General features: G+C 53.9%; 202 protein-coding genes, 3 tRNA genes, 5 pseudogenes, 3 riboswitches and 1 other annotated feature (2 of these 214 only partly in view). Of the genes and pseudogenes, 50 read left to right on the top strand and 160 right to left on the bottom strand.

Annotated features, from left to right (window positions below; genetic code table 11):
• From V4U84_RS06765 to V4U84_RS06780, 4 genes and pseudogenes are all read right to left on the bottom strand, one after another.
• Positions 1-274 carry the 5' end (the start) of a hybrid sensor histidine kinase/response regulator transcription factor gene (locus V4U84_RS06765; RefSeq protein WP_334073865.1) on the bottom strand. Its footprint begins 1,511 nt before the window's first position, so only the first 274 of its 1,785 coding nucleotides appear in the window; its start codon is at positions 272-274; the stop codon falls past the left edge of the window.
• A 45-nt stretch (positions 275-319) separates the two neighbouring features.
• On the bottom strand, positions 320-895 hold the full coding sequence (locus V4U84_RS06770) for a sensor domain-containing protein (RefSeq protein WP_334073980.1): 576 nt from the start codon (positions 893-895) through the stop codon (positions 320-322).
• A gap of 362 nt (positions 896-1,257) precedes the next feature.
• Positions 1,258-1,784: pseudogene (locus tag V4U84_RS06775) on the bottom strand (erythromycin esterase family protein).
• 163 nt (positions 1,785-1,947) lie between these two features.
• Positions 1,948-2,211 (bottom strand): MlrC C-terminal domain-containing protein, encoded by a 264-nt coding sequence (locus V4U84_RS06780; RefSeq protein WP_416367217.1) that lies wholly within the window; start codon positions 2,209-2,211, stop codon positions 1,948-1,950.
• Positions 2,212-2,495: 284 nt separating this feature from the next.
• Here V4U84_RS06780 and V4U84_RS06785 point away from each other — a divergent pair, with 284 nt between their 5' ends.
• A complete protein-coding gene (locus tag V4U84_RS06785) occupies positions 2,496-3,851 on the top strand; it encodes an erythromycin esterase family protein (protein ID WP_334073863.1) in 1,356 nt (451 codons plus the stop codon).
• 32 nt (positions 3,852-3,883) lie between these two features.
• On the top strand, positions 3,884-5,035 hold the full coding sequence (locus V4U84_RS06790; protein WP_334073862.1) for a serine hydrolase domain-containing protein: 1,152 nt from the start codon (positions 3,884-3,886) through the stop codon (positions 5,033-5,035).
• Here V4U84_RS06790 and V4U84_RS06795 read toward each other — a convergent pair.
• The 4 genes from V4U84_RS06795 to serC form a co-directional block, all read right to left on the bottom strand.
• On the bottom strand, positions 5,027-5,248 hold the full coding sequence (locus V4U84_RS06795; RefSeq protein WP_334073861.1) for a hypothetical protein: 222 nt from the start codon (positions 5,246-5,248) through the stop codon (positions 5,027-5,029). The two genes, V4U84_RS06790 and V4U84_RS06795, sit on opposite strands and share 9 nt — an antisense overlap.
• Positions 5,249-5,317: 69 nt before the next feature.
• Entirely contained in the window at positions 5,318-5,515 is a 198-nt protein-coding gene (locus V4U84_RS06800) for a hypothetical protein (protein WP_334073860.1), read from the bottom strand.
• A gap of 240 nt (positions 5,516-5,755) precedes the next feature.
• Positions 5,756-6,220, bottom strand: coding sequence for a tRNA (uridine(34)/cytosine(34)/5-carboxymethylaminomethyluridine(34)-2'-O)-methyltransferase TrmL (gene trmL, locus V4U84_RS06805; protein WP_334073859.1), 465 nt, complete (start codon positions 6,218-6,220; stop codon positions 5,756-5,758).
• 190 nt (positions 6,221-6,410) lie between these two features.
• Positions 6,411-7,499 (bottom strand): 3-phosphoserine/phosphohydroxythreonine transaminase, encoded by a 1,089-nt coding sequence (gene serC / locus V4U84_RS06810; RefSeq protein WP_334073858.1) that lies wholly within the window; start codon positions 7,497-7,499, stop codon positions 6,411-6,413.
• Positions 7,500-7,820: 321 nt separating this feature from the next.
• Between serC and V4U84_RS06815 the strand changes: the two genes are divergently transcribed.
• Complete coding sequence (locus V4U84_RS06815) at positions 7,821-8,201, top strand: hypothetical protein (protein ID WP_334076966.1); 381 nt, start codon at positions 7,821-7,823, stop codon at positions 8,199-8,201.
• A gap of 78 nt (positions 8,202-8,279) precedes the next feature.
• On the opposite strand, the gene V4U84_RS06820 is transcribed toward V4U84_RS06815, so the two are convergent.
• The 5 genes from V4U84_RS06820 to V4U84_RS06840 all read right to left on the bottom strand — a co-directional run bounded on the left by V4U84_RS06820 (position 8,280) and on the right by V4U84_RS06840 (position 15,293).
• On the bottom strand, positions 8,280-9,158 hold the full coding sequence (locus V4U84_RS06820; RefSeq protein WP_334073856.1) for a hypothetical protein: 879 nt from the start codon (positions 9,156-9,158) through the stop codon (positions 8,280-8,282).
• A gap of 107 nt (positions 9,159-9,265) precedes the next feature.
• A complete protein-coding gene (locus tag V4U84_RS06825; protein ID WP_334073855.1) occupies positions 9,266-11,992 on the bottom strand; it encodes a GH36-type glycosyl hydrolase domain-containing protein in 2,727 nt (908 codons plus the stop codon).
• Between the two features lie 101 nt (positions 11,993-12,093).
• Positions 12,094-12,930 (bottom strand): carbohydrate ABC transporter permease, encoded by an 837-nt coding sequence (locus V4U84_RS06830; RefSeq protein WP_334073854.1) that lies wholly within the window; start codon positions 12,928-12,930, stop codon positions 12,094-12,096.
• A gap of 2 nt (positions 12,931-12,932) precedes the next feature.
• Entirely contained in the window at positions 12,933-13,826 is an 894-nt protein-coding gene (locus V4U84_RS06835; RefSeq protein WP_334073853.1) for a carbohydrate ABC transporter permease, read from the bottom strand.
• A 99-nt stretch (positions 13,827-13,925) separates the two neighbouring features.
• Complete coding sequence (locus V4U84_RS06840; RefSeq protein ID WP_334073852.1) at positions 13,926-15,293, bottom strand: ABC transporter substrate-binding protein; 1,368 nt, start codon at positions 15,291-15,293, stop codon at positions 13,926-13,928.
• 433 nt (positions 15,294-15,726) lie between these two features.
• Here V4U84_RS06840 and V4U84_RS06845 point away from each other — a divergent pair, with 433 nt between their 5' ends.
• Positions 15,727-16,725 carry a LacI family DNA-binding transcriptional regulator gene (locus V4U84_RS06845; protein WP_416367223.1) on the top strand — a complete coding sequence of 333 codons (999 nt, stop codon included), beginning with the start codon at positions 15,727-15,729 and terminating at the stop codon, positions 16,723-16,725.
• A 63-nt stretch (positions 16,726-16,788) separates the two neighbouring features.
• Here V4U84_RS06845 and glnA read toward each other — a convergent pair whose 3' ends face one another.
• On the bottom strand, positions 16,789-18,213 hold the full coding sequence (gene glnA, locus V4U84_RS06850; protein ID WP_334073850.1) for a type I glutamate--ammonia ligase: 1,425 nt from the start codon (positions 18,211-18,213) through the stop codon (positions 16,789-16,791).
• A gap of 245 nt (positions 18,214-18,458) precedes the next feature.
• A complete protein-coding gene (gene aroF, locus V4U84_RS06855; RefSeq protein WP_334073849.1) occupies positions 18,459-19,502 on the bottom strand; it encodes a 3-deoxy-7-phosphoheptulonate synthase in 1,044 nt (347 codons plus the stop codon).
• Between the two features lie 208 nt (positions 19,503-19,710).
• Between aroF and V4U84_RS06860 the strand changes: the two genes are divergently transcribed.
• Entirely contained in the window at positions 19,711-19,842 is a 132-nt protein-coding gene (locus V4U84_RS06860) for a hypothetical protein (protein WP_334076967.1), read from the top strand.
• Positions 19,843-20,188: 346 nt separating this feature from the next.
• Here V4U84_RS06860 and V4U84_RS06865 read toward each other — a convergent pair whose 3' ends face one another.
• From V4U84_RS06865 to metA, 16 genes are all read right to left on the bottom strand, one after another.
• Positions 20,189-20,872 (bottom strand): CAP domain-containing protein, encoded by a 684-nt coding sequence (locus tag V4U84_RS06865; protein WP_334073979.1) that lies wholly within the window; start codon positions 20,870-20,872, stop codon positions 20,189-20,191.
• A 129-nt stretch (positions 20,873-21,001) separates the two neighbouring features.
• Positions 21,002-21,958 carry a 4-hydroxy-3-methylbut-2-enyl diphosphate reductase gene (locus tag V4U84_RS06870; protein ID WP_334073847.1) on the bottom strand — a complete coding sequence of 319 codons (957 nt, stop codon included), beginning with the start codon at positions 21,956-21,958 and terminating at the stop codon, positions 21,002-21,004.
• 65 nt (positions 21,959-22,023) lie between these two features.
• The gene (locus tag V4U84_RS06875) at positions 22,024-23,484 is read right to left on the bottom strand and encodes a sensor histidine kinase (RefSeq protein WP_334073846.1); all 1,461 of its coding nucleotides are present in this window, start codon (positions 23,482-23,484) and stop codon (positions 22,024-22,026) included.
• A 2-nt stretch (positions 23,485-23,486) separates the two neighbouring features.
• Positions 23,487-24,176 (bottom strand): response regulator transcription factor, encoded by a 690-nt coding sequence (locus V4U84_RS06880; protein WP_334073845.1) that lies wholly within the window; start codon positions 24,174-24,176, stop codon positions 23,487-23,489.
• A 159-nt stretch (positions 24,177-24,335) separates the two neighbouring features.
• The gene (locus tag V4U84_RS06885; RefSeq protein ID WP_334073844.1) at positions 24,336-26,015 is read right to left on the bottom strand and encodes a S1C family serine protease; all 1,680 of its coding nucleotides are present in this window, start codon (positions 26,013-26,015) and stop codon (positions 24,336-24,338) included.
• Positions 26,016-26,162: 147 nt separating this feature from the next.
• Complete coding sequence (locus V4U84_RS06890; protein WP_334073843.1) at positions 26,163-26,813, bottom strand: response regulator transcription factor; 651 nt, start codon at positions 26,811-26,813, stop codon at positions 26,163-26,165.
• Positions 26,779-27,852: a sensor histidine kinase gene (locus tag V4U84_RS06895; protein WP_334073842.1), complete on the bottom strand. Its 1,074-nt coding sequence runs from the start codon at positions 27,850-27,852 to the stop codon at positions 26,779-26,781. The genes V4U84_RS06890 and V4U84_RS06895 overlap by 35 nt, the downstream gene beginning before the upstream one ends.
• 4 nt (positions 27,853-27,856) lie before the next feature.
• On the bottom strand, positions 27,857-28,831 hold the full coding sequence (gene liaF / locus V4U84_RS06900; protein ID WP_334073841.1) for a cell wall-active antibiotics response protein LiaF: 975 nt from the start codon (positions 28,829-28,831) through the stop codon (positions 27,857-27,859).
• 201 nt (positions 28,832-29,032) lie between these two features.
• Positions 29,033-29,197 carry a hypothetical protein gene (locus V4U84_RS06905; protein WP_170287030.1) on the bottom strand — a complete coding sequence of 55 codons (165 nt, stop codon included), beginning with the start codon at positions 29,195-29,197 and terminating at the stop codon, positions 29,033-29,035.
• Positions 29,198-29,309: 112 nt separating this feature from the next.
• Positions 29,310-29,990, bottom strand: coding sequence for a 3D domain-containing protein (locus V4U84_RS06910; protein ID WP_334076968.1), 681 nt, complete (start codon positions 29,988-29,990; stop codon positions 29,310-29,312).
• 97 nt (positions 29,991-30,087) lie between these two features.
• Complete coding sequence (thrS, locus tag V4U84_RS06915; protein WP_334073840.1) at positions 30,088-32,025, bottom strand: threonine--tRNA ligase; 1,938 nt, start codon at positions 32,023-32,025, stop codon at positions 30,088-30,090.
• Between the two features lie 379 nt (positions 32,026-32,404).
• Positions 32,405-33,331 (bottom strand): putative sporulation protein YtxC, encoded by a 927-nt coding sequence (locus tag V4U84_RS06920; RefSeq protein WP_334073839.1) that lies wholly within the window; start codon positions 33,329-33,331, stop codon positions 32,405-32,407.
• A gap of 107 nt (positions 33,332-33,438) precedes the next feature.
• Positions 33,439-34,575 carry a cyclic dehypoxanthinyl futalosine synthase gene (mqnC, locus tag V4U84_RS06925; RefSeq protein ID WP_334073838.1) on the bottom strand — a complete coding sequence of 379 codons (1,137 nt, stop codon included), beginning with the start codon at positions 34,573-34,575 and terminating at the stop codon, positions 33,439-33,441.
• Between the two features lie 276 nt (positions 34,576-34,851).
• A complete protein-coding gene (locus V4U84_RS06930) occupies positions 34,852-36,024 on the bottom strand; it encodes a trans-sulfuration enzyme family protein (protein WP_334073837.1) in 1,173 nt (390 codons plus the stop codon).
• A complete protein-coding gene (locus tag V4U84_RS06935; RefSeq protein ID WP_334073836.1) occupies positions 36,021-37,208 on the bottom strand; it encodes a PLP-dependent transferase in 1,188 nt (395 codons plus the stop codon). Before V4U84_RS06935 ends, V4U84_RS06930 begins: the two co-directional genes overlap by 4 nt.
• An 18-nt stretch (positions 37,209-37,226) precedes the next feature.
• Entirely contained in the window at positions 37,227-38,162 is a 936-nt protein-coding gene (gene metA / locus V4U84_RS06940) for a homoserine O-acetyltransferase MetA (protein ID WP_334073835.1), read from the bottom strand.
• A 117-nt stretch (positions 38,163-38,279) separates the two neighbouring features.
• Positions 38,280-38,408: riboswitch (SAM riboswitch) on the bottom strand.
• Between the two features lie 414 nt (positions 38,409-38,822).
• Between metA and corA the strand changes: the two genes are divergently transcribed.
• Entirely contained in the window at positions 38,823-39,758 is a 936-nt protein-coding gene (gene corA, locus V4U84_RS06945) for a magnesium/cobalt transporter CorA (RefSeq protein ID WP_334073834.1), read from the top strand.
• A gap of 91 nt (positions 39,759-39,849) precedes the next feature.
• Here corA and V4U84_RS06950 read toward each other — a convergent pair whose 3' ends face one another.
• A complete protein-coding gene (locus tag V4U84_RS06950; protein WP_334073833.1) occupies positions 39,850-40,860 on the bottom strand; it encodes an HRDC domain-containing protein in 1,011 nt (336 codons plus the stop codon).
• A gap of 243 nt (positions 40,861-41,103) precedes the next feature.
• Here V4U84_RS06950 and V4U84_RS06955 point away from each other — a divergent pair, with 243 nt between their 5' ends.
• A complete protein-coding gene (locus tag V4U84_RS06955) occupies positions 41,104-41,406 on the top strand; it encodes a DUF3055 domain-containing protein (protein WP_334073832.1) in 303 nt (100 codons plus the stop codon).
• Positions 41,407-41,416: 10 nt separating this feature from the next.
• Here V4U84_RS06955 and modB read toward each other — a convergent pair whose 3' ends face one another.
• Positions 41,417-42,085 carry a molybdate ABC transporter permease subunit gene (gene modB / locus V4U84_RS06960; protein ID WP_334073831.1) on the bottom strand — a complete coding sequence of 223 codons (669 nt, stop codon included), beginning with the start codon at positions 42,083-42,085 and terminating at the stop codon, positions 41,417-41,419.
• Between the two features lie 6 nt (positions 42,086-42,091).
• The gene (gene modA, locus V4U84_RS06965; RefSeq protein ID WP_334073830.1) at positions 42,092-42,931 is read right to left on the bottom strand and encodes a molybdate ABC transporter substrate-binding protein; all 840 of its coding nucleotides are present in this window, start codon (positions 42,929-42,931) and stop codon (positions 42,092-42,094) included.
• Between the two features lie 108 nt (positions 42,932-43,039).
• On the opposite strand from modA, the gene V4U84_RS06970 reads away from it, so the two are divergent.
• Positions 43,040-44,032 (top strand): helix-turn-helix transcriptional regulator, encoded by a 993-nt coding sequence (locus V4U84_RS06970; protein WP_334073829.1) that lies wholly within the window; start codon positions 43,040-43,042, stop codon positions 44,030-44,032.
• Between the two features lie 417 nt (positions 44,033-44,449).
• Here the strand turns inward: V4U84_RS06970 and V4U84_RS06975 are convergent, their stop codons facing one another.
• From V4U84_RS06975 to V4U84_RS07005, 7 genes are all read right to left on the bottom strand, one after another.
• Positions 44,450-45,346: a 5'-3' exonuclease gene (locus V4U84_RS06975; protein WP_334073828.1), complete on the bottom strand. Its 897-nt coding sequence runs from the start codon at positions 45,344-45,346 to the stop codon at positions 44,450-44,452.
• A gap of 43 nt (positions 45,347-45,389) precedes the next feature.
• Positions 45,390-45,755 (bottom strand): arsenate reductase family protein, encoded by a 366-nt coding sequence (locus tag V4U84_RS06980; RefSeq protein ID WP_334073827.1) that lies wholly within the window; start codon positions 45,753-45,755, stop codon positions 45,390-45,392.
• 28 nt (positions 45,756-45,783) lie between these two features.
• On the bottom strand, positions 45,784-46,752 hold the full coding sequence (locus tag V4U84_RS06985) for an RluA family pseudouridine synthase (protein ID WP_334073826.1): 969 nt from the start codon (positions 46,750-46,752) through the stop codon (positions 45,784-45,786).
• Positions 46,749-47,318 carry a cob(I)yrinic acid a,c-diamide adenosyltransferase gene (locus V4U84_RS06990; RefSeq protein ID WP_334073825.1) on the bottom strand — a complete coding sequence of 190 codons (570 nt, stop codon included), beginning with the start codon at positions 47,316-47,318 and terminating at the stop codon, positions 46,749-46,751. The genes V4U84_RS06985 and V4U84_RS06990 overlap by 4 nt, the downstream gene beginning before the upstream one ends.
• Positions 47,319-47,445: 127 nt before the next feature.
• Positions 47,446-47,694 (bottom strand): aspartyl-phosphate phosphatase Spo0E family protein, encoded by a 249-nt coding sequence (locus V4U84_RS06995; protein WP_416367224.1) that lies wholly within the window; start codon positions 47,692-47,694, stop codon positions 47,446-47,448.
• Between the two features lie 148 nt (positions 47,695-47,842).
• Complete coding sequence (locus V4U84_RS07000) at positions 47,843-49,054, bottom strand: aminotransferase class I/II-fold pyridoxal phosphate-dependent enzyme (RefSeq protein WP_334073823.1); 1,212 nt, start codon at positions 49,052-49,054, stop codon at positions 47,843-47,845.
• Positions 49,055-49,067: 13 nt separating this feature from the next.
• Complete coding sequence (locus V4U84_RS07005) at positions 49,068-49,568, bottom strand: Lrp/AsnC family transcriptional regulator (protein ID WP_334073822.1); 501 nt, start codon at positions 49,566-49,568, stop codon at positions 49,068-49,070.
• 197 nt (positions 49,569-49,765) lie between these two features.
• Here V4U84_RS07005 and V4U84_RS07010 point away from each other — a divergent pair, with 197 nt between their 5' ends.
• On the top strand, positions 49,766-50,989 hold the full coding sequence (locus V4U84_RS07010; RefSeq protein WP_334073821.1) for an NAD(P)/FAD-dependent oxidoreductase: 1,224 nt from the start codon (positions 49,766-49,768) through the stop codon (positions 50,987-50,989).
• 52 nt (positions 50,990-51,041) lie between these two features.
• On the opposite strand, the gene V4U84_RS07015 is transcribed toward V4U84_RS07010, so the two are convergent.
• From V4U84_RS07015 to V4U84_RS07030, 4 genes are all read right to left on the bottom strand, one after another.
• Entirely contained in the window at positions 51,042-52,244 is a 1,203-nt protein-coding gene (locus tag V4U84_RS07015) for an MFS transporter (protein ID WP_334073820.1), read from the bottom strand.
• A 111-nt stretch (positions 52,245-52,355) separates the two neighbouring features.
• Complete coding sequence (locus tag V4U84_RS07020; protein ID WP_334073819.1) at positions 52,356-52,883, bottom strand: hypothetical protein; 528 nt, start codon at positions 52,881-52,883, stop codon at positions 52,356-52,358.
• Between the two features lie 147 nt (positions 52,884-53,030).
• Complete coding sequence (locus tag V4U84_RS07025) at positions 53,031-53,447, bottom strand: DUF350 domain-containing protein (protein ID WP_334073818.1); 417 nt, start codon at positions 53,445-53,447, stop codon at positions 53,031-53,033.
• Positions 53,448-53,462: 15 nt separating this feature from the next.
• Positions 53,463-55,826: an endonuclease MutS2 gene (locus V4U84_RS07030; RefSeq protein ID WP_334073817.1), complete on the bottom strand. Its 2,364-nt coding sequence runs from the start codon at positions 55,824-55,826 to the stop codon at positions 53,463-53,465.
• A 152-nt stretch (positions 55,827-55,978) separates the two neighbouring features.
• Between V4U84_RS07030 and V4U84_RS07035 the strand changes: the two genes are divergently transcribed.
• Positions 55,979-56,326 carry a phage holin family protein gene (locus tag V4U84_RS07035; RefSeq protein ID WP_334073816.1) on the top strand — a complete coding sequence of 116 codons (348 nt, stop codon included), beginning with the start codon at positions 55,979-55,981 and terminating at the stop codon, positions 56,324-56,326.
• Positions 56,327-56,533: 207 nt separating this feature from the next.
• Entirely contained in the window at positions 56,534-56,908 is a 375-nt protein-coding gene (locus V4U84_RS07040; RefSeq protein WP_334073815.1) for a cupredoxin domain-containing protein, read from the top strand.
• Between the two features lie 50 nt (positions 56,909-56,958).
• On the opposite strand, the gene V4U84_RS07045 is transcribed toward V4U84_RS07040, so the two are convergent.
• The 3 genes from V4U84_RS07045 to pheS form a co-directional block, all read right to left on the bottom strand.
• Positions 56,959-58,506 (bottom strand): cell division protein ZapA, encoded by a 1,548-nt coding sequence (locus V4U84_RS07045; protein ID WP_334073814.1) that lies wholly within the window; start codon positions 58,504-58,506, stop codon positions 56,959-56,961.
• Positions 58,507-58,617: 111 nt separating this feature from the next.
• Complete coding sequence (gene pheT / locus V4U84_RS07050; RefSeq protein ID WP_334076969.1) at positions 58,618-61,068, bottom strand: phenylalanine--tRNA ligase subunit beta; 2,451 nt, start codon at positions 61,066-61,068, stop codon at positions 58,618-58,620.
• A 27-nt stretch (positions 61,069-61,095) separates the two neighbouring features.
• A complete protein-coding gene (gene pheS, locus V4U84_RS07055) occupies positions 61,096-62,130 on the bottom strand; it encodes a phenylalanine--tRNA ligase subunit alpha (RefSeq protein ID WP_334073812.1) in 1,035 nt (344 codons plus the stop codon).
• A 69-nt stretch (positions 62,131-62,199) separates the two neighbouring features.
• Positions 62,200-62,499, bottom strand: a binding site (T-box leader).
• Positions 62,500-62,648: 149 nt separating this feature from the next.
• On the opposite strand from pheS, the gene V4U84_RS07060 reads away from it, so the two are divergent.
• Positions 62,649-62,858 carry a YwbE family protein gene (locus V4U84_RS07060; protein ID WP_334073811.1) on the top strand — a complete coding sequence of 70 codons (210 nt, stop codon included), beginning with the start codon at positions 62,649-62,651 and terminating at the stop codon, positions 62,856-62,858.
• A 45-nt stretch (positions 62,859-62,903) separates the two neighbouring features.
• Here V4U84_RS07060 and V4U84_RS07065 read toward each other — a convergent pair whose 3' ends face one another.
• From V4U84_RS07065 to V4U84_RS07085, 5 genes are all read right to left on the bottom strand, one after another.
• The gene (locus V4U84_RS07065) at positions 62,904-63,902 is read right to left on the bottom strand and encodes a YsnF/AvaK domain-containing protein (RefSeq protein ID WP_334073810.1); all 999 of its coding nucleotides are present in this window, start codon (positions 63,900-63,902) and stop codon (positions 62,904-62,906) included.
• A gap of 278 nt (positions 63,903-64,180) precedes the next feature.
• Positions 64,181-64,251: transfer RNA gene (locus V4U84_RS07070), tRNA-Gly, on the bottom strand.
• Positions 64,252-64,269: 18 nt separating this feature from the next.
• Positions 64,270-64,346: transfer RNA gene (locus tag V4U84_RS07075), tRNA-Pro, on the bottom strand.
• A 104-nt stretch (positions 64,347-64,450) separates the two neighbouring features.
• Complete coding sequence (locus V4U84_RS07080) at positions 64,451-66,577, bottom strand: putative bifunctional diguanylate cyclase/phosphodiesterase (protein ID WP_334073809.1); 2,127 nt, start codon at positions 66,575-66,577, stop codon at positions 64,451-64,453.
• 163 nt (positions 66,578-66,740) lie between these two features.
• A complete protein-coding gene (locus tag V4U84_RS07085) occupies positions 66,741-67,700 on the bottom strand; it encodes an aldolase catalytic domain-containing protein (protein ID WP_334073808.1) in 960 nt (319 codons plus the stop codon).
• A 193-nt stretch (positions 67,701-67,893) separates the two neighbouring features.
• On the opposite strand from V4U84_RS07085, the gene V4U84_RS07090 reads away from it, so the two are divergent.
• Genes V4U84_RS07090 through V4U84_RS07100 form a run of 3 tightly spaced genes read left to right on the top strand, consistent with a single transcriptional unit; the run spans position 67,894 to position 70,374 of the window.
• Positions 67,894-68,136: a FeoA family protein gene (locus tag V4U84_RS07090; protein WP_334076970.1), complete on the top strand. Its 243-nt coding sequence runs from the start codon at positions 67,894-67,896 to the stop codon at positions 68,134-68,136.
• A complete protein-coding gene (gene feoB, locus V4U84_RS07095) occupies positions 68,133-70,151 on the top strand; it encodes a ferrous iron transport protein B (protein ID WP_334073806.1) in 2,019 nt (672 codons plus the stop codon). The genes V4U84_RS07090 and feoB overlap by 4 nt, the downstream gene beginning before the upstream one ends.
• Positions 70,152-70,209: 58 nt before the next feature.
• Complete coding sequence (locus V4U84_RS07100; RefSeq protein WP_334076971.1) at positions 70,210-70,374, top strand: FeoB-associated Cys-rich membrane protein; 165 nt, start codon at positions 70,210-70,212, stop codon at positions 70,372-70,374.
• Positions 70,375-70,450: 76 nt separating this feature from the next.
• Here the strand turns inward: V4U84_RS07100 and V4U84_RS07105 are convergent, their stop codons facing one another.
• The 7 genes from V4U84_RS07105 to ilvB form a co-directional block, all read right to left on the bottom strand.
• A complete protein-coding gene (locus tag V4U84_RS07105) occupies positions 70,451-71,557 on the bottom strand; it encodes an ATP-binding protein (protein ID WP_334073804.1) in 1,107 nt (368 codons plus the stop codon).
• 301 nt (positions 71,558-71,858) lie between these two features.
• Positions 71,859-72,269: a hypothetical protein gene (locus V4U84_RS07110; RefSeq protein WP_334073803.1), complete on the bottom strand. Its 411-nt coding sequence runs from the start codon at positions 72,267-72,269 to the stop codon at positions 71,859-71,861.
• A 222-nt stretch (positions 72,270-72,491) separates the two neighbouring features.
• Complete coding sequence (locus V4U84_RS07115) at positions 72,492-73,037, bottom strand: peroxiredoxin (protein WP_334073802.1); 546 nt, start codon at positions 73,035-73,037, stop codon at positions 72,492-72,494.
• A gap of 203 nt (positions 73,038-73,240) precedes the next feature.
• Complete coding sequence (leuB, locus tag V4U84_RS07120) at positions 73,241-74,320, bottom strand: 3-isopropylmalate dehydrogenase (protein WP_334073801.1); 1,080 nt, start codon at positions 74,318-74,320, stop codon at positions 73,241-73,243.
• Positions 74,321-74,616: 296 nt separating this feature from the next.
• Complete coding sequence (ilvC, locus tag V4U84_RS07125; RefSeq protein WP_334073799.1) at positions 74,617-75,609, bottom strand: ketol-acid reductoisomerase; 993 nt, start codon at positions 75,607-75,609, stop codon at positions 74,617-74,619.
• A gap of 199 nt (positions 75,610-75,808) precedes the next feature.
• The gene (gene ilvN / locus V4U84_RS07130) at positions 75,809-76,294 is read right to left on the bottom strand and encodes an acetolactate synthase small subunit (protein ID WP_334073798.1); all 486 of its coding nucleotides are present in this window, start codon (positions 76,292-76,294) and stop codon (positions 75,809-75,811) included.
• On the bottom strand, positions 76,291-78,039 hold the full coding sequence (ilvB, locus tag V4U84_RS07135; protein ID WP_334076972.1) for a biosynthetic-type acetolactate synthase large subunit: 1,749 nt from the start codon (positions 78,037-78,039) through the stop codon (positions 76,291-76,293). Before ilvB ends, ilvN begins: the two co-directional genes overlap by 4 nt.
• Positions 78,040-78,695: 656 nt before the next feature.
• On the opposite strand from ilvB, the gene V4U84_RS07140 reads away from it, so the two are divergent.
• Positions 78,696-79,151 carry a GNAT family N-acetyltransferase gene (locus V4U84_RS07140; RefSeq protein ID WP_334076973.1) on the top strand — a complete coding sequence of 152 codons (456 nt, stop codon included), beginning with the start codon at positions 78,696-78,698 and terminating at the stop codon, positions 79,149-79,151.
• Positions 79,152-79,154: 3 nt separating this feature from the next.
• On the opposite strand, the gene V4U84_RS07145 is transcribed toward V4U84_RS07140, so the two are convergent.
• The 9 genes from V4U84_RS07145 to V4U84_RS07185 all read right to left on the bottom strand — a co-directional run bounded on the left by V4U84_RS07145 (position 79,155) and on the right by V4U84_RS07185 (position 87,617).
• The gene (locus V4U84_RS07145) at positions 79,155-79,463 is read right to left on the bottom strand and encodes a hypothetical protein (RefSeq protein ID WP_334073795.1); all 309 of its coding nucleotides are present in this window, start codon (positions 79,461-79,463) and stop codon (positions 79,155-79,157) included.
• A gap of 198 nt (positions 79,464-79,661) precedes the next feature.
• Positions 79,662-80,621: an ABC transporter permease gene (locus V4U84_RS07150; RefSeq protein ID WP_334076974.1), complete on the bottom strand. Its 960-nt coding sequence runs from the start codon at positions 80,619-80,621 to the stop codon at positions 79,662-79,664.
• A gap of 1 nt (position 80,622) precedes the next feature.
• The gene (locus tag V4U84_RS07155) at positions 80,623-81,696 is read right to left on the bottom strand and encodes an ABC transporter permease (protein WP_334073793.1); all 1,074 of its coding nucleotides are present in this window, start codon (positions 81,694-81,696) and stop codon (positions 80,623-80,625) included.
• The gene (locus tag V4U84_RS07160) at positions 81,689-83,227 is read right to left on the bottom strand and encodes an ABC transporter ATP-binding protein (protein WP_334076975.1); all 1,539 of its coding nucleotides are present in this window, start codon (positions 83,225-83,227) and stop codon (positions 81,689-81,691) included. The genes V4U84_RS07155 and V4U84_RS07160 overlap by 8 nt, the downstream gene beginning before the upstream one ends.
• Positions 83,228-83,350: 123 nt before the next feature.
• On the bottom strand, positions 83,351-84,421 hold the full coding sequence (locus V4U84_RS07165; protein ID WP_334076976.1) for a BMP family lipoprotein: 1,071 nt from the start codon (positions 84,419-84,421) through the stop codon (positions 83,351-83,353).
• 320 nt (positions 84,422-84,741) lie between these two features.
• Positions 84,742-85,101 (bottom strand): 50S ribosomal protein L20, encoded by a 360-nt coding sequence (gene rplT / locus V4U84_RS07170; protein ID WP_108464861.1) that lies wholly within the window; start codon positions 85,099-85,101, stop codon positions 84,742-84,744.
• Positions 85,102-85,135: 34 nt separating this feature from the next.
• The gene (gene rpmI / locus V4U84_RS07175) at positions 85,136-85,336 is read right to left on the bottom strand and encodes a 50S ribosomal protein L35 (protein ID WP_091232353.1); all 201 of its coding nucleotides are present in this window, start codon (positions 85,334-85,336) and stop codon (positions 85,136-85,138) included.
• A gap of 60 nt (positions 85,337-85,396) precedes the next feature.
• Positions 85,397-85,891: a translation initiation factor IF-3 gene (infC, locus tag V4U84_RS07180; RefSeq protein ID WP_334073790.1), complete on the bottom strand. Its 495-nt coding sequence runs from the start codon at positions 85,889-85,891 to the stop codon at positions 85,397-85,399.
• Between the two features lie 487 nt (positions 85,892-86,378).
• On the bottom strand, positions 86,379-87,617 hold the full coding sequence (locus V4U84_RS07185; RefSeq protein ID WP_334073789.1) for a glycosyltransferase family 2 protein: 1,239 nt from the start codon (positions 87,615-87,617) through the stop codon (positions 86,379-86,381).
• 569 nt (positions 87,618-88,186) lie between these two features.
• Between V4U84_RS07185 and V4U84_RS07190 the strand changes: the two genes are divergently transcribed.
• Both V4U84_RS07190 and V4U84_RS07195 read left to right on the top strand, forming a co-directional pair.
• On the top strand, positions 88,187-88,714 hold the full coding sequence (locus V4U84_RS07190; RefSeq protein WP_334073788.1) for a phosphatase PAP2 family protein: 528 nt from the start codon (positions 88,187-88,189) through the stop codon (positions 88,712-88,714).
• A gap of 51 nt (positions 88,715-88,765) precedes the next feature.
• Positions 88,766-89,905, top strand: coding sequence for an MGDG synthase family glycosyltransferase (locus tag V4U84_RS07195; protein WP_334073787.1), 1,140 nt, complete (start codon positions 88,766-88,768; stop codon positions 89,903-89,905).
• 69 nt (positions 89,906-89,974) lie between these two features.
• Here the strand turns inward: V4U84_RS07195 and trmB are convergent, their stop codons facing one another.
• Complete coding sequence (trmB, locus tag V4U84_RS07200) at positions 89,975-90,682, bottom strand: tRNA (guanosine(46)-N7)-methyltransferase TrmB (RefSeq protein ID WP_334073786.1); 708 nt, start codon at positions 90,680-90,682, stop codon at positions 89,975-89,977.
• A 383-nt stretch (positions 90,683-91,065) separates the two neighbouring features.
• On the opposite strand from trmB, the gene mnmL reads away from it, so the two are divergent.
• From mnmL to V4U84_RS07220, 4 genes are read left to right on the top strand one after another with little or no spacing between them, the layout of a single operon-like run.
• Positions 91,066-92,016 carry a tRNA modification radical SAM protein MnmL/YtqA gene (gene mnmL, locus V4U84_RS07205; RefSeq protein ID WP_334073785.1) on the top strand — a complete coding sequence of 317 codons (951 nt, stop codon included), beginning with the start codon at positions 91,066-91,068 and terminating at the stop codon, positions 92,014-92,016.
• A gap of 2 nt (positions 92,017-92,018) precedes the next feature.
• Entirely contained in the window at positions 92,019-92,630 is a 612-nt protein-coding gene (mnmM, locus tag V4U84_RS07210; protein WP_334073784.1) for a tRNA 5-(aminomethyl)-2-thiouridylate-methyltransferase MnmM, read from the top strand.
• Positions 92,620-93,015 (top strand): VOC family protein, encoded by a 396-nt coding sequence (locus V4U84_RS07215; RefSeq protein WP_334073783.1) that lies wholly within the window; start codon positions 92,620-92,622, stop codon positions 93,013-93,015. Before mnmM ends, V4U84_RS07215 begins: the two co-directional genes overlap by 11 nt.
• 15 nt (positions 93,016-93,030) lie before the next feature.
• Positions 93,031-93,963: an alpha/beta hydrolase gene (locus V4U84_RS07220; protein WP_334073782.1), complete on the top strand. Its 933-nt coding sequence runs from the start codon at positions 93,031-93,033 to the stop codon at positions 93,961-93,963.
• 951 nt (positions 93,964-94,914) lie between these two features.
• Here V4U84_RS07220 and V4U84_RS07225 read toward each other — a convergent pair.
• The 8 genes from V4U84_RS07225 to recQ all read right to left on the bottom strand — a co-directional run bounded on the left by V4U84_RS07225 (position 94,915) and on the right by recQ (position 109,077).
• Positions 94,915-100,428: a HAMP domain-containing protein gene (locus tag V4U84_RS07225; RefSeq protein ID WP_334073781.1), complete on the bottom strand. Its 5,514-nt coding sequence runs from the start codon at positions 100,426-100,428 to the stop codon at positions 94,915-94,917.
• A 190-nt stretch (positions 100,429-100,618) separates the two neighbouring features.
• Positions 100,619-100,744, bottom strand: coding sequence for a YjcZ family sporulation protein (locus V4U84_RS07230; protein WP_334073780.1), 126 nt, complete (start codon positions 100,742-100,744; stop codon positions 100,619-100,621).
• A 105-nt stretch (positions 100,745-100,849) separates the two neighbouring features.
• A complete protein-coding gene (locus tag V4U84_RS07235) occupies positions 100,850-102,799 on the bottom strand; it encodes an ABC transporter permease (protein ID WP_334073779.1) in 1,950 nt (649 codons plus the stop codon).
• On the bottom strand, positions 102,774-103,544 hold the full coding sequence (locus tag V4U84_RS07240) for an ABC transporter ATP-binding protein (RefSeq protein ID WP_334073778.1): 771 nt from the start codon (positions 103,542-103,544) through the stop codon (positions 102,774-102,776). The genes V4U84_RS07235 and V4U84_RS07240 overlap by 26 nt, the downstream gene beginning before the upstream one ends.
• Before the next feature lie 188 nt (positions 103,545-103,732).
• Complete coding sequence (locus V4U84_RS07245) at positions 103,733-104,734, bottom strand: sensor histidine kinase (protein WP_334073777.1); 1,002 nt, start codon at positions 104,732-104,734, stop codon at positions 103,733-103,735.
• Positions 104,731-105,432 (bottom strand): response regulator transcription factor, encoded by a 702-nt coding sequence (locus V4U84_RS07250; protein WP_334073776.1) that lies wholly within the window; start codon positions 105,430-105,432, stop codon positions 104,731-104,733. Before V4U84_RS07250 ends, V4U84_RS07245 begins: the two co-directional genes overlap by 4 nt.
• 22 nt (positions 105,433-105,454) lie before the next feature.
• Positions 105,455-107,224, bottom strand: a complete 1,770-nt coding sequence (locus V4U84_RS07255) for a B12-binding domain-containing radical SAM protein (RefSeq protein WP_334073775.1) — start codon at positions 107,222-107,224, stop codon at positions 105,455-105,457.
• An 11-nt stretch (positions 107,225-107,235) separates the two neighbouring features.
• The gene (gene recQ / locus V4U84_RS07260) at positions 107,236-109,077 is read right to left on the bottom strand and encodes a DNA helicase RecQ (RefSeq protein ID WP_334073774.1); all 1,842 of its coding nucleotides are present in this window, start codon (positions 109,075-109,077) and stop codon (positions 107,236-107,238) included.
• A gap of 1,384 nt (positions 109,078-110,461) precedes the next feature.
• Between recQ and rlmD the strand changes: the two genes are divergently transcribed.
• The 3 genes and pseudogenes from rlmD to V4U84_RS07275 form a co-directional block, all read left to right on the top strand.
• The gene (rlmD, locus tag V4U84_RS07265; RefSeq protein WP_334073773.1) at positions 110,462-111,991 is read left to right on the top strand and encodes a 23S rRNA (uracil(1939)-C(5))-methyltransferase RlmD; all 1,530 of its coding nucleotides are present in this window, start codon (positions 110,462-110,464) and stop codon (positions 111,989-111,991) included.
• Between the two features lie 214 nt (positions 111,992-112,205).
• Positions 112,206-112,695, top strand: a pseudogene (locus tag V4U84_RS07270) (hypothetical protein).
• A 408-nt stretch (positions 112,696-113,103) separates the two neighbouring features.
• Positions 113,104-114,519: pseudogene (locus V4U84_RS07275) on the top strand (aldehyde dehydrogenase); the annotation flags it as partial.
• Here the strand turns inward: V4U84_RS07275 and V4U84_RS07280 are convergent.
• Positions 114,500-115,444, bottom strand: a complete 945-nt coding sequence (locus V4U84_RS07280) for a patatin-like phospholipase family protein (protein WP_416367218.1) — start codon at positions 115,442-115,444, stop codon at positions 114,500-114,502. The pseudogene V4U84_RS07275 and the gene V4U84_RS07280 sit on opposite strands and share 20 nt — an antisense overlap.
• A 197-nt stretch (positions 115,445-115,641) precedes the next feature.
• Positions 115,642-121,803, bottom strand: a complete 6,162-nt coding sequence (locus V4U84_RS07285) for an S-layer homology domain-containing protein (RefSeq protein ID WP_334076977.1) — start codon at positions 121,801-121,803, stop codon at positions 115,642-115,644.
• Positions 121,804-122,237: 434 nt separating this feature from the next.
• On the opposite strand from V4U84_RS07285, the gene V4U84_RS07290 reads away from it, so the two are divergent.
• Positions 122,238-123,053 (top strand): MerR family transcriptional regulator, encoded by an 816-nt coding sequence (locus V4U84_RS07290; protein ID WP_334073769.1) that lies wholly within the window; start codon positions 122,238-122,240, stop codon positions 123,051-123,053.
• Between the two features lie 154 nt (positions 123,054-123,207).
• Positions 123,208-124,098: a GNAT family N-acetyltransferase gene (locus tag V4U84_RS07295; RefSeq protein ID WP_334073768.1), complete on the top strand. Its 891-nt coding sequence runs from the start codon at positions 123,208-123,210 to the stop codon at positions 124,096-124,098.
• 568 nt (positions 124,099-124,666) lie between these two features.
• Here V4U84_RS07295 and V4U84_RS07300 read toward each other — a convergent pair.
• Complete coding sequence (locus tag V4U84_RS07300) at positions 124,667-125,719, bottom strand: 2,3-butanediol dehydrogenase (RefSeq protein ID WP_334073767.1); 1,053 nt, start codon at positions 125,717-125,719, stop codon at positions 124,667-124,669.
• Positions 125,720-125,999: 280 nt separating this feature from the next.
• Here V4U84_RS07300 and V4U84_RS07305 point away from each other — a divergent pair, with 280 nt between their 5' ends.
• Entirely contained in the window at positions 126,000-127,031 is a 1,032-nt protein-coding gene (locus tag V4U84_RS07305; RefSeq protein ID WP_334073766.1) for a LacI family DNA-binding transcriptional regulator, read from the top strand.
• A 62-nt stretch (positions 127,032-127,093) separates the two neighbouring features.
• Here the strand turns inward: V4U84_RS07305 and V4U84_RS07310 are convergent, their stop codons facing one another.
• Positions 127,094-127,927: a helix-turn-helix domain-containing protein gene (locus V4U84_RS07310; RefSeq protein WP_334073765.1), complete on the bottom strand. Its 834-nt coding sequence runs from the start codon at positions 127,925-127,927 to the stop codon at positions 127,094-127,096.
• Positions 127,928-128,112: 185 nt separating this feature from the next.
• Here V4U84_RS07310 and V4U84_RS07315 point away from each other — a divergent pair, with 185 nt between their 5' ends.
• Entirely contained in the window at positions 128,113-128,697 is a 585-nt protein-coding gene (locus V4U84_RS07315; protein ID WP_334073764.1) for an LOG family protein, read from the top strand.
• 30 nt (positions 128,698-128,727) lie between these two features.
• Here V4U84_RS07315 and sdaAA read toward each other — a convergent pair whose 3' ends face one another.
• The 6 genes from sdaAA to V4U84_RS07345 form a co-directional block, all read right to left on the bottom strand.
• Positions 128,728-129,609, bottom strand: a complete 882-nt coding sequence (gene sdaAA / locus V4U84_RS07320; RefSeq protein ID WP_334073763.1) for an L-serine ammonia-lyase, iron-sulfur-dependent, subunit alpha — start codon at positions 129,607-129,609, stop codon at positions 128,728-128,730.
• 38 nt (positions 129,610-129,647) lie between these two features.
• Entirely contained in the window at positions 129,648-130,313 is a 666-nt protein-coding gene (gene sdaAB / locus V4U84_RS07325) for an L-serine ammonia-lyase, iron-sulfur-dependent subunit beta (RefSeq protein ID WP_334073762.1), read from the bottom strand.
• 121 nt (positions 130,314-130,434) lie between these two features.
• Positions 130,435-131,424: an ABC transporter ATP-binding protein gene (locus V4U84_RS07330; protein ID WP_334073761.1), complete on the bottom strand. Its 990-nt coding sequence runs from the start codon at positions 131,422-131,424 to the stop codon at positions 130,435-130,437.
• 15 nt (positions 131,425-131,439) lie between these two features.
• Entirely contained in the window at positions 131,440-132,240 is an 801-nt protein-coding gene (locus tag V4U84_RS07335; protein ID WP_334073760.1) for an ABC transporter permease, read from the bottom strand.
• The gene (locus V4U84_RS07340; protein ID WP_334073759.1) at positions 132,237-133,013 is read right to left on the bottom strand and encodes an ABC transporter permease; all 777 of its coding nucleotides are present in this window, start codon (positions 133,011-133,013) and stop codon (positions 132,237-132,239) included. Before V4U84_RS07340 ends, V4U84_RS07335 begins: the two co-directional genes overlap by 4 nt.
• 202 nt (positions 133,014-133,215) lie before the next feature.
• Positions 133,216-134,946, bottom strand: a complete 1,731-nt coding sequence (locus tag V4U84_RS07345; RefSeq protein WP_334073758.1) for a cellulase family glycosylhydrolase — start codon at positions 134,944-134,946, stop codon at positions 133,216-133,218.
• A 230-nt stretch (positions 134,947-135,176) separates the two neighbouring features.
• Here V4U84_RS07345 and V4U84_RS07350 point away from each other — a divergent pair, with 230 nt between their 5' ends.
• Positions 135,177-136,295, top strand: coding sequence for a saccharopine dehydrogenase family protein (locus V4U84_RS07350; protein ID WP_334073757.1), 1,119 nt, complete (start codon positions 135,177-135,179; stop codon positions 136,293-136,295).
• Positions 136,296-136,921: 626 nt separating this feature from the next.
• The gene (gene speD / locus V4U84_RS07355) at positions 136,922-137,728 is read left to right on the top strand and encodes an adenosylmethionine decarboxylase (protein WP_334073756.1); all 807 of its coding nucleotides are present in this window, start codon (positions 136,922-136,924) and stop codon (positions 137,726-137,728) included.
• 45 nt (positions 137,729-137,773) lie between these two features.
• On the opposite strand, the gene V4U84_RS07360 is transcribed toward speD, so the two are convergent.
• The 5 genes from V4U84_RS07360 to V4U84_RS07380 are packed head-to-tail and all read right to left on the bottom strand — an operon-like array spanning position 137,774 to position 141,847.
• Positions 137,774-138,892, bottom strand: coding sequence for a metal ABC transporter substrate-binding protein (locus V4U84_RS07360; RefSeq protein WP_416367225.1), 1,119 nt, complete (start codon positions 138,890-138,892; stop codon positions 137,774-137,776).
• A 2-nt stretch (positions 138,893-138,894) separates the two neighbouring features.
• Positions 138,895-139,770: a metal ABC transporter permease gene (locus tag V4U84_RS07365; RefSeq protein WP_334076979.1), complete on the bottom strand. Its 876-nt coding sequence runs from the start codon at positions 139,768-139,770 to the stop codon at positions 138,895-138,897.
• Complete coding sequence (locus V4U84_RS07370; protein WP_334076980.1) at positions 139,707-140,423, bottom strand: metal ABC transporter ATP-binding protein; 717 nt, start codon at positions 140,421-140,423, stop codon at positions 139,707-139,709. Before V4U84_RS07370 ends, V4U84_RS07365 begins: the two co-directional genes overlap by 64 nt.
• Positions 140,424-140,440: 17 nt before the next feature.
• The gene (gene rpmG, locus V4U84_RS07375; protein ID WP_148450702.1) at positions 140,441-140,590 is read right to left on the bottom strand and encodes a 50S ribosomal protein L33; all 150 of its coding nucleotides are present in this window, start codon (positions 140,588-140,590) and stop codon (positions 140,441-140,443) included.
• Positions 140,591-140,632: 42 nt separating this feature from the next.
• Entirely contained in the window at positions 140,633-141,847 is a 1,215-nt protein-coding gene (locus V4U84_RS07380; RefSeq protein ID WP_334076981.1) for a GTP-binding protein, read from the bottom strand.
• A 209-nt stretch (positions 141,848-142,056) separates the two neighbouring features.
• Here V4U84_RS07380 and V4U84_RS07385 point away from each other — a divergent pair, with 209 nt between their 5' ends.
• Together V4U84_RS07385 and V4U84_RS07390 are read left to right on the top strand one after the other, a co-directional pair.
• Positions 142,057-143,070, top strand: coding sequence for a permease (locus V4U84_RS07385; RefSeq protein WP_334076982.1), 1,014 nt, complete (start codon positions 142,057-142,059; stop codon positions 143,068-143,070).
• 15 nt (positions 143,071-143,085) lie between these two features.
• Complete coding sequence (locus V4U84_RS07390; RefSeq protein ID WP_334076983.1) at positions 143,086-143,970, top strand: TIGR03943 family putative permease subunit; 885 nt, start codon at positions 143,086-143,088, stop codon at positions 143,968-143,970.
• A 178-nt stretch (positions 143,971-144,148) separates the two neighbouring features.
• On the opposite strand, the gene V4U84_RS07395 is transcribed toward V4U84_RS07390, so the two are convergent.
• Together V4U84_RS07395 and V4U84_RS07400 are read right to left on the bottom strand one after the other, a co-directional pair.
• Positions 144,149-145,165, bottom strand: coding sequence for an ABC transporter substrate-binding protein (locus V4U84_RS07395; RefSeq protein ID WP_334076984.1), 1,017 nt, complete (start codon positions 145,163-145,165; stop codon positions 144,149-144,151).
• Positions 145,166-145,297: 132 nt separating this feature from the next.
• Positions 145,298-146,800 (bottom strand): copper amine oxidase N-terminal domain-containing protein, encoded by a 1,503-nt coding sequence (locus V4U84_RS07400; RefSeq protein WP_334076985.1) that lies wholly within the window; start codon positions 146,798-146,800, stop codon positions 145,298-145,300.
• Between the two features lie 191 nt (positions 146,801-146,991).
• A riboswitch (PreQ1 riboswitch) is annotated at positions 146,992-147,035 on the top strand.
• A 125-nt stretch (positions 147,036-147,160) separates the two neighbouring features.
• Here V4U84_RS07400 and queC point away from each other — a divergent pair.
• Genes queC through queE form a run of 3 tightly spaced genes read left to right on the top strand, consistent with a single transcriptional unit; the run spans position 147,161 to position 149,110 of the window.
• Positions 147,161-147,874 (top strand): 7-cyano-7-deazaguanine synthase QueC, encoded by a 714-nt coding sequence (gene queC / locus V4U84_RS07405; protein ID WP_334076986.1) that lies wholly within the window; start codon positions 147,161-147,163, stop codon positions 147,872-147,874.
• The gene (gene queD, locus V4U84_RS07410) at positions 147,871-148,365 is read left to right on the top strand and encodes a 6-carboxytetrahydropterin synthase QueD (protein ID WP_334073747.1); all 495 of its coding nucleotides are present in this window, start codon (positions 147,871-147,873) and stop codon (positions 148,363-148,365) included. Before queC ends, queD begins: the two co-directional genes overlap by 4 nt.
• Entirely contained in the window at positions 148,358-149,110 is a 753-nt protein-coding gene (gene queE, locus V4U84_RS07415; protein ID WP_334076987.1) for a 7-carboxy-7-deazaguanine synthase QueE, read from the top strand. Before queD ends, queE begins: the two co-directional genes overlap by 8 nt.
• A gap of 116 nt (positions 149,111-149,226) precedes the next feature.
• On the opposite strand, the gene V4U84_RS07420 is transcribed toward queE, so the two are convergent.
• Complete coding sequence (locus V4U84_RS07420; protein ID WP_334076988.1) at positions 149,227-149,400, bottom strand: hypothetical protein; 174 nt, start codon at positions 149,398-149,400, stop codon at positions 149,227-149,229.
• A gap of 28 nt (positions 149,401-149,428) precedes the next feature.
• On the opposite strand from V4U84_RS07420, the gene queF reads away from it, so the two are divergent.
• Both queF and V4U84_RS07430 read left to right on the top strand, forming a co-directional pair.
• Positions 149,429-149,926: a preQ(1) synthase gene (queF, locus tag V4U84_RS07425; RefSeq protein ID WP_334076989.1), complete on the top strand. Its 498-nt coding sequence runs from the start codon at positions 149,429-149,431 to the stop codon at positions 149,924-149,926.
• 32 nt (positions 149,927-149,958) lie between these two features.
• A pseudogene (locus V4U84_RS07430) lies at positions 149,959-150,683 on the top strand (NAD(P)-dependent oxidoreductase).
• Positions 150,684-150,771: 88 nt separating this feature from the next.
• Here the strand turns inward: V4U84_RS07430 and V4U84_RS07435 are convergent.
• Positions 150,772-151,014, bottom strand: a complete 243-nt coding sequence (locus V4U84_RS07435) for a hypothetical protein (protein WP_334076990.1) — start codon at positions 151,012-151,014, stop codon at positions 150,772-150,774.
• A gap of 71 nt (positions 151,015-151,085) precedes the next feature.
• Positions 151,086-152,609 carry an MDR family MFS transporter gene (locus tag V4U84_RS07440; protein ID WP_334076991.1) on the bottom strand — a complete coding sequence of 508 codons (1,524 nt, stop codon included), beginning with the start codon at positions 152,607-152,609 and terminating at the stop codon, positions 151,086-151,088.
• A 174-nt stretch (positions 152,610-152,783) separates the two neighbouring features.
• Here V4U84_RS07440 and V4U84_RS07445 point away from each other — a divergent pair, with 174 nt between their 5' ends.
• Positions 152,784-153,869, top strand: a complete 1,086-nt coding sequence (locus V4U84_RS07445) for a M24 family metallopeptidase (RefSeq protein WP_334076992.1) — start codon at positions 152,784-152,786, stop codon at positions 153,867-153,869.
• A gap of 175 nt (positions 153,870-154,044) precedes the next feature.
• Here the strand turns inward: V4U84_RS07445 and V4U84_RS07450 are convergent, their stop codons facing one another.
• Positions 154,045-154,749, bottom strand: a complete 705-nt coding sequence (locus V4U84_RS07450) for a queuosine precursor transporter (protein ID WP_334076993.1) — start codon at positions 154,747-154,749, stop codon at positions 154,045-154,047.
• Positions 154,750-155,045: 296 nt separating this feature from the next.
• Between V4U84_RS07450 and V4U84_RS07455 the strand changes: the two genes are divergently transcribed.
• Positions 155,046-156,737, top strand: a complete 1,692-nt coding sequence (locus V4U84_RS07455; protein ID WP_334076994.1) for a methyl-accepting chemotaxis protein — start codon at positions 155,046-155,048, stop codon at positions 156,735-156,737.
• A 99-nt stretch (positions 156,738-156,836) separates the two neighbouring features.
• Here V4U84_RS07455 and V4U84_RS07460 read toward each other — a convergent pair whose 3' ends face one another.
• The 10 genes from V4U84_RS07460 to V4U84_RS07505 all read right to left on the bottom strand — a co-directional run bounded on the left by V4U84_RS07460 (position 156,837) and on the right by V4U84_RS07505 (position 167,601).
• Positions 156,837-158,438, bottom strand: a complete 1,602-nt coding sequence (locus V4U84_RS07460) for a cobyric acid synthase (protein ID WP_334076995.1) — start codon at positions 158,436-158,438, stop codon at positions 156,837-156,839.
• Between the two features lie 54 nt (positions 158,439-158,492).
• Entirely contained in the window at positions 158,493-159,305 is an 813-nt protein-coding gene (gene cobS / locus V4U84_RS07465) for an adenosylcobinamide-GDP ribazoletransferase (protein ID WP_334076996.1), read from the bottom strand.
• Positions 159,302-159,871 (bottom strand): bifunctional adenosylcobinamide kinase/adenosylcobinamide-phosphate guanylyltransferase, encoded by a 570-nt coding sequence (gene cobU, locus V4U84_RS07470; RefSeq protein WP_334076997.1) that lies wholly within the window; start codon positions 159,869-159,871, stop codon positions 159,302-159,304. The genes cobS and cobU overlap by 4 nt, the downstream gene beginning before the upstream one ends.
• A complete protein-coding gene (cobT, locus tag V4U84_RS07475; protein ID WP_334076998.1) occupies positions 159,868-160,968 on the bottom strand; it encodes a nicotinate-nucleotide--dimethylbenzimidazole phosphoribosyltransferase in 1,101 nt (366 codons plus the stop codon). The genes cobU and cobT overlap by 4 nt, the downstream gene beginning before the upstream one ends.
• 93 nt (positions 160,969-161,061) lie before the next feature.
• Positions 161,062-161,856 (bottom strand): ABC transporter ATP-binding protein, encoded by a 795-nt coding sequence (locus V4U84_RS07480; RefSeq protein ID WP_334076999.1) that lies wholly within the window; start codon positions 161,854-161,856, stop codon positions 161,062-161,064.
• Complete coding sequence (locus V4U84_RS07485; protein ID WP_334077000.1) at positions 161,853-162,899, bottom strand: FecCD family ABC transporter permease; 1,047 nt, start codon at positions 162,897-162,899, stop codon at positions 161,853-161,855. The genes V4U84_RS07480 and V4U84_RS07485 overlap by 4 nt, the downstream gene beginning before the upstream one ends.
• On the bottom strand, positions 162,896-163,909 hold the full coding sequence (locus V4U84_RS07490; RefSeq protein ID WP_334077051.1) for an ABC transporter substrate-binding protein: 1,014 nt from the start codon (positions 163,907-163,909) through the stop codon (positions 162,896-162,898). The genes V4U84_RS07485 and V4U84_RS07490 overlap by 4 nt, the downstream gene beginning before the upstream one ends.
• 196 nt (positions 163,910-164,105) lie before the next feature.
• Positions 164,106-164,311, bottom strand: a riboswitch (cobalamin riboswitch).
• Positions 164,312-164,435: 124 nt separating this feature from the next.
• Positions 164,436-165,386, bottom strand: coding sequence for a TRM11 family SAM-dependent methyltransferase (locus V4U84_RS07495; protein ID WP_334077001.1), 951 nt, complete (start codon positions 165,384-165,386; stop codon positions 164,436-164,438).
• 110 nt (positions 165,387-165,496) lie between these two features.
• On the bottom strand, positions 165,497-166,300 hold the full coding sequence (locus tag V4U84_RS07500; RefSeq protein ID WP_334077002.1) for a TIGR03915 family putative DNA repair protein: 804 nt from the start codon (positions 166,298-166,300) through the stop codon (positions 165,497-165,499).
• On the bottom strand, positions 166,297-167,601 hold the full coding sequence (locus V4U84_RS07505; protein WP_334073729.1) for a putative DNA modification/repair radical SAM protein: 1,305 nt from the start codon (positions 167,599-167,601) through the stop codon (positions 166,297-166,299). The genes V4U84_RS07500 and V4U84_RS07505 overlap by 4 nt, the downstream gene beginning before the upstream one ends.
• A 197-nt stretch (positions 167,602-167,798) precedes the next feature.
• Between V4U84_RS07505 and V4U84_RS07510 the strand changes: the two genes are divergently transcribed.
• Positions 167,799-169,358 (top strand): serine hydrolase domain-containing protein, encoded by a 1,560-nt coding sequence (locus tag V4U84_RS07510; RefSeq protein ID WP_334073728.1) that lies wholly within the window; start codon positions 167,799-167,801, stop codon positions 169,356-169,358.
• Between the two features lie 276 nt (positions 169,359-169,634).
• On the opposite strand, the gene V4U84_RS07515 is transcribed toward V4U84_RS07510, so the two are convergent.
• Genes V4U84_RS07515 through V4U84_RS07535 form a run of 5 tightly spaced genes read right to left on the bottom strand, consistent with a single transcriptional unit; the run spans position 169,635 to position 174,005 of the window.
• Positions 169,635-170,582, bottom strand: coding sequence for an MsnO8 family LLM class oxidoreductase (locus V4U84_RS07515; RefSeq protein ID WP_334073727.1), 948 nt, complete (start codon positions 170,580-170,582; stop codon positions 169,635-169,637).
• A gap of 16 nt (positions 170,583-170,598) precedes the next feature.
• Complete coding sequence (locus V4U84_RS07520; RefSeq protein ID WP_334073726.1) at positions 170,599-171,171, bottom strand: histidine phosphatase family protein; 573 nt, start codon at positions 171,169-171,171, stop codon at positions 170,599-170,601.
• A gap of 16 nt (positions 171,172-171,187) precedes the next feature.
• Positions 171,188-172,165 carry an adenosylcobinamide-phosphate synthase CbiB gene (gene cbiB, locus V4U84_RS07525; RefSeq protein WP_334073725.1) on the bottom strand — a complete coding sequence of 326 codons (978 nt, stop codon included), beginning with the start codon at positions 172,163-172,165 and terminating at the stop codon, positions 171,188-171,190.
• Positions 172,162-172,908, bottom strand: coding sequence for an adenosylcobinamide amidohydrolase (locus V4U84_RS07530; protein ID WP_334073724.1), 747 nt, complete (start codon positions 172,906-172,908; stop codon positions 172,162-172,164). The genes cbiB and V4U84_RS07530 overlap by 4 nt, the downstream gene beginning before the upstream one ends.
• Positions 172,905-174,005: a pyridoxal phosphate-dependent aminotransferase gene (locus V4U84_RS07535; protein ID WP_334073723.1), complete on the bottom strand. Its 1,101-nt coding sequence runs from the start codon at positions 174,003-174,005 to the stop codon at positions 172,905-172,907. Before V4U84_RS07535 ends, V4U84_RS07530 begins: the two co-directional genes overlap by 4 nt.
• Positions 174,006-174,189: 184 nt before the next feature.
• On the opposite strand from V4U84_RS07535, the gene V4U84_RS07540 reads away from it, so the two are divergent.
• A complete protein-coding gene (locus V4U84_RS07540) occupies positions 174,190-175,194 on the top strand; it encodes a lipoate--protein ligase (RefSeq protein WP_334073722.1) in 1,005 nt (334 codons plus the stop codon).
• Positions 175,195-175,501: 307 nt separating this feature from the next.
• Positions 175,502-176,305: a Cof-type HAD-IIB family hydrolase gene (locus V4U84_RS07545; RefSeq protein WP_334073721.1), complete on the top strand. Its 804-nt coding sequence runs from the start codon at positions 175,502-175,504 to the stop codon at positions 176,303-176,305.
• Here the strand turns inward: V4U84_RS07545 and V4U84_RS07550 are convergent.
• The 4 genes from V4U84_RS07550 to V4U84_RS07565 all read right to left on the bottom strand — a co-directional run bounded on the left by V4U84_RS07550 (position 176,283) and on the right by V4U84_RS07565 (position 178,432).
• Positions 176,283-176,537, bottom strand: coding sequence for a hypothetical protein (locus V4U84_RS07550; protein WP_334077003.1), 255 nt, complete (start codon positions 176,535-176,537; stop codon positions 176,283-176,285). The genes V4U84_RS07545 and V4U84_RS07550 overlap by 23 nt on opposite strands.
• 90 nt (positions 176,538-176,627) lie before the next feature.
• On the bottom strand, positions 176,628-177,407 hold the full coding sequence (locus V4U84_RS07555; protein ID WP_334073719.1) for an MBL fold metallo-hydrolase: 780 nt from the start codon (positions 177,405-177,407) through the stop codon (positions 176,628-176,630).
• A 34-nt stretch (positions 177,408-177,441) separates the two neighbouring features.
• Entirely contained in the window at positions 177,442-177,975 is a 534-nt protein-coding gene (locus V4U84_RS07560; protein WP_334073718.1) for an anti-sigma factor domain-containing protein, read from the bottom strand.
• Positions 177,956-178,432: an RNA polymerase sigma factor gene (locus V4U84_RS07565; protein ID WP_334073717.1), complete on the bottom strand. Its 477-nt coding sequence runs from the start codon at positions 178,430-178,432 to the stop codon at positions 177,956-177,958. The genes V4U84_RS07560 and V4U84_RS07565 overlap by 20 nt, the downstream gene beginning before the upstream one ends.
• 596 nt (positions 178,433-179,028) lie before the next feature.
• Here V4U84_RS07565 and V4U84_RS26915 point away from each other — a divergent pair.
• Positions 179,029-179,426: pseudogene (locus V4U84_RS26915) on the top strand (ABC transporter permease); the annotation flags it as partial.
• Between the two features lie 88 nt (positions 179,427-179,514).
• On the opposite strand, the gene V4U84_RS07575 reads toward V4U84_RS26915, so the two are convergent.
• Complete coding sequence (locus V4U84_RS07575) at positions 179,515-180,579, bottom strand: sulfate/molybdate ABC transporter ATP-binding protein (protein ID WP_334073715.1); 1,065 nt, start codon at positions 180,577-180,579, stop codon at positions 179,515-179,517.
• Positions 180,580-180,802: 223 nt separating this feature from the next.
• Between V4U84_RS07575 and V4U84_RS07580 the strand changes: the two genes are divergently transcribed.
• Both V4U84_RS07580 and V4U84_RS07585 read left to right on the top strand, forming a co-directional pair.
• Positions 180,803-181,204, top strand: a complete 402-nt coding sequence (locus V4U84_RS07580; protein ID WP_334073714.1) for a secondary thiamine-phosphate synthase enzyme YjbQ — start codon at positions 180,803-180,805, stop codon at positions 181,202-181,204.
• Positions 181,205-181,817: 613 nt separating this feature from the next.
• Complete coding sequence (locus V4U84_RS07585) at positions 181,818-181,976, top strand: hypothetical protein (protein WP_334073713.1); 159 nt, start codon at positions 181,818-181,820, stop codon at positions 181,974-181,976.
• Positions 181,977-182,171: 195 nt separating this feature from the next.
• Here V4U84_RS07585 and V4U84_RS07590 read toward each other — a convergent pair whose 3' ends face one another.
• The 16 genes from V4U84_RS07590 to V4U84_RS07665 all read right to left on the bottom strand — a co-directional run bounded on the left by V4U84_RS07590 (position 182,172) and on the right by V4U84_RS07665 (position 203,676).
• Positions 182,172-182,768, bottom strand: a complete 597-nt coding sequence (locus V4U84_RS07590; protein ID WP_334073712.1) for a TetR/AcrR family transcriptional regulator — start codon at positions 182,766-182,768, stop codon at positions 182,172-182,174.
• A gap of 5 nt (positions 182,769-182,773) precedes the next feature.
• Positions 182,774-183,406, bottom strand: coding sequence for a YigZ family protein (locus tag V4U84_RS07595; protein ID WP_334073711.1), 633 nt, complete (start codon positions 183,404-183,406; stop codon positions 182,774-182,776).
• Positions 183,407-183,510: 104 nt separating this feature from the next.
• Positions 183,511-184,866, bottom strand: a complete 1,356-nt coding sequence (locus tag V4U84_RS07600; RefSeq protein WP_334073710.1) for a glucose-6-phosphate isomerase — start codon at positions 184,864-184,866, stop codon at positions 183,511-183,513.
• Between the two features lie 154 nt (positions 184,867-185,020).
• Entirely contained in the window at positions 185,021-185,905 is an 885-nt protein-coding gene (locus tag V4U84_RS07605; protein WP_334073709.1) for an NAD(P)-dependent oxidoreductase, read from the bottom strand.
• Positions 185,906-186,079: 174 nt separating this feature from the next.
• Positions 186,080-186,400 carry a pyrimidine/purine nucleoside phosphorylase gene (gene ppnP, locus V4U84_RS07610; RefSeq protein WP_334073708.1) on the bottom strand — a complete coding sequence of 107 codons (321 nt, stop codon included), beginning with the start codon at positions 186,398-186,400 and terminating at the stop codon, positions 186,080-186,082.
• A 35-nt stretch (positions 186,401-186,435) separates the two neighbouring features.
• Positions 186,436-188,460: a transketolase gene (tkt, locus tag V4U84_RS07615; RefSeq protein WP_334073707.1), complete on the bottom strand. Its 2,025-nt coding sequence runs from the start codon at positions 188,458-188,460 to the stop codon at positions 186,436-186,438.
• 260 nt (positions 188,461-188,720) lie between these two features.
• Complete coding sequence (locus tag V4U84_RS07620) at positions 188,721-191,570, bottom strand: VWA domain-containing protein (protein WP_334073706.1); 2,850 nt, start codon at positions 191,568-191,570, stop codon at positions 188,721-188,723.
• Positions 191,551-193,542 carry a vWA domain-containing protein gene (locus V4U84_RS07625; RefSeq protein ID WP_334073705.1) on the bottom strand — a complete coding sequence of 664 codons (1,992 nt, stop codon included), beginning with the start codon at positions 193,540-193,542 and terminating at the stop codon, positions 191,551-191,553. The genes V4U84_RS07620 and V4U84_RS07625 overlap by 20 nt, the downstream gene beginning before the upstream one ends.
• Positions 193,543-193,581: 39 nt before the next feature.
• The gene (locus V4U84_RS07630; RefSeq protein WP_334073704.1) at positions 193,582-194,472 is read right to left on the bottom strand and encodes a DUF58 domain-containing protein; all 891 of its coding nucleotides are present in this window, start codon (positions 194,470-194,472) and stop codon (positions 193,582-193,584) included.
• Positions 194,469-195,458 carry an AAA family ATPase gene (locus V4U84_RS07635; protein ID WP_334073703.1) on the bottom strand — a complete coding sequence of 330 codons (990 nt, stop codon included), beginning with the start codon at positions 195,456-195,458 and terminating at the stop codon, positions 194,469-194,471. Before V4U84_RS07635 ends, V4U84_RS07630 begins: the two co-directional genes overlap by 4 nt.
• Positions 195,459-195,496: 38 nt before the next feature.
• Positions 195,497-197,197: a phage tail tape measure protein gene (locus V4U84_RS07640; protein WP_334073702.1), complete on the bottom strand. Its 1,701-nt coding sequence runs from the start codon at positions 197,195-197,197 to the stop codon at positions 195,497-195,499.
• Between the two features lie 38 nt (positions 197,198-197,235).
• Positions 197,236-198,183, bottom strand: coding sequence for an ABC transporter permease (locus tag V4U84_RS07645; RefSeq protein WP_334073701.1), 948 nt, complete (start codon positions 198,181-198,183; stop codon positions 197,236-197,238).
• Positions 198,158-199,108 carry an ABC transporter ATP-binding protein gene (locus V4U84_RS07650; protein ID WP_334073700.1) on the bottom strand — a complete coding sequence of 317 codons (951 nt, stop codon included), beginning with the start codon at positions 199,106-199,108 and terminating at the stop codon, positions 198,158-198,160. The genes V4U84_RS07645 and V4U84_RS07650 overlap by 26 nt, the downstream gene beginning before the upstream one ends.
• Positions 199,105-201,483 (bottom strand): DUF7408 domain-containing protein, encoded by a 2,379-nt coding sequence (locus V4U84_RS07655; protein WP_334073699.1) that lies wholly within the window; start codon positions 201,481-201,483, stop codon positions 199,105-199,107. Before V4U84_RS07655 ends, V4U84_RS07650 begins: the two co-directional genes overlap by 4 nt.
• A gap of 148 nt (positions 201,484-201,631) precedes the next feature.
• Entirely contained in the window at positions 201,632-202,531 is a 900-nt protein-coding gene (gene purU, locus V4U84_RS07660) for a formyltetrahydrofolate deformylase (protein WP_334073698.1), read from the bottom strand.
• A gap of 29 nt (positions 202,532-202,560) precedes the next feature.
• Positions 202,561-203,676, bottom strand: coding sequence for a deoxyribonuclease IV (locus V4U84_RS07665; protein ID WP_334073697.1), 1,116 nt, complete (start codon positions 203,674-203,676; stop codon positions 202,561-202,563).
• 193 nt (positions 203,677-203,869) lie between these two features.
• On the opposite strand from V4U84_RS07665, the gene V4U84_RS07670 reads away from it, so the two are divergent.
• Both V4U84_RS07670 and V4U84_RS07675 read left to right on the top strand, forming a co-directional pair.
• Positions 203,870-204,340, top strand: a complete 471-nt coding sequence (locus V4U84_RS07670; protein ID WP_334073696.1) for a DUF2621 domain-containing protein — start codon at positions 203,870-203,872, stop codon at positions 204,338-204,340.
• Between the two features lie 63 nt (positions 204,341-204,403).
• On the top strand, positions 204,404-205,315 hold the full coding sequence (locus tag V4U84_RS07675) for a TIGR01777 family oxidoreductase (RefSeq protein WP_334073695.1): 912 nt from the start codon (positions 204,404-204,406) through the stop codon (positions 205,313-205,315).
• Positions 205,316-205,374: 59 nt separating this feature from the next.
• Here V4U84_RS07675 and V4U84_RS07680 read toward each other — a convergent pair whose 3' ends face one another.
• The 21 genes from V4U84_RS07680 to V4U84_RS07780 form a co-directional block, all read right to left on the bottom strand.
• Positions 205,375-206,409: a FecCD family ABC transporter permease gene (locus V4U84_RS07680; RefSeq protein WP_334073694.1), complete on the bottom strand. Its 1,035-nt coding sequence runs from the start codon at positions 206,407-206,409 to the stop codon at positions 205,375-205,377.
• 2 nt (positions 206,410-206,411) lie between these two features.
• Positions 206,412-207,449 carry a FecCD family ABC transporter permease gene (locus V4U84_RS07685; protein ID WP_334073693.1) on the bottom strand — a complete coding sequence of 346 codons (1,038 nt, stop codon included), beginning with the start codon at positions 207,447-207,449 and terminating at the stop codon, positions 206,412-206,414.
• 122 nt (positions 207,450-207,571) lie between these two features.
• Positions 207,572-209,191, bottom strand: coding sequence for a DUF6382 domain-containing protein (locus tag V4U84_RS07690; RefSeq protein WP_334073692.1), 1,620 nt, complete (start codon positions 209,189-209,191; stop codon positions 207,572-207,574).
• 18 nt (positions 209,192-209,209) lie between these two features.
• Entirely contained in the window at positions 209,210-209,719 is a 510-nt protein-coding gene (locus V4U84_RS07695) for an A24 family peptidase (protein ID WP_334073691.1), read from the bottom strand.
• A gap of 39 nt (positions 209,720-209,758) precedes the next feature.
• On the bottom strand, positions 209,759-210,760 hold the full coding sequence (locus V4U84_RS07700) for a TadE/TadG family type IV pilus assembly protein (protein WP_334073690.1): 1,002 nt from the start codon (positions 210,758-210,760) through the stop codon (positions 209,759-209,761).
• Entirely contained in the window at positions 210,726-212,945 is a 2,220-nt protein-coding gene (locus V4U84_RS07705) for a TadE/TadG family type IV pilus assembly protein (RefSeq protein ID WP_334073689.1), read from the bottom strand. The genes V4U84_RS07700 and V4U84_RS07705 overlap by 35 nt, the downstream gene beginning before the upstream one ends.
• A gap of 71 nt (positions 212,946-213,016) precedes the next feature.
• Complete coding sequence (locus V4U84_RS07710) at positions 213,017-213,676, bottom strand: TadE/TadG family type IV pilus assembly protein (protein WP_334077004.1); 660 nt, start codon at positions 213,674-213,676, stop codon at positions 213,017-213,019.
• Between the two features lies 1 nt (position 213,677).
• Positions 213,678-213,893, bottom strand: a complete 216-nt coding sequence (locus V4U84_RS07715; RefSeq protein ID WP_334073687.1) for a Flp1 family type IVb pilin — start codon at positions 213,891-213,893, stop codon at positions 213,678-213,680.
• A gap of 16 nt (positions 213,894-213,909) precedes the next feature.
• Positions 213,910-214,782 carry a type II secretion system F family protein gene (locus V4U84_RS07720; RefSeq protein ID WP_334073975.1) on the bottom strand — a complete coding sequence of 291 codons (873 nt, stop codon included), beginning with the start codon at positions 214,780-214,782 and terminating at the stop codon, positions 213,910-213,912.
• Between the two features lie 17 nt (positions 214,783-214,799).
• The gene (locus V4U84_RS07725) at positions 214,800-215,612 is read right to left on the bottom strand and encodes a type II secretion system F family protein (RefSeq protein WP_334073686.1); all 813 of its coding nucleotides are present in this window, start codon (positions 215,610-215,612) and stop codon (positions 214,800-214,802) included.
• The gene (locus V4U84_RS07730; RefSeq protein ID WP_334073974.1) at positions 215,609-216,856 is read right to left on the bottom strand and encodes a CpaF family protein; all 1,248 of its coding nucleotides are present in this window, start codon (positions 216,854-216,856) and stop codon (positions 215,609-215,611) included. Before V4U84_RS07730 ends, V4U84_RS07725 begins: the two co-directional genes overlap by 4 nt.
• The gene (locus tag V4U84_RS07735) at positions 216,828-218,003 is read right to left on the bottom strand and encodes a P-loop NTPase family protein (RefSeq protein ID WP_334077005.1); all 1,176 of its coding nucleotides are present in this window, start codon (positions 218,001-218,003) and stop codon (positions 216,828-216,830) included. The genes V4U84_RS07730 and V4U84_RS07735 overlap by 29 nt, the downstream gene beginning before the upstream one ends.
• A 138-nt stretch (positions 218,004-218,141) precedes the next feature.
• Positions 218,142-218,558: a thiol-disulfide oxidoreductase DCC family protein gene (locus V4U84_RS07740; protein WP_334077006.1), complete on the bottom strand. Its 417-nt coding sequence runs from the start codon at positions 218,556-218,558 to the stop codon at positions 218,142-218,144.
• 81 nt (positions 218,559-218,639) lie between these two features.
• A complete protein-coding gene (locus V4U84_RS07745) occupies positions 218,640-218,918 on the bottom strand; it encodes a hypothetical protein (protein WP_334073683.1) in 279 nt (92 codons plus the stop codon).
• A gap of 182 nt (positions 218,919-219,100) precedes the next feature.
• On the bottom strand, positions 219,101-219,523 hold the full coding sequence (locus tag V4U84_RS07750) for an organic hydroperoxide resistance protein (protein ID WP_334073682.1): 423 nt from the start codon (positions 219,521-219,523) through the stop codon (positions 219,101-219,103).
• A gap of 77 nt (positions 219,524-219,600) precedes the next feature.
• Positions 219,601-220,548, bottom strand: coding sequence for a hypothetical protein (locus V4U84_RS07755; protein WP_334077007.1), 948 nt, complete (start codon positions 220,546-220,548; stop codon positions 219,601-219,603).
• Between the two features lie 13 nt (positions 220,549-220,561).
• Positions 220,562-221,785: an ABC transporter permease gene (locus V4U84_RS07760; RefSeq protein WP_334077008.1), complete on the bottom strand. Its 1,224-nt coding sequence runs from the start codon at positions 221,783-221,785 to the stop codon at positions 220,562-220,564.
• Positions 221,782-222,477: an ABC transporter ATP-binding protein gene (locus tag V4U84_RS07765; protein WP_334077009.1), complete on the bottom strand. Its 696-nt coding sequence runs from the start codon at positions 222,475-222,477 to the stop codon at positions 221,782-221,784. Before V4U84_RS07765 ends, V4U84_RS07760 begins: the two co-directional genes overlap by 4 nt.
• Before the next feature lie 72 nt (positions 222,478-222,549).
• Positions 222,550-224,262 (bottom strand): alkaline phosphatase, encoded by a 1,713-nt coding sequence (locus V4U84_RS07770; RefSeq protein WP_334073678.1) that lies wholly within the window; start codon positions 224,260-224,262, stop codon positions 222,550-222,552.
• Positions 224,263-224,407: 145 nt separating this feature from the next.
• A tRNA-Leu gene (locus V4U84_RS07775) sits at positions 224,408-224,490 on the bottom strand.
• 61 nt (positions 224,491-224,551) lie between these two features.
• A complete protein-coding gene (locus tag V4U84_RS07780) occupies positions 224,552-224,917 on the bottom strand; it encodes a helix-turn-helix domain-containing protein (protein WP_334077010.1) in 366 nt (121 codons plus the stop codon).
• Positions 224,918-225,130: 213 nt separating this feature from the next.
• Between V4U84_RS07780 and V4U84_RS07785 the strand changes: the two genes are divergently transcribed.
• Positions 225,131-225,757, top strand: a complete 627-nt coding sequence (locus V4U84_RS07785; protein ID WP_334077011.1) for a PAS domain-containing protein — start codon at positions 225,131-225,133, stop codon at positions 225,755-225,757.
• 183 nt (positions 225,758-225,940) lie between these two features.
• Positions 225,941-226,789, top strand: a complete 849-nt coding sequence (locus tag V4U84_RS07790) for a Cof-type HAD-IIB family hydrolase (RefSeq protein WP_334073675.1) — start codon at positions 225,941-225,943, stop codon at positions 226,787-226,789.
• An 89-nt stretch (positions 226,790-226,878) separates the two neighbouring features.
• On the opposite strand, the gene V4U84_RS07795 is transcribed toward V4U84_RS07790, so the two are convergent.
• The 4 genes in view from V4U84_RS07795 to V4U84_RS07810 are tightly spaced (at most 23 nt apart) and all read right to left on the bottom strand, a layout consistent with a single transcriptional unit that may run on beyond the window.
• Positions 226,879-228,435: an alpha/beta hydrolase gene (locus V4U84_RS07795; protein WP_334073674.1), complete on the bottom strand. Its 1,557-nt coding sequence runs from the start codon at positions 228,433-228,435 to the stop codon at positions 226,879-226,881.
• Positions 228,436-228,455: 20 nt separating this feature from the next.
• On the bottom strand, positions 228,456-229,478 hold the full coding sequence (locus tag V4U84_RS07800) for a FecCD family ABC transporter permease (protein WP_334073673.1): 1,023 nt from the start codon (positions 229,476-229,478) through the stop codon (positions 228,456-228,458).
• A complete protein-coding gene (locus V4U84_RS07805) occupies positions 229,471-230,478 on the bottom strand; it encodes a FecCD family ABC transporter permease (protein ID WP_334073672.1) in 1,008 nt (335 codons plus the stop codon). The genes V4U84_RS07800 and V4U84_RS07805 overlap by 8 nt, the downstream gene beginning before the upstream one ends.
• A 23-nt stretch (positions 230,479-230,501) precedes the next feature.
• Positions 230,502-230,686, bottom strand: partial view of an ABC transporter substrate-binding protein gene (locus tag V4U84_RS07810; protein ID WP_334073671.1) — the end only. Its footprint extends 790 nt past the window's final position; only the last 185 of its 975 coding nucleotides appear in the window; its start codon lies off the right edge, out of view — the gene reads right to left on this strand; the stop codon is at positions 230,502-230,504.

The raw sequence follows: 230,686 nt of genomic DNA on the forward strand, positions 1-230,686 counted from the left end.
ATGAGACGAATGCAACAGGGAACAATGAAGTTAAATAGATGCACAGTCCGCCATAGATCAGCATTTCCGTGAACAGGTAGTATTTATAACTGAGCTGCAAGCAAAGCCACGGAATGGAGAAGGCAGCGATTCCCCAGAAAACAACGATCCAAAGCGGTAGTGTCAAACCTTCCTGAACACTGATCATCGTGATGATGAGCGTAGTGCTGTTTATAAAGCGGGTCGCCAACATAATCCAGTCATACCATATCCACTGTTTAACGATGTCCAACAATTCGTTCCACCCCCTGTATCCAACGTCTGATATTTTTCATAGCTATCATTTTAACTGTCGAATCATGATGCGAGTATAACCTCCGATCGATTTCACCAAGCGATCGGCTAGCTTGAAGCTGATCAAAGCAAATGCGGCTCCGACCGCCATCACAATGAGCGATTTTGCCAAAGTATCTACACGCATGAAAATAACATTCATATTAATGTAACGATACAGCAGTGGAGTCAGGAGTAACATAAAAGGAGTTACATAGAGCGCTGCGGCACTGACGAGGCTGATAAGCCCAATTACTAATTTCTGCATCAACCAATAGACGGCGACCCAATTGCGACGATCCGTCAGCTCGGATTTGGCTTGAGTCCACACCGATCCTTCCGTTGTCGCTTTCTTGTCGTATGGGGCAATCGTAACATCGGTATAAATTTTTGTTTGCGTTCGCTCAAATTGAATAAACGTTGCAGTTGTTCGTAAAACATGAGTGACTAAAGGAATGCCAATGACTGTAAAAGAAAGGCTTAAACTAAAAGATAGAGCAACCAGATAGAAGCAAAAGTAAAACAGACCTGTAGCAAAAGTCAATAATAAAAAATAACCATTTTGGATGAAACCTGTCACAATGTTCTTCATAGGTTCATCGCTCCTCTCCAGGTAATACCCGCATCATACAGCTTCCTGTGTCATTTGCGCCAGTGTAAAAATGTCATGTGATATTTTCCAAAGAGAGGATTATCCCGAAAACAAAAAACGGCCCACTCCGCTTCGGTAATTTGAGGTATGTGCTTCAATGGATCGTTGACTCCTCTCTGGATAAATTGACTACTTGCGTAATCCAAAATAACATATTACAAACGTAGTCCTGGATTGTCAAATGATAAGTTATTTGGATTCAGTCAACGAAATGGATTCAAGCCCAACTTGAGAATACGAAGCACGAATGGTCCGATTAGCTGATAGGCGTTCTCATGACAGGTTGATCCTCATTAGTTCATCTGCGATGCCGTCACATTCTGAATATGGACGACAATATCGAACACTTGTTCCAAGGCTATGTTGACGTAATCCGGCTTATCCGGATTTTCGCCGGCGAAACCAAAGACGAAACGACGCTGCTCGTTTAGCCAAGATTTAGCCGCTCTGCTTGATTTGTGAAGATCGATGGCATATTGCGGGAACTCGACTTGGCCGAATGCGTAGTTAAAGCTTTCCGGGTGGTTCGCATTAACTGGAAACGGAACGATGGTTTTGTCATTTCGTCTTCCGCTTGATATTGGCCTGTAGTGACTGAAGTTCCGATCGATACGTATTTAGGGCCGTAATGCTTTGCCAGATGTTGTCCGGCGATCTCGTCATATACTTGCGGGAGCAGATTTGTTTTCGCGGTGTGGCCGTTGTGCGCCCAGACGATCGACTTCCCAAATTTCTCCTCCGTCCATCTGGCATTTTCGTACATCGCAATATCATACTGATTGTAAAAGTCTTTAGGTTTCTCCGGTAAGTATCCCATCATTTTGGTAAACTGTTCGATGACGGCAGCATGTTATACTCTATGATCGTTCATAGACATTTTCGCTAATCGTTTTCACATGCCTATGATACGCACTTTTTGATCATTGTCTGGATTGTTATTATAGACCCGAATCCATTCAATCAGATCGGTCATTTCTTTCGTATTAAATATAAGGTAACCCACTGCTCCGGACGACAGCGTATGCCTTGCCGCAAACGGTTCCCAGCGTGACGACCTCTGCGTCGACGGCCAGTTGCGAATCGCCGCTAGAAGATGTCGGATCGAGCCGTCCGAGACCGAGTCCGACACGCCCACCTTCACCTGCTTTCGAACACATCTCCCACGCTGCCGCATCAACGATGACGGCAACAAGCGTCTCCCGCCAACCCAACTCTAGCAGCCGCTTCAGAACGAGGGTCAAATCCATGCTAGCGCCTGCCGCGGGTTATCGCCGGTATCCGACAAAATGACCGATCTCGCCGCCTCCTCTGCCGCCGCTTGTAACGCTTCATCCAAGGAATAAGCTTCTGTCGTGAAGCCGAATTGCTCACTTCGGTCCCAGAAAGCATTGGGCGATAAGCCGTCATATGACAGTAATACGCAGCATGGTGACATAATGGCATCTTGGCAGTATGACAATTACTTTGCAATACTCGGGGAGACAAATCGCTTCGCAGTGAATGTCAAACAATAACCCTGGGGAGGAAAAAAATGAACAAGAAATTATTAACGAGGCTGGCGCTTACTACAATATGTAGTATAAGTTTGGCCGGTTGTTCCACAGAAGAAATCCCATCAACACCATCCAGTTCGGGCAATACGCCTGCATCTAAACTTGAAACTGCCATGAAGGACAAACAGACTCCATTACAGTGGCTGGAGAAGAATGCAAGCAAATTAACAACAACAGAGCCTCGTGCTTCTTTGGAAGATTTACAACCACTTAAAGAGATGATAGGATCTGCTTCTATTGTTGGTTTAGGCGAAGCTTCTCATGGCATGCATGAAATATTCACGATGAAACACCGTATCGTACAGTATATGGTTACGGAATTGGGGTTTACAAACCTTGTCTTAGAGGAGAACTGGGGGAACGGATTGATGCTTGATCAATATGTTCTTACAGGTAAAGGGCATCCAGGCAAAAATCTTAGCCCCGTGTTTAACAATAAAGAAATGACGCAAATGTTGGAATGGATTCGTGACTACAATGCCAATCCCAAACATGCCAACAAAGTACGTGTAATCGGGATGGATCAACAAAAATTAGATGAACATGTGTTTAACAAAATTTCGGACTATATCCAACAATATCATCCGAATTTGATTTCTCAATTAAATGACAAAATGAAAGAGCTTATTCCCGCAACAAAAGATGATCAAAGTTTTGCGAAACTGCCCAAAGATGAGAAAGAAAAGCATCTTTCCAATGCCCGGTCTATTATTGAGCTGCTAGAAAAAAATAAAGCTAATGCCGGCAAGCAAAAAGAAGCTTACGCATGGGCATTGCATAGCGCCCGTATTATCGAGCAATTTATTCATATGCTTTCAGCTGAACAACAGCCGGAGTTCTTCTTAAGACATGATATTGCAATGTATGAAAATGCGAAGTGGACACAAGAACAATGGGGGAAAACCATTGTATGGGGTCATAACGGACATATAGCCAAAACCAATATTCTTCCATTCGTATATCCGGAGATGTCAGGACAACATTTGGCTAAACATTACGGCGACAAATACGTATCCATCGGGACTTCAATCCATTCAGGTTCATATAACGTTGTTAATGAAAGCGGCAAATTCGGTCCTTACGGAACGGTTAGAATCGATGACCCCAATAGCATTAACTATACCGTCGGACAAGTCAAACATGATCAATTTTTTGTAGACTTGCGCAAAGCAAGCGGTTCGGTGAAAACTTGGTTAGATGAATCCCGTCCTCTAGTTGCCGGAATAACAACATTGGGACCCGAAATACCTTTGTTTGTAGACGTTGCATTCGGCAAGACATTTGACATCTTTTTCTATATCAAAAAGGTCACTCCATCACAAATGAATGAATAATACGATTCCTTAATCAAAAGGAGAAAAACGAAATGAACAAAATTTCTATGCTCACTGTATCGACAATGATTACCGCGACTTTATTACTGCCATTATCAGGAACCGGTTTTGCAAATCAGACGGATCCCCTCGTTACTACTTACAGTCAAGATTCGCAGACCAAAGCCAAGCAACTTATCGATGAAGCTGCTAACCATCAAAATATACCGGGCATAATAGTAGCTTCCTCAAACAAAGGATCAAAATGGGCATATGCTTCCGGTGAAGCAAGCATTTACGGTACTGACCCGGTTAAGACGAACTTTACTTTTCGGATCGGTAGTCTAACAAAGACGTTTACTGCAATGGTCGTTCTTCAGCTTGTTGATGAACAAAAACTGAACCTGGATGACACGATAGAAAAATGGCTGCCTGATGTTGTTAAGGGTACTGAATATGAAGGGGAACATATCACGATTCGGCAACTATTAAACCAAACAAGCGGTATTCCTGACTATTCAGAACACAAGGATATTCTCGATAAATTACTCCCAAACCCGTTACATTCCTTTACTGCTGAGGAATTAGTTCGTACTGGACTGAACATGAAGGCAACCTCTAAGCCTGGAGAGAAATGGGTTTATTCCAATACGAATTCGGTACTGGCAGGGATGATTATTAAGAAGGCTACTGGAGAAACATACGGGGAACATATTAGGAAACGTTTCATAGCTCCCCTTAAGCTAACGAACACTTATGTACCCGACGACTACTCGTTTATTCCAGGTGAACATGCACGAGGATACTTCGTACTCGACGGTCAATTCATAGACAGAACTGAAATGAATCCCTCTTGGGCCGATGCTGCGGGATCTATGATCTCCACAGCGGATGATATGAATACATTCTTCAGTGCTATACTTAGTGGCAAGCTGTTAAAACCAGCTACTTTAGATCAGATGTTAACTGGGGTTGAAACTCCAGTAGGTGAATACGGCTTGGGGATCATGGGAACAAAGCTGGCGAATGGTATTACGATTTGGGGGCATGGCGGCAACTTTCCAGGATTCGCTACGTTCGCAGGTGGAACTCGCGGCGGGGATTATGTACAAACCCTTAATATCAATGCGATGCCTTCTGAAATTAATACCTTGCCTCTTTCCAAAAGCATTGCCGAGCAACTCATTGGCTCTTCATCACATTAAGAACACCAGCAAGCTGGCACCGAAAATTTCCTGTTCCGGTGCCAGCTTGCTGCCATCTCGGCCCCGACCGTTTCCTCTGCCCATGACGGAATGTCCGAGCGATCCGTAAACGGCAGTTCGTTCGCTTCCGCCCCGGAGGACAAGCACCCGTAGCAGCATGGCCGCAAATTCCTCCCGCGTCACCACCCCGCCCGAACGGAGTGTGACAAACATGACCGATTATTCAAATTTCCATGGGAATTATCATTAAGGCGCATTAAATGATGCCCTCCTTCAAGTACCCTACCTGACCTTGTAGTCTTTGAGGATTCCATCCGAATCTAAGACACGTATGAATTTATCACCGTTTGGCTCTTCTCGAATGTATTTCCCATTTTCCACATAAAATAGCGGGGCGCTTGCTTCTTTCGCTTTGGAGCGCACCGCTTGTTTTACCCTTTTAAATGCCTTCTGTAAATCATCGCCAGTAATAGCTGGCATAACAAGTCACCACCATTCCTATGACGGGCTCAATTTCGTTACCCGCTTTCTTTTTCTTGTACTATTTACTCCCTTGTTCCTTTTTCTTACCTGATATTCATTCTTAAGAGTTTGCATCTTCTTATGGTAAGCATCAATTCTCGCATCATACCACTCACCGGCAAGCATTTTCTCTTTTTCCGTTTTCGATTGAGGCATCTTGATCCCTTCATCCTATTGTTTATGCTTTGGTCGCCCCATCTATTCCATTCCGGGAAAATCGAGCTGCCGCAGCGCTTCATATACGATGATCGCCGCCGAATTGGACAGATTCAGCGATCTGACCTTGTCCGTCATCGGCATCCGCATCAATGTTTCCGGATGAGCCTCCAGAATTTCCGCAGGCAGGCCCTTCGTCTCCTTGCCGAACACGAAGAAATCGCCGTCCTGAAACTTGAAATCCGTGTACCGCTTCCGGGCTTTCGTCGTCGCAAAGAAAAACCGGCTGCCGCTATACTTCTCCTCCACCTCGCGGAAGGAATCATGATACTCGATCTTCACCGCATACCAATAATCCAACCCCGCCCGCTTCAACGTAGCGTCATCAGTCCGAAATCCGAGCGGACGCACCAGATGAAGATGGATCCCGGTCGCCGCGCAAGTTCTGGCAATGTTTCCGGTGTTGGCCGGAATTTCCGGCTCCACCAGCACGATATGCAAAGCCATGTTGTCAAACACCTCGAGTCAATTTTTTTTCGCCGTCCGGATGAACCGTACGGAATTGCTGTCTGTTTATTATACCAGTTTTTTGATTCCCCTGTCCCGCAGCGCCGATTCATAAAAAAACAGCGGACAGAGGGTTTCCCTCTGCCGCCGTTTATCGAAAATGGTATATCAGCGCAGTATACCGGCCGCGTTAGCCGTTCGCCTTCTGAAACTCGCTCATGAAGTCAACCAGCGCTTTGACGCTATCATAAGGCACCGCGTTATAGATGGAAGCACGAAGTCCTCCAACGCTGCGATGGCCCTTCAGCCCGACAAAGCCTGCCTGCTCCGACTGCTTGATAAACTGTTTCTCAAGCTCTTCGGAAGCGAGGCGGAAGGTGACGTTCATCAGGGAGCGGTCCGACGTGTTCGCCGCGCCGCGGTAGAAGCCGCCGCTGTTGTCGATCGCCTGGTACAGGAGATTCGCTTTTTCCCGGTTCTTCGCTTCGATCCCTTTCAGAGCCCCTTGCTCTTCAATCCATTTCAGCACTTCGTTCACCATATAAATGCCAAAGGATGGCGGAGTGTTGTACAGAGAGTTGTTATCCGCATGCGTATCGTAACGGAAATAAGTCGGCAAATGAGCCGGCGAATTTTGCAGCAGTTCTTCCCGGGCAATGACCACCGTGACGCCGGAAGGTCCCAGATTCTTCTGAGCGCCCGCATAGATGAGCCCGAATTGGGTCAAGTCGAACGGACGGCACAGGATGTCGCTTGACATATCTGCGACAAGCGGAACGCTACCGGTATCCGGGAAGCTTTGGAACTGGGTGCCTTCGATCGTTTCGTTCGAGGTCACATGCAGGTAAGCCGTGTTCTCGGGAAGGACCAGGTTGCCGAGGTCCGGAATGGACATATACTTGTCCGCCTCGGAGGAGGCGGCCACGAAAGTTTCCCCGATCAGCTTGGCCTCTTTGATCGCCTTATTGGCCCAACTGCCCGTTTTGACATAACCGGCTTTCTTGCCCTCGGTCAGCAGGTTCATCGGCAGCATCGCGAATTGTGTCGTCGCGCCGCCTTGCAGGAACAGCACTTTATAGCCTCCCGGATTGCCCAGCAGGTTCAACAGGCGGCTGGCCGCTTCGTTATGAACCTCTTCGTATACCTTACCGCGATGGGACATCTCCATGATGGACATCCCCGTCCCCTTAAAATCGACGAATTCCGCCTGGGCGCGTTCCAGCACGGCCAGCGGCAGCGCTGCCGGTCCGGCATTAAAGTTGTATGCTCTGTTGCTCATTACTCCCCATCCTTTCTGGTGCTATTCTAGTCATGTTCGAAGTTTGATAAGGACTATCATAGCAACTAAACCGCCGCCCAGCAAGCTGATATTTCGTAAAAATACGACAATTTATAGAATTGACACATTAACGCTTCATCTAATCAAAGAATTGGGTTTTTTTGACCTTTTTTTATATCAAACATCTCAACAAAGAAATCCGGTTAGTATAGATAATCCATAGTGTTACACGAAAAATTAGTAACTATATTTTTTCCATTAATATTAATCACCCCCAAAATTTAGGATTAAACTAATTTTGAATTGAGATATTACGGAGGTTTGGGCGATTTTCTTAATCTGTTGAACGATATTAGTTCGCGGATCGGTCGCTATTTCCTCCTTTGGGGTAGTATTGCCATCGTTTCGCCGATAGCGGCTTACATCATATGGTACAGCCGTGGAGCTGGCTGGATTGCCGCAGTTTGCGCAGCTCTTCCTATTGGCGCCCTGGTGGCGACAGGATACGGTTTTTTTCATGCCTTTTCTGTGACACAAAGATTTGAACTGGTATTGGCTCTTTTGTTGTATGTGTTTATTCCAACCGGACAGAAATTCCAACGTTTGCGGCTGATTCCGCTTATTGTGGTAGTATGTTTCATTTTCAGAAAATTCAAGGTAATATCGCTGTTGCTTGGCGCTCTATATAAATGGATAATCTAGATTGTAGGCTTGTTGCATCGCAGATAAGGCTGACACCGATGCTTAAACCGGTGCCAGCCTTTTTGTTCGTCTTAATATTTAAAAAAATTCGTATATCCGCGTCCACCGTTGTTCTTCTCCCGGCGCCAACTCCACCTTAATAAAGATTTCCGGGGAAACGACATGCCCCTCCCCCCAAACTGCCGCTTTCGAAACGGGGAATTGGCTGAGCTCCCGGACGCCGGTTCCGCTCGGCTCATGAAGGAGTTCCCAAATCCACGGGTAACGGCCGCCTTCAAAGCCGGGGAGGCGGAAATAAAAAGGCGACTGCGGCTGGTCGGGAAAGCGGACTTCTCCCCGTTCGAAGCTTAGCCCGGCCATCGTCTGCTCCTCATCCGCCGTTGGGGTTAATTCAAACGGAAATCGCAGGACATAATCTCTCCCGATCTTATGACCGTCGATGCCAAGGAAGTTATGGCAGTATTCTTCGGTCGACAATACTTTTGTTCCCGTATTCCGCAGCGAGTACGCCACTTCAAGCCGGTTTCCGGCAACGGAAATCCTTTTGGACAGGCTTGCGGCAAAGCCGTTGCACTCCTTGGGGAGGCTGTGGAAGGTCAGACAGGCCTTATTTTCCCGGACGACCTTCACATCAAAGGGGCGAATCGGATAATCCCGGAAGAACTCATACTTCCGTTCATCAACCCGGGTCAGCAATCCGATCCCCAGCTTGGGGAATTGCCCGCCCGCAGCGATTTCGTCATAGCCCAGGGCAGTTTCTATTCCGAACTCATTGCATAATCCGGCGCCTCCGGTTCCCCGTCCGGGAACCAGGCTTTCCGGAACGCAAAAGGTATGATTTCCGTTGAGGAGGGTAATTCCCGTAATAAAGCCGGTCCAATCAAAACGCGCCCCCCGGTAAACCCCGGGTTCCGCAATCTCGATGCTTAAATGTTCGTTTTTCAATCGGTAAGTCATAGTTGGTCATGCATCCCTTCATATAACTAGAAAACCCTGGCTTAAGAAGTAAGCGGCAGGGTTTTCCTGTTCCAAGTACGTTGACGCAGTAACTTCAGGCCGAAAAATTAGCCTAAAAGGACTTCGAGCTGGTGAACCCCGTCTTTCGGCAGGTCTTCCAACACCGAGCGGCTGATCAGGCAGCCGTCCCCGCTCAAATCGCAAACGGCCGGTTTTCCGTTCAGCGCAACCGCCTTGATGCGGTAGCCGCCGAAATCGGCACCTTCTGGATTGCTGTAAACGATGCGGAACATCCGGTCCGCAAACAGCGTCTCCACGGAGGCCTTGCCGTCCTGGCCAAACTGCGGCTTTACCAGCTTTGGCTCAAGCTTCAGATCGCCGTAGAGCCCTTTGACGCCGTAAACTTCCGTCAATTGGGTCAGCAGCAGCCAGCTCGCCGAACCTGTCAAGTAAGGATACATGCCGCGGCCCTTCTCGTTAATGTATTCCGGAATTCCCGGGTACATCCGGCTCTTCCCAAAATCGACGGACAGGCGGTAAATGGAATCCAAAACCTCGAAGCCTTCTTTCACAAAGCCGCGTTTATATAGCGCGTTGGCGTACATCACGGTCATATGGCTGAACATCGCGCCGTTTTCCTTGTGTCCGAACGCAAATCCGAACGCGCGGCCCAAATCCTGTTGGATTCCGCCAAAGCGGGAATTCAGCCGGTAGCCGATCCGTTCGTCTTTCAAGTACCGGTCGACGGCCGCGGAAATTTTTTCGACCTGTTCCTCGGTCGCGACGCCGCCCATAATGCTGAATACCTGACCGGTGAGCGTCATGCGCACCCCTTGCGGATGATCGCCTTCCACCCGTTCGGCATGGTCGTTGTAGTATCCGTTGAACCATTCGTAGCCTTCCTGGCTCTTGATCCATTCGTTTCTGCGCAGGTGCTCGATGGTCCACTCGGCTTTACGCTTCAAGTCCTCGGCCGCTTGACGCAGATCCAGCTTCACCTTCGCGCCGGAAACGGCCGGTACGATCGCATCATAATAGCGGTCCAGCAGTGCGCGTTTCTCCGCAATGCGGTCGTAGGAGACGGGCGCTGCCAGCGTATCGAACAGGACCGCCATTTCCTCGGCGATCTCCAGCGATTCCAGACCGTTCTTCTCCCGCAAGGCATGCAGCAGGTTCGAAAGCTCCAGGAGGTTGCTCGCGTAAAAAGCGGTAAACGCCACGCTTTCGCCGCGGTTCGGCGCGAGATCCAGCCCGTCGTTCCAATCCGCCCCTTCCAGCAGGATGTTTCCGTTCTCGCCGACATGGAAGAAAGGCGTGATGTTTTGCAGCAAAATATGTTCCAGAATCGTACCTTCGTAAACGTCCCCGTCCTTGGTCAACAGTTTGTTTCCCTGCTCCGGAGTCCACGTCAGGTCGCGGTCCTTACAGCGTTTCACAAATACGTCCCGGAAATAGGTCTGCGGCTGCAAGAGCAGATCCAGATCACCGCTCTGGTGAATATACAGCAGCGTGGTCAGCAGCGGCCATGCGCCATGGTCCATCCAGACGCGCGGGATGTTGTTGCGGTCGGCGACGAACTCGCCGGGCTTCGTTCCGATGATGGTCGCGTTGCTTCCGTCGATCCGAACGCCCGCATAGTTGTTAAGCAGCAGGTGTCTGACTTCCGCCGGTTCCATCACCATAAGCGCCAGGCAGTCCTGCCATAAATCCCGCCAGCCCCGTCCGCCCCGGCCATAATCATGATAAGGCAGGAAGGAGTTCCCGTACAATCGGCGCAAAATCGGCTGCAGCGTGACCCATCTCATCCACAAATCCTGCTCGGAATCGCCGGAATGGAAGGACACGGTGTCGAGCTTCTCTTGCCAGTAACGCCGGTTATCCGCAAGCAGCCGGTCGAACTGCGCTTCCGACAAGTAACCCTCCGCGATCTGTTTTGGAGAGGTCCGGTCGTCCGTAATCAGCATGGCGATGATATAAGCCGCCGATTGTCCCGCTTCCAGCTGAATCGGGGCAAAGCGGAGGGCGCCGATCGCTTCGTAGCCTTCCAGGGACGCGCCGGCTTGCACGGTCGGCTCCAGATTTGCCACCACCGCTTCCGGCCAATCCAGGGCCCCGCCTTCTCCGGCGAACACCTCGGTTTCGGGGAAGAACCCGACGGGAGCTTCACCCGACGCACCGGATCCGAACACGCTGTAAGTCACCTTATTTACCCGGTGTCCGCGTTCATCGAAGGACAGCGCAGGCTGAACTTCGATCCCGTGATCCGAGGTGAACACCCGGTGCAGCAAGGACGTCACATGGCGATGATCGCGGAGATCGTCGGCCGAACGCCCATAGATCGGAATCGCCGCCGTCGGCGTCAGTCGAAGCGCGGTCTTGCCCGTATTGGTGAGCGTCACTTTCATCAGCTCGATTTTATCTTCCTTGACCGGAACAAAATTGACCGTTTCCGCACGCAGACCCGTTTCCGCGTTCTCGCGGATCATTTTATGCCAGAGGAACCCGGCTTCCACCGCGCTGTTTTCTTTGCCGTCCGAGAACAGCTCGGCATTTTGTTTGGCCGAATTGCCGCCGACCGACCAAGCTCCGGCGCCTTCGATATGAACCCAAAAATTCCGGGACGCCTTCGAGTTGTGCAAATCCAACACCGAAACCGGCTCCATTAGAAACGTATTATGGCTCGAGGTCATTTCCCCATGCAGGTTGGGCGTAACCGCGGACATCATGCCCGCTTCATTCACCAGGGGAAAATATAAAAAACTGCTCTTCTCCGGCTGCTCTAATCGGAACTCCCCGTTTTTTCCAAGGAACTTCCAACTGCTATTGTATGTCATTTTTCGATTCTCCCTCTCCCTTTATTTTCTCTAATCGATGCCAGATACAGGCATAAATGAATCCCGCTCCCCCGAAGGTGCACGGGATTCCTTATGAGGCGTTAGGACTTCACAGCACCCGCAAGAGCGCCGTCAACGAGGTATTTTTGGATGAACGTATAAAGAAGGATCAGCGGAGCGGCTACAATCGTAATTCCGCAGGCCAGCAGCGGCCAGTTGTTTCCGTATTGCCCCTTGAACTCCCTCAATCCGAAGGTGATCGGGAAATTTTCCTTGCTCGGCAGGTACATTTGCGGTCCGACATAGTCGTTCCAAATCCCGATTGCCGTCAAAATAACGCCCGTCGCGATGACCGGCTTCATGAGCGGCATGATCATCTGGAACAGATAACGGAAATAACCCGATCCATCGATCCCCGCAGCTTCGTCCAGCTCCCGGCTGATCGCCTTGATATATCCGACGAACATCATAAATACGACGCCGGTTCCCGAGGTTTTCAGGATGATATAGCCGAGCTTCGTATTATAGCCGAAGAAACCAACGTATTCATTCAGCGACAACATCAGCTTGTACTGGGCGACCATCGGATTCGGCAGGAACTGTGAGAGAAGAAAGAACAGGTAGATAAACCCGCTCCATTTCACATAACCGCGCGCAACCGGGAAGGCCCCCATGACGGAAACGATGATCGTTAGAACAGTCGCAATCCCTGTGTAGAGCACACTGTTCAGAAAGTAATTAGCAAAGTTGCCTTCCGTCCAAGCAGTAATGTAATTTCCCCATTGAAAATCTTTTACGATTCCGATCGGATTCATCAAGTATTCGGGGTATGATTTCAATGAAACATTCAGCACCAAAATCAAAGGAACCACATAGAGCACCAAAAGGACGGCGATGACGGCATACGAGAGAATCGAAAACGATTTGGAATTTTTCATGATTAATATTCCACCTCTCTCTTACGCGTCTGTTTGACAGCCACGATGACGAACACTAGGATGATCAGGAACTGCACGACGGACAAGGCCGAAGGCAAGCCCATCTCCAGACTTCCGCGGAACGTTTCTTTATACACGTCATAAGCCATCGTTCTGGTATTGAATTTACCGTCGGTCGTAGCCAAGATAATATCAAAGGTCGACATCGCGCCGATAATCGAAAGCAGCATATTCACGGTGAAGGACGGAGCGATCAACGGGAACGTAATATGGCGGAAAGCCTGCCATTTGTTGGTTCCGTCGATGTGTCCCGCTTCATACAAGTCTTTCGGTACGGACTGCAGCCCCGCCAGGAAGATTAGCATGGAATAGCCCATATACATCCAGATTTGTACAAAGATAATGTAACCGAACGCATGCGTAAAGCTGGCAAAAAACATATCTTTAAAGCCAAACAGCTTGTCGTATAGCATGTTGACCGGCCCGCTCATCGGATCGAACATCATGCCCCAGATCAGAGCAACAACGGCCACCCCCAGGACAACCGGGAGGAAAAAGACAGCGCGATAGAAGTAATCTCCGCGGAGACGTTGGTTAATCAGCACGGCGACGAACAAGGCGACCCCGTTCTGAACGATCGTCACGACAAACATGAAGATCAATGTATTTATAATGGAGCGCCAGCGTTCTCCAGAGTTTCCGGAGTAGAATAAATCATGGTAGTTATCCAGACCAACAAAATGCACAGGGCTTCCTGGGATTTGTTTAACATCCGTAAAAGAGTAAATCACAGTCAATACCGAAGGTCCGAAATAGAAAATAAGATACAAAGCCATAGGGATCAGAAGCAGTAAATAAGGTAAATATCGCGAAAAGCCTTTGCCAAATGGATACATCTCTCTCACCTCGCAGGTCCAAATCAAATAATGATCGGGGTCTGCCTACGCAGACCCCGAGGGCAGTATGGCCTTATTATTTTTCTCTATTTCTCTACATTATTTTGGAGCTGCGGCTTCCCATTCTTTTTGTTGTACGTCAGCCAATTCCTTAGCGGTCTTGAATTGTCCGCCCGGTGCCAGGTATTCCGTATGGACGCCTTCAGCAGCCAAATGTTCGCCCACGTTTTCGCGGTTGATCATCATAATTTCGTAAGCCAATTCAAAGTCGCCGAGGTAAGGAGTCAATTCTTTGTCGATGAACTCGCTATCCGTCGAGATATTGTCCTGGGTAGGAATGAAGCCTGCGGCTTTGACGAATGTCGTGTAGTTCTCAGGCTGGGAGAAGAACTCCAGCCATTTGAGCGCGCCCTCTTTGTTCGGGCCTTTCTCCGCAGCATACCAGGTCACATCATACTTACCTACGAAAGAAGCGTTTTTCGCAGCGTCTTCAGTCGCCGGAAGCGGGAAGTATCCGAATTTCAAATCCGGGTTCGCCGTAGCGATCGTCGGAGCGTCCCACGATCCGTCAGCCAGCATCGCCGTTTTGCCTGCAGCGAAGATGGATGGAACGGAAGCGTAATCAATACCCATAAATCCGTCGATCATGTAATTGTCTTGGATCGTTTTTGCCTTTTCCAGCACTTCGATGGCTTCAGCGTCGTTAAATGCGGTTTCGCCTTTCCAAACACCTTCGATCCATTTTTGCTGGTTGCCGCCGCCCAGAATTTTCGACTGGAGGGCGAATACAGGCAGCTTCAATGGCCATACGTCTTTACCTGCAACCGCGATTGGCGTGATGCCTTTCGCTTTCAAAGCATCGTTGAGCTTGATGAATTCAGACCAGGTTTTAGGCACGCTCAATCCGTTTTCTTCAAAAATCTGCTTGTTGTAGAACAAGCCCGACATTGCCACTTTACCGGTAGGAATCGCGTACACTTTGCCGTTGTATGTACCGGCTTTTTCGATGTCGTTAGCGTTCCAGTTTTTCACGAACGGTTGATCGGACAGATCCGCGATCAGGCCGGCGTCGATCCATTGCTGCCAGTCCGGTGTTTTCGCACCCGGCGTCCATTCTTGAGGCGAAAGTCTCATCCCCGAAAGGTCGGCCAAAATGTCTACGTCGTTAGCTGTAATCCGCGCTCTTTGCGCTTGTTTATATTCGTCGTCCGGACCTGTTGTGGTGTATTCCACTTTATATTCCGGATATTTTTTTTCGAAGGCATCGTTGATTTCTTCCATCGCTTTATTGATGTTTTCTTGCTTCCAGTGGAGAATTTTGATGACCTTCTTCTCTCCGCTTGCTTTGTTGCCACCGCTTTCACCGGCTGGTGCCGCGTTGCCTCCGCTACCGCTGCCGCCGCCGCAGGCCGCAAGACTAAGCGTAAGAGCGCCTGCAAGAACCAAGGCTGAAATTCTCTTGACCATGTGGTTACCCCCTAATATTGGTAAAAAATTCGACAGATCGCACTTTCGAAAGTTCCATCTAAATTTTTCGTAAAATTCGCTTATAATCAGCGTATTTCGCTAGAATATTCCGAAAGCGGTTTCGTCAAGACACATTATTACACCAAACATCCTGTTTGTAAAGAGAATTTTTTTAGGGATCCGGAAGGCCGGGAAGCCGCTTACTCCCTTGATGCTGCAAAAGCTCTCCTTCTTATCGGGATCCTGTTGGGGCGCAGGGTTTCTCCCCTCCTGTCCGACATTTTTCATTGACTTGATGAAGGTGAAGAATGTAAACTTATTTTACGAAAGTCATTTTCGTGGTTTCGAAACCCACAGAAAACGACAGTGTTGAGAAATCGTTTTAAACGAAGGAGGCATTATTTTGCCGGTCAATATTAAAACGATTGCGGAAATGGCGGGCGTATCCGTATCCACCGTATCCAAAATCATTAATAACTATAGCGACATTTCCGAAGAAACCAAGGCGAAAGTCCTCGAAATTATGAAGCAAACCGGTTATGTACCTTCCAATTCGGCGAAAACACTGGCCACCAAGAAATCCAATCTGATCGGGGTCATTTTCGCTGGGAAATTGAACATCGACTTTACACACCCTTTCTTTGTTGAGGTGCTAAACGCTTTTAAAAAGCAGATGGGCTTTTTGGGCTACGATCTTCTGTTTTTCTCGAATGAGAAGTCCCATGCGATCGATGGCGATTATTTGGCCAGATGCCGCCACTTTAACGTAGACGGTTGTATCATCGTGACCGGCCAACAGGTCGAGCCGTCCATCAGCGAACTGGATCACAGCGAAATCCCTTGCATCGGCGTTGATATCGAACTGAAGGGCAAAAGTTCCGGCTATATTATGTCCGACAATTACAAGATGTCATATAAAGTTGTCGAACACTTCTATCTGCAAGGCTATCGGGACCTTGGCTACATCGGAAGCACCCTGGAATCGGATATCTCGAATATGCGGGAAAAAGGCTACAAGGACGCGATCGAAAGCTTCGGGCTTCCGATCACCGAGAACTGGTTTGTTAACGGGGAGAACTTTTTCGAGGAGAGCGGCTATGAGGCCGTAAGTCGAATGATTGACGCGGGCGGCAACCTGCCGCGAGCGATTTTTGCGGCCTCGGATCTGCTGGCTATCGGCGCGATGCGGGCTCTGAAGGAACATGGGTACCGGATTCCCGAGGACATCGCCATCATCGGCTGCGATGATATCGAAGCCTGCAAATACACGAGCCCGGCCCTTTCCACGATCCGTCAGAACAAGGACAAAATCGGTCGTCTGGCCGCTTCCCTGCTGTACGACCTCATCAATTCCCAGTCCGAGACAAGCAACGTCGTGGTGGAACCGGAATTGGTCATTCGCGAGTCCTGCGGCAGTAAGGTGACCGTTTAAGCGCAAAAAAATAACGGCTGGAGAGGAACCTCGGTTCCCCGTCCAGCCGTTTGTTTGTTATTCTTACAGATCGTAGTAAAGACCGAATTCGTAAGGATGAACCCGGATCGCCACAGATCTTGCCTCAGCGCGCTTCAGTTCGATGAAGTTATCGATGAATGCTTTCGTAAATACGCCGCCTTCGGTCAGGAACTCGTAGTCGTTCTCAAGAGCGCTGAGCGCCTCGTCCAAAGACCCCGGAACGCTGCGGATCTCGGCTTTTTCCGCATTCGAAAGCTCATAAATGTTCTTGTCGAAAGGACCGTAGCCTTCTTTTCTCGGATCGATCTTGCGCTTGATCCCGTCGAGTCCGGCCATCAGCATGGCCGAGAAGGCCAGGTATGGATTCGCCGTCGAGTCCGGCGTGCGGAATTCGATCCGGCAGCCTTTCGGCGTTACCGCCGCAACCGGAATCCGGACAGCCGCCGAGCGGTTTCCTTTGGAATAAACCAGGTTCACCGGAGCTTCATAGCCCGGAACCAGGCGTTTGAAGGAGTTCGTGCTCGGGTTCGTGAACGCGATCAAAGCGGGGGCGTGATAGAGAATCCCGCCGATATAGTGCAGCGCCGTTTCGCTCAGGTTGGCGTATGCGCCTTTTTCGTAGAACAAAGGAGTGTCTCCGTTAAAGATCGATTGGTGCACGTGCATCCCGCTGCCGTTGTCGCCAAATAGCGGCTTCGGCATGAAAGTAGCGGTTTTGCCGAACTGGATCGCCGTGTTGTGCACGATGTATTTGTAAACCATCAGGTTGTCGGCAGTTTTTAACAAAGTATCGAAACGGAAGTTAATTTCCGCCTGGCCGGCCGTAGCCACTTCGTGGTGGTGGCGTTCCACGCGGAGGCCCGCCTCTTCCAGAAGCCGGCACATTTCGCTGCGGATGTCCTGCTGCTTGTCAGCCGGAGCTACCGGCACGTAACCGCCTTTAACCGGAATCTTGTAACCCAGGTTGCCGCCTTCCTCACCGCGCCCCGTATTCCAGGCCGCTTCTTCCGAGTCTACGGAATAATACGTTTTGTTCATTCCGCTCTCATAGCGCACGTCGTCGAAAATAAAGAACTCGGACTCGGGAGCGAAGAAAGCCGCCGTTCCCACACCGCTCTCTTTCAAATACTCTTCGGCACGAACCGCGATGCTGCGCGGATCTCTTTCGTATCTTTCACCGTCAGGGGTGTAAATGTCGCAAAATACGTTCAATGTCGGATGCGCCGTGAACGGATCCACAAAAACTGCGCCATGGTCCGGCATCATGACCATATCGGACTCTTCGATTCCGCGGAACCCTGGAATGGAAGATCCGTCGAAAGCGACGCCATTGATAAACGTGTTCTCGTCAACTTCCTTTGCCGGCAGGGTAATATGATGCGCGCGGCCGGACAAGTCAACAAAACGAAAATCGACCCACTCAATTTGCTTTTCCTGAATTGTTTTCATAACCAATTCTGCTGACATAATGACTTCCTCCCCAAATCACGAACATTAAAACACTTAATGTTGTTTAACGTTCATCCTTTATATTTAGTCTGTCGTCATTATAGAACTGACACGTCTTGTCGTCAATAGCTATGTAAGGTATTTTTATATCCCATGTAAGCTATTATTACACTAAGTACAAATTAATCGACAAAAAGTATAAAAGCCCTCCCGTAATAAGCACGGGAGAGCTTTGAACTGGGGGGGGATAAGCAAGTTTTTCCTTACCGTTGCAGGGCTGCTTTCGGCGTGTCGAACCGTTTGCCGACCAGCGGGGCGAGCTTCTCCAGATCCTGCAGCAAGGCCGCAAACTGATCCGGGAACAACGACTGCACCCCGTCTCCCGTCATCGAATTATCGGGATCCGTATGCATTTCGATGATGAGCCCATCCGCTCCGGCAGCCACCGATGCTTTGGTCATCGGCTCCACCAGCTCACGTCGTCCGGTTCCGTGACTTGGATCGGAGATGACCGGCAGATGGCTAAGGCCCTGCAATACCGGAATCGCCGACAAATCGAGCGTGTTCCGCGTGTAGGTTTCAAACGTGCGGATCCCGCGCTCGCACAGCATAACGTTCGGGTTGCCGCCGGCCAAAATGTACTCGGCGGCGTTCAAGAACTCGTCGTACGTGGCGCTGAAGCCGCGTTTCAGCAGCACCGGTTTGCCGCAAGTGCCGAGCTTGCGCAGCAAATCGAAGTTTTGCATATTCCGGGTCCCGACCTGCAAAATATCGGCATACTCGGCACACACGTCGACGTATTCCGGCGTCATGACCTCCGTGATCGTCAGAAGGCCATGCTTCTTGCCGGCCTCGGCCATCATGACAAGACCTTCCACGCCGATGCCCTGGAAGCTGTAAGGACCCGTGCGCGGTTTAAACGCCCCCCCGCGGAGCACCTGGCCGCCAGCCGCTTTAACGAGGCCGGCGATTTCATCGATTTGCTCGGGAGATTCCACCGCGCAAGGCCCGCCCATGATCACGAGATCGCCGCCGCCGATCTGCACGTCACCGATCTGGATGACCGTATTTTCCGGGTGAAAGTCACGGCTGGCCAATTTGTAGGATTTCGATATTTTAATGACATTTTCCACGTCTTTCATTTGACGAAGGTGTTCGGCCAATTTCGGTTCAATCGCCCCGATGAGTCCGATAACGGTACGGTCCTTGCCGCGCGAGACATGCGTCTGCAGTCCTTCCTTCTCGATAACGGCGATAATTTCCTGCACCCGCTCCTCGGGCGTTTGATTGGACGTAATTACGATCATGAATGATTCATCCTTTCTTTATTAAACGGCGTTCGGCACTATCGCACTTAAACGCTTGTTCGCTTTTAAGCTTTTATCCATTAAAGCAACTATACCCGATAGCTCCCTGCACGTCAACCTTTTCTTTTAGCCAAGAGCTCGTGTGGCGTCTTTCGAAGATTATTTTTTTAACGGATTGGTCTTTTTGATTGCGGGTGGGGCTTTGTACATGGAGCGCGTCAATGAACGGATTGTAAGGAAGCCGTGGTGGTTGCGGATCGGAACCCGCTGCGCCATTCTAATGCTGGGCATATTGGCGGCGTTTGTAATGCCCCTCATTTACGCTTTGTTCCAGGGGTGATCGAAAGCGGGCCGTAGCCACCCTGTTTCTTTATGTATGGTTCTAACTAAAGGGAATTCTTCCCGGTATTTTGGTGCTTGTTCGACCGCAAAAGGTACTTAGCTGGAAAACCTCCTGTTATTTAGCCTGAAATAGAGTATATCGGCCATAGGGCCGCGAATTAGATGGAGCTTTTCCAGCTAAATCAGACTCCAGGGCCAAGAGTGCTGCATTAACAGGAGGTTTTCCCGTTAATTAATGTGTAGACTCCGCCGGTGGCGCTTTATTCTTTACCTAACCCTTATATAAATGTAAAATAGGAGGCCGAAGTGACTTCGGACCTCCTATTCAACGGCTATCTAAGACCTTATCTCCCTACAAATTCCTGCGCCCAATACCCGTTATAGTATCCGACGCCAATCAGCGTAAAGTTGGGGCTCAAAATGTTGGCGCGGTGCCCTTCACTGTTCATCCAGGCCTTTACGACTTCAGTCGGCGTTTTTTGGCCCATGGCGATGTTTTCCCCCGCGTAACGGTAACTGATGCCAAACTGCTTCATCATGTCAAACGGCGATCCGTACGTTGGCGACGTATGGCTGAAATAGTTGCCCTGGCTCATGTCCTGGGCTTTGGCCAAAGCCATCTTGTTCAAAGCGGCATCTCCGGACAGCGGCTTCAGGCCTTGTTTCGCCCGTTCCTGGTTGACCAGGGTGATCACCTGAGTGGCGAATTGGGACTTGTCCGCAGCCGTTCCGGTTTGATTCTGCGCCGGCTCTGTCGGCTTGACCGATGGAGTCTGCTCAATCGGCTTAGAAGGCTGGGCTGGCTGAACCGGATTGGCCGGTTGTGCCGGTGCAGGTGTAGTCGAAGGTTGCTTATAAAATTCAATCCAAGGAATGGTATTAAAGTACGTTTTCCATGTCGTTGTATTCTTTACGGTATATGTGCTGTAGGATTGAGCCGAAGCTCCGTTAGGCAGGATTAGAGCCGCGGCGAGGACAGCCGTCAATCCTCCGGCCATCCATAACTTGTTCTTCCGGTTTGATTTCATCATGTCATCTCCTCTGAAGTCATTTGGTTACATTTTTGTAACCACTCTAAAAGGAGTATAACAGATTTTTTGCCCGGAAGGACCCCGCAAAACTTGGAAATGAAGCTCGATGACGCTAAGCCGGCTTGCTTAAGGTTTCGTCTTTACGCCTTCCTTTACTGGAGGCAACAGCTTCTGCATATTGACGGTACGAACGATCTCCCAGGTCGCAGGATCCGCGGGGTCATATTGCTCAAGGTAAGCGATGACTTCCTTCGTAATCGGCGTCGGCGTCGAAGCGCCGGATGTCACGGCTACTTTGCCCACCCCTTGCAGCCATTCGGTATCCAGTTCGGTAATATCCGCAATCCGGTAAGCTTTCACCCCGGCGATTTCCTCGGAAACCTGGGCCAGCCGATTGGAATTGTTGCTTCGCGGGTCGCCGACCACAATGACCAGATCCGCCTGTCCCGCTTGCTCTGCCACCGCTTCCTGACGGACCTGGGTGGCGAGGCAAATTTCATTATGGACCTCGGCCCCCGGAAATTTCTCGAGCAGCTTTTTCATAATATGCTTGATATCCCATTGGCTCATCGTGGTCTGATTCGTAATGACGATGCGTTCCGCGGAAACTTGCAGACCGGCGATTTCCTCTTCCTTCTCGATTAGATGCACCTTCCCCGGCGCCACGCCGACGGCGCCTTCCGGCTCGGGATGCCCTTTCTTGCCGATATAGATGACCTCGTATCCGTCCGCAACCTTCTCTTCGATCAGCACATGCGTCTTGGTGACGTCCGGGCAGGTCGCATCCACTGTCGTCAGGCCTTTGTCCCGGGCCAGTTTCCGCACTTCCGGCGACACGCCGTGAGCGGTAAAAATAACCGTTCCCTTCTCCACTTGCTGCAAAATGTCCATCCGGTTCGGGCCGTCCAGGGTGATGATCCCTTCGTCCTCAAACGAGTGGGTGACATGACTGTTGTGCACAATCATGCCGAGTATATAAATCGGTCGCGGCAAATCGAGGTTTTTGGCCGCCTGCCGGGCCAGCACCATCGCATCGACCACTCCGTAACAGTAACCGCGCGGCGATATCTTAATGACTTCCATCCTTTGCTCTCCCTGCTTTCTGTTCCCGGTTTTTCTTGCTCATAGGGAATCCCTTTTATTATAGCCTATTCGGGAAGCGCATTAAAGACGGCGGGAAGCCAGATCACAAACGTGGTGCCTTCGCCCCGCTTCGTCATTACCTCGACCGAGCCATGATGTTCGTCAATAATCCATTTGGCGATCGACAGCCCCAATCCGGTACCCGGTGTCACGCCGCGGGAGGGATCCGCCCGGTAGAATCGTTCGAAAATCAGCGGAACCTCGCCGCGGTCCATACCGATGCCCGTATCGGCAATCCGGATACCCACCTGGTCGCCCGCCCGAACCGCATCCAGCTTGACGCTTCCCTCAGGGGTGTATTTAAAGGCATTCTCAATAAAAATAAACAGCATCTGCTGCAGATAGTCCTTACTTCCCCGGACACTTGCCCCTTCGATCGCTTCCAGGTCGCCCTGGAGCCAAACGGCTTTGCGCGGTAAAAACTGAGCGCGGCGAATCACCTCTTCCACCAGCGGGCGCAACGGGAGCGGTTCCATCTCGATCGTCTGTCCCGCATCGGCCCGGGCCAGGGACAGCATGTCATTCACCAGCCGGCTCATCCGCTGGGATTCATCCGCGATATCGCTGACCGCCTCCAGGGATAATTTCTGCAGCAACTCCTCATCCATCCCCGGCTGCCCCGTCTCTTCGGAGGAGGACCAAACCTTCTTCAGCAGATCGACATTGCCGCGGATCGTCGTAAGCGGGGTCCGCAGCTCGTGAGACGCATCGGAGACAAATCTGCGCTGTGCCGAATAAGCTTCGCTCAGTTCATTGTAAAAACCTTCGGTACGGGCAAGCATACGGTTCACCGTGCCGATCAAACGGCCGATTTCATCGTTTGGCCCGTCGTAATCGATCCTGACGCTGAGATCGTTGCCGGTTTGGATCCCGTTGGCCGCCTCAATCACTTTACTGATCGGAGCCATAGATTTTCGGGCAAGGAACAAGCCCAAAGTGCTGGCGACCACAAGCGTGATAAAGGAACCAAATAAAAGAACCGTCTTCATTTGAGCCAGCATCCGATTTTCCGCCGTCGTGTCGGCCCCAAGCTGCAGCAAGCCGATGATCGTATTTTCATAATAGACCGGACGCTCGTAGAGAATATAAGATTTGCCGTTTAAAGTGATGCTTTGAAAAGCGTCCTTCTCGCCGACGTCCTGCAGGCCGGGGACGGGAAAGGAAATCCCCCGCTCCTGCAGGCCTGGCGAGAGGCGCTTCACACCCATGACATAGTTGTTCAATTGCCAGAATATCCGCGCATCCTCCAGTCGGATCGCCTGGCTCCGGTTCAACTGGAGGTCCCATCCTTGGGAGAGGGTCACATTTTGGGAACTGAGGATTTGATCCGCCTGGTCATCGACTTTTTTCCGAACCTCACTAAAAGTGTTGTACCCTACAATATAGTAAATCAAGGTGCCGAACAAGATTAGCGTGATGGCCAAAATACCGGTATACCAAGCTGTCAGCCGCCACCGTATCGACATTTCTAGGACTCTCCCCTCAAGATGTATCCGGCGCCGCGGATCGTCTGAATGATCCTTTTCCCGCCGTGCTCCTCCGTTTTTTGCCTGAGCATGGCGATATAAACCTCCAGTACATTGGACTCGCCGCTGTAATCGTATCCCCAGATTTTATCCATGATCATATCCCGGGTCAGCAGCCGTTTCGGATTCTGCATAAACAGATGCAGCAAATCGAACTCCTTCGCCGTCAATTCCAAACGCTGTCCGGACCGAAGGACCTCGCGGGAATCCATGTCCATCACGATGTCTTCGAATACAAGGCGATGCTCCGCCGTATCGCCCGTCGGTTCTCTCCGTCTGAGCAACGCGCGTACCCGCGCTAGCAGTTCCTCCAGCGCAAAAGGCTTGACCAAGTAATCGTCCGCCCCCGTATCGAGGCCCTTGACGCGGTTCTCGACCTCATCTTTGGCGGTAAGCATCAGGACGGGAACACTGCTCCCCCCTTCCCTCAGCCGCCGGCAAACCTCAAACCCGTCGATTTGCGGCATCATAACGTCCAATATGATCAAATCGGGATCCGCCGACATCACCATTGACAGTCCTTCCGCTCCGTTTCGCGCCGTATGCACGTCATAGCCTTCAAAAGCGAGGCCCCGCCGCAGCATGGACGTGATTTTTTCATCGTCATCTATGACCAGAATCGAGGATCTCAACAATCATCTCTCCTTTAATAATAAGGCTCTACCATCTCCATTTTAGCAAAAAAACGTCCCGCCTTGCCGACCGCCTGCGATTCCTTTTCACGTATTTTAAAAAGACGGCCGGGACAAGCCCTGCCGCCTTGAAGTTGTTCGTAAAATCTTTCGTTTCGGTTACTCGATATTGGCAAATTCATTTTTATCGCCGATCTTGATTTTCAAGTCGATCTTCTTGCCGTTGCGGATCACATGGAACGTGACCTCATTGCCGACTTTTTGTTTCTGGATATACTCGATTAGCCCCTCTTTAGTGGCAAAGTTATTCCCGTCCGCACCGGTGATAATGTCATAGGGACGAAGGTCTGCGTTATAGGCCGGAGATTTAAACACGATGTCGGAAACGACCGAGCCTTCCTTCACATCGGTTCCCATCTGTTTGGCCACCTCATCAGTCACGGTCATCAAGGTCGCGCCGATAAACGGCACCGGTTTTTGCGGGATCTTCTCATTGTTCTTCAGCTTGTCGAGCACTTCCGTGATCGTGCTGGTCGGAATCGCGAAACCGATCCCTTGGGCGTCCGAGCTAACGGCCACGTTAATGCCGATAACTTCACCGTTCAGGTTCAACAACGGCCCGCCGGAGTTCCCCGGGTTAATCGAAGCGTCGGTTTGCAGCAAATGCTCGTATTCCCGATCCTTCTCTCCGTTTTCGCCCGCAATCGTGATGCCGCGTTCCTTCGAGCTAAGCACGCCGGCCGTAACCGTATGATCGAAGCCCTGCGGGTTCCCGATAGCGACCAGCCATTCGCCAACCTGCGTGTTGTCGGAATTGCCCAGCGGGATCGAAGGGAAGTTGCCGTTCCCTTCAATTTTCAGCACGGCAAGGTCCAACTCATAGCTCGTTCCCAGTACCTTTGCTTCGTAAGGCTTCTCCGTGTCCTGAACCGTGACCTGTACCACATCGGCGTTATGCACGACATGCTCATTGGTCAGAATATATCCCGTTTTATCGAAGATAAAGCCGGAACCGATCCCCGTCGGAACGAGTTGATCCGAGCCGGAGGAGGAGCCTCCGTTACCGGAACCCTCCGATCCGCCGTAAACATCGTCCCCGAAGAAATAACGGTAGAACGGATCGCTGCTGTACGGATTGCTGCGCGTACCCTGCTTGCTGGATTTAACCAGGGTTTCGATTTTAACAACCGCGGGCCCCGCCTGCTTGACCACATTCGTAACCTCGCCCTGATCAGTGATCGGATAGAGCGCCTGCGTCGCCTTCGGAGAGGAAGAGTCGCTATTGGCCGCTCCCTGCACCGAATTGCCTCCGGAGGAATTGACCTGTGCGGAGGCGGTCGTCGTAGGCGCGCCCGGCGTAAACAGGTTCTGGCGATCCGCAAACACCATGGCTCCCGTAATAATCAGCATTCCCGCCAAAGCGCCGGCGATCACCAATTTAAATGACGAGCGCTTTGAGGGCTTGTTAAACTGCCAGTTTCCCGTGTTTTTTGCGGCTGAGGCGGATGCCGTTTTTCCGTCCCCGTTCGATCCGCCGCTGAGGGAACCTCCGGTGACTTGGCTCATTTCGTAAACATTCGGCATCGGCTTGACCGGTTCCGGACCGGTAATCTCCACTTCTTCCGGCTGGCGGCGCAGCTCGCCTGTGTATCCGCCGTTCTCTCCATTTTTCCCATAAGATTGAAATGGGCCGTACGCATAGTAGTAGGTTGATCCCGAATTCTCTGTCGGTCCGCCGTACGAATCCGCGCTTTGGTCTTTATGATGTTCTTTGTGGTTTGAACCGCTCCCGCCGTCCCCTCCGAAAGATTGATTTTGTTTGTATTTTTCCTCATCCATGATGTTAACCCTCCTTCCCCTGATATTCAGGGGTTCTCTTGTTTTCTTGTCTTTATTTTGTACTATTAACCTTAAGCGTACATTAAAAACAATTAAAAAGGAGATAAAAGCGATAGAGTAAGGGAACACGAAGAAAATGAGGAAGGACTAATGGGTTACCCAGCCTTGCCTGTGGGCGTAAATCGCGAGCTGCGTCCGGTCTTCAAGCTCGCACTTCATTAACAGGTTGCTGACATGCGTTTTCACCGTTTTGATGCTGATATGAAGCTCTTCGGCGATATCTTTATTCGTCTTGCCTTCCGCGATCAGGAGGAGCACCTCTTTCTCCCGTTCAGTCAGTCCGGAATCATCCCCTTGTACGGAACGCTGGCGCAGGCCCCGCGTCAAAGCCTGGGCAACATCCCCGGTCATCACCGGCATCCCCCGATACGCTCCTTGAAGCGCGTAAATCAGTTCCTCCGCGGAAACGGTCTTGAGCACGTAGCTGACCGCACCCGCTTCCACGGCCTGAACCACGAGCTCATCTTCGAGAAAACTGGTCAAAATGACGATCTTCATTTGGGGAAACCGGCTTAGCACCGCTTTTGTGGCTTCCGCTCCATTCATCACCGGCATCATCAAATCCATCAAAATGATGTCGGGGTGATGCTCCCCCCGCTGAAGCAATTCCAACGCCTCCTGCCCGTTTCCGGATTCGGCGATTACCTCGAATCCCGGATCCAGCATCAGATACGTTTTTAATCCCATCCGGACCATGTCATGGTCATCCACGATCATCACTTTGATCTTTTCGCTCATTTCCGTTCTCCCCTTTAGCGTTCTCAAACTTTGGTATATGTACCCGTATCGTCGTCCCCGCACCCGGCTTGCTGATAATTTCGACTTGGCCTCCCAGCTTCTCGGCCCGTTCCCTCATCGTTGTCAGTCCATAGGAGCCCTGTTTTTGCGAGGTGCCGCTGAAGCCCTGACCATCGTCGCTTATGCTGAGAACAACCTGCCTTGGCCCTTCCCGGAGCGAGAGGCTAACGAGGTTGGCCCCCGCATGCTTGACGATGTTCGCCATAGCCTCCTGGATGATCAGAAACAGCTGATGCTCCTTCGCTTCCGATAGGTCGCCCTGCAAGTCCATGTCTTTCATGCCCTTCAGCCCGTTCTGCCGGCAGTAATCCGGGAACCAGGCGTCCAACGCCTCCGAGAGCGTCTTGCCGACAAGCTCCATCGGGCGCAGTTGGGCGATCAGCGCGCGCATTTGCTTCTGGGCGGTGTTCGACATCTGGATTAACTGATCCATGACGGCCTGAGCCTGCTGCTCGTTATTTTCCAGCACCTTCGGGAGCGAAGAAGCGGCCATGTGAATGGCAAAAAGCTGCTGGCTGACCGTATCGTGCAAGTCCCGGGCCAACCGCCGCCGTTCTTCCAACACCGCTCTCTCCGCCGCCTGCTCCTTCTCAATCACTTCCTGCTCGCCAAACTGCTGCAGCAATTGCAGCTTCTTTTCCATCGCGTTCGTCATGTTGTTAAATTCATGGTAGACGCCGGCGAATGTCTGGTCGACTGTCTCCGGCATGCGTACGGACAGATTGCCTTTTGCCACTTGCAGCATATTTAAGTGCAGCAGGTCGATCCGGCCCTGGATGCGCCGTCCGGCGATATAACCGATAATGAGCGTCAAAACGACGACACCCGCCATGTCATAAAGCCAAAACCGGGGATCAAGGACCACGATGACCCCGGTTACGGTACCGACATAGTGGACCATCGCCGCCAAGCTGCCCGTTATCAGGAAAAAGAGCAGCAGTTCCCATTTTGTATTTTTTAAAATTCGCTGTACGATCATTGCGCTATCCCACCATATTCACTTTCACGTCGCCGATGAATACGCTGACCACGAGCTTGACGCGCTTGCTGGCCTCGCCGTAATGCGGCGAATGCACCTGCACATTGGTCATAAACCCTCCCCGCTTCTCGTTCAGCACCTTCAAATCACCGATAAAAGCGCTGGAATTCGCGGTAATTCCGATATCCATATCCTCGGGAATGAACACCTTGACGTCCCCGATAAAGGCCGATACGTTGATTTTCGTTTCCCCGTAAGGAATTTGCGCTTTGGTCAAATCGATAACCGTATCGCCGATAAAATGGGAAATATTCGTCGGATGCAGTTCAAAATAATCCTGTCCCAGATGAACGTCGCCGATAAAGCCAGACTTGTTGATCTTTTCCCGTTTGCCGGAAGCAGCTCCCGTTCCCATGCCATAGGAGTTGTAATTGTAGTCGTAATCGTGCTTGTTGCTATGCTTTGAATTCGGTTTTGTTTTCGATTTCGTTTCTTTCGGCTGGTCCTTCTCTTCCATATCGCCAAAGATCGAATCCAGCGGGGACTCCATTTCCGGAATATAGTCGTCATGAAGCGGCGGTACGGGCGGTCTGGGCGGCGCAGGCGGCGGAAAATCCGGGTTTCGATCCTTCGCTTCGCTCCTCGGCTTAAACAAAACCGCAATCCCGCCGATAATCAGGGCGATCGGGAAGAAAAACTTGAAGAAATCGCCCGGCGACAAATAGATCAGTCCTATATTTCGCGCCAGGAAATAACCGCCGATCGCGATCAGAATTCCGCTTCCGATCAGGCTGGAACCCCTCCAACCGCCATTGGACAGTTGGGCAAGCCCGCCCAGAATCAAAAATACCGGCCAATAGGTCGCAAACAAATAGCCCAAACTCAGATCTGTAATTCCCAACTGATTCAATAAAAACAAGGCTCCGATCCCGATCAAGACCAATCCACCGATCAGCCTTCCGCCTAATCCGCTACGCATTTGCAGTTCCCTCCAATTGTTCTTTCGCTGAATGATTTAAATTCAGTTTACCTTAAACAAGGAATGGACAACAGCGCCGCGGGTTGGAAATGAGCCTCGGTCCCGGGACCGAGGGGCTCCCATTTCTATCCAGTCACAGCGGACATAAAAGAGGCTGTCCCTTTTAGTAGATTCCTACCTCGGGGACAGCCTCGCGCTTCTTTATTGTTGATTTTGTTGTCCGGCAGTCGGGTTAGTTACGGCATTACGGGAAGCTTTTGCTTTTTGGGCAACCGTAGCCATTGATTCTTCAGCGAACTCTTCATTGTACTTCTCGTTTGGTGTTTTATAACCAGGAGAAGCCGCTTTATTTTTTTGATTTGGCATGAGATTCACCTCCCTTTGCATAACACGCACTCACGTACGTTTTCCGGCAGCGAGCTGTACGCTTTACCGCCTTACCTATTATGCTTCCGGGCAGGTTCAAATATGCGAATAATCAAATCGCCTGATCCCATACATTTTCAGGAATTTCTTTGCTGACTTCCATCGCTTTACCCAGCTTGCTTAGCATCGCTTCCGTCAGCTTGCCGTCCCCTTTCCGGATCACCTGGACCTCCACTTCCTTCTTGCCCCATTCCTTAAAGACCTGCTTGGTCGTCGCAAAATAAAGGTCGATCTTGTTGCCTTTAATCGCGGAACCCTTGTCCGCCACAACCCCGTAACCGTAGCCCGGGATATAAAGAATGGTGCCGAGCGGAAAAACTTTCAGGTCCGCGGCGATCGTCGAGACGGTATCTTTGTCCCGGCGCACCTTTACACCGGAATAAGTAATTCCGTATTGCGGATGGCTCGGATGCTTCCCGGTGGATTCATAGCCGGCCGTATAACCTGTTGCCATAACTTTTACCGTTTTTGCGGTTTTTCTGGCTGCCTTGGGTTCATCCTGCTTTGTTGATTGTTTCTGAACGAACAGACTCCCCCGGGAATGGGGCAAGCCAGAACGTTCAAGTATCCGGAGATGAAGCTGATATTCCCGGAGCAAATAATGTTCATATTGAATCGTGGCTGTTTGCACAGCTTTGGCATAAGTTTTGCTATCAGCGGCTAATCCTTGGCTGAAGAGAACCAAAACTAAAATTATGACTGTGGTCCTCCGCCACAATATAAATCGGCGCATATGAAAACCTCCCCCTTATTTCGAAGGGTTTCCACATGCGCCGCAGTTTATACATATTTCTGAGTTATCAAACCGAAAAGGATTAATCTTAAACTCGTTATATCTTGTGGTTGCGAATTTCGTCTTGGAGAAGAGCGAGTACCTCTTCCACCGATTTTGCGCCCAAATCGCCTTCCCCGCGCTTGCGGATCGACACGCTGCCGCTGTTCTGCTCATTCTCGCCGACGACGAACATATAAGGGATTTTTTCAAGCTGGGCTTCGCGGATTTTATAGCCGAGCTTTTCGTTGCGCAAGTCGCTCTCCGTCCGGATTCCTCCGGCCCGCAGCTTGTCTTCCACCTTGCGTGCATACTCTTCGAAAGCGCCCGATACCGGGATGACCTTCGCTTGAATCGGGGACAGCCACAGCGGCAGATTCCCGGCGAAGTTCTCCAGCAGGAACGCGGAGAACCGCTCCATCGTTCCCAGAATCCCGCGATGCAGCACGACCGGACGGTGCTTCTGACCATCGTCGCCGACGTACTCGAGCTCGAAGCGCTCCGGCAGCAGGAAGTCGATTTGTACGGTGGAAAGGGTCTCTTCTTTGCCGAGCGCCGTCTTGACCTGCACGTCCAGCTTAGGACCATAGAACGCGGCCTCGCCTTCCGCCTCGAAGAACGGCAGCCCCGCTTCCTCCACGACTTCGCGGAGCATGCCCTGCGCCGTGTTCCACATCTCGTCGTTCGGGAAGTATTTCTCCGTATCCTGCGGATCCCGGTAAGACAAGCGGAAACGGTATTCCTCGATGCCGAAATCGCGGTACACCTGGCTGATCAAATCCAGCACCCGCTTGAACTCATCCTTGATTTGGTCCAGACGGCAGAAAATATGGGCATCGTTCAGCGTCATGGAACGAACGCGGTGCAGGCCGGTCAATGCGCCCGACATTTCGTAACGGTGCTGCATGCCGAGTTCGGCGATCCGGATCGGCAGATCGCGGTAGCTGCGCAGGTCGCTTTTGTACACCATCATGTGGTGAGGACAGTTCATCGGACGAAGGACAAATTCCTCAACATCAATTGCCATCACCGGGAACATGTCTTCCTGGTAGTGCTCCCAGTGGCCCGACGTTTTGTAAAGGTCCACGTTGCCGAGCACAGGAGTGTACACATGCTGATACCCCAGACGTTCCTCGATATCGACGATGTAACGCTCCAGCGTACGGCGCAGCGTAGCGCCTTTGGGCAGCCAGATCGGCAGCCCTTGTCCGACCAGATTGTTGAAGGTGAAGATGTTCAACTCTTTTCCCAGCTTACGGTGGTCGCGTTTCTTCGCTTCCTCCAGCATAAGCAGATGGTGATCCAGCTCGGCCTTTTTGACGAATGCCGTACCGTAAATCCGCTGCAGCATTTTGTTGTTGCTGTTTCCGCGCCAGTAAGCGCCAGCTACGCTCAACAGCTTAAACACCTTGATTTTGCCGGTGGAAGGAACATGCGGTCCGCGGCAAAGATCAAAAAACTCGCCTTGGTCATAGATCGAAATAACGCTGTCCTCCGGCAAATCGCGGATCAATTCCAACTTGTACGGATCGCCCAGCTCGGTAAAAATCGCCACCGCTTCTTCACGGCCGACCTCGCGGCGGGTAATCGGCAGATTCTCCCCGATAATCCGCTCCATTTCCTTCTCGATCTTCTGCAGATCTTCGGGATTCAGCGGATGCTCCAGATCCATATCGTAATAGAAGCCGTCTTCGATCACCGGTCCGATACCGAGTTTAACTTCCTTACCGCCAAACAGCCGTTTGACCGCCTGCGCCATCAAGTGCGCCGTACTGTGGCGCATAATCTCCAGCCCATCCTTGGAATCGAGCGTGATGATTTCCACCTTAGCCCCGTTGTTCAGTTTGGTGTTCAGGTCTACCGCCTTGCCGTCGATTTTGCCGGCCACAGCGTTTTTGCGCAGGCCGCTGCTGATCGAAGCCGCCACATCCTCCAGCGTGCTTCCTTCCGCATATTCCCGGACGGAACCGTCCGGGAGCGATATTTGGATTGCCATACCATTTCCTCCTTGATCAAAATATGTGCTTGGGCAACAAAAAAAGCCCGTCCCGGAAAGGGACGAGCGTTCATTTACCCGTGGTTCCACCCTTATTCAGCCATCTGCATCTGATCAAAAATGGCCCTTAATAAGCATTTTGTAACGGAAATGACCCGGTGATTCCTAATGCTGCCGCAAAAAACGGCAGGTTCAAAACCACAGCTGCAAAGGGGTAAACCAAAACCGGAGCACAAGGGAATTTCAGCCGGGTTCCCTCTCTCTGGATATGTCCTTTTGTTTCGGCTCATGTCTTTGTCAACGCTATTGTGGTAATTCTTGATATGCAAAAACAGTCACATTAATCATGTGTAATTATAAGCCTTCCCCCTTGGAATCGTCAAGAACCCGATGTTCCCTGGTCCCGCGGCCTGGATTCCTTGCGAAGTGAACGGCAGTGGACGCATTGAAGACAGAGCTGCACCCGATCTCCGAAAATCCGGGAAATCGTGGCTATAATCTGGGCGTCCGGATGAGAGGTGTGAATGTGAATCCGCTGCGGGGACAAAGAGATTAAAGCGCTGACCACCATATCTTCCATCTCCATCTCCTGGTCCGCCATTTGCGCGATAACGTAGCCGACGGAGGGGGGCGTAATTTTGGCAAACTGCTCATTATAAATGCCGAACTCTTGCCCTTCCTTATGAATGAGATGAATGAGCGGAGTTAACGGCTCCTGAAAGTGAACAAAATATTGCAAAAGGTGGATAAACTCCTCATACTGCTGATCCAACAGATATTCTTCCATCGCCAGGTCCACCATTTCGCGCAGCTTGTCTTTGTAGCCTCTTAAGCGGAACTCGATAAAACCATCGATATCCAGATAATGCGCTTCTTCCAGGTAAAAAGTAAGGGCCCTCCGAATTTCATTCGTTCGGTGCCGTTTCGCCGCCCGATCCCCCTCCTCTTCGCCCGATAGCATTCTGGCGCAAAGTTCCATCACCGCCGCTTCCTCCTCGCGGGAGGAGAATCGATACAGCTTGGAGGCGATATCGCCGGCCAGTTCCGCTTCCTTGACTTCCACAATAAAACGGGAGATACCCCGGGCGAGATCGTCTTTAATTTGACACCGCAGTTCGTCCGTAGCCCGTTCTCCCTTCCCGGTGGCCGACAACACCATACGCATACCGGGTTCATCAGGGGGATAATAAGTCTTGATCCGGGCAGTCCCTTTATGTACCGCGCTCTCCTCATCGCAAATATAGTTCAGAAACCGTCGTTTCTGTTCTAAACTTCGGGTGGCCATGTGCAGCGAAAAAAAATCCATAAGTCCTCCCCCTTTCGTATCCTTCACAAAGTATATGGTGGGAAGGATACGGATATACAGGGGCGGACTTATGGAAAGATAGCCAAAGCTGCCAAAAGAAACAGCCTTTAATTCTGCATGATAAAATCGCGCTCGATGCTGGAATTTTGATCGAATACGCGCAAAATGTCGTACTTCGTATTCCGTTGGGCCGGCGTCTTCCCTGCGGAACGGATAATCGACAGAATCGACTCGATGTTCACCTTATGGGTCGCTCCCGCCGAGGAAACGACATTCTCCTCGATCATCGTACTGCCGAAATCATTGCAGCCGTACTGCAGCGACAGCTTCCCGACCTCAGGCCCCATCGTGACCCAGGAAGACTGCAGGTTCTTGATGTTATCCAGCACGATCCGGCTGATCGCCACCGTTTTCAGATAGGATTCCGGCGTTTGCCGCTCGGCCTTCAAATTCGTATTGTCCGGTTGGAACGTCCACGGGATAAAGGCCAGGAAGCCTTCGGATGGATATCCGTTTTGAATGCACTCGTCCTGAGCTTCACGGACACGCAGCAGGTGAAGGGCACGTTCTTCCATCGATTCGCCGAAACCGATCACCATCGTCGCCGTCGTATTCATCCCGATCTTATGAGCTGTCTGCATTACGTCCATCCAGTCCCGCCAGGAGCCTTTCAGGCGGCTGATTTTGCGCCGGGTGCGGTCGTCCAGGATTTCCGCTCCCCCGCCGGGCAGGGAATCCAGGCCGGCGGTATGGATTTCACGCAGTACTTCTTCCAGCGACAAGCCTTCCGACACTTCTTTCATTTTCATGATTTCCGCAGGAGAGAAGGAATGCATCGTGATATCCGGGAACCGTTCCTTGATCGCGCGAAGCAGATTGGTATAATAGCTGAACGGAAGATTCGGGTTCGTTCCGCCCTGCATCAGAATTTCGGTGCCGCCGACATCGATCGTTTCCTGAATTTTCTGGAAAATCGCTTCATCCGGCAAAACATAACCTTCCTCCGAACCCGGACGGCGATAAAACGCGCAAAACCGGCAGTACACATCGCAAACATTGGTGTAGTTTACGTTCCGCCCGATGACGAAGGTGGTAATGGGATCGGGATGCTTCCGCTCCATCAGGATGTTTGCGGCATGGCCTATTTTCTCTACTTCCTCCGACTCAAATAGTGCGATCGTATCTTCAAGATCCAGACGCTCGCCTTGTAGCGCCTTGTCTAAAATAGGGTTGATTGCAGTCATGATCACTGCCTCCTTAAAACTATAAATGCAAACCAAATTGCTGAAAATTTAAGATGATAGTTCAATCGTAACACAATCCGGGCAGAAAAACAGCACTCGATCTTGTACCCTTCCGCCATTTCGGGCGTTTCCCGGGTTGACAACACATGCAGAAATGGATATATTCACCACTATATTTACCACTTTAAATCCATGTGTTATGTGAAAATAAACGAAAACCGTCGGAGACACTTGCGTTCTCCGACGGTTTTCGTCATGTAAGGCCGCGGTCTAAAATCAGCTGTTCCGCAGGGCCTCATCCAAATCGGCGATCAGATCATCTATGTCTTCGAGGCCGACGGAGAAGCGGAGCAACCCGTCGGTAATTCCCCGTTCGAGCCGGACTTCCGGCGGCATGGACGCATGGGACATCATGGCAGGGTAAGAGAGAATGCTTTCGACGGCCCCGAGACTGACGGCGACGAGCGGGAGCTTTACCTGGCTAAGCACCCGTTTGGCCCGCTCGCCGGAACCCACATCGAAGGAAACGACAGCGCCGTATCCGGCGGACTGCTTTTCCTGGACCTCCCGGCCGGGATGATTCGGCAGGCCGGGGTAATATACGGCCGAGATATCTTGACGGCCGTCAAGCCAGTCCGCCAGCTTGCGGGCGCTGATTTCGCTATGCGCCATCCTTGCGCCCAGCGTTTTCATCCCCCGCATCAGCAGCCAGGACTCCTGGGCGCCAAGCACAGTGCCGAGGCCGTTCTGCACAAATTTCAGGCGGCTGGCCAACGCTTCGTCCCGGGCTACGGCCAGACCGGCCAGCACGTCGCTGTGTCCGCCGAGGAATTTGGTCGCACTGTGCAGCACGATGTCGACGGAAAGCTCGATCGGACGCTGATAGTACGGCGTCATAAATGTATTGTCCACGATGCTGATCAAATCGTGCTTCCGGGCCCATTCGGCCACCGCTCCGATATCGGTGATTTTCAGCGTAGGATTTGACGGCGTTTCCATGTATACTGCCTTCGTATTGGGCTGCAGCGCGGCCTTGACCGCATCCAGGTCCGTCATATCGACGAAGGTCGTCTCGATGTTCATCCGGCTTAAAATCTGGGTAAGCAGCCGGTATGTCCCCCCGTAAACATCCTCCGTCACGATGAGGTGGTCGCCGGCCGAAAACAGCATGAACGTCGAGGAAATGGCCGCCATTCCACTGGCGTAGGCAAAGCCGCCAACCCCGCCTTCCAGAACTGCGATATACTCCTCCAACGCCTGGCGGGTCGGATTACCCGACCGGCTGTAATCATGCGTCGGCGGATTAAAAATATCATGGTGGTGGAAGGTCGAAGCCTGGTAAATCGGCACGCTGGAGGCTCCGGTCGCCGAATCCACTTCGCTGCCGAAATGGATCAGCCGCGTATCGAATTTGTGAGGCCGCTTTTCTTCCCGGTTCCGCTCATTCATTTTGCGCCCCCCTCTTCCACTTCGCGGCGGGCCGCTTCCAAAGCCCGGCCCAGATCCTCGATCAAATCCGCAGGGTGCTCGATTCCGACCGAGAAGCGGAGCAGCCGGTCGTCCACCCCGACGGCATCGCGGATTTCCGCCGGAATATCGGCATGCGTCTGAACGGCCGGATAGGTCATCAGCGATTCCACACCGCCCAGGCTCTCGGCAAAAGCGATGAGCTCGAGGTTCCGCAATACCGGCTCCACGTAACGGGCATCGCTTACCTTAAAGGAGAAGATGCCCGTATTTCCGCTGGACTGCCGCTTCTGGATGTCATAGCCCGGATGATCGGGCAGACCGGGATGATACACCTCGGCGATTTGCGGATGCTGCAGCAAATACTCGGCGATAGCCAGCGCATTGCTCTCGTGGCGTTCCATCCGCAGTGCCAAGGTCTTCATGCCGCGCATAAGCTGATAGGAGTCGGAGGGGCTGAGCACCGCCCCGATCGAATTATGCAGAAAGGCGACTTCCTGGGAGAGTTCTTCGCCTTTGGTTACAATCAGTCCGGCCAGCACATCGTTATGGCCGCCCAGGTACTTCGTCGCGCTGTGTACAACGATGTCCGCGCCCAGTTCCAGCGGGCGTTGAAAATAAGGGGTCAACAGCGTATTGTCCACCACCGTAAGCAGCCCATGGCGCTTGGCCCACAGGCCCACGGCTTCAAGATCGGTCACCATCATCAGCGGGTTGGTCGGCGTCTCGATGAAAACGGCTTTGGTGTTCGGTTTTCGCACGCTTTCCAAGGCGTCCAGATCATTCGTATCGACATAGGAGGATGTAATTCCGAACCGGGAAAGGATCCGCTCAAGCAGCCGGTAAGTTCCGCCGTACAAGTCCAGTGATACGATCAGATGATCCCCTTGCGAGAACAGGCTGAACACCGTCTGCAGCGCCGCCATGCCCGAACTGCAGGCGAAGCCGGCATCTCCGCTTTCCAGCGCGGCCGCGGCCTCTTCCAACACGGTCCGCGTCGGGCTTTTGGTCCGCGAATAGTCAAACCCGGTACTCTGCCCCAGGCGGGGATGACGGAAGGCGGTCGCCTGATAGATCGGATAAGTGACCGCTCCCGTAACCGGCTCCTCGGTCGACCCGATCTGAGCCAGTCTGCTGTCCAAATGCCATTCTTTATTTTTTGCCACTGCGTACCCCTCCACTAATCAAATATGGTATATAAGTTCAGCCATTTCATCGATATCATACGGTGTTTCCTGATACACATAGTAGTTCAGCCAGTTGGAGAATAATAAGTTGGCATGCGCTTTCCAAGTCGATCTGGGGGTTTTGGCGGGATCATTGTTCGGATAATAGTTCACCGGGAGATCGATATCCAGCCCTTTGGCGGCGTCGCGATCGTACTCCCATTTCAGGGAACCCGCGTCATACTCCGAGTGACCGGTCACAAAAATTTGTTTTCCGTCCCGTGAAGCCACGAGATAAATCCCGGCTTCCTCCGATTCGGCGAGAATCTCCAACTCCGGCGAGCGCTCGATATCCTCTCTGGATACGTCCGTATGGCGGGAATGCGGAACCTGGAACACTTCATCAAATCCGCGCATTAACTTAACACGAGGATAGTTGACAGAATGGGAGAAGACACCGAAGCATTTTTGCTCGAGCGGAATTTTACGGACTCCGTAATGATAATATAAGCCGGCTTGGGAAGCCCAACAAATATGCATGGTCGAAGTCACGTGCGTCTTGCTCCATTCGAAAATTTCCTTCAATTCCTCCCAATAGTTGACTTCTTCAAAATCCAGTTGTTCGACAGGAGCGCCCGTCACGATCATTCCGTCAAACCGGCGGCTCTTGATCTCGTCAAAGGTTTTGTAGAACATCTCCAAATGCTCCGCTGAAGTGTTCTTCGAGATATGGGAGCGGGGGTGAAGCAGTACGATTTCTACCTGAAGGGGTGTGTTGCTGAGCAGACGCAAAATTTGCGATTCCGTCGTTTCCTTGGTCGGCATCAGGTTCAAAATGGCAATTCTGAGGGGCCGAATGTCCTGCTGGTAGGCCCGGCTCTCATCCATCACAAAAATATTCTCGTTCGCAAGCACTTCCTTGGCCGGCAGATGATCCGGTACTTTAATCGGCATTACATTCCAACTCCTTTTTACTTTAGATTTTGCGGGTTATTCGGGTGAAAGCGGGCAATAACAAGAAAAAGACCTCTCTCCAAAGAGAAAGGTCATCATTTATTCCTGAATGCGCCTCTCTCATCTCTCAGAAACCTAAGTGCATCACATCATGCTCTTTAAGCTCTGCAAGAATTAGCACCGTGCGACGTATCGCCGGTTGCCGGGTATCATCGGGCCAGTCCCTCCACCTACTCTTGATAAGAAAATCGTCTCAATATTCTGTTTTTAAAATTCAAATTGAAACAGGTTGATTTCATTATACATGAATTCTCTTTTTTAACAAGCTGTGCGTCAATTTTTATCCACAACTTTTTGGCTTGAAACAATTCAATCCCCGGCGTTATACTAGACAAGTGCTTAAGAGGCACCCCATAAACCCATAGTAAAGAGGTGAATCCGAGAAATGGAAGGCGACCCGAGTCCGCAGCGCATGGACCTGAAGAAACAACCGCATAGGAAACCGATCAGCAGGCGCCGCGTGGAGAGTAACGGGCACTTTCTTTTCCCGGTGTTTTCATAAAACGCCTTTTTTCGGCGTTCGCCGTGCTGATCCCTTTCCTGTGCTCACAAAAAATGAGCATATCCCGGCTGCCTAAGCCGGAAAAGGGAGTGATTGGTATGAAAATCCGTCATGTGGTGGCCGGTGTATTTAAACCGGTCGAAGACGTGGAACTCACGACAACCCCGCCTGAGGAAGGCTTCTACTGGATCGACGCGGACGTTGAGGACCTGGAGCTGCTTCAGCCGCTGTTCTCGCTGCATGATCTTGCCGTTGAGGACTGCCTGTCCGAGGAGGAGCAGCGTCCGAAAATCGAAACTTACGACAACCATTACTTTATTGTAGTTAACAGCATCCGTTATGATGACGAGGAAATCTTTCTGCGGGCGCTGAACATCTTTCTGGGAAGACACTACATCATCACCGTGACCAAGCAGAAAATCAACGAACTCCGGGCCGTCAAGCCGATTCTCTGGGAACAGGAAGTCAGCGAGCCCGACCGTTTTCTTTATTTTCTTATCGACCTCGTGGTCGACAACTACTTCTCTGTCGGCGACCGGATCGAAGTCAAGATCGAAAAGCTGGAAGAGGATATTTTGATGCACACCAAACGTTCGCACCTGAACGAGATCATCGGTTTGCGAAGCGAGATTTTGTGGTTGAAGAAAATGCTTGGCCCTCAAAAAGAAGTCATCAATATTTTAAATAAAAAAGATTTGCGCCTGATCGACGATCAATTGCAAAAATATTTTAGCGATATATACGAAAATGCAGTTAAAATTTCCGAAAACTTCGATACTTTTCGGGAATTGATCGGGAACTTGCGAGAAGCTTATCAGGCGGCGATCGCCAACCGGGCCAATGAAATCATGCGCGTATTTACCGCCATCACGACGATTTTCATCCCGCTGACCCTGATTACCGGTATATACGGGATGAATTTCAAACACATGCCAGAAATCGATTGGAAATACGGTTACTATGTTGTCCTGGGCGTCATGGTCGTCCTGGGTGCCGGAATGTTCTACTTGTTCCGCAAACGGGACTGGATATAATACGAACCTGTTTATAATATACAGCGCCTTTTCTCCGCCTCACCCTCCTTTCGGGTTGGATGGAGAAAAGGCGTTGTTTTGTTTTTGAAAGTTAACCGGCTTTCTGCGCGTTATCCTTATGCCGACGGTAGGAGAGACGCAGCAGACGGATGCGCTCATAGAGCTGATCCAGGTTCGCCGCATCGATCGTCTCCTGATCGTAGGCCCGCTGCAATACGGGCTTGAGAAAACCGTCCCCCAGTTCCTCAAACGCCTGCCAGACCGCGTTTTTCTCTTCCGCCGGCATGTCTTTCAGCTCCAACTGAACCAAGGCCTCGGTCGTGTATCCATCTTTCTCGAATTGCTCTAGCAATTCGACGGCATCCCTCCGTTCAAGCCCCGTCCGCTCGCAGACCCCTCCCAAATTTTGGCCTTGGGCCATGGCCTCCAGAGCCTGGCGCCGCAGGCTGAACTTCTCCATCTCCATGCGGAATTTGACTTCCTTCTGCTTATACATCCAGGAACGGAAGGTGTCTTCGTCGATGACCCGTTCAACCCAATCGAGCGGAAACTCTCCCGGCCGCTCTCCGTCCTGCGCCCCGGTTAAGGCAAGCAGTTCGGGTCCGTATTCGGCCGCCTTGTTCTCCCCGACGCCGGGCAACTGAAGCAGTTCGTCCGTTGTCCGCGGCCGGAATACGCTGATCAGGCGGAGCAGCCGGTTGCTGGCGATGAGATAGGGAGCCTTCCGCTCTGCGGAGGCTTTCTTCCGCCGCCAGCCGCACAGTTCATTGTACAGCGGTTCGTTCTCATGAAGCTCGCTGTAACAAATCAGCCTCTGTGCGGCCATGCCCCTTCCGTGAAACTCCTCCCTCTCATCCCATATCCCTTCGATCACCGGACGGAAGCCTTCGCCCAGCTTTATAACCAGCCTGTGCCGATAAATATGGAGCATTTCCGACCAGGAGCCGCCTTCGTACCAAATCGTCTCACTCTCCCCCTCTCCCGTCGATTCGTTCCAGCCTATCCTCCAAATCCCATCCTCTTCGCCGATCCACACCTGGGCATCGCCGGCGGTTACTCCGCTCTCCTTCTTCTCCAGGCTGTTCAGAAAAACAATCCGCATCCCTTCTAACCTCCTTCGACTGTCAGCAACGACAGGCGTTTCCATCCATTCCCAAAACGCAAAAAGCACCTCTCCTGAATGATTCAAGAGAGGTGCTTCCTCAAGTCGTATACTGTTATTCCTAATGATACCATTTTTTCGGAGATTGTCAATCCGGATTATTTTGACCCCCCTTCATTTCCACGAGCGACCGATTATCCGCTATAATGACAGAAGACAACTCGTTTCTTAGGAGGCCATGCTATGACCGTATCGAATCAGGATTTGGACTTTTTATCCGACAGCACGGAAAGCACATCGACCCGTTTTGTCACTTTTATCGGTAATTCCTTAAAACGCTTTGACCTGGCGATTACCACGACTAACCGTTTTTACGGCAAGAAACTTGTCACCGATCTCCAGAACGGAAAGACCGCAATCTTAGGCACCGACGACCTGGAGGAAGAAGGGTACCTGGAGCATGTTTTCGCGCTAAATGAAGAAGAGGGCGGCGAACTGCGCAGCTTTTTGTACCAGGTTGTCGGAGACGCTTATTTCACCGATTAGACCCGGGTGGTTATTCCTTTCGTTCTGCCCGCGGGCCAAAGCACGCCAGCAGCAGGAATGAAATCAGTACCATCCATCCCGCCCAAGCCCAGGCTGACGCGGTATCGCCGGATTCCACGGCCATGTAAATGGCCGTCGGCAGCGTCTGCGTTCTTCCCGGGATGTTGCCGGCCAGCATTAGGGTCGCTCCAAATTCGCCAAGGGCTCGGGTAAAGGACAGCACAAATGCTGTCGTCAGGGAACGTCCGGCAAGCGGGATTGCGACCCGCAGCAATAGCTGGAGCTCGGAGGCTCCCAGCGACCGGCCGGCGGCCAACAGGTCCCGATCGATGGAGGCAAAGCCGGCCTTGGCCGACTGATACGCCAACGGGAACGCGACGACGGCGGCGGCCAAGACGGCCGCTCCCCAGGTAAACACGATCGGCAAGCCGGATAGCGCTTCGAACCACCGGCCGATAAAGCTTCTGCGTCCGAAGGCCATAAGCAGCAGGAACCCGACTACGGTAGGCGGGAGCACCATGGGAAGCATAAAGACCGTTTCAAGCACGATTTTCCCGCGAAATTTCTTTCCTGTCATGATCCAGGCCAGATATCCGGCAAGCAAGAAGGCGAGCGTCCCCGCCAGCAAGGACACTTTGAGGGACAGGACGACAGGAGACCAGAAAGAAGCGGGGTTCATGGCCGCTTACTCCGGAACCGTGAACCCATGGTCCATAAACACTTGACGCGCCTCCCGGGTTTGTAAAAATTGCAGGAATTGGCCGGCTTCCTCTTGGAATTCGGAGGCGGTCACGACACCTGCCGGATAAAGAATAGGTGCATGGCTTTTTTCGTCGACGACAAGCCCGGTTTTGATGTTCGGGGATCCTTTCGCATCGCTCTCATAAACGAACCCGGCGTCCACATTCCCGGATTCCACATAGGTCAGCACCTGGGTGACATCTTTGGCGAATACCATTTTGGGAGAAAGAGATTCCCATAGTCCGTTGTGCTCCAAAGCTTCACGGGTATATGCCCCCGCGGGGACCACCTCGGGCTCTCCAAGCGCGATCGTCCCGAAATTCGCGTTCTTCAAATCCGCCAAGGAGGCAAGCTTGCCCGAAGCGTCGGCGGGCAGAACCAAAACGAGTCGGTTGCAGAGCAGGTCCATTTTGCTCTCGGGCTTGATAAGCCCTTTGTCGATCAGGGCGTTCATCTGTTTTTGGCCTGCCGATAGAAACAGATCCACGGGTGCCCCCTGCTCGATCTGTTTTTGCAGGGAACCCGAAGCTCCGAAATTCATAGTTAGGCGAATATTCCGGTGTTCTTTTTCGAAGAGCGGCGCAATCTCTTCCAGACTCCCTTTCAAACTGGCCGCCGCCGAAACGGTGAGCGTCACGTTCTCTTTTGTTTCGGAGCTTGCCGCCGCCTGTTGTATGGCCGCTTGTTGGGTCGGTGTTCCGCAGGAGGTAATAACACCGGTGATAAGCAGCAAAATAAAAACGAGGGTTCCCGCGCGGAAACGGGAATCAAGGAATCGCAGCATATATGTATGCCTCCCATAGTATTAGTTAAATATATTCTATTCTATTTTGTTATATTTGAATATAACCAGTTATAATTAGACATAAAATCGTCAATTGGAGGTCTCCGGATGAGCGAGATTTCATATACAGCCGAGGAAGTTGCCAAGCTGTTAAAAGTATCGAAGTTAACGGTGTACGACCTGATCAAAAAGGGCAGCCTGCCCGCGTACCGTGTCGGGAAACAAATGCGTATCGATGCGGATGATTTGGAGCAGTACAAAAGAATAGCCAAAGGCGGGGCTCTCCATCCCGCGCCTCAAAGCGAGACGTTACTGTCTGGCGGCAGCCTTCCGCCGCAGCCGGCGGCGGCTGAGAAAAGACGCCAGTCCACGGACGTTTCGCGGGTTCCGGGCACCCTGGTCATCACCGGGCAGGATCTGAGCCTCGATTTACTGGCCAAGCATCTTGAACGCGCCAATCCGGAACTGCGTCCGCTCCGCTCCCATGACGGAAGTCTCGACGGGCTGATCTCCATGTATCAAGGGAACAGCGACATCGTCAGCACGCATCTGCTGGATGGGGACACGGGGGAATACAATCTGCCATACATCAACAAAATTCTTACCGGCCATTCTTATCTTGTGATCAACCTGCTGCTTCGCCAGGCGGGACTCTATGTACGCCGCGGGAACCCTAAGCAGTTGAAAACCTGGAGCGATCTCGGACGCAAAGGCATCAGACTGATCAACCGCGAAATCGGTTCCGGGGCCCGGGTGCTCCTGGACGAGCAACTGCGTCTGCACGGCATCTCCCGCACCGGAATCGACGGGTATGGGGAGGTAGAAACGAGCCATTTGGCGGTCGCCGGCAAGGTTGCGGCAGGGCAGGCCGATGTCGGCGTCGGCATCGAAAACGCCGTGTCCCTGATCGCCGAGGTCGATTTTATCCCCTTGATTCAGGAAAGATACGACCTCGTTGTTCTCAAAAAGAAGGAAACGGCTCCTTGGATCGACCGGTTCCTTGAAACCGTCAAATCACCCGAGTTCCGTCAAGAGCTGGCCTCCATTCAAGGATACGATTTGTCTTTAAGCGGACAGGTTTTGTACGATAGTGAAGTTTGATAACTCACACACTAGAAGTGCACCGCCGTCAAATTAAAGAGGGTTCCTCACGCCGATCGCCCTTGACCGCTTCCCTTTGAAGCCGGGCAGGTGAATAAGAGCCTTAAGCGCCTTAAGCGGCGCTATTTTGTCGAATTTGGCTCCTTCGTACGGAATAGCGGAGTTTTTGGTCCTTATTTTGGGAAAATGAGGGTCGAAACCAGATTTTGGGCTCCACTTTAGGGAAATAAGGCCTTTTTGAACCGCTATTATCACCCAAGAGCCGAATCGGACCGAAATAGCGCCGCAAAAGGCCGCTAACGCAGTGAACGGCCGGAGAATTTGCGGGCACCGGACACCACAAAAAAACAGCGATTCCCCCGTAAGGAAGAATCGCTGCTTTTCATTTACACGAAGTTGCCGCAACTTGTTCACTCATTACGGCGTGGCCGCCAGTCCCATCCACGAAACGATGCTGGCCATTTCGAGCTCCTCGAATTTGGAAGCGACCGAGGCCGCGTTCATTTCAAACCGGCACTCGTCGATACAGCACTCCAATTCCACATCGCAGCGGATCTCCGCCAGCCGTCTCGACAGATGCAGCATGTCCAAGTCGTTCTCGATTTTGGTACGGACCGATTTGGACAAGGCGGAAAGATTGTCCAGAATCCCCTCCACCGAGCCGTGCTCCTGTACAAGTTTCAACGCGGTTTTCTCGCCGATTCCGCGCACACCGGGATAGTTGTCGCTGGTGTCGCCCATAAGACCTTTCAAGTCTATGATCTGGCGGGGAGCCAGCTGCTTTTCCTCCATCAGGGATTCAGGCGTATAGACCATATAATTCCCGTGGCCTTTTTTCATAATGATAACGCTTGTCCACTCGTTCACCAGCTGCAGCATGTCATGGTCCCCCGTAAGGATGAAGACCTGCATGTCGGGGCTGAACCGGGCGGCCAGTGTACCGATGCAATCGTCCGCCTCATAGCCCGGGCTGCTGACATTGGGGATGCCCAAGCTCTCCATGACGTCCCGTATGATCGAAAACTGCGGAATCAGTTCATCCGGCGCCTCCGAGCGGTTGCCTTTATAAGCCGAAAACTGCTCCGTCCGGAACGTTTTGCTGCCCAAATCCCAGCAGCAGGCGATATGCGTCGGGGAAAATTTTTGCACCGCATCCCAAAAATAACGCATAAACCCATAAACCGCATTCGTAGGCAGCCCCGCCTTCGTGCGCCGGATATATCCCGTAGCCGCCGAAGCATAATAGGCGCGGAACATCAATGCCATCCCGTCAACCAGCAGAATGCTCTCCCGTCCGCTTTGTCCGGTGTTCATAATTTCGCTCGCTTCCTTTCGTTCTATGGGATACCTCCCATGATTATTGCTCTCGCCAAGTCTTCTCGAACATGTCTTCCTTGAAGCCTACGGTCACCTGCTTGCCGTCCGTCACCAACGGGCGCTTGATCAGCATTCCGTTCGAAGCGAGCAAGGCCAATTGCTCATCCCGGGACATGGCGGGCAATTGATCTTTCAGCCCCATTTCACGGTAGGCATCGCCGCTGGTATTGAAAAATTTCTTCAATTCCAGGCCGCTCAGCGAGACCATCTCCACCAGCTCTTCTACGCTTGGGGGCGTCTCTTTGATGTTCCGCGAGTCCAGTGTGTAGCCCTGGCCCTCCAGCCATTTCACCGCTTTGCGGCAGGTGCCGCAGGGCGGATATTGGTAGACTTTCAATTCTTTCATCGTATGATTCCTCCTACTTGCTAACTCACTACCTAACTAACTCTTGCAGCTTTCGCCGCAGGTTCTCCATATCCTCGGGCAAGGGCGCGCGAAAAAGCAGCGTCTCCCCCGTAAGGGGATGGCGGAACCCCAGTTCGGAAGCGTGCAGGGCTTGACGCTGAATAACGCCGTCGAACGGCAATACATCCCCGGGCGTTTGCCCCTCAGGCTCCAGCCCTTTGCCGCCGCTCCCCGTATACATCTTATCCCCGATCAAAGGATGCCCGATCGAAGTCATATGAACGCGGATTTGATGCGTTCTGCCCGTCCCGAGCCGCAAATCTACCATCGCTCCCGCCCGGTAACATGCGGAGACTTTGTAAAAAGTCAGCGCCGGATATCCGGTTGGAGTAACGATACGGCGGTGCGGCTCCGCGGGATCCCGGTCGATCGGGCCGTCGATTACCCCTTCGTCCGGCCGGGGACAGCCGTAAACGAAAGCCGTGTACTTTTTTGTCACTTTTCCCGCGATGAGCTGTTCGGAAATATGCTGGTGGATATAAGCGTTTTTCGCAATCGCCACCAGCCCGCTGGTCTCTTGATCCAGCCGGTGAACGGGACGAAAGCGGACCTGCTCCCCTTTTTCCCGCCAATAGTGCACGACCCCGTTCGCCAGCGTATCCGTATAATGGCCATGGGTCGGATGAACGATCACGCCCGGCGCCTTGTTGACGATCAGAAGCGCATCATCTTCAAATACAATCTCAAACGGTATCGGCTGCGGCAAAATATCGTCCGAGACCTCCTGCTCCAAGGAGATGGCGACCAGATCGCCCGTTTTAACGGGTACGCTGATATACACCCTTTCTCCGTTCAGCATGACGCCCCGTTCCGTCAGCTTGATGCGCGACAGCAGCTTGCGGGAGACTCCGAGCTTTCGCTGCAGGACGGTTTTGAGCAGCCAGCCGTCTTCATTTTCAGTAACGGTATACGTAATCGGTCTATAATAAGCGGTCATGATTTTCTGCCGAACACCTTCGCACTTCGCACATATTCCACATCCGGGGTCTGCTGACGGACATTAGCGGTCCGGGCGGCCGCAAAGAAAAAGTCCGAAAGGCGGTTCAGATATTTGATCGCTTCCCAGTTCACATCCATCTTCTTGCTCAGCGATACCGCTTGCCGTTCGGCCCGGCGGCAGACCGTTCTGCACACATGCAGCGCGGAGGATAGAGCCGTTCCCCCCGGCAGAATAAACCTCTCGAGCGGAGGATTTTCCGCTTGGTAGCGATCGATCCAGGATTCCAGACGCTCCGCCAAATCGGCTCCGACCTTATACGGCCGCTCTTCGAGCTTGGCATAGGCAAGATCGGATCCGCAATCAAACAATTCCTGCTGAATCTGCTCCAGATCTTCCTTCAAATCGGCAAAAAGTGCGTCATCGGCATAGCTCCCCGCCAAACCGACAAAGCTGTTCAACTCGTCGATCGTGCCATAGGCTTCAACCTGGATGTCATCCTTGTCAACCCGCCCGCCAATCACCGAAGTATGCCCCTGGTCACCGGTTCGTGTGTATATCGCCATTTCAATAGCCCCCTTTTTCTTAAGTTCCAATATACCACATATTTAAAAAAGAAGATCCTTGAAGGATCTTCTTTGGTATGCTCTGGATATCACGTTATTCCGGTTCGCGGTCAGCCTGCAGAAAGGGCTATTTGCCGTCCCGGCGGATCCTCATAAACTCATTGATTTTCAAATCCAGCAAACTGCTGATTTCAATCACGATGTCCGAAGTAAACGAATTTTCCTGCTGAAATAGCATCTCCATTTTACTCCGCAATAAATGGATTTCATCCTCCAAGGAAATTGCTTGTGGTGAAGCCTTGCAATCGACTTCGTTTATCCATTGGTTCGATTGATTGCCTTCAGCGATCACAATCCCGGCCATGTCATAAGGCATATCGTATTCACCACAACCCAAACGTATCCCTCCCTGAGAAATTAAATCTCTTCCAAAATGAAATTATACCATGCCAATTGGACAGTAATCAATTAAAAAATGAAAGAAATGTTAATTAACCCCATTTCCCGGGTAGGTTCCCTTCGCTTTAGCCCATTTTTAATTTGTGAATGAACTCTCCCATACGATGCAGCGCTTCGCTAATCTGCGATACGGAAGTCGCATACGAGCAGCGAAGGAAGCCTTCGCCCCCCGCACCGAACACATTCCCCGGCACGGCAGCTACCTTCGCCTCAAGCAGAAGCTTCGTCGCAAATTCATCCGAGCTCAAGCCGGTCGATGAGATGCTCGGGAAGGCATAGAATGCGCCCTGCGGTTCATGGCAGGTCAGACCGATATCCCGCAGCCCCTGCACGATCAATCTTCTGCGCTGATTGTAGGATTCGACCATATGGTCCTTCTCCTGCAAGCCGTTCTTCAGTGCCTCCAACGCTGCCACCTGCCCCATCACGGGCGCGCACATCACGGTGTATTGGTGGATCTTCAGCATGGCGTAAATCAGATCGGGATGCCCGCAAGCATAGCCCATCCGCCAGCCGGTCATCGCGAAGGCTTTGGAGAAGCCGTTCACCAAGATCGTCCGGTCCTTCATGCCCGGAATCGAGGCGAAGCTGACATGCTTCTCTCCATAGGTCAATTCGGAGTAAATTTCATCGGAAATCACGATCAGGTCGTTCTCCTCGACGATCTTGGCAATCGGCAGCCAATCTTCATAGCTCATAATTCCGCCGGTCGGATTGCTCGGATAGTTCAAAATCAGCACTTTCGATTTCGGCGTAATTTTGGCTTTAAGCTGTTCCGGCTTTAATTTGAAATTATCCTCGGCAAAGGTTTCGATTTCCACGGGAACCCCGCCTCCGACCTGCGTGATCGGGGAATAGGAGATATAACAAGGAACCGGGACCAAAATCTCGTCTCCGGGCACGATCAAGGCGCGAAGAGCCAGGTCAATCGCTTCGCTGCCGCCCACGGTGACCAAAATTTCATCTTTCGGACTATATTTCACGGAATAGCTGTTGTACAAATATTCGGCGATCGCTTCGCGCAGTTCCGGTGTTCCCGCGTTGCTCGTATAGCTTGTGAATCCCCTCTCTAGCGAGTAAACGCAAGCTTCTCTGACATGCCAAGGGGTGATGAAATCCGGTTCGCCTACCCCCAGCGTGATAATGTCCTTGTTGCCGCTGGCGAGATCGAAAAACCGCCGAATGCCCGAAGGCTGAATTTCTCTGACCCGGGGCGCCAGGTAAGATGTCATGGATTTGCCGGCCGTTTCTGCCTGTCCTTGTGATTGTACACTCATAGCATTACTTCCTTTACGGAGATATCATCAGGCGGCGGTCTTCTTCCGGGTCTTCGAAAATGATACCGTCCTGCTTATATTTTTTAAGAATAAAATGCGTTTTTGTGGAAAGTACGGATTCCAGTGGAGACAGCTTGTCGGAGACGAAGCTGGCCACCTCTTTCAAATTGCGCCCTTCGACTTCGACCAGCAGGTCATAGGCCCCGGACATGAGATACACGGACTTGACCTGCGGAAAAAGATAGACCCGTTCCGCAATCGCTTCAAAGCCCCGGCCCCGTTCGGGAGTAATCTGTACCTCGATCAGCGCCGTCACTTTCTCATCATCCAATTTGCTGGAATTGATGACGGTAGCGTATTTTACAATGACATGATCCTCTTCCAGTTCCGCGATGGCTGCCGCAACCTCTTCGGAGGTTACACCGAGCAGGGTTGCCAGCAATTTTGGATCCCGGCGGGCGTCCTCTTTCAGAAGATCCAGCACTTTCAGCTTCAATTCGCTCAATTGTTTCATGCCTCATCCTCCAGCGCTGTTCCGATGACCGTCTATTCTAAATTCGTGCCCTCGGAATCTAAATTTAATACTTATATTACATGATATTGGGCATCCTGCAAAGAAAAACGTCCGCGGCATGGAAGATTTCAAGCCCGGTTAAATTTTCCTTAAAGCGGTGAATATGGAGTAAGGCAGAAGTCGAGGAGGAACCACGAATGCAATTACATACGGGCAGTTTCTATTGGCACCGGAATATGGAGCGGATTCCCCGTTACCCGGCCTTAACCGAAAACCTGGCCTGCGATTGCCTGATTATCGGCGGGGGTATCAGCGGCGCGCTGTGCGCTTATCTTCTTGGGAAGCTGGGGATTTCCGCCCTGCTTGCGGAAAGAAATCGCATCGCCTCGGGCAGCACCCTGGCCAACACCGGTATACTGCAATATGCCAACGACAAAACGCTTACTTCTCTCATTCATACATTCGGCGAACAAGCTGCCGTTCATTATTACCGGCTGTGCCAGGAAGCCTTGATCGAGCTGAAAGAAATCGGCCGGGAACTGGCTCCCGAGTATCCTTTGCAGGAGCGCAGCAGTCTGTATCTGGCCAGCCGGGAAGCGGAGGTTGCCTTGCTCCGTCGGGAATACGAAACGTTGACGCGGCACGGCTTCTCCGTGGAATGGTGGGATGAGGCCGAGTTGGCCACACGTTTTCCGTTCCGCAGGCCCGCCGCCATCTACACCCAGGGCGACGCGGAGATTCATCCTGTCGCTTTGACTCACAGCTTGCTGGGAGAAGCCGAAGCGAACGGGGTCCGGATTTTTGAGGACTCCCCCATAACGGGGTGGAGCTTTCAGGAGGACGGGGTCGTCTGCCGCTCCGGACAAGTGTTGATTCATGCGCAGCAGGTTATTTTCGCCACGGGGTATGAAACCCAGTTGTTAAAAAAAGAGCCGGGAGCCTCACTGGCCGCCACCTATGTCGTCGTTACCGAGCCTACGGACCATTTCCGCGATTGGCACGAAGGCGCCCTGATCTGGGAGACGGCCAGACCCTATCTCTATTTAAGGACCACGCCCGACGGAAGGATTATGGCCGGCGGCTTGGATGAGCCGCTTAAGGGCGGGGGGCTGCAAGAAGGCAGGGAATTGCGGCAAAGCGACAAGCTTCTGGAGCATATTCATGCTCTTTTTCCCCGAAAAAAACAGCTTAAAACCGCCTATGCTTGGGGCGCGGTCTTTGGGGAAACCCGGGACGGATTACCTTATATCGGAACGCACCCGGATTATCCGAATTGCTACTTTTTAGAGAATTACGGCGGTAACGGAACGGTTTGCGCCATGTTGGCCGCACGCATGATCACCGATAAGCTGGCCGGGAAACCCCGGCCCGATATGGACTGGTTTTCTTTGTCCAGAAGCACCAGGCCTTCTCCGCTATAGAAGCTCCTTAGAACTGAATCCCCCGGCCGGCATGAACTGGCGGGGGATTCGCTTACGCCGTATCGGCCGGTTGCCTGAGCAATTTGCGAATCGCGATCCAACTGAGGATGGGCGTTGCTCCGAGTCCGATCATTAACCACGTGACGGTACTCATCCGAGGAGCCAGCCCAAAAATAACGATAAACAACAAGGTGCCCGCAAGCCGGCCTGCCATTATGCTCACCTCGCGCAACACGACCAGCTCCACGCGATGCTCCACACTGTCCTGGTTTTTGCCGATCAGATCGAATACCGAGGAGATCACCGGCAGCAAATACAGCGGCATAAAAAGGGAAGTGCCGATCCCGAACAACATCAGCGTCAAATAGTTGACCTTCCAAAGAAGCGGGCCGATCACCGCCGTGATCAGCAATCCGCCGATCAGCATTCCGTAATACCTGTAGCGGATTTTCAGCCATTTTCCGACCGCCCAAAAGCTGACCAGCGAGACCAGTGAAGTCACGAACGAAAATTGCCCGACCTTCCATTCCGCGGAGGTGCTGATATAAACCAGCAGAGTAACCAGGAAGGAAAATACCCCCTCCCGCAGACCATGTGCCGCCGAGGCCGGAACCGCTTGCCGCCAGGGACTGTTCTTTTGAAAATGGCGAAAGGGATCCATCCAGTGGTAGGTGCCGCCCCGTTTTCTCTTTTTTAAGCGAAAGCTGAGCAGGATACCAATTCCGTAAACCACGAGCGACAGGGTGAAAATAACCCGATACCCCGTATCCCCCTTCATGATGGAAATGAGGCCGCCGGATGCCCATGGACCCAAAATTCCGATCACCGAGCCTAAAATGCCTACCCAGCCGTTGAACAGGTCTCTGGTCTCCATGTCGGTGACTTCAAAGTAAACGACATTAAAGGCGAGCCAAAACAGACCCGAACCGATGCCGAACAGAAATCCCAGCGGCCAAATGTAATCAACCGTATGCGGACCGGCCCAAAGAACGAGTAAATAAAACAGCCCGGAAACGACGATGCCGAGCCGGAGCGAAATCATTTTGTCCCGCTCTTTCACCCATTTGCCGGCAATCCAAAACGTCAGTCCGAGCGCTAGCTGCTGGCTGAAAGTGAACCAGCCGATCATTGCGAAATCCTGTCTGGTTTTCCATAAATATACGTTCAGGAAGGTTCCCGATAACGCACCCGCCAGGACGAAAAGCCCGTTGACGGCTAACAGGAGCCGGGATTGCCCGTTAAGCGAACGTTTCATGCATGTGCCCCTCCAGCGATAAGGTGTATCTTGTAAGATGCCCAAAATGGAGGGAACCAACACAAAAAAGGGCTTTTTCGCGCATCCCTGGCGAAAAAGCCCTCAAACGTACTATTGGCCACTAACCGTCCGAATTAAAGCATTCCGGTCGTCTTCCGACAAGAACCGGCTCACATGAAAGCAGGCGGAGCATACGAACACGTTGAGTTTGGCCGTACTGGCCACCAGCGGTTGCTCATGGTCTTCCTGCTTTGCCGGAGCAAAATCTCCCCCCAGCAGCTGAGTCCCCGCGAACATCATATACTCCCGGCAGTGCGGACATTCCGGAATTTCATCCTGCCGATCCAAAATTTTCTCCACGCCGGATTCATAGGCCAAGAGGTCCCCGCCGGCCGCGCTGAACGCCTCCAACCGCCGAATGGCGTTCAGATGGCTCGCATCTTCTTCTTCCCAGAACTCCGCCGCTTCGTCGTCATCCGCTTCTTCCTCTTCCTCATACCCCTCAGTGGAGCCGATGGATATATTAAGCGTGCGGTAGCCCTTCAGCTCATTATGGCAATAAGGACACTCTTCCTCCGGTCCGAGCTCCTCATCCCACACGATTTCGGTCTGACACCAGGGGCAAATCGTCGTTTCCATGGACGGCCCCTCCTTCCTTTTAACAAATTATCAAATGCACCGGAACGCAGGTTACGCATTCCATAAATAGATGACACCGGCAGCCAGAAACAGCATCGCCGCCACGAATAAAACCCTGACCAGGTTCTTCAACATGCCGCTCTCCTCCTATGCTATACAAACTCCGATCACAAAGGATACCGATACCGAGACGGCCATCGCTATAAATCCCACGGCAGTGTTGCCGGCGGCGATTTCCTTGTCGATATGAAAAACCGGGGTCAAGAACTCAAACATAATATAAGCCAGAAACAAGAGAAAAGCTCCGATAAAGGACCATGACATGAAATCGTAAATCGTGGGACGGGCGGTCGCATACTGCAAAATATTGCACAGCCCGAAAATTTTGCCGCCCGTGGCGAGTGATGCCGCCATATTTCCCCGTTTGATTTCATGCCAGCAACGGTACCTGGTGACGAGTTCAAAGCAGGAAAGAAATACGATCAATTCAACTATCGCCACCGAAAAATAGCCGGCCATAAGGCCGATCGGCTGTTCCAGCAACGGATCAATGGTTTCCTTCAAATCGCTTCCCTCCCGTTATTTCAGCTCGGCCACCGTCACACCGGTACCGCCTTCCCCGTAATTTCCAAGTCGGTAGCTCTTGATGTGCTTATGTTTCCGCAGGTAATCCGAAATCCCGGTACGCAGTATGCCCGTGCCTTTGCCGTGAATGATGTAGATCTGGCCGAGATTGGCCAAATAGGCTTCATCGATGAACCGGTCGACTTCAATGAGCGCCTCCTCCAGGTTGGCCCCGCGCAGATCCAGCTCGCTGCGGACCTGGTCATCCCGCGTGCGCTTGACGTTGGCAACCGTACGCTGCGCCTGTTTGGCCGGGGCGGGCGAGCCGATCAGTTCCAGATCATCGATCGACACCTTCATCTTCATAATGCCGAGTTGAACGAGCGCTTCTTTGGCGCCGGCCAGTTCCACGATATGTCCTTTCTGGTTCAGGCTGTGGACCATCACTTCATCGCCGGGTTCGATCTGCCGCTGAGCTTTGCTCGCTTTGCGCCCCGCCGCCTTCTTGCGCTGCTGAGGCTCGGCCTCGTCCAACTGCTTGCGGGCGGCGATCAGCTTATGCTCCTTCACGGAGGCGCCTTCCTCCAGCGCAAGCTTGCGCAGCTCGTCGATGATTTTCTCGGCCTCGCCGCGAGCCTTGGCTATGATCGTCCGGGCTTCTTCCTCGGCCTTCTCCAGCCTGCGGTCCTTCTGCTGCTCCAGCTTCTCCAGCTCCGCGGCATGACGGCTGCGCAGAGACTCAAGTTCCTTCCGCAGCTTTTCCGCCGATTCCCTTTCCTGCTCGGCCACGTTGCGGTTCTCTTCGAGCGAGGCGATCATATGCTCCACCCGCTGGTCTTCTTCCTTGACTTCGCCGCGGGCATATTCCAGAATGCTGCCGGGAAGACCCAGCCGCTCGGCGATCGCAAACGCGTTGCTTCGGCCCGGAACACCGACCAGCAGGCGATAGGTCGGGCTCAGCGTGTTGACATCGAACTCCATGCTGGCGTTGATGACCCCTTTGCGTTCGTAGGCGTAGGCTTTCAACTCGCTGTAGTGCGTTGTCGCCACCATCCGGCAGCCCAAAGCATGGATATGCTCCAGGATGGCGATCGCCAAGGCGGATCCCTCCGCCGGGTCGGTGCCCGCGCCAACTTCATCCAGCAACACCAGGCTCTTCGGCGTCATTTTGTTCAAGATGGAAATGATGTTGGTCATGTGGCTGGAGAACGTACTCAAGTTTTGCTCGATGCTCTGCTCATCCCCGATATCGGCGTAAATGGCGTCAAAGACACAGAGCTGGCTTCCTTCCTCTGCGGGTACGAACAAGCCGGACATCGCCATCAGGCTCAGCAGGCCGATCGTTTTCAGGGTAACCGTCTTCCCTCCCGTATTCGGGCCAGTGACGATGATGGTCGAGTACTGGTTGCCAAGCTCCACGTCGATCGGCACAACCTGCTCCGCCGGAATCAGCGGATGGCGGCCCCGCCGCAGCTTCATAAAGCCGCGGTCGTTCATGCGCGGAAGGACCGCTTTCATTTCGCGGGCCAGGCGGGCTTTCGCGAAGATAAAATCCAGTTGCGAAAGCACATCGGTGTCATAAAACAGCAGTTCGGCCTGCTCGCCGACCAGGGCGGTCAGCTTCTGCAGGATTACCTCGATCTCGCGCTCTTCGCGCAGCCGGGTTTCGCGCAGCTTGTTGTTCATCGCCACGATCGACTCGGGCTCGATGAACAAGGTGGCCCCGGAGCCGGACTGATCGTGCACGATACCGCCGAAATGCGACCGGTATTCCGCCTTGACCGGAATAACGAAGCGGTCGCCGCGGATCGTGATCAGTTGATCCTGCAGCATTTTGGCCACGCTTGAGGAACGGATCATCGCGTCCAGCTTCTCCCGGATCCGTACCTCCCCGCCGCGCAGTTCGCGGCGGATTTGGGCAAGCTCGGCACTGGCCGAGTCCATCACTTCCGCGCTTTCGTCGATACAGCGCTTGATCGCTTCCTCCAGCGGCTTCTGCTCGCTAAGCGAATCGCTGAGCGTAAAGAGCAGCGGAATCGGATGGTCCTCATGCATATTGGCCAAAAAGCGCTTGATTCGGCGTGACCCCTCCAACGTGGTGGCGATGCCGAGCAATTCATGCGGATTCAGCGTCCCGCCGATCCGCGCCCGTTTAACTGCGGGAACGATATCCACGACGCCGCCGAATGAGGGGTAACCCTTCAGCCGGTCGACGGTGAAAGCTTCCTCCGTGGCCTGCAGCAACCGCTTCACATCCTCCAGGCCTGTCACGGGAGACAGTTCCTCTGCCGATTCCCTGCCCATCGGTGTTTGCGTATACTTCACCAACTGTTCTATGATTTTTGGATATTCCATTGTTTTCAAAATTTTCTCGTCCAAGAACGTTCACTACTCCCCTCGGGCTATGATCCCATTATAGCGAATGAGGCTATTTTTCGCCATTTCCGCAGCGGCGTACATAAAAAAGCCCCGTTCGGAACATGATAATTGAGGATTATCACACGTTATTTTGAAGAAGGAGGCCAAGTGCCATGAATTTTTTGGGACATGTCGTCCGCTTTATCGTCTCGGCTCTCGTTCTGCTGGTCGTCGGCTGGATCGTTCCGCAGTTCAGCATCGGCGGTTTCGGCAGTGCCCTGCTTCTTGCGCTCGTTATAGCTTTGATTGGATGGGCGATTGAGGGCATCTTCGGTAAAAAGGTAACTCCGTTCGGACGGGGCATCGTCGGTTTTATCACAAGCGCCCTGGTGATCTGGCTTGCCCAGTTTATCGTCTCAGGCGTATCCGTGTCCATGATCGGTGCTTTGCTGGCCGCGTTGGCCATCGGGATCATCGACCTGTTCATTCCGGTATCCACACCGTTTGACGCCGGAAAATAATCGGTGAACCGGAACCTGAAAACCTGAACCGTCCGCGATCAACCCCAAACAGGAGCGAAACAAATCCGTCCGCGTCCCGGACGGATTTGTCCTGTTTCCACCCATTGAATTCACGATTCCTTCAAAATCTTGTTCGATTTCCTTCCCTCGTCTGCGCTATAATGTTCTTGATATTGTCAAAAAAAACGCATACAGAGAGGGATTAACGTGAAAAAATCAGTTGCCGTTTTAATTTCTTCTGTTCTAATTCTCCTGTTGGCCGCTTGCGGCGGAGGCAATGGCTCCGGAAACAGCAGCGCGGAAAGCAATGTGAAGCCGGAGGCCGAGCTGGTGATCGAGGCCACCAACTACAAATTCGATCAAGCGGAGTATCGCCTGAAGAAAGACGTCCCCGTCAAAATCACGTTCAAAAATGTGGAGGGCAATCACGGCATTCTCGTCCCGGGCCTCAAGCTTCACCTGGATGGAAAGAAAAATTCCGCCGTCATCATCCCGAAGGAGACGGGAGAGTATGAAGTCGCCTGCTCCATTATGTGCGGAAGCGGACACGGTTCGATGATCTCCAAAATTATCGTGGAATAGTAGAATAGAGCCCCCGGCTTTCCAGCCGGGGGCTCTGCCATTTCATTTTCCTAATTGTGGTCCTGTTCAATCAGTTCGATCCATTCGTTGTACTCGTTCTGCAGCTTGGCGTAGTCGTCTTTCAAACGGCGATACTCCTCTTCCTGCTGCTGAACCTTCTCGCGTTCCACCTCACGCTCGGCCTGAAGCAGCCGAAACTCGTGAGAGATAATTTCGTAGCTGTCCGTAATCTGCTGCAATTGCGCGGCGATCTCTTCCTTCTGCTTCTCGAGCTCACTATATTCCGCGGATAGGGTCAACGACCGCTCGCTGCCGGCCGCGCATTCCTGCTGCCATTCCGCCAGCTGCCGCTGCAATTCGGCCTCGGTTTCCCGCCAGGACACCAGTTCCTGCTGCGCCGCCGCAAGGTGTTCTCTCCATTCGCTTTCGCGCCGCTCGGCCGCCTTTCGGGATTCCTCCAATTCCTCGGCCAATGTCATATATTCCTGCGTTTCCCGCTCGCTTTCCTCAAGCCGCAAACGCAGTCGCCCGCTCTCTTCCTCCAGATGCCGCTTGTCCTCGTCAGCCAGCTCTGCCGCCTTCTTCGCGGACTGGCGCTCGTTTTCGGCTTGCGAAAGCTTGGCCTTCAAGGTATGGAGCTCCTCTTTCAGCAGAGCGGATTTCTCTTGTTCCGACAATCTCTGCTGTTTCGCAGCCTCCAGTTCTCCAGTGACGGTCTGGAATTGTTCCTCCAGCGATTTCGCACGCTCTTCCGCTTCCAGCAGAGTAATCTCCAGCCGGTTCAGCTCCTCGTTTCGCTTCTCGGCCAGCTTGTGCCAGGAACTCTCGTTCTGCACCGCTGCCGTCAGCTCCGAGCGCAGTTTGTTCTCGCGTTCCTGGGCCTCCTGGAGCAAACGGGTATGCTTCTTGGCTTCGGCATCGGCCGCCTGAATCGACTGGTGCGCCAGCTTGAGCTGCTGCTCCAGCTTCATGCCGTGCTCTTTCGCCCGCTGCTCCGCCGTCTTGGCCGCTTCCTCCCGCTGCACGGACGCCTTAAGCTGCTGCTGCAACTGCTCGCGCTCTTCCTTCGCTTTGCGGACATCCTGCTCCACCGAGCGAAGCTTCGCCTGCAGCTGTCCATTGCTGCCGCGCTGCTCGGCGATCTGCCGTTCCAGCTCTTGAATCCGGGCCGTAGCTTTGAGGAGCTCTTCCTCGCGCTCCTTCAGTCCGGCCTCGGCCTGGCCCGCCTTTTCAGCAAGCTGCTTCTTGTCGCTTTTCAATTGATGCTGCTGCTCCTGCAGCTCCTTGTAATCATGCTCCTGCTTCATCTGGATCGCCTGCATCACCGAAATCTCCTGGGCGAGGCTTGCGTTGTCCCGCAATGTCCGGTCCAATTCATCCTGAAGCTGCTCCGCTCTCACCGCTTCCTCCGCCATGCGGACAGCAGCGAGCACCGCCAGCCGCGGCGTATCGAGATGGGTATACATCTTGGCGATGGAGCGCATTTGCTCGTCGACGCGTCGGGCTACCTGCTTGGTATAGTCCGCATTATTACCCACGATTTTATAAGAAGTGCCGTATATTTCCACATTTACACTAATACGGTCAGGGTTATTCACAGCCAAGTGCCTCCTTCGGTCGGGGTTTCATCTCAGATGTCTGTATTTGAACAAAAGTCACATCGAATATTTGCTTAAGGACTGATTCGATGTGACTTTGTTTAATTCCTGCTATTTTCGCAATTCGGCCCCAAAAGTTTGCTCCAACGCAGCCACAACCTTACCGTGGGCCTCGGCGATCTCTTCATCGGTCAGCGTCCGCTCCATATTCCGGTAAGTCAGGGACAGCGCCACGCTCTTCTTGCCTTCGCCAAGCTTGCTGCCGGTAAAGATATCGAAAACCTCGATCGCCTCCAGCAGATCGCCTCCGGTTGCACGAATGGCGGAGATCAGCGAGGCCGCCTCCACTCCGGCATCCACCACGACAGCGATATCCCGCTGCATCGCCGGGAAGCGCGGCAGGTCGCGGTAGGAAACCGTTTCGCCCGCCTGCTCGTACAGCGGCTCCAGGAGAAGCTCAGCCGCATAAGTGTCATCCAGATCCATCTCCAGCTGTACTTCCGGATGAAGCTGTCCGAGGGTGCCGATCTTCCGGTTGCCCGCCGGGCCGTCCAGGTAAATGGAAGCCGACCGTCCGGGATGGAAGCCCTGCGGCTGATCCGCCGCATAAGAAACTTGCCCGTGGAGACCCAGGTATTCAAACAGGCTTTCCAGCGCGCCTTTTAAATCATAGAAGTCGACCTTCTCGGCCGGCGTATTCCAGCGTTTTACGCCGCGGCTTCCGGTCAGCAGCAGACCGAGCACGGATACTTCGCGGGGCTGGGCGGTCATAGAGGGATCGGTGCCTTGGAATACGGTTCCGATCTCGAACAGGGCGAGATCCTCCTGCTTGCGGTTCCGGTTATACTGCGCCATATCGATCAATCCCGGCAGCAGGCTGCTCCGCAGCACACTGCGGTCCTCGCTCATAGGCATGGCCAGCTTGACTTCGAATCCGCCTTCGCCAAGCTCGGGGAATTTGCGGGAGGCGCCTTCCCGGATGAAAGAGTACCCCATGGTTTCCTGCCATCCGCCATGCACCAGCATACTGCGGACCGCACGGCGCAGCGCTTGCGGTTTCGTGTATCCGCCTGCCGTCGTCGGCCCTTCAATGACCGTTGTCGGAATATTATCGTAGCCGTACAAACGGGCCACTTCTTCGATCAAATCGACGTCGCGGGTAATATCGCCGCGGCGGGTCGGTACGCTGACTTCCAGCACTTGCTCCGACGTTTCGGCGAAAGCAAAATTCAAGCGGCTCAATAGGGCCTTCGTTTCCAACGTAGAAATTTCCGTTCCCAAATATTCGTTCAATTTATCCAGGGAAAGGGAGATGACCCGGTCCCGCTCCTCGGAAACGACGGATTGCACCACGCCTTGCAGCACTTGGCCGCCGGCCAAGCGGGCCATAAAGGCGGCAGCACGGTCAAGAGCCGGAAGCACCCGGGCCGGATCCACTTCCTTCTCAAAGCGCTGCGAGGCTTCGGAGCGCAGCCCCAATTGACGCGAGGTTTTCCGTACAATGGACCCGTCGAATTTCGCGGATTCCAGGATAATATTCCGCGTATTCTCCGTCACTTCGGAATCGAGTCCGCCCATGACGCCAGCCAGCCCGACCGGCCGGTCCTCCCCGTCCACGATCAGCAGGGCTCCCGGCTCCAGCCGGCGTTCCTGCCCGTCCAGAGTCACCAAGGTTTCTCCCGCCTTCGCGGTGCGCACCCCGATCGCGCCTCCGGCAATCTTGTCGGCATCGAAGGCATGCAGCGGCTGGCCGTATTCCAACATCACATAATTGGTGATGTCGACGATATTGTTGATCGGGCGAATGCCCGCGGCCATCAGCCGGTTTTGCAGCCACAGCGGAGAAGTCCCGATCGTCACGTTGGAGATATAACGCACCGCATATCGGCTGCACAGCTCCGGGGATGCGTTCCTCACGGAAACTTTGCCGCTGGCCGGCTCGGCGGTTTCCGCCAGCTCTTGTTCCGGTTCCGGGAGACGGATGTCCCGGCCCAGGATCGCGGCGACTTCATAAGCGGCGCCAAGCATGCTGAGACAATCCGAACGGTTCGGCGTCAAATCGAAGTCGAGGACCTGGTCGTCCAACTGCAGCAGTTTCGTAATCGGCGTACCGACTTCACTGTCTTCCGGCAGCACCAGAATCCCTTCCTGCTGCTCCTTCGGCAACAACTTTTCGTTGAGGCCGAGCTCCTTGGCCGAACAGATCATTCCCTGCGAAGGGACGCCCCACAGCTTCGCCTTTTTGATTTCCAGGCCGCCGGGAAGCTTCGCTCCCACCAGGGCGACGGGCACCTTTTGACCGGCCGCCACATTTTTCGCGCCGCAAACAATTTGCAGCTCCTCGCCGGTCCCGGCATCCACAAGACAAACATTCAGTTTGTCAGCATCGGGATGCTTCTCCTTGCTCTTGACGAAGCCGACCACCACCTGGGAGACTCCGTTATTGCGGTTTTCGACCGAGTCGATCTCGATGCCGGAACGGGTGATTTTCTCAGCCAGTTCCAGCACATCGACCTGATCCAAAGATACATATTGTGACAACCATTCGGCGGATACTTTCATATTCTTTCTCCTTCCTTCTCCGTGAGGCTAGATTCTGGCGAACTGCTGCAGGAAGCGCAGATCATTATTGTAGAAATGACGGATGTCGTCAACGCCGTATTTCAGCATCGCAATCCGCTCGACGCCCATGCCGAACGCAAAGCCGCTGTAGATTTCCGGATCGTAACCGCCCATCTCCAGCACGCGCGGATGCACCATCCCACTGCCCAGAATCTCCAGCCAGCCGGAATTTTTGCAAACCCTGCAGCCGCTTCCCGCGCATTTCACGCAAGTGACGTCCACCTCTACGCTAGGCTCGGTAAAAGGAAAGAAGCTCGGGCGAAGGCGGATTTCCGTATTTGCGCCGAACATTTTACGGGTGAATTCCAGAAGTGTCCCCTTCAAATCGCTCATCCGGATTCTTTTGCCTATGACCAGGCCTTCGATTTGATGAAACTGGAAGGAGTGCGTGGCATCGTCGTCGTCGCGGCGGAAAACGCGCCCCGGACAGATGACCTTGATCGGCACTTCTCCTTCCATCGCTTCCATGGTGCGGGCCTGCACCGGGGAGGTCTGCGTACGCATCAGCAGTTCCTCCGTCAGGTAAAAGGAATCCTGCATGTCCCGGGCCGGATGATTTTTCGGCAGATTCAACGCCTCAAAGTTGTAATAATCGGTTTCGACCTCAGGCCCCTCCGCGATCCGGTACCCCATCCCGATAAAAATATCTTCGATCTCCTGAATCACCTGGTTCAGCGGATGCACCGCCCCCTGTTTCATCGGCCGGCCGGGTAAAGTCACATCGACCTTTTCGGCGGCGAGCCGGCGCTCGGTTTCCTGGCGCTGGAATTCCTGCTGCTTCGTGTCGATCAGCGACTCGATCGCTCCGCGCACCTCATTGGCAACCTGTCCGATCACCGGGCGTTCCTCCGCACTAAGCGCGCCCATGCCGCGCAAAATTTCCGTCAAGGCCCCTTTTTTACCCAAATATTTGACGCGCAGGTCATTCAACTGCCCCGCATCGGCCGTCCGGCCGAGCTCCTCCAGCGCCTCAAGCTTGAGTGCTTCCAAACGTTCTTTCATCGGCAAATCCTCCTTAAGCTGTATAAATGATGGATTCATCACGGAAAAACAAAAAAGCCTTTTCTCCCGAAAAGGGACGAAAAGACCGTGGTACCACCCTTGTTAGAGCCTCGTCCGCACCGACATTTCCCGCTGTTTAAACGAGCGGAACTTAGCCTGGGAATATAGACTCTCACTTTCATCGACGTAACGGGTCGCGGCCGGTTTCCCCTAATGCACGCATACGAAGCCGAATTCACGCTTCCGCGGGTTCAAGGAACTGCTCCGGAGCGAACTTCGGCAGCCTGTTTCCGTAGAGACGTTCTCAATCCACGACGTCTCCTCCCTGTAAGGAGGCTTCTGCCTACTCTTCTCCATCATCGCATTTGTTTTTTGACTTAACTGCTATTATATGCAAAGTTAGCGCTTATGGCAAGCCGATGGCCCCGCTTTGGATTCCGGCCCGGCCTATGGTATCGTAGACAGGAAGCGCGTACTTCGAGAAGGTTATAACATTATGGATCTAAGGAGCAAACTTTATGAACGGTAATTTACGCAAAAACATTACACCGGGGATCACCGTGGACATTGTCCTAAAAAAAGACCAGTCAACAGGCCGGCTCACACGGGGCGTCGTGAAGGATATTTTGACCAATTCCCCCAATCACCCCCACGGGATCAAGGTCCGGCTTCAAGATGGCCAGGTCGGACGGGTTAAGCAGATCATATCCGGCGGCGACGGCGCATAAATGATGAATGGACGGCCCCCTGGGCCGTCCTTCCGTCTTTTTAGATTAGTCCAGTTCCGTATCCCCGGTCACTCTCGGATTCCCGTTCCGGTCCAACCGGGCTTCTTCCCGTTTCAAGGTATCCCGGACCTGCTCCGTGTCTTGCACCTCGCGCTTATGAACCTCTACCTCGCCCGTGACCACCGGCCGTTTTGTGACCTCTACGCGCTCCTCCGAAACCGGGATGCGGATCGTCTCGCCGGTCCCTATCGGTCCTTCACCCATCGCTTCGCCCGCCGTTTCGGGGACCACCTTTTTCTCGATCACGACCTCTTCCCGGCTTACAGGCACGTCGATCGTTTGCTGCTCCTCCACTACTTCCTTGCGCAAATTCACTTCTCCCGCACGCTCACGGTGCTTGGAAATGTCGAACTGCTCCTCGCGCAGCGGCATGCGCCGCTCGACCCTGCCGTCCTCCGCCAGCGGCTCCGGAGTCCGTTCCAACGTGGCCATCTCCTGGTAGAAGGTGCCCGCAGGTTCTCGTGTTTCCGTCGGTTTGACGTCCCGGTAATTATGGGCATTCAAGGAATGATGGTTACGGAAAATGCCGTAAACCCATGTCTCCTGGACCTCATCCGCATCGACCAACACCAGAATTCTGCCGTGCTTAACAAAGGCATCATATTCCTCGGCTTCTTCCTCCGGAATGCCGAGCCCGACCAGACCGCCGACCAATCCGCCGGTACCGGCGCCGACAGCGGCCCCGGTCAACGTCGCGGCGATCGGGCCCGCCGCCACGATCGGGCCGATGCCCGGAATGGCCAACGCTCCGAGGCCCGCCAGAAGTCCGGCAACACCGCCAAGTAAGCCGCCCGTCGCCGCGCCGGCCGCGATTCCTTCCGGCGCTTTGGTTCCCGTTTCTTCGTGAATGTCATGAATGTCCCCTTTATTTTTTCCGATGACTGAAATATCCTCCGGTTTGTACCCCAATCCCTGCAAGTCCAGAATCGCCTTGGACGCATCCCGCTCGGATGCAAAAACACCAACAATTTTGTTTTTTGCCATGTCGATTACCTCCTGATGTAGATTGAGTTCAGAACATAATTAACCATTGGCCCGGCGTTCAAACTTCCAGTCTTTTCAACAAACATTTTACACGCGTGTAAGGCCCCACCAGTTTTATGCCGGCGGGGCCTTATCTTTTCTTTCCTCATATAAAGTTTTCGCCAAAGACGGACCTGCTCCAAAACAGATCAAATTGCCCCGCAATCTGCCCCATACGCTTAAAGACGTCGAAAAAAAGGCAAACAAAAAACCCTTGTAAATCAAGGGTTTAATTGCAAAGCGGGTGATGGGAATCGAACCCACGCTACCAGCTTGGAAGGCTGGAGTTCTACCATTGAACTACACCCGCATATAAATATGACTTTAATGGTCGGGACGACACGATTCGAACATGCGACCCCCTGGTCCCAAACCAGGTGCTCTACCAAGCTGAGCTACGTCCCGAAAGCTTCGTCACAGGTCAACCCGTTCGTGAAGACAAAATATATATTAACACTTTGTAAAATCGGATGCAAGTGTTTTTTTTGCAATAAGCCAAAAACAGTTCCTTAGCCGACCAACCGGCTAAGGAACTGGCTTTCCAGCACGGGAGCGGGCACCGGCCGACTGAACAAATACCCCTGTCCTTCATGGCAGTTTTGTTCCCGCAAAAATTTCAGCTGCGCTTCATTCTCGACCCCTTCCGCCGTCACCCTTAGCTTGAGGTGGTGGGCCATCGTAGTAATGGTGGAAACGATCGCGGCATCATTGCCGTCGAGCATCACTTCCTTTACAAAGGAGCGGTCGATCTTAAGCCGGTCGATCGGCAAACTTTTTAAATAATTGAGCGAGCTGTACCCCGTACCGAAATCGTCGATACTGATATGTACCCCCAGACGTTTCAAGCTCTGCAATTGGCTTAATGCCGTCTCGATATCGAAGGTCATGCTCTCCGTCACTTCCAGTTCCAAATAGTCGGGGTCCAGGCCGACTTCCCGCAAAATCGCATCCACCTTGTCGGCCAGATTATACTGCCGGAATTGACGCATCGACAGGTTGACCGATACGCATACCGGCTCGTAGCCTTGGGTTTGCCAATTTTTCGTATCCCGGCAAGCGGTTCTGAGCACCCACTCCCCCAGCGGGACGATCAGGCCCGATTCTTCGGCCAGCGGAATAAACTCGCCAGGCGAAATCAGACCGCGTTTCGGATGATTCCAGCGGACCAGCGCCTCCATTCCGACCATTCTCCCTGTCTGCAAGCTGAATTGAGGCTGATATTCCAGAAAAAACTCACTCCGAAGCAGGGCTTTTCGCATATCATTCTCCAGTTCAACCTTCGCTTGGGTCCGTTTCTTCATCGTCTCCGTATACCGAATAAAGACGAGATCATGCTCCTTGGCATGGTGCACGGCCATATCGGCATATTGAATCAGCTGATCGACGGACTGGCAGTCTTCCGGAAACAGCGATATTCCCATGCTGAGCGAGATATGAAATTCCGTGTCATCGATCCGGACCGAGGGATTTACCGATTCCAGCATCTGCTCCGCTCTCTTTTCAAACCCGGACGATCCGGTCGGCACTGAAAAAAGAACCGCAAACTCATCCTCTCCCATGCGGAATACTTCTTCGCCGGGAAGGCACAACCCCTTTAACCGAACTCCCAGTTCCGTGAGGAGTTGATCTCCGGCACTATAGCCCAAGGAATCGTTAATGGCCTTGAAACGGTTGATGTTGATGACGGCCACTCCGGCCCGGACGGGTTCCTGTTTTTTATCCGAATCGAGCAACACAGCAAGCATCTCTTTCAACTGTCTAAGATTCGGCAGTCCCGTCAGATCATCATGGTAGGCCATATGCTGCATCCGCGCTTCCACGGCCTGCTGTCCGCGAAAAGGCTCGTCAATCGTCAGATGGTAGACCCCTTTTAGCACGAAATAATAAGAGATTACCAGATACCCGCTTCCGATGGCAGGCATGAAACCAATCCCGGCCGGGTTGCCGAACACCAGCGGAGGGAAGCTCATCATCATAAACATCAACGCCCGAATGACCATCATCGCCGCCGGCGGCCGTTCCTTGCGGTAACGGTACAAGATCGCGGTGATCGCGGCCGCGTAAAGGCCCAGTATGGCAATACACAAAGCGATTTTTCCGGGGATTCGGTGATGCGATTCCATCCATGATGCGGGCAGGTACTTTTGATATGTATAGAGCAAAACAACTCCGGCCGCGCTAACCAACGCGGTTCCCATAAATACGAACAGTTTATGTTTGCCCGAAATTTGCCGGTCGGGTAGCGAGAAAATAACCAGCATTCCGATCGAGCACACCGCATTGGCGATTATCAAAAAAGCTGCGGTCAAGCCCTGGCCCGTTTCCAGGCCGAACAACCGGATTTGGCCGATCCCAGCGGTATACAGCATATCGAGAGCACCCAATAGAAAGAAAAGCACCGCCGAATACAGCCGCTGCCTCGATAATTTGTCGGTAAATAGGATCCAGCCTTGAGTGAAGATCGCAAAGGAAATCGCACCGCAAATCAGACCCGACAGCAATTGCACCGTTTTCAACGCCTCCATGGAGGACGGATTCGCCCGTATTCCGGCGAACGTTGTCAATGCCGCCAGCATGACCCCCAGACCGATCACTCCTTGGATAACGGTTACCTTCTCCTCTGTTCTGATTCCCATGATATGTTCAACCCCCGGAGGTAAGTATCTTTGAAGCTATAATCACTAGTACAATTCAACAAAAAACGACCTTTTCCTGCCTGCGCCAAACACGAAATAACATAAAAGGTTTCCAAAGAAAAACCCGGCATATACGCCGGGTTCGGGTGGGAAAACATCTGTATTATTTCTTCTCGAAACTGACTTCCGGGGTCGTCAATTTATCATAAAATTCAACGGCCTTGTCTTTATCCGACGAAGCCCGAAGCGCCATCGCCGAGCGCGGATGCTCATCCAGCGTCCCGGTAATCATGTAGGGAACCAGATATCCCCACTCCTCCTTCTCGCGGAGCGGAATCAACAGTTCCTCCAGCACCTCAAGAACCGGACGAAGCTTGTAGTCGGTGTTCTTCAAGTGCGTTACGAGCAGTTCCGTCGGGCAGTTTCCCGCGGCGCGGCCCATCCCGTACACCGAAGCATCGAGAAGCTCGACGCCGAGGTCCGCGGCGACAAGCGTGTTGCTGAAGGCCAACTGCAAGTTGTTATGGGTGTGGACGCCCAGCCGTTTGTTCGGCAAATGCGTCTTGAACTTGTTGACAAGGTGTTCCATATCCTTGTAGTCAAGGCTGCCGTAAGAATCGACGATGTAGACGACGTCGACGACGCTCTCTTTGATCAATTCAAAAGCTTCAAGCAATTCATGCTCCATTACATTGGACAGCGCCATAATGTTCAAGGTGGTCTCATATCCCCGATCATGGAACAATTGCACCAGCTTAAGCGCCTTATCCACGTCCTTCACGTAACAGGCGACCCGGATGAGATCGAGCAGGCTTTCGCTGCGCGGCAAAATGTCATTTTCATCCACGCGTCCGATATCCACCAGGGCCGATAGCTTCGTTTTCCCTTTTTGCGGAATTACTTTCTTCAGGAATTCATCGTCCAAAAACCGCCACGGGCCCGCTTGATCGGCCCCTTTTAAAAGTTTCGGCGAATTTTTATACCCGATTTCCATATAATCCACGCCCGCCTCGTTGAGACCGGCATACAATTTTTGAACAAATTCCACACTAAAATCCCAGTTGTTGACTAATCCTCCATCGCGTATCGTGCAATCGACAATTTTACAATGATTTGTCTTCATCTTTACCGATCCCTTTCCCTTGTGTGTATTAATATCCATCTTACTTGAAGGCAAAACCAAAAGTAAAGAACAGTCTTGTTTTCCGAGTGATATTTATCACAGTTGGCGTTTTTTGTGACATGGTATATTAATTCCAGTATAATTGAGATTGATTATCAGTATCGATATTATAATAAGAAAGGTGTGAGGCCCGATGGCTTTTTGCCGCAACTGTTTAATGAATTTAAAGCCGGGCGATTCCGGCACCATCTGCCAATTCGGCAATATCGATCCCGTCCTCAAACGCCGGCTGGCCGATTTGGGCATTTCGGAGGGATCCGCTATTCAGGTGAAACAATACTGTCTCTGGGGAGGGCCAGTTGTGTTGGAATGCGGCGGTCAACTCTTAGGGATCCGCAAGAAAGAAGCGGTCCATATCGAGGTGGCTGTCTCATGAGCGATGCCGTTCTGGTCGGAAATCCGAATACCGGTAAAACCTCTTTGTTCAACACGCTTACCAGTTCTTATGAATATGTCGGCAATTGGTCCGGCGTAACGGTCGAAAAAAAAGTCGGCCGGCTAAAAGACAAGAGCGGTGTACTAACCGATTTGCCCGGCATTTATTCGCTCCACCCTTTATCCCGGGATGAAGGCGTAGCTGCCGAATTTTTGCTGACCGGCTCACCCTCCCTGCTGATCAACATCGTTGACGCCTCGCAACTGGAACGGAATTTGTATTTGACGATGCAACTGCTTGAATACGGCAAGCCTGTTATCATCGGGTTAAACATGGTCGATGTGGCCAAATCTCGCGGATTGGTCATTGATACGGAAATTTTGGCCTCGCGGCTTCATTCGAAGCTCGTCCCGCTGATCGCCCGCACCGGAGCCGGGAGCAAAGAACTGCTGCTGGCGATGTCCCGGGCCGAAGCAACGGAGGAGGCCGAATTCCGGATCGATTACGGAGAGGTTGTCGAAAGGGCGATTGCACTTATTTCCCAGGAAGTAAACGACCTTTTCCCAGCTTTGTCGCCGCGTTGGCTAGCGCTCCAAATGCTGGAGAACAATCCGGTGGTGATGGAATCTTCCTCCCTCGACGCCGCGCTGCGTTCCCGGGTTTCAGGGATCAAGGAACAGGCGGAACAACAGCTGTTCTCCGGGAAAGGGCGGGATTTCGCCTCCCTGCAGGAGTATATCCGAAAAGTACGGACAGAGCTAATTCAGCAAATTTGTCGGGAAGCGGTCGACCTCAGCCAATCCACACCCCACACGCTGACGGAAAAGTTGGATAAAATCGCGGCTCACCCGGTTTGGGGGATTCCGCTTTTCCTGGTGTTTATGTTTCTGACCTTCCAGCTTACGTTTGATTGGCTCGGAAATCCGCTATCGGATATGCTGGAGGGCTTTATCACCGGCCCGTTCAGCAGTCTGGCGGTTCAAGCCCTTGAGGCCGTAGGTGCCTCGGAGTTCACCCGCGCGCTCATCATCGATGGGATTATCGGCGGTGTCGGCGGCGTGCTGGTCTTCGTGCCCCAAATTTTTATTATGTTCCTGATTATTTCTTTTATTGAGGATTCCGGATACATGGCCCGCATCACTGTCATGATGGATAAATTGATGGAGATCGTCGGGTTGAACGGCAAAGCGCTAATTCCGTTTATCATCGGCTTCGGCTGCAATGTCCCGGCCGTCATGGCATCGCGAAGCCTGGAACAGCCCAAAGAACGGCTGCTGACCATGCTGCTGACGCCGCTGATGTCCTGTTCCGCCCGCTTGCCTGTTTACGCGCTGTTCGCCGGCGTCTTTTTTGCAGAATCCCAGGCATTGGTGGTCCTGTCGCTTTATGTGCTGGGCATCGTCTTGGCGCTGGTCCTGGCCAAGTTGTTTTCCCGGTTTATTTTTAAAGGGGAGAAGTCCTTCTTTATGGTTGAGCTTCCCCCCTACCGGTTGCCCCAGGCCGTCACTCTCTTCCGCAGCACCTGGGAAAAAGGCAAAGGCTTTCTGCGCAAAGCGGGTACCTTTATTCTTGGCGGTTCCGTGCTGATTTGGCTGATGACCTATCTGGGACCCGGAGGCATTGCGGAAAATATGGATGACAGTTACCTGGCTGCCGTTGGCGGCCTGTTCGCCGGAGTTCTGGAGCCGGTAGGTTTCGGCACTTGGCAGTCGGGGGCCGCGTTGATCACCGGCTTTATGGCCAAAGAGGTCGTCGTATCCACGATGAATATCATTTATCACGTACCCGATCTGACCGGGCTGCAAGGACAAATCGCGGCGGCGTTCAGCCCGCTGCAGGCCTACAGCTTTATGGCGTTCGTTCTGTTGTACACGCCTTGCCTCGCCACGGTGGGAGTCCTTCGCAAAGAAACGGCTTCTTGGAAGTGGACGCTGTTTTCGATCGTCTACTCCCTCACCCTGGCTTATCTCGTGGCCTTGATCATTTATCAAGGCGGATTATGGATCGGTCTATGACTAAAAGTACGCTTGACCATGCTTACTCAACCTATAGCCTTGAAGGGAGCTTCTTCATATGGCAGATATTCTGATCGCCGGCACCGTGTTTGTTTTCGCCGCTGTCGCTCTGTTCCGCGGGTTCCGCAAAAGCCGGAAAGGCGCTTGCGCCTCCTGTTCGCAAAACAAATCCTGCGCCATGGCTTGCACTAAATCTTCTTCCTCCCCGAATTCCAAAAATTAAAAGTGCTGGCTGCAAAGGTTCTTCCTTTACAGCCAGCACTTTTTGCATTTACCGATCGCTGGTAAAGCCGGTTCGGTTATATGACTAAAGGCAAGGCGATGACGAAGACCGTCCCGACTCCCTTCGCGCTCTCAACATGGATGTTGCCCCGGTGATTCTTCACGATCCGGTAGCTGACCGACAACCCCAGGCCCGTCCCCTTCTCTTTCGTTGTAAAAAAAGGATCGAACAAACGCGCAAGCAAGGCTTTGTCCATGCCGTTTCCGTTGTCCTGTATCGTAATGTTGACGTAACGCCCCTCCGGTTTTACCTGAATCTCGATGACTCCCGAATGATCGCCCTCAACTTCCTCGATGGCCTCCATCGCATTTTTGATCATATTGAGCAGCACCTGCTTGATCTGCTTTACATCGATGGAAACGTTCATGACGGTATCGGCTTCTTTCAGATGAATTTCGCATCCTTTCATAAGTGCTTCGCTTTCCGTCAACAAAACGACCTCTTTCAGCAGCGAGGTGATGCTCATTACCGTTTTCTGCGGGGCGGTGGGCTTGGACGAATTTAAAAATTCATAAATAATGTCGTTGGCCCGATCGATTTCGGTCAAGATGATACGGGCGTATTCATCTCTGCCCAGTTGAATCAAATGAGGCCGGAGCAGCTGAATAAAGCCGCGGATTGCCGTGAGCGGATTCCGGATTTCGTGAGCGATGGCCGCCGATATTTTCCCCAGCATCGCAAGCTTGTCATTCTGATAAGCCGTCTGCTCGATCAGTTTAAAGTCGGATACATCCTTAACGCTGAGCAAAAAATCGCCGTCCATCTGGTCTCCGTAGGTCACCGTGGTCAGCCAGTACCTTCCGTATTCGTCAACCAATTCATGATTCTTCTTGCGGTAAAAAATCGTTTCACGGTAAACTCTGAGAATTTTCTTCTTCTTAAACCGGCTAAGGTGAGGGTGGCGAAGCAGTTGAAGTAAATTGCAGCCGATAAGCGAGTGGCGAGGAATCTCCAGCAGCCTGGCCATCTGAACATTGACAAACGTTAAAACCCCATCGCTGTCAAATAGCATAATGCCGCTGTCAAGATGTTGGAGTACATTCTCGTACTTGTTCTTCACAAGTTGGGTGGATTGATACGCTTTCACAGATTGAAGCAGTGTCTCCTGGAATTCGCTCAACAAGTCGGTTCCCCCTTTTTCTCCGAATGATCTTTCTGCCTCCACTACAACGACTGATCACTATGCGGATGTTCATACCTGCAATACAGTATGAATCTACATCTTTCCACCTTGTTTCCTATTCCATGAGCTCGTCCTGTATGTAACTTCGAACTGCTGCCGCGTAAATAAAACGGCTTAAATCAATCATAGTAAAGACTTCCAAATATCGTCAATCAGAGATCCTGTCGAAAAAAGGGGTTTTCGGTTAAGTCATGATTCTGTAAAATGAAATAGCCCCCGAGATCGGGAGCTATTTCATTTCCTAGCTATTTTGTTGCAGTAATCTCGCCCTGCGTCTGCTCATCACCGCGAGACGCTTTTTCAGCTCAGCTTCCCATTTGTCATCACCGATTTGCTTGGCCACCGAGAGCAGGTCGAGCGACATGTCGATCTGGTTCTGCACCAGATCCATCGGGTCTTCATCCTCCCGATTGACGCAGTTCCCAAAAATGGAGTCCTCGTCCTCCATGATGAAATCCTGAAAATCAATCTCCGAAAGTCCGTCCCCATGCGCATACTCTGCAAGCACTTCATACTCGTTTTCCACTTTGTAGTGGACTTCAACTCTATGGCAAACCGGGCAAAAAAGAAGCGGAACATTATGAACCTGGGTGCGGTAGTGCTTTAATGTCCCTTTGGTTCCGACCATACTTGCGCCACAGCAAAAACTCATTCCCCGACACCCTTTCCTGTTCAAGCTTCCGAACTGTCCTATTGGCATTTTTTGTGATTGCCTATATTTATTCTCGACAACGGCCGCAAATTCCTTTACAGCTAACAGGATGAACCCGTTGATCTTAAAAAATACGAAGGACGGCCTACACACAAAAAGACAGGGCAAAAGGCCCCCTGTTGCGGACTTTTGCCAACAGGGGGCCTAACGGCTATTTACTTATTAGACTTGGAGCGTTTTGTCGCCGGGTTTCCAGTTCATCGGGCACAAACCGCCGGATTGCAGAGCCTGAAGCACGCGGAGCGTTTCTTCTACGCTGCGGCCCACATCATTGTGGTTAACCACTTGATATTTCAATTCGCCATCCGGATCGATGATGAACAAACCGCGCAGGGCTACGCCCTCTTCTTCAATCAGAACGCCGTAGTCACGGGCAACGCTCTTCGTAATATCCGAAGCGAGCGGGAAGTTCAGCTGACCCAAACCGTTGTTTTCTTTCGGCGTGTTGATCCAAGCCTTATGGCTGTGCTCGGAATCGATGCTGACACCCAAAATCTCCGTATCCAGCTCCTTGAACTGGGCGTATGCCTCGCTAAGGGCTGTAATTTCCGTCGGGCAAACGAAGGTAAAGTCGAGAGGATAGAAGAAGAATACCAACCAATTGCCGCGATAATCGGACAATTTTCTGCGTCCAAACTCCTTGCCGTCACCCGTTACGATCGCCATGTCAAAATCCGGAGCAGGTCTTCCTACCAAACGTTCCGCCATTTGAAAAAAGCCCCCTTTAATAAATATGTAAGAAACCCGGAGGTTTCTGTATCACAGGTTTAGCTTACGGCTTTTGGCCACAATTCAAATGGTACCATCCGGAATTTTCAAAGTCAATATTGTAACATTTTCTTTTTAATAATTATTATAAATTAACTTTTTCTTTGAATTTCTCATTTGATTGGCGGATCATGCCGCCCGCTTTATTTCCGCATTGCGGCGACAATGAGATCTCCCATCGCGGTCGTGCCTAGCGATTTGCTCTTGTCCACCGCAATGTCTCCGGTACGATGTCCGGCGTTCAACACATCGGCTACGGCGCGTTCGATCGCATCCGCCGCATCCGCATAGCCGAATGTCATGCGGAACATAAGCGCGACCGAAAGAATCGTGGCGATCGGGTTAGCCAAGTTCTGCCCGGCGATATCCGGGGCCGAACCGTGAACCGGTTCGTACAATCCGAAGCTGCCTTCCCCAAGGGAAGCCGAGGACAGCATCCCGATCGATCCGGTCAGCATCGCCGCCTCATCGCTTAAAATGTCGCCGAACATGTTCTCCGTTACAATGACGTCAAAGCTTGAAGGGCGGCGCAGCAACTGCATCGCGCAATTGTCGACCAGCACGTGCTCCAGCTCCACATCCGGATACTCCGGTGCGATCCGGTTGACTACCTCGCGCCACAGGCGGGAGGTTTCCAGCACGTTTGCTTTATCCACGGACGCCAGCTTCTTGCGGCGTTTTTGGGCAATTTCGAAAGCCTGGCGGACGATGCGCTCCACCTCGCTCACATTGTAGGCGCAGGTGTCGACAGCCTCCTGGCCGTTCTCCGTATCACGGCGGTATTTTTCGCCGAAATAGATGCCTCCGGTCAGTTCACGGACGACGATCAGGTCCGTACCCTCAAGCACTTCCGGCTTTAACGTGGAAGCGTCCTTCAGGCAATCGAAGACCACGGCGGGACGCAGGTTAGAGAACAGGCCCAACGCTTTACGGATGCCAAGCAATCCGGTCTCGGGCCGAAGCTCCTTCGGATTGTTGTCCCATTTTGGCCCGCCAACCGCCCCTAAGAGCACAGCGTCGGCTCGTTTGCAAATCTCCAGTGTATCCTGCGGGAGAGGCGTCCCTTTTTGATCGATGGCGATGCCCCCGAACAACGCATGCTCCGTTTCAAAGCGATATCCAAACAGCTCTTCCGTCCGCTTCAGCACTTTTTCCGCTTCGGCTACCACTTCAGGGCCAATTCCGTCCCCGGGAATCACTGCGATTTTTTTAACTTCTGGCATGATTGACTACTCCCTTTCTCTCGGTAACTCACTCGAATAAACTCCTGTTTTAGTTGTAACATAATCGTTTATGTTTAACCAAGATATAGAATCTATTAGACTTATAGGTTCTAGCTATAGAAGAAAAAAAAGAAACGCAAAGCCGTTTGGCTCTGCGTTTCTTCTCTTTGTATATTGGCATATCCGAGCACGCTTTATTGTTCCATTTTCTTTAGCTCCGCAATGCTCTAAAGCAAAGGTTTGCGAAGGAATGGCCAACTTGGGCTATGACGCTTATGCCGCCGCTTTAAAACTTCTTATTTCTTGATCCAGTGCATCAAGCCGCGCAGCTCTTTGCCGACAACTTCGATCGGGTGGTTGGCTTCGTTGCGGCGCGTCGCCGTAAGGAAAGCGCGATTCGATTGATTTTCCAGGATGAAGTCGCGGGCAAATTTGCCTTGTTGAATATCGGCAAGCACTTCTTTCATCGCTTTCTTCGTTTCTTCCGTTACTACGCGAGGACCTGTTACATAGTCGCCATATTCCGCCGTGTTGGAAATGGAGTCGCGCATTGTTGCCAATCCGCCTTCATAGATCAGGTCGACGATCAGCTTCAGTTCGTGCAAGCACTCGAAGTAAGCCATTTCCGGAGCATAACCCGCTTCGGTCAAGGTTTCGAAGCCCGCTTTGATCAGCGCGCTTACGCCGCCGCACAGTACGGCTTGCTCCCCGAACAAATCGGTTTCGGTTTCCTCACGGAAGGAAGTTTCGATAACCCCGGCACGTGTACAACCGATCCCTTTGGCATAAGCCAGTCCGATTTCTTTGGCTTTACCGGTAGCATCCTGATGGATGGCGATCAGACCGGGAACCCCGAATCCTTCAACATAAGTACGGCGAACCATATGACCTGGGGATTTAGGAGCAACAAGGAGCACATCATTGTCCGGAGACGGTACGATTTGTCCGAAGTGTACGTTGAAACCGTGCGCGAACATGAGAGCTGCACCCTTTTTCAGGTTTGGCGCAATTTCGCTGTTGTACACGGCCGCTTGAGTTTCATCCGGCATCAGGATTTGCACGACATCCGCACGTTTGGTCGCTTCCGCTACGGAAAGCACTTCAAATCCGTCTTCTTTCGCCTTGTTGAAAGACTTGCCCTCACGAAGACCGATGACGACTTGAAGACCGCTTTCGCGCAGGTTTTGCGCATGGGCATGACCTTGGCTGCCGTATCCGATGATTGCAATGGTCTTTCCTTTCAATACGCTGAGTTCTGCATCTTGTTCATAGTACAAAGTAACTGCCATTTTCTAATGCCCTCCCATAAATTGCGGGTATGCGTTTCGCATATCCCTGTTATATTTGGTTCTCCGCCTGTTTGACGGGTGATTCATGAGACCTGGCGGCATTTCGGCTTCTTCTGCTGTACCCTTCGGCCCCATCAATCCCCCGCCAACGGGGCGGAGAGTGTTGATGATTTGGATAAAATTTAATATGGCCTAAGATTTAGGCGTTTCCCCGTACCATAGCCGTAACCCCGGTTCGGGAAAGTTCGCGGATTCCGTAAGGGTGCAGCAGTTCGATCATGGCATCGATTTTTTCCGTATCGCCCACAACCTGGACCATCATGCTGTTCGTTCCGATATCCACGACCGCGGCGCGGAACGTTTCCACAACGCCCATAATTTCCGGACGCTCCGCCGGTTCCGACTTAACTTTGATCAGCGCCAGTTCCCTGGCGACCATCGGCTTGGAACTAAGATTGACCACCTTGATCACATCGATCAGTTTGTACAGCTGCTTCTCGATTTGTTCCAGGGTTTTATCGTCCCCCTGAGTCACGATGATCATCCGGGACAATCCTTCTTCCTCGGACTGCCCGACGGTAATGCTCTCGATATTGAAGCCGCGCCGGCCGAACAGGCCGGACACGCGCTGCAGAACACCTGGCTGGTCATTTACCAAAACGGATATAGCGTGGCTCTTTATCATGATTCATCGTCCCCCATCAGCATTTGATCAATGGTGGAACCTTGAGGTACCATCGGATAGACATTTTCTCCCTTTTCAACCACAAACTCCACCAATACCGGCCCCGGCGTTTCCATCGCTTCCTTCCATGCCTGCTTGGCTTCCTCTTTGTTGGTCGCCCGCAGGCCTTTCACGCCGTAAGCGTCCGCCAGCTTCACGAAATCCGGGCTGCCGGCCAAATCGATATGACTGTACCGGTTGTCGTAAATCAATTCCTGCCACTGCCGCACCATTCCCAGAACCTGGTTATTGATGACGACGATTTTGACTGGAATGTTGTTGATGGCGCAAATCGCCAGTTCTTGAGCACACATCTGCATTCCGCCGTCCCCGTTGATCGAGATCACCAAACGGTCGGGATGTGCCATTTGCGCGCCGATGGCCGACGGGAATCCGAAGCCCATCGTCCCCAATCCCCCGGAAGTGATCCAGGAGCGCGGCTGATTGAATTTGTAATATTGGGCCGTCCACATTTGATGCTGGCCGACATCGGTCGTTACGATCGCTTCCCCACGGGTCGTTTCATTCAAATGCTCAATGACCCATTGCGGCTTCAGCACCGTATCGGAATCCTTGTAACGGAACGGGTACTTCTCCTTGGATTCCCGGATTTTCGTTCTCCAGTCATCCGCCTTTGCCGCGCGTCCGACCAAAGGATTCAGCATTTCCAGTACGGTCTTCACGTCGCCGACAATCGGAATTTCGGTTTTGACGTTCTTACCGATCTCCGCCGGATCGATATCGATGTGGGCGATTTTCGCATGTGGGGCGAAGCCGTCCAGCCGTCCGGTTACCCGGTCGTCGAATCTCGCTCCGATGTTGATCAACAGATCGGCTTGCTGAATCGACTGGTTTGCCGTATAAGTCCCGTGCATCCCCGGCATGCCCATCCACAGGTCATGTCCGCTCGGGAATCCGCCGAGGCCGAGCAATGTTGTTGTAATCGGAATTTCCGTCTTGTTGACTAGTTCCAGCAGCGCCTCGTGGCCGCCCGAGTAAACGACGCCCCCGCCGGCCAGGATGACCGGGCGCTCCGCCTCCTGAATCGCCGTGGCGAGCTTGTCGAGCTGCAAGCGATTCGGAACGACGGTCGGATGATACCCCCGCAGGTCGATCGATTGTACCGGTTCAAACAGGGCTTTATTTGCCGAAACATCCTTCGGAATGTCGATCAGCACCGGGCCCTTCCTTCCGGTATTCGCGATGTGGAACGCCTCGTGGATAACGCGGGGCAAGTCCTCGACATTTCTTACCAGATAGCTGTGCTTCGTGATCGGCATCGTAATGCCGGTGATGTCCGCTTCCTGGAATGCGTCGGTTCCGATCAGGTTGGAAACGACATTGCCCGTAATGACGACGAGCGGAACCGAGTCCATGTAGGCCGTCGCGATCCCTGTTACCGTATTGGTCGCTCCCGGACCGGAGGTGGCGATGCAGACACCGACCTTGCCGCTGGCGCGAGCATAACCGTCTGCCGCATGGATGGCCCCCTGCTCATGTCTTGTCAGCAGGTGATGGAAATCGGTAAAACCGTACAAGGCGTCGTAAATGTACAACACCGCGCCTCCCGGGTAACCGAAGACGCACTCGACACCTTCCAAAAGCAAACTGCGAAGCAAGATTTCCGAACCGGAAATGACTTCCGGTTTCATCCATTTCTCACGTAATTGTTCTGTAGACCGCACTGCTGGAATTTGCGCGCTCATCAGTCATCCTCCTTCCAAGAATGGGTAATTCGTTAAATTTTTAATATCTATGCAACAAAAAAACCTTCCGCCCGCCGGAATAGTCTCCTATTCCGAGGGACGAAAGGTTTAGCTTCCGTGGTACCACCCATGTTCACCCGGTTCTTCGCAGTACCGGGCCTTGACGAGTACAGGCCAAATGAAACCTATACCCGTGGTCTTTAACGCAGACCTGACGATTTCCCCTAATAGGCCGTACGCAAGCTTTACCTAGGATCGCTTGCGGCTTTTCAGGGAAACAGCTCCGAGGTGAGCTCGCATTTAAGGGATAATGCAGGATGGTCTCAGCAAATCCATCCATTCTCTGAGCAAAGAGCCCTTAAACCTTCGTCCTCTTCATCGCCGATTGCCGATTGCAGTAATCGTTAAAATGTTTAGAAACATTATATGATTAGTTTACATCTCGAGTCAATACCCATTTGGAGCCAGTTTTTTAAACGAATTTCAGCGCAGGCAACGCGATGAGAAAAATCCGAGTTTGCCGTTGACTTTAAATCCGGCTGGTTTTGGCTGGAACGCTTTGCCCTCCTTACGTCATATGATAGAGTAAAGCGCCTAATTTTATTCGGGTGGCGCATCTTTCATTCAAAGTCATCCCGGAGGAGGTAAAAGAGCGGATGATACGTTACAGAAGGCCAAAACAGGATGATCCGGTCATTTTCGAATTAATCCATAAGGAGCTTGTCCCCTTTTCCAATCTGCCTCCGCAAGAGTTAAAGGCCGTTTTGAAAGATCTGCCCAAACGACTGACGAGGGGCGTAACGCTTGTCGTATCTCCTTATTACGAATCCGATCCCATAGCCTTTATCCATTTCATGGTGCACGGTGATCTTTTATATATCGATATGATGGCGGTAGCTCCCGCGCACCGGCGCAATCGGCATGGGAAAGCGCTGCTGGCCCATGCCGAAAATTTCGCCGGTTCCCGCGGATGCTCCCGGGCCAAAGTCTTGGTGGACAGCGATAATACCCGGGCCCATCAATTTTACCGTAACCTTGGATACCGCACGGTTCGCTTTATCCAACCCTCAGAGTGCTATGAATTGGAAAAAAGACTGCTTGCCCGTCGATAAAAATCACCAGAAGTAGGGCTTTACGCCGTAAGGATAACCGTAAGGCCCCGGTCCGTACGGACCGTAACCGCCGTAGCCACCATAGCCGCCGTAGCCACCGTAAGGGGATGCGCCGATCGCGAGCAAATCGAATAAAACCAGCGGAATAATCGCTTTAGTTTTGACTTTTTTTCCGGAGTTCTGCGTAACGATCAAACGGTTGCCGCTAATTTTGACCAGCTTGCCCGTTACAACCCCACCGTCCTTTTTATAGGCGATAATCGACTTGCCGAGCCACTTTTCGGCGTCTTTCCTTGTCACCTTTTTGCTCATGGTAACCCTCCTCCAATGTGGGATCCCTAGCCATAAATCCGGCTATTCGTCTTCATACCACTATATTCGGGCCGCCTTGTTTCCGCTTGCGCCATCGCCTTCTTCATTAGGAGAAATAGGCCCCTTAAGCAAAAAAAAAGCGCGGGCTGCAGGAGAGAAACCCCTTGCGGCTCGCACTTTTTCTTGTCTTTTTCAATTCTAACGTTTTGAAGGATCGTAAGGCGTCCCCAATGCAGCCGGTGCCGAAGAACGCCCCACCGCACTGACCAGGACGATGATCGTCAGCACGTAAGGAATCATGAAAATAAATTCCTGCGGAATGCTTCTCGACCATTCGAACAACTGCACATAGTTCCGAATCGCCTGGGAGAATCCGAAAAACATCGCGGCTCCCAAAGCGCCCACCGGATTCCATTTCCCGAAGATCATCGCGGCGATGGCGATGAAACCCTGTCCCGAGATGGTATTGTGAGCAAACGTACTTGTCGTCGTGAGCGTAATGGTCGCGCCCCCGATCCCTGCCAGCGCGCCGCTGATCATCACGCCGATGTAGCGCATCCGCGAGACATTCACCCCGAGCGTATCGGCCGCTCCGGGATATTCGCCGACGGAACGCAGGCGAAGTCCGAAAGGGGTCTTGAACAGCATATAATAGGCAACGATGACAAGGATAAGCGCCAGATAAGTTGTTGGGTACGAGTTGAAGAAGCCTTCCCCGATGATCGGGATATCCCGAAGCACCGGGATCGCTTCTTTCTCGAATACGTTAACGAGCGGAGTTTCGGCCGAGCCGTTAAAAATCAGCTTCACGATGTACACCGTTAATCCGGCCGCCAAAAAGTTGATGACGACCCCGCTGATGGTTTGATCGGCCTTAAACGTAATGGTTGCTACCGCGTGAATAAGAGACCCAAGAATCCCCACCACAACTGCGGCGATCACGCCAACCCAAGGGGCCATGCCGCCGAGCCCGGCTTCCTGGGCATAATAAGTGCCTACGCCGGCCGCGAACGCCCCGAAAATCATCAGCCCTTCCAGGCCGATGTTTACGACGCCCGACCGCTCCGAGAAAATACCGCCGAGCGCGGCGAATATCAGCGCTGTTGAAAATACAAGGGTTGAATTTAACAATTGGCCTAGCAGCGTAAGAATGTCCATATTACAACACCTTCTCTTTCTTGCGCTTGAGGTAGAATGGTTTAAGCACAAACCGTACGATGCCCTGGGCCGCGATGAAGAAAATGATCGAGCCGATGATGATCTTGATCAGCTCCGGCGGAACCCCCGCCGCAAAGCTCATGCCTGCGGAGCCGTAAGTAAGCACACCATAAAGTGAACCCGCCAGGACAACTCCGAACGGATGATTCATCCCCAAAAGCGCAACGGCTATGCCGTCAAAACCGTATCCCGGCGACGCCGCAAACACGGATTGATAATGGAATACGCCAAGCACTTCAAAAGTTCCGGCCAACCCGGCAAACACGCCGCTGATGAACATGGCCTTCACCACATTGCGCCCCACGTTCATGCCGGCATATTCCGCCGCATTCGCATTGAAGCCAACCGCACGCATTTCATACCCTTGCTTGGTTTTCCACAGATAGACATAGAAGAACAACGCCGCGAGCAGGGCGATAACCGTTCCCCAATGGACGCGCGCATTGTTAAAGATCCCCGCCAAAAATGTCAGCGCCGCCGAAGCTCCGATATCCTCCGAGCGATTCTGACCCTTTAAGAGGAAGAAATGGCGGATCACGTAATTGGATAGATATAAAGCCGTCCAGTTCAACATGATCGTCGTAATGACTTCGTTAATCCCGCGCTTGGCCTTCAGGTACCCGGCGATCGCCGCCCAAAGCCCGCCTGCGACACCGCCCGCAATGACTGCCAAAGGCACGACGATATTCGAGGATACGCCTGTCATTAACAGCGATACGGAGGTCGCGGTCGTCATCCCGATCAGCACTTGCCCATCCGCACCGATATTGAACATCCCGGAACGAAACGCAAAGGCAACCGCAAGACCGGTAAAGATCAGCGGAGTAATTTGACGAATCGTCTCCCCGAAATCGTACGGATTGCCTATCACACGCTGGATCAATGCGCTATATGCAACCAGCGGATTGTAACCGCCGAGAAGCATCACTACAGCGCCGACCAAAAGGCCGAGCAAAATTGCTACGAGCGGAACGATCAGGCTGTCCAGCGTAAATATTTTGCGCAATTTATCCATGCGATTGTCCTCCCTGCTCCATAAAACCGGCCATCATCAGCCCGAGTTCCTGATCGTTCGTATCCTGCGGGCGCACTTCACCGACAATTCTGCCTTCGTAAATGACCGCGATTCGATCCGATACATTCATAATCTCATCCAGCTCAAATGAAATCAGCAACACGGCCTTGCCCTTGTCCCGCTGTTCAATCAGTTGCCGGTGGACGAACTCGATCGCACCAACGTCCAATCCGCGGGTCGGTTGAGCTGCGATCAGCAGATCCGGATTCTTGTCTATTTCCCGCGCAATAATTGCTTTCTGCTGGTTCCCCCCTGACAAAGAGCGAGCCTTGGTCTCAATGCTGGGGGTGCGCACGTCGAACTGCTCAACAAGCTCTGTGGCATGGCGGTCTACGGTCCGCTGGTCGAGAAACCCGCTCTTGCTGTAAGGATGCTTATAGTACGTTTCGAGCACCATATTCTCACTGATGGAAAAATCGAGCACCAGACCGTGCTTGTGGCGGTCCTCCGGAATATGGGACAACCCGCTTTCAATAATTTTGCGCACCGGCAGATTGGCGATTTCCTTACCCGATAACTTGATGGAACCGGAATTGATTTTGCGGAGTCCCGTAATGGCTTCGATCAACTCCGTTTGTCCGTTGCCGTCCACCCCGGCGATCCCGATGATTTCGCCGGCCCTCACCTGCAGGTCCAAACCGTTCAGCACGGGAATGCCATTCTTGTTTTGCATCTTGACCTGACTGAGCTGCAGTACCGGTTCTCCGGCAACCGGCTCTTTTTTGTCAATTTGGAATGTGACATCCCGTCCCACCATCTTGGCGGCCAATTCGTTCGGGTTCGTGTTGTTCGTGTCGACCGTATCGATGACTTTCCCCCGACGGATAATCGTGACTCTGTCGGAAATCTCCATGATTTCCTTCAGTTTATGCGTGATGAGAATGATCGATTTGCCTTCCGCAACCAGCCTTTTCATAATAGTCATCAGCTCTATGATTTCCTGGGGCGTAAGCACCGCTGTCGGTTCGTCAAATATGAGAATATCCGCGCCGCGGAACAAGGTCTTCATAATTTCGACGCGCTGCTGCATTCCGACCGAAATATCCTGAATTTTGGCATTGGGATCGATCTGAAGACCGTACTGTTCCGACAGTTTAGCCACTTGGGCGGACGCCGATTTATAGTCGATATTTATTCCCTTCTTCGGTTCCATCCCTAAGATAATGTTCTCGGTGACCGTAAAAGGCTGTACCAATTTAAAATGCTGATGCACCATGCCGATGCCCAGCTTGATCGCTTTGTTCGGGTTGTCGATCGTCACCTGCTGTCCATTGATCTCGATCGTGCCGTGATCGGGTTGATAGAGTCCGAACAGGATGTTCATTAAAGTGGATTTGCCTGCCCCATTTTCGCCCAGAAGCGCATGGATTTCACCTTTACGTAAGGTCAGGCTGATTGAATCATTGGCTACAACACCGGGAAAAGATTTTGTGATTTGCTTCAACTCGACTACGGTAGCCGCAGTACTCATGAAATCACCCTCACCATCATGGGATTTACGCAAACAACAAGGCCAGCTGAGATAACACACTGGCCTTGCCTGCTTATACATATTAAACTATCGGCTTAATACAGCGGCCGTATTAAAACTTGCTTACTCGGCAGGAACCGTGATTTCGCCGCTGATGATTTTTTGCTTGTATTCTTCAACTTTGTCGAGAATTTCCTTGCTTACATTCTTCTTGGAAGTCTCCGGAAGACCTACGCCGTCATCTTTCAGAGTCAGGTTCGTTACCGAACCGCCTTTGAACGTACCGTCGATCACTTGTTGCGTAATATTCTTAACCGCGACGTCTACCCGTTTGATCATCGAAGTCAACGTAACGTCATCGCCAAACTCCAGCGATTGGTCCTTGTCCACGCCGATAACCCAAACCTTTGAGCCGCCCGCATTGTTGCGAGCCTTCGCTTCGTTAAATACGCCGTTACCGGTTTGTCCCGCAGCAGGGAAGATGATATCCGCGCCATCGTTATACAGCTGGCTCGCCAACGATTTACCGATATCCGGTTTGTCGTAAGCGGCAGCGTAAGTAATTTTCACTTCCGCTTTAGGGTTAACAGCCTTTACACCAGCTTGGAAGCCGACTTCGAAGCGTTTGATTACCGGACTTTCGGCTCCGCCGACAAACCCGATTTTGTTCGTTTTAGTCGTCATTCCGGCAACCACGCCGACCAGGAACGCACCTTCATTTTCGGCAAATGTAACGGAGGCCACGTTTGGTGCTTCCACCACACTGTCGATGATTGCCAGGTTCGCGTTCGGGTTAGCGTCCGCCACTTGTTTCAGAGCGTCGCCAAGATCGAAGCCGATCGCCCAAGTAAGATTATAACCGCCTTGCACGAACTGGTTCAAGTTAGGAATATAGTCTGCGCTGCTGTTACTTTGCAGGTATTTGTGTTGAATGCCTTGCTCTTTGTTCAGTGCCTCAAGAGCTTCCCAAGACGATTGGTTGAAAGACTTGTCGTTTACGCCGCCAATGTCTGTAACAAGACCGACCTTGATATCGGCCCCCTTCTTCGCCTCATCGCTCGTCTGGGTATTGCCGGCACCCGTATTGGGCGCAGCGCCGCTTTCGCCCGCTTTCCCCTTATTGTTGCCGCATCCCGCCAGTATCATTGTCAGCGCGAGGACCATGACTAAAGAAAATTTGAAGGCTCTGTTCATTGACGTTAAATCCCCCTTATGATTTTTAACCTTGTCTAGGCTTCATGTACAGACCGATTATACCTTTTAATTTGCGTAAAATCCATACTTTTAATGACCGCAGGTTAAATAAGTTTCGCCTTTTTGTGAAATGAAGCGCTTACCTTCGACATAATTGCCACATAACGTTCGCTATGTGTAATATTCTGGTTGTTCAAACTGTGGTAACACCACTCCGTTTCTATGTATAGACTACCCCAAGTGCCGTTATTTAACACAAAAACGGCCGTCGTTTCCGGTAATTTCTCAACCAGTTACGACGGCCGTCTAAAACATGCCGATTAGGCGTTAATTTTCTCCTTGGCCACGGTAGCCAACGAGTTGAATGCGTTAATGTCGTTTACAGCCAGGTCCGCAAGCATTTTGCGGTTGATGTTTACTTCAGCCAGTTTCAAACCGTGCATCAATTTGCTGTAAGACAATCCGTTCATACGGGCAGCAGCGTTGATACGCACGATCCAAAGTCTGCGGAAGTCGCGTTTTTTCGTGCGACGGTCACGATATGCATAAAGCAAGGATTTCATAACTTGCTCGTTTGCGGTTTTGAAGATGCGGTGTTTGGAACCAAAATAACCTTTAGCCAGTTTCAATACTTTTTTATGACGACGACGAACGACGAATCCGCCTTTTACTCTTGCCATATTAATAAACCTCCCAATAAGTTGTGTTAAAAAATTACTTCAAGTTTGCAAGTTGTTGTTTCAAACGGTTAACGTCACCGGAATAAGCCACAGGGCTGTTTGCCAATACACGTTTAGCGCGTTTGGACTTATGGGACAGCAAGTGATTGCGGTTCGCTTTGTAACGTCTTACTTTACCGGATCCGGTAATTTTGAAGCGGTCCTTCAGACTGCTGTGGGTTTTCATTTTAGGCATTGTACTTCCCCCTCAAAGTTTGTGAACTGCGCGGTTCAATCGGTCAAGCCGGGATACCGCTTAATTTTTAGGTGCCAAAATCATGATCATGCTACGGCCTTCCAATTTCGGATGGCGCTCCACCGTGGAAATCTCCGCAACCTCTTCTTTAACGCGGTCGAGAATTTTCTTACCGATGTCAGCATGGGTAATTTCACGTCCGCGGAAGCGGACCGAACATTTTACCTTGTCTCCATCTTTCAAAAATTTGATCACATTGCGAAGCTTCGTCTGGAAGTCATGTTCTTCAATGTTGGCACGGAACCATACTTCCTTGATATCCACTATCTTCTGATTCTTACGGGCTTCCTTCTCTTTCTTCTGTTGCTCGTAACGGAATTTGCCATAGTCCATGATCCGGCATACCGGTGGCTTGGCCGTCGGCGCTACGTTAACCAGATCCAGATTCAGGTCGATGGCCATTTGAAGTGCCTCACGGATCGGTTTGATGCCGATCTGCTCCCCGTTGGCCCCCACCAAACGTACCTCTTTGGCCCGTATCTCATCGTTGATCAAATGTTCCTTACTGATAATTCTCCACCTCCAAATAATTCTCTTGTCCCTTAAAAACGGTTATGGCTCAAATAAAAAGGGATACAGGTCCACGCCCGCATCCCAAATTGATCGTCAATTCTTCATGAATAAACCTATTCATAAATCATTGGATCAAAACCAGCCAACACGAACGTCGGTCAGGTGAGAAGCCATGGCCTCTGCTTGCAATCCAAACAGTTATTGCAACACACTTGAATAGTCTAACATATCCCTCAAATCCATGTCAAGCAACGCGATCAAAAAATGGGTTTTGAGCTCCCCCATTCAATAAAAGATCAAAATCCGGCTTTTCAGCACCGAGTAGCATGGATGAAACCGGGCCTGAGGAGCGGAGCGTAGAGGAGCCTACGTGAGCACCGGAAGGGCCGGTTGAATTCAAGATTCGACGCCGACTTGACTTCGGAAGAATCACTTCGTGATCAAAAGCCGGATTTTGAGCTACCTTAAATTAGCCTTGTTTGCTTTGAACTTCTTCTAGGCGTACCACCCGCGTATGCTGCGTGTGGCTCCACTGCTTGTTGTTCTGAGTGAAGAAGGCGTAGAACGTGATCGGCCACCACGATACCAGGTAAATCGGGAACAGCACCAGGTAGGCATACACTTTCTTCGATTTGACCTTCTCCAGAATCATCGCCGCCAGGAAGATAAACACGTTGGCCCCGATCGCTACAGAAGAGAGCCATAACGGAAGATGGGCATACAGCGTTTCAAAGTTCGGACCGCCGAACAGCGACTGGTCTGCCCAGATTAACGCCGTAAGCAGGAATGTCAGGAGTACGATGTAGACGTTAACCCCGTACAAGGCCATATCCAATTTGACCAAATTGCGTTCCTTGATGCTCTTCCAAAGAAGCGGGAAGAAATAACGACGGGCCACCGTAAAGTGACCCTGCATCCAGCGCAAACGCTGGCGCGCGGAAGCTTTGAATGTGAGCGGCTTCTCATCAAAGAGCTTGGCGTCATAGTTAAACACCGGATAAACCCCGCGTTCCACACAGCGCATCGTAAACTCCAAATCCTCAACCAGACTGGTGGCTCCCCAACCGATTTCTTTCAAAAGCTCGGTCTCAAAGCACATCCCCGTGCCTCCGAGGAAGTTAGCCATCTTCAAATTGTGGCGGGACAGCTGCCACAACCGGTTGCAATACCAATAGGAAATCCCGTAGGAAGCCGTGATCCAGGAGTCCTCCGGATTTTTGGTGTCGATATATCCCTGAATGACCCGGGCTCCTGAACAAAGGTCGTTATTCATCTCGTTCAGGAAATCAGGATGTGCCAAGTTATCGGCGTCAAACATAACGACCGCGTCATACTGCTTCGGCATCTTCCACAGTTGCTTCAGCATCCATTCAATGGCGTATCCCTTCCCGCGAAGGTTGGGATTCGTCCGCACGCAAGCGTTCATGCCATGGCTTCTGACAATGTCGGCGGTCCCGTCCGTACAGTTGTCGCAAATGACAAAAACATCGTACAGTTCCTTCGGGTAATTCAGTTCTTTCAGGTTCTCCATTAAAGCGCCGACGACCTTTTCTTCGTTATGAGCCGCTACAAGAACGGCAAAGGATTTCGCCGGAGCAAAGTTTCTCTTGTTCTTCTTCTTGTACAAGCCAAACAGCGCCAGACCGAACTGGTACACCCCTACCACCGCAAGCACAACCTGCAGCGATATCAAAATGGCGTCCATCATTAATCTCTGTACCCCCTTTTAACTCCATCAATTTTTCATGTCTTTTTTCTCTAAATCTTGTGCGGAGTTTTTCATGACCCTTATTGCTTTTCTTTTGCGAAAATCTAAATTTCTTTTCAACGCTTTTTCGATTTTCCATGACTTTGCATCATTTGTCAAACCGGTGTAAGACCTGAAGGACGCAAAATCCGGCGGAAGTTACTCTATATTCCCTTAAGACACCGTCGCTTCCTGCAATCGGTACGTTTTATTCTTATTTTCATCCGTTTTTGGCGTTTTTATTTCTTTAGCCCCCCCTTTTTTTCATATGTAAACGTTATATAAAAAAAGCAGCTATTATACAAACGAAAAAAAACGAAGAAAGTTTACTCAATAACTCATTTTTCTTTAAACTTTTTTGCTATTATTTGAATCAACGACGCGGCTTCGTTCACATTAATTTTAAAAAAGGGTATATTAACACCAAACGCGGCCTGTCCTTAAAGGCCGCGGATTGCGGATTTATTGTAAAAAATGTAGCAACCAACCTGAACGGTTTCTTGCAGCAAACCAAGCGCGGAGGGATCTTTATGACTCGATTGCTTCAAAAACTGATACGACTGGACCAGAAACTGTTTGTGGGGATTAACGGACGACTGCACAGAAGTTTTCTGAATTTCTGGCTGTACTACCTGACCCATCTGGGCGGAGCCGTCTTTACAATCCTCGCCACCTTGCTCATCTGGCTGGCAGCTCCGGAACCCTGGAACAAAACGGGGCTTCAGGCGGGTGTCGCCTTGGCCATCAGTCATATCCCGGTCGCCCTTGCCAAAAAAACATACCCGCGTGTCCGGCCCTACTTGACCCTCCCGGGGACGAATACCTTTCGAAATCCGCTGACGGATCATTCTTTTCCTTCCGGACATACGACTGCCATTTTTTCGGTGACTGTGCCATTTATGGCAGCGATGCCGGTTCTTACCTTTATTCTCGGACCCGTGGCTTTGATTGTGGCGGTATCGCGCATTTACCTGGGGCTGCACTACCCTTCCGACGTGCTTGCGGGGGCCGTGATCGGTTCTTCCGTAGCCTTCGGTACGGTTGCATTATGGGCGTAAAGGGGATATTGTAGTGGATAGAATAACCTTGCAGGAAAAGGTGAAACTAAAGTGCAAAAACAAAGGGTATTGCTTTTGTCCGAGGGGTTTGGAGCCGGTCACACCAAGGCGGCATATGCGCTCTCGAGCAGTTTACGCAAAGTAGCGCCGCATGTGCAGACCAAAGTACTCGAACTGGGAAGCTTTTTAAATCCCAGAGTGGCGCCTATCATTATTACCGCCTATAAGAAAACGGTGTCCACCCAGCCGCGGCTCGTCCGCATGATGTACCGCAGCAACTATAAAAAATCCTTAAACCGATTAACGACACTTGCCCTACATCGGATATTTTATACGCGCACGATTCAGATTATCCGTCAATTGCATCCGGATGTTATCGTCTGCACCCATCCTATTCCCAGCGCCATCATATCGCGGATCAAGCGCCTTGAACTGCTGGATGTGCCGCTCTGTACCGTCATAACCGATTATGACGCTCATGGAACCTGGGTCAGCCGGGAGGTCAACAGCTACCTCGTCTCCACCGACCAAGTCAAGCAAAAGCTGCTGGAGCGAGGCGTGGAAGAGGAGAAGATAAGGATCACCGGCATACCGGTTCATCCGAATTTTTGGGAGCGTCACCGGAAAGAAGATATCCGGAGCCAATTTAACCTAAAAAACATGCCCACCGTGCTCGTCATGGGCGGAGGCTGGGGCTTTATGAAGGATGAAGCGGTCAGCTCCCTTTTGGCCACGTACAGGGACCGGATTCAGATTATCTTCTGCCTTGGGAGCAATACGAAATCATTGGAGAAGATGAAGAAGGACCCGCGCTTTATTCATCCGCACATTCATTTGCTTGGCTTTACGCGGGAAATCGACAAGCTGATGGAGGTCTCCGACCTGCTGATCACGAAACCGGGAGGCATGACCTGCACGGAAGGATTGGCCAAGGGGATTCCGATGCTGTTTCACAAGCCCCTTCCCGGACAGGAGGAAGAGAACTCGCAGTACTTCGCTTCCCAAGGATGGGGAACTCCCATCGGCTCGCTCGACGATATCACCGCCTGGATCAACCGGCTCACCCACAACTATGAAGAAGTGGTGCGCAACCGGGAGGAAGTGCTCAATCATATCGCCAGCTATTATCCGCTGCAGAGCGCGCAAGCCATCATGGATCTTATCGAAGATAAAAGAGTTTTGGCGGAATAATCAACCCATCATTCATACAAATAACCAAAAGGCCTCCGGATCATCCGGAGGCCTTTTGGTGGCCGGCGACTAAAACTCGTCCATTTTATGCTCGTGGTACCGGCGCAAAGCCGCTTCCCCAACCTTCACTTCGCAGCGGTAAATCGGCATGCCTTGTCCCACAAACTTGCTTTCGTATTCGGTCATCACATGCTCCTCGTTAATCCCTTCCCCGTGCAGGTTGAGCGATATGTTGCTCAACTGCAGCCCGCAAGCCGCAAAAGCATTGAGCGAAAATTGAAACAGCTCCCGGGAATCGGTCTTGAAGTGGATTTCCCCCTCTTCATTCAGCAAAGAGCGGTATTTCTCCAGAAAGCGCGGATGGGTCAACCTGCGCCGGGCATGCTTTTTCTTCGGCCACGGATCGCTGAAATTCAAATAAATCCGCGAGACCTCGCCCGGTGCAAAAAACTCCTCTATCGATTCTATGTTGCCGAGGGCCAGTCTGGCATTGTCCGGATTTACCACGTTCTCCCCGCTCCAGATGTTCCGCACTTTCTCGCTGGCCCTGCGGATCAATTCATCATACATATCCATGCCCACAAAGTTGCAATCCGGATGCTTGAAGCTCATCCCGCTGACGAATTGTCCTTTGCCCATGCCCAACTCAATATGAAGTGGCCGGTCACCGCCAAACAACTGCGACCATTTTCCTTTATGTTCCCGGGGATTTAGAATCACCAGATCCTGCTGCTGCTCCAGATTCTCCCGGATGCCCTTTCTGCCGCGTAAACGCATCTCATTCCTCCGCCTTTATGTTTTGCCTAAGCTTCATAACCATTACTGAAATATTGTGCCGAAGATCAACCTAAAAGTAAAGCGATTATAACGGCACCCGATAAAAAAGTGAAAAAGGAATCCGGCGCCGCCGGGGAGACGGTTCGCGGATTCCTTCTTCGATATATTTTGGAATTGGGGTCCAAACGTAGTTTAGGTACAATTAAAATAACATAATCTGTAATTCATCGCAAGAAAACAAGGCGGTCCAGATGCCTTTTTTTCGTAATTTTTGATACAATGATCCAAGGGAAGCCGCTAAATTCAAGGATTTTGAGCTTTGAACAGCAGAAAAACATATTTTTTTGACAACTTCATGACTTTATAGGATTAAAGGAGCAAAGATGATTAATACCCCATTAACGACCCCGAAGCTTTGGGGCGACAAACGATTTCATACCTGGAACACCGAGATGCGCGAACAGTTCGGAGACAAGGTTTTTAAAGTCATGCTGGATGCCGGGTTCACCTGCCCGAACCGTGACGGGTCGATCGCCAAAGGCGGCTGCACATTTTGCAGCGCGCGCGGGTCGGGCGATTTTGCCGGAAGCCGGCGGGATGACCTGGTGACCCAATTCAACACCATTCGGGACCGCCAGCATCTGAAATGGCCGAACGCCCGTTATATCGGTTATTTTCAGGCCTATACGAACACGTATGCCCCGGTTGAGGAACTGAGGGAATACTACGAAGCGGTTCTGGAGCAGCCGGGAGTCGTGGGCCTGTCGATCGCAACGCGTCCCGACTGTTTGCCTGACGATGTAATCGATTATTTGGCCGAATTGAACGAACGCACCTATTTGTGGGTGGAGATGGGCCTGCAGAGTATTCACGAATCCACGTCCGAATTGATTAATCGAGCGCACGATACGAAATGCTATCTGGACGCCGTGGAAAAGCTCCGCAAGCGGAACATTCGGGTCTGTACGCATATTATTTACGGGCTGCCGCAGGAAACCCACGAAATGATGCTTGAGACCGGACGCGCCGTGGCGAATATGGACGTCCAGGGCATCAAAATTCACCTGCTTCATCTGATGCGCAAAACGCCGATGGTCAAACAATACGAAGCCGGGCTGCTGCGCTTTTTGGAAAAGGACGAGTATATCAAGCTTATCGTCGATACGCTCGAATTTTTGCCTCCCGGAATGGTCGTGCACCGTCTGACCGGCGACGCTCCGCGCGATTTGCTGATCGGACCGATGTGGAGCCTGAAAAAATGGGAGGTCCTTAATGGGATCGACGATGAACTGAAACGCCGGGACACCTGGCAGGGGAAATACTGGAGGGGATAAAAATGGGTTTTCTCTCGGTGCTTAGCTTTGCGCACAAGCTTGTGGGAGAGCGGCTGCAGCCCGGCGATGCCGCCGTGGACGCCACGGCCGGGACGGGGGCGGATACGCTGTTCCTCGCCAGGGCTTGCGGCCCGCGCGGCCAGGTATTCGCCTTCGATATCCAGGCCGAAGCCCTGTCCCTGACGCAAGCCAGGCTGCACAAGGAAGAGCCGGCCTTGCTTCCCGCAGTGACCTTGCTGCGGCAAAGCCATGCGGAGATGGAGGAGGCGCTCCCTCGAGGCATCCAGGGCAAGCTGGGAGCGGTCATGTTCAATTTAGGCTACCTACCCGCCGCGGGGGCGAATCCGTCCCTCATCACGCAGACGAGCAGTACTTTACAAGCGCTGGATGCCGCGCTCCGGCTGCTGCGGCCGCGGGGCATTCTGACCGCTGTGCTCTATCCGGGACATGCGGGCGGCGATGAGGAAGCGATGGCGGTGGAATCCTGGGCATCCGCCCTGCCCCAAGCGGCGGGGCAGGCGGTCATTTACCGGCAGTTGCAGAAGCCGGCCGCTCCCTACCTGATCGCCGTCGAAAAAAAACAAGAAAAAGAGGGGTTTTCCGATGTCAGTTAAAAAAATCGAGCATGTCGGAATCCGGGTTACGGCCCTGGAAGATTCCGTCGAATTTTATGTCCGTGTGATCGGCCTCAGACATCTGCACACCATCGGCGAGGTAGGAGAACCGTTGCGGCTCGCCTTTCTGACCTTCCCCGGGCAGGAATCCGTCGAGTTGGAGCTGATTTACATCCGTGGCGGCGAAGAACTTCCGCGGGAAGGCAGAGTACACCATGTCGCCTTTACGGTGACGAACATTGAAGAGGAATACGCCCGGATTTCGAACCTTGGCTTATCCGGACTTGATGAGGAAATCCGCTCTCTGCCTAATGGCAGCCGGTTTTTCTTTTTCAATGGACCGGACGGGGAACGAATCGAGTTTTTTGAGCCATCACTCCATTGAAGGAAGTGCTTCCCGATGCAACAGCAAACCTTTACATTCGGCAATGACGCGGGCCACCAGGTATTCGTCTACCGCTGGTCCCCCGCTCCCTCCGTTCCGCTGCGGGGCGTCCTGCAAATCGCTCACGGCATGAGCGAGACGGCGGAGCGGTATCGCCGGTTTGCCGAGGCGCTAACCCTGGCGGGCTTTGACGTATATGCCAATGACCACAGGGGACACGGGCGTACGGCCGCAACCCCGGAGCAGCTTGGTTGGCCGGGACCGGATGGGCTGAACGGCATGGTCCGGGACATGATCGAGCTCGGCAAACGCGCAAAGAGCGATCATCCCGGCCTCCCGCTGTTTCTGATGGGGCACAGCATGGGCTCTTTTTTGACGCAAAAGACGATGTACACCGCCCCGGAACGATACAAGGGCTTCATCCTCTCGGGAACCAACGGCCCGCGGGGGCTGCTCTCCTTCGGTCAGCAACTGGCCCGTTGGCAGGCGGCCATTCAGGGACCGGAGCACCCGAGCTTGCTTCTCAACGCGCTCTCGTTCGGCAGCTTCAATCGCGGCTTCCTGCCCATGCGCACGCCGTTCGATTGGCTTTCCCGCGACGAGCACGAGGTGGACCGGTTCATCGAGAATCCGCTGTGCGGGTTCATCTGCAGCACCGGATTCTTTCAAGGGTTATTCGGATTGCTTCGCGAAATACACCGGCCGGAGCTGATTTTTAAGATTCCCAAGGACAAACCCATTTACGTGTTCGGAGGAGACTGCGACCCGGTCGGCTTGAACGGGAAGGGCGTAAACCGCTTGATCACTTTGTACAAGAAACTGGGGATCGAGGACCTCGAGGTCAAACTGTATCCGGAAGGCCGGCACGAAATGCTCAACGAAACCAACCGGGACGAGGTGACCAAGGAGGCCATCGCTTGGCTGGAGCGTCACTTGACATCGGCCTAGCCGACTCACTCGCAAATCGACCGAGTTCTCCGTAGCCGTGCGACAAATAAAGGGATTTCTCTCTCTTATTTGTCGCATTGTTTGTGTGCGATGGCGTACCAACTGGATTTTCTCCGGCTAATCTTGGCCAAAAAGAGGGTTCACCCCCATAACGGCTTAAATTAACCGGAGGATCTCCAGATAAACTTGCGACATGTGCTTTTACGGCCGGATTAGCGGGAGAGTTTTCCGATACTGTCACTAGCGTTGCATTAAACCTACATGGTGCTACCCATGATGAGACTTTTTCGCTGACTTAAGAGATGGTGGCAAGCTGGATCTGGCCCCCGCAAATTCCCTAGCCAAGCCCGCCAGCATTAGCGGCCTTTTGGACCGCTATTTCAGCCCAATTTGGCTCCGCGGGAACAATAGCGGTCAAAAAAGCCTTATTGCCTTGGTGCAGACCCCGAAATAGGGTTTGGCCCGGTTTTTTCTAAAAATAAGGTCCTAAACGTCCGCTATCTCATACCGCCCCGCCAAATTCGACAAAATTGCGCCGTTTAAGGCTCTTATTATTTGCCCTCCTTCGAAGAGGAGATGGCCGCTGGAAAATTTGCCCGTGATTCAACTGCTTTATGCAACGCTAGTGGGATAATGTGTTCCCCAAACCCGCTAGTCAGCCCCCTCCCGGTCCAACTCCCCCCTCATCATCATGCGAAAATTCCTGCAAATCTGCAGGCTTTTTTCCCGATTTGGACCGCAATTCATAAATACCTGCAAATCTGCAGGTATTTCGGGCAACAAACGCCCGTTTCTCAAAAACCACAAGAAATTCCTGCACATTTGCATCCTTTTCGCCTTTGTCTATGAGAATGGCGGAAATTCCTGCACTTTTGCGTCTTTTTGCCTGGAGCCAAAGCCACTAAAAAAGCTGTCCCGTTCGTCTTCACAAGACAAACGGGACAGCTCCCCTTATTCCTCTTCCGCTTCGTGCTCCGCGGCGCCATTCTCCGCCTGCGGCCGGTCCAGCCAACTGCGGATCATCGATAGCAGTTGGGCGCTGTTCACCGGCTTCGTGATATAGTCGGATGCCCCCGCCTCCAGGCAGGCCTCCCGGTCCCCGCTCATCGCCTTGGCCGTCAGCGCGATAATCGGCAGGTCCCGGAACTCCGGCTTCTGACGAATGGCCCGCGTCGTTTCGTAGCCGTCCATAATCGGCATCATAATGTCCATCAGGACGATCTCGATCGAAGGGGTATTCTCCAGGATCTGAATGGCCTCCTGTCCATTCTCCGCCGGAATCACCTTCATATTGTGCCGTTCCAGAATCGTGGTCAGCGCAAAAATATTCCGGATATCGTCATCGACGACAAGGACCTGCTTCGACTTGATCATCTCGTCCGATTCATGCAGCTTCACCAGCGTTTGCCGCGATTCGTCCGGCAGGTTCTCCGCCTTCCGGTGCAGGAACAAACTGGTTTCGTCCATCATTTGCACCGGAGTCTTGACCTCCTTGATCACGGAGGATTTCATCAGATCCTCGAGCTGGTTTTCCTGCTCCGGCGTCCACTTCCGCTGCCGGTTCAGGATGATCGGCACGGCTTTGTTTTGCATATTTTTGTGAATATCGTAAATCAGACCGAAGACATCCGTGCCGCCCAAATCGTTGTCGATCAAGATGACGTCAAACTTCTTCGCTCTCAACTGATTGAGCGCCTTGCGGCCCGTATCGCAAGCCACGATTTCAAGGTCACCGTTATCCAGCAGTTCCACCGACTCCGTTCGGCGCGCCTCGTCGCTCATGACGATCAACAGCCGGTGTGTCTCCCGGTTTGAAAAATCCCGCAGTTGGTCCAGCTTCGACTCCAGCACTTCGTTGGAAACCGGCTTGCGGATATATTCGAAGACGCCTTTTTGCCGCAGCTCGATTTCATCATCCTCTACCGTAATGACGCAAATCGGGATATGACGTACGCTGAGGTCGTTTTTCAACTGATCGATAATAAGCCAGCCATCCATATCCTTTAACCGCAAATCCAGCGTAATCGCGTCCGGGCGATATTTCTGGGCAAGCTCCAAGGCACCGGTGCCCCGGGTCGTGACGATCCCCTTGATCCCTTTTTTACGCAGAACGTCCAGGAGAATTTCATTGAACTTCACGTCGTCTTCCACGATTAAAAAGACGGAATCTCCCGGCTGAATCGAATCGCGGTCATCCTCGATCACCCGCTCTTCCTTCGGCGCGCCGGCCCGCTTCGGTTCCCGCGGCGTGACGTCGATCACCTCAGGGACATAACGTGCGGCCGGAAGCGGCTCCGAAACGGTCTCGGCGTCTTCTTCGGGATCATGGCCCGGAATGTCCGTATACAGCGGCAGGTACAGATTAAAGACACTGCCCTTGTCAACGACGCTGTAGAGCGTAATTTCACCGCCGAGCAAAGCCGCGATCTCGCGGGAGATCGCCAGGCCCAAGCCGGTTCCTCCGTATTCCCGGCTCGTGCTGCCGTCGGCCTGCTGAAACGCCTCAAAAATAATCGCCTGCTTGTCGACCGGAATGCCGATTCCCGTATCGCTGACCGAGAAGCAGATGACTTCCTTCGCCCGGTTCAGTTTCTCGTTTCCGGCACTCCAGCCTTCCTCGGCCTTACGGACATCCAGCAGAACCTGGCCTTTTTCCGTAAATTTGAAGGCGTTGGAGAGCAGATTCTTCAGGACTTGCAGCAGCCGTTTCGAATCCGTCACCAGGCTGTCCGGGATATTCCGCTCCAGCTTGATCGCGAAGTCCAGCTGTTTCTGTTCCGCGATATGGCGGAAGGTGCGCTCCATGCTAACCTTAATTTCCTTCAGCTTGATTTCGTTATAATCGGCGGTTACCGTGCCCGACTCGATCTTTGACAGGTCGAGAATATCATTGATAAGCTCCAGCAGCTCCGTCCCGGCATCCTGGATCGTCTGGGCGAATTTCACCTGATACTCCGTCAGGTTCCGGTCCGGATTTTCCGCCAGCTGTTCGGCCAGCAGCAGCAGCGAGTTCAGCGGCGTACGCAGTTCGTGGGACATATTGGCCAAAAACTCGGATTTGTAGCGGGAGGTTAAAGCCAACTGCTCCGCCTTCTCCTCCAGCACGCGTCTCGCAATTTCGACCTCGTTGTTTTTGCTTTCGACCTCCGCCTTTTGCAGCACGAGCAGCCGGGCTTTTTCCTCCAGCTCCTCATTCGTTTCCTGCAGTTCCAACTGCTGATTCTGCAGCTCTTCGGTCAAGGATTGGGATTGCATCAGCAGTTCTTCGGTCCGGCGGTTCGCCTGCATCGTGTTGATCACGATCCCGATCGACTCCGTAAGCTGGTCAAGGAAGTCGAGATCGATCGCGGTAAACCGGCGGAAGCTGGCGAGTTCCAGGACCGCAAGCACCTGATCCTCAAAAATAATCGGGAGCAGCACGATATTCAGCGGAGCCGCCTCGCCGAGACCCGACGAGATCACGACGTAATCCTCAGGCACATTCGTCAGCAGGATACGCTGCTTCTCGATCAGGCACTGGCCGACAAGTCCTTCGCCCGCCTTGAATTGATTGGACAAATGCTTCCGCTGCTGATAGGCGTAACTGGCGAACAATACCAGAGTCGATTCGCCGCCGATCTGCTCATTGATGTACATGACCCCGTGCTGCATAGAAACCAGCGGCCCCAGCTCCGACAAAATCATGCGGGAGACCGCGTACAAATCCCGCTGACCCTGGAGCAGCCGGGAGAATTTGGCCAGATTGGTTTTCAGCCAATCCTGTTCCGTGTTGATCCGGGTCGTTTCTTTCAGATTGCGGATCATTTCATTCACATTGTCCTTCAGCACGGCGACCTCGCCGGCTGCGGCGACATCGATGCTGCGGGACAGATCGCCCTCGGTCACCGCGGTGGCGACGGTGGTGATGGCGCGGACCTGCGACGTCAGCGTGCTCGCCATGTAGTTAACGTTATCCGTCAAATCCCGCCACGTACCGGCCGCTCCGGGAACGTTCGCCTGTCCGCCGAGCTTGCCTTCCGCGCCAACCTCGCGGGCCACGGTGGTGACCTGATCGGCGAAGGTCGCCAGCGTATCGATCATGTTGTTGATCGTGTCCGTCAATTCCGCGATTTCGCCCTTGGCTTCCACCGTCAGCTTCTTCTCCAGGTTCCCGTTCGCGACCGCCGTGACGACCTTCGCGATGCCGCGAACCTGGTCCGTCAAGTTGGCGGCCATGATATTTACGTTGTCGGTCAGATCCTTCCAGATCCCGCCGACGCCGTTCACCTGGGCCTGTCCACCGAGCTTGCCGTCGGTGCCGACCTCGCGGGCCACCCGCGTGACTTCGGAGGCGAAGGAGTTCAGTTGATCCACCATCGTGTTGATCGTGTTCTTAAGTTCCAGCAGCTCGCCCTTGACGTCGACGGTGATCTTTTTCGACAAATCGCCATTGGCGACCGCCGTCGTGACTCCGGCAATGTTGCGCATCTGGATCGTCAGATTGCTGGTCATCGTATTGACCGTATCGGTCAGGTCCTTCCAGGTGCCGGACACGTCCTTCACGTCCGCCTGCGCCCCGAGCTTCCCTTCCGTACCGACCTCGCGGGCGACGCGCGTCACCTCGGAAGCGAACAGGCTGAGCTGATCCACCATCGTGTTCATGGTGTTCTTCAGCTCCAAAATCTCGCCCTTCGCATCGACCGTGATCTTCTTCGACAAATCGCCTTTCGCGACGGCGGTGGTTACCTCCGCGATGCCGCGCACCTGGTCGGTCAGATTGCGCGCCATATTGTTGACGCCCTCGGTCAAATCCTTCCACGTGCCGCCGACGCCCTTCACCTCGGCTTGCCCGCCGAGCCGACCTTCGGTGCCGACCTCCAGCGCCACGCGCGTGACTTCGGAAGCAAAGGTTGAGAGTTGGTCCACCATCGTGTTGATCGTGTTCTTCAGCTCGAGAATTTCCCCTTGTACGTCGGCGGTGATCTTCTTGGAGAGGTCCCCGTTGGCGACCGCCGTCGTGACGACGGCGATGTTCCGCACCTGGTTCGTCAAGTTGGAGGCCATATAGTTGACGCTTTCCGTCAAATCGCGCCAGGTTCCGGCCACGCCGCGAACCTGGGCCTGTCCGCCCAGAATCCCGAGCGTCCCCACCTCGCGGGCCACCCGTGTGACCTCGGAGGCGAACGTCGACAGTTGATCCACCATTGTATTGATCGTATTTTTCAGCTCCAAAATTTCGCCCTTCGCATTGACCGTAATATGCTTGGACAAGTCGCCTTTGGCAACCGCGGTCGTGACATCCGCGATATTCCGCACCTGATTCGTCAGATTGGAAGCCATGTAATTGACGCTTTCCGTCAAATCCCGCCAAGTTCCGGCCACCCCGGTTACTTCGGCCTGCCCGCCGAGGATCCCCTCTGTGCCGACCTCGAGCGCCACGCGCGTGACCTCGGACGCAAAGGTCGAAAGTTGGTCCACCATCGTGTTGATCGTATTTTTCAACTCCAGAATCTCGCCCTGAACGTTGGCCGTAATCTTCTTCGAGAGATCTCCGTTGGCGACCGCCGTCGTGACGACGGCGATGTTGCGGACCTGATCGGTCAGGTTCGAGGCCATGTCGTTGACGCTTTCGGTCAAATCCTTCCACGTGCCCGAGACGCCCTTCACCTCGGCCTGACCGCCGAGTTTGCCTTCAGTTCCGACCTCCCGGGCCACCCGCGTGACCTCGGAAGCAAACATCGAAAGCTGATCCACCATCGTATTGATCGTGTTCTTCAGCTCCAGAATTTCGCCCTTCGCGTTGACCGTAATCTGTTTCGTCAAATCGCCATTGGCGACCGCGGTCGTAACCGCGGCAATATTGCGGACCTGGTCGGTCAGATTCGCGGCCATATTGTTAACGCTGTCAGTAAGGTCCTTCCATGTGCCCGAAACGCCCTTCACATCGGCCTGACCCCCCAGCTTCCCATCGGTTCCGACCTCGCGGGCGACCCGGGTCACCTCCGAAGCGAAAGTACTGAGCTGGTTAACCATTGTGTTGATATTGCTGGCCATCCGCAAATACTCGCCGGTTAACGGTCTGCCCTCAAACTCGACTTCGACCTTCTGCGTCAAATCCCCTTGGGCCACCGCATTGATCACCCGGGCGACTTCCGTCGTGGGCTGGACGAGATCGCTGACCAGACCGTTCAACGACTCGACAATTACTTCCCAGCCGCCGCCGGTGTTCTTATGATTAAATCTTCTGGATAATTTGCCTTCCTTGCCGACGACCTGGGCAACCGTCCGAATTTCCCCGGCAAGACTCTCCTGCATGTCCATAATCTCGTTAAAGGTGTCCGCTACTTTTCCGGCGATGCCGGTTTTGTCGTAAGGCATCCGGAAGGAAAAGTCACCCTTTTTCATGGCTACCAATGCATTCAGCAGTTCACCCGCATCGATCCCGTCCTGGGACGGCGGGGACTGCTGCTGATCCTGATTCGACATTTTCGATCCTCTCCCGATTTGTTATATATAGACATATATGTACAACCTATGACAAAATCTTAACCTTTAATTATATTACTATGCAAATCAATCCGATGTCATTAACCGTAAAGTCATGCGGCACAAAGACCCAGAAACAGGCAAATCCCGCCCTGCCTGCAGGCAAAGCGGGATTTTTAATCTTATCTTATCAAATGAAAGCTCTGGATACGATCACAAGCAGGATGAACAACACCAAAATCGTACCGGTAGATGTAAAAATGCTGCCCGGATATCCTCCGCCGTATCCTCCGTCTTTACAGTCAACACCGCTCACAGGGATTCCTCCTTTGGTTTAGAGTACACCCCTATATTATTCGGGATCCCGACGCTTGACTGGGCCTCTACGCCAAGTTGGGCACAAGCCCCGGCCTTTCAAAAACTAAACCATCACACGTTTCAATTGAACCATGTACCGGGACCTGACCACGGCATAATAAAGGGCTTGAACCGCCAGGAAAGCGCCGGTGGCCGTCAGAACCGGCAGGGTGACTTGTCCTAAATTAAAGGCGCTGCCGAGCAGCGAAAGGACAACCATCGTCTGTATGCCCGAAATCAGAATCGGCACAAAAAACAGCAGGGCGATCTGCAAGCCGGACGCGAATTTCATTTCGCCGTCGGCCAACCCGATTTTTGAAAGGGAATGATACATGCGGCGGTCCTGATTCAGCTCGCTGTACAGCTTAAAGTACAGGAAGCTGGCCGACGAGATGGAAAAGATGGCCGCGATAAACACGCCGACGAAACTGAACATGGACAACCCCTGTTTGGTGTTCGCGTACATGTCGCCCCGGGCGGACAGATAGTTTTCCGTCTCTCCGTCATCCAGCCTTCCCCTGTTCTCCGCCACAAAGCGGACCGTCGTAACGACTTCCTGGTCCTGCAAGGAAGGTTCGCCCTGGCGATCCCAGGCTTTAATTAAAAAGCGAACTTCAGAGGAGATCCACCTGATCTGATCCTCTGGAATTCGGTGCTTTATTTTATCATAATCCGCATCATTCACCACAATCAGCGATTTGCCGCCGCCTGCGCCAAACAGCCGCTCCGGCCGTTCCTCCATGATCGTAAAGGTATGGGAGAGCGGCGATTCCAGTGAAAATGCCTTCCCTTGATGCCCCAGAAGATCTTCCGGAGGATCCTCCACCGAATACAACAGCACCCCTTGGTCTTGCGGCACCTCCTGAAGCGGCGTGGCGCCGGCTCTTTCAGCCAACTTATTGTAATTCGTCAGGGAAGCAAGTTCCACGTACAGCCTGTCACTAGAAATATAAGATTGAATGGTCTCCGTGCGGAAAGTTTCATAGGCGATTCCCTCTTTTTCCAGTTCACCTTCTACCCATTTCAGGTCTTTTTCCAGGTCGGATTCGTTATACACGCTAATAGTCATGGCAAAGGGGTCCCCGGCATACAACTTCGCTATTTGGGCATTGACCGACAAAATCATCCCCACGCTCATACAGGCCAAGGAAGTGGCAATCGTGACCATGAACAGCATCCTCGCGTTATCCTTCAGCTTATAGGCCATTTCCGAAACCCAGATGAGATTCGTGCCCCGCCACAGCATTCGCTTGCTTCTCTTGGCCGCCTTTAACAGAAACACAACGACTTGCGTATAGAAAAAATAAGTCCCCCCGATTCCCGCCGCCGCAGCGAGCAGTACCTCCTTCTCGCCGATTTTGGCCCCGCGCCGCAACAGCATTACGGCAACCGCGAGCAGGACGATGCCCAGAAGCACGAGCACCCAGGAAGTCTTCGGCTCTTTTTTCGGTTTACTGCTGCCGGTCAGAAGCTCAAGCACGCGATTTTTACGGATAAACAATAGTGTAAACACCGATAAAAACAGAAACAGCAGCATAAACGCCACCGTCGTAAAGATCATAGCCCTCCAAGGCAAATAAAAGGGAAGTCCTTTCCCCCCCGTCACGGCAGCCCCCAGCAGCAGAAACAGCTTGGATAGCAGCATGCCGCTGGCCAGCCCGGCAAGGATGGACAACAGGCCGATCATCATATTCTCCAGAAATATCAGCCGGTTGATCGTCCCCGTGGTAGCGCCGAGGATCGTCAAAATGCCGAATTCCTTGCTTCGGGCCTTCAAAAAGCTGCTGATCGAGTACAGAACAAACAAAAACGAGAAAATGAAAATGATATATTCGGCGGCCTGCATACCGACGCGCGTCATCCTTCCCATTTCCGAACCGGTAATACCGGGGTGGAAGATGAACATCGCATAAGTGAAAAAAATCATCACCATAAAGGCGCTGCTCAAAAAATAAGCGATATAGGCCCGCGCATTCCGCCTTACGTTGTTAAACGCGAATTGAAGAAAGCTCATGGGCGTTCCCTCCCAAAAAGGACAGCATTTCAATAATTTTCTGGAAGAAAGCCTGCCTGCTGTCCCCCCGATGGATTTCGCTCGACAGCATCCCGTCCTTGATGAACACCACCCGGTCACAGTAGCTCGCGGCCAGCGGGTCATGGCTGACCAGCATCATGGTTGTTCCCTCGCTCCGGTTGATGCTCTCCAGCATTTCCATCACGACCCGCGAGGCATTGGAATCGAGCGAGCCCGTCGGTTCGTCCGCCAGCAGCAGGGAAGGTCCCGGAATCATCGCCCGGGCGATAGCGGCCCGCTGCCGCTGGCCTCCGGAAATCTCGTAAATTCTTTTGCCGAGAATATCCCGAATCCCCAGCTTGTCCGCGATCGACTCCAGCTGTTTTTCCATTTTCCGCAGCGGTCTCCGATCCAGCGTCAACGGCAAAACGATATTTTCCGCAACCGTCAACGTATCCAGCAGATTAAAATCCTGAAACACGAATCCCAGCTCCCTGCGCCGGAAAGCGGCAAGCTCCTTTCTTTTTAAGGAAAACGGATTTTTGCCGTTAATCAGCACCTCACCCGTGCTTGGCGCGTCGATCGTCGAAACCAGATTTAACAACGTGGTTTTCCCGCTGCCGGAAGGACCCATAATCCCGACAAATTCCCCTTGCTCAATCGTCAAATGGATGTCGTGCAGGGCACGCGTCACGATTTTTCCCGGATATACCTTGCCGAGACCCCGTACCTTCAACAAATCCATATTAATTCTCCTCCTTCGCTCCCACCAGCCGGCACAGGCCGGCGGAATTCCATGGTGCCATGATTATACTTTAGCCAATCCCAAGAAATCGGGCCAGCGATTTATCTTAAGCCTGTCTTAACGATTTGTAAGGTTATGTTCGCCCAAAAAAAAAGATGCCCCGTTTTCTCAACGGCAGCATCCGACAACTACAACTTCCGGTCCGCAGTAAAAATCATTCTGACTGTAGTCCCATCACCCCGAGATGATTCCAATTCCACTTTGTGGTCCAAACGCCGGCAAACCTCCCGGACGAGATAAAGCCCCATTCCGGTGGATTCCCGGTACTGCCTCCCTTGTTCTCCCGTAAAATAAGGGTCAAAAACGCGGCGGATATCCTCCTTCCGGATACCCACGCCGTAATCGGTAATTTCAAGCATGATTTTCTTGGCCAACCGCGTTGCGGTAAACTCCACCTTGTTCCCTTTGCCGGCCGAATAATTCACGGCATTAATCGCTATCTGGCCCAGAATAAATTCCAGCCATTTTTCATCGGAAAACACATGGACGTCTTCGTCGATCTCGATAACCGGGTAGACTCCCTTCCGAATAAACAGCCTCCGATGGGCCGCTACGGTGCGGTTTACGACCTCCCTCAGAGAGACGCGGTCCACGCGAAAATCGCTTTCGAACCGTTCCAGCCGGGACGTGTACAGCGCCATTTCCAAACCTCGGCGCAGCCGGTCCAGCTCTTCCTGGATACTTTCGATGACATGTTCGGGCAGCGCTTCTTTTTCGTTTTCCAACGTCAGTTGAATGACGGATAAGGGTGTCTTCATCTGATGAACCCAACGGTTGGTAAACGCCGTGTTGGTCTCCATTTGGCTGCGGTATCGGTATAATTCCTCCTGAAACAACCTGTACCCGGACTCCATCCGGAAATCAAACGCAAGGGCCAGCGGCGTTTCGCCGGAAGGCTCCATGAGTTCTTCCAGTCGCTCGGGCGGCTTCGTCAGCTTGCGGTAAACCTCACGCCGGCTGAAATAATGGTAACCCAAGTACAACAGAAGAAAAGTGACGCTGAGCAGCAGCGCATACAGCGCGATATCCGGCTCCCGGCTTCCGGCCAGCCAGTACAGTAAGGGAACCAGAAAAATTTGCGGCACCAAAAAGAGCAGGAGCGGGAGCTGTTCCTTCCAGAAAAGTCTCATGCTTCTCCCGCCGCAGAAGGCAGCAGCCTATATCCCGCTCCCCTGACCGTCTCGACGGCATCCTCCATCCCCAGCTCTTTCAACTTCTTCCGGATACGGGTCACATACACGTTCAGCGTATTGTCATCGATAAAATGATGGTCCTGCCACATCAGATCGAGCAGTTTCTCCCGGGTGACGACGCGGCCGACCCGCTGCATCAGCGCTTCAAGCAGCACCGCTTCCTTTTGGGTAAGCACCGTCGACCGTTCTCCCCGCATCACCGTAAACCGCTCAGGGTACAGCAGGAGTCCGGCGCCGCCCACGGTTCGCTCCTCCTGCTTCGCGGCATAAGTGCCGTAAGCCCTCCGCAGGTGGCTGCGGATTTTGGCCATGACCACCTCGTAAGAGAAAGGTTTGGTGATGTAGTCATCCGCCCCGTTCTCAAGCGCCATGATCTGGTCCATCCCGCTGTCCCGGGCGGAAATAAACAGAATCGGGCAGGTCGAGACGGCGCGGATCTGTCGGCACCAATAAAATCCGTCGAAGTTCGGCAGATTCACGTCGAGCATAACCAGATCCGCCCCGCTTTCCGTAAAGCGTTCCAGCACCCGGCTGAAATCGGAAACCTGCTCCGCGCGATACCCGTACTTCTCAATTTGAGAGGAGAGCATCGCGGTGATCTTCGGATCGTCCTCCACGATCAAAATGGTAAACATAGGTTTAAGACTCCTTTCCTCGTCAGACCGGAGACGACTGGAACGGTGCGATGTAATACCGCGGCTTATCCGGCGCGGGCTCTTGCTGGTAGACCACGATCAGCAAGGAACCGCCCCGCTCCGCCGCGGAAGACTCCGGCCCGTCCAGTACGGCCCGCAGCGAGAAAGGCAGCTCGTCCACGACCGCGTTCTTCTGAAGCTCCCTTTCGCTGAATCCGTGCGCGGCAAACGAGGCGGAAACGTCCTGCGGACGCTCTGCCAGCTGTTTAAATATCGCGTTCCTGCGCTCCTTATTCAGCCGGTCCTCCCACCAAATTTTTCGCGGCTTGTATTTGTGACCCAAATAATAATCCAGCTTCATCAGGCCCAGGACGATGTCCGGTTCCTTCATGCCGCGGCAGCTTAAAAATTCGTGCAGACGCGTGAACAAATCCTCCAGTTGATGGCCAATGCGCTGCCACCCCCGGCTTTCCCAGAAGTCGCCGAATTCCTGGAAGAAATCGAACGGGGAGTCGAACTCCGAAGTGATCAGGTATTCTACCGTATGGTCCATCCGGTGATCGTTCCAATATTTCTCCAGCACATCCTCCAACCGCTTTAACCGGACGACGTCGGTAAACGGCAAAATGTCGTTGCCCAATATTTCATATGGCGCATGGTCCATATAGATATAGTTATACTTGGCGGCATCGTTACGCAGGCCGGTTCCGCGCAGCATTTTCAGGAAGCCGAGCTGGAGTTCTTCCGGCCGCATGGCAAAAACGTCGTTAAACGTTTTGCGGAAGGTCGCATAATCCTCTTCCGGAAGGCCGGCGATCAGATCAAGATGCTGGTCGATTTTGCCGCTTTCTTTGATCTTCGTCACCGTCCGCTTCAACTTGGTGAAGTTCTGGCGGCGCTTAACCAACTCGTTTGTAGGGTCGTTCGTTGATTGGACGCCGATCTCAAAACGGAAAATTCCCGGCGGGGCGTGCTCCGCCAAATAATCCAGCACTTCCGGCCGCATAATGTCCGCCGTGATCTCAAATTGAAACACACAGCCGCCATGGTTATGAATAAGAAACTCGAACATTTCCATGGCGTAGCTGCGGTTGATATTAAAGGTACGATCCAGAAACTTGATCGTCTTCGCTCCGTGGGAAATCAAATACAAAATATCCGACTTCACCCGCTCGATATCATAATATCGGACACCCACCTCGATGCTGGACAGGCAAAACTGACAGCTGAACGGGCAGCCCCGGCTGGTCTCGAAATAAACGATCCGTTTGCCCAAATGCGGGATATCCTCTGGGAACCGGTGAGGCGACGGCAGCGTATTCAGGTCGGATTTCGGCCGCGGCGGATTGAGACGGATCTCCCCGTCCTTCCGGTAAGCCGCCCCGAACACGAAATGAAACTTTCGGTCCCCCGCAAGCTCCTCCAGGAGATGATGGAACGTCTCCTCACCGTCGCCCATAACGATAAAATCAACGCTCGGGATTCGCTGCATCCAATATTCCGTATCATAGGACACCTCCGGCCCGCCGAGCACGATCGCGGCATCCGGCAGCACTTTGCGGAGCAGTTCCACCACCTTGATCGTCTCTTCGATGTTCCAAATATAGCAGGAGAACCCTACCACATCCGGCCGTTTCTGATATAAATCCGAGACGATGTTCAGCACCGGATCCTTGATGGTGTACTCGGCCAGGTCGATGTCGAACCGGTTCCCGCTGTATGCCTTCAGGAGCCGGATCGCCATCGAGGTGTGAATATACTTGGCGTTTAACGTAGCTAGGATGACTTTCATCGCTCACAACCCTATTCCATATTTTGAAAAAATTCCAGAAACGGCGCGCCGTATTTACGAAACTTCACTTCACCGACGCCCTTGATTTTCAGCATCTCCGCTTCCCGTGTCGGGCAAACGAGGCTCATTTCGCGCAGGGTCGCGTCATTAAAAATAATGTAGGAAGGCACCCGTTCCTTCTCCGCCAAATCCCGGCGGATCAGACGCAGCTGCTCGAAAACCGTCTCGTTGACGGCCGACGGGCCATCGTCGTAACCGGTACCGCGGCGGCGGGATCCGCCTGTCTTTTGGCCGTTCACCGCAGCCGGTTCCGGCGCGCGCATCATCACTTGGTGCTGCCCGCGGAGCACGTCGGCCGCCAGGGGCTGAAGCCGGACCACGGGGTACTGCCCTTCCGACAGCGCCAAATACCCCTCGGCGATGAACAGGTTGATCAGCTCGGAGATCTCCCGCTCCGTTTTGCGGCGCATCATGCCGTAGGTGGGCAATTTGTCAAACCCGTACTGCAGTACCTTTTTGTTCTGCGAACCTTTCAGCACCGACGACACGAGCGAGACGCCGAACCGCTCCCGCATCCGGTGGATGCAGGAGAAGACGATCTGCGCATCCACCGTCAGATCGACCAGCTCGCGCTCGTCCCGGCAGGAGCTGCAGATCCCGCAGGGCTTACGGTCATGGACTTCGCCAAAGTAATCGAGCATGGCAAAGCGCAGACAGCTGGTGGAATAGCAGTACTCCACCATCTGCTGAAGCTTGCGGTACTCGTTGCGTTTTCGGTCCTCGTCCTGCGGATTCTGCTCGATCAAAAACTTCTGCGTCATAATGTCCTGCGGACTAAACAGCAGAATGCACTCGCTCGGCTCGCCGTCCCGGCCGGCGCGGCCCGCTTCCTGGACATAAGCCTCCATGTTCTTCGGCATATTGTAATGAATGACCCACCGGACATTCGACTTGTCGATTCCCATGCCGAAGGCGTTGGTGGCGACCATGACCCGGATGTCGTCGTAGAGGAACGCCTCCTGGCTCTCCTCCCGTTCCCGGTCGGACAGGCCGGCGTGGTAGCGCCCGGCGGGAACGCCGTTCTCCCGCAGACGATTGTACAATTCGTCGACCTCCTTGCGGGTCGCCGCGTAAATGATGCCGGGCTGGTGCCCGTGGGTCTCCGCGTAATTCATAATGAATTCGCGCTTGTTCTCGCCGCGCAGCACCGACATGGCCAGATTGTCGCGGCCGAGCCCCGTCACGAACACGGACGGCTGGTCCAGCTTCAGCAGCCGGATCATATCGTCCATGACCTCTGGGGTCGCGGTCGCCGTGAAAGCGGCGAGAATCGGCCGCCGCGGCAGGCCGTTCACAAAAGGCGACACTGCGAGGTAGCTCGTCCGGAAGTCGTGGCCCCACTGCGAAACGCAGTGCGCCTCGTCAACGGCGACGCAGGAAATGGTCAGGGCGCTCATTTCCTCGCGGAACCAATCGAGCTCGAGCCGTTCCGGCGCCACGTACAACAGCTTCAACTCGCCGCGTTTGGCCGCGCGGATGCGGTCGTTCACCTCTTTGCCGGAAAGGGAACTGTTAATATAAGCGGCCGGGATCCCCATCGTTACCAGCGCGTCCACCTGATCCTTCATCAACGAAATGAGCGGAGACACCACCAGAGTCAGCCCCGGAAGCATCAACGCGGGGATCTGATAACAGATCGATTTCCCGCCCCCGGTCGGCATGATTCCCAGCGTATCGGACCCTTCCAGCACGCTGGCGACGATCTTTCGCTGTCCTTCGCGGAAATCGGGGTACCCGTAATATTTTTGCAGCAGTTGCTGCGCTTGTTCCAAACGTGAGGTTTGCGTATTCATAAAAATATACTCCTTGTATCCCTATAAAAAGGACAAATGTCTTCTATAGTTCAGTTTACCGGGCCGAGCTGCAATGGGCAACACACAAGCGAGCATCTGGCCTGGTAGTCCTTTACATCATACGCTCCGTTCCAGTCCATACTTACCATTATAACCCCATGCGCAAAAAAAGGGGGCGAGGTGGGCCCGCGGCAACCCGGGCGGGCAGGAGGAGCGCTGAAATCTAACGGTCGTAGTAGCCGCTATTTAACGAAAAAGCGGCTATGCCGCACTAGCGTTGCATTAACCCGCGAGGTCTAACGGCTGTAGCAGCCTCCCTTTGAAGCAGGGCATGTGAATAAGAGCCTTTTGCGCCTTATGCGGCGCTATTTTGGCGAATTAGGGTGGTCGGGGGGGGGAAATAGCCGACTTTTAGGCAATGACGTTGCATCAAACCTTCCTTGATGCTGCCCATTTGGGGCCATTCCGCCGCTTCGGCAAGCAACATGTCGAGCTTAGATCGTCGTCTCCCCCTCTAAACCATGCTAACGGTCGCCACAGCCGTTATTTGCCCTGTTTGCGCTGAATCCAAATTCTAACGGCTGCCACGGCCCCTATTTCATATAAGTATGGCTGTTTTGGTCGAAATGAAGGTAAATAACGGTCTACACGACCGTTAGAATCCCAATACTTGATTCAATCGCAACATAACGGCTCTCACGGCCGTTAGACTTCCTAACTGCATCAAGCTCCGTTGTAATGATGTGTCAGGGTTAATGCAATGCTAGTGCCTTTTGCGCCGCTATTTTGTCGAATTCGGCTCATCGGTTGGGAATAGCGGCCTTTTAAGGCACTATTGTTGGGAAAAAGCGTGCCAAGCCCTGATTTCGGAGGCCGCACCGCCCAATAAGGCCCTTTTTGACTGCTATGATTCCCGCGGAAATGAACCGGGCCGAAATAACGCCCCAAAAGACCGGACCGCTAATGCGAGCGACCAAGGGACATGAGAGGGCGCAGCTCCCGTCCGGGGCAGAAGGATTCAGCTCGCTGCCACACTGTTACTTAAGGAGGCGCATGCACCATGTCAGGTTTAATGCAACGCTAGTGGCTATGCCGAATTCTAACGGTCGCGAGTGCCGTTATTGGCGTGGATCGAGGCTAAAACGGCCATATATTTAGAAAATAAGGGCCATGGCAACCGTCACAATTTGAAATTGGCGTTTGGGGAGGATTTAGCGGCTGTAACGACCGTTAGCTAAGTTTTGGGGGTGCGGGGCGACGATCGTCTTGGATTCAACGCACGGATCAATAGCGTGGGCCTCACGCCTGATTGCTTGTACTCAACCCGGATCTCCGTGGTATAGTATAGTCGGATCAAAATAACGGATGGAGAAGCGTCTATTATATGAAAAATCAAAATCAAAAAAAAGGTCCTTCCAGGGACGAAAAGACATTTAAACATACAAAGAAACCCGGCTCCAAGGGGCCTGGTTCGGGAAAAGCGGGCTCCCGCGGCGCACAAGGCGATCACGGCCAAAAGCCGGGCCCCCGGGTGGCGAACCGGGAGTCCGCGGAGGAGCTCCGCGCCGGCGACCGGATCGTCGTCACCGTCAAACGGCTGGGCATCAACGGTGAAGGCGTCGGGTATTACCGGCGGAAAGCGGTATTCATCGAGGGCGCCCTGCCGGATGAGGTGATCAAGGCCGAAGTAACCCGGGTGGAGCCGAAGTTCATCACCGCCCAAGTCCGGGAGATCGAAAAGCGTTCCCCCTACCGTACAGATGCCCCTTGCCCGGTGTTCGGCATTTGCGGCGGCTGCCAGATTCAGCATCTCTCTTATGAAGGGCAGCTCAAGGGCAAAGAAGATCTCGTCCGCGAGGCTTTTTCGCGGTATGCGGGGATGGAGCAGGTGAAGATGAAGCCGATCCTCGGCATGGACCATCCGTGGGGATACCGCAACAAAGCCCAACTGCAGCTGGGGATGCAGGAGGAAGGCATGATCGCGGGGCTGTATGCCATGGATTCGCACCGCCTGATCGACATTACCGGCTGTCCGATTCAGCATCCGAAGGTCAACGAAGCGGTCGACCGGACGCGGAACGTACTGCAGCGGCTGAACATCCCGGTCTACCGGGAAAAAGGCGGCCAAGGCCTGGTGCGGACCCTCGTCGTCCGCTGGGGCTTCCAGTCCGGCCAGCTGCAGGTCACGCTGGTGACCGTAAGCGACAAGCTGCCGCAGCGCGAGCAGCTAATCAAGGAGCTCCGGCTGGCCATGCCGGAGCTGACCAGCATTGCGATGAACGTCAACCCGAAGAACACGTCGCTCGTGTTCGGCAACAAAACGTTCATCCTCTGGGGCGAGGACCATATCCAGGAATCGCTCGGCGACCTGGATTTCACTTTGTCGCCCCGCGCGTTCTTCCAGCTGAACCCGTTGCAGACGGTGAAGCTGTACGAGTCGGTGCGCGCGGCGGCCGGACTGACCGGCCGCGAGACCGTCGTCGACGCCTACTGCGGCACCGGTACGATCGGCCTCTGGCTCGCCCCGTACGCGCGCGAGGTGCGCGGGATCGAAGCCATCCCCGAGGCCGTCGCGGACGCCAAGGCGAACGCCGAACGGAACGGGCGCGATAACGTGGCCTTCTACGAAGGCCAGGCGGAAGAGCTTCTTCCGCGCTGGGTGAAGGCCGGCTTCTCGCCCGACATCATCGTCGCCGACCCGCCGCGCACCGGTCTCGATCCGCGCTTTCTCGAGGCCGTGCTCCGCACGAAGCCGAAGCGTTTCGTGTATGTCTCCTGCAATCCGTCCACGCTGGCCAAGGATTGCAAGGTGCTGACGGATGGCGGCTACAGGATCGAATGGGTGCAGCCGGTGGATATGTTTCCGCAGACGAGCCATGTGGAATCTGTGGCTTTACTGGTGAGAGAAGTGTAAGCCCCAAATAAACCCATGTTATTCATAATAAACTCGTGCTAAAAATTGTATAAATACGTGATAAAATCCGGGAATGGATAAATGGGAAAACCCGAGCCATCAAGCCGTTCCCCTGTTTTTGTATCAAGACATTATCAAGACATTATTAAGACTATAGCAAAGTTTTGATAGACAACTACCTATGGAAGATGACACCTCAATAATTGGAGGATATATGTTAAAAGAAAATATTTTAATAGATGATATTCCTGCTATTTTGTGGGGAAACGACAGCACGGAAATATTTATTGCTGTACATGGCAATATGTCTTCAAAATCAGATATTCCGATTCGTATTCTAGCCGAAAAAGTTGTTCCATTGGGCTATCAAGTGCTCAGTTTTGATTTGCCTGAACACGGCGAGAAAAAATAGTTCTAAGCTTTGTAAAGTGCAAAACTGCGTTTCTGAAATATCTACACCTATTGGTCAAATCCTATATTGGGATTATTACCAGTATGTTATCAAAAATCCAATTATAAAATGGGATTTTCCAACTTCAATTTTATATGGAAAAAAAGACGAACTGTGTGAGTATGATGTCTTATCCACATTTATCACAAAATTTAATTGCAATCTTGCTGTTTCAAATGCTTCCGAGCATTATTTTCACACAGAAGAAGATTTGACTATTTATGAAAAATGGCTCGAAAAGAATATCTTTTGATAAGAGCACGCTTAGATAGTAGATAATCTGAAATCAAGTTTTTTATCAGCCGCCCCGAAAGTGAGCAAATGCCATTCCTTTGGACAGTTAAATCGGAGATTGAGAAGTTCGACACCAAACCTAGCGTCACCACAACCCGAATCTAAGACTTTCTTTCCTGAAACATCACCAAGGAGTTCCCATATTACAGGCTTCTCCAAAGTATCATTTGCGTTCTCTTGTCCTTCCCACCGCTCCATATAATTTTCAAAGTTGTTGTCGTTATCTTAAAATTCAGAACCGTAGTAACTCATGTTACCTAACTATGCACGCTTTGCGTTACTATAATAGATGGGATTGCTTTGCAGGAACCGGTAATCTTGTTATAAAGACTGCTGAACGCCTTGGAACGGAACTGTCTCTAGACCAACTAACAAAAGGAGAAGTAAGGGAATGAATCACTGGACATCGGAGCGGGTTGATGAAATCCTGCGGGAACACCGTGAAAAATTTAACTCCGGGTACACCCGGAGCGTGAACTTCCGGCTGGAGCAGCTTGGGAAGTTGGCGGATGCGATCCGACGGAATGAGCAACAGTTACTGTCTGCGTTGTATCAAGATTTGCACAAAAGTGAATTTGAAGCCTATTCAACCGAAATCGGCTATACGCTGGACAGCATCCGATATATGATAAAACACTTGAAAACGTGGATGAAGCCGCGAAAAGTCAAAACACCGTTCTATCATGTCTTTTCGAAAAGCTATATTTATAAGGAACCCTATGGGACTGTTCTGATCATCGGCCCTTTTAATTATCCGTTCCAATTGCTGATCGAGCCTCTTATCGGTGCCATTGCCGCGGGGAATAGCGTAATCCTGAAGCCTTCCGAGAATACTCCCGCCGTTGCCGCCGCCGTCAAGAAGCTGATCCGCGAAACTTTCGATGAGACCTACATTCGTGTGATTGAGGGAGAAAAGGAAACCACCTCGGCGCTGATTCACGCTCCCTTCGACTACATCTTTTTCACCGGAAGCGTACCCGTCGGAAAAATCGTTATGCAGGCCGCGGCCCAAAACCTCGTTCCCGTCACGCTAGAGCTAGGGGGAAAAAGCCCTGTCATTGTGGACCAGACCGCGAACATCGAAATCGCGGCCAACCGGATTATTTGGGGGAAGATGATGAACGCGGGTCAAACGTGTATCGCCCCGGATTATGTTCTTGCGCATGAGGATATTCAAGAGCAATTAATTGAAAAGATGACAGCTGCCCTTACCCATTTTTTTGGACCGGATGCCAGACAAAGCAGGGACTACGGCCGAATCGTGAATGAACGCCAATTTGACAGATTAGCCTCCATCCTGGAAACAGATCAAGCGAACATTCGATTTGGCGGCGGGAAGTCCCGGGAGGAGCTTTACATCGAGCCAACGTTGCTTGCCGCGACTTCCTGGTCGGACGCGGCCATGTTGGATGAAATTTTCGGCCCGATCTTACCGATTATGGGCTTCCGGCAGTTGGAACAAGCGATCGAGACGGTAAACAGCCGTCCCAAACCGTTAGCGCTGTACTTGTTTACCGAACGGCAGCACGTCGAAGAAGAAGTGCTTCACCGCGTATCTTTCGGCGGAGGTTGTGTGAATGATACGATCAGCCACGTTGCCAATCACCACCTGCCCTTTGGAGGAGTAGGCCACGCCGGGATTGGCGCATACCATGGGAAATACAGTTTCGACCTGTTCTCCCATACCAAAAGTGTTATGAGCAAGAGCACAAAACTGAATATAAACTTCTTATTTCCTCCATATGGAGACAAGGTAAAGTGGGTCAGGAAAATTTTGCGGTAGGCCCGGATTCCTTTTCTCTAAACTTTCGCTTGTATGCTGCAAAATCCCATTTTTTCAGAAATTGCTCTGCCGCTACCCTGCCTGATACAAGCAAAGTTTCTTTGTCTTCTTCCGATAGATCAAATTCCGTGGTTGTGACCGACCCGGTTGGAATAAACACGCTCCGTTCCTCCGAATGTTCATCGACATGCCGTTGATCATGGGCTTGCAGCATCGTTTTGAATACGCCTTTAAACAAGCTGAGCGGCCCTTTGATATCCCTCTCATGCGCATAGGTTCGTTTCGCCGATAACCGGAACCCGAACGTAGGCCATCTGGGGATTCCGGCCACATCAAACAACCAGATGGGATAGTTGCTAAGCAGACCGCCATCCAGCATGTAATACGGCTTTTTATAGAGCGGCGTCTTCCAGAGATAGGGTTGGAAAAAGAACGGTAACGTTGTGCTCATCCGAACTGCCGACGCAATGGAAAACCGGGATGGCGATAGCCCGTAGTCAGGCAAATCGTCCGGGAATACCACCATTTTGCCGTTGCTGATATTGGAAGCGATGATGGATAATTTTCCGGGCGGCAAATCCCCGAAGTACTTGATTCCCTTATCTTCCAGCCATTTTTCCATAACCCCTTCCAGCACATGATTGCTGTAGACCCCCGACTTCGTGATCAAAGGGACGGTTTTATTAAAAAACGGCAGCCTATTCATCCAGGAGCGTCCAAGAAGTTGGTTGTAATCCAGCGAACTCATAAGCTTCTTGATTTCCGAACTGTGGTAACCGCACGCCAGCAGCGCCGCGACAATGGATCCCGCGGATGTTCCGGCGAGCCTTTTCCAATTGTATCCTTGGGATTCCATGACCTCTATAGCGCCTACAAAAGCGATTCCCTTAACTCCCCCGCCTTCAAACACTGCGTCCGCTTCCAAATACAGCACCCTCCTTGGGATTGTAATGTTCCGATTATTGTTATTATTGTGCTGGTTTATGTAAAATATATCGGGGCGCGGACAAGTATCACCAGCGTGGTGACTTACCATATGTTTATTCGCAGAAAAAAAGCCTGCAGATTGGCAGGAATAGCAGAAGGCAGGACCACCACTCCCCGGCGGTCCTGCCTTTTTTCTTATTTTGGCCGCTGCTCCAGTCTTTCAATCAGATTGAGCAGCATTTGCGCACTCTCGGCACGGGTACCGTTCGCGGACGGATGGAATTGCCCTTGTTCCCGCCCTTTCATCAGACCCAGCCCGCTGGCTTGGTCCGCGGCGGTGCGAGCCCAGGCCGGTGAGCCGCCCAAGTCGGAGAATGGGCTTACCGACGCTGCGGATATCGCGCCGTCTCCCGCCGCCTTGGCGTAAGCACGTACCAGCATCACCGCCATTTCCTGACGGGTGATGGCCCGATCCGGATGGAACTCCGCCTCGCCCGTTCCTTGAATCAGCCCAGCCTGGCTAGCCAGCGCCAAAGCCTCGGCGTACCAGCTTCCCGCTTCAACATCGGCGAAGGCAGGTGCAGCAGTCTGGCCGTCCTCAAGCCCCAAGGCCCGGACGAGCATGGCCGTAAATTCGGCCCGGGTGACCTGTCTGTCCGGTTCAAACCGGTCGGCAGACACGCCTTCCACGAGCAGTCTGGCCGCGAGTTTTTTCACGGTCCGCTCCGCCCAATGGCTTGAAGACAGATCGGAAAAAGATTTGTCGTATTTCACTACGGCCAGCGTTCCGAATTGATGAATTTCGGCCGTAATTCGGTCACCCTCCCATTTCCCGCCTGCGTACTGCAAGGCCCCGTCTTCGCCGGTCAGATATATGCCGATTAAATCGCGATCCTCCTCCGCAGCTACAGGGAAGGAAACCTTTATGGGTTGGGTCAGTGCGCCATTTGAAGCAATCGTCCGATTCGCTGAATCTTTCAGCTCCATCGACAATGTCAACACCGCGCCGACCGCCGAGAGAGTTGCCCCCGAACGGGTACTTGCGCTGTCCAGCCAATTCCGTGCATCCCCCGCCGGTTCCGCCGACAGGATGATCGAAGAACCTGCCGCCGTACCCGCCGGCCGTTGAGCCGCAAGCTGGCCGAGTACGGCTGCCGGAATCTCCAGTTGCATCTCCTCCGACCGGATCCGCAGCGGCGCCTCTTTGAGCAGTTCGGCGGCGTTGCCCGGCAGAACAACCTTCCGGAGTTCTCCCTTCGTATCTACCGATACGGCTCCGTCAGCCCCGCGGTTAAGCAGTTGTTTCTCGCCAATGACAAGCTCGCCCGGCGTTTGAACCGTTGCTGGCGGTGTAACCGGTTGTGGCGTTGTATCTACCGAGTCCGAATCATCGGAATCCCGGTCCGGATCCGGGGTCGGATTCGGGTTCGGTGTCGGAGTCACACCCGTGGTGACGGTCAGTTCATACGCGTCCGACCAGTTCTGATACACCGCGCTGATCACGGAGATTCCCTCGCCCACGGCCCGCAGCGTGCCTGCGGAGTCGATCGTTGCCACGGAACTGTTCGAGGTGTTGTAAATAACTCCTTCCGGCAAAGAAAAGCGTGAGCCGTCGCTGTAAACCGCCTCGGTCACAGCCCTGCCGGTTTCTCCCAGCTTGAGATCCTTCGGCCCGCGAAGGGCCACTCCGCTCATCGTTGGCGCATCCAAAGTAACCTTCAGATTATAGGAATCGGTCAAACCTTCATAAGTGGCGGAAATCACCGTCATCCCTTCCGCCAGCGCCGTAATCGTTCCGTCTGCGTCGATAGAAGCAATCGACTCTTCGCTGCTGGTATACGCGATACCTTCATTGAGAATCATCCGCGCTCCCGAAGAGGATACGCCTTCTACCACGGGTTGATCGCTTTCTCCCGGAGCAAGCTGCAGCTTTCCTTGGATTTCAATCGATTGAAGCGATGGCGCTGTCTTATCCAAGGTCAACACATCAATTGCCGTACCGTCCAACGTCTTGGCCGTAACGGTAATCGTGTCGCCGTGAATCTCGACGCCCGTAAAGATATGTTTGTCCTCGTCGTAAATTTTTTCCTGCCAGAACCGCTCCGTCAACGAGTAAAACTTCGGCCCGGAGGAACCGCCGATAACATATCTGGTTCCCTGGCCTACCGGAACGATTTCGCCGTTTTTCATCGGGAAGCTGCGCATGTAAATATGATCATGCCCATTCAACACCAGATCCACTTGATGTTTGTCGAAAACCGGCACCCACATCTTTTGCACCCGTTCATTGGCATAGATGCTTCCGTAAGGACCCTGGTGAAAGAACAACACCTTCCATTTGCGGTCCGTACCCGCCAGATCCTTGTCCAGCCAGCGGGCCTGCTCTTCGAAGCTTTCGGCCGATCCTTCCGTATTCAGGACAACGAAGTGTGTGTTGTTGATATCGAACGAGAAGCTCGATCCCCGCGTCCCGGCCGGTCCATTCTGCGGATTATGGAACTGGGCGAGATAGTCGCCGTTGCCATTGTTCCCCATCACCTCGTGATTGCCGATAACCGGAACGAGGGTCGTCTGCATCAACTCCTGACGGGCCGCCTCAAACCACCAGTCCCACTGCTCCTGTTCGAAGCCTTTGTCGACCATATCACCGGCATGCACCAGCAAGTCGGCATCCGGCATATCCTCCACCGCTTTGCCCAGCGTGTTCCCCCATTGGTCAAAACCGGCTTTATCCCCGGCCTGTGAATCGCCGATGAAGAGGAACTTCACAGTTTCTCCCGTCAGGCCACTGGTGCGGAACATCCCCGCCGAACTCATATTTGCTTCGCCGTCCCCGACGCGATACACATACTCGGTATCCGGCTCCAGTCCCTGGACTTCCGCCTTGTGCACGCGGAGTGTGCCGTCGTTGTTCGTATTATACAGGGTGCTGCCGCCATGAATACGGGTTACGTTCCCTGCCGAGAAATCGGTAAATTCCGAGCGTTTCACCCACTCTACCACCGTATCCGCCGTAGCCGGGTTCGTATGCCAGGTGAACTGCCGCGACGTCGCGGCGTCCGAACCCATCGTAACGTTGATGTTACGCGGTACCGCCGAACCCGCATGATCGGCCACCTTGAAAATCATCAGCGGACTGTAGTTGTCCCCTTTTACCGCCTGAATGTGGAAAGTCCCCGGGTTTTGCGTAACCTTGTCCGTCTTGACGACACCGGCCGCATCCGCGACCGCATCAGGTACTTCCACCCCGTTCAGAAGCAGCCTTGCACCTCCCGCGGCGGCTCCATTCGCCTCCCTCACCGTAAAAGAAGCCTCGTACCCCTTGGCAACTTCATAAGTGTTCCATGTCAGACCAAGCTCCGCCTGCACGGCAGCCTCCACGTCCGCGCTTAAATAAGTAACCGGCTGCCCCGATCCCTTGGTGGAAGTGACCGAGCCTTCATGGAAGCCGATCTTCAGCAGCTTGGCCAGTTGTCCGGCTGCTTCCTCGAGCGTATGGGGGCCGACGTAATCGCCCCTTACGGTGTAGCGGATTTGACCGATAAGGTCCTGGTCTCCCAGCTTCGCTTCATGGAGATTATGCAGCTCCAGTTTGACGATGCCCTGGTCGTCCACGGTCGAGTTCAATTGTCCATCGCTTACTTTTCCGCCGCGCACGACTGCCAGATTCGATACAGCCGCCGGGTCAAACTTGAAAGCGACATGCCCCTCCTTCAACTCCGCGGCCCTTTCCGCATAAATATCCAGCGTATAGGTTTTGCCCGCGTACAACGTATCGGGAGTATCGTATACATAGAACGGAGAACCCAGGTTTACGGTAAAATACCACTCCTTGATGCTCTGGTTTCCGCTCAAATCGCGGACGGCTACCTTAACCTTATGCCTTCCTTCCGCTAGCGGTGTTTTCGGTTGATAGGAAATCTGCCCTTTCGGCGGATAGAACCCGTACTCCACTTGCTGATCGTCCACATAGACGCGGATCGTCGCCGGGTCGATCAACGTAGTGCCCGGGTGCTTTAGGGGATCATAGCCCGCATCTTCCGCGGTAACGGAAATGTTCGGGGTCCCCGTCTTCACCACTTCATTGTCCCCGGGGTAGCTTTGTTTGAAAACCGGAGGCGTCCGGTCTTCTTCCAAAGGTCCGTAGATCGCCCGAATGTCGTCGATATACAGCGCACCCGCGGTTTTGTTGGTATTTTTGGTTTCCATATATCTGACCGGCAGATCCATCGTCAACGATGCGGCCTTACCTTTTGGCACTACCGCCTCGACATATTTCCATCCGGTCCAATCGACGCCCGTAGTTTGATCGGTAAAATCCAGCGGGATCGCGGCCTTGTTTCCGTCCCGAAGCTGGCCGCGCAGCCAATGCTTCTGCCCGTCGCCATAGACCCACATGCCGATTTTTTCCGGGTACCCGGGAATCTGAATGTGCTGCTCCGTGGAGGCTGCGGTCAAATAGGCCCCCGAGGTGCCTGTCGTACCTGTAAAATCATACTCCAGCTTAGTCGCTCTGCTCCCTCCGCGCACATAATCCAGATCGGTCACTTCGGAAATGGAGGCGGAGTTAGCCTTCACGGAAGTCGCCGTGTAGTTTCCGAGGCCATTCTCAAAATCCTCCAGCATAACCGGAGGCAGCCCGACATTGACTTCGAAGGAGGCCTCTACATCCTTATAGGCGGCATATATCTTACCGTGCGCACCGTTCTCATTTGTCGCCGTAAAGACGCCGTGCTCATCGACAGTGCCAATATTCCCCTCGACCCGCCATACGAAGTTCTCGTTGCTGGCCTGAATCGTTTGACCGTTACGCAGTGCTTTTACGGATAAAACGACCTTTTCGCCGTTCGTATACGTTTTGATCGTATCCGGAAATTCCAGGCGGGTCAGTTGGTCCACCACTTCGATTTCCGCGCTGCCTGCAGCCAATCCGGCTGCTGCCTGAACGCGTCCGGTTCCGGCGGCCGGCCCCGCTGTAAACAGGCCGTTTGTATCAATGCTGCCAAGTCCCGGATCGGCCTGCCAGAACACCTGCTCTCCAACAGGAGCGGGATGGCCGTTGGCATCTACACCGGCCGCCCGGAAGCTGACCGAAGCTCCCGCTAGAATTCGTTCCGCATTGGGCTGAACCGCCAGGCTTGCGGCGGTGGACAGCTCGGGAGCCGTATTAACCAGCAGCAGGCCGTTCCCGATTTTACGCTCATAACCGTCGGAACCCCGGTTCATCATCTTGACGTCCGACGTGCCCGGCATCCGGGCCACCAACGTGGAAGAACCGCCGCCGTCCAGATTCATGGCGTTAACGATGCCCATGGACTGCATGGCCGCGGCCAGTTCCTCGGTTTCCATGCCTTCGCTGAACCCGGGCGCGCGCCCGTCAACTTCAAAAAGTACAACGCTGCCGTCGGCCTTTGTGCCGATCGCTGTTCTCGGGTGTACGCCGGCAGGACCCACTCCGCTTCGAACGACGCCTTCCTCCACCAGCGGCCCTTGTCCGCTGATAATGAGCTCCGCCTCATTCCATGCTCCGTCGAGCGCGAAGCCCGCGGTCAACTCCTCCCCTACTTTCAGTTCCTGGGTCACCGTGCGGAAATCCCCGGACGACGACAGCACCACTTGTCCTTCCTTCAGCGGTGTATCTCCCTGGTTTAGCCGGACTTCGGCTACCTTCAGCTTCAGGGTTTGTCCGCTCTTAACGTCGCCTTCCAAGATATCCAATACAAACTCATCACCTGTAGCCGGTGTTTTCGTGGAACCCGCATAATCCGGCGTAAACAGAACGAGTTGATTCTCGCTCCGATAACGGTTAATGCTGGTCAAATTCGTTTTTTGCCCGCCGATCGCCACGGTTTTCTCCAGAACCGGCTTTCCGTATAACGAGCGTCCTTCATCCGTAAGCCCAAACGCGTAGGAAGAGCCGCCGCTGTTTAGAATGATGCCGTCATCCACAAACAGACCATTCGGCACACCGGTAGCCATCCCGGAAATTTCATAAAAATCGCCGTTGATCCCCGCAACGACCCGGTTTCCCGGTTTGTCCGCATAAGCGGCCATCTCCGTGAGGGGCTTCATCCCGTACACTTTGCCGTCTTTTGTACCGGCTTGCAGTTCCAGACCGGGATGGGCCGGATTAAACTCGACGGCGTGGATTTTCTGCCGGCCGCGGTCATCCTGGATGTCCATCCAGGTGTAAACGGCTTCCGGCGCAAGCTCCGCCCGCCTTGTATCGATAAGCTGACCGTAACCGGCCGCCTGCGGCTCACCGAAAGCCGCATTGGCGCCGCTTAACGGCTGCAGTTGTGATAGCAGTAGAAAAAATACAAAAACTGCGTTGATCTGTCGCCTAAACCTTCTCATTTTGTCCGATATCCTCCCTGTCGGTTTTTCCGCCCCTAATCAACTCAGGGACGATGACATAAAGAACATCTTACTTGTAAAACGTAAATAAGAGATTAAATAGAGTGGCAGACTTTGTTAAGAGATTTCCGGCTCGATTCCCCCTCTCTGTTGAAAGTCTAACGGCTGTGATAGCCGCTATTCCGAGATCCATCGCCTTTACTGAAATCTAACGGTCATGAGCGCCGTTATTTAGCTTAATGACGACCGAATCGCCTGGTTTTTAACGAAATAGAGGCTGCTGCGTCCGTTAGATTTGGAAATCAAAGTTTTCTCGCTAAATAGCGGCTATGGCTTCCGTTAGAAGTTTTCAGCCGAATTGTGTATTGACTCTCACATTATGAGAGGGTCTATGATAAATTACGATCCGGATCAACGAAATATGAGGAGGCCCTATGTTTAAAATCGGTGATTTTTCCAAACTGGTCAGAGTCTCGGTGAGAATGCTGCGGCATTACGACGAAATCGGTCTTCTAAAGCCGGGATCGACGGATGCGGTTACGGGATACCGTTATTACTCGGTCGAGCAGATTCCCCGGGCCAACCGGATACAGGTGTTGAAGGAAATGGGATTCTCCCTCGCGGAAATTTCCGGCTTAATGCACCAGGATCTGAATGCCGGGCAATTGCTCAGCCTGTTGGAAAACCGAAAACGCCAAATTACGGAAGTCATCGAGAGCGAACACACGAAGCTGCGGCGCGTCGAGTTTCTGATCAACCAAATCAACAAGGAGGATATGTATATGAATTATGAAGTTACTGTCAAACAGATTCCCGCATATAAAGTCCTTGCGCTAAGAGACACCCTCCCCGCTTATAACGCAGAGGGAACGTTATGGAACGAGCTGGGCGAGTTTGTTCAGGAGCATCATATTAAGGTGGCCGCCCCATGCTACGCGGTATATTACGATGAGGGGTATAAAGAACGGGATGTCGATGTGGAAGTCACGATGTGCTTTCAAGGCCAAGCGGCCGAATCGGACCGCATTAAGATAAGAGAGCTCGAGCCCGTATCCGAAATGGCTTGCATCCTTCATCACGGCCCTTTCGAGCAAATGTCGGCGGCATATCATGCCTTGGGCGTATGGCTGGACTCCAACGGTTACCGCTGGAGCGGTCCGCATCGGGCTATTTACCACAAAGGGCCGTGGACCGGAGAGGATCCTGCCGGCTATCTGACCGAGATCCAAGCACCGGTGACAAAAAAATAATACTCCCTTTCTGCGGGAACCTAAGGTCTGGATCGTTTTCCAGGCCTTTTTCCTTCGGTAAAGAACGATTCTAACCAAAGTAGGGATATGGATAACCGCCGAAGCGCCCTATAATGGATAAAAACGCATCCAAAGAGATGGGGGAACTATTGGAATGGCGATCCGATTTCAAGGTTACAACAAAACAGCGGGGATTTCCGAAGATTATTATAAAGTAAGGGCTCTTTTGGTTGCCCTGGGGCTGGGTGAGTTCACCTATGCCAGATGGGACTGGATGGCCACGCATACATCTCTGGATAAAAACGCGGTGGGCAAGATTGGCCTATGGGAGGACCAAGGCAGGCTCGTAGGCGTAGCGACTTTCGACGGCCAATTGGGAACCGCTTATTGCATGGCCATGCCGGCCTATGCCCATTTGAAGAAAGACATGCTGCAATATGCGGAGCAACACCTTTCCAGGCAAGGGGAATTTTCCATTGCCATCGCGGATACCGACACGGATTTTCAGGACATCGCCGCGGCTCTCGGCTATACCGCCTCGGAACATCGAGAAGCCGACTCCGTTTTTTACCCGGAAAAAACACCCTACCCCTATGAACTACCCGAAGGATTCTCAATTACGAGTATGGAGGAATGTCCGGACCTTTATCAATACGGACGCGTCTTGTGGAAAGGCTTCAATCACGAGGCAAACGGGGAGGGCGAATTCCGGTTTGCGCCGGAAACCGAGCAGGCTTTACGCACGGAAATGCTGAGACCGCATGTGAATCTGAGCCTGAAAGTGGCGGCTGTCGCTCCGGACGGGAACTTCGCCGCTTACTGCGGCATGTGGTACGACCCGCTGGCGGGATATGCCGTCGTCGAGCCCGTCGCAACCGATCCCGAATATCGAAACAGGGGGCTGGGGAAGGCCGTCGTGTTGGAAGGCATCCGCCGGGTTCACCGGCTCGGGGCCAAAAAAGCGGTCGTGGGTTCCTCGCAGCCGTTTTACTACAGAATCGGCTTTCGGCCTTATGCTTCGGCCACCTTATGGAAAAAGAAATAGAAGGTGTCCCAAAAGGTTATTTATGCCCTAGGGAAACCCTTACGCTTTATTACCGGGAAAACCTCCCGTTAATTTCCCGCTTTTTGCCTATGGATCAAATTTAGCAGGAAATTCTCCATCTATTTCGCGGCCAGGCCGCCGATATCCGCCATTTCTGACGAATTAGCGGGAGATTTTCCTGGTAATTCATCTCTGCCGCCGCATAGGCACCAAATTAACGGGCAGAATTCCCGGTAATTTTTCACCAAAAGAATGAGCTGGAGGCAGCTATCATTTGCTTAAGAAAGCTGCAACAGTACCGTCTCTCCTCCTTCGCCGCCCTGAAGCCAACGGACTCGTACAGGGAAAGCGCGGAAGCAAGCGCAATATACGTTTTCCCAATTGTCCTCATCGCCGACCCACTAAAAGACGGCATCCTTGTTCTTCTCCATTACGGCTTGGTACAGCTCGCCGAGCAAGGGCATATCTTCATTTTGAAACGGACGAAACTCCTCTATATCAGAAAATGACTTGCCATACAAAAAGAGCCGGACAGGAATGCCCCTGACCGGCTGCTGTATTCACAATATTAGAGATTTGGCGAAACGAGGATTTTAACCTGATTTTTCTCTTTCAGCAAGGCTTCAAAGCCCTGCTCCACAATCTCGTTCAGTCCGATCCGTTTGGTGACCAGCTTCTCGGCAGAGAAGTAGCCTTGATTCATCAGGCTGATTACAGCGGGGAAAACATCACGGTAGCCGATAATTCCGGCAATGTTGCGTTCCTGCATAACAATCCGGTTCGGATGAATAGGGGCTTCCTTCTCGAAGATGCTGACGATCATGATCTGGCCGCTCAGCTTCGTGGACTCAATGGCTTGAGTCAGCACGACCGGTACGCCGGTTACCTCAAAGGCAACATCCGCTCCGCCATCCGTCAAACGGTGAATTTCTTTGACAACATCCACATCCGCCGGGTTCAAACCGATGGCTCCCAGTTCTTCCGCTTTATTTCTGCGTTCTGCCGACAGCTCCACCGCATAGATTTCCGCTGCGCCGGAAGCTTTGAGGGCTTCGATGACAAGCAAGCCGATCGGGCCCGCGCCGAACACTACCGCACGGTCGCCGACTTTGAACTGGCTTTGGCGAACGGCGTACAGCGCAACGGCGGAAGGCTCCACAAGAGCGCCCTGCTCGAAGGATACGCTGTCCGGGATTTTATGAACCATATGCTCGTCCGCAGCGACATATTCGGAGAAACCGCCGCCGCCTCCGGCCAGTCCGAGGAAGCCCATTTGCTCGCACAGATTATATTTGCCCTGTCTGCAAGCCGTACATTTGCCGCAGGCAAAAATCGGCTCCACCACAACACGGTCGCCCGCCTTAAACTTCGTCACGCCCTCGCCGACTTCAACAACCTGTCCGGAAAATTCATGACCCATGACAACAGGCGCCTTCTCATTTGTGAGCGGGTGCGGACTGTTTTGTGAAATGAAAATCGGACCGGCCGCATACTCGTGCAAATCGCTGCCGCAAATACCGCACCATTCCACTTTTATTTTAACTTTCCCTTTAAGGGCAGTCGGTTCTTCAATGTTGTCAACCCGCAGGTCTTTTACTCCGTGCCATCTCAATGCCTTCATAAAGCTCATCTCCCTGTCTTAAACGAAAAAAATGAAAAAGCCACAAATTCAAAAGCTTAAAGAGTTAAAATATAAAATAATTCGGGAAACGTTTCCGATGTATATATTGTCACATATCTGACATATTGTCAAATGATTCTGTCTGTAATATGTGATGAATGTAATTTGATTTAACAGCATCAATGAATGGGGTGCCTATTACATGTTATAATGCAATTAAAGAGTGAAAATTTTCGCTGATTCTCGGAAACGATTCCTATATAGAAGGGGGTAAACTCGAATGGCGTACAGAAAAAAGGTGACGATTGAGGATGTTGCGAAGCAAGCTGGGGTCGGCATAGCCACCGTATCCAGGGCGCTTAATGATAGCGGGGGAATCAGCGCGAAGACCAAAGCGCGCATCATGCAGGTGATCGAAGAGATGGGCTTCGTTCCGAATACCTCGGCGCAGAGCCTGAAGATTCGCCAAACCCGCCAGATTGCGCTGGCGGTTCCCGATATCCGCAATGCGATCATTCCCGATATCGCATGGTCTGTAGAACAGGCGGCCAAGCAGCACGGGTACCGGGTAGTGCAGATTAATACGCTGGGCAATGCCCGGCTTGAGCTTGAAATATTGCGGGAGGTTAAGAAGCTGCATGTGGACGGTTTGGTCCTATTCCCGCTTGCTTACCCGAAGACGCTGGAGAACTTGATCAACCAGTGCGGAATCCCCGTATCTGTCATCAACTACGGGAAAAAGCTTAGCTCCGACCTGAAAGCGGACATCGTAGGACTGGCCCGTCAGGAAGGAAAGCTGGTGATGGAGCATTTGCTGCAGATCGGGAGGACAAGAATCGCTTATGCCGGCGCTCCCAAGGACAAGATCGAAGAGCGTTATCTGGCGTATGAGCAGTCATTGAGACAAGTGGATGCTTCTCTGGTGTTTTTTGGTGAAGATTTTTCGTTTGAAACGGGACGACAGGCGGCCGATTATTTCTATAGTCTGAAGCATATGCCGGATGCCATATACGCGGTGAATGATATGGTGGCGATCGGGATTGTGAACCGGTTCAAGGAGTTGGGGGTCCGGGTTCCTGAGGATGTGGCCGTCGCCGGAATCGACAACAATTTGTGGACGGCCGTCACCACACCGCAAATCACCTCGGTGTCGATTATGGGCAATGAGGTGGGACGTCTTGCCGCGGAGCTGCTGCTGAAACGCATCCAGTCCGCGCATCCCTTGGATTACGAACGGGTGGAATTCGAGCCGCGGTTGATCGTAAGAGAATCCAGTGTCAGCATGAACCAATATTCGCGGAAGGAGTCCTGAAACTTAGGCAAAAAAAGACTATGCAGGGTACATTGTCAACCGCAGCATAGTCTTGTTTGGCTTCAAACCAGCGGCTCCATTCTCCGGGCTATCATTTTGGTCATCGCGTGCTGATGCGGAATGCCCGACGAATTGCAATCGAAGACGACCTCGGTACTCTCGACGAGGAGCCAATCATGGTAATGTCCGAGCAGCTCGCCGGAATGCCAGGGATAGGCGTAGGGCTCTTTTTCGGGCGGTGGCGCGATGAAAGGCTTGTTTACGAAGACGTTAAAAACATGGAGTCCGTCGGGCCGGGTAAATTGTTTATAGTTTGCAAAAATTTCGTTTCGCAGCTCCGGTTTGATATAATGCAGCACTCCGCTGGAATATAAAATGTCAAAATGAGTGTCGAGCCGGAAATCCGAAATATCCGCTTTAAAAACATGGACCTGAACACCGGTTTGTTCGGCCAGGCTCTTCGTCTTCCCGATGCCTGCATCCGTAACGTCGAACGCGCTTACGTCATACCCGTTGCGGGCAAAGAAAACCGCATCCTTGCCCTCTCCGCAGCCGATATCCAGCAGTTTAAGCGGCCGGGTGGGCGGCATGATTTTTAATACCTCATAGCATGCTTTATTGGGCTCGGTCCCCCAGTAATAAGACTGCTTTTTCCGGTACTCCTCCTCATAAATCGTGATCGTGCTCTCCTGAGGCACATAGCCCAGAAGCTTGTCAACGCTGACCCGCAAATTTCTCGACAGCTCGGGCAGCAAGGCAAGGTCCGGCATCGTCTGGGCATTTTCCCATTTGGATACGGCCTGGAACGAGATGCCCAATCTTTGGGCCAGCTCTTCCTGCGTGAGCCCCCTCTCCTTCCGGTAGTAGCTTATGTTCCTAGCCAGCTTCTCTTTCATTATCGCTTCACGCTCCTTTTCTCTAGCCCATTTTAGGGGATAAAGAAGCGGCAGCACAATAACCTGGCATTTGAATTTTCCGCAGCTTTCAACCGGCGGTTGAGAACATGGTCCGAGTCTTTTTGTTTAAACGGGGATGACAGTGTCATGCTATAATTCGGATAGATTATATAGGAGGCGATGGGATGAAAAAAATAGCCGTATTTTGCGGATCGAGCTTCGGGGCAAAAGACGAATATAAGCAAGGAGCCATCGCTTTGGGCAGAGAACTGGCCACAAGGGGGCTTTCCCTGGTCTACGGCGGTTCAAGCGTTGGGCTGATGGGGGCGGTGGCCGATGCCGTTCTGGAAGAAGGCGGTGAAGTCATCGGGGTTCTTCCCGTGTTTTTGCAGGATCGGGAGATCGCCCATAAGAACCTGTCCGAGTTGATCATCGTCGATACGATGCATGAACGCAAAGGCAAAATGGCCGAGATCGCCGACGGCTTCATCGTCCTTCCCGGCGGTGCGGGAACGATGGACGAATTTTTCGAGATTTTCACCTGGGGCCAGTTGGGCCTCCACCGCAAGCCTTGCGGCCTGCTTAACCTCGGGGGGTACTACGATCTCCTGATCAAGCTCTTCAACCATATGACCGATGAACAGTTTATTCAGGAGAAATTCCGGTCCATGGTTTTATCCGACGTGACGCCGGGAGGTTTGCTGGATCAATTCGGGACCTATGAGCCTCCGGCCGTCAAAACCTTTTTAAAGTCGGAACGACAACTATGATAGGGCACAAAAATAGCGGGCCGCGGCCCGCTATTTTTTTCTTGCCCGCAATTCCTTCATGATCTTGCGGCCCGTCGGCGTCTGGGCCAACCCGCCCTGGGCCGTCTCCCGGTGGCGGCTCGGCATCGAAGAACCGACCTCGAGCATCACGTCGATCACCTCGTCGGAAGGAATGGCGCTCTTGACGCCGGCCAGAGCCATATCGGCGGCCGCCATCGCGTTGACCGCCCCGAAACCGTTGCGGACGATGCAGGGAATCTCCACCAAGCCGCCCACCGGGTCGCAGATCAGGCCGAGCGTGTTTTTCAGGGCCAGTCCCACCGCGTGCACCGCCTGTTCCGGACTGCCGCCGCGCAGCTCCACCATGGCCCCGGCCGCCATGCCGATGGCCGAGCCGATTTCCGCTTGGCAGCCGCCTTCCGCGCCGGAAATAAAGGAATTGTTGGCGATGACATAGCCGATGGCCCCGGCGCAGAACAGACCGCGCACCAGGTGCTCGTCAGGCCAGCCGAACCGTTCCTGCGCACTGACGAAGACGCCGGGAATAACGCCGCAGGAGCCCGCCGTCGGCGTCGCGACAATCCGGCCCATGGAAGCGTTGACCTCGGAAACGGCCAAGGCGTAGGCCATGGCCTGGCAGGCGATATCGCCGGCCGAAGGATCCGCGGTTTTGCGGTAGGCTTCCACGCGCTTCGCATCCCCGCCCGTCAATCCGCTCATGGAGGTGACTTCCTCGGTCAAGCCTTTATGAACGGCCGTTTTCATAATCTGATAATACTCCGTCATCACGGCCATGATTTCGGCTTCCGGCTGACCGCTCTCCTCGGCCTGATCCTCCAGCATAATTTGCGAAATCGTTTTGGATTCCGACCGACATACTTCGATGAGCTCCCTTAAATTCCGAAAACGCATCTTACCCGCTCCTTAAGTTAGGTTAAACTGCCTTTTTATTAAGTGAGATGTATAAGAGAAACCCGGCTGATATGGGGCAGAGCCGAGATTTCGCCAATCAGCGAATCCGGAATAACTTGATCCGCCTCCACGACCGTCAGGGCTTCGCCCGTTCTCCCCTTACGGTCCGTATTAATATACCCGATGTTCACATCTTCACGGCTGAAAAGTGCGGTAATTCCGGCCAACACGCCCTGCCGGTCCGCATGCTCGACGACCAGGGTCGGGAGCTCTCCCGAACACTTGGCTTCGAAACCGTTCATTTGCCGGATGGAAATCGTCCCCCCGCCGATGGAAGCCCCGGTCACTTCGCAGGTTTTTTCCCCTGCGGACAGCACGATTTTCACCGTATTCGGATGGAGTCCGGGAGCCGTTCCGGTGCTAAACTGCACCTGTATCCCCGAATCTTCCGCGATCTGCAGCGAGCGGCGAATCCGCTCGTCATCCGTGCGATAATCGAGGATTCCCCCGACGACGGCGAGGTCCGTGCCATGCCCCTTGTAGGTTTCCGCGAACGAGCCGTAAAAGCAGATTCGGGCTTCCTTGGGCGGTTCACCCAGCAGTTGACGGGCAAACCTCCCGATTCTTACCGCTCCGGCGGTATGGGAGCTCGAGGGACCGACCATGGCCGGTCCTATAATTGAAAATACATTTTTAAACCGCATCTTTTGATCCCTCCGGTATTGGTGATCCCTTTGTTAAGCTTACCCCGGAACTCGGCCCTTTGCTATGAATTTCTGAAAAAGGGACTGAATAAGGCCGGTCGTCTCGCGGCAAGGGCATGATTCAGGAAGACGAGAAGCGGCGGATGATCTCCTCAAATTCCGGCTCCTCCATGGAGACGTCATCGATCTCTCCCCAACCATCCAATTCCCGGATAATGTCCACCGTCCGGATTTCCCGGCGGTCCGCCTCCAGACGAACCGTATCGCCCTCGACACCGATGATCCGAACTCCCCCGGTTGAAGCGGAAACCTCGGAGCTTTCCGGGACTTGGAAAGGCCCCCGGAATTTCAGGGTCATCCGCGTCGGCAAGCCGATCGTTTCCCGCAGCGAGGGAATGGACCCGTCGTAGGTCAATGCTCCGTGATTGATGACCATCACGCGGCCGCACAACTGCTCAATATCATCCATATCGTGGGTGGTCAGGAGGATCGTCTTCCCGAAATCCCGATTCAGCACCCGCAAAAATTCCCGGATGCTTACTTTGGCATGGACGTCAAGTCCGATCGTCGGCTCGTCGAGAAACAGCAGCTCGGGATCATGCAGCAGGGCGGCGGCAATGTCCGCCCGCATCCGCTGACCGAGCGACAGCTTCCGGACGGGGGTATGCCAAAATTCGTGCAGGTCCAAGAGCTCGGCAAAGCCGCCGAGCCTTTGCCGTTTCTCCATGGCCGTTACTCCGTACATCTCGGCCAGGATGTCGTAGGAATCTTTAACCGGCAAGTCCCACCAAAGCTGGCTGCGCTGCCCGAACACCACCCCCAGCTGCCTGACCGCCTTCCGGCGTTCCCGGTGCGGATTATATCCGCCCACGGTGACTTCGCCGGAGGTCGGATGCAAAATGCCCGTAAGCATCTTGATAGTGGTCGACTTTCCGGCTCCGTTCGGACCGATATAGCCGACAAATTCTCCCCGTTCAACTTGAAAACTAATGCCCCGTACAGCTTCCTTTATCCGGTATTCCCTGGAGAACAACGTCCGCAGCCCGGAAAATCGCCCTTCCTTGACGACGGCCGTTTTAAACTCCTTATGCAAGTCTCTTGCCTCAATCATCGTTCCAAAACCTCCTTAGCTTCCCGTACTCTGATACTTGGTTATACCGAATCGCCAAAACAGCAAACTTCCTCCGAGGCACAAGGCCGCAACCCCGACTACTGCCGCAAGCGCCCAAACGCCAAGCTCGCCGCGGAGGATGTACAGGGACGGCACATAGTTTACGAATCCCACCGGAATCAGCACCAGCAGCACTGAGGACATCCACTTCGGGTACAGTGTCAGCGGATACTGCGCCGCCGTTCGCGCGGCATCCTCTGTAAGGTTCTGCAGTTCCTCGATCCGGGTTGTCCAAAATCCGATCGTGGCCGTAGCAAGGCCGATGGAGAACAAAATAACCGCACCCGTCAGAACGGTCATCAGAGTAAGCGGCACTGCGGTCCAGCCCACCTGCCCTGCCCTCATCATTCCTGCCAGCGACCAGCACAAAATAAACCCGCCCTGCAAAACCTCGCCGAGCATAATCCGGAAGTTTTGCGGCATCAACGCGAGAAGGACAGGGATAGGCCGGGTCAGGAGCTGATCGAAGTCGCCGCTGACGAGGTATTTCTCCAGATGGTGCACCTCGTCCGCAAATGTGCGGTATACCGTTTTGGATAGCGTGATGACCGCGAACAAGTATCCGACCTCATACAGCGACCAGCCCTGAATCGCTCCGAATTTATGCAGCACGATCGCGATCACCAGAAATTCGGAGATCTGGATCAGGGCCGCTAGCAAAGAGGCGAGGACGAAATTAAATTTATACTGCATCCGGCTGCGGATGCTGGTCCGGATCAGCAATCGGTACAATTTAAGCCAGTTCTCCGCCTTCATCCGCCCTGCACCTCCACTTTCCTGCGCAGCAGCCGGGTGGCCAGCAAACAAGTTGCAGTGAGCAAGCCGCACCATAGCAAGGTCCCCCAAAGCATCCTTGGGTCACCCATACCGAGATAGATCGTGGTCGGCGCATAAAGCAGATACGGGTAGGGCGACATCCAGGCGATCTGTTCAAGCCAGCGGGGCAGCCACTCGAGCGGAATAAAAAATCCCGCCAGCAGATTAATCAGGGCATGGTTCCCCCAGTACAGCCAGGAGGACTCGGTCGTCCACAGCGCGCTGACACCGATAAGGTAGTTGATGCAGATGGACAAGTATGCGGCTCCCAGCACACTAAGGACCGTATACAAATAAGTCACGCCTTGATCGGGAAGTTGAAGAGAGAAGACTAAAACGTACAGGAGATAGATCGGGATGGACTTATACACGAATTGATAGGCGATTTGGCCCCATTCCTTGGCCATCATATGGCTGAACAAATGAACGGGCCGCATCAAATCGAGCGAGATTTGGCCGGTTCTGACGGATTGGGGAATGCCGAGGCCGTTGGAGATAAAACTGGTGACCCAAAGGAGCGTCTGCGTAAAAGAGATGTAACTCACCATTCCTTCGGTTCCGTAATCTCCCAGGGGATGGTCCCTGCCGAGCCCGATCCAGATGCAGGCGTACATGAAGCCGAACATCGCGCTCGCGAGATTGTGCACCATATGTGCACTCCGGTACTGCAAATTGCGGGCATAGGCTTTGGAAGCCAATGTGAAATAAAGCATGAAGCACCTCCGATAAGCGTATTGGACGGCTCTTCCGTCCACTTCAGACAAGGCGATTTTTGTGAGAAGGATTCTATCATACCTTAATTTACCAAGGGAGACAATGCCTTTTTTCGGGAAAATAAATACGTATATAAAGAAAAGTGCGGGCTGCGCAGGAATCCCCTTTCCCGCAACCCGCAACTTGTTAATTTCTCTCTTATTAATTCCCTGCCGGTTGACCGGTCACATTTGTGCCCGATTTCGTAATTTTGTAGCTGACGATTTCCCCGCTCCAGTAGTGGAATTTCAGTTGGACTTCTCCATCTTTTACTTCCTTAAAGAAGTTGGACAGCAGTTGAATTTCCTTGGTGTCGTAGGACGGAGAGAACGCATATCCGAATTCCTTGTAGGACGTCCAGTCCTGCGGACCGGCATTTTTTCCGTCGGCGTATACGGCTTCCATCGTGGCTAACTGGTTGCCTTTGAAGTCGACAGGAACGGCAAATTTCTCGGTGGTTCCCGTCGCATTGCCGAGCACCGGTTTCTCGAAGACGATAACCTTGAATCTCCAATCCGGTCCCTGGTTAAACTTGGCGTTCAAGACGGCGTTCTGCCCCAGTTGGCCGGAGGCGATCAGCTTGGAGAGACGGGCAGCCTTGATCGTCAATTCCTCGCCGTTTAATGTGTAATCGGTGCCCTCAACGAGATGGTCGCCGCCGACCCATAGCCCTGTAAGCTTATTGCCGTTCAAGTTCAGCTTCACCTTGGCGTCCTGGACCGTACCGCCTTTTTTCAAGTGGACCAGATCCGTATCCGCCGTCGAGGCGCGCCCGTTTTTCCAGCCGGCTTTCATAATATTAAACAGCTCCGCATCATTCCATTGATGTGCCGTCCGGTTGAAATGCTGGCCGTTATCCCACAGCATATGCGTAATGTTCTTCTCTTTCAGATAGTGGGTCAAAATCTCAAAAAACTTCAGTTTCTCCCCCTGCTCGATCACTCCGGTGTGCTTATCGAAGCCGAGTAGGCCGTATTCGCCGAGAATGACCGGAATCCCTTTGGCCACCAGCGTATTGTGGACATTGTTGAACGTGGTGGTCAAATCGTTCAAGGTATCTTTCTCCAGCTTGTAGTAACCGGCAATGTTCACGCTGAACGGCCAGAACCCATAATAGTGGACCGTTGCGATGAGATTGGGATCATTCAGCTTGACGATCGTATTGTACAGCTCATTCAGGTCCTCCTGGGCCGGGGAAGTTTCCCGCGTAGGGATGACCAACGGGCGATCGGCGTTGTTCCCGCCGGAATTTCTGACGATCTTATGGAACGAGGTGATCAGCTCTTTCAGCATGGCATGCTGCTTCGCATGATCTGTCGTTCCCCCGTCCGTAAATCGGGGCTCGTTGATGGCTTCAAACATCAATTTATTGGAGTGGTTTTTGAACCGATCGGCAATTTGCGTCCAGACCGCCTGATACCGCGCCATCACTTCATCATGTTTTTTTTCCATATGGCTGACCCAGATCCACGAATCATGGTGGATATTGATCATGACATAGAGTTTGGCGTCCAGCGCCCAATCGACGACCTCTTCCACGCGATTCATGTAAGCGGGATCGATCGTATATCCCGGAGCTCCTCCGATATGCTGGTCCCAGGTTACCGGAATACGGATACTCTTATAGCCTTGGGCCGCAATTTGTTGAATCAGTTGTTTGGTTACGCGGGGATTGCCCCAGGATGTTTCGTCATTGCCCGTCGAGTCCAGCGTATTACCCAGATTCCAGCCCGGCTGCATATTTTCCACGTAGGCCTGTATGCCGGTTTTTGCGGCAGGCTTGGAAGCCTTTTCGTTTTTGGGGTCCGCCGATGCCGTTGCCGAGAAGGCCGTCACCAGCATCACAGCAGCCAACGCCAGCGACAGAAATGGTCGGTAATGCCTTTTTTTCATCTTCAAAATCCCTCCTGTGAATTATCGAAATTTTGAAAGCGTTTCCATTTAATACCCTACCATATTTCGCTTGCGCAAAAATACCGTAATAATTTTAAATAAAATCATATATAAATTGTATGTTTTCCTTTTGTCATTTTTTTCAATACTTCCTATGTTCACCGGCTAATTTCCCATGATAGAGTTAAAAGCAGGAGCAGTTCCTAATCTAACGGGACAGGACTGATTTTGTGAAAAATAACACAAAAACCATTGTTATCCTTGGCGGATACGGGATTACGGGATATATGATCGCCCGGCTGCTGGTGCAGCGCACCTCGGCTCAACTCATTCTGGCAGGCCGGAATGAGGCCAAGGCAAAGGAGGCTGCCGCCGAACTTAACGCCCGATCCGGCAGCGGCAGGGTCGAAGGGCAATATGCCGACGCGGCGCAGACCTCAACCCTAATCAAGGTGTTCGCAAGGGCGGATCTCGTCGTGGTCGCCTCAAGCACATCCCAGTATACCCGGGAAATCGCCGCCGCCGCCCTGGAAACCGCGACGGATTATCTGGATATACAGTACTCCTCTCATAAATTGGACGTTTTGAAAAGCCTGGAGTCGGCCGTCCTTCAGGCGGGCCGCTGCTTCATTACGGACGGCGGCTTTCACCCCGGCTTGGCCGCCGTACTTGTTCACCAGGCGGCCGACAGCCTGGATCATCTGGAGACCGCCGAGGTAGGCAGCGTCATCCGCATCGATTGGCCGGCCCTGAATCCGACGCGGGCCACCATTTTGGAGCTGGTTGACGAGCTCAAAGATTTTAACGCGGCCTATTTCTCCGATGGGCGCTGGAAAAAAGGCGGCATGCGGAAAATGGATTTCGGCCACCCCTTCGGTGTTAACCGGTGTACGGCCATGATGCTGGAGGAAATGCGCGAGCTTCCCGTCCGCTACCCGGGCCTGAAGGAGACGGGCTTTTATGTCGGAGGCTTTAACGGCTTTGTCGATTGGGTAGTCATTCCCTTGGGGATGATCGCCTTCCGGCTTTTCCCCCGCCACGCCTCGCAATGGATCGGCAAATGGATGCATTGGGGGCTGCTGCGATTCAGCAAGCCGCCTTACGGGACGGTGATCAAATTGGAGGCCAAAGGAGTCAAGAACGGCCGCCCCGCCGCCTTCACCGGATCGCTCGATCATGAGGACGGCTATCAGCTTACGGCGATCCCCGTCGCCGCCTGTCTTTTGCAATACCTGGACGGTTCTATCCGGAGGCCCGGCTTGCATTTCCAGGCTAATCTGGTTCAGGTCGGCCGGTTGATCGAAGATATGCGTTTGATGGGAGTTACCGTCTCGTTTTCCGGGGATTAGCCCATACCTCCCGCCGAAATAAGTGCCTTTTGGCCCGCTGTTATATTCCGATTTGGTTCCGCGCAAATCATAGGTCGTAAAGAGCATTATAGCCCGGGGTGGACCCCGAAATCAGGGTTGACTCTCTTTTTCCCAAGAGTAAGAAGTAAGACCCTAGATTGAACTGTTGATTTGCCTATTGGACAGCGATGTGAAGGGGCTTTTCACAGGCTTGGCTTACAGCTTGGTTTGGTTCAAATTAAAGGGAATTCTTCCCGTTAATTGGTGCCTACGGGGCTGCAAAGGCAATTTAGCTGGAAAAACTCCCGTTAATCCGCCTGAAATTAGGTTTATCGACAATTGGGCCGCGAAATAGCTGGAACTTTTCCAGCTAAATCCGATCCTAGAGCCAAGAACGGTGCATTAACGGGAGGTTTTCCCGTTAGTGTGCAGACTCCGACGGTGGTGGCGCTTTATATCTACACTTGTGATGTTGGCAACGTATCTCCCAAACCATCTATCTCCCTCTTTGGCGAATCCGATTTGTCCGATTCTGTCCTGCCAGTGTTTTTCCCCGCCAAATTGGGTATAAAAGTAAGGAAATGCAATCACACTACCGGGAGACTAGCCGAAGGGGGATTTCCCTTATGAAACTGACCCAAGAGCAGCGGATTCAGCTCCACGAGTTCAACAATCTCACCAAATCGCTGAGCTTTAATATGTACGACATCTGTTACACGAGAACCAAAGAAGAGCGTGAGGCGTATATCGCATATATTGATGAGCAGTACAATTCGGACCGGCTGACGAAAATATTGACGACGGTCGCCGAGATTATCGGCGCGCATGTCCTCAATGTGGCTAAGCAGGACTATGTGCCTCAAGGAGCCAGCGTAACCGTGCTCGTCTCCGAGGGACCGGTCGTTGAGATCCCGAACGAATCGTACGAGGAATCGCCCGGACCTTTGCCGGATAATGTGGTCATTCAGTTGGACAAAAGCCATATCACCGTTCATACGTACCCGGAATATGACCCGAATGAAGGGATCAGTACCTTTCGGGCCGATATCGATGTTTCCACCTGCGGGGAGATTTCACCGCTGAAGGCGCTCAATTATCTGATCCACTCGTTCGACACCGACATCATGACGATCGACTACCGTGTCAGAGGCTTCACCCGGGACATTAACGGACAGAAACTATTTATCGACCATGAGATCAGTTCCATTCAAAACTACATCCCGGACGAAGTGTTGGAAGAGTATCATATGATTGATGTCAATGTCTATCAGGAGCATATCTTTCACACGAAATGCAAACTGCGCGAATTCGATTTGAACAACTATCTGTTCGGCTACACCAAGGATCAGCTCAGTTTGCGGGAGCAGGATGAAATCACGGAGCGTCTGAAGATCGAGATGGATGAAATATTTTACGGTAAAAACATCACATGACCGGCCCTGGGCCGGTCATGTTTTAGTTGGAACAGCCTATATGTACTATTCCTGAAGCGCCGCCTTCAGCGCCGCCAGATTTGAACGCATTATGCCGATATAATCCAAATTGCCGGCTTTATCCTCGTCCGTCAGTCCTTCGATCGGATTCAACACCGCGGTCTTCGCGCCAATCTCTTGCGCGATCGTCTCCGCAACCTTGGAAGAAACGATCGTTTCGAATAAGATCGTTTTCACTTTATGCTCTTTTGCGAAAGCTACGATTTCGGCCATCCGGGACGCAGACGGCTCCTGGTCCGGCGAAAGCCCGGCGATCGGGACCTGGGTCAAGCCATATGCCTTGGCCAAATAACCGAAGGCTGCGTGCTGGGTAATAAAATCCTTGCGTTTGGCATCGGCAAGACCGTCCTTAAACTCCTGATCCAGTTGCTCCAGCTTGGCGATATAGGCGTCCGCGTTTTTCTTGAATTGTTCCTTATGTTCCGGAGCGGCCTCCGACAGCCCGGCCTCAATATTGCGGACTTCCCGGATCGCCAACACGGGGGACAGCCAAACGTGAGGATCAAGGCCTCCATGGTCGTGGTCATGACTGTGCTCATGGCCCTCTTCCTGATGGGCTTCGCCTTCCGCATGTTCATGATTTTCATGGGAATGCGCCTCGGCTTCGCCTTCATGCTCATGCCCGGCTTCCTCCCCATGCTCGTGGGCGTGCTCCCCTTCGTCCTGCCCATGGCTGTGGCCTTCCGAGCTCTCCAGGACATCGATGCCGTGACTCGCTTCGATCTTGACCAGCTTATCGTTGTTTACGGCACCAAGCACCTGGTCGATCCAGCTTTCCATGCCGGCGCCATTGTAGACCAGCGCGTCCGCTTCCTCAATCTTCTTCATGTCCGAGGGCGCGGGCTCCCAGTCATGCGGCTCCACACCCGCCGGTACGAGCAGCTCGACTTCCGCCAGGCCGCCGGCAACTTGTTTGGCGAACTCATACATCGGGTAGAAGCTGGCTTGCACTTTCAGCTTCTCCCGGACCTCCGGCGCGGAAGCAGCCGTATCCCGGGCTTCCGGCGCGGCCTGATCGGCGCCTCCCGCCCCTCCTTTGGCTCCGCAGGCCGAAATCACGAGCATTAAACTAAACAGCAGGGCGGACCTTGCGATTTTTTTCATCTTCATGAGGCATTCTCCTTTGCTTTATTTTCTGAGTAGAACTGCTCCGGGTTGAGCGGATGTCTGCGTTTTTTCGCATAGACGACTCCCTTTTTCACGGTGATCCCCGTCACTAAAAACAAAAGTAATATCAGGGCAATCGTCCCTCCGGGCGGTGTATCCGTATAATAAGAAGCCGTCAGCCCGCTAAAAATACCCGCAAGCCCGGTGCCGACCGCAATGACCATCGCGGAGGCAAAGCCGCCGGAGATGCGCAGCGCCAGGGAGGCCGGCAGCACCATCAGCGAAGAGACGAGGAGAACGCCGACAATCGGCATCGCCGCGGCCACCGTCATCCCGGTCAAAACCGCGAAGGAAAAGGATAAAGCCTTCACTCGGGTTCCCGCGATCCGGGCCGTTTCCTCGTCAAAGGTCAGGTTGTAAAGCGGCCTTCTTAATACCGCAAAATAGATGAGACCCGCCGCCGCAATCCCGCCGATGACCCAGAGCTGCAGCGGGCTGACGGCCACGATGGAGCCGAACAAATAAGAACTGAAGCTTTTGTTCAAGCTTGTTTGCAGACTCATCAGCACGATCGCCAAGGCAAGGCCGGAAGTCATAATAATAGCGACCGGAACCTCGCTATATGACCGATAGGTGCGCCGCAGATATTCCACGGCGATCCCCCCGGTGACAGCGGCCGCGAACCCGGAAAGCAGCGGGTCCATGGAAACCAGCGAGCCCAAGGCCACTCCGGCCAGCGAGACGTGCGACAGCGTGTCGGCCATCAGCGCCTGCCGCCGAAGCATCAAGTAGACGCCCAGCATCGGCGCGATTATTCCGAGAAAAGCGCCGGCCCAAAACGCGCGCCGCATGAACTCGTAGTCAAACATGTCCACTCCTCGCTTTCCTGTTGCTCCAATGAGATGATCCGGTCCAGAAAGGGCTGGGCCTCCTCCAGCCCATGCGTCACCATGATGACCGTGATGCCATGCTCGGTGACATAATGCCGCATGAGCCGGTAAAACCCGCCCCGGCTCTCCCGGTCCATCCCGGTCGCAGGCTCATCCAAAATCAGCACATTCGGCTCCCCGGCCAGTGCCCGGGCGAGGCAAATCCGCTGCTTCTGTCCTCCCGACAGTTCGCCGATTCTCCGGTGGCGGTATTCCCACATCCCCACCTGCTTGAGGCAGCGCTCGACCAGCGCCTCGTGCTCCGGTCCAAACCGCTTGAACAGGCCCAGCCGGGAATAACACCCCGATTTGACCAGTTCCAGCACCGTGCTGGGGAATCCGCTGTTAAAGGAAGCGACCTGCTGCGGGACGTAACCGATCCTCAGCCCGTCTTGCCCCAGAGCCTCTTCACGGATGATCACCTCTCCCCGCCAAGGTTTAAGCAAGCCGAGCATCAGTTTCAGCAGGGTCGTTTTGGCGGCCCCGTTCGGGCCGGTAATGCCCACGAATTCCCCCGCATGTATCTCCAGGGAAATTCCGTTTAAAACGGGGGCGTCGCCATAACCGAACACCACATCCCGTACGGAAGATAGAATCATCTCAAGTCAAACCTTTCTTATCTGGTTTCTCTATGAATGGTGTATTTCTTTAGTCTTGGTGAGTATTTGCGCAATTCCAGGCGTTCCGGATGTGTTTTTTTGTTCTTGGTTGTCGTATAGTTCCGGTCGCCGCATTCGGTACAAGCCAGGGTTACCACGACCCGCATGCTGTCCACCTCCTTCATCTCTTGATTTCGCCCGTCATGTTCTTAGCGGATGCCCGCGTAATCCTCTGCGGAAATCCACGGCAGCGGATTATGAAACTCCGACCAGTCCAGCTCCATCTCCTCTGGCGTCAGCAAACACCGGTCGAGCTCCGCTTCAAGATGGCTTCGATCCATGTCCATACCGATCATGACGATTTCATTCAGGCGGTCTCCCCAAACCGGATCCCATTTGCGCCTAACCTCCGGCTCTTCCCGAAATACCGCCTGGCGGTCCTCTTCCGGCAAAGACGCCACCCACTGCCCGGCCGGTCCGAACTGAATGGAGGGTCCGGCCTGGCTTAAACTGGCGGCCAAATCTTGACCGGTGGCCAGCCATACCAGGCCTTTAGCCCGCACGACTTCCGTCGGCCATTCGGCCATAAAGCCGAAGAGCCGTTCGGGATGAAACGGCAGCTTCCGCCGGTAAACGAAGGAACTGATCCCGTACTCCTCCGTTTCCGGGGTATGCTCCTCTTTCTCCAGCTCCTTGATCCAGCCGGCGGACAAGCTCGCTTGTTCAAAATCGAACAATCCGGTATTCAAAATCTCGCCCGGGTCCACCGCCCCGTGAGCGGTGCGGATCAGCTTGGCGGTCGGCTGCAGCTTGCGGAGCACCCCTTCAAGCTCGTTCAGTTCTTCTTCATCCACCAGGTCGCACTTATTCAGAATCAGGACATCGCAAGTTTCTATTTGGTCAATCAACAAATCGACGACATCCCGGGTATCCTCTTCCCCCGCAGCCTGCCCCCGATCCAGCAAAGTTTCCCCGGAGGAGAAATCATGCCAGAACCGGTAGGCATCCACCACGGTGACCATGCAGTCCAGCTTCGCCACGGCCGTCAGATCAATCCCCGTCTCAGGATCCGCGTATGTAAAGGTCTGCGCAATCGGGACCGGCTCGCTGATCCCGGTGGATTCGATCAATATATAATCGAACCTTCCTTCAGCCGCCAAGCGCTGAACCTCCTGAAGCAAATCATCCCGGAGCGTACAGCAGATGCAGCCGTTGGAAAGCTCGACCAACTTCTCCTCGGTCCGCGATAAGTTCGCCCCGTTTTGGATCAAACCCGCATCGATATTGATCTCGCTCATGTCATTGACGATGACGGCCACCTTCATCCCGCCGCGGTGATTCAAAATATGGTTGAGCAGCGTCGTTTTTCCCGAACCCAAATAGCCGCAAAGCACAGTAACCGGAATCGTTTTGCTATCTCTCAAAAGAACAACTCCTTTGTTGTTTATTCGTAATCATTACGATTAACAAACACTACTATAATACCGCCCTCCCGGTTTGTCAACGACCGCTTCCCGAAAAAATCGGGTATCCGCTCTATTTATTTTTGTAAATTTTTCGGTTTTTCGTTCTTAAGTGCCTTCTCCTTAAATAGTAATGATTATGATTAACTGTCCAAAAGAGGGGATATCCAATGATCAACAAGCCCGCGCCGCTCCGTCTGCTTCCGGTTCTGATTCCGGCCGCGTTTACCTTGGCCTGTCTGACCGTTATTTTGCCGCAACTGCTGCCTTCCCTTGATCTGTCCTTTCTGCAAACGTTTCGGACAAGCTTCCTCGGGATTCTCCTGGAAGCCCTGCCGTTCGTGCTGTTAGGGTCGCTGTTGTCCTCGCTGCTCCACCTCTTCGTCACCGAAGAGGCGCTGGACAAGTGGATTCCCAAAAATCCCGCGGCCGGTATTCTCGCCGCCTGCGTGCTGGGGCTCGTCTTTCCGATCTGCGAATGCGGCATGATTCCGCTGATCCGCAGGCTTATTCAAAAAGGAATGCCCGTCTACATCGCCATCGTCTTTATTCTATCGGGACCGATCATTAATCCCGTCGTTTACGGCGCGACTTACATGGCTTTCCGTCTATATCCCGAAATGGTGTATGCGCGGATGGGACTGGCCTTCCTGGTGTCCGCTTCCATCGGATTCATGATTTATGCCACATGGAAGAGCTCTCCGCTCAAGCTCACCCGAAATACGATGACCCCCGTGTCCGGCGGAGGAACGGAGGTTGCGGACCGGCCTCGCGGAAGTAAATGGGCGGCCGTCTTTGTCCATACCTCCGATGAATTTTTCGATATGGGCAAATACTTGCTCGTCGGCTGCCTGATTACGGCCGGCATCCAGTCGTTCGTAGCCAAGGAAAGCCTGACGAATATCGGAAGCGGTTCGGTCAGCTCCTATATGTTCATGATGGGCTTCGCCTACCTGCTGTCCCTCTGCTCCACCTCCGACGCTTTCGTGGCGCAGACGTTTCTTACGACTTTCTCGTCCGGATCTTTGCTCGCCTTTCTTGTCTTCGGGCCGATGCTGGACTTTAAAAACACGCTGATGCTGCTTTCCGTCTTCAAAACGAAATTCGTCCTGTACTTAGCCTTTCTAATCTTTGCGGTCGTGTTTATCGGCGCCGTCGCCGTGGATGCTTTCTATTTCACATAAAAGGAGGACCCCGCCTTGAAATCCAATGCTGCCGCCGCCAAACGTCACTACCTCCTCCGCGCACTCATCCTTTTGGGCTTCGCCCTGTATATTTCTCACCTTGCCGCCTCGGGGAAGCTGCAGCTATATGTCGCGCCCGAGATGCGCCTTTGGCTCCGCTTGAGCGTCATCCCGCTGGTCCTCGTCGCCGTGACGCTGGTGTACCATGCCTTTTTCGCCAAAGGAAACGGCGCGGTGTGCGAATGCGGCTCGGATCATACCGTCACCGGTTCCGGATTCAAGCATGCGTTGGCCTATGCCTTATTCCTGACACCGCTCCTGCTGGGTCTGGTCCTTCCCGACCAGGCGCTGGACGGCGCGGACGCTTCCCGGAAAGGGATGATCCTTGGCTCGCCGGTGCTCAGCCGGGAACAGCTCGACGGCAAGTTCAAGGCGCCTGACAAATACAACGAGGAGTTCGCCGAGCTCGCCAAGCGGCTTTACGTTCAGGACGTCATTGAGGTCAAGCCGGAGATTTTTTCGGAGATGATCGGAGCGATCGAGCTTTTTAAAGAGGACTTCCGGGGCAAAAAAATCAAGCTGAGCGGCTTCGTCTATCAGAAGAAAGAGGCGCCGGAGCGGACGGAATTCGTGTTGAGCCGCTTCCTGGTGCAGTGCTGCACGGCGGATGCTTATCCGTTCGGCGTTCCGGTCATTTCTCGGGAACCGCTGCCTTCATTGCAAAATGACGCCTGGATCGAGGTCGAGGGTACCCTGCAGACCGGGGCGCATGAAGGAAAAGAAATCATCACGATCTCCGCGGAACGCGTCACCGAGATCCCCCGTCCCGATTCGCCTTATGTGTTCCTGAACAGCAACGCGGTTATGGAGTATCTTCAGAGTTTGGATCGCCCCCTTTGACCGGCTATCGGCGGCGGCCATCTTCCCTTTGAAGCTGGTCAGGCGGATAAGAGCCATATGCGGCGGACGGCCAGAGAAACCGCGGAAACCCCGCCGCGCGGATAAACAAATAAACACAGGGCTGGCGATTCGCAGTTGTGACATTGCGAATCACCAGCCCTGTGCAAGGGTTTGCGGTCTATTTTTTATTCTGGCTCAAAATAAGCTCCGTCAAAATATCAACCTGTTTCTCCAGGTTCAGACCATCCACCATCCAGAATTCTTTCATATCCAGCATATAGACATGATTGTTCTTCACGGCCGGGAGGTTCTTCCAGACCGCACCGTTCATGATTTCCTTGGCGCGCTCCGCCCCGCCGTCAGGCTCGTAAACCGTCACAAACATGTGATCGGCCGCATAGTCGGACAAGACCTCCAGGGAAATATCGATCCCCTGTCCCGAGAAGGCTTCCGTTTCAATTTTCGGCAGCGGCTTAAGCCCGAACATTTCATACAGGTTATATCCGGCGTCTCTCGTCTTAGGCCATACCCAGAAGTTTTTCGCCCAGATGGAATACGTTCCGATCTTCTCGTCCGGACCGATCACTTCCTGGATTTTCTTCCTGGCCTCTTCCGTTTTCTGCTTGTAACGGGTAATGAATTCCTCCGCTTCCTTCTGCTTGCCGAGCAATTCGCCCAGCGTTTTTACTTCCTCCAACGGGTCGATCCCTTCCCAACCGGTCGTGGCGAGCGTAACCACCGGAGCGATCTTTTTCAACTGCTCCACATTGTCCGCCGGCAAATAGGACGGCACGATAATGAGATCCGGATTGAGCTCCAGCACCTTCTCCATGGAGACGTCCCCAACATTCGCCACACCTTCGAGTTCATCCTTCAAAAGAATAGAGTTCTCCAGCGCTACAGATCCGGCGCCGACCGGTTTAACGCCGAGCGCGGCCAAATCGCCCAAGTGCGTGATGGATACGATCCGCTGCGGATTCGTCGGAACCGTCACATCCCCTTTCAGATCTTTGAACACTTTGGTTTCCGCCTGTTCGGTATTCCCGCCAGAAGCTTGATTGCCCCCGGCCTGGCTATTTTGTTCCGCCGATGTATTTCCGCCCCCTCCGCCGTTTTGGCTTCCGCAAGCGGCAAGAACGATCGAGACCAGAAGAATCGCTGTCAAAGACAACAAACTGGACTTTCTAAAACGCATATCGTTGACCCTCCATCATCATTGATAATGATTATCATTTTCCGAATCACATCATATCTCATGACAGTAGGAATTGTCCACAAAAAAGTAACCCTGTCACTGTTCTGACAGGGTTACTTTTATAGTTCAATATTATGGACGCTCAATAGTAATGAAGCCTTCGCTATCGACAGTCACCGTGGCTCCGAGCGATTCCGCGATAAAGCGCAGCGGCACGTAGGTCGTTCCATCGCTGTCCACAAACGCCGGCTGGCCCAAATTCACGGTCTGGCCGTTCACCGTAGCTTGCTTCGCGCCTATCTTCACGATAATTTGCCCGCCCGTAATATCGTCCGTAATGACGATTTGATTCGCGCCGCTGTTCCATTTTACCTGGGCATCAAATTGCTCGGACAAATAGCGGAGCGGAATGAACGAAGTGTTGTTCTTGGAAGTTACGCCGTAGTAATCATTGTACGGGTCAACGAAAATCAGTTTGTTCGTGATCTTCATCTCATTCTTCAAAAGCTTGTAAACTTCCGAATTGCTGTCAAAGTTACGCAGAAGCTGTCCCGGCGTCACTGTTCCTTCCATGACATCGAGCACCCCGGCGGCTGTATTTACCGGTTCGGCGTTCACCGTTCCCCCGATATTCCACATTTCGCTGTCCATCCGCAGCTTCACGGCCTGAATCGGCAGATCCTCGGCAGCCGGCAGAGCGATGGTCAACTCCGCATTCTCCTTGCGGATGTTTTGCTTGCTGTCAAAATAAATGCCCAGCTTCAGAACGGTGTCCTTGCCGAAAACGGTCGAGAGCTCCGGCGTCTCCGCCAAAAGATCCTTCAGGCCCTTGTCGTAATCAGCCAGCAATTTGTTCAATTCCTCTTGAAACGCAGCCGATAGCGCAGCCACGGTCGCTTCCTTGGATTCCGGCAGGAAACCGCTGGCTCCCAAATCGCCGCCCATTTCGGTCAACATTGGATAAATCACGTCGTAGGCGTTCCCGATGAGATCCTTGATGCCCTGCTCATCCTTCGCGAGGCTGGTCAGGAAAGGCTTGATCAGACCGATCAGCTCATCCCCGCGGATTTCCACCTGCAGATGCGTTAAATCCACAGCTTCTCCGTTCACCGTTTCCCGGACATTTTTCACGGAAATTTGGCTTGGGTTCGGCAAATGCTTCAGGAAAAACTCGGCAGCCTTTTCGGAAAGCTGCTGCATTTGTCCACGGTACGCCGTCATGTTCGGCATTTCGTCCATCGCCGGGTCGAGCCCTATGTATATTGGCTGTTTGGCGCCTTCAACCTGAACCGCCATGCCTTTATCGTCCATAGACAGATGGAACGGCAGCTTCTTGTCCTGGTAACCTACGGCCCCTTTTATCGAAACATGGTTCATATCCTGAACTTTCGCACTGTCTACGGTAAGTTTAATGGAATTGATAAGATCGATAACCTTCCGGTCCTCGGCGGAAATCGTCCCGTTGACCGGAACCAATTCAACCGACATGGACTGTTTGGATTCGCTGGATGTGACCTTCACACTTTGGAGCAGCGCCTTGTTGATATCAAATCCGGCTACGGCCTGGCAACCCGCAAGAACGACCAAGATCAACGCTAGAGGGAGCGCCAGCCACTTTATTTTGTTTCTTTTCATTAAAAATTTCACCTTCCTTCCTAGTTATCCTTCCATTATCATCCACGGGGTTAGGCTTGTAAATAGAGAAAAAAAGCTTTTTTTCATACTGACCCCAAATTTTACCCCAACCCCTCACGGACCCGCAGTGTGGTATAATGGTCTTCGGGGCCACGCCCCGTAACCATTGGAGAAAGTCCATGCCTCAAAGCATGGGAGAGGTTCGCGAACTCCCTCTATAAAAAACTAATGGCGCCCTGTTTTTGATGTACAGCCAGGGTTTGTTTTTTTGCGGCGAAAGTTCAAGAACTCTCTTTCTTTGGATCCGGAAGGGCCTAGCCTGGCCACGGGTTAAATCTATGAAGAATGAGAGGTTTTTTTATGCTCAAAAATGAAAAAGCACTTGTCGTGTTCAGCGGAGGTCAAGACAGTACGACCTGCCTGTTTTGGGCGCTGAAGGAGTTCCGTGAGGTTGAAGCGGTCACCTTCGATTACGGCCAGCGGCACCGCCTTGAGATCGAATGTGCCAAGGAGATTGCCGAAGAGCTCGGGGTGAAGTGGACGCGGCTCGACATGAGCCTGCTGGGCCAGTTGACCCAAAACGCGCTTACCCGAGGCGACATCCCGATTTCCCACGAGGAAGGGGAACTGCCCAGCACTTTTGTGGAGGGCCGGAACCATTTGTTCCTCAGCTTTGCCGCCGTGCTCGCCAAAGGCATCGGCGCCCGCCATCTGGTGACCGGCGTGTGCGAGACCGATTTCAGCGGATACCCGGACTGCCGCGATGCCTTCATAAAGTCGCTGAATGTCACCTTGAATCTGGCGATGGACCATGCTTTTGTCATTCATACTCCGCTTATGTGGATCGATAAAGCCGAAACGTGGAAGCTTGCCGATGACCTCGGGGCGTTTGATTTTGTCCGCGAGCGCACATTGACCTGCTACAACGGCATCCTGGGCAACGGATGCGGACAATGCCCCGCCTGCAAGCTGAGAAGAGCCGGCATGGAAACATATCTGGAAAGACGGAACGCGGCCCGAAGCGCTATAGCGGCGGAAGCCGCGCCACCGGTCCGGAAGGAGGATTCCCGATGAGCCGGATGCCCGGAGAATTCCGCATTGTCGACAAGCTGCAGGCGCTGGGCCGGGACATTGACGAAAGCCAGCTCCGCTATCACCGGCGCCGCGTGCTTGTCAGCAAAGAGTTTACGTTTGACGCGGCCCATCATTTGCATGCCTATGAGGGGAAATGCAAAAATCTGCACGGCCACACGTACAAAGTCGTCTTCGGCCTCAGCGCCATCCCCGACAAGCGGGGGATCTCTATCGATTTCGGCACGATCAAGCAGATCTGGAAGGCGGAAATCGAAGGCTTCCTGGATCACCGCTACTTGAACGAGACGCTGCCTCCGATGAACACGACGGCCGAAAATATGGTCGTATGGCTTTACGAAAAGATGGAGGCGGCCTTAAACTCGGAGCGCTACCGCGATGCTGCGGCGGAAGCGCGGACCGAGTTCGTTCGGCTGTATGAAACGCCGAACAGCTATGCCGAAGCGAGACGGGAGTGGATGGGCGATGAATAACGCGGAACGCGCCTCATCGCCGCCGATCCCCGTCCTCGAAATCTTCGGCCCGACCGTCCAGGGCGAAGGCATGGTCATCGGCCAGAAGACCATGTTCGTCCGCACGGCGGGCTGCGATTACCGCTGCGCGTGGTGCGACTCCGCCTTTACCTGGGACGGCAGCGCCAATGCGCATATCCGCCGGCTGACCCCGGCGGAAATCCTCGGCGAGCTGCGCGCCCTCGGCGGCCGCCGCTTCTCGCACGTCACGCTGTCGGGCGGCAATCCCGCCCTCCTGCCACAGCTTGCCGGCCTGGTGTCCCTGCTCCGCCGCGAAGGCTTCGCCGTGGCGGTCGAGACCCAGGGCTCCCGCTGGCAGGATTGGCTGGCCGAGATCGACCAGGTGACGATCTCGCCGAAACCGCCCAGCTCGGGCATGGACACCGACTGGGCGGCGTTGGACGACATCGTCGCGAGGCTCGCGGCCCGTCCGGCCCCCTTGGCGGTGAGCCTTAAAGTCGTCGTTTTTGACGATGTCGACCTGGCTTACGCCAAGCGGGTGCATGCCCGCTACCCGGGCGTGGCGATGTATTTGCAGGTCGGCAATCCGGACGTGCGGCGGATGGACACCCTGGCGCATGCGGCGGATTTGCTGGACCGCTACGAGCGGCTGATCGACCGGGTGATGGACTCGGCCGACCTGAACGAGGTGCGGGTCCTGCCCCAGCTCCACGCGCTGGTGTGGGGCAACAAGCGGGGGGGTTGAGGCCCCGCTCTGGAATTGCTGTTTCTTTGGCTGGCTGCTGGTTCAAATAACGGGATTTTGTCCCGCTAATTTGGCGCGATACGGCTGGAGAAACAAATTACCTGGAAAACATCCAGCTAATTTGCCCGAAATTGCGTTGATCGTCGATTGGGCGCCGAAATAGATGGAACTTTTCCAGCTAAATCGAATCCAAGGGCCAAGAACGGAATTTTAACGGGAGAAAATCCAGCTATTCCAGCCTTTCCAGCCATAGCTATTTCGATTTCCAGCGTCAGCAACTCAGCAGACACTAATTTTCCCACCTAAGGAGGCTTTTCAATGTCAGGAAGACAGCCGGAAGACATGCAGCATGTAACCCTGCTTGGCAATCAAGGGGTCAAATACCCCGTCACATACGCGCCCGAAGTGTTGGAAAGCTTCGATAACAAGCATCCGTACCGGGATTACTTCGTCAAATTTAACTGCCCGGAATTTACGAGCCTCTGTCCGATCACGGGACAGCCGGATTTCGCCACCATTTATATCAGCTACATGCCGGACATCAAAATGGTGGAGAGCAAATCGCTGAAACTTTATTTGTTCAGTTTTCGAAATCATGGGGATTTTCACGAGGATTGCGTTAATATTATCATGAACGATCTGATCCGGCTGATGGACCCCAAATATATCGAAGTATGGGGTAAATTCACGCCGCGCGGCGGCATCTCCATCGATCCTTACTGCAATTACGGCCGCCCCGGCACCAAATACGAGACCATAGCGGAGCACCGGCTGCTGAATCACGACATGTATCCCGAAAAAGTGGATAACCGCTAGGCGGCCTCCGGATCAGAAGGAAGGAGTTTTGCATGAAGCCGACTATTTTTGTAGCCCGTCACATTCCGGATGAGGCGGAAGCCTATCTGAAAGAACATTGCCTCGTGGACAAATGGGTAGGTGGCGGCCCGATTCCGCGGGAACGCTTGCTCGAACGCCTGGGAGAAGCGGAAGGTCTCTTGACCTCCAGCGTGGAAATCAACGCCGAACTGCTTGCCCACGCTCCCCGTTTGCGGGCCGTGAGCACCATAAGCGTCGGATACAACAACTTCGATTTGGCGGCGATGAGGGCCAGAGGCATCATCGGCATGAACACGCCGGAAGTGCTGGACGAAACGGTCGCCGATCTGATCATGGGCCTGATCCTGTCGACGGCCCGCCGGATTCCCGAACTGGACCGGTATGTCAAAGAAGGCCGATGGCGGCGGGGCGACGACGAGCTGGGGCGGCGGAATTTGCCCTGATGAAGAAAACGGCGATTTTCATCAATGCTTCCCGCGGCGCCACCGTGGACGAGTCCGCTCTCATCGAGGCGCTGAACAGCGGGCGGATTTATGGAGCCGGCCTGGACGTGTTTGAGCATGAGCCGGTTGCGGCGGACCATCCGCTCCTTTCGATGCCGAATGTGGTGACTTTGCCGCATATCGGCTCCGCGACGGAGAGTACGCGAAACCAGATGGCGATGGTCGCCGCCCAAAACCTGGTCCTCGCGCTGAAAGGGCAAGCGCCCCCGAACATAGTCAAGGAACTGAAGTAGACGCTTCGGCTATCATAAAAAATCCTCCGGTTTCCACGTCCGAGCAGGCGGACAATGGGACGACCGGAGGATTTTTCTGTATAATGGCTTACTCGAAGCCTGTATGGTACTTGCGCTCGCTGGAGGACGCCTGTTTCGTCGCTTCCTTGTCCCGTTCCTCCCGAACCTCCAGGTTCAAGTCCTCGACAGGGATCGGATCGACATTTTGCTCGCTTTCATGGAGATCGAACAGGCTGGGCTGATCCGTGGGATATTGCTCGGGGTGGTCTCTACCCGGCAAGCTCCCTTCTCTCGCCCGCGGGTCATCCGGCTTTCTTTTTGCATCCGTCATCCTACTCACCTCGTTCGGGGTATTAATTCCTTTATACCTCAAATTCGAACGCGGTAAACACTTGGCGCGGGCTAGCCGCGGGGCTTGGAGGTTTCCCGCCGGTTTGCCAGCAGCCGATCGCCCGGCATGCCAAGCACTACCATCGCCGCCAGTACCGCCGGGACAAGCGTCCACATAAACGTATGGGCGATGGATGAAGACAGGGCATCCGTGACTTTGTCCAGAATGTCAGGCGGGATCAAAGCCCGCTTCTCGGGCGACAGCGCTTCACGCGTATCTCCGAAATCCATCCCTGCCTGTCCCCCCATTCCCCGGAAGGCCGACTCCATGTTGGCGTTCATCAAATTTCTCTGCAGGATGCCGAAAATCGTGATTCCCAGCGTCATGCCCAAAGACCGCAAAAATGAGTTGGTTGAGGTCGCCGCACCGCGCTTGCTCATATCGAACGGATGAACGGCGGCCATACCGAGCACGGAGAAGGAGAACCCGACCCCGAACCCGCTGATCACGCTGTATACTGTCAGTAAAACCCTCGAGGAATCGCCTGAAAGCGTGCTGAGCGCAAAAAAGCCGGAAACGAAAAACACGGCCGAGATCAGCATGATCGACTTGTAAGACAACCGGGACGTGAGCATGCCGCCCATCATACTTCCCACGACCGAGCCGACCATCATCGGCATCAGAATCAACCCCGAATTCGTCGCACTCCCGCCGAACACCCCTTGAACGTAAATCGGAATATAAACGGTAGCCACGATAAAAACGGAACCGTAAAACAAGGCCAACAGGCTGCTCGTCGCGTAGAGCCGGTTCCTGAACATGCCGAAAGAGATAATCGGCTCGTTCGCGCTTTTTTCCGCAAACAAAAAGATAATAAACAGGATGGCGAAGCCGGTAAACAACCCAAGAATCACGCCGGAATTCCAGGCATATTGCTGTCCGCCCAGCTCGAGCGCAAACATCAGGCATACGACCGATCCAACAAGCGTAAACGCTCCTGCCCAATCGATCTGCTGTTTGGCATGCGACAGGGATTCCTTATAAAACGGAACGATAAAGGCCAAAGAAACCAGACCGATCGGCACATTGATGTAAAAGACCCAATTCCAGCCCAATGTATCTGTGATATAGGCCCCCAGAAGCGGACCGAAGATGCTCGACGTGCCGAACACCGCTCCCATCAGCCCCGTCATTTTGCCCCGTTTCTCCGGGGGGAAAATATCATAGATAATCGTGAAAGCAATCGGCATCAAGGCCCCGCCCCCGATCCCCTGGATCGCACGGAATATGCTGAGTTGGACGATGCTTTGCGCGATTCCGCATAATATCGAACCGATTAAAAAGGTAATGATACCGAATAGAAAGAACCGCTTCCGCCCGTACATATCGGACAACTTCCCGAAAATCGGCGTTCCTGCCATCACCGCGACCATGTACGCTGACGTCACCCATACGAACTGGTCCATCCCCCCGAGCTCGGAAACGATCGTCCCCATCGCGGTCGTGACGATGGTATTGTCCATAGCCGCCATCAGTATCGCCAACATCAAGCCGATCAAAATAAACTTCGTCGAATCTTTTTCCTCAAGGGCCACGCTGCAACCTCCCGAATCTATTCAAATTTAAACAACAACAATAATAATAGTTTAGTGAAATATGGAAAAAAGTAAACTCCCTTGACGCGTAACGCGACAGCTTCTTTTTTTTCTCCGCGAGAAGTAGTAACCTATTATTTATCATAAGTCCAATTAGGAAAGGAAGTTTCCAGCATGTCCGAGCAATGGTCCGCTTTGGAGCGGCAAATGAAGCAGCATGGCCTCCAAACCCTGCTGATCACCGATCCCAAACATGTATACTATTTAACCGGCTTTCTCAGCAATCCGCACGAACGGTTTCTGGGAGTTGTTTTTCAACCCGGCGACGCCCCGTTTCTGGTCGTTCCCGCGTTGGATGAAGAGGCGGCCCGGGCAGCCACCGGCGGTATGGCGATCGTGACCCACCTCGATACGGACAACCCGTATCAGATTTTGAGCAAGCATTTGAAATCGCCGGCGGGCACGCTGGGTCTGGAAAAAGAATATATGACGGTGTCCCGGCTGGAGCATCTGCAGGAAGCCTTGGCTTTGACGGGATATACGGATATCGGGCCTTGGCTGCAGGAAATGCGCGTTTGCAAAAGCCCGGACGAAGTCGAAAGGATCCGCCATGCGGTCCGGCTGATCGAAGACGTGCTGCAGCAAGCGCTCAAGCAAGTCAAGGAAGGCGTTTCGGAGCATGAACTCGTCGCGGAAGTGGAGTATCAAATCCGCAAGCTGGGAGCCGATGGCCCTTCCTTCGACAGCATGGTGCTGTTCGGTGAAAAAACCGCGCTGCCTCACGGGGTTCCCGGCGAACGTCAACTGCGCCCCGGCGACCTGGTGATGTTCGACATCGGCGTCTATGCCGCCGGCTACGCTTCCGACATCACCCGCACGTTCGCGTTCGGGGAGTTGAAGCCGGAACAGGTTCGCATTTACGAAACGGTGCTCGCGGCCAACCGGGCGGCCATCGCCGCCATCCAGCCCGGCGCGACGTTCGCCTCGCTGGATAAGGCCGCGAGAGACGTGATCGAGGATGCCGGGTACGGTCCTTATTTCAACCACCGGCTGGGCCACGGGCTCGGTATCGATGTCCATGAGTTTCCTTCCATCCACGGACTGAACGAGCATACGCTCCGGGAAGGGAACGTGTTTACGGTGGAGCCCGGCATCTACGTGCCCGGCGTCGGCGGCGTACGGATCGAAGACGATTGCCTCGTAACGGCGTCCGGCCTCGAGGTGCTCACCTCTTTTTCCAAAGAGCTGCTTTATCTGTAAAGCAGGATAAGAGCTCTGCGACGGACGGACGTAATAGCCGCTATTTTGCGAGATTAGGTCCGGGCGTGTTTCTTACGGAAATGATAGCGGCTATTCCTGTTGATTCGGGGGTTCCATGACCGTTTAAATAACCCTCAGGCGAACCGCCCGAGGGTCTGTTTAAGTTATGGCCCGCTTATTGCGGCAGCGTCTTGGCCGGATCATCCTCCGCATGGTGGAAGTTCCGGGCTACATACAGGAACGGAGTACCCGCCGCCGTGAGTACAAATTTAAACACGTACGTCGTCAGCAAGATTTCCAACCAAACCCGGAAGCTGTATTCCCCAAGAAAAGCGATGGAGCAGAAGATCAGTGTATCGACAAAGGAACTGACCATCGTGCTGCCGTTGTTGCGGATCCACAGCTGGTGGCGCTTCGGATAATACTTCCGGATCCACGAGTACAGTCGAACGTCCAGAAACTGGCTGACAAAATAGGCGGTGAGACTTCCGAGTGCGAGCCGCGGCATCAGGCCGAATATCGTTTGCAGCGCTTCTTGGGACATGTCGCTCTCCTGCGGCTGAAATGCCAGCACCATCTGCATCAGGACGGTGGTCATGATCAAGGTGAAGAAGCCGAACCAGACCGCTTTTTTGGCTTCCTCGCGCCCAAATTTCTCGTTCAGCAAATCGCTGGTCAAGTACAGGCTGACATACATCGTGTTCCCCAGCGTCATAACGATGCCGAACATTTCCACGGTCTTGACGACCTGAATATTCGCGATAACGGTGGCGACGCCGATCCAGGCATACAGGCCTTTTTTCCCAAACAGCCTATAACAGAGCAGAAAAAAGCCAAAATTGACGAGCATATAAAAAATGCCCCATCCGATGTTGAACATTTGGATATTCCTCCTAGTTTTGATTACGCGGGATGGTTTCGAACCGCGGCTGCTTTTCGATTACAGCAAGTCCCAAGATACCATATCTCCGGCCCGGTTGCCATCCCTTATTTTCATTCGCGGTAATTTGAAAAATGAAAATATAAAAAATATCATTTTCAAAAGGCTTTTTTTTCTATAAAATAGTCCTAATAAACACTGGTTAATTAATACTAGGAGCATGACATAATTCCTAGGTGACCGGATCAAGTCAAAGAAATCAAAAAAAATTAGGAGAAGGACAGGGGAGGCTTCCTATGCTAAAAAGGAATCGTTCTATCGGCCACAAGTTCATGACCACGTTTGCGATCGTCATCGTTTTGTCTTCACTGTTGTTCAGCCTGAGTTTCTACTATGTCTCCATGGGGATTATCGACCGGAATGTGTTGCCGCTATTTGACAAGGTGCTGCAAACGAGCTCGAAAGATATTTTTAAAGAGCTGGATACGACCCAAGCCCTTCAATTGCTGAACGGAAAGGAAAATTCCCGGATCGTTGTGGAATCCTATCTCAGTGATACAGTGGAGGAATTTCAGTTACATACGGCCTACCTGCTGGACTTGAAAGAGGACCATGCCATCGTAATCGGCGTAAATGACGGATCTCCGATGAAGGTCGGCGATCAGTTGGAGGTTCAGGAGGCGATGCGCAAAGCCGAATCGAAAGGAAAGGCCAGCATCAGCCCGCTGTATTCCGATCAATTCGGCTCCCATAAAACCGCGTACATCGCTCTCCCGGGCAGTTCGGCGCTGCTCGCCGTAGGTATGGACGCCACGTTCATTGAGGATAAGAAATCGGAAATTTTATGGATTTGCATGGGTATTTTCCTGTTCGTTATTCTCGTCGGGATGCTGGTCGCCTATCTCAACAGCCGGCGTATCACCAACCCGATCAAGAAGCTGGAGGAAGTGACAAGCCGGATGGCACAAGGAGATTTCCGGCAGGAGATCGAGGTTGTCTCCAAGGATGAGGTCGGCCGGCTCGCCGAGAGCTTCCGGATTATGACCGCGCAGTTAAAAGAGATGATCGGCCAAGTGTTGGAAACCTCACGGAGCGTTGTAGACGGTTCCGATCAACTGCTTCACTCCGCCTCCACCTTCAAGGCGTTAACCGAACGTTCAGGCGCGGCGACGATGGAGATCGAAAAAGGCAGCTTTACGATCGCTTCCACCGCGGCGGAGAACGCCCGGGCGATGGAAGAAATCTCGCAGGGCGTGCAGCATATCGCCACTTCATCCGCCGCGGTGACGGAGAAGATCGGGCATGCTTCGGCGGAGGCCGAGTCCGGCAACTCGCTCGCCAATACGGCCGTTGAGCAGATGAAAACGATCGAACAGGCGGCAATCAAGTCGCGCAGCTATATCTCCGTTCTAAATGAACGCTCGGAGTCCATCGCCGCGGTGGTCGGCGTGATTATGGACATCACCAAGCAGATCAACATTCTGGCGCTGAACGCCGCGATCGAAGCGGCACGGGCGGGCGAGCACGGCAAGGGCTTCGCGGTAGTCGCCGAGGAGGTCCGCAAGCTCGCGGAGCAATCGCGGTCGGCGACGGACCAAATCGGAGAGTATCTGCTCAGCATTCGGGAAGAGGCCATGAATTCCGTAAACGCCATGGAACTCGTAAGCAACGAAATCAAGTCCGGCCGCGAGCGTGTTGATCAGGCCGGCTTCGCCTTCGGCCAGCTGACGGAAATGATTCAAAACATCAATGCCACGATTCAGTCGGTCTCCGCCTCCACGCAGGAAGTATCCGCCGGCACGGAGGAAGTCACCGCTTCGGTCGAAGAGGCCGCGAATATTACGGACAAATCGCTGAAAAGCATCAAGGAGATCGCCGAATACGCCAACCGGCAAATTTCCGAAATGGAGCTTCATACCGAGACAGTCCAGTCTCTGTATAGCCAGGCGCTTTCGCTCAAAGATGCGGTAGAGAAGTTTAAAGTATAAGTTTACTTTTCGTGACGCAAAACGCCCACGTTTGAGGATGTACCTTAAACGTGGGCTTTTTTTACGTAACATATTTGAGCCTTGTTCAAGTTTGCTAGACTATTGCCCCAATAGGCTATAGATTCGCCGCATGTCCAAATGGGCCTCGACATGGTCCGCCAGCCTGTTGAATCCGGACTCTTTCCGTGAAGCGGCCGCTACCCGCGACTCCAAAGGAGGAAGCCCCTTGTCCGCGCGCACCCCGTTCAACCAGGCCCGCCGCCAGGCGTCATTTTGGAACACCCCGTGAAGATAGGTGCCAAACACCCTCCCGTTCTGAAGCGCGGTTCCCTCGAACCGTTCGGATCCGTCCGCCTCGCGGATAAGAAATAGCGGCACCGTTTCGGATTCGGCCTGCGACGCCTGTCTGACGCCTCGTACCGGTTCCGTGCGGCCCGCATGGATTTCGTATCCGCTGATCGGAAATCCGCCGCCGGCCGGGTCTTCAAAGCCCGCAATCCCGGGCAGAGTGTTGCCTGCGACACGAACTGTCGTTTTTCCCGGCAGAAACGTCGTCTCCACCGGCAGCCAGCCCAGCCCTGCCGCCTTGCGGGGAACCACGGACTCCACGGCGTCAGGGTCATGAAGCTGGCGGCCCAGCATCTGATAACCGCCGCAAATGCCGACAAGCCGGGCATCCGGCCTGCGCTCCATCCAATCCCGAATCGCGCTCTCCAGCCCCTGCTCCCGTAAAAACTCCAGATCGCCGATCGTATCTTTGGTTCCCGGCAGGATGATGATGTCGGGGGTGCCGAGTTGATCGGCATTCTGGACATAGCGCAAAGAAACGTCCGGTTCCGCGGAGAGGATATCGAAATCGGTGAAATTCGATATCCGGGGATAGCGAATCACCACAATATCCACCTCCCGGCCGGCTGTCGGGCGCTCTGAATACGTGTCCAGCACGACCGAATCCTCCGCCTCGATGTCCAGGTCCGGCACAAAAGGCAGTACGCCCAGCACGGGTATGCCCGTACGCTCCTCGAGCCAGTCCAGGCCCGGCTGCAGTAACGCCAGATCCCCCCGGAACTTGTTAATAACAAATCCTTTGACCCGGGCCCGCTCTTCCGGCTCCAGAAGTTCCAGGGTGCCGACGAGAAACGCGAACACGCCGCCGCGGTCGATATCGGCCACCAGAATCACCGGCGCATCCGCCCATCCGGCCAGATTCATATTGACGATGTCGCGATGCTTCAGGTTGATTTCCGCCGGGCTTCCGGCACCCTCCATCACGACGATATCGTACGTTTGCCGGAGCCGCCCAAGCGCCGCCATCACGAGAGGTTTGGCCATCGGCAGAAACTCCTCCCGGTAACCCGCCGCGCTCAGATGGGCGTGAGGCTTGCCATGCACCACCACCTGGGAGCGCATTTCCCCGGTAGGCTTGAGCAGCACGGGATTCATATCGGTCGTCGCGGGTATACCGCAAGCCTCCGCCTGAATTCCTTGAGCGCGGCCAATCTCCAAACCATCCTCGGTAACGTAAGAATTTAAAGCCATATTCTGCGACTTAAAGGGGGCCGTACGGAATCCGTCACGGGTAAAAATCCGGCAAAGCGCGGTGACGATCACGCTTTTGCCCACATCGGAGGCCGTCCCCTGCACCATAAGCACTTTCCCCTTGCCCGGTTCCGCTCCCCGGTTTTGGACCGCTTCATTCATCAAGTCCCGCCTCCATTCCTGATCTGTCACAAGGGCTTTCCAACCGCCAACGGCCTATGTTGTCTGAAAGACAAGAACCGCCAGCACAAGCAGCAGCGCCTCCAGCCCTTCGTTCAACGCCCCGTAGGTGTCACCCGTCATTCCGCCCAGCTTGGAACAGATTTTGCCGGCGGCCAGCGAACCGGCCGCTGCCGTAAGCACCGGAGCGGCAGCGAAATAAATGCCAAGCTGAAGCACGCCAGGCCCGGCCCCAGGCAACACCGCCGCAAGACCCAGTCCTGCGGCGGTCAGCATCAGGGCATAGATCCCGGCCTGCGCCGCGGCCCTGGCGTCTAGGCCGCGAAACAGGCCCGCCAATCCCTCACCCTCACGCGCGGTCGGCCATTTGGACATGGCCCAGGCCATAAACCAGCGGCTCCATACCGGGGCCGTCAGCAGAGCTGCCCCCGCCGACAGGGGTCCCGCCGTGAACAGTGACGTCAGCAGCGAAGCCTTCAGCAGAAGCAGCAGCACGCAGGCAAGCACCCCCATCGCCCCCACGCGGCTATCTTTCATAATTTCCAGCATTTTCTCGCGGGAACGGTAGCTGAGCAGAGCGTCCGCCGAATCCATCCAGCCGTCCAAATGTAAGCCGCCCGTCAGCCAGACCCAAAGGATCAAAGCGAGCACCGCCGCCGGAAACGCGGGCAGCACCTGAACGGATAAAGCTCCTCCCAACGATACGGACAGGCCGATCGCGGCGCCAACCAACGGGTAGTGCTTAACGCTTCGTTTAAGCAACTCCGGCGTAAAATCCAGCTCCGCCTTGACCGGAAACCGGGACAAAAATTGAAAAGCGGCCCAGACAGGCCGTCCTTTTTGTGTCATAACAAGTACTCCCTGCTTTTCAGTTCGATCGGGATGCCCGCCGTCACCAAAAAGACCTGGTCCGATATTTCGGCCATCCTCTGATTCAGCATGCCGGCGTAATCCCGGTATAAGCGGCCGAGCGGATACTCGGGTACGATCCCGCTGCCCACTTCATTCGTCACCAGAACGATTGTTCCGGGAAACCCGGCAACCGCCTCACGCAACCGCGAAATCTCGTTGAGAAGCGCAGTCTCGTTGCTCCGCCCCTCGGCTTCCGCGGCCAAAAGAATATTCGACAGCCAAAGAGTCAGGCAATCGACCAGCACGCAGGCGTCCGAAGAAAAGCCTGCGCGTTCCGGCAGTTCTTTCAGCAGCCCGGCGAGCCGAAGCGGTTCCTCCAACGTTGTCCAGGGGTAGCGGCTGTCCTCGCGCTGAAGGCGGTGGCGACCGATCCGCAAGCGCATCTCCTCGTCAAAGGCCTGCGCGGTTGCCACATACCATCCCGACGGAGCATGCTTCATGCACCAACGTTCGGCGAACGAACTTTTTCCGCTGCGGGCTCCTCCCGTCACCGTCACGATCATAACCCGCTCTCCCCGGCTGCGGAGGTTCCTTCTTGTACTTCCTCGTTGGCGGAAGAAATTCCCGCGCTCTCGAAGGTGGCCATTTCGGACATAATCCGGCAGGCCGCGTCCAGCAAATGAAGCGCCAAGACACCGCCGGTTCCTTCTCCCAGACGCATATCCAACTGGAGCATCGGTTCAAGCCCGAGGATATTTAACAGTTGGGCGTGCCCTTGCTCCTGAGAGACGTGCGAAGCGATCATATACCCGGCCGATTCCGGCGCGATCCGCTGTGCCGCCAGCGCCGCAGCGCTGGAAATAAAGCCGTCGATGACCACGGGACAGCGGTTTGCGGCGGCGCCCAAAATGACGCCGGTCAAGCCGGCGATTTCCAAGCCGCCCAGTTTAGCGAGCGTTCCGACCGGATCGGCGGAATCGGGATGGTTACATTCCAGAGCGCGTTCGACCACGCGCACTTTATGCAGCCAACGTTCCTCGCTGATCCCGGTGCCCCGGCCGACGGTGTCCTGTGGGGGAACACCGGTAAATGCGCTCATCAACGCCGCGCTGGCCGTCGTGTTGCCGATGCCCATCTCCCCGGTTACGAAGCACCCAATGCCTCGCGCAACCGCCTGCTCCACGATTTCGGCGCCGACGAGGATCGCCGCCTCGGCCTCCTCCCGGCTCATCGCCGGACCGATAGCGATGTTACCGGTGCCGTACCGGACTTTGTTAGCGATCAGGTCCGGATGCTCCAGATCGGCGTTCACGCCGATATCCACGCACATGAATTCCGCGCCGGCCTGTCGGGCAAGCACATTGACCGCGGCTCCGCCAGCGAGGAAATTCGCCACCATCTGCGGAGTGACCTCGGCGGGAAACGCGCTGATGCCCTCCGCACATACGCCGTGATCGGCAGCCATGACGACGACGGCGCGGTTCGGGAAGGCAGGGGTCACTTGCCCTGTGATGCCCGCCAGCTTTATCGCGAGCCATTCCAGCTTGCCCAAACTACCGGGGGGCTTGGTCAAACTGTCCAAATGAGCCTGGGCTGCGGCAGACGCCTTTAAATCCAGTGCTGAAATCGAACGGGCTATATCCATTACGCTTCGAACCATCGGAAAAATTCCTCCCTTGAATAACCATAAATTCAATCCTAAATCAATGCCTATCCCTATGACGTCAACGGCGCATTGATTTCACTCCACCGTTCATTGCGGCATGAAGTCTTGCGCTTTCCGGAGCAGCAGTTGGGGAGACCCCGAATCGGGATGAGGAATGCTGTAAGACTTCACATGAAACACGTTTTCCAAGGTTTCGGGCACGAGAATGTCGGCCGGAGTTCCTTGACCGGAAATGCGCCCGCCGCTAAGCACGAGCAGGTGGTCGCAGTAAAGCGAGGCCAGGTTCAAATCGTGCATGACGGACACAACCGTCAAGCCCTCTTCCCGCTGCCAACCGGCGATGAGATCCATAAATTGCATTTGATAACGGATATCCAGGTAGGTCGTGGGCTCATCGAGTAAAACGACCTCCGGCTGCTGGGCCATCACTTTGGCGAGAGCGGCCCGCTGCCTTTGCCCGCCGCTCAGACTGCTGAGCGGCCGATGCGCCAGATCGGCCAGCTCCAATCTCCTCATGATCCGTTCAAGCAAATCCTCCGCGCCGCCCTGTTTTTCCCGGCCACGCCAATCCTGAAAGGCAAACCGGCCCATCTCTATAACTTCACGGACCGTATATGCGATAGGAGGAAGCCCGTCCTGCTGCAGCACGGCCAGCTTCCGGGACAGATCTTTTCGGCCGTAGGAGGACAAAGAGCGCCCGGCCAAGGAGATCTCCCCCCGATCGGGCGCTTCGACGCCGGAAAGCAAGCTGAGCAGGGTGCTTTTCCCGCTGCCGTTCGGGCCGATCACGCCCCAAAACTCCCCCGGGGCAATGCTCCAGTCAATGTCCTGCAAGGCTTTGAATTTCCCGTAGCACTTGGTGACCTTCTTAACCTGGATCATGACAGCTCCTTCTCCCTTGCGCTTTTTTTACGATACAGCAGATAAGCAAAAAACGGCGCTCCGACAAAAGCCGTTACGATCCCGAGCGGGATTTCCGTGGGCGCAAGCAACGAACGGGCCGCCAAATCGCTCCACATCATGAAAATACCGCCTCCGATCGCAGAGAGCGGGATAATCAGGCGATAGTCGGGTCCGGTGATCAACCGGATCATGTGCGGCACGACGAGGCCGACAAACCCGATGACCCCCGATACGGAAACCGCCGCAGCCGTCATTAGCGTAGCGACGAGGAGAATGATCAGCTTGGTCGATTCCACGTTTAGCCCGGAATGGGCCGCTTCCCGCTCCCCCAAGGCAAACAGGTTCAACGAGCGCGCCCTGCTCCAGAGAAACAAACCTCCCAGCGCCAGATACGGAAGCAGGATGGCCGTATAGGACCATCCCCGCAGACTCAAGCTCCCCATGGTCCAGTACATGATCTGGTTCACGATCTCCTTGGACATCGCCGTCAGGAACGAGACGACGGCACCCAGGAAGGACTGCATGACCACACCTGACAGGATCAGATTTTCGATCGGGATTTTGCCGTTCTCCCGGGCCAGCCACATGACGATCCATAGCGTAGCCGCCCCGGTCAGAAAAGCGACGACCGGGAGGGTAAACACCCCGATGATCGAAAACTGCCACCCGAAAAAAATCAATACCGCCGCGCCCACAGCCGAACCGGAGGAAACCCCGAGGGTAAACGGCTCGGCAAGCGGATTGCGCAGCACGCCCTGAAACGCCGCACCCGCAACCGCCAGGGACGCCCCGACCAGCAGGCCGAGGAGCACGCGGGGCAGCCGGACTTGCATGACGATCTGCTCCGAAGCCGTATTCCAGGTCGGCTCGATCCAATGGCCGATGCCCGGAAGACGATGAAGCAGGATCTTCGCGATCTCGAGGATCGGCATTTTGACGGAGCCGAATCCCACACAGACCAGCAGGGTAAGAATCAGCAGCCCGAGGCCTATAAATCCGTAGCCTGCCAGTTTGGTCCTCACGGCTTAATCAAATCCGGATAAATCGCGTTCGCCACATCAATAAGCCCTTTGGTCACGCGCGGACCGGGTCGGCTCAACAAATTGTCGTCCAATCCGATAATGCGACCTTCCTTAATCGCGGTGATCTTATCCCAGCCTCCACGGCTCTTGATGATGTCGGCGAGCGTCCGGTTGTTCTCGTCAACGACGCTTTTGGCGTAAAGAATAACATCCGGATTCGCCTTAATAATGTTTTCCTCGTTGATTTCGCTCCAGCCGGTAATATCGGAAGCGACATTTTCCCCGCCGGCCAGCGTAATCATTTCATCCATAAATTCGCCCTTACCGACCGTCCATCCTGGCGAGAACTCGATATAGACCTTTTTCTTCTGATCGGCCGGCAGCTTGCCCACCGCTTCTTTTACCTTATCCAGTTCGGCCTGCATTTGGCCGGTTACCTCGCCGGCTTCCTTCTGACGGTCCGTAATTTGCCCGACCAACCGGATGTTCGCCATGACCTCTTCCATCGTTTTCGCGTTGGAACGTAACACTTTCAAACCGAGATCCGTCAGACTCTTCACCGTATCCTCGCCAACCAGGTTCCCCGCCAGCACCAGATCCGGCTGAGCCGCAACGACCGCTTCCACATTAACCTGGAAGCCGCCCATTCTCGGCTTGTCTTTTACGGCTTCCGGATAATCGTCATTGTCGGAAACGCCGACAATCTGCTCGTCCAGCCCCAAAGCGAACAGCCCTTCGGTTTCCGACGGTGCCAGAGACACGATGCGCTGCGGCGCCGATTCGAACGTAAATTCGCTGCCGTACCCGTCTTTTACCGTAAGCGGATAAGTCGTTTTCGGACTCTCTTGGTCCGCTGCGTTCGACGTATCCTTTGGCGTTTCCTGTTGCTGCTGAGCTTGTCCGCCATTGCCGTTCTCCGCGGCATTTTTACCGTTCGCCCCGCAGCCTGCGGTGACGAGCAACAGAATGGCCAGAAGCCAGATCCCCCAGATCTTGGTCCACTTTTTCATCTCTTTCGCTCCTTCTGTGTTCTGTAGTTCTTGACTGGTCTGCCTGACATAAAGCGAAACTTGATGTCTCTTCATGAAGAAAAACCCATCCTGCGGATGGGTTACGTCTACAAAGTTATAGCGGAGCCGTCATGTTCCTGTGCCGGAACGCTCGGGTCCGTCCTCTAAGCAGAACGTCATCCTTTCCTCGAAGGACCGTCTAACATTCCCGTGGGCAGGTCTCCTGACTTCCAGGTACCGACGAACGCCCGCCTTCCCGTCGTACTGTGGCGTAAGACAGTGGCATGCATGGGCGCGTCCCTGTATACAGTGGCGGGACCGTGCCGGACTTTCACCGGCTTCCCTTTTAACCCTGGGCTCGCAAAACAAGCGGGCTTCGGGACCGACGGGTACTTCTTATTCGCTTGAATCCAGGCGATCTATCTCTTTTGGATTATAGGGGAAAAGCCGTAAACTTACAATACGAAAGAGCGGCTCCGCTGTGCGGTTCGTCCAAGTATTCAGCTGGCTCGTGATAAGCCCCCAATCAGCTATGGCATACCCAGATGCTTCGCACAAAAGCCCCCTTCGTTACTTTGGCGAAGCCCTGAATTTGAAAACCCGCCCGCTCCAACTCGGGTTCCAGCTCTTCCGTGGATACGACCACCGAAATGTCGCTGAACCGGCGCAGGCTTGATAGCATCGCCCGCTTCTCTTCCAGGGGAAGAACGGAGCATAAATTGTAAGGCATATCTAAAATCGCCGCGTCAAAATGCCCGTCAATTTCATTCATATCACCGATACTGACAAGTTCTTCGTGCCGGTACCCGAAATGAGCCAGATTTACCCTCGCTCCGCGAATAGCGAGCGGATTAAGATCCCGTCCCACAATCTCGATCCCCATGGAAAGGGCTTCGATCAGAACGTTGCCCATCCCGCAGCAGGGATCGATCGCCCGTATTCCGGCCGTGGCAGGGACCGCGATATTAACCAGGCTCCGGGCCATAGCCGCGGAAAGCCCTGTCGAATAATTCCGGGGCTTATGTTTGTGTCTCTGCCAAATAGGGTCCGTGGGATGACAGACTCCTAGCCTCCATGATTCCCCGTCGTGTAAAAGACCGAACAGGATATCCGGCTGCCGCATCTCCGCCCTGCCCCGGATCCGGGCTCCCACTGTTCTCTCCAACTGACGCTGGTCCTCATAGCTGCGAGGGACTCCGTTTTTAATATATTTCACTTTAAAAGTCTTTCCCTTTAAGTCGATCTTCTCCGCAAGAGTGAGAATCCCCTCGAGGGAGCCGCACCTTCCCAATACTTTCATTTCCATGGAAATAAAAGGGCTCCGATTTGCTCCGATGGCAGTTCCGCTTTCCATAAAAAAATGAGCTCTGGGGGCATATCCGAACAAACTGTGAAGCTCAAGCCTGCATAGTTCGCTCTCGTTCTCATGACACGCGTAGGGGTAGATATAGCTATCGGGCTTCTCGTTCAAGTCCACGTTCCCGTCTCCTTCTTACTTTGCCTCGCTTAGAGCCGATCGTTTTCGGTCAAGCAAAAGACTTAGGTATTCTAAGCATTCACTGAACCATTGTAGCAGAAGAACGGGGCTTAACGAAGACGTTTCGGGAAGGGGCCTGGAGAAGGATCGCTCTGCTGCATCTCGGTTAACTGGGTCCAATAACGTTTGGGCATATGGGAAAGCCGGGCCCGGGGATTGCTTCTTTCCCGGACCGCCACCGTATCATAGAACTGCTTCCACAGCCTCCGGTAGGACTTCTCCTCGTCGTCCGGCTCGGGCAATATAAGCTCCTCCATGCAAAATAGTCCCACTCGATCAGCAGGTGGACCATCCTGCCGCTGCATCAATACTTGTCTATGCGTCTTGTCGTAAATCAGAAACGATTCACCCCGGTATCTATCGCAAAAATGGGGCGCCAGCAGCGGCAGCACCTGATTCTTCGGTTCAATAACGGCGACCAGAACATCGCCATATACCGCAAACCGGACGAATCCCATATATGCATGGCTCTCCGTCCTTAAATGTTTCACCGCCTTATGGAGCCGATGCACCGTATCTTCCGTCAGCATATCCATGACCGTACGTCCATATTGAAAGCCAAGCCGCAAAAAACGGTACAGCAGCAGTTCCTTATCGGACATGCATGTCAGGAAGCCGTTACGGATCAGTTCCTGCGCCGCCGGACAGATTTTGACACCGATTCCCTTGTAAACTCTGGCCGCCTTTACCGGATCGGTCTCCACCCATACGGCATCGAACAGAACATACAGATTATCTTCACTCGGCCGGATATCCACCGCTTCTTCCTTGCGGTCAAAGCTTTCAAACACACAGCTAAGAAAGCCGTCAAAGCTGCCATCATAAATGTACGCCGATTGGCGAGCCCAGTTCATGTTGCAGCCACTTCCGCCACCCTGCCTGCCGCGAGTTCTTCGTCGCTAAACAGCTTAAGCTGTTCCACCTGGGGCTGGGGTAAATATAAGGAGATTTCCTTTTGGGACAGCAGCGATCTTAAGATTGTGCTCTCCTTCACTTTCAATCCCTCAAGACGTCTGCCGGAGCATGTGATGAAATATTGGGCTCTCTTCAGTACTACCCCGAGCTTCTTCAATCCCGCGAAGTCCAGTTTTCCCGCCCGCCGCGCCGCAACGATCGCCTTGGCGCTCCGCACGCCGATCCCTGGAACCCGGAGCAACGTTTCATACGGTGCTTGATTGATCTCCACGGGGAATCGATCGATATGATTTACGGCCCAATGGCACTTGGGGTCCATAAACGGATTGAAATTCGGAGTTCTTTCATCCAGCAGTTCATGGGCTTCGAATCCGTAAAACCGCAGCAGCCAGTCAGCCTGGTAGAGCCGATGCTCCCGCAGAAGCGGCGGTTTACTGTCCAGCGCCGGGAGCAGCGAATGCTCCATCACCGGCGTGTAAGCGGAATAGTACACCCGCTTCAGCTCGTATTTGCGATACAACGCCTCGGTCAGAGTCAAAATCTTCAAATCGCTGTCCGGCGTTGCCCCCACGATCAACTGGGTGCTCTGGCCCCCCGGCACGAATTTCGGCGCATGCCGAAACTTTACCAAATCGGTGCTGTTCTCGCGGATGCCCTCCCGGATCGCCGACATCGGCCGGAGTATCGTCTCCTTGCTCTTATCCGGCGCAAGCTGCCGTAAGCTGGCTTGGGACGGAAGCTCAATGTTTACGCTCATCCTGTCGGCGAGCAGTCCCAGCCTGGAAATCAGCGCCGGATCCGCTCCAGGGATAGCCTTCACATGAATATATCCCGAGAACCCGTATTGATTCCGCAGCAGTTCCAATACCCGGATTAATCGTTCCGTAGTATAATCCGGATTCCTCATGATCCCCGAGCTTAAGAATAAACCTTCAATATAGTTACGGCGGTAAAAATTCATCGTAAGCTCCGCAAGCTCTTCCGGTGTGAACATAGCTCTGCGGGTGTCGTGGGAGCGGCGGTTTACGCAGTATTTGCAATCGAAAATGCAGCTGTTTGTCATCAGAACCTTCAACAAAGAGATGCAGCGCCCATCGGCGGCAAAGCTGTGGCAGATGCCCGAGGCAACGGTGTTCCCCTGCTTTCCGCTTTGCCCGGACCTCTCACTCCCGCTGGAGGAACAGGAAACATCGTATTTGGCGGAATCCGTCAAGATCGCAAGCTTCTCCAATACATCCATAAAACGATCCTCCCTTTTGATCATCATTATAATACGAACATCTGTTCTTGTAAATACAAAAAACCCCATTTTCTTGTAATGAAAATGTAAGATTCCTTTTAGAACCGATTAAGGGAAATCGATGGGAACAAAACGGAGCCCCGCCTATACTAAAAAGCTGTATAAAGCGATTGAATCGAAGAGGAGTTGAATTACGAATGAAGAAGAAATCGGGCCTGGCCGGTAAAATCATCCCAAAAACTTTGCTGCCGGTTCTAATAATCACCGCCGGCATATACGCCTGTTTCCCTGCGGCAGGCGCCGTATCGGCCATATCGGCAACATCGAACCCCGAACGTTCGGGGCACGCGGAGAAGAAGGGCGATGTGTCGGAATTCAAGCGTTACTTGGATGAACAGGTTCCTTTGCTGCAAAAAAAATACGGTGTTCCCGGAGTCTCGATCGGCGTGCTTGAGCATGGCAACACCGCCTATGCCCTACAGTACGGATTCGCGGACAAAACGGCCGGCCGGAAGCTGGACGAAAAATCGCGTTTTCAAGCGGGATCCATTTCCAAAAGCGTTACCGCCTGGGGGATTTTAAAGCTGGCGGAGGAGGGAAAATTATCATTGGATGACCCGGTCAGCAAGCATCTCGGAAACCGGACGATTCCAGGTGCGAAAGTCGTTTCGGAGGAAGTGACCCTCCGGCGTCTGTTAAGCCATACCGCGGGGCTTGCTCCGCATCCCGGTTATATGGGCGTCGAGCCGGGCCGGAAGCTCCCTGCGCCCGAGCAATCTCTCGCCGGAGCCGGCCTGTTCAACGATCCCGTGAAATTCGCCTTAGCTCCCGGCAAAGAAGCGGCATATTCGGGGGCGGGGTACACGATCCTTCAGATGGTGATTGAGGAGGTTTCGGGGCAGCCGTTCGAGGACTATATGAAAAATCGGGTGCTTCACCCGCTGGGGATGGATTCCAGCAGCTTCGGGCAAGAAGAGGAGGACAGACCGTTCTTAACCAAAGCTTACGGTTATTTCGGACAGGAGCTGCCGGCCTTCCGGTTCGCCGAGCGGGCTGCCGCAGGGCTAACGACCACGGCCGAGGACTTGATGAAGCTCATGCAGGCAAGCCTGGACACCTCGAAAAGCGGAGGAACCCCCTTGGGGCACGATGTTGTAAGTCCCGGTCTGGTGCGGGAAATGCAGAAACCGGTACTGGGCGAGAACGGGCTCGGTATTTTTTCACGCAGCCTGCCGGACGGTACCACCCTCTTGTACCACCCGGGGGACAATCGAGGTTGGCACGCCTTCTATGGCTTTATCCCGGAGTCTCAAAACGGCCTGGTCATCCTGACCAATAGCGAGAACGGCATCGACCTGCGGCAGGATTTGTATCATGCCTGGATCCGGTTTGAAACCGGGGCTCTGCCGGAAGGAGCGACCGCGCTGGCGCAAACGAGCTCCCTCCATCAATGGGGCGCCTATGGCCTCACAGCCGCGCTGGCGGTTTATCTTCTGCTTGCCGCCTGGCGCATTCGCAGCGGGCGCAGATTATTTGTGTTCAATCACCCCAAGCCGCCTTTTGTACGACTAACGATCCGTTTGATTGTTATATTGGTTCCAGGCACTCTGCTTTACCTTGGGGCCTACCGCTGGAGCGTCATCGGGCTGCAGAGCGGGCTGAAATTCATCGTCCTCGCCGTTTCCGCCTGGCTTGCCGGCCTGCTCATTTTCGGATTTTTCCCGAAGCTGCCCGCAAAAAAAGCAAAACAAGACTAATGCGGCCTATTAGCGCACTGACGTTGCATCAAACCCGCCGGAATCACGCCTAGCCGCCCGCATTAGCGGCTTTTAGGGGCGCTATTGCGGTCCGATTCGGCTCCGCGAGAATAATAGCAGTCAAAAAGGGCCTTATTCTCCCCTGTTGCGGGCTCCGAAATCAGGGTTTGGCCCGTTTTTTCCAAAATAAAGCCCTTAAACTGCTACTCCATACCTCCAGCCAAATTCGACAAAATAGCGCCGCAAAACGCCCCTATCTCCTGTCCGGATGCGGCTTCAATCAATATGGAAGCCGCATCCGGACAGGAGGCGGTACGAATTGAGCCTGGTCTCATAGTCCGGAGCGGCCGTCACGATCAAAAATTCCTCATTCCCGTACAACCGCTGGAGTTGGAACAGCTGTTCAGCCAATTGCTCGGGCGTACCGGCCAACCGCTGCCGGGGAAGCTGTCCGCCCCGGGCAGCCAGCTCGGCCTCGATCAGGTCCGCCATCGCGCGGGCCTCGCGTTCGGTGGGGGCGCAGATCGCTTGAACCGCGACGATCGTTTCCGGCTCCGCCCGTAAAACGGAGGGTCGAAACGCCTTCCGATAAACGCGCAGCGTTTCGATTCCGTCGCTTTCGCTCATAAACTGGCCGAACACGTACCCCGTCCCGAGCTCAGCCGCATAGCCGGCGCTTTTGACGTTCGTTCCCAGCATCCAAACGTCCGGCTGCCGGAGGGGAACAGGCCTCGCGGCCACCGGCCGGGACTCGTAGGTATAGCTGTCCTGCAGCAGTGCCAGCAGTTCCGCTACCGACTCGCGATACCGGGCCACATGCTGCAAAAAGTTACCGCTGAGCGCCATCGCCGTATGCGCGTCGCCGCCAGGCGCCCGGCCCAGCCCCAGATCGATGCGCCCCGGATAAAGCGCGGCCAGCATCCGGAACCACTCCGCCGCTTTCAGCGGGGCGTAATGCGGCAGCAGCAGCGCGCCGGAACCAAGCTTGATCCGGGTGGTTACCGCGCCGATATGGGCAAGCAGGACCTCCGGAGACGGACACGCCAAGCCGTCCATATTGTGATGCTCCGCCGCCCAATAGCGGCGATATCCCCACTCTTCCGCCCGCTGCGCCAGCAGGACTGCCTGCCGCAAGGCTTCCTCATCGCTGCAGCCTCCAAGCTTGGGAACCAGATCCAACACACTTAGGCGCAGCCGCCGCCATTGATTTTCCCGTTCCGCCAAGAACCTCACTCCCCGGTCAAAAGTATGGCTGGAGCTTCAATATTTCTCCAGTCCCGATCTTTGCTTGCGGGTTCCAGAAATCCGAATCCGGAACGAGCAGCGTGTGCAGCATAGATATAACACCGCCATGGGTGACGATGAGCAGCGGTGCGGACTGTCCTTTTTCCGTCAACTGCGTTGTCATAGTTACGAGTTCCCCGTAGATGCTGCGGACCCTGCTTTCAAACCCTGCCCAGGGTTCTCCCTCAGGGGGCGTCCATTCCTTCGGGTTATCCAGCCAGCGCCGATAGATCCCCTGACCTTTGAGCATGTCGTAGGTTTGCCCTTCCCAGGCTCCAAAATGCATCTCCCTTAACCGCCGTTCGTAAATCGCGCTCGCTACCATATCCGGACGAAGAAACCGCAGCGTGCTCCGGCACCGGTTCAAATCACTGCAGTACACGGCGGAAAACTCGACCCCGGCCAGCGTCTTCCGTAAGCCCGTCAGTCCGGAAGCGTCCCCGGGAAGCAGTTCCGTATCGCTCTGCCCCTGGTACCGGCGTTCCGCATTACAGGCCGTCGCGCCGTGGCGGATCAGCCACCATTCCATTTTTCTTTTCCCCCTTCTACTGCCAAAGCAAGAACAAGGCCCCGCTCCACCATAAGTTCAAAAAAACGGCCCCAAACACAAAACTGCCCGAGACGAAAAACATTAACCGCGCCGTTCTCGGGATATCCTCGGGCTCCAGTTCCCGCGTCTTGTCGCCCATATAGCTGCGGAACGAAGTTACGCCGTGGTAGGAGTTTTCCCCGCCGAGGCGTACGCCGAGCGCACCCGCGACCGCCGCTTCGGGATAGCCGCTGTTGGGGCTCGGATGGGAAGCGGCGTCCCGGCGGAAGATGCGCCAGGCTCGCCGCGCGTCCAAGCCCTGCACCCGGGCCGCGAAGACCAGCAGCAGCGCGGTCAGGCGGGCGGGAATGTAGTTGGCGATGTCGTCCAACCGGGCTGAAGCCCACCCGAGATCGAGGTACTTCTCGTTCTTGTAGCCGACCATCGAGTCGAGGGTGTTGACGGCCCGGTAAGCCATCGCCAACGGCGCTCCGCCGATCAGGGCGAAGAACAGCGGCGACACGACGGCGTCGACGATGTTCTCCGCCACCGTCTCCACCGCGCCGCGCACCACCTCGGGCGGCTCCAGATGCCCGGTGTCGCGGCCGACGATCATGCCGAGCGAACGCCGGGCCTCCGGCAGGTCACCGCGCCGCAGATGGCCGCACACCTCCATCCCGGCGTCCCGCAGGCCTTTCGCCGCGATGGTCGTCCAGACCAGCACGGCCTCCGCGGCAGCGGCCAGCCAAGGGCTGACCCCGGCCAGCAAGCGGAGCGCGGCCCAGGTCAAGACCAGACTGCCGCCGGCGACGACGAGCGGCAGCAAAATCCCCGCGGCCCGGTAGGCGCGGGGGTGAAAAAGGCGGCGGATCGCCGCCTCGACCCGCACGATCGCCTTCCCCATCCCGATCACGGGATGGGGAAGCCAGCGCGGGTCGCCCAGCAGCCGGTCCAGCGCGTACGCGGCCGGCAGCACCCACCACGCCGCCGTCACGGCCGCGGCTCCGCGGGGGCTGCCGCGGCGGCGCGCAGCGATTCGCGCACGGCGGCGTAAACCAGGCGGCCCACCGTGCCGCCCAGATCCGTCGCGGTACCGGCGTAGCTGTGCAGCAGCGGCCAATCCGGCCGCTGGCTTGCGCCGAGCACGACCGCGTCGGTCGTGGTGCCGGTGGCCGCAAGCCCGGTCTCGGCGTCGAGCACGCCGAGATCGCCGAGCGCGGCGGATTTGGCCTCGGTCGCCGTAATCACGGCGTTGACCATCGCCGCCGGCGTCAGCTTGCCGTCGACGGCAAGCATCAGGTTGATCGTTCCCGGCGTCCACGAGGCCGGGAACGTCGTCCGGCGGACGCCGGCGCGCGCCGCGTTCGAGACGCCCGCCGTCGCGCAGCAGAAAACGGCGAAATTCTCGGTGCGCTCCTCCATCACGGCGGTATGCCGCAGCTTGACCGCCGTCAGCAGACCCGCGGTTTCCTCCGCGGGATAGCCCCATTCCTTCAGACTCCGCCCGATATCCCGGACAGGGTCGTCACAGCGGTAATGACGGTCAACGTAAATATTGACCATCCGCCGAAGCGATCCCGCTCCCCCGCCATACACCGAGCTGCCCACACTCTCCAGCGCCATCGGCGCTTCAAGCAGAATATGCCGCTCCCCGCGAATCAGGCGAAGACCCGGCCAAACGGCCGACTCGTAAATCCCGCTTTCCCTTTCTCCCATATGCAAAAAAGGTGTCGTCATTCCCTCTCTCCTCCTGACAATACATGTTTCATTTTCTCCATCAACTGCAGACATGCGGGTTCATTCTTTACGGCCACACGAATATCCCGTTCGGACAATCCTTTGTACATGGCGCAGCTGCGGACCAATACCCCTTTGGCTCCCAGCGCCGCTTGCACCCCGGCGGCCGTCTTCCCTTCGGGCAGACGAACCAGCAGAAAGTTTGCTTCTCCCGGCCAGGTCCGGCAGCCCAGTTGCTCCAGACTCTGCCGCAGCATCGCCCGCTGCTTCGCGATCAGCGAAATCGTAGCCTCCTCGAAGGCGCTTCCCGCGTCAAGGCAAACCTCTCCCGCAAGCAGGGCAAGGGCGTTGACGCTCCAGGTTACCTGCTTGTCCCGCATCGACCGGGCCGTTTGCGGATGAGCGACGGCGTAGCCAAGGCGCAGACCGGGAATCGCGTAAAACTTCGTCATCGATCGGACCAGAATCAACCTGGTATACCGATCCAGCTCCCCCAGCAGGGTCTGCCTCCCGCTTTCCGGGATGAAATCGATAAAAGCCTCGTCGATAATGACGTAACTACCGCATTGCTCCCCGGCTTCCGCAAAAGATCTCAGCTCATCCAGGCTGTACTGGACACCGTTCGGATTGTTCGGCTGCCCGATGAAGACCAGATCGGATGACTCTATCAATTGCCGCACTGCCTCGGGCTCGGCCCTGAAAGCCAGTTCCTCGGTCCCGCGCACCGACGTCACCGCGGCCCCGAACTGCCGGGAGAGCGCCTCGTATTCCGAGAAACAGGGCTCGACGATCCCCACTTTCTTCGGTCCCGCGGCGAGCAGGGCCAAAGCCATATTTTCCGCGGCTCCGTTGCCGATGACGAAACAGCTTTCCTCCCGTTGCAGCTTGTCGGCCAGCTTCGCGATCAGGGCCCGGTGCCCCGGATCCGGATAGGCCGTTACGGCCGGAAGAGCCTCCCTAAGCTTGTCCAACAGCCCGGGCGGCGGACCGAGCGGATTGATATTCGCGCTGAAATCGATGAATCGTTCCGCGTCCACTCCGTATTTTGCCGACGCGGTCCAAACGTCGCCGCCGTGACCGTATACCTCGAGTACCATTGCCATTGCCCCCGTCTTTTTCAATCTACTGCACTTTTAGGTGAAGTCTACCACACCTTGCGTTGAAATCAAGCCTTGAAAAAGACAAGAAAACCGGGTTCTCTTTCATTTCAAGGAAGGTTTGGTTTACAATAGGTACAGAGTGTACATAACGCCAATCCATAGCACGGGGGGAACACAAATCATGCTGTTTATCGACAATCAGGGGATCACCGATGCGTCCGTCAACCTGGCCATCGAGGAATTCGCGCTAAGACATCTGCCGCTTGAGGATGACAGTTACCTGTTGTTTTATATCAACGCACCGTCCATCATCATCGGGAAGCACCAGAATACGATCGAGGAAATCAACGCCGAGTATGTGAAGGAGAAAGGCATCCAAGTGGTCCGCCGCCTATCCGGCGGAGGAGCGGTTTACCATGACCTCGGCAATCTTAACTTCAGCTTCATCACCAAAGACGACGGCCAATCGTTTCACAACTTCCGCAAATTTACCGAACCCGTGGTCGAGGCCCTTCGCTCTTTCGGCGTAAACGCCGAATTGACCGGCCGCAACGATCTGCAAGTAGGGGAGCAAAAAATTTCGGGCAACGCCCAGTTTGCCACCCGCGGACGCATGTTCAGCCACGGAACCTTGATGTTTAACCTGAACTTGGAGGATGTCCAGGCTTCTCTGCACGCGAATCCGGAGAAATTCAAATCCAAGAGCACGAAGTCCGTACGCAGCCGCGTCGCGAATATCATTGACTTTATGGACCGCAAAATGACGGTCGAGGAATTCCGTTCCGAGTTGCTCCGTCATATTTTCGGCATGGATCCCGAGTCCGTTCCGCAATACAAACTGACGGAGGCCGACTGGGAGAAAATCCGTCAAATCTCGGCCGAACGCTATAAAAACTGGGATTGGAACTACGGTCTGTCGCCGGAGAGCAATGTCAAGCACGCCAAAAAATTTCCGGTGGGCATCATCGACCTGCGGATGGACATCAAGGATGGCCACATCAAGAACATAAAAATCTACGGGGATTTCTTCGGCGTAGGCGATGTGACCGACATAGAGGACAAGCTGAGAGGCGTACGCTATGAGGAAAACGACGTTCGCGCGGCCCTGTCGGATGTCGATATCAAGCATTATTTCGGCAACCTGGAGAAGGACGAGTTCATCGGACTCGTGTTCCTTGAAGAATAGTGGCTGGCAAGCAAATTGCTGCAAATATGCGGGAATATCCGGCAGATCGCGGAGATTTGGCAAAATTGATGCAAATCTGCATGCATTTTAGGCGGTTTTCGGGGAATGAGCGGTCTCTGTCGTAAATGCCTGCAGATCTGCAGGCATTTTTACACGGATCGACGTCGGTAGGCCGTCCGGCTTATTTTTCGCTGCCTTCAATTGCACGCTATGAATTGAAATCTTGGATTCATGAGGTACAATAGAGAAAACTGCACCAAGAGAGAAGGACGAAGGGCTTTTTCGTCCCCAAAAAGGAGAGGACCCATTGTATAAACTGGTTGCAATCGACATCGACGACACTTTAATCAATGACGACAAAGAAGTAACTCCGGCCACGCAGCAGGCCTTGGAGCAGGCGGTCGCTAAAGGCGCCGTCGTCACTTTGGCAACGGGCCGCGCTTATGCCAGCGCCCAGGCGATTGCCCGTCAAACCGGACTGAATGTTCCCATCATCACGTATCAGGGCGCCCTGGTCAAAAATCTGCTGGACGAACAGGTCCTTTACGAGCGCTACGTTCCGGTGGATGCCGCGCAAAAGCTGTTTGAGTACTGTATCCAAAACGACCTCCACCTGCAGACTTACATCGATGACAGGCTCTATGCCCGCGAGGAGAACCAGAAGCTGATCGACTATACGGCTTTGAATAAAACCAAGTATTACGTCGAACCCGATTTCGCCAAACTTGTGGCCCGGCCTACGCCGAAAATGCTGATTATCGATGAGCCTGATTACCTGGACGAAATCGCCCCGGTGCTGCGGGAACTGCTTGGCGAAGGCGTGCACATCACCAAATCCAAGCCGAATTTCCTTGAAATTATGCACCATGAAGGAACAAAGGGACATGCCCTGAAGTTCCTGGCCGCCCATTTTGGCTGCGCGCTGTCCGAATGCATCGCCATCGGCGATTCCTGGAACGACCATGAAATGCTGGAAGCCGCGGGCCTCGGCGTCGCGATGGGCAACGCGATTCCCGCCCTGAAGGAGATCGCCGACTACGTGACCGCCAGCAATAACGAGGACGGCGTCAAGCTGGTCATTGATAAATTCATCCTTGGCCAAGAGGCGTAATCGTACCGGATCTGCGCTGCTCTTCCGTCAAATTAACGGGAATTCCTCCCGTTAATTTGGCGCTGTTCACGCCATCCGCGTCATTAGCTGGAATTCCTCCAGCTATTTCCGGCTCTTTTGTCCGAATCGCTGCTCCGCTCGCAAAATAACGGGAGTTTTTCCCGCTAATCACGTGCTGCAGCGGCCACCGTACTTGATTAGCGGGAGTTTTTCCCGCTAAATCCGTATTCATCCGACCGCCTTTTATTTACCTTCTAAGCAGAAAGACCGCCGGTTTTTTCCGTAAACGGAAACCGCGGTCTTTTCTTCTCCTTCGGGCTGCTTAGGTAGCGGCAACAAGCGGCACCGTCATTCCCGTGGCCGCGTACCGTACGCCGTCCGGCAGATCATAATCCTTACGCAGGTCGATATCATGCGACATGTGCGTGAATATCGTCTGCCCCGGCTTGAGCTTCCGAAGCAGTTCGAGCGCTTCTTTCACATCATACACCGAGCGGGTGGAGAACTCGGCCAATTCATGATAAAAGCTCGTCCCCAACACGAGCAAATCCAGTCCGTTCAGCAAAATTCGCTGCTCCGGCGGCAGAGCGATCGAATCCGGGCAGTAGGCCCAGACAAAGCCGTTCTTTTCCAGGCGATAGGCATAGGAATAGCCGTTTTTTCCGTGGTTTACTTTCCAGCCGGAAATACGCCACCCCGCAAGCATTATCCCTTCATCCACCGGGTAGAAATCCAGATTTCTTTCAAGCCAGGGAAATTGGCGGTTGATCGCCTCCAGAACCTCGCCCGGAGCATATAGCTGCCCTCTCCGTTCCAGCCACCGGCAAGCATCCGCCCATTCCGGAAGACCGCCGATATGATCGAAATGAGGATGGGTGACAAGCACCGTGCCGGCAAACCGCTGTCCCCTCCGTTCCATACTGTCCCGCCAATCGGGACCGCAATCGATCAGAAAGCTTTCCTCCCCGCATTCAACCGCCACGGAGGATCGGTAGCGCCGGTTCAAGCCCGCCGTTCTCGCTTCCCCGCAAACTTGGCAATCGCAGTACACGCGAGGCACGCCCATCGCATCCCCCGTCCCCAAAAACACCAGTTGTTCCACTCGGTCTTCCCCTCTCTCCTGTCTCGTCTCATCACTATTCTTTTCGTCGCGAGGTCAAATCCACAAAGATCGTATCCTTCGGGGCAAGATCGTCCGGATCCCCATTTCTCGTCTCCACCGTCAGCACCAGATTGTCCGCCTCTTGAAGAGCCTCTTTGTTTTTAACGTACAGATGGGCCCGATAAGCGTGATATTGCAACAATCCCAGGCTGTCGCGGGTCCCTTCCTTAACGGCCCAAACCTCGACGATTTGGTCCTCACGCGGAACAATCCCGCCGACGAGCATCAGCATTTCCCGCGACGACTCATTATACCAGACCATACCGGAGTCCGGGGCGAGTCTGCCTCCGTCAAGGGGCAGGGCGATGCTCTCCGGACTCGACATCACCGGCAAGGCGGCGGGCTCATATCTCTCCACATATCTGCTCCGCATTTCCGTAAGCTTCTGTTCCGGTACCGAGCCGAGCACCCAATCCACCCAATCCTCTTCCGTATACTTTGCCGTGCAGTCCGATAACACATCCGGCCGCGTTGCGCCCACGCCCTGTCTATAAACGGAATCGTTCATCCTTCCCGCCTCCTTCCGGTGAGTGGCTCCAGCCCTGCTTTTCCAACTGTTTGCGCAAATTGGCAAGCCCGTAGCGGACCCATGACTTTACCGTGACGATCGGAACGTTCCAGGCTTCGGACATCTTCTTATGGGTGTGAAGGGTATAATACGAGCCCAAAATCGCTTTTCTCTGCGTCTCGGGCAGCGCATAAACCGCCGATCTCAAAGCCTCCTTTTCCAGCCGGGAAATGACCTGGTCCTCCTCGGAAACCCGCGGCCCCCCGGGAAGAAACTCCCCTTCCAGCGGCTGAACCCGCTGATTTCGCCTCAGCCGGTCGAGGCAGCGGCTCCTCATTTTTACGGCCAGCCAGGCTTTGATCGAACAGCGGGCCGGATCATAGTCCGTTCCCCGCCGCAGGGCCTCGAGAAACACTTCATGGCAAACATCCTCCGCCTCCATCCGTTCACCCACCATCCGGATGGCCACCTGCATGACAAAAGGACGTACGCTTCGTAAAACCGGTCGAACGCCTCGACCGATCCGTCGCACATTTGGCGCAGCCGCAGCGTCATCTCTTCATTTTGCAGGTCCATGCTCCTTCCCTCCCGATCTATCCCCCTCCCTCATTACCTCCCGTTTTACCAAAAAGAGCGCCATTTGAAAACCCCGAAAAATTTTTCCCGCGCATAAATCCAAAACGAAATTTCGTTCGTAACCTTTATAACCGCAGTGATCGAAGGGGGATGAACCGGCGGAGCCGAGGGGCCCATCGTTTCCGCCGGACTCCCGGTCCGCTGCCCTGAACATTTATGTCATAGTCGCAAGGAGGAATTCAGGTCATGCTGAAATTTTATCGTAAGACGGCGTTTTTCCTGATGGCCCTGTTTACCGCGCTGGTACCCGCGTAATGGCCGGACCTGTGAAGGCTTCACCGCTGGAGGCTTGGAGCTCTATACGCCTTATCTCGAATGGTCCGCCGGTCTATCGCTGGAAACGAAGGCAAAAGACTGGAAATATACCCTGTCGGCCGGCGGCCGCGACATCTCCCGCATCGCCGTAAAGCCGGGCGAGACTCGGCCCTGTCCTCCATCTCGGTCTGGCTGTTCTTCACGATCTTTTACAGCATGATTATCAACCTGATCGACAGCGCCACCGCCGTTTCCGAGCAGCAAATGAACCCGGCGGCACAACTGCGGCAAATGAACTTCACCCTGACGCTGAATCGCCTATCGCCCACCGTGCTGTTCTCGGAGACGATTACGACGATGCTGTCGCCCGGCGTCCGTTCGCTTGGCCCGTTGACGATGGATCAACTCGTCGGCGCCATCGCCAGCCCGCTGCCACTGGGTCAGAGTCTGATTCTCATTTGGCCGCAGCTGACCGGCCTGATCGCCGCAACCATGGTCTGCTTCGGCAATTCCTATGCCTTGCCTTGTTCATGCGGCAGGAAATCCGCTCCAGAGTGTAATTGCAAAAAAACCGCGGAACGGTCTACGTTCTCGCGGTTCTTTTTTATGGGACGTTCAAGCCGGTTATTTCCCCCGCCGACGCCTGGATCAGATCATTACGCTGATCGGCCCGCCCTTCAGCGGGTTCTCCACGATCCAGCTTCTTTCCTTATTGAACAGGTATGCCCTGTGTACAAGTACGCGCACGTACTGGCCGGGTTTCAGCGTCTCTTTCTCCAGAGACCTGAACGTTGTCAGAACATGACCGCCTACCTCCACTTCCACCAGCCACTCGCTGCCGCGGAAATGCAAATGCTTCACCACGCCCGGCTCGGTGGCGGACAAGAGCGTAAACTCGTGGTCGGTTCCGACCTCGAGATATTCGGGTCGAATAAGGGCCTGTGTCCCCGCGCCCGCCGCCTCATCCTCAAATCCCTTCAAATCCGCCGCCCGATCCACAAGGGTCGATTGTCCGATGAAGGAAGCCACGAACGGTGTGTCCGGCTCCTTGTAAATGTCCCAGGGAGTGCCTTTTTGCTCGAGCCTGCCCTCATTGATAATCATAATTTCGTCCGCCACTTCAATCGCTTCATCCTGGTCATGGGTTACAAAAATCGAAGTAATCCCCACGCGCTCGATCAGCTCTCTGAGCCAGGAACGCAGCTCCTGACGGATCTTCGCATCGATGGCGGCGAAAGGCTCGTCGAGGAGCAGCAGCTGCGGCTCAGGCGCCAAAGCCCGGGCAAAAGCTACCCGCTGCCGCTGCCCTCCGGACAGTTGGTGCGGATAACGCTTCTCGAATCCTTTGAGTCCGGTCAACTCCACCAATTCCATGACCCGTTCCTGAATGCGGCTCTTCGCCGCCTTTTTCACCTGCAAGCCAAAGGCGATATTATCAAACACCGTCATATGTTTGAACAGGGCATAGCTTTGGAACACGAAGCCGATCCCCCGATCTTGGGGGGCGAGACCGTTGACCCGGTTGCCGTGAAAGAGAATCTCTCCCGAATCCGGCTGCTCTAGACCGGCCAACATGCGAAGTATCGAAGTCTTTCCTCCGCCGCTCGGCCCGAGCAGCCCGATCAACTGCCCTTTTTCAATGCCAAAGCTGACGTCCTTTACGGCATGGAAACTGCCAAAGTGCTTATCCAAATTTCTTACTTCCACATGCATGGGAACGGCCACATCCTTTCTCGATCATCTCATCTATAAAAATATTTATTCTTATAAACTTACTTGGGTTTATTATATAATGACACTTTATCAAACCCGTAACACCTCGTCAACAAATTTAAGCGGCCGCATGCCGCAATTTGGCAGATCAACCTTGCCCGGGTAAAATACAATTAGAAACGCGCTTCTAACTTTAGTATATGTAAAGGAGGGCAATCTGCCCATGTTGCATACCTTAGAATTATCCACCGCCAAAAGGGACGAGATGCGCGACATTACCCGCGAAGTCCGCTCCCTCGTTAAAAACAGCGGGGTCGTTAACGGGCTAGCCGTCATCTATTGCCCGCACACCACGGCCGGTATTACCATTAATGAAAATGCGGACCCGGATGTGAAGCATGACGTTCTCCTGCGGCTTGATGAAATTTATCCCTGGGAGCACCCCAAGTACCGTCATGCCGAAGGAAACACCGCCTCCCACTTAAAAGCGATTACGACCGGTTCCTCGCAAACCGTCATTATTCAGGATGGAGATCTCGTGCTGGGCCGCTGGCAGGGCATCTATTTCTGCGAATTTGACGGTCCAAGGCAGCGCCGGTATTTGGTGAAGCTGATCGAGGAGTAGAATGCGGCCGATCGGCCTTGTCCCCGCGGTCCCGGCTTCCTTTATCCTATTACAGGCCGAACAAGTATATGGGCGTAAATGTCCGCAAGAGTAACCGTGGAGAGTGGCCGCCCGGGACCGGACTCCCCAATACTAACCGAACCGGGATACGCCCGGGGGCCCGGGGGATACACGGCCGATACACCCGGAGGCCCTGGGGATGCACGGCCGATACACCGCTTGCCGCGGTGGGCCTGGGAGGACGGAGTAGCTTAGCCTCCACGGTAGGCCTCCCCACTCTAACGGAAATCATAGCGGCTATTTCGCGCTTTTTACCATTTTCGGAGCTCTAACGGAAATAATAGCGCCTATTCGGGCTCATTCCCGCCAAAAAGACCTGTTTTTGAATAAATAGCCGCTACTGCTTCCGTTAGAATTCCCAATCGGCCTCTTTGGACGGAATAGCGGCTACTATTTCCGTTAGATGCTTCGAACCTGGTTCTGGCCTGCTTCCGGGCCTGCTTCGGCCCGGTTCTGACCGTATAGCGCCCCAAAAAACCGCTAAGGCGGTGACAGGTCGGTAATAGTCGTGCGTTCAAACTTCCCTAAAAACTCCCAAAGGAGAATGGAATCAATGGAGCGAATCATTTCTGATGATCATGCCGATACCCTGGCCATGGACTATATGTGTTATGTGATTTTATCGTTTCTGACTTTTCGGAGAGTTACCAGTGTGGAGAGGAAAAAACAGCGGCTTAAGCATAAGCTGGCATTATTGCGGAACAGGAACTAGCTGCATAAAAGCGTCAAAAACAAACAAAGAACGCGGATCTCCCGGGAGAACCCACGTCCTTATTCATTTCGGGCGATACCAACGTTTGAGGACAATTACGATTAGGAAGTCGATAACGTTATTAAAGCAACGTAATGACGGAGTACAGCTATGACAGAGTAAATGATTAAAGTAGAGACTTAAAACAAAAACGTCTTAAGACGTCAATCGATAGCTGCTTTGACTTAACACTTTTACGTGGGCTATAGCGGCGGGTGAAATCTCCTCGAAGGTGAGGCGATCTTGGATATAGAACGAGATGAATCCGTGAATCCCCAAAAACATGCTCAGCGGCAAGGACGGATTATCCTCCATAGGATGCCGCTCCTCTTTCAAAAAGCTGCGGACGATCCGGTCGAACATGTCGAAGCACTTGGCTTGCTCGGCCCGGCAATAAGACAGAATCTCCTCGTCCCGTAGCATGAACATGATTTCATATTGGTACGGATGCTCCAAACCGAATTTGATGAATTCCAGCATCAACTGCTCTACCTTCGTCAAGCCTTCGCTCGGCGGGCGTTTGGTCACCAGTTCGCACAACCGCGCCAAATGATTGAAATCCTGCACGACGATGGCGTAGAACAATTCCGCTTTTTCCTTAAAATGATAGTAAAGGGAGCCGTGGCTATAGCCTAAATGCTGCCCGATGCTCCTCATGGAAATTCCGCGATAGCCTTTCGTGATAAAAAGATGTCTCGCCGCATCCATAATTCGTTCCCTTGACAACTCCTGCTCTACTGCTCTTCTTGCCATAGGCTTTATTCCCCTTCAATAAAGTAGACCTTGTCACCTTCCGTCATCTTGGCCTGCCCCTGAGTCAGATCGGTCATCCATGCCACAAAAACTTCCGACTCTCCTTCCAAAGGCAGACAACGCAATGTTACCTTATCGGCAAACCCGGTTTCCCCTGTGCGGATGCCCCGGTTTCTAAGCTCATTCTCCACCTTGCCGAGCCAGGTATAATCCAGCTCCACAAGAATCTCGCGGTGCAGAACGCGCGTAATGACTTCCCCGGCTTCCGTCGCGGCGACGGCCCCGTCCGTGTAGGCCCTGATCAGCCCTCCGGCCCCCAGCATAATACCTCCAAAGTAACGGGTAACCACGATGGCCACATTTTTGAGCCCCTGGTTGCGAATGACCTCCAGAATCGGCTTGCCGGCGGTCCCGCTAGGTTCCCCGTCATCCGACTGCTTCTGGATTTCATCCCTTTCCCCGATCATATACGCCGAGCAATTATGAGTCGCGTTCCAATGCCGTTTCTTAATTTCTTCAATAAAAGCTACGGCCTCTTCCTCCGTCTCCACCGGCTTGATCTGGCCGATAAATCTCGACTTCTTGATCACGATTTCCTTTTCTCCGGCTTGACGCACCGTTTTGTAACGTTCCAGCATCTCATTTCCGTCCCTTTGAATGTGCCAAGAAGCAGCCCAGCCGGAAAAATCCGGTGAACTGCTTCCTGGCGGCTTTATTCCTGCCTTGTATAAAGGCTGGTCGATTACTCGGAAAGTCTTGCTTCCAGTTCCGCTTTCTCTTTCTCGTAACCCGGTTTGCCCAGCAGAGCGAACATGTTCTTCTTGTACGCCTCTACGCCCGGCTGATCGAATGGGTTTACGCCCATCAGGTAGCCGCTGATGCCGCAGGCCTTTTCAAAGAAGTATACCAGATAACCGAAGGAATATGGAGTCAAATCCGGAACATTTACGACCAAATTCGGAACCTGACCGTCGGTATGGGCCAGCAATGTGCCCTGGAACGCCTTTTTGTTGACGAAGTCGAGCGTTTTGCCGGCCAGGAAGTTAAGGCCGTCCAGATCCGCCGGATCGGATTCGATCGTAATGTGGCTAGGTACTTCGGTAACCTGAATGACAGTTTCAAAGATGTTGCGGTTGCCCTCCTGGATAAATTGACCCATGGAGTGCAGGTCTGTCGAGAAATCCACCGCAGCCGGGAAAATTCCTTTGAAGTCCTTGCCTTCGCTCTCGCCGTAGAGCTGTTTCCACCATTCGGACACGTAATGCAGGGAAGGCTCGTAGTTCACCAGGATTTCCGTCACTTTCCCTTTGCGGTACAGCGCGTTGCGGACTGCCGCATATTGGTAGCTGGCGTTCTCGGCCAGATTCGGATTGCTGTATTCCTTGGACGCATCGGCCGCGCCTTGCATCATTTCCTCAATGTTAATGCCTGCTGTCGCAATCGGCAACAGGCCTACCGCCGTCAGAACGGAGTAACGTCCGCCAACATCGTCCGGAATCACGAATGTTTCGTAGCCTTCTTCATTGGACAGCTTCTTCAGGGCGCCTTTCTCGCGGTCGGTAGTAGCATAAATCCGCTTGCGGGCCTCTTCTTTGCCGTATTTCTTCTCCAGAGCCGCACGGAAAATCCGGAAGGCAATTGCCGGTTCCGTCGTCGTTCCCGACTTCGAAATGACGTTGATGGAGAAGTCCTTGCCTTCGATCAGATCGAGGAGATGATTGACATAAGTAGAGCTGATGTTGTTGCCGGCAAAATAGATTTCCGGGGTTTTACGCTTGTCCTTAGGAAGCAAATTATAGAAGGAATGCGAAAGCGACTCGATCGCCGCGCGAGCGCCAAGGTAGGAACCGCCGATCCCGATCACGATGAGAACCTCGGAATCGCTTTGGATTTTGGCAGCGGCTTTCTGAATTCGGGAAAACTCTTCTTTATCGTATGCCGTAGGGAGGTCGATCCAACCTAGAAAATCGGAGCCGGCGCCTGTCCCACTATGTAATTGCTCGTGAGCCGCACGAATTTGGGTTTCCAAATAATCCACTTCGTGCTGACCGACAAATTGCAAGGCTTTGCTGTAATCGAACGTTACTTTTTTAGACATGCTGATAATTACCTCCATCTATTTATTGGTCTCACTGCCTATCCAGAGGACAACCATGGTGCATTAACTTGTAACTAGGATACTGTAAAACACCCGTGAAAACAAGGGTACTTTATACACCTTTCCAAGGGTGAAAAAGGCTTCCCGCTCTATTTTACCGCTCCGTATAATACTTAAAAAGCACCTGTGTTCCTTTATCCTCGTAGCCCTCATTCGCAAGCTGCTTATAGAGCGATTCAGCGAGAGCCAGCCCCGGCGTATCCAGCCCCATTTCCCGCGCCGATTCCAGGGCGATCCCCATATCTTTAATGAAATGCTTCACGTAAAAACCGGGCTCGAAATTCCCCGCAATCATGCGCGGACCCAAATTGCTAAGCGACCAACTGCCCGCGGCTCCGCTTTCGATGCTCCGCAGTACGGTTTCCGGGTCAAGCCCCGCGCTCCGCGCGTAGGCCAGCGACTCGCTGACCCCCATCATCCCCGAGGCGATGGCGATCTGGTTGCACATTTTCGTGTGCTGCCCGGCCCCCGCTTTTCCTTGAAGCACGATGTTGCTGCCCATCAGCCGAAAAAGCGGCAGCACCGCCTCAAAGTCCGCCGCATCGCCGCCGACCATAATGGAGAGTTTGGCATCGCGGGCACCGATGTCCCCGCCGGAAACCGGGGCGTCCAAACCGTGAAGCCCCCGGGCGGCGCAGGCTTCGTAAATCCGCCCGGCCAGCAGCGGACTCGAGGTCGTCATATCGATCAGATAAGCTCCCGGCTTGGCGCGGTCCACGAGCCCGTTTTCGCCCAAATAAATGTCCTCCACATCTTTCGGATAACCGACCATCGTAAAGACCACATCACACGCCGCGGCCAGGTCTCCCGGCGTCTCGTGCCATACGGCTCCCCCTTCGACCAGCTCCCGCGCTTTTGCGGGAGTTCGGGTATACACATGCAGCGGGTAACCGGCCTTTTGTATATGACCGGCCATACTTTTGCCCATAACCCCGATTCCGATAAAGCCTACCGATGTACTTTCAGGTGTAAATGCCATAGTAGTTCCTCTCCTTGTCCGTATACGCACTCGATGCTTATTAGTATATCAACTGAAATAAGTCCATGTTTCCAGTAATAGCATAACCATGCTGCCCAAGGCAACCTTCCGTATGGGAAAAGGCAGATACAGCCTAAGCATGTACCTGCCTTTTGGAAGAGATCCAACTTTAACTTAAGCCCCTGAACCGTAAGAGCAGCAGTAATCCGTAACACGCTGGACCACCAGCTTGAAGGAGGAGTTCGCCGGCACGGTAAACGTACCGCGCCCGCTGATCTCTCTCCAGATCGTCTCGCCCGGAAGCAGGACCTTCAAGTCTCCGGAAAGAATGTCCATCACTTCCAGCGAGTCCGTGCCGAATTCATACTCGCCGGGAAGCATAATTCCGAGCGTAATTTTATTTCCGTCCTGCAGCCATACCGTCCGGCTTGTTACTTTGCCGTCAAAATAAATGTTGGCAGCCTTGTCTACAGTTACATTCTTGAATTGCTCCACGCTTCCCGCTCCCCTCGGACATGATCCGATTGATGTTATTTCAATTGTTCCTTGACATGCTTCACCACGTTGGCCACGGTAAAGCCGTATTCTTCAATCACCTTGTCCCCGGGCGCGGAAGCTCCGAAGGTGTCGATGCCGATGACGCTGCCCTTCTCGCCCACATAACGCTCCCATCCGAACGGATGCGCCATTTCCACGGCGACGCGGGCTTTCACCTCAGGCAGAATGACGGAATCTTTGTAAGCCTGATCCTGCTTGTTGAAAAGATCCCAGCTCGGCAGGCTGATGACGCGGACATGAATGCCTTCCTCCGCCAAAGCGGCTTGAGCCTTAACGGCAAGCTGCACTTCGGAGCCGGTGGCGATAATTTGCGCAACCGGTTTGCCGTCCTTGGCATCCGACACGACATAGCCGCCGCGTTTTACGCCGTCGCGCGCGTGTGCGGGCGTCTTCTCCAGAATCGGCAGGTTTTGACGCGTCAGCACCAAAGCCACAGGATTGGAGGTATTCTCCACCGCGTAGGCCCAAGCGGCGGACGTTTCGTTGCCATCGGCAGGACGAATGACCGTCAGACCCGGAATAATGCGGAGGGATGCCAATTGCTCGATCGGCTCGTGCGTAGGACCGTCTTCCCCAACGGCGATACTGTCGTGCGTGAGAACGTAGGTCACAGGCAGCTTCATGAGTGCGGCCAGACGCACAGCCGGACGAAGATAATCGGTGAACACGAAGAACGTGCCTCCGAACACTTTAAGTCCGCCATGCAGCGCGATCCCGTTCATCGCCGCAGCCATGCCGAATTCGCGTACGCCGAAATACAGGTTGCGCCCTTCGCGGCTTTGCGGCGTATAAACCGAAAGACCTTTAAGGTGCGTCATCGTCGAGCTTTCCAGGTCGGCAGAGCCGCCGAGAAGCTGCGGTACGCCGCCGGTCAGACCGTTCAGCGCGTTGCCGGAAGCGACGCGGGTGGACAGCGCTTTATCGTCGGCGCTATATTTCGGCAGATCCTTATCCCAGCCGGACGGAAGTTCACCGGCCAAAGCCTTTTCGAATTGGGCGGCCAGTTCCGGATACTGCGCTTTATATTTGGCAAAAGTCTCGTCCCAAGCTTTGTTCGCCGCGATGCCGCGCTCTTTGACTTGAGCGAAATGCTCGCGAACTTCCTGCGGAACGTAGAAATCTTCTTCATAAACCCATTTGTAAAATTCTTTGGTCAGTTTGGCTTCTTCCGCGCCAAGCGGAGACCCGTGCGTACCGCCATGACCGCCCTTGCCTTGCTTGTTCGGGCTGCCGTAACCGATGACCGTCTTCACCTCGATCAAGGTCGGACGCTCCGTGTCACGCTTGCCTTCTTCGATCGCAGCCGCAATGGCGGACAGATCGTTGCCGTCCTCGACGAGAAGCGTTTGCCAGCCATAAGCTTCAAAACGCTGTCTTACCTTCTCGGAGAAGCTGAGGTTAAGCTCGCCGTCCAGCGAAATATCGTTGGAGTCGTAAAGGAAAATCAGCTTTCCCAGCTTCAGATGACCCGCCAAGGAGGCCGCCTCGCTGGCAACGCCTTCCATCAAGTCTCCGTCGCCGCAGATCCCGTAAGTATAGTGATCGATCAGTTTCAGATCGCCCTTGTTGTAAGTCGCAGCGAGTTGGGTTTCGGCAAGCGCCATTCCCACCGCCATGGCGATCCCTTGTCCGAGCGGACCCGTCGTAGCGTCAACGCCCGCGGTGTGCCCGAATTCCGGGTGGCCCGGCGTTTTGCTGCCCCATTGGCGGAACTGCTTGATTTCTTCCATCGGAAGATCATATCCGGACAAGTGAAGCAAGCTGTACAGCAGCATGGAGCCGTGTCCGGCCGACAATACGAAACGGTCGCGGTTGATCCATGTCGGATGATCCGGATTGTGCGTCATCGTTTTGGCGAACAGCTGATAACCCATCGGCGCGGAGCCCATCGGCATCCCCGGATGGCCGGATTTCGCCTTTTCGATGGCATCGATCGCCAGCGTACGAATCGTAGTAATCGACAAATTTTCAATCGTGTTGTTGTCTGACAATGGCATTTCTTTTCCTCCTTGGTCATGGAAAAATACTTGTTCATCAAGAAAGACTGGAGCTTGCTAAGTTAAACATTCATATTGAAAAGATCATTTTGACTTTATCTATTGTACCACTACCTGCATCTCTTTTCCAGAACAAGATGACTTTCTCAACAATCGTCCATAGCTTTCCCATGAGAGAGGCAAGAATACCTCCATGCGCCAAAAAGAACGATCCTCCCGGTGCGGACAAAATCTATGAAATATAGCGAAACGCCAAGCGCTTATCGGCCGCCGCGCCGCTTGGCCTCCAGCAGGCGGCCAAGCCGGTCCGCGCCTCCGTCTCCGGCGGGCGCGGCCTCCGGGCCGGCCTCCTCCCGTGGAGGGGAGGCCGGCGTCTGCGGCGGGGCATCGGCGGCAGCAGCGCCGTCGGCGCCCGCGCCGTAAAAGGCGGCCGCGCGCGTCTTCCGCGCGGCCAGCCGGGCGAGCCCGGCGTCCGCCCCGGCGGCGGACGCAGCGGGCGGTTCCGCCGCGAGCGCGCGGGCGCGGCGGCGCCAAGGGCTGACGGCGGCAAGGAACGCCGCCAGCCGGGACCATGGCAGCGCCAGACGCCGGACGGCGATGTCGGCGAGCCAGAGCAGCAGCGCCGCGATCAGCAGCGGGCGCTCCCAGCCGCGCAGCGACCGTTCGGGCTGCGCCTTAAACCGGAACGCCGCCTCCGGGTCGTTCCAGTCCAGCACCCGGCCGCCGGTCTGCTCGGCCAAAGCCTGCAGCTTGTCGTCCTGTGCCCCACCGGCCGGAATGCGGAATTCCGGCGAGTACGGCACGACGAAGCCGGTGCCCGTGCTTCCGTTCAGCGCTTCACCGCCGCCATCTTTGGCCTGCAGGTGGAGCAAAAAGGAACCCGGCGTTCGGATATCCGTCGATCCGGAATAAACGCCCGGAGAGATCTGGATCAGCGGAATGTCCCGCTCCCCTCCTTCCTCCCCGGTGACGACCGCTTCCAGCTCTTCGGGAGCGTCCGCTCCTTCCGCCGTCACTTCAAAATGCACTTCATTTCCCATTACAGTCGTGTTCACTTCATACGGGGAAGCGGAGAATTGCGGAAAGGTCCACTTCACCATTTCCGCAAACCACCCGGGAAATTCGGGCCACTTGACCCAATCCCGCGACCATTTCCCCGTCAGGTCGCTGGTCCAGGCAACCGTTCGCCCAGAACCGTACTGCCACCTGGCGAGCAGCGGATCGGGCTCGGGGCTGGACAGCACGGTCTGAGCCGTAAGCTTAGGCGTGGCAGCGACGTACCCGTAAATGCGCGGCGTCCCGTTCCGGAACCAGCCGCCCCAATCCCCCGGTTCCACAAGCGCAGGGACGAACGGGCGGTCGACGATATACGTTCTGGCGATCATCGCGGCCTCCCGGCTGAAAATGGCCGGCAGCGTCGTGGCATCCTCCACAAGGTAATACCGGCCTTTGGCGCCGTTAGCCAAACGCTGCAGCAGATTTACGTCGGCATCCTCGCCGACCGCCACGGTGGACATCGTGATTTTCCCGTCCACCATTGTTTCCAGAAGGTCGTCATAACCCGAATTTACGGCGGATTGACCGTCCGTCAGCAGGATGATATGCTTCCGCTGCGCCTCGGCCGCCAGCATTTTCTCCGTGGCCTCCGATACGGCGGGAAAAATATTTGTCCCTCCCGCGGCCGGAATGCCGCTGATCTGAGCGATCACCGCTTCCTTGTCGTCCAGCGTCCGGGGCTCGACCACCCACCATGGCTGATCGTCGAAAGCGATCACGCCGACCGTATCCTTCGGCCGCAGCAGTTCCACCGTTCGGATCGCCGATTCCTTGGCCAACTCCAGTTTATCCCCCGCCATACTGCCCGACCGGTCGATGACCAGGATCAGCCCCAGGGAAGGGATCTGCCTTTTTCCCTCCAATTCCATGGAAACGGGAAGCAACTGCTCGATCGGCGTTTTATAGTAACCGCCCATTCCGAAGCTGTCCTCGCCTCCAATCATCATAAAGCCAATGCCAAAGGATCGGACCGCCTGTTCGATCAGTTCCATTTGTTTGCCTCCGACCTGCTCGCCGGACACATTATTGAACAGAATGCTTTCATATCCGGCGTACTTGACCAGCTCCGAGGGCAGCATGCCGGGCAGAATGACCTCGTAATCGATCAGCCCGGATTTCAACGCGTTTTCCAGATTGGAGGAGGTCCCCGGCTTTCCCTCGATGATCAGCACTTTGGGCTCGCCTTCCACCCGGGTGAACGCATAATGGGCATTGTTCTCGGCGCGTTCGTCCCCATCCGCAAAAAATTCGGCCCGGTAGCGGTGCAGCCCCGGTTCTCTGGCCAGTCCCTGCAAGGAAAAGCGGTTGTCGCCCCGTTCGAGCGCGATGTCATGCCGGCCGATTTCCCGGTTGTCTTCATATAGCCGCAGTTCGCCCTCACCGGCAAAGGTGCTGCGGATCAGCACTTCAAAAGCGAAGGATTCTCCCGGATACAATTGCTCGGGAAGAATAAATTCCTCAATGGCGGCGTCCGTATGCCGCGGCGGCGTTTTCTTCACCACATCGACCGCGATTCCGCGTTCTTTCAGCAGTGCGGCTTCCGCAGCCGCATCGCCGACATTCTCCCCGCCGTCCGAAATCAGCACGATTCTTCGGTTCTCCTTGCCTGCAAACAGACTGCCCGCGACTTGAAGTCCTTTCTCCAGATTGGTAAACCCCCGATTGACTTCCGCCCCCAGGCTTAAATCTGAAACGGGGCGCGCATCGAGGTTTTTCTCGATCATACCGTCCAGACCGAAGGAAACGACGCCCGCCCGATCTCCGTCGTTTTTTGCCGCCGCGGCCTTGCGGATCCATTCCTGCGCGGAATCCGCTTCCTCGATGCTGTCCGAGCGATCAGCCAGAAATACAATCTCCTTCTCCTTGACCAGTGTGTACGTTTGAAACCCGGCCAGGATCAACAGGAGAAGCGTAAGAATAACGGTTCGCAAGGCAACGGCCCATTTTTTGCGGCCCCCCTTCAGCCCGAAGTCGGAACGAAGCGCGTAAAAAACAAAGGCGCCCAACGGGAGCAGCAACAGCAGTGCCCAAGGATTATGAAATTGAACGCCCACGCCGGTACACCCCCCACTCCGTCAAAATCGCAGCGATAGCCAGGATTACGGCCGGATAGACCAAAGAATACGGCGTTTTGGGCTGTCTCTGGGTCGTTTCCGCCCCTTTTTCCTGAGGGGCCTCGCTCATTCCCCCGCCAGCCGGCGGAGCCCCCGCCGCTTCCGGCAAGGCAGGGCCGCGCAGCGAGGATTCCGCCGGATCGGCCGTCACTTCCAGCAGAAAGCCCGGGCGCTCTGTTCCGTCATTTCCAAGGGTCCGCAAGCTCCATAATCCCGGAACACCGGGAGCCTGCTGGCGGGCGGAGAACTCTCCCTCGGTTGCGGATACCGGGATTTCACCGGTCCCTTGGCGGGCGGCATATCCTTCGAGCGGAGCCCAAACCGCCCTGGCCGTGTCCGCTGTGAAGGGAATCTCCAGTTCGCTCCCGGCGACCGCCCTCCCCAGTCCGGCCGTTCCTCCGAATTGCAGCCACTCCACGGCGTTTTTCACGAGAATGGGAAACTCGGGGCGCAGGGGAAGATCCCCGTCCTTCAGATCAAACAAAAAAACGAGGCGGGGAACGCCGTTCTCCGTTCCCGCATAGGCTGCAGGCTGTCCTCCGATCGTCCAGATCGGCTTGGCCCAAGGCGGTATCTTCGCTGGCCAGAGCTGTCCCGCCGGCGGGTCCGTCATCGTCAGATACCGAGTAACCGGGTGTTCCGCAATTTGAATCTCCCCCGATTCGAGGCGGATTTTGCCACCGCCGTTCTCCCAACTCCAAAGCGGCGTTTCCTTAAGCAGTACAGCCCACTCCCCTTCCTGCACGAGATCCGGCAGTGGACCGTCCACGACGATAAGATCCGGACGAGTCTCCGGAAGCGCGGGGGCTTTCCCCTCCGCACCATCGCCTTCGCCTGCGGGAAGCTGCATTCGCGATAGTCGCACTCCCGTGAGCTGCAACGCTTTTTCCAGAAACAAATTCCCCGGGGAAAGGAGCAGCACGTTCGGGGAATTTGCCCGCTCCCTAAATGCAAAAGCTTCATCGTCCGGGGCATACGCATCCGCTCCCTCGACCGCCAGGCGATAAACGTCTGCCGCGGGCAGACCTTCGAAGGAAACGGTCGATCTTGCCCCCGCTTGAAGCGCCACGGGTTCTGTCGCCAGCAGTTCACCGTCCCCGTAGAGGTTCAGCGTCGCTTTGGTCTCCAAGCTGCCGTGGTTCTTGACCACCGCCACCCCGGTCACGTTCGCTTCCGAATTTTCGGGCGATTTGACTCCGAATTGTTCAATGGCCGTGTTCCGGACTTCCCCTTCCGCTTCCACCGGAACGTATTCCACCGGCACTATGGTTCCCGTATTTTGCTTGCCCGCGACGACCTCGTTCCAGGGGCTGTCCGAAAAAAGCACAATGCGCGCCCGGGAATCGCTTCGGGTCAACGCTGAGGCCAGGGACAGCGTTTCCCGGTAAGCCGCCCTGCCGTAATCCGGAGAAATCCCCGACACCGCCTGGCGAAGCTTGGCCTTGTCAAGCTCCCTTGACAATAAAACCCGGGGCTTGCCGCCGAGTTGAAGAAGCGTGATCTCCTCATTGGACCCCTTGCTTCCGATGTAATGGACGAGTAGGTCTCTCATCCGGTCCAACCGGCTTTCCGACCCGGTTTCGCCGGTTGGACCCGCCTCCGCGGCTGCGCTCATGCTGGCCGACGTATCCATAATAATGACCGTATGGCCTTGAAACCCGCCTTGCACCCGTACGAAAGGCAGCATCAGCGCAGCCACGAGCAGGGCGGCCGCAAGCAACTGGAGCCAAAGCAGCAGCCGATTCTGCAGCTTCTGCCACGGGCGGTTCGCTTCCATATTGCGCAGCACCCGGTTCCACAGCATATGGCTGGGGACAAGCGTGTCGGTATATTTTCGCTTAAACAGATACATGATGACGATCACCGGCAAGGCCAGGCCGAACCAGAGACCTGCCCAGGAGGCGAATTCCATCCGCGCTTCCCCCTTTCATTTCTTCATGAACGTAGTATATCAACCAAGAATCCCCGCCCTGCGAAGCGTCTCAAAAATCCCCTTCTCCAGCGGCAAATCCGTGGGAATGATGACATACCGAATACCTCGCTCCATGCAAAAAGCCGAAATGCGGCCGGTGTAATTTTTCCACTCTGCCGCATAGCTCTCCAGAAACCGTCCGCTTATCGCCAATTCCTTGCCCGTCCCCAGTTCGCTGTCCACCAACCGTAAATCCCCGCTAAACAACGGCTTGATTTCCGCCGGCGATACGACGTGGACAAGGACGATATCCTGACCTGCGGCCATCAAATAGGATAGCGCGTCTTTCAGAGCATCCACCCCGTCCTCCAACCATAAGTCGGAGAAAATCCAGGTCATTCCCGGACGGACGGGCAGCGAAGCTGTACTCCGCAACGCGGACCGGAGGTTCCCCGGACCGGAAGGTTCGGCCTCCTGGAGAAACCGGAACAACCGGAGGGCCGAGGCTTTGCCGCGCACCGCCGGAAGTTTTTGCCGGATCGCATCCGTAAACAAAGCGCCCTCTACCCGATCATCGGCGGCCAAGGCCATATAGCCGATCGCCGCCGCCAGTTTTTTCGCGTAATGGAGCTTGTTCTCTTCGCCGAAATCCATCGATGCCGATATGTCCAGATACAGGCTGACCATGAGTTCCTGCTCGTCCCAATACTGGCGGACAAAAGGGCGGCCGGTCCGCCGGTAGACCCCCCAATCAAAGCGGCGGATATCATCGCCCGGCGTGTATTCCCGGTAATCGGCAAACTCCTGGGACGTGCCGAAGCGGCCGGATAGTCTTTTGCCTTGGGCCGTCCCCCTGACCTGCCGTCCGGAGTTCAGGGACAGCCTTTCTAAGCGGGGAAGCAGGGAAGGCGGAAGCAGCGGCTGATTCATCGGGAGCCCTCCAGCGCGGCCAGGATTTCCTCAACGATTGTATCCGTGGATATGCCCATCGCCTGACCTTCGAAGTTGAGGAACAGCCGATGGCGCAGTGACGGCACCGCAACCGCCGCGATATCGCCGGTTGAAACGTGCAAACGCCCTTTGGAGATCGCCCGCACCTTGGCCGCCGCAATGATCGATTGAATGCCGCGCGGGCCCGACCCGAACCGTACATAATTGCGCACCGTTTCCGGTGCTGCCTGTTCTTCCGGGTGCGTCATCATCAGGAGCCGGATGCCGTAATCCAGCACCTCGTCGGCAAGCAGCACCTCCTTGGCAACCTGGCGGATCTCCAGCAGGTCGGCGACCGAGGTCCGCCGATCCGGTACCGGCGGGGCGGCCGAGGTCGTCCGGCGGACGATCTCCTTAAGCTCCTCCGGGGACGGATAGCCGACCTGGATTTTCAGCATAAACCGGTCAAGTTGGGCCTCGGGCAGCGGATAGGTTCCTTCCTGCTCCAGAGGGTTTTGCGTCGCCAGCACGAAAAAAGGGTGCGGCAGCTTCCGCGTCTCCCCGCCCACCGTAACCGTCTGCTCCTGCATGGCTTCGAGCAGGGCGCTTTGGGTTTTCGGGGAAGCCCGGTTGATCTCGTCCGCCAGCACGATGCCGTTAAACACGGGGCCCGGCTGGAATACTGTATCCGCCGCTCCCTGCGGTCCGAACCTTATAACATTCGTCCCGGTGATATCGCTCGGCATCAAATCCGGCGTAAACTGGATCCGCGAGAAAGATAGATCGAGCGTATCGGCAATCGTCCGGACCAACACGGTTTTTCCCAGACCCGGAATCCCCTCCAACAGCGCGTGCCCGCCGGCAAAAATACACCACAACATCTGCTCCACCACGTCCCGCTGTCCCACGATCACACGGCCAACCTGCTCGCGAACGGCCGATATCGTATCGCTCCAAGCCTTTACTTGCGGCATCGGCTCCAACATCACATATCTCCTCCTTAGATGACATCACCAATTAACGGTCAAGATCCCGGGTCAATTTCCGTAAAATAACGCTCGACCAGTCCCTGCATGCGCTGCGGGAGATCTTTTCGCTCCAGCGACCGTTTGGCTTCGGCCGCATAGTCGCTGTAGACCTCTTCATAGGGGCGGCTGACGCCATCCAGAACGGGGGACTTGCCGCCCTTTTGCACACTGCCGCCGGTACTGGGGCCCCCGTCGGTTTCGACCCGTCCGCCGTCCTGGATACTGCGCGGCGTCGTCACCAGCGTGCGCCCGCCGCTGCCCAGCCCGGCGCCGGAGCCTTGGCCTTGACCGCCTCCCGGGCTCTGGCCCCGACCGGCGCCGGACCCGCTTCCGTTTCCTTGGCCGGCGCCCGCGCCTGGGCCGCTGCCGGTGCCATTTCCGGTACCGGCACCGCTGCCGCCCGGGCGGCCTTCTCCCGAAGCGGCTCCGGGGGAGGCTCCATCGCCGCCAGCGTCAAGCCCGCCGGCAGGAGCGCTTCCCGCCGCCAGCCGCTCCGCCCGGCCGCCCTGGCCCCAGGCGCCCGAAACGGCCAGCCCGGAGGCGGCCATGTCCTCCGCCAAATCCAGCCCCTGCTCCGCCAGGACCGCCGCGAGTTCGGCGGCGGCCGCGGCCTGGCCGGATGTGGCCGCCGCGGCGCGGATCTCGGACTCCATCGCTTCGGCCAGTTCCTTCAGCGCCTGGTCCATCCCGGCGGCCTCACCGCTCTCGATCGCGGACGCCGCCTTCCGCAGCGTTTCCGCCAGCCGCTCTGCGTCCGGACCCTCGGCGGGCGCGGTTTCGGCCAGCTGCCGCAGCGCTTCGGCCAGGCTCTCCCGCTGCTCCACGGTAAGGCTTGGCAGCTTCCGTCTCAGCTCGTCCGCCGCCTTAACGGCTTCGTTCGGGCTCTTCATCTCCAGCGCCTTGCCCAGCTTCGCCGTGTCCGCGCGGCTTTTCCAGGCTTCAAGCCAATCCGCGCGCCGGCGCTGCCCCAGTTCCAGCTTCTCCGCCATCTCGTCCAGCTTTTGCATTTTTTCCTCCAAGCGGTCCAATGCTTTGCCCGGGTCCCGGTTCCGCAGCAAAGCCTGGCGGAGCTCGGCCAACTCCTCGGCCAACGCCGTCTTCGCCTGCGGATCCAGCGTTTCCGCCTTCAACTGCTCCAGCCTAAGCTCGGTTGCCGCCTGCTGAGTGCGAATCCAGTCGCGAGCTTGGCGGTTCTGTCGCACCGCCTCGTCCATCGGATTCGGCAGCAGTGCCAGCAGCAGCGCGGCGAGCAGGCCTAAGGCGGCGGAAATCCGCCAGTAGTGGCGGCGCGGCAGCGGCAAGCGCTGCTTCAGCGCTCCGACATAGACCTCGCCGTACGCCTCCGCCTGTCCCCGTTGAAGACGGGCGATCGGCGTATCTTCTCCGACGAAGGCCAGCGCCGTCGCCATGAGATCCTGCCGCTCCTCCCCCGGGTTCGCCCGGTCCATCGTCCGGGCGGCTTCCGTGAGCGGCACCTTGCTTAAGCGGCCGTGCAGCCAGCCGGCCGCTGTGCATAAACCTAAGCTGGCCGCCGCATAAACCCATAGCCCTTCCAGGGGCCATAGCCTCCCGGCAGCCAGCCAGAGAAGGGCGGCGGCAAGCCCCGCCAGAGAGCCGTTCCTCATGCCGTCCAGTTCGCGAAACCACCGCAGTCGCCGGCGGACGACATTCAACTGACGCCGGAACTCTTCCTCCATATCTGCCGCCTCCTTCCATTGTCCGTTTTGGATTAAGGTCAAGTCTGTTTCCGCATCACCTTGCCGGTCGTTTCACCGTCTGATTCCGAACTATTGGTGCGGAATCGTTTGCCTCTCACCGGCCGGATCTTGCGGATCGCAATCCAGAGAAAAACGACGATCACTACAGAATAAACAAGCACAAACTCTTGCCACAACTGAATGGGCGCCGTTGTCTGAAGGTTGCTCCCACGAACCAGAAAGGCGTTTTCCGAGAATGACGGTTCCAATATGCTAATCAAGGCGCCCGCCGGGTTCAGCCCGAGCAAATAACCGATCCAGGAATAAGTTTGCGTAATGACTTGCGGCATCGTGTATTGGCGCGCCTGCTCTATGCTTAAAGCAAACAGATAGGCAAGCCCGGTCACCAGAAAGATAACAAGCCCCATGCCGTAAGTCATAATGACGGATACTATCGTTCTTCTGAACAAGGTAGAACACATAACTCCGATCGATCCCAACAGCAGCATGACAAACAGGTAGAAAAAGAAGACCGAAAGCAGTTGGCTCGGGGAAACCCCGCCATACAGAAACACGATACTGTAAACCGGCAGTGTCGCCACGATCAGGAGCGTCATGAAGCCAAGCGAGGAGACCAGTTTGCTTAAAATAATCGTCGCGGAGCTCTGCTGCGTCGTCAGCAGCATGTTCAGCGTCTGCTTTTCCCGCTCTCCGCTGATCACCCCCGCCGTCAGCGCCGGTGTCATAAAAGCGATCAAAACGAGCTGCGCGATGCTGAGCGCATAAAACATCATCCGGCTGCTGCCCGGATCGATTCTCCCGGCCCGCCCCATGCTGCCGGAGGTCATCACGTAAATGATCCCCATCGCCAGGAGCCCCATGACCATTACATAGCTAAGCACCGCCACCGCCGCCCGGGGCGTACGCATTCTCAGCCGGAATTCCTTATCCAGGACGGGATTAATCCACATTTTCCGCCAGTTCATGTCCCGCCCCCCCTTTCGTGATTTCCAGAAAGACGTCCTCCAGATTGCTTTGGGCCTCATGGAAGGAAATGACTTGATATCCCGATGCGATGATGCCGCCCAGCAGTTGCGACTGTTCCGCATCGCCTCCGCCGAAATGAACGTGAACGCCGGACTCGTCGTGCAGTACCTGGCTGATATGCGCCTCGTCCTTAAGCCGTGCCGCCAGCTCATCGGCCCGGTCGATGACGCGGATATGCAGCACTCTTTTTACCCGGAGCCGGTCCTGAATCTCGCTGACCCGCCCTTGGGCGATCATCGTCCCGTGCTCGATCACGCCGATCTCATCGACCATTTCCGCCAGTTCGGGTAAAATATGCGATGAAATGATGATCGTCTTGCCCATCAACTTCAGTTCTTTCAGGATTTCCCGCATTTCGATGCGTGCGCGGGGATCGAGCCCTGAAGCAGGCTCGTCCAGAATCAGCACCTCGGGATCGTGCACCAGGCACCGGGCCAGACAGAGGCGCTGCTTCATGCCGCGGGACAAGCTGTCAACGTAGGTATCTTTTTTGTCGCTCAGGTTAACGAGCTCAAGCAACTGCGGAATGAGGCGCTCTCTTTCATCCCTCGGTATGCCGTAGCTGGCCCCGTAAAAATGGAGATACTCCGTCGTCTTGAACTGGTCGTAAACTCCGAAAAAGTCCGGCATGTACCCGATTCGCTTGCGAACCTCGTGCGGATACTCCGTCACTTCGAAGCCGCCGACCTTGGCCGATCCGGAAGTGGGGGCCAGCAAAGTGGCCAAAATCGACATTGTGGTCGTTTTCCCCGCTCCGTTCGGTCCGACAAAACCGAACACCGTGCCTTTCGATATGGTGAGATTCACCGACTTCAGCGCCTCAAAACCGCCGTACGTCTTGCATAAGTTTTTGATCTCAATCATCGCTTTTGCTTTCCTTTCAGCGAAATTTCCGGCAAATCGAAGTAGGTCCATTCTCCGGCCGCAATTTTTATTTTTACGGTCCTGCTGCGCACATAAGCGCTTGCCTTCTTGGTAAGGTCGGCCTCGAACTTGGCTCCAAGGTCAAATTTCTCCCATTTCCCGACCTCCTGGTTCCAAATCGATACCGTGGTTTTGTCCCCGGGATAGGTGGAGCGGACCGTCAACCGGGATACCCGGATGTCGCCAAGATCCGGCAGGGTGTATTCCAAGGTCATCTCTCCGCTCGACATATTGACCCGGTTTGCTCCTTCCGTCCCCCATTCCTGTGCCGTAACCTCCGTAATCCGCGCCTCGGTCACCCCGAACGGAATCGAGACCTCTCCGTTCTGCTCAAATTCCGGAACAAAGGACTGGGCAACCAAATTGAGCCGGTCGGTTTGCGGCGTTTTTCCGTTCACTTCATATTGGCCTTGGTCGAGCGGCTCCTCGCTCCAGCCGATAAATGTATTTTTTCCCCTGGAGGAGAGTGAGTCCATATAATAGTTGATCATGCCTCTTTGCCGTTCCAGCAAATAATCCTCTTTGTTCCCCGTCGGCGGATATAGGGAGGAACCGTAATCCCCCGTATAAACGGCAACGTCGGCCGCCGGAATCTGCACGGTCTTCCCTTGGGGGAGATCGCCAATCCGGTAGACTTTACCCGCAGAAAGAATTGCCGCCTTATTCAAGTCGGTATTTGTTTCATTCGTCACCTTGCCGGTCAGGCGCCCCTGGGCATCGTACGAGGATTCAATTTTAATGGCGCCAAATTCGGGCAGAACCGTTTCGCCCAACCACAGCTTGGCCAAGGAACGGTGCGTCATGTCCCGGAGCTTCACTTCGGTTGCGTCCTGTTTTACTCTGACCAGTTGACGGTTCGATTGCCCACCCTGTCCGCCGGAGATCAAACCGTCCTCCCGGGACACCGAGACAAAGGTACCGGCCGGAAGCGAAACATTATAAGTACCGCCCCGGGGCACGAACAAAGCCGATGCCGTGGCGTTCAGCGCCCGGCCCTTTCCGTCCAGCTCCACAAAGCTCAACGTATGGCTGCGCACGCTCGATTTGCCGCTCGTTCCCGTCATGTAGACGGCACCGCTGGCCAACACCGCGATCAGCGGAATCAGCCCCCAGGCCCACTCGCGCTTGTCGATTTTTTTCAAAACGTAATACAGCACGGGTGCCACCAGGACGGCATATCCGAGAAGCAGCCAGAACAACATGGAAAAAGGAGGCAGCGTAAGGGACGGGAAATAGTCCAGCAAATAACTGATGTTGAAAATCGGGTTGCTGCCGGAACGCATTCCGCCCTGGCCCAAGGAACCCGGGTTTGCGGAAATCTCTTCACGCAGCAGCCCGCTCCATACTTCGGGATGTCCCGACCACCCTTGAAGCGGCGTCATCGCCGGATCGTAGGCAGCGTAGTAGACCTTCCCTTTACCGACGGACCAAGAGGCGAATAGGGGCAGGGAGCCCTCCGCGATCTCCGCCTTCGCCCCCTTCTTCAACGTCGCCTCGGAAACGGGAAAAGGCTCGCCCAAAGCAAGCGGCTTCCCGCCGGCCTTCGCTACATTCGGCAGGGAGGACACATCCGTACTGCCCTTGTACTCGACCGGGGAGAGATCTTCAAATCCCTTTGCGGTCTTGGGATAACCCTGCCCGCCGGCCAAAACGAGGGAGCCGCCCCCGTCGACCCAAGAGCGGATCGCCTCCACCTGTTCCTTTGTCAGGCTGTCAGCCGGATAATTGTTCATAACGAGCACATCCAGGCTGCCGAGCAGTGCCGCCTCTTTGGGAATATCACTCCCTTTTAGCGGGGCAATCACCGCCTGATTGGCGTTTCCGTTGAGTGCGGCGAGAAAGTTCATCGTATCGGGGTCGGCGGCCAGTACGCCGATCAGCGTTCCCCGAACGGAAGCGCTTTGCAGGTAAGGGGTCCCGGAAGCAAAGGGAATATACTCCCCGGATTCGGCCGAACCTTCGTAGAACCGGATTTCATTATTGTTTTTACTGAAGCTGTCGCCCTCGATGCCGAAGGTGACCACCTTCGTTGTTCCCGCCGGCAAATCCACTTGTTGCACGCGAGAGATGCGGGTTCCCGAAAAAGGAACTGCGGTTTGCACCACCAATTCCCCGGAGATGTCCTGATCGCTTGTCAGCGAAATTTTTAAGGGAATCCATTCATTTGATTTGAAAAGTCCGCCAAAGCCCTCTTCGCTTTGAATCGTGATCTTCGGTCCGGCCTCCGCGGCGGACGCCGGGATTCCCGCGACGCAAAATGCCGTCAGCATCCATCCCAGGAATGCGTACAAGGCGTATCGTTTTATTGAAAGCAACACAAGTTTCCCCTTTCCGAACTAAACAAGTTCCCATCCATAGAATCCTTCTTTAATGTTTAACGGGCAGGGGATGCAAAAAGTTTCCCCAAAAACCAAAACCGCGCGGCAGAAACTGGGGTCTGCCGCGCGGTGGAACATGCGATATTTAGTTAAAAACAACGGTTTTGTTCTGATGAACCAGAATCCGGTCCTCGATATGCCATTTCACCGCTCTGGCGAGCACGACGCGCTCGATCGTTCTTCCGATGCGCTTCAGTTCTCCCACATTGTCACGGTGGCTGACCCGCTGAACGTCTTGTTCAATAATCGGTCCGCCGTCAAGCTCTTCGGTCACATAATGAGCCGTCGCACCGATGATTTTAACCCCGCGGTCATAAGCTTGGGAATATGGCTTCCCGCCGACAAAGGCCGGAAGGAAGGAATGGTGAATATTGATGATCCGGTTCCGGTACGGTTCGATCAAGGCGGGCGATACGATCTGCATGTATCTGGCCAGCACGATCAGATCCACTTTTCCGTTGACAAGGTCCAGTTGCTGCCGCTCGGCCTCTTTCTTCGTTTCCGGTGTCACCGGAATATAATGATAAGGGATTCCGAAAGACTCGACATATTCCTTCATATCCGGATGATTGCTGATCACCATTGAAATTTCGGCATCCAGATCTCCCGCCTGCCACTGCCACAAAAGCTCGACAAGACAGTGGTCCTCCTTGGAGACGAGAATCGCCAGCTTTTTCTTGCGGCTCAGCTGATACAGGTTCCATTGCATGTTAAACTTGTCCGCGATTGCGGCAAAGTCCGACTGAAGTCCGGCTGCCCGGTCCTCCAACTGCTCGAGATCAAACTCGATTCTCATAAAAAACATGCCGCCCTCCGGATCCATCGTATATTGATCCGATTGAACGATATTCGCGCCGTGCTCATGAAGAAAACGCGATACGGCCGAAACGATACCCGGGCCGTCCGGACAAGAAATCAGCATCCGGGCGCGATTGCTTTCGTAAGGTTTGGCGGGGCGGCCGCCGGCTTTGATATGAGTCTCCATCTTTCTTCTACATCCCCCTGTAGTCGTTCTTATCCTTGTGCCGTAGCGAGCCAGGCCACCAGGCGCTGATTGATTTGTTCCTCATTATAATCCGGAAACAGATTGTGGGCCGTTACGAGGTCGTAAAGCCGTTCCAAAGGCTCCCGCGGATCAGCCTTCTTCGCCTTGGCGTCGCTCTTCAGCAAATTCCAGGTGTCCAGCACGAACGCGCGCGGGTGAATTTCCTGGCCGGCAAAAAACGCGCCCAGTTGTTCCACCTCGGTCAAGATGCTCTCGCCGAAACGTCCGGCCAAATCCCCGCGAAGCAGGGCGATCTCCATTTCATACATCGGGCGTTGGGTTTTGGGGTCCTTGCCGACCCACGGCGTTTCGAGAATGAAAGGACGTCCCTGCAGCGCCTCGTGGTGCACGACGCGGTTGATCGCTTCAAAGCCGATCCATCCGCTGCCGATCGGGGTATGGCGGTCCTTGCGCGAGCCGATCGGATTTTTGCTGTCATTGATATGGACGACCGCAAGCCGATCCAGACCGATCAGGTCATCGAACTGGCGAAGCACGCCGTCGAGATCATTGACGATGTCGTATCCGGCATCATGAATATGGCAGGTATCCATGCAGATCGTCAGGCGCTCATTATGCTGCACCTTGTCGATAATTGCCGCAATCTCTTCAAAACTCCGGCCGACCTCCGTCCCTTTCCCCGCCATCGTTTCAAGCGCGATATTGACCTCGGTTTCATCGGTGCCGTTCAGCACTTCATTCAAACCTTCCGCAATCCGCTCAACGCCGTATTCCGCATCTTTATCGGTAAACGCGCCGGGGTGAAGGACGATATTCCGCACGCCCAGGGCATGGGTCCGCCGGATTTCCTCCTGCAAAAAATCCACCGCGAGCTGATACGTATTGGGCTTATACGAGCCGAGGTTGATAATGTATGGAGCATGGACGACGATTTCGTCGATCCCCGCCGCAGCCATCGCCGCCTTGCCCGCTTCGATATTCATCGATTCGATCGGCTTGCGGCGCGTATTTTGCGGTGCGCCGGTATATATCATGAACGAGCTGGAGCCGTAAGAAGACGCCTCCGAAGTTGCGCTTAACAGCCCTTTGTCCGAAAACGAAACATGGGAGCCTATTTTAAGCATTTTTCTCTTCCCCCTTTTGGACAGTAAATCGCTAAACATCCCTATTTTATCTTGAATAGCAAAATAAAGCTAGGCCAAGCCTTCAACCCCGCAAGAAATCTATTAACGAGAAGTCTCGTCACAAGGTTGGAAATGCGTTATAATTTTTATCAATGAGAAATATCACAGTTAGAATATCGAGGTGATTGTACCCATGCCCTACCAGGCATTGCTGCTCCCACTATCTTCCGGGGGACCGAGTAACCTGTTCTTGAATACGATTGTCTTCTGGGGTTTTGTGCTGCTTGGCATGATGTCGATCGGCGGTTTTTTTATGTTCCGGAAATTTTTGAAAGTGCTTCCCAAAGCAGACGGCATGTCCAAGCTGGACTGGCAAAACCACTGGGTCGAGAAAAGCCGGCATCTCTGGAGTGACGATGCCAAGGCATTTCTTAATCTGTTGGTACAGCCGGTGCCCGGACCTTTCCGCGATATCGCCAAGCATTCGATCGCTGCGGAAATTGGCCGAATCGCCTTGGAGGAAGAAGCCGCCGAGGTAACCCGGGATCACTGTATTAAAGGTTATATTACAGCCACCCCAAAACGGGACAATAAGTTTCTGATTCAGTTTCTGGAGAAGAATCAAATTGACTACCAGCCATACCGGCATTTAATGAACAAATAGTCTATTGATAAACGGCATCCGGTCCTGAAACTGCAGGTCCGGATTTTTAAAAGGGGGATTTTTGTGAAAATCGCCATCTTTGGCGGAACGGGATTTATCGGCCGGGCTCTAACGGACTATCTGTTGAGAGAGGGCGGCGAGGTCGTCGTCGTTTCCAGGAAAAACAGGAACCGCGAGCTCCACTCCGCTGCGCCGGACCTTATCCATTGTACGTGGGACGAACTCGAACACGATCTTTCTCCGTTGAGCGAAGTTCACGCCTTCGTTAATTTGGCGGGCGCTTCACTTAATCTAAGATGGACCCCGAAAGCCAAGCGGATCATTCTGGAGTCACGGTTGACGACAACCCGAAAGGTCGCCGAATTCGCGGCATCGCTAAGTCCCGGCCCCCAAGCCGTCGTACAGGCCTCCGCCGTCGGATTTTACGGCACCTCACTTACCGAAGAATTTGCGGAATCGGCTCAGCGCAAGAAAGTGGACGACGATTTTCTACAGGAAGTGACGGAGCGCTGGGAAGCCGCCGCAGAGGAGGGTTTCCGGGACCGCCGGCTGATCCTGCTGCGTACCGGAGTCGTTCTCGGCAACGAAGGCGGAGCTTATCCGCTGATGCGGCTTCCCTTCCGGCTGGGCCTCGGCGGGAAGGTCGGCACCGGACAGCAATGGGTTCCCTGGATCCACATAAACGACATCGTGCGCCTGATTGATTTTTGCCTCAACAATCCGGCGATCTCCGGCCCTATCAACGCGGTCAGCCCCTTTCCCGTAACCAACGAGCAATTCAGCGCCGCATTGGGACGGGTTCACCGAACCCCCAGCTGGTTTCCCGTACCGGCTCCCCTCCTGAAACTTCTGCTTGGCGACAGAGCCATGCTGTTGTTGGAAGGTCAGAAAGTCATACCGGCGTCGGCGCTCGTAGCCGGATTTCAATTCACCTACCCCGGATTGCAGGAGGCCTTGGCCGATCTGCACGCATGAAAGAAGCCGTCCGGCTTGCGGACGGCTTCTTCCTTGTTTGTCGCTATGTTTCCAGCATCTTAGCCCTTCGATTTCGCCAGCAAATACAAGAAGTAAGGCGCTCCGATGATGGCTACGACGATCCCCGTCGGAATCTCCGTCGGCTGAAGTACCCATCTGCCCAGCGTATCGCCTATGATGACCAATAGCCCGCCGGCCAGGGCGGAGGCCGGAATTAAAAATTCATGCTTCGGGCCAACCAGCCGCCTTGCCAAATGCGGAGCGATCAGCCCGACAAACGAAATCCCCCCGCCTACGGCTACGGAAGCTCCGGTCAAACCGACGGCGGCCGCCAAAAGTCCGAGCCGTGACCGCTCGATTTGCGTACCGAGACCGGTCGCCGTCTGATCCCCCAGGCTTAGCACATTAAGTGCCCGGGCTTTCATAAATACGTAAGGGATTAAAATCAGGATCCACGGAAGCAGCGCCAGAACATACTTCCACGACGTGCCCCAAATACTTCCGACAAGCCAGACCTGAAGCAGTTGGAAGTTTTCCGGCCGAAGCCGGAGCTGTAGAATGATCATGGCCGCATTGATGCCAGCCGCTACGGCGATTCCCACCAGCACCATCCGGATCGGCTGAAGCCCGTAGTTTTTCTTGTAGGAAAGCACATAAATCAGGATGGCGGCCGACGCGGCTCCCAAAAGGGCGAGAAACGGCATCATAAATACCGGCGCCGCCGCCGTCGTAGGGTAGAACGAAATGAACAAGGTTACGGCCAACCCGGCGCCCGCATTGATGCCGAGCACGCCGGGATCGGCCAACGGGTTGCGGGAGATTCCTTGAAAAATACAGCCGGATACCGCCATTCCCATCCCGATCAGGACGGAGATGACAATCCGGGGGAGCCTGAAATCGTAGAGAATCAACTCCTGCTTATCCGTCCCCATACCAAACAAAGTCCGAAACACTTCGCCTGGCGTAAGCCGGATATATCCCGTGTTCATGCTGATGATAAATACAGCCAGAATCAAAACTGTGAAGAGCAGAATAACCCCGTAGGATCTCGCCGCTTTTCTCCGTAAATGAGCGCTATAATCCGGTCCGTTCATGTTCAGTCGAGCCCTCCTTTCTGCTTCATCGCGAGGTAAAGGAAGAAGGGAACCCCGATAACGGCGATGAGCGCTCCGATCGGAACATCATGGGGCGGATTAACCATCCGCGCCAGAATATCGGCAAACACCATAAGCAAACTTCCCAGAACGGCTGAAGACGGGACAACCCAGCGATAATCGACACCCACCAAAAATCGGGTGACATGGGGGACCATCAAGCCGACGAATCCGATGGCTCCGACCAGCGAAACGGCGCTTCCCGCCAGAATCAGCACAAAAATCATACTGAGCGCTTTGATTAAGCCCGTCCTCTGCCCCAGTCCGGTAGCCACTTCCTCACCCAGACTAAGCAAGGTGATTGACTTGGAAAGAGAGAGCGCCCCGACCAAACCGACGGCAACGCCTACGGCGACGAATTTCAGCTGGTCCCAGGTCGTCCCGGTAACCGCGCCGGCGTACCAAAACGCAAGATCTTGGCCGACCTTGAAGTACAGGGCGATTCCTTCGCTGATCGCATTCAGCAGCATACTCACCGCCGCCCCTGCCAAGGTAAGTCTGACCGGGGTCATGCCGCCTTTCGAGAGGAAGCCGATGCCAAAAACCAGACCGGCACCGGCCGCGGCGCCGACAAAAGAATAAAACATCATTAGAAGAAAAGGCGTTCCCGGTACCATCGCGAAACAAATCGCCAATGCAAGCCCCGCCCCGGAGTTCAGTCCAAGCAGCCCGGAATCGGCCATCGGGTTTCTTGTCATCCCCTGCATGATCGTTCCCGCGACCGCAAGCGCCGCGCCGATCAATGCCGCGGCTACCGCGCGGGGAAGGCGCATGTCGAGAATAATTTGATGCTCGGTCCGCCCGGCGTCAAAATGAAATAGAGCGTCCCATACCATGGACAGCTTGATATCGGCTGCCCCGACGGAAATGGACAAGCCGATAGCGAATGCAAGCAAAATGACGCCGCCGATCAAAATCAGACTGGCCGCAAGCGGCCGGGAACGGCGGTTTGCTTTTGTAGCTTGGGTTGAGGCTGTCATGAATTAATCCATCCTTTTGACTTGTTCACAGTAGTAAGACAACATAGCAATTATAAACCAAAATGATGTAATTGAGAATGATTCTCGATCATTATACACTCTTTGGGTAGGATTATCTACGGTTAATCCAAATTAGCTCCCAAGCCGCGCTGGCGCAAGGTGTACGTGCAATCGGCAATAATAAAGGAGTCCCCCGGATTCATGGGGTAACTCTTATAAGGAGCGATCAGCTCTCCACGAAGTATCGTTCCGTTCCGTGAACCGAGGTCTTTTAACGAGCAACCCTCTTCCAGCACCATCAGTTCCACATGAGCGCGGGAGACCCCCGGCGCGCCGTCCACATATTGACACATCTCCTCCGAGCGCCCGATTATGAAGCTGCCTTTACCGAGTATAATGGTTTCCGGATTTTGTCCTCCTTGCTCCCCTTGCCGCCGCTCCAAGGAGAATGACGCCGCCTTTGGGGATAACCGGTCCGGCGCTGCCGGTTCTCTGAGCAGCACCGTTCGCTGCGCCGGTAAAGGGGGCATCCCTGCGGCATGACCGGCCTCCGGCGGATCGGGTTCGGGCCTATTCCAGGCGTTGTAGGACTGTTTGGAACCGTCATGAACCAAAGGCGAAGCGATGGCAAGTTCAGGTTCAAACGGTTCATTCCAGCGCCAGCTTTGGTCCCAGGACGGAGCTCCATTAATCTCATTCTCATTTGTTTTTAACTCATCATCGCTTTCATCGCCTCCCCCGCGCTTTTGACCTCCGAATAGGGAAAGCCATCTACATTTACCGCGGCCTAAAAGCAGGGCAGCCGTTATTAGCAGTATCGTTGCGGCAAGACATATATTCCTGTTCAAACTTGTGGGATTATCGAAGTAGATGATTTTCCACAAGAGAGCGGCCGTCACCCCCATCCCCGCCAAGATGTAGGTGTTTAACCTGGAAGCGCCTGACGGCGGTGAAACCGGCCTGTCATTCTCCGCTCCGGCCTGAGAAGAAAAACAAGCCTCCCCTTCGCGTATGTTCGCCATAGAAGGATAAAAATCGGACGCTGGGGAAGGAATATTTTGTTCAGGCACATACTCCTTAATCGTGACGGCGGGAGAACGCAAATCCGGGCGACAGCCAAGTTTCTCCGGACCTTTGAAACCTGAGACGCCGGTCGCGGCCGGATCCTCCTTCGTCATCAGCCGAACTAACAGATTCTTGAATTCGGGCAATGAAAAAAGCTCGTCCGAGCAGAAGCGAAGCAGTTGCTGGATTCCTCCTCCCTCCATCGAAGAAACACATGTAATCATTTTGGTGATTAGTCCAGTCAGCGCTTTCGCCGGCGATTCGTCCGAAAGAGGCTCGCAAAAAGGCAAATATGTAAAATATAAAATTCCGGAGGATAAAGGATCCTCGACAAAAATAAAATTTTCATCCAAATAGAAGTTAAGCGGTGACAGCATAAATTGCTTGCATTCATCCAGCGCTTCCGCGATTTGCATCAGCAAGTTGTAGAGTTCCGGCATCGTGATTTTGTCTTGTTTCAAGCACTGGGACAGCATTCTCTTGCCGGTGATCTCATAGTGCAGACTGACCTCAAAATCCACTTCCCTGACATCCAGACGCAGCAAGTTCGGGACGGAAACCGAAGAGAGCATGTTCCTCTGGACCCGGTTGAGATGGCCTGAATGAAGGCCGCCCTTGGCGCCCAGCACCATGTAGGTTCCGCCGTCTCTTATAAAATCGGCCGTCAATTCCGGCATGATCCTGTCCCCCTTTCCCTAGGATAAATTGAATACCGCATAGACCGCTGCCGGGAGTACCGCAAGCATAAACGGAAATTGCAGTTGATTCTTCCGTCCCGATCGAACGGGAATCCAGCTTTTCAGCACAAGGGCACCCAGAATATTATGCAAAATTCCGCGTAACCGGGTAAACGCTTCCCGCCGCAAAATCAAGATAAAGACTCCGATTAAACCGGCGCAAAGGATGGAATACACCATGATATGCAATGTCATCTGAGCCCCCGTCCATGCGCCGATGCCCGCAAACAGCTTTACATCGCCTCCGCCGACCGCGCCGAACCAATACAGCATCAGCATTAGGGCGAAGCCTACCGCAACCCCTCTTAAAGCGAACAGGCCGCCTCCCCATCCTCCGTCCAGGAGATGCCACAGCAATCCAAACGCAAGTCCGGACAGCGTCAAGGCGTTCGGTATCTTCATCGATCTCAAGTCCGTTATAAAGGCCGCCCCTAATAAAATAAAAACCCCAACAAGCTCCCCTGTCATGTTCGCTCCCCCCTGCGAAGACAAATAGTTTCCCTTGAGTTATGGACTTTCAACATTAAACTGTTCAGTCGTTCTTAGTCCGTCCTCCGTTTCTATCTCAATCGTCCATGTACCTGGTGTCGTATTGCCGCCTACGAGCCATTCCCATTCCACAATGCCGTCCTTTCCGGCGGATGCGGCCCCCAAATACTTGGCTTTACTGACGCCGCTTTTGTAGTACACTGTCAATTTGGCTTGCGTTCCTGGTTCTACGAGGGCTTTCACGAGCGCGCGATGGCCCGCGTAGGCTGGCTCGGGCTTGGATACAATGGAGGCCGGCTTCCCCTTGCCCGATTCGCCTTCCCCGCTCCCTTTGCCCTGACCGTCTTGTTCCCCAGTATCACCGATCCACAGCCGTTCTTCCGCCCTCGCCTGAAGTAAAATCCTCCGCCCGGTTAACGGAACCTTGATGGGCAGCTCGTAGCTGATCTCCAGTCCGAAATAAGGATTCCGGCCTGTCTTCAGGTCGGGGACAGTGACCCGATGAACGTGAAGCCGCTCTTCTTTCAGCCAGGTCCCCTTCAAAAAAGGGCGGAGCATCGGCTTTATTGCCGGATCGAGAACCTGCTCGGAGAGGCGGCTCTTCACATCTTGAAGCGGCTCGTCTCCCCGATTCGCCGCAGACTGAACCCAGCCGGATAAAGGCTCCGGCAGCTTGGAGGCATACTCGTTCGCCCACGCGGATAAAGACAATTCCGGCATCCTCCAACCGGCCGACTGCTTCCCAGGTAACGGTTCACCTTCATTTCTATTCGTTTTTTCCCCCGCCGTTGTCTTGGAGACCGCCAAAGCCACAGGGTAGATATGAGCTGAAACCTGCCTTACCGCATTGGCGGCCACGACCTGCATTTGTGTGGAAATCAACGTCATCTGGACCATGTAAATGAACAGAAAGATGACCATGACGAATAAGGGCATCACCAGAGAAGCTTCGAGTACGATGCTCCCCTTCGTATCAGGCTGTTCGTCAATAGGAAAAATCCGCTTGTTTACTCGCAACATATTTGCTTCCTTCCACCCTTCCCGAAAGGACCCCGGCTGAACTCATCGCCTTGGCAACCCCCGGCAAAAACCAGAGCGGGGAGGAGGCGGTGACGCTCCCCTTCAGATATGTAGCCCGTTCCTCCGTCGGAATCCCCGTATTCATGCGAATTACGGCCAGCATCCGGGACAGCCTTTTCTCGCTCCTGCCATGAATTAGTAAGAACAGGCGCAGATGGTCCCTGTAGGAAAATTGAATCTTTAAAAAATCGCTAAGCTCAAGGCTGCCTTTTTGGGTTAGGTCAATCATATCCTTGATGGCGTTCTCCACCCCATACAGCAGGGCGGATGCCAATATGAACAGCGGATTGCCTTCTGAGGCGTGTTTGACCAATCCTTCCATCGTCCGGATCGCCAGCCGAAGTGTAAAAATTTCTCCGTATGCCGCTGCGATATTTCCCGCCGGATTGTGGAATCCGTACAATATATACTCCACTTCCTGGCGGCCCGCCGCAAAAGAATCGGATATCAACTCCAATTTTCCGGCACCTTTTTCCTTCAGCAGCCCTTTGAGCGAACTTACGTCAAGGTAACGGAAATAGCTTGCAATGTACTCGGTCTGGAAGCAGCTGTCCGTCATCCCTTGCAGCAAGCCGGAAAATCCGCCATAAAGCGAGTCCATTCCGGCCATGGCCTCACCCCCTGCGTCATACGGATCAGCCGCCCTAGCAGCTCCCGTTTCCCCCTTGGAGGGGCTGGAATGGCTATTGAATTCCCGATTGGCCTGAAAATAAGCTTCCAATTGATCGAACTGCTTTTGTTGTTCTCTTAACTTCTCCTTCAAACCGGAGATTTGTCCGATCAGATTTCTGGCTTCTTTCAACTTGGCTGCGGCTTTTTTCTCTGTCGCTTTCCGTTCCCCGTCGGAGGAACGGTTATCCAGGAGCTTCTTTCGGTTCTGCTCCAACAGATTTCCCGCTCCGGGATCCGCGAATTTCCCCGCAAAACCGTTGACTTCCGATCGCATCCGGTTCAGATTCGAGAATAGTGCGCCTTCCGAACAGGCAGCCGCCATAACGGCCCCCTCCATGGCCAAAAAAGGAGAAGCGGCGGCATCCAGTTTGGAATAATCTGCGGCTTGCTGCGAAATATCGCTTTCAAAGTCGGCGAACATATCCTCCGGGAGGATCAGCTCCAGGCTCTTTTGGCGAATGTTATAGATGTGGTCTCCGCCGGACAACGCATCGTTACCGCCCGTGCTTTCCGCATTCGCAACCGTATTGTATCCATCCTGAGCGGGCCGATCTTCCGCCTCCTTAATGATCCGCTTCATCTGTTCATTGATATCCCTGGCCTCGTTCAAAAGCTGTTTCGCCTGTGGGAGCAGTTCCCGATGAAGCTCACCCGCTTCCCGGTTTCCGTCCTTTAAATGATCGAACACCCTTGAAGCCTTTGAGCGATATCGGCCGATTTCCAGGGTGTGCCTCCTTTTTAGAGGTTTCCTGTCACGGTCTTCTGCCACTTTCTGGGCATACTCCCCATACTGGGCCGCCACGTCCGCTGCGGCGGAGATATCCCCCAGCTCTCCATCCCCGGCCGGACCACCGGACCTTGGTAACCAAATCCCGAATTTAGTGACCGGAGCGGCCGCACGTGTTTGTTTCTCCAGCATGTCGTCCAGCTTCGCCTCGCGGCGTTCGTAGAGCTTCTGGAGCTTGCCGAGCAAATCGACAGTGTTGGAAGCCTCCTTCATCATGCCGGACATCGGTTTGAAGCGGTTGATGATCTCGATCGTAAAATCGATCGGAGCTTTGTATTTCATCTGTTCCCGGATCTGCTGCTCAAACACCCCATAAGTACCCAACGGCCGCAGAAGCTCTACGGATGACGAATCGAGCTGCGCATTCACAATCGGCAAACTTTCACTCTGTTTCAACGTGTCGAACTGAGCCTGGAGCACCTTGGACATCATGTAGTTGGCATCCGTCTCCCCAAAGGCAAACAAACCGTATTTCTCCAACAACTGCGGATCATAGGCCGACATGACGGAGCGGGCAGCGGCATGAGCCAGCATCTCCGTCTTCGCCTGAAGGGCGGATATGCGGGCAAAATCCACAAAGATGGAAACAAAGGCAAAAACGACCGCAAAAACCATAATTAAAAACACCGAAACGGCCCCCAGTTCCGAACGCCTGCGCTTAAACATCGTTATATCTTCCGCCCCCTCTACTCCAGCTATAGCCGTAAAATCAAGAGTCAACTCGAATGTAAGGCTCGTTATTTTCCGAACAAGGCCAGTGCTTTTCCCGCCTCCTGTTTGTCCATGCTGCTTCCGCCGCTGCCTTTGAATTTGGCCCCGTAATATCCCGCCAGATTGACGCTGCGGATCCACTCCACAGGATCAACGATATAGGCCTCTGATGACGCATCTTGAGTGATATCTCCAATGACTCTTTCGAGCGGGGCCAGCGGAGCGAAGCGATTCAAGGATACCGCGGCTTTCCGCATCAAAAGCCTGTTGTCGTATGTCATCTCGCCTTGAATTCCCGGGTGAACTTTCTGTCCGACCCGGTTCAGCTTTCGCAAAGGCAAGGCGTCTCCCCCGTCTTCTCCAACCGCGGGAAGCGATAAAAGCGCCCCCGGGTTTTGGCGGTCAAATCCGAAAATAGCCTGCAGCATCCCGTCATCACTCAACCTCCAATACAGCGGGTCATAGCTCCCTTCTTCAAACGCGCCGGTTTCCGGCTTGCGATAGCTGTTATCCCAGACATAAGCGTTCCGTTCCGCCGCTACGGCCGCGACTTGACCGAGAACTGCGCGTTGATACAAGAACATGCAGAAAAACAGCAGGATAAGCAGCGTTGTCAAGATAACGGGGAGAACGAGGGAAGCTTCAAGCGTGAAGCTTCCTTCCCGACTTTGCAAAAGCCGCCGCATTTTATTGCCCGTCCATAAAATTTTCCGTTTTGGATTTGGCCTTGCCGAGCAGGCTCGTGACAATTTCTTTGAGCTGGGTCCGAAAAATAATCGCTATAATTACGATGACCGCGATGATCAAAATCATCTCAAGCATGCCAAGTCCGTCTTCATTGCGCCAAAACCCCTTTATTTTCCCGTTCATCAAAGCCAACACAATCCTCACTCCCCATATCATTGATTAAAAGTTCTTGCTACAAATTCATCACCATAAAGGCCGGAGCTCCCACCAAAATAACCACGACAACGAAAAGCAGCACCATCGGAAAAACAAGTTTGGAGGAAGCTTGCTCCCCAAGCGTCTTGCTCACCGCTTTTCGCCTTTCCCAAAGGGTATGTGACAAATCACGAAGCGCCAGTACAAAATCGTTGCCCCCACGGCGGAAATTGAGTAATACTGCCGTTGTAAAGACAGACACCTCCTGAATGCCGCATCGTTTGCTGAATCCTTCCATCGCATGCTGAAACGAATCGCCGCTTTCCCATTCCCTCTGCATCTGGATCAGTTCACGATACAGCGGATGGTCTTGTTCCCCCTTCCTTCGTTCCAAACAGTGCTTGATCGCCTGCTGGACGGTGGATCCGGCTCCGACCAGCAAAATGATTTGGTTCAAAAGCTCGGGCAGTTCGATCAGCACCTCCCTTTCGCGCCGGACTACCTTTCGATGCAGATCATTGATCAGGGCCGCCGGAAGAAGCGCAGCCAGAACTCCCCCGATGAGCAGCCCGCTGCCATCGCCTCCCATGAGCAATGTCAACAAGCTGCCGAACATCATCAACAGCCAGCTGTAAGAGAGCATTTCCGCCAGAAAAAGGCGGGTCAAATCGCCGCCCCGCCGATCCCCGCAAAGCTTCTGGACCGAACGTTGAATTTTGAAAAAAAAGAAGGGAGCCCTCTGGGATAACCTCAGCTTCTCCAGTAAAAACAGCATGGGAGGGGCAATCTTTTGCAGCCGGATTCCTTCCATCACAAGTCCGCGGTAAGTTTCATACCTCTCCCTGGATTTAAGGTACAGGCCGCACCACAAACCGAGCAGGGCCCATAACAACAGGCCGCCCAACAGCATCAAAGCGAACTCACCTCCTAGATGCGGATATCCATAATTTTAAAGATCAGCCACGAACAAACCGCAAAGATCAGCAGCGCGACGGCAGAAATCAGCAGCCCCGCTCCGCTGTGCAAAGGCCTCATGTAATCCGATGAAGTCAAATCCATGAACATTAAGAAGAGTACGGGCGCCGCGAGCATCGCTTTTGCCTCAAAACGCTTCTGGGCGATCATGACCCCGATCTCCTGGCTGATCTCCAACTTCTCACTGATAATGGCGGAGGTCCGCCGTACGATTTCGACCAGATCCCCACCCGTGCGCTTGCATGTCGTGAAAACATCGGCAAAGTTGCTGATATCCTCCATGCCCGCACGCCTGCTGAAATCCTGGAGCGCTTCTTCGATCGGTTGCCCATATTCAAGCCGGGTACAAATTATGGCCAGTTCGGAAATAAGGTCATTGCTTCCGTCAGGGTACAACAGCCTCAAATCCGCGATAGCTTCCCGAAAGCCGTTCTCCACGGAACGCCCGGCCGCCAGAGACGAGGACAAGGAGTACAAAGCTTGCTTGAAATGCAAGCCAAGCCTTTCCCGTCTTCTCCGGAGCAAGTAGCGGCTCCAGTATTTCGGCGATAAAAACGTCCCTCCCGCCAGCAGCAGCGAAATAATCAGGGAATGAAAAAACACGTATCCTATCCCGAACAATCCGATACCTCCCAACAGCAAGCAGCTCCATTTCTGGCGATCGGACAGCACATAAATACGGTAATCCGTAAGCGGTTCCCGGTTGCCAATGACCGATGCGGATCGTGCGTTTCTAGCGGGTCCGCCAATCCCCCGTTCCTTCACCTGCCTTCCCCCTCTTCCTCCGCCCATTCCCGGTTCATTCCGGCCATGGCCAGCTTCTCTCCATGCATTAGCCGATTTCCCGTTCTCTCCAGCCGGCCGATAATCCTCCCGCCGTTCTCTCCCTGCTCCCTGAATTGGTAAAGCCGGTTCAGCATCACCTCCCCATCTTTCATCCCTATAACCTCCGAAATTTCGGTCACCCGTCTCGAACGGTCGCGGAGTCTTGATAAATGAATGAAAATATCGATCGCCGAAGCAATCTGCTGCCTTACCACAGCGATCGGCAAATCCGCTCCGCTAAGCACCATCGTCTCCAAACGGCTGATCATGTCGATCGTACTGTTGGCATGCCCGGTTGAGAGAGAACCGTCATGTCCCGTATTCATGGCCTGCAGCATATCCAACGCCTCCCGGCCGCGGACCTCCCCGACGATGATTCGGTTCGGACGCATGCGCAAAGAGGAGCGGATCAAGTCCCTGACCGTTATTTCACCTCTGCCCTCCGTGTTGGCATTTCGCGTCTCCAACGAAACGAGATTCGGAACGGTAACGATTTGCAGTTCGGCGGAGTCCTCGATCGTGATCACCCGTTCATCCGAAGGAATGTATTGGGACAGTGCGTTCAGGAATGTTGTTTTGCCTGACCCCGTACCCCCGCTGATAAAAATGTTGTATTTGCTCTTAACGAGCGTCTGTACCCACTCGGCGGCCCCTTGCCCCAGCGCGCCTCTTTGGACCAGATCGCGCATCGTCATCGGATGATCGGGAAATTTGCGGATCGTCATCGTCGGTCCTTTCAGCGCGATCGGCGGCAGGACGATATTGACGCGGGAACCGTCCTTGAGCCGTGCGTCGACGATGGGAGAAGACTCGTTCACCACCCGGTTGACACCGGATACGATCGTCTGAATGATGTCTTCAAGCCGTTCCCTGGATTCAAAGCGGACCGGCAGCCGGGTCACCTGTCCATCCTTTTCGACAAAAATTTCATCATGTCCGTTGATCATGATCTCTGTAATTGTCCGATCGTCGACGAGCGGCTGGAGAACGTCCAGTCCCCGGAAGGAATCATACAAGCGGCGGACCCATTTCAACTTCTCCGCTGCGGTAAGGCCGGCCAACCGCGGCTCCTCAAGGACGCGGCGCTCAATATACGACATCAATTGTTCGTCTTCCAGCGTGGAGGTAACATCCAAACCCGAGCGGATTTCTCCTCTAAGAAGGGTAAACAGGTCGCCCTGAATCAAAAAGCTCCCTCCCTTCCCGAGCTCCGTCCTTCGTCGTGCCCAACATCCGGCAAAGCTTCATCACATCCCGCTGGTAGATCGGGGAATGCATGATCCCTCCCTGACGGTTCCCCTGAGCCCAAGCGGGAATCAAAGGGAGCACGGCAGCAACTTGAATGCCTTTTCCCGCGGAAAGGGCCTGGACCTCGCCCGAAACCCGGTTGGCCGCAAACAGCGTTTTGGCCATGACCGAGTTGAACAAGGAGGGTCGTGTTTTCTCCAAATGAGCAAGCCAGGCCCCCGTTTTCCTCATCACTCCCCAATCGTCCGCAACAAGCCAGATCAATTTGTCGCATTGCTCCATCATCGTTGCTGTTCGTTCGTGCGGAAAAGAATCGGTATCTACGATCACCGCATCATAATTCCCGCTGCCGGCAATGTATCCGATTAATGCAACGGCCTCCTTTCTGCCAACTTCCAGGAGCTCGTTAAAGTTATCGACCGGTGCAAACGTGTCGCAATGAAGCACCGAATGGCGGTAACAATAAGCCGTAACCGGGAGTTTAAGCTCCTCCTGACGCTCTTCCCCCGCTTTCAGATCATAAAGCAAGCGTGCAAGTCCCCTGGTATTCCCCTCCTTCCCGGCTGGTCTCGCCTCGCAAAGGACTTCGCTGTGGATGGTCTCCAGATTCAGATAGAAGACCCGTTTACCTTCCGAAGCCAACTGCCGGACCAAATGGAGAGCCAGCGTTGTCTTCCCGCATCCCCCCACGGCTGCCGTTACCCCATAGACCGGCGTCCTCCCCTCCGGCGGAGCAGCTCCCTCCCGGATCTCCCGAACCTTCTCGAAAACGGCGGAAAGCAGCAAGGGGAGCGGCTGATATTTGTACAAAGCTCCGCTTCCGGCAGACCCTTGTTCCTCTTCACTGAGGCGAATGAATTTGATCCTCTCCCGACCGTCACGGCATACCGCTTCGATAAAAACGGCCTCCCCAAGAACAGCGTCAACCTGATTCCCGCATTCTTCCAAATATCTCACAAACGCCTCCGTCCGGCTAAACGCGGTAACTGTATATCCCCGTTCAAATTCACCGCTGCGGGCAAATTGAAGGAACGGTTCGATGTATTGCTCATCCTGGACGGCCAGCACCAGCCTTAAGGGCAAGAAAACTCACGCTCCTCTCACGGAACGAAAAAAAGCACCGCCCAAAAACCGATGTCTCGGTGTTTTGGACGGTGCTTCCGTTCCCGTATTCCTGAATTTTACAGTAAGAATAACACAGTTTTTTTCTTCGGACAAGTCCTATTTCCGATCCTCCAGAAATCGTGCTTTGATTTCCGGGGTGGGGAGCATACACGCCTCATCCTTGCCAAACCACTTGTAGCGATTTGCGGCAATCCAGCTGTAAACGGCATTGCGCACCACCGGCGGAACCACGATTAAAATGTATAGCAGCGGCCAGGGAAAGCGCAATCCCTTGGCAATACGCAGAGCCGCGGTCGAACGGGAATACATCCTCCCGTTTTCCAATAGAAGCATCGTATCTCCCGAACCGGGAAACCGGCCCGCCAGAAGCGTCCGCGCCGTTGAGGATTGAAGGGACGCGAAATGAAACCTTGCCCGGGGGTCGCGGCGGATAATAAACTTCACCGCCCCCTGACAAAGATGGCACACACCGTCAAAAAAGACGATAGCGGAGATTGCCTGATCATTTTCCACCTTGTTTCCTCCTCACCCTATATAGAGAAAAGCACGGAGCCTGTTAGCCCCGCGCTCACTATTCGCAACCGAATCGATCCATTATTCGGCCAATGCCTTGTCAATCCACTGCTCATCTGTAATTTGACGCTCGATATCGCCCGAAAAACTATCCATGCATTTGCAAATAAAATCTTTACGGCAGACCGGGCAAGGCGTTTTCTGCAAACGGCTAATATTGGTTAACCGCCATTCGGGAAAACGGTGGTAAAATACTCGGCACTCCGTTCCGTCGGCCAGCTTGACGATAAATTCGTACAAACCTTCTTTTTCATTGCTCCCAGCCTTGGTCACGTTCTCTACATTCGGTCTGTAAGACATGGTCATCACCCGTATTATCAATTTAAAAACCTGTTTTAGTACTTAGACATATTAATTAATTTTCATCCATGTGTCAACTTGGAAGGGGATGACATCCCTGATCTCCACGTTCCCTTACCCAAAAAAAGACTTCCCTGTTAATATGCCCAAGGAAGTCTTTTTTATTGAAGCGCATGGTCGCGCTATTCCACCAGATTCAATTTAACTTCGATATTTCCCCTCGTCGCCTTGGAATAAGGGCAGAAATCATGCGCCTGATGCAGCAATTCCCGAGCTTTGGCTGGCTCCACTCCCGGAAGCTTCACATCGATTTCCACGGCCAGCCGAAAGCCGCCGTCTCCCTCATCTTTACCGATGCTCACATGGTGGGTGACCTCTGCCGCTTCCGTCTTTACTCCGGCTTTCCGGGCCACATTGGCCAAAGCACTCGCAAAACAGGCTCCGTACCCCGCCGCAAGCAATTGCTCCGGATTAGTGCCATTCCCCCCTGCACCTCCAAGCGATTCAGGCATACTAAGGTTCAGCTTCAGGACCCCGTCCGACGTTTCCACCGTTCCGGTACGCCCGCCTTTTACCGTTGCTGTTGCCGTATACAATGGTTTCATGAAAGGACCTCCTTCATTATTCCGGCTACATGTTCCATTTAAAGCAATGCGCGGGACTTGAAACGCAGAAATTCAGCCTATTCCTTAATCTCCTTGAAGGAAGCGTCATAAAGCCGGAACATCGTTTTATAGCCGGATTCGTCAATCTTAATCCCCACATCAAGCCGCCCCGTTACTTGGAGCGGTTCTGATTTATAGCGGAGCTTGACGTCGTCTGGGACAAACACGATCATGATTTTATTCCAGTAGGTTTCATCCCCATTGTCAAAAGGACATTCCGCCCCAGGCTCCGGAATCAGCAAAAACCAGTTTTTTTCAAAGGACAGTACCTCACCCATAAATCCCTTAATAGTCACTGTCGAGCCGCTAAGATCCCAGAACTGTTCGGACGGGGTCGTCTGGTCTTCGCCGTCGAAAAAGCCGGTCCAGCTTATGCTTTGCGGACCCCGGTCGGTCTTCTTGGCGCTGATATCCAGTGTTTTCGGTGTTTTCGGTGTTTTCGGCACAGCGGAGGTTTGCTTGGTTTTCGGTTCGCCGTCAACCTGCTTGTTAACCTTTGTGTTATTCTCCCTGGGCTCCTTGTTAGCGGTATTTTGTTTTTCCGGCACCGTTTTTGCCGGCTGATCCCCGCTTACCGTTTCCGTTTTCGACGGTTGCTTCCCGCCTGAAGTTTCCGCTCTAGACGGGGTTTTCTTTGCGGCTTTATCGCCGCTCGATTTATCCTTAACCGGACTTTCTTTACCTTGTTGCTCTTCGTGTCCATTTTCCTGCTCGTTTTCTTTTGCAACCGTGCCCGTCTCCGCATCCTTCAGGGGATTATCGGGGGCTCTGGCTTCCTTCTGCGGCCCGTTGGCCCGCTCCTTATCCGGCGAAATCACCGACCTCTCCTCAGCCGTAAGCCCGCCTGTCGCCTCCGCCTGGGCAAAAGTGCCCGCGGCAGGGCTTGCGGGTTTGTTTTGCCCGCATGCTTGCAAAAGAACGGCCATCATTAACATCACCAGAGAAATCACTTTATGGTTCCTCATACTCTTGCTCCTCCTAAGCCTTAAAAAGAGTCAACGCGTCCATCCGGTACATCCGGAAAGCGGGTAACAGGGAAGCAGCCAATCCGGTGACCAGTGCTCCGACGGCAATTGCGGCATGATCCCCTGTAACCTGAAACGGGTCGATCTGAATGCCCGCATAGTTGAACACGGCCTCCTGAAGGAAATAAGCGGTTATGTGCCCGGCCAGATAGCCCAACAGAAGCCCCGTTGCCGTAAGAGCAAGCCCTTCCCCGAGCATCGAAGCCATGATATATCCTTTCGATTTGCCCAAAAGACGCAGCAGCCCCGCATCCTTGGTACGCTCGCCCGCAGCGGCCACCAGAGATAACAGGATCGTTACCGCGGCCAACATTACGCACAGCAGGGTGACAATTTCGATCAACTCCGATCCTCTGTCCACCAGGTTCACCACATCGGCTACCGCCTTGCTGGTGTACACAACCTGTATCCCGGCCTTATCTTCTAACGCATCCCTTAACTCTTGGCCGCTCAGCAGCGACTTCGGCTTCACCAACACGGCCGTGATCTCCCGATGTCCGCCTTCCTCGCCGTGGACTGCCCAAGCGTAATCTACCGTGGTAAATACAGCCCGGTCATCCGGAGTGCTCAATTTGGGCAATATTCCCGTAATCGTATACCGGAATTGTTCATGGGCATCTTGCTCCTCGCCCGCATGCCCATCTTCCCCTTCATGCTCCTCTTCATGATGTAAATCTCCCACCAATCCATGGGCGCCTGTGAAGGTGTCACCAACGTGAAGCCCCAGGGTTTCAGCCACATGGGCCCCAACGACGACTTCCCCTGTCTGCCGGTACAGAATGCCGTCCGATAACGCCCGGTCTCCGTACCGGGTCATGAAATAGCCCGCGTCGATGCCCACGATCGGAAATTCGTTAAAGTAATCTCCGGTGGTCATGGGAAAAGCCTGGTCGATCCCTTGATGCTTGCTTACCGCCTCCCATGCTTCTCCGGCTATATTGCCGGTTGGAGCTCCGACATGATAAAAGGTGTTAAGCACCAGTTGCGTTTCGCTGCCGGCTGCGCCGATCACAAGATCAAAGGGCCCGTATCCGTTTTCCGCCCCTTCCTCCACCCCCGCCTTGGACATGGAGAGCAAAAGGATAAATCCCACGGTTGCCGTTACCGACAAGATCGTTAGCAGCGATAAAAACTTACGGTGCAGCAGGTTTCGAAGCATGTAGCGCAGCAAGCTCATATCGCGATGTCCCCCTGTACCTGCATGTTTCGGTTCATTAGATTGATCTCGTGAATATGTTTGGAAACCGGGAAACGCTCGGCCATATTCAGGTCATGGGTGACGACCAAAAGCGTTTGCCGCTGGCTGTCGCACAGCTCCAGCAGCAGGTTGCCGATTTCGTCCGCGGTTTCCCAATCCAGGCTTCCCGTCGGCTCATCCGCCAAAACCAGTTCAGGCTCATGAATCAGCGCCCGAACGATCGCCACCCGCTGCTGTTGACCGCGAGACAATTGGGCGGGCTTGTGGTGTCCCCTATCCTTAAGGCCAACCCGCTCAAGCCACTCGGCGATGTTGGCCTGTCGGCTTTTCCCTTTCCTGGAGCCGGAGAGGGCCATTTGAATGTTTTCCCTTGCCGTTAACGAAGGGATGAGATAAAAATCCTGCATAATATAGCCGATATGTGCGGACCGATAGGTGTCCCGTGAAGCCTCGTTCATCTCCGACAACCGCTCGCCTCCGATGGTGATGACTCCCGAATCCGGCTTCATGATTCCGCTGATCAGATGAAGCAAGGTGCTTTTTCCGGAACCGCTCGGCCCGGTAATCGCGATTTGCTCGCCTTGGTTCACGTTCCATTCGGAGATGTCCAAGATAGGTATCGTCTTGCCCGCAACTTGAAACCGTTTCTTAACTCCGCGAATTTCCAGCATAGTATCCTCCTTCAAAATAAAGCGAACAGGAGAAAGGGGTTTCTCCTGTTCCTGTATGCCTTTTTAAAGTCTTTATTTCAATAGGATCCGTTCCGATAAAGCATCCCATTTCAGAGTCTTTCCGGTAAGCTCATTGAAAGCGCCAAGGGGCAGATACAAGGTTCCGTTATCCACCTCAACGGTATATTTTCCGTTAGCCTTTGCCGCTTTGCCGGCAAGATCGACCGAAATGGTCTTGCCGCCCGCGGTGAGCGAAGCGCTGGAGCCCTTCTCCTGATAAGTTCCCCCAAGCGCCTCGGTCAAGGCTTTAGCCGGGTACAGCACCTCTTTTTCCCGGTTGATTTTAAACTTCGGATAGATGTGGCGGGATTGAAGTTCCGCAGTGGCCTTCGCCAAATCAACACCGATGGCTTCCGCTCCGGCTACCGCAATTTCGGTATTGTCGACTTGGCCTTTTAACTTCTCGGCGATTGGCCCGTACGCCCAAACCCCGACATCCACGGCGGAATGGCCGTGTCCCGACCAGCCCACTAGGAGCCTCTTGGAAATAACGGCATTATAACCGCCTTCCCGTTTATAAGAGGAACCATCGCCATCTAGGATATATTGGGCTTCCTCATCGCTCAAATCTTTAATCCACGTGTTCTCCGCTACGATTTTCTTCACGTCCGCCAACGTTTTGGCTTCGTTTAAAGCGCTGACCAGATATTCGGAAGAATTCTTCTGCTTATCCCATAAATCGATATTGATCTCATAGATGTTGTCTCTGGACAAAGACAATCCGCCCGTTTCATGATCCGCGGTGACGACAACCGACGTATTTCCGTCCTTCTTGGCGAAATCGATCGCCACCTTAAACGCGGCGTCGAAATCCAGCGCTTCCTGAACCAAGGTCGGCAGATCGTTCGCATGCCCCGCATGGTCGATCCGTCCTCCTTCGATCATGATGGCAAAGCCATCCTCATCCGCGGAAAGCACTTCCAGCGCTTTGGAGGTCATCGCGGCCAGGCTAGGAGTTTCCGCTTTCCGGTCCGGTACGTAATCGACGTGGGAACCGCCGAACAAACCGAGCACCTTGGAATCTTTTGCCGTCAATGCCTGTAGGCTTTGGGCGTTCTCAATCACCTTGTACCCCTTCGCTTTAAATTCCGGAAGCAGGTTCTTGTCCGTACGTTTTCCCTTCTCCTCCTTGGTCACAAAGAAGTTCTTTCCGCCGCCGAAGAGCACATCCACCCCACTGTCCAAATATTGGGAAGCAATCGCATTTTCGTTGTCGCGGCTGCGGACATGCGAAGCGTAAACAGCCGGCGTTGCATGAGTAATCCGCGCCGTCGTCACGAGGCCGGTGGCCTTGCCGCCGGCTTCCGCCGCTTCAATGACCGAAGCAAACGGTTTCGAAACGTCTTCGTTGGATACGCTGATCCCGGCATTGTACGTTTTGTGTCCGGTAGCGAAGGCGGTTCCGGCGGACGCCGAATCCGTGACGATCCCGGAAACGACGGTGCCCCCGTCTTCGCCCCGGTCGGCGTACGTAGTCGCTTGCCCCACATAATAAGGATCGAGATTCAGCGATTTAACGCCTTTCACATATTGCTGGTAGTAGCGGGCAGCCGAAATTTGAGCCGGCCCCATGCCGTCCCCGATAAGCACAATCAGATTTTTGGAAGTTGTCCCGCCGGCAACAGCCCCCTTATTCCCGCCTTCTTGGGCAATCACCGCCGGACTTGCCGCGATAACGGCCAGAGCCATTCCGCTGACCGCAAGCCTTCTCCACAACTTACTCATTCTCTTCCCTCCTATTTGGTTTAAACTAAATCGAGTATAGTATCCAAAGATTAGAAGAATGTTAGAGAAGTGTTGATTGCAGGTAAAGCGAATAGACAAAAAAAGCCTCCGGAAATTTATCCGGAGACTTTCTGCATGACTAAGATGCGGTCGAGAGGACTCGAACCTCCACGGGCGTACGCCCACTACCCCCTCAAGATAGCGTGTCTGCCATTCCACCACGACCGCGCGGCAGTTCAAAAACGAACATTCTTATTATATCGGTGTGTTTACGAAATGTAAAGTGGAATTAATCCCCATCGTTTTCCTGTTGCCTGCGGTATTTGACAAACTCCAAATATTCCTGAATAAACGCGGCCTCGCGAGGGGTCAGCGGATAGCCGTATTCCCTCAGGATCTCTCCAATCTCTCTGCCGTAAGGCGCCTGATGCTCTTTGATCACGAAAGGCTGTTTTCCTTCTTGGCCGATCAGAAGCCAATCCAGGCTTACGTTAAAATAAGCCGCTATTTCAATCAGTTTATTCGTGCTGGGCGTGGATTTCCCGCGCTTCCAATCCCCCAGATTGCCGGTGCTGATGTTAAGGTCCTGACAAAACTGCTTTTTGGTCATCTCGCCAGCCTTTATAAGCGACTCGATTCGATCATAAATAGACACCTGCTCCGACCTTCCTTCAAAAGACGCAAATTTTCAAAGTTACGCATTTACGTACTTTATGATTGTAAAATGACGTATTTGCGTATATAATTAAACCAATCCTCATTCTTTCTATCACTAACCAATTATATCACAAAATTTCCATTAATTAATATGAGCTGGGAGTTGCGCCGTTAAAAACCTCCCCACCTCATTAGAGTAGGAGGGAAAGCTGTGAGTAGTCCATTTTTCTTATGGCAGGAAGTTGCCAACTGTCTCCCTATAAGCCTGGCTATCCTTGATCCTGAAGGAACGATCCGATTTGTAAACGATACCTGGATTCGCACGGCGGTAAACTACGGGCTTTCTCCGCTCTGGGATCGCCCGGGAATGAATGTAATGCAACATTTCAGTGACCCGACAACTCACTACTCTAAACCTTATATCCCCGAAATGATGGCCCGGCTGCAAAAAGTTCTTGATGGAACGCTCCCTTCCTTCTCTACGGAAATGCAGCCTTGCACCACCAGCAACCGCTGGTACCGGCTTGAAGCGGTGCCATTGCTTCAAGCCGGTACATCGGGGCTTAGCGGACTCATGCTACTTTATTCCGATATTTCTTCATATAAGGAAACCGAAGCCGCACTTCGCAAATCCGTCTCCCAAGCCGGCACACTCCACGGTTTGCTCCCGATCTGCGCCGTCTGCAAGAAAATTAAAGACGAGCGGAATCACTGGCTTTCCATCGAAGAATATCTTAAGGCACGTACCTGCGCAGATTTCACTCACGATATTTGTCCGGATTGCATCCGGTCCCACTATCCCCAATATTCGCGCATTTTAGACTCCAACGATTCCTAACGGGAATCAGTGGCTCAAAGTTGGGCACCCATTCTTCCTCATCCTTCTTATCTTCTCTCGAGTACAACAGCAAAACATATGCTCCATTGTAACATACCCCCTATGGGTTGACCTGAAATGCTTTTCATAAATTATACTCGATAGGGTTATTACTAGAGTATAGAGAAAAGAGGAGGAACCATCATGAAATTGATCGCCATTGATTTGGACGGGACTTTGCTGACCAGCCAAGTCAAACCGAGTGACGAAGGGATAGCCGAGATTGCCAAAATACTGAAGTCCGGTGAACATAAGGTCACCATCTGCACGGGAAGAGCGAGCTATGATGTGCGGAATTTGGTCGGTCTGGATGGCCTGCCCATGATCTCCTTTAACGGGGCGTCAGTCATTGACGAGAAAGGCCGCCTGTTAAACCAAACACCGATTGAGCGCAAAATTGCCGAGGAAGCGGTACAATACTTGCACGAGTTGGATGTTTACTTTGAAATTTTTTGTCCGGAAGCCATCTATTCCCCTTCCCGGGGCGAAGATAAATTGAGGGCGGAAATGGATGTCCTGCTTAGCGGAAATCCCGATATCGATCGGGAATTGCTGTGGAAGAGCGCCCTGGTCCAATTTGTGCAGTTCGGCATTCAACAAGTGGACCATCCCCAACAAGTGATGCAAACCGGCTCGCCTGTCTACAAGCTTCTTGTGTTTACTTATAATGAAGGCAAACTGAAGGCGATTCAGGAACAATTTGCCGATCACCCTTTCGTCCATACCACCTCCTCCGCCGATCATACCCTGGAGATCATTTCCGCCTCTACAGATAAAGGCCAAGCGCTGAAATTTCTCGCCGCACATTACGGTATCCCTCTGGAAGACACTGTCGTGATCGGAGACAGTTATAACGATATCTCCATGTTTAAAATCGCCGGTACCCGAATCGCTATGGGAAATGCGGTCAATGAGGTCAAAGAGCTGAGTTCCGCAGTAACCCGCAGCAACAACGAAAATGGCGTTGCCTATGCACTGAGGCATCTGTTATAACGCTCAAGGCTGAGGTTAATATCAACCACTCCAAGAAAAAATCACCGCCGATAAACACTATCGGCGGTGATTTCATTGAATATTCCCGTTCAAGAGGTCACAAAGCGCAGCAGTTCGCTAATCAAGGCGGGCAGGACAGAGACATGTCCTTCCTTGTCCACTTCCTTATAATTCACTGTAAGATGGGGGCCGGATTGCCGGAGCCTGCTCATAAACTCCCGGGCATCGCGGATCATGGACGCCTTCTCTTCCGTTCCGGTAATTAGAAGGAGTTCTACGGCGGATTCTCCAATGTCATTGATGGTCTCAACCGACTGCTCCATTAACGTGTAAAGCATGTGATTTTTCCACCAGATCGAGGGACTTGCCGCCGCGTAACGCTGAAAAGCCCCCTGCCTTGTAATCATGGCGTACAGAGTGACAAATCCGCCGAGCGAATGGCCGAACAACGTTTGCTTTGCGCGGTTAATCCGATAACGCCTTTCCATTTCGGGTTTGAGCTGCAGCTCCAAGAAATCAAGAAAATCATCCGCGCCTCCCGTTTCCGGCCAAGCCGTTCCTCCCGGGCGCTTCGGAAGCTCATGATCCTCGGCGTAAACCGTATAATCGCGGAACCTTTCGGCCGTAACCAGCGGTTCGTTGGAATCGTAGCCGATGCCGACGATCACGGCGGCCGGAATCCCATGCGGTCCACGCGATTGCAGCCTCATGGCTTCCGCCAGGGAACCGAATGAGGCGTTCCCGTCCAGGGAATACAGAACCGGGTATCCCTCGGCCGGAGGCGGGGTGTCCGGCACAGCCACGAAAATGCGGTATTCGCGACCCGTAGGATTCGCAGTCACGCTCCAAACCTCGGTTCCCGGGATTTGATAGCACGAGGTGTTCTCCTTGACTGCCTGCAATGATCCGGGAGTTGAACGGAACAACTGCTGCAGCGCTTCGGGAAATCTTTTCACCATAAACAAATCGTCGTGTGTCCCTTCAGGATCCCAGGCAAACGTCAATCGTTCTTTAGGAAATCCTTGCTTCACCATCAACTCGCAAAACTCTTTCCCGCACCGGACCATATGTTTCTGGACATTTGGTTTGTAGATGCCCTCACAGCCGCCTAAGGACATATATACAAGCAGATTCCGGTCCAGCCCATATGAATTTCCGACAAAATCGAGCACTCCCTGATACCAAAATGAAGGGGACAATAAACCTATTTTTCCGAACACGTCCGGCCTCCAGTACCCTGCGAACCAGGAAATCAATCCACCGAGCGAGCCCCCGATAATCCCCGTGGAACCCGCGTCCGGGAGCGTCCGATATTGCCGGTCGATATAAGGTTTAAGTACGTCCGTAATTTCATCGACGTATTTTCGTCCCATCCCGCCAAAGCCTGCGGAGGTCGGAGTTAAGGATTCCGCGGGCCACGGGGTGTATTCGTCATTTCGCCTTGCCGTTTCAATCCCGACAAATATCAATTCAGGCAATCGCCCCGATCGAAATAAATGCTCCAAATAATTGATGCAGTTCGTAAAAAGAAAGCCGCCGTCATGAACATACACGACCGGATAATGGCGAACGGTTTGCTCGTAAGAGGGGGGCAAGTACAGGAGCACTTCCCTCTCTCCTATTTTCAACTGATGAAATTTCTGCATCAGGACCTCCCACTGTTGGGTTATTTTCTGCTCCGGATGAGGAGATAAACAAAATAGGGAACGCCCAGTATGGAAATGACCACGCCTACGGCCAATTCGGCCGGCGCAAATACCGTCTTGCCGATCAGATCTCCGATGACGATCATCGCGATTCCGATCATGCCGCTGACAGGCAGGAGATGCTTGTGCTGGAGCCCCACCAACTGCCGCGCCAAATGGGGGGCGATTAACCCGACAAAACCGATCGCTCCCGCAAAAGCTACGCTGGCGCTTACCAGTCCGATACTGCATAACAAGAGCAGGTTTTTCTCCCGTTCCAAGGCCACACCCAGCCCCTTCACGTTCTCCTCGCTCAGTTGAAGCAAATCCAAGACCGATGACCGCAGCCAGACCACCGGCGGAATGACCAACAGCCAGGGCAGCGTAGCCGCAACAAACTTCCAGTTAGCACCATGCAAGCTTCCGGACAACCAGACCGCGGCCGCTTCAAAGTCCTGGGGATTCATTTTGAGCGAAACATACATCGTTACCGCGCCAAATCCGGTCCCCATGGCGATGCCGACAAGGATCAGCCGCTGGGGATCCAGCCGCCCCCCCTGCCTGGCGAAGACAAATATCGCAGCCATGGCGGCGAACCCTCCGGCCACTCCAAACAACGGCATGGTCATGACTCCGAGCCAATGGGTTAAATTTACGCTTCCTTGAACCAGAAACATAAACAAGACGACCGACATACCGGCGCCGGCGTTGATTCCCAGGACCCCCGGATCGGCAAGGCCGTTGCGCGTTATCGCCTGCAAAACACAGCCCGCTATTCCGAGGGCGAATCCGATACAAGCCCCCAAAATAATCCGCGGCAAGCGAAAATCAAAAACGACCAGATCATATTCCGGTTGGGGGTCGATTCGTACGATGGTTTTCACGATATCTTTTACCGATATGTCAAAACTCCCATAAGTTAAACTAAAGTATACCGCCACAAGGATGATCAGAAGCCCGCTGGCAAGGACGGCACCCGTCCTTCCGACCGTAGATTTACGCACGCTGCTCGCCTCCCCGGGTCTTGATCAAATACAAGAAAAAGGGAACGCCGAACAACGCCGTAACTACCCCAACCGGAGTCTCAAACGGAAAGTTGACAAACCTCGCAAGCAAGTCACAGCCCGTTAAAAACAAGCCCCCCAGCACACCGGATACGGGGACGATCCACCGGTAATCGGAACCGGAAATAAACCGGGCGATATGTGGGACAATTAATCCCACAAAAGCAATCTTTCCGGCCAAAGCCACGGATACGCCGGTTAAAATGACGACGGCCAGCATCGCCAGGCCCTTGACCAGCCAGACGCGAATCCCGAGACCCGCCGCCGTCTCCTCGCCCAGCGACAAAGCCGAAACCGACTTCGTCAATGCCAGGCTTAACGCCAGACCGGCCACGGCAAAGGGAATACTCAGCTTGATCATCTCCGGATCGAGTTGATGCAGCCGGGAATTATACCAAAAACTTAACTTTTGGGATACCTGAAAATACGATTGAATCGCATTCGCGACGCCGCTTAAAAAGCTCCCGATGACCGTACCTAAAATCGCCAAACGCACGGGGGTCATCCCCTTTGGGATCAACCAAGCCAGCCCGAACACCATGGCCGCACCGGCCGCCGATCCCAGAAGCGAACTCAGAATATATAGATTGGAGTGAGCGCCGGGCAATACGGCCATAACCAAAGTGACCGCAAACACGGAACCGTCCGAAACGCCCATGATGGAGGGGGAAGCCAAATAGTTCCTTGTAATCCCCTGCATCAGCGCTCCCGACACGGCGAGGAATGCCCCGATCAGCATGGAACCTATAGCTCTCGGAAGTCGTGAAGTCATGACGATTTGGTGGTCGACACGGTCTCCGTCAAAAGCGAACACCGCGCTCCATACCGTCTCCAGTGTCATCGGTTTCGCGCCGTAACGCGTTGAAACTAAAATAAGTAAAATAGCGGCTGCCGGAGCCATTAAAAGAATGAACGCCGGCAGCATTTTTTTCTGCTTCATAAATTAAACACGCCTTACATCTGCTATTTGGCCAAGCGGTCTACCGCCGCTTTCAAAAATTGTATTTTGCTGTATGAGGTGCCTCCTTGGATGAGAGGATCTACCGCGTTAATAAACAATTTTCCGTTTTTGACGGCGGCCACATTTTTCAAAATCGGATCGTTCTGAAATTCTTCAAGCGCGTTCGGATTCTCTTTATTTTCGTCAG

This window comes from Paenibacillus sanfengchensis (assembly GCF_036864765.1).
Classification (GTDB): Bacteria; Bacillota; Bacilli; order Paenibacillales; family Paenibacillaceae; genus Fontibacillus; species Fontibacillus sanfengchensis.

Bases quoted from the DNA above. Each gene is read 5' to 3' on its own strand.
- V4U84_RS06780 (WP_416367217.1), bottom strand. From the start codon at position 2,211: ATGGATTTGACCCTCGTTCTGAAGCGGCTGCTAGAGTTGGGTTGGCGG.
- V4U84_RS06785 (WP_334073863.1), top strand. From the start codon at position 2,496: ATGAACAAGAAATTATTAACGAGGCTGGCGCTTACTACAATATGTAGT.
- V4U84_RS06790 (WP_334073862.1), top strand. From the start codon at position 3,884: ATGAACAAAATTTCTATGCTCACTGTATCGACAATGATTACCGCGACT.
- V4U84_RS06795 (WP_334073861.1), bottom strand. From the start codon at position 5,248: ATGTTTGTCACACTCCGTTCGGGCGGGGTGGTGACGCGGGAGGAATTT.
- V4U84_RS06800 (WP_334073860.1), bottom strand. From the start codon at position 5,515: ATGCCAGCTATTACTGGCGATGATTTACAGAAGGCATTTAAAAGGGTA.
- trmL (WP_334073859.1), bottom strand. From the start codon at position 6,220: ATGGCTTTGCATATCGTGCTGGTGGAGCCGGAAATTCCGGCCAACACC.
- serC (WP_334073858.1), bottom strand. From the start codon at position 7,499: ATGAGCAACAGAGCATACAACTTTAATGCCGGACCGGCAGCGCTGCCG.
- V4U84_RS06820 (WP_334073856.1), bottom strand. From the start codon at position 9,158: ATGACTTACCGATTGAAAAACGAACATTTAAGCATCGAGATTGCGGAA.
- V4U84_RS06825 (WP_334073855.1), bottom strand. From the start codon at position 11,992: ATGACATACAATAGCAGTTGGAAGTTCCTTGGAAAAAACGGGGAGTTC.
- V4U84_RS06830 (WP_334073854.1), bottom strand. From the start codon at position 12,930: ATGAAAAATTCCAAATCGTTTTCGATTCTCTCGTATGCCGTCATCGCC.
- V4U84_RS06835 (WP_334073853.1), bottom strand. From the start codon at position 13,826: ATGTATCCATTTGGCAAAGGCTTTTCGCGATATTTACCTTATTTACTG.
- V4U84_RS06840 (WP_334073852.1), bottom strand. From the start codon at position 15,293: ATGGTCAAGAGAATTTCAGCCTTGGTTCTTGCAGGCGCTCTTACGCTT.
- V4U84_RS06845 (WP_416367223.1), top strand. From the start codon at position 15,727: ATGGCGGGCGTATCCGTATCCACCGTATCCAAAATCATTAATAACTAT.
- glnA (WP_334073850.1), bottom strand. From the start codon at position 18,213: ATGTCAGCAGAATTGGTTATGAAAACAATTCAGGAAAAGCAAATTGAG.
- aroF (WP_334073849.1), bottom strand. From the start codon at position 19,502: ATGATCGTAATTACGTCCAATCAAACGCCCGAGGAGCGGGTGCAGGAA.
- V4U84_RS06860 (WP_334076967.1), top strand. From the start codon at position 19,711: ATGGAGCGCGTCAATGAACGGATTGTAAGGAAGCCGTGGTGGTTGCGG.
- V4U84_RS06865 (WP_334073979.1), bottom strand. From the start codon at position 20,872: ATGAAATCAAACCGGAAGAACAAGTTATGGATGGCCGGAGGATTGACG.
- V4U84_RS06870 (WP_334073847.1), bottom strand. From the start codon at position 21,958: ATGGAAGTCATTAAGATATCGCCGCGCGGTTACTGTTACGGAGTGGTC.
- V4U84_RS06875 (WP_334073846.1), bottom strand. From the start codon at position 23,484: ATGTCGATACGGTGGCGGCTGACAGCTTGGTATACCGGTATTTTGGCC.
- V4U84_RS06885 (WP_334073844.1), bottom strand. From the start codon at position 26,015: ATGGATGAGGAAAAATACAAACAAAATCAATCTTTCGGAGGGGACGGC.
- V4U84_RS06890 (WP_334073843.1), bottom strand. From the start codon at position 26,813: ATGAGCGAAAAGATCAAAGTGATGATCGTGGATGACCATGACATGGTC.
- V4U84_RS06895 (WP_334073842.1), bottom strand. From the start codon at position 27,852: ATGATCGTACAGCGAATTTTAAAAAATACAAAATGGGAACTGCTGCTC.
- liaF (WP_334073841.1), bottom strand. From the start codon at position 28,831: ATGCGTAGCGGATTAGGCGGAAGGCTGATCGGTGGATTGGTCTTGATC.
- V4U84_RS06905 (WP_170287030.1), bottom strand. From the start codon at position 29,197: ATGCCAAATCAAAAAAATAAAGCGGCTTCTCCTGGTTATAAAACACCA.
- V4U84_RS06910 (WP_334076968.1), bottom strand. From the start codon at position 29,990: ATGCGCCGATTTATATTGTGGCGGAGGACCACAGTCATAATTTTAGTT.
- thrS (WP_334073840.1), bottom strand. From the start codon at position 32,025: ATGGCAATCCAAATATCGCTCCCGGACGGTTCCGTCCGGGAATATGCG.
- V4U84_RS06920 (WP_334073839.1), bottom strand. From the start codon at position 33,331: ATGGATTTTTTTTCGCTGCACATGGCCACCCGAAGTTTAGAACAGAAA.
- mqnC (WP_334073838.1), bottom strand. From the start codon at position 34,575: ATGACTGCAATCAACCCTATTTTAGACAAGGCGCTACAAGGCGAGCGT.
- V4U84_RS06930 (WP_334073837.1), bottom strand. From the start codon at position 36,024: ATGAATGAGCGGAACCGGGAAGAAAAGCGGCCTCACAAATTCGATACG.
- metA (WP_334073835.1), bottom strand. From the start codon at position 38,162: ATGCCGATTAAAGTACCGGATCATCTGCCGGCCAAGGAAGTGCTTGCG.
- corA (WP_334073834.1), top strand. From the start codon at position 38,823: ATGAAAATCCGTCATGTGGTGGCCGGTGTATTTAAACCGGTCGAAGAC.
- V4U84_RS06950 (WP_334073833.1), bottom strand. From the start codon at position 40,860: ATGCGGATTGTTTTTCTGAACAGCCTGGAGAAGAAGGAGAGCGGAGTA.
- V4U84_RS06955 (WP_334073832.1), top strand. From the start codon at position 41,104: ATGACCGTATCGAATCAGGATTTGGACTTTTTATCCGACAGCACGGAA.
- modB (WP_334073831.1), bottom strand. From the start codon at position 42,085: ATGAACCCCGCTTCTTTCTGGTCTCCTGTCGTCCTGTCCCTCAAAGTG.
- modA (WP_334073830.1), bottom strand. From the start codon at position 42,931: ATGCTGCGATTCCTTGATTCCCGTTTCCGCGCGGGAACCCTCGTTTTT.
- V4U84_RS06970 (WP_334073829.1), top strand. From the start codon at position 43,040: ATGAGCGAGATTTCATATACAGCCGAGGAAGTTGCCAAGCTGTTAAAA.
- V4U84_RS06975 (WP_334073828.1), bottom strand. From the start codon at position 45,346: ATGAACACCGGACAAAGCGGACGGGAGAGCATTCTGCTGGTTGACGGG.
- V4U84_RS06980 (WP_334073827.1), bottom strand. From the start codon at position 45,755: ATGAAAGAATTGAAAGTCTACCAATATCCGCCCTGCGGCACCTGCCGC.
- V4U84_RS06985 (WP_334073826.1), bottom strand. From the start codon at position 46,752: ATGACCGCTTATTATAGACCGATTACGTATACCGTTACTGAAAATGAA.
- V4U84_RS06990 (WP_334073825.1), bottom strand. From the start codon at position 47,318: ATGGCGATATACACACGAACCGGTGACCAGGGGCATACTTCGGTGATT.
- V4U84_RS06995 (WP_416367224.1), bottom strand. From the start codon at position 47,694: ATGCCTTATGACATGGCCGGGATTGTGATCGCTGAAGGCAATCAATCG.
- V4U84_RS07000 (WP_334073823.1), bottom strand. From the start codon at position 49,054: ATGAGTGTACAATCACAAGGACAGGCAGAAACGGCCGGCAAATCCATG.
- V4U84_RS07005 (WP_334073822.1), bottom strand. From the start codon at position 49,568: ATGAAACAATTGAGCGAATTGAAGCTGAAAGTGCTGGATCTTCTGAAA.
- V4U84_RS07010 (WP_334073821.1), top strand. From the start codon at position 49,766: ATGCAATTACATACGGGCAGTTTCTATTGGCACCGGAATATGGAGCGG.
- V4U84_RS07015 (WP_334073820.1), bottom strand. From the start codon at position 52,244: ATGAAACGTTCGCTTAACGGGCAATCCCGGCTCCTGTTAGCCGTCAAC.
- V4U84_RS07020 (WP_334073819.1), bottom strand. From the start codon at position 52,883: ATGGAAACGACGATTTGCCCCTGGTGTCAGACCGAAATCGTGTGGGAT.
- V4U84_RS07035 (WP_334073816.1), top strand. From the start codon at position 55,979: ATGAATTTTTTGGGACATGTCGTCCGCTTTATCGTCTCGGCTCTCGTT.
- pheT (WP_334076969.1), bottom strand. From the start codon at position 61,068: ATGAAAGTATCCGCCGAATGGTTGTCACAATATGTATCTTTGGATCAG.
- pheS (WP_334073812.1), bottom strand. From the start codon at position 62,130: ATGAAAGAACGTTTGGAAGCACTCAAGCTTGAGGCGCTGGAGGAGCTC.
- V4U84_RS07060 (WP_334073811.1), top strand. From the start codon at position 62,649: ATGAACGGTAATTTACGCAAAAACATTACACCGGGGATCACCGTGGAC.
- V4U84_RS07065 (WP_334073810.1), bottom strand. From the start codon at position 63,902: ATGGCAAAAAACAAAATTGTTGGTGTTTTTGCATCCGAGCGGGATGCG.
- V4U84_RS07080 (WP_334073809.1), bottom strand. From the start codon at position 66,577: ATGGGAATCAGAACAGAGGAGAAGGTAACCGTTATCCAAGGAGTGATC.
- V4U84_RS07085 (WP_334073808.1), bottom strand. From the start codon at position 67,700: ATGAAGACAAATCATTGTAAAATTGTCGATTGCACGATACGCGATGGA.
- V4U84_RS07090 (WP_334076970.1), top strand. From the start codon at position 67,894: ATGGCTTTTTGCCGCAACTGTTTAATGAATTTAAAGCCGGGCGATTCC.
- feoB (WP_334073806.1), top strand. From the start codon at position 68,133: ATGAGCGATGCCGTTCTGGTCGGAAATCCGAATACCGGTAAAACCTCT.
- V4U84_RS07100 (WP_334076971.1), top strand. From the start codon at position 70,210: ATGGCAGATATTCTGATCGCCGGCACCGTGTTTGTTTTCGCCGCTGTC.
- V4U84_RS07110 (WP_334073803.1), bottom strand. From the start codon at position 72,269: ATGAGTTTTTGCTGTGGCGCAAGTATGGTCGGAACCAAAGGGACATTA.
- V4U84_RS07115 (WP_334073802.1), bottom strand. From the start codon at position 73,037: ATGGCGGAACGTTTGGTAGGAAGACCTGCTCCGGATTTTGACATGGCG.
- leuB (WP_334073801.1), bottom strand. From the start codon at position 74,320: ATGCCAGAAGTTAAAAAAATCGCAGTGATTCCCGGGGACGGAATTGGC.
- ilvC (WP_334073799.1), bottom strand. From the start codon at position 75,609: ATGGCAGTTACTTTGTACTATGAACAAGATGCAGAACTCAGCGTATTG.
- ilvN (WP_334073798.1), bottom strand. From the start codon at position 76,294: ATGATAAAGAGCCACGCTATATCCGTTTTGGTAAATGACCAGCCAGGT.
- ilvB (WP_334076972.1), bottom strand. From the start codon at position 78,039: ATGAGCGCGCAAATTCCAGCAGTGCGGTCTACAGAACAATTACGTGAG.
- V4U84_RS07140 (WP_334076973.1), top strand. From the start codon at position 78,696: ATGATACGTTACAGAAGGCCAAAACAGGATGATCCGGTCATTTTCGAA.
- V4U84_RS07145 (WP_334073795.1), bottom strand. From the start codon at position 79,463: ATGAGCAAAAAGGTGACAAGGAAAGACGCCGAAAAGTGGCTCGGCAAG.
- V4U84_RS07150 (WP_334076974.1), bottom strand. From the start codon at position 80,621: ATGGACATTCTTACGCTGCTAGGCCAATTGTTAAATTCAACCCTTGTA.
- V4U84_RS07155 (WP_334073793.1), bottom strand. From the start codon at position 81,696: ATGGATAAATTGCGCAAAATATTTACGCTGGACAGCCTGATCGTTCCG.
- V4U84_RS07160 (WP_334076975.1), bottom strand. From the start codon at position 83,227: ATGAGTACTGCGGCTACCGTAGTCGAGTTGAAGCAAATCACAAAATCT.
- V4U84_RS07165 (WP_334076976.1), bottom strand. From the start codon at position 84,421: ATGAACAGAGCCTTCAAATTTTCTTTAGTCATGGTCCTCGCGCTGACA.
- rplT (WP_108464861.1), bottom strand. From the start codon at position 85,101: ATGGCAAGAGTAAAAGGCGGATTCGTCGTTCGTCGTCGTCATAAAAAA.
- rpmI (WP_091232353.1), bottom strand. From the start codon at position 85,336: ATGCCTAAAATGAAAACCCACAGCAGTCTGAAGGACCGCTTCAAAATT.
- V4U84_RS07185 (WP_334073789.1), bottom strand. From the start codon at position 87,617: ATGATGGACGCCATTTTGATATCGCTGCAGGTTGTGCTTGCGGTGGTA.
- V4U84_RS07190 (WP_334073788.1), top strand. From the start codon at position 88,187: ATGACTCGATTGCTTCAAAAACTGATACGACTGGACCAGAAACTGTTT.
- trmB (WP_334073786.1), bottom strand. From the start codon at position 90,682: ATGCGTTTACGCGGCAGAAAGGGCATCCGGGAGAATCTGGAGCAGCAG.
- mnmL (WP_334073785.1), top strand. From the start codon at position 91,066: ATGATTAATACCCCATTAACGACCCCGAAGCTTTGGGGCGACAAACGA.
- mnmM (WP_334073784.1), top strand. From the start codon at position 92,019: ATGGGTTTTCTCTCGGTGCTTAGCTTTGCGCACAAGCTTGTGGGAGAG.
- V4U84_RS07215 (WP_334073783.1), top strand. From the start codon at position 92,620: ATGTCAGTTAAAAAAATCGAGCATGTCGGAATCCGGGTTACGGCCCTG.
- V4U84_RS07220 (WP_334073782.1), top strand. From the start codon at position 93,031: ATGCAACAGCAAACCTTTACATTCGGCAATGACGCGGGCCACCAGGTA.
- V4U84_RS07225 (WP_334073781.1), bottom strand. From the start codon at position 100,428: ATGTCGAATCAGGATCAGCAGCAGTCCCCGCCGTCCCAGGACGGGATC.
- V4U84_RS07235 (WP_334073779.1), bottom strand. From the start codon at position 102,799: ATGAGCTTTCTTCAATTCGCGTTTAACAACGTAAGGCGGAATGCGCGG.
- V4U84_RS07240 (WP_334073778.1), bottom strand. From the start codon at position 103,544: ATGGATTTGTTGAAGGTACGGGGTCTCGGCAAGGTATATCCGGGAAAA.
- V4U84_RS07245 (WP_334073777.1), bottom strand. From the start codon at position 104,734: ATGAGACTTTTCTGGAAGGAACAGCTCCCGCTCCTGCTCTTTTTGGTG.
- V4U84_RS07250 (WP_334073776.1), bottom strand. From the start codon at position 105,432: ATGTTTACCATTTTGATCGTGGAGGACGATCCGAAGATCACCGCGATG.
- V4U84_RS07255 (WP_334073775.1), bottom strand. From the start codon at position 107,224: ATGAAAGTCATCCTAGCTACGTTAAACGCCAAGTATATTCACACCTCG.
- recQ (WP_334073774.1), bottom strand. From the start codon at position 109,077: ATGAATACGCAAACCTCACGTTTGGAACAAGCGCAGCAACTGCTGCAA.
- rlmD (WP_334073773.1), top strand. From the start codon at position 110,462: ATGAAAAATCAAAATCAAAAAAAAGGTCCTTCCAGGGACGAAAAGACA.
- V4U84_RS07285 (WP_334076977.1), bottom strand. From the start codon at position 121,803: ATGAGAAGGTTTAGGCGACAGATCAACGCAGTTTTTGTATTTTTTCTA.
- V4U84_RS07290 (WP_334073769.1), top strand. From the start codon at position 122,238: ATGTTTAAAATCGGTGATTTTTCCAAACTGGTCAGAGTCTCGGTGAGA.
- V4U84_RS07295 (WP_334073768.1), top strand. From the start codon at position 123,208: ATGGCGATCCGATTTCAAGGTTACAACAAAACAGCGGGGATTTCCGAA.
- V4U84_RS07300 (WP_334073767.1), bottom strand. From the start codon at position 125,719: ATGAAGGCATTGAGATGGCACGGAGTAAAAGACCTGCGGGTTGACAAC.
- V4U84_RS07305 (WP_334073766.1), top strand. From the start codon at position 126,000: ATGGCGTACAGAAAAAAGGTGACGATTGAGGATGTTGCGAAGCAAGCT.
- V4U84_RS07310 (WP_334073765.1), bottom strand. From the start codon at position 127,927: ATGAAAGAGAAGCTGGCTAGGAACATAAGCTACTACCGGAAGGAGAGG.
- V4U84_RS07315 (WP_334073764.1), top strand. From the start codon at position 128,113: ATGAAAAAAATAGCCGTATTTTGCGGATCGAGCTTCGGGGCAAAAGAC.
- sdaAA (WP_334073763.1), bottom strand. From the start codon at position 129,609: ATGCGTTTTCGGAATTTAAGGGAGCTCATCGAAGTATGTCGGTCGGAA.
- sdaAB (WP_334073762.1), bottom strand. From the start codon at position 130,313: ATGCGGTTTAAAAATGTATTTTCAATTATAGGACCGGCCATGGTCGGT.
- V4U84_RS07330 (WP_334073761.1), bottom strand. From the start codon at position 131,424: ATGATTGAGGCAAGAGACTTGCATAAGGAGTTTAAAACGGCCGTCGTC.
- V4U84_RS07335 (WP_334073760.1), bottom strand. From the start codon at position 132,240: ATGAAGGCGGAGAACTGGCTTAAATTGTACCGATTGCTGATCCGGACC.
- V4U84_RS07340 (WP_334073759.1), bottom strand. From the start codon at position 133,013: ATGCTTTATTTCACATTGGCTTCCAAAGCCTATGCCCGCAATTTGCAG.
- V4U84_RS07345 (WP_334073758.1), bottom strand. From the start codon at position 134,946: ATGAAAAAAAGGCATTACCGACCATTTCTGTCGCTGGCGTTGGCTGCT.
- speD (WP_334073756.1), top strand. From the start codon at position 136,922: ATGAAACTGACCCAAGAGCAGCGGATTCAGCTCCACGAGTTCAACAAT.
- V4U84_RS07360 (WP_416367225.1), bottom strand. From the start codon at position 138,892: ATGAAAAAAATCGCAAGGTCCGCCCTGCTGTTTAGTTTAATGCTCGTG.
- V4U84_RS07370 (WP_334076980.1), bottom strand. From the start codon at position 140,423: ATGATTCTATCTTCCGTACGGGATGTGGTGTTCGGTTATGGCGACGCC.
- rpmG (WP_148450702.1), bottom strand. From the start codon at position 140,590: ATGCGGGTCGTGGTAACCCTGGCTTGTACCGAATGCGGCGACCGGAAC.
- V4U84_RS07385 (WP_334076982.1), top strand. From the start codon at position 142,057: ATGATCAACAAGCCCGCGCCGCTCCGTCTGCTTCCGGTTCTGATTCCG.
- V4U84_RS07395 (WP_334076984.1), bottom strand. From the start codon at position 145,165: ATGCGTTTTAGAAAGTCCAGTTTGTTGTCTTTGACAGCGATTCTTCTG.
- V4U84_RS07400 (WP_334076985.1), bottom strand. From the start codon at position 146,800: ATGAAAAGAAACAAAATAAAGTGGCTGGCGCTCCCTCTAGCGTTGATC.
- queC (WP_334076986.1), top strand. From the start codon at position 147,161: ATGCTCAAAAATGAAAAAGCACTTGTCGTGTTCAGCGGAGGTCAAGAC.
- queD (WP_334073747.1), top strand. From the start codon at position 147,871: ATGAGCCGGATGCCCGGAGAATTCCGCATTGTCGACAAGCTGCAGGCG.
- queE (WP_334076987.1), top strand. From the start codon at position 148,358: ATGAATAACGCGGAACGCGCCTCATCGCCGCCGATCCCCGTCCTCGAA.
- queF (WP_334076989.1), top strand. From the start codon at position 149,429: ATGTCAGGAAGACAGCCGGAAGACATGCAGCATGTAACCCTGCTTGGC.
- V4U84_RS07435 (WP_334076990.1), bottom strand. From the start codon at position 151,014: ATGACGGATGCAAAAAGAAAGCCGGATGACCCGCGGGCGAGAGAAGGG.
- V4U84_RS07445 (WP_334076992.1), top strand. From the start codon at position 152,784: ATGTCCGAGCAATGGTCCGCTTTGGAGCGGCAAATGAAGCAGCATGGC.
- V4U84_RS07450 (WP_334076993.1), bottom strand. From the start codon at position 154,749: ATGTTCAACATCGGATGGGGCATTTTTTATATGCTCGTCAATTTTGGC.
- V4U84_RS07455 (WP_334076994.1), top strand. From the start codon at position 155,046: ATGCTAAAAAGGAATCGTTCTATCGGCCACAAGTTCATGACCACGTTT.
- V4U84_RS07460 (WP_334076995.1), bottom strand. From the start codon at position 158,438: ATGAATGAAGCGGTCCAAAACCGGGGAGCGGAACCGGGCAAGGGGAAA.
- cobS (WP_334076996.1), bottom strand. From the start codon at position 159,305: ATGACACAAAAAGGACGGCCTGTCTGGGCCGCTTTTCAATTTTTGTCC.
- cobU (WP_334076997.1), bottom strand. From the start codon at position 159,871: ATGATCGTGACGGTGACGGGAGGAGCCCGCAGCGGAAAAAGTTCGTTC.
- cobT (WP_334076998.1), bottom strand. From the start codon at position 160,968: ATGGTTCGAAGCGTAATGGATATAGCCCGTTCGATTTCAGCACTGGAT.
- V4U84_RS07480 (WP_334076999.1), bottom strand. From the start codon at position 161,856: ATGATCCAGGTTAAGAAGGTCACCAAGTGCTACGGGAAATTCAAAGCC.
- V4U84_RS07490 (WP_334077051.1), bottom strand. From the start codon at position 163,909: ATGAAAAAGTGGACCAAGATCTGGGGGATCTGGCTTCTGGCCATTCTG.
- V4U84_RS07500 (WP_334077002.1), bottom strand. From the start codon at position 166,300: ATGAACTGGGCTCGCCAATCGGCGTACATTTATGATGGCAGCTTTGAC.
- V4U84_RS07505 (WP_334073729.1), bottom strand. From the start codon at position 167,601: ATGGATGTATTGGAGAAGCTTGCGATCTTGACGGATTCCGCCAAATAC.
- V4U84_RS07510 (WP_334073728.1), top strand. From the start codon at position 167,799: ATGAAGAAGAAATCGGGCCTGGCCGGTAAAATCATCCCAAAAACTTTG.
- V4U84_RS07520 (WP_334073726.1), bottom strand. From the start codon at position 171,171: ATGGAATGGTGGCTGATCCGCCACGGCGCGACGGCCTGTAATGCGGAA.
- V4U84_RS07530 (WP_334073724.1), bottom strand. From the start codon at position 172,908: ATGACGACACCTTTTTTGCATATGGGAGAAAGGGAAAGCGGGATTTAC.
- V4U84_RS07535 (WP_334073723.1), bottom strand. From the start codon at position 174,005: ATGGTACTCGAGGTATACGGTCACGGCGGCGACGTTTGGACCGCGTCG.
- V4U84_RS07540 (WP_334073722.1), top strand. From the start codon at position 174,190: ATGCTGTTTATCGACAATCAGGGGATCACCGATGCGTCCGTCAACCTG.
- V4U84_RS07550 (WP_334077003.1), bottom strand. From the start codon at position 176,537: ATGAATACGGATTTAGCGGGAAAAACTCCCGCTAATCAAGTACGGTGG.
- V4U84_RS07560 (WP_334073718.1), bottom strand. From the start codon at position 177,975: ATGAACGATTCCGTTTATAGACAGGGCGTGGGCGCAACGCGGCCGGAT.
- V4U84_RS07565 (WP_334073717.1), bottom strand. From the start codon at position 178,432: ATGGTGGGTGAACGGATGGAGGCGGAGGATGTTTGCCATGAAGTGTTT.
- V4U84_RS07575 (WP_334073715.1), bottom strand. From the start codon at position 180,579: ATGCATGTGGAAGTAAGAAATTTGGATAAGCACTTTGGCAGTTTCCAT.
- V4U84_RS07580 (WP_334073714.1), top strand. From the start codon at position 180,803: ATGTTGCATACCTTAGAATTATCCACCGCCAAAAGGGACGAGATGCGC.
- V4U84_RS07585 (WP_334073713.1), top strand. From the start codon at position 181,818: ATGGAGCGAATCATTTCTGATGATCATGCCGATACCCTGGCCATGGAC.
- V4U84_RS07590 (WP_334073712.1), bottom strand. From the start codon at position 182,768: ATGGCAAGAAGAGCAGTAGAGCAGGAGTTGTCAAGGGAACGAATTATG.
- V4U84_RS07595 (WP_334073711.1), bottom strand. From the start codon at position 183,406: ATGCTGGAACGTTACAAAACGGTGCGTCAAGCCGGAGAAAAGGAAATC.
- V4U84_RS07600 (WP_334073710.1), bottom strand. From the start codon at position 184,866: ATGTCTAAAAAAGTAACGTTCGATTACAGCAAAGCCTTGCAATTTGTC.
- V4U84_RS07605 (WP_334073709.1), bottom strand. From the start codon at position 185,905: ATGGCATTTACACCTGAAAGTACATCGGTAGGCTTTATCGGAATCGGG.
- tkt (WP_334073707.1), bottom strand. From the start codon at position 188,460: ATGCCATTGTCAGACAACAACACGATTGAAAATTTGTCGATTACTACG.
- V4U84_RS07625 (WP_334073705.1), bottom strand. From the start codon at position 193,542: ATGGAATTCGCCTCCTGGGCAGGTCTCTGGTTCGGCCTGGCCTTGCCG.
- V4U84_RS07630 (WP_334073704.1), bottom strand. From the start codon at position 194,472: ATGAATCAGCCGCTGCTTCCGCCTTCCCTGCTTCCCCGCTTAGAAAGG.
- V4U84_RS07635 (WP_334073703.1), bottom strand. From the start codon at position 195,458: ATGTTGGAGCCGATGCCGCAAGTAAAGGCTTGGAGCGATACGATATCG.
- V4U84_RS07640 (WP_334073702.1), bottom strand. From the start codon at position 197,197: ATGGAGGAAGAGTTCCGGCGTCAGTTGAATGTCGTCCGCCGGCGACTG.
- V4U84_RS07645 (WP_334073701.1), bottom strand. From the start codon at position 198,183: ATGAACTGGCGGAAAATGTGGATTAATCCCGTCCTGGATAAGGAATTC.
- V4U84_RS07650 (WP_334073700.1), bottom strand. From the start codon at position 199,108: ATGATTGAGATCAAAAACTTATGCAAGACGTACGGCGGTTTTGAGGCG.
- purU (WP_334073698.1), bottom strand. From the start codon at position 202,531: ATGGAGACTCATATCAAAGCCGGCGGCCGCCCCGCCAAACCTTACGAA.
- V4U84_RS07665 (WP_334073697.1), bottom strand. From the start codon at position 203,676: ATGCTTAAAATAGGCTCCCATGTTTCGTTTTCGGACAAAGGGCTGTTA.
- V4U84_RS07670 (WP_334073696.1), top strand. From the start codon at position 203,870: ATGCCCTACCAGGCATTGCTGCTCCCACTATCTTCCGGGGGACCGAGT.
- V4U84_RS07680 (WP_334073694.1), bottom strand. From the start codon at position 206,409: ATGAACGGACCGGATTATAGCGCTCATTTACGGAGAAAAGCGGCGAGA.
- V4U84_RS07685 (WP_334073693.1), bottom strand. From the start codon at position 207,449: ATGACAGCCTCAACCCAAGCTACAAAAGCAAACCGCCGTTCCCGGCCG.
- V4U84_RS07690 (WP_334073692.1), bottom strand. From the start codon at position 209,191: ATGCCGGAATTGACGGCCGATTTTATAAGAGACGGCGGAACCTACATG.
- V4U84_RS07695 (WP_334073691.1), bottom strand. From the start codon at position 209,719: ATGACAGGGGAGCTTGTTGGGGTTTTTATTTTATTAGGGGCGGCCTTT.
- V4U84_RS07700 (WP_334073690.1), bottom strand. From the start codon at position 210,760: ATGTTGCGAGTAAACAAGCGGATTTTTCCTATTGACGAACAGCCTGAT.
- V4U84_RS07705 (WP_334073689.1), bottom strand. From the start codon at position 212,945: ATGTTTAAGCGCAGGCGTTCGGAACTGGGGGCCGTTTCGGTGTTTTTA.
- V4U84_RS07710 (WP_334077004.1), bottom strand. From the start codon at position 213,676: ATGCGGCGGCTTTTGCAAAGTCGGGAAGGAAGCTTCACGCTTGAAGCT.
- V4U84_RS07715 (WP_334073687.1), bottom strand. From the start codon at position 213,893: ATGATATGGGGAGTGAGGATTGTGTTGGCTTTGATGAACGGGAAAATA.
- V4U84_RS07720 (WP_334073975.1), bottom strand. From the start codon at position 214,782: ATGCTGTTGGGCGGCCTGTTGTTATGGGCCCTGCTCGGTTTGTGGTGC.
- V4U84_RS07745 (WP_334073683.1), bottom strand. From the start codon at position 218,918: ATGTCTTACAGACCGAATGTAGAGAACGTGACCAAGGCTGGGAGCAAT.
- V4U84_RS07750 (WP_334073682.1), bottom strand. From the start codon at position 219,523: ATGAAACCATTGTATACGGCAACAGCAACGGTAAAAGGCGGGCGTACC.
- V4U84_RS07755 (WP_334077007.1), bottom strand. From the start codon at position 220,548: ATGAGGAACCATAAAGTGATTTCTCTGGTGATGTTAATGATGGCCGTT.
- V4U84_RS07760 (WP_334077008.1), bottom strand. From the start codon at position 221,785: ATGAGCTTGCTGCGCTACATGCTTCGAAACCTGCTGCACCGTAAGTTT.
- V4U84_RS07765 (WP_334077009.1), bottom strand. From the start codon at position 222,477: ATGCTGGAAATTCGCGGAGTTAAGAAACGGTTTCAAGTTGCGGGCAAG.
- V4U84_RS07770 (WP_334073678.1), bottom strand. From the start codon at position 224,262: ATGAGTAAGTTGTGGAGAAGGCTTGCGGTCAGCGGAATGGCTCTGGCC.
- V4U84_RS07790 (WP_334073675.1), top strand. From the start codon at position 225,941: ATGAAATTGATCGCCATTGATTTGGACGGGACTTTGCTGACCAGCCAA.
- V4U84_RS07795 (WP_334073674.1), bottom strand. From the start codon at position 228,435: ATGCAGAAATTTCATCAGTTGAAAATAGGAGAGAGGGAAGTGCTCCTG.
- V4U84_RS07805 (WP_334073672.1), bottom strand. From the start codon at position 230,478: ATGAAGCAGAAAAAAATGCTGCCGGCGTTCATTCTTTTAATGGCTCCG.